208 protein-coding genes, 1 tRNA gene and 2 pseudogenes (2 of these 211 running past the window's edge) are annotated in these 227250 nt (G+C 64.8%); 98 read left to right on the forward strand and 113 right to left on the reverse strand.

From position 1 onward, the window contains the following. The 4 genes from AC1D3B_RS00215 to AC1D3B_RS00230 form a co-directional block, all read right to left on the reverse strand. Positions 1-1228, reverse strand: partial view of a hypothetical protein gene (locus tag AC1D3B_RS00215; protein ID WP_478188656.1) — the 5' portion only. Its footprint begins 1055 nt before the window's first position; 1228 of the gene's 2283 nt are visible here — the first part of the coding sequence; its start codon is at positions 1226-1228; the stop codon falls past the left edge of the window. Then, complete coding sequence (locus AC1D3B_RS00220) at positions 1135-2742, reverse strand: hypothetical protein (protein ID WP_478188657.1); 1608 nt, start codon at positions 2740-2742, stop codon at positions 1135-1137. The genes AC1D3B_RS00215 and AC1D3B_RS00220 overlap by 94 nt, the downstream gene beginning before the upstream one ends. A 135-nt stretch (positions 2743-2877) precedes the next feature. Next, positions 2878-3660: a PIN domain-containing protein gene (locus tag AC1D3B_RS00225; RefSeq protein WP_478188658.1), complete on the reverse strand. Its 783-nt coding sequence runs from the start codon at positions 3658-3660 to the stop codon at positions 2878-2880. Next, the gene (locus tag AC1D3B_RS00230) at positions 3657-4523 is read right to left on the reverse strand and encodes a restriction endonuclease (protein WP_478188659.1); all 867 of its coding nucleotides are present in this window, start codon (positions 4521-4523) and stop codon (positions 3657-3659) included. The genes AC1D3B_RS00225 and AC1D3B_RS00230 overlap by 4 nt, the downstream gene beginning before the upstream one ends. A gap of 108 nt (positions 4524-4631) precedes the next feature. Here AC1D3B_RS00230 and AC1D3B_RS00235 point away from each other — a divergent pair, with 108 nt between their 5' ends. The 6 genes from AC1D3B_RS00235 to AC1D3B_RS00260 all read left to right on the forward strand — a co-directional run bounded on the left by AC1D3B_RS00235 (position 4632) and on the right by AC1D3B_RS00260 (position 12976). Next, the gene (locus AC1D3B_RS00235) at positions 4632-5768 is read left to right on the forward strand and encodes a UvrD-helicase domain-containing protein (protein WP_478188660.1); all 1137 of its coding nucleotides are present in this window, start codon (positions 4632-4634) and stop codon (positions 5766-5768) included. Between the two features lie 257 nt (positions 5769-6025). Further along, the gene (locus tag AC1D3B_RS00240; RefSeq protein WP_478188661.1) at positions 6026-6676 is read left to right on the forward strand and encodes a hypothetical protein; all 651 of its coding nucleotides are present in this window, start codon (positions 6026-6028) and stop codon (positions 6674-6676) included. Between the two features lie 322 nt (positions 6677-6998). Beyond that, positions 6999-8249 (forward strand): RES family NAD+ phosphorylase, encoded by a 1251-nt coding sequence (locus AC1D3B_RS00245; protein WP_478188662.1) that lies wholly within the window; start codon positions 6999-7001, stop codon positions 8247-8249. A 369-nt stretch (positions 8250-8618) separates the two neighbouring features. Beyond that, positions 8619-10340 (forward strand): ATP-dependent nuclease, encoded by a 1722-nt coding sequence (locus tag AC1D3B_RS00250; protein WP_478188663.1) that lies wholly within the window; start codon positions 8619-8621, stop codon positions 10338-10340. Then, complete coding sequence (locus AC1D3B_RS00255; RefSeq protein WP_478188664.1) at positions 10337-12058, forward strand: UvrD-helicase domain-containing protein; 1722 nt, start codon at positions 10337-10339, stop codon at positions 12056-12058. The genes AC1D3B_RS00250 and AC1D3B_RS00255 overlap by 4 nt, the downstream gene beginning before the upstream one ends. Positions 12059-12787: 729 nt before the next feature. Further along, the gene (locus AC1D3B_RS00260; RefSeq protein WP_478188665.1) at positions 12788-12976 is read left to right on the forward strand and encodes a hypothetical protein; all 189 of its coding nucleotides are present in this window, start codon (positions 12788-12790) and stop codon (positions 12974-12976) included. Positions 12977-13029: 53 nt separating this feature from the next. Here the strand turns inward: AC1D3B_RS00260 and AC1D3B_RS00265 are convergent, their stop codons facing one another. From AC1D3B_RS00265 to glpD, 7 genes are all read right to left on the reverse strand, one after another. Then, on the reverse strand, positions 13030-14760 hold the full coding sequence (locus tag AC1D3B_RS00265) for an ABC transporter substrate-binding protein (protein WP_478188666.1): 1731 nt from the start codon (positions 14758-14760) through the stop codon (positions 13030-13032). A gap of 96 nt (positions 14761-14856) precedes the next feature. Next, positions 14857-15165 (reverse strand): DUF2160 domain-containing protein, encoded by a 309-nt coding sequence (locus AC1D3B_RS00270; protein WP_478188987.1) that lies wholly within the window; start codon positions 15163-15165, stop codon positions 14857-14859. Between the two features lie 132 nt (positions 15166-15297). Beyond that, positions 15298-16110, reverse strand: coding sequence for a carbohydrate ABC transporter permease (locus tag AC1D3B_RS00275; protein ID WP_435516931.1), 813 nt, complete (start codon positions 16108-16110; stop codon positions 15298-15300). Further along, a complete protein-coding gene (locus AC1D3B_RS00280; protein ID WP_478188667.1) occupies positions 16107-17000 on the reverse strand; it encodes a carbohydrate ABC transporter permease in 894 nt (297 codons plus the stop codon). The genes AC1D3B_RS00275 and AC1D3B_RS00280 overlap by 4 nt, the downstream gene beginning before the upstream one ends. A 55-nt stretch (positions 17001-17055) precedes the next feature. Beyond that, complete coding sequence (locus AC1D3B_RS00285; RefSeq protein WP_478188668.1) at positions 17056-18126, reverse strand: ABC transporter ATP-binding protein; 1071 nt, start codon at positions 18124-18126, stop codon at positions 17056-17058. A gap of 1 nt (position 18127) precedes the next feature. Continuing rightward, positions 18128-19204, reverse strand: coding sequence for an ABC transporter ATP-binding protein (locus AC1D3B_RS00290; RefSeq protein ID WP_478188669.1), 1077 nt, complete (start codon positions 19202-19204; stop codon positions 18128-18130). Further along, positions 19195-20871 carry a glycerol-3-phosphate dehydrogenase gene (gene glpD, locus AC1D3B_RS00295; protein ID WP_478188670.1) on the reverse strand — a complete coding sequence of 559 codons (1677 nt, stop codon included), beginning with the start codon at positions 20869-20871 and terminating at the stop codon, positions 19195-19197. Before glpD ends, AC1D3B_RS00290 begins: the two co-directional genes overlap by 10 nt. 99 nt (positions 20872-20970) lie before the next feature. Between glpD and AC1D3B_RS00300 the strand changes: the two genes are divergently transcribed. Together AC1D3B_RS00300 and glpK are read left to right on the forward strand one after the other, a co-directional pair. After that, complete coding sequence (locus AC1D3B_RS00300; RefSeq protein WP_478188671.1) at positions 20971-21741, forward strand: DeoR/GlpR family DNA-binding transcription regulator; 771 nt, start codon at positions 20971-20973, stop codon at positions 21739-21741. A gap of 9 nt (positions 21742-21750) precedes the next feature. After that, complete coding sequence (gene glpK, locus AC1D3B_RS00305; RefSeq protein WP_478188672.1) at positions 21751-23244, forward strand: glycerol kinase GlpK; 1494 nt, start codon at positions 21751-21753, stop codon at positions 23242-23244. Between the two features lie 21 nt (positions 23245-23265). Here glpK and AC1D3B_RS00310 read toward each other — a convergent pair whose 3' ends face one another. The 3 genes from AC1D3B_RS00310 to AC1D3B_RS00320 are packed head-to-tail and all read right to left on the reverse strand — an operon-like array spanning position 23266 to position 28146. Next, positions 23266-24222 (reverse strand): alpha-E domain-containing protein, encoded by a 957-nt coding sequence (locus tag AC1D3B_RS00310; RefSeq protein ID WP_435516938.1) that lies wholly within the window; start codon positions 24220-24222, stop codon positions 23266-23268. Between the two features lie 18 nt (positions 24223-24240). Continuing rightward, on the reverse strand, positions 24241-25737 hold the full coding sequence (locus AC1D3B_RS00315) for a circularly permuted type 2 ATP-grasp protein (protein ID WP_478188673.1): 1497 nt from the start codon (positions 25735-25737) through the stop codon (positions 24241-24243). A gap of 36 nt (positions 25738-25773) precedes the next feature. After that, the gene (locus AC1D3B_RS00320; RefSeq protein ID WP_478188988.1) at positions 25774-28146 is read right to left on the reverse strand and encodes a DNA internalization-related competence protein ComEC/Rec2; all 2373 of its coding nucleotides are present in this window, start codon (positions 28144-28146) and stop codon (positions 25774-25776) included. Positions 28147-28312: 166 nt separating this feature from the next. On the opposite strand from AC1D3B_RS00320, the gene AC1D3B_RS00325 reads away from it, so the two are divergent. From AC1D3B_RS00325 to AC1D3B_RS00370, 10 genes are all read left to right on the forward strand, one after another. Then, the gene (locus AC1D3B_RS00325; RefSeq protein ID WP_478188674.1) at positions 28313-31810 is read left to right on the forward strand and encodes a transglutaminase family protein; all 3498 of its coding nucleotides are present in this window, start codon (positions 28313-28315) and stop codon (positions 31808-31810) included. A gap of 150 nt (positions 31811-31960) precedes the next feature. Then, positions 31961-34657, forward strand: coding sequence for a circularly permuted type 2 ATP-grasp protein (locus AC1D3B_RS00330; protein WP_478188675.1), 2697 nt, complete (start codon positions 31961-31963; stop codon positions 34655-34657). Positions 34658-34659: 2 nt separating this feature from the next. After that, complete coding sequence (locus tag AC1D3B_RS00335; protein ID WP_478188676.1) at positions 34660-35634, forward strand: transglutaminase family protein; 975 nt, start codon at positions 34660-34662, stop codon at positions 35632-35634. After that, a complete protein-coding gene (locus AC1D3B_RS00340; RefSeq protein WP_478188677.1) occupies positions 35631-36089 on the forward strand; it encodes a RidA family protein in 459 nt (152 codons plus the stop codon). The genes AC1D3B_RS00335 and AC1D3B_RS00340 overlap by 4 nt, the downstream gene beginning before the upstream one ends. A 12-nt stretch (positions 36090-36101) precedes the next feature. Then, positions 36102-36551 (forward strand): Lrp/AsnC family transcriptional regulator, encoded by a 450-nt coding sequence (locus AC1D3B_RS00345; protein ID WP_478188678.1) that lies wholly within the window; start codon positions 36102-36104, stop codon positions 36549-36551. Between the two features lie 329 nt (positions 36552-36880). After that, positions 36881-37525 carry a CDP-alcohol phosphatidyltransferase family protein gene (locus tag AC1D3B_RS00350; protein WP_478188679.1) on the forward strand — a complete coding sequence of 215 codons (645 nt, stop codon included), beginning with the start codon at positions 36881-36883 and terminating at the stop codon, positions 37523-37525. Positions 37526-37584: 59 nt separating this feature from the next. Beyond that, entirely contained in the window at positions 37585-39153 is a 1569-nt protein-coding gene (locus AC1D3B_RS00355) for a phospholipase D family protein (protein ID WP_478188680.1), read from the forward strand. A 5-nt stretch (positions 39154-39158) separates the two neighbouring features. Next, positions 39159-39773, forward strand: a complete 615-nt coding sequence (locus AC1D3B_RS00360) for a histidine phosphatase family protein (RefSeq protein WP_478188681.1) — start codon at positions 39159-39161, stop codon at positions 39771-39773. 27 nt (positions 39774-39800) lie between these two features. Beyond that, positions 39801-40760, forward strand: coding sequence for a DnaJ C-terminal domain-containing protein (locus AC1D3B_RS00365; protein WP_478188682.1), 960 nt, complete (start codon positions 39801-39803; stop codon positions 40758-40760). A gap of 5 nt (positions 40761-40765) precedes the next feature. Beyond that, positions 40766-41089, forward strand: a complete 324-nt coding sequence (locus AC1D3B_RS00370; RefSeq protein WP_478188683.1) for a chaperone modulator CbpM — start codon at positions 40766-40768, stop codon at positions 41087-41089. Positions 41090-41106: 17 nt separating this feature from the next. On the opposite strand, the gene AC1D3B_RS00375 is transcribed toward AC1D3B_RS00370, so the two are convergent. Further along, complete coding sequence (locus tag AC1D3B_RS00375) at positions 41107-41505, reverse strand: hypothetical protein (protein ID WP_478188684.1); 399 nt, start codon at positions 41503-41505, stop codon at positions 41107-41109. 257 nt (positions 41506-41762) lie between these two features. Between AC1D3B_RS00375 and AC1D3B_RS00380 the strand changes: the two genes are divergently transcribed. The 6 genes from AC1D3B_RS00380 to AC1D3B_RS00405 all read left to right on the forward strand — a co-directional run bounded on the left by AC1D3B_RS00380 (position 41763) and on the right by AC1D3B_RS00405 (position 47878). After that, positions 41763-42599: a hypothetical protein gene (locus AC1D3B_RS00380; protein WP_478188685.1), complete on the forward strand. Its 837-nt coding sequence runs from the start codon at positions 41763-41765 to the stop codon at positions 42597-42599. A 91-nt stretch (positions 42600-42690) separates the two neighbouring features. Then, positions 42691-43782, forward strand: a complete 1092-nt coding sequence (locus tag AC1D3B_RS00385; protein WP_478188686.1) for a TAXI family TRAP transporter solute-binding subunit — start codon at positions 42691-42693, stop codon at positions 43780-43782. A 52-nt stretch (positions 43783-43834) separates the two neighbouring features. Then, positions 43835-44509 (forward strand): DUF3348 domain-containing protein, encoded by a 675-nt coding sequence (locus tag AC1D3B_RS00390; protein WP_478188687.1) that lies wholly within the window; start codon positions 43835-43837, stop codon positions 44507-44509. Between the two features lie 15 nt (positions 44510-44524). Further along, positions 44525-46615, forward strand: coding sequence for a DUF802 domain-containing protein (locus AC1D3B_RS00395; protein ID WP_478188688.1), 2091 nt, complete (start codon positions 44525-44527; stop codon positions 46613-46615). Next, positions 46615-47262, forward strand: a complete 648-nt coding sequence (locus tag AC1D3B_RS00400) for an OmpA family protein (protein WP_478188689.1) — start codon at positions 46615-46617, stop codon at positions 47260-47262. The genes AC1D3B_RS00395 and AC1D3B_RS00400 overlap by 1 nt, the downstream gene beginning before the upstream one ends. A gap of 4 nt (positions 47263-47266) precedes the next feature. Further along, positions 47267-47878 (forward strand): DUF2894 domain-containing protein, encoded by a 612-nt coding sequence (locus tag AC1D3B_RS00405; RefSeq protein WP_478188690.1) that lies wholly within the window; start codon positions 47267-47269, stop codon positions 47876-47878. A gap of 10 nt (positions 47879-47888) precedes the next feature. On the opposite strand, the gene AC1D3B_RS00410 is transcribed toward AC1D3B_RS00405, so the two are convergent. From AC1D3B_RS00410 to AC1D3B_RS00430, 5 genes are all read right to left on the reverse strand, one after another. Further along, the gene (locus tag AC1D3B_RS00410) at positions 47889-49622 is read right to left on the reverse strand and encodes a dipeptidase (RefSeq protein ID WP_478188691.1); all 1734 of its coding nucleotides are present in this window, start codon (positions 49620-49622) and stop codon (positions 47889-47891) included. Between the two features lie 82 nt (positions 49623-49704). Beyond that, positions 49705-50640: an acetoacetate decarboxylase family protein gene (locus AC1D3B_RS00415; RefSeq protein ID WP_478188692.1), complete on the reverse strand. Its 936-nt coding sequence runs from the start codon at positions 50638-50640 to the stop codon at positions 49705-49707. 162 nt (positions 50641-50802) lie between these two features. Next, positions 50803-52467, reverse strand: a complete 1665-nt coding sequence (locus AC1D3B_RS00420; protein WP_478188693.1) for a TolC family protein — start codon at positions 52465-52467, stop codon at positions 50803-50805. A 2-nt stretch (positions 52468-52469) separates the two neighbouring features. Beyond that, entirely contained in the window at positions 52470-53759 is a 1290-nt protein-coding gene (locus tag AC1D3B_RS00425; protein ID WP_478188694.1) for an HlyD family type I secretion periplasmic adaptor subunit, read from the reverse strand. Continuing rightward, positions 53756-56017 carry a type I secretion system permease/ATPase gene (locus AC1D3B_RS00430; protein ID WP_478188695.1) on the reverse strand — a complete coding sequence of 754 codons (2262 nt, stop codon included), beginning with the start codon at positions 56015-56017 and terminating at the stop codon, positions 53756-53758. The genes AC1D3B_RS00425 and AC1D3B_RS00430 overlap by 4 nt, the downstream gene beginning before the upstream one ends. A gap of 488 nt (positions 56018-56505) precedes the next feature. On the opposite strand from AC1D3B_RS00430, the gene AC1D3B_RS00435 reads away from it, so the two are divergent. Next, complete coding sequence (locus tag AC1D3B_RS00435; RefSeq protein WP_478188696.1) at positions 56506-57048, forward strand: hypothetical protein; 543 nt, start codon at positions 56506-56508, stop codon at positions 57046-57048. 97 nt (positions 57049-57145) lie between these two features. Here AC1D3B_RS00435 and mmsB read toward each other — a convergent pair whose 3' ends face one another. The 4 genes from mmsB to AC1D3B_RS00455 all read right to left on the reverse strand — a co-directional run bounded on the left by mmsB (position 57146) and on the right by AC1D3B_RS00455 (position 62016). Then, positions 57146-58045: a 3-hydroxyisobutyrate dehydrogenase gene (gene mmsB, locus AC1D3B_RS00440; protein WP_478188697.1), complete on the reverse strand. Its 900-nt coding sequence runs from the start codon at positions 58043-58045 to the stop codon at positions 57146-57148. 34 nt (positions 58046-58079) lie between these two features. Then, positions 58080-59195 carry an enoyl-CoA hydratase/isomerase family protein gene (locus AC1D3B_RS00445; RefSeq protein ID WP_478188698.1) on the reverse strand — a complete coding sequence of 372 codons (1116 nt, stop codon included), beginning with the start codon at positions 59193-59195 and terminating at the stop codon, positions 58080-58082. Positions 59196-59327: 132 nt separating this feature from the next. Beyond that, positions 59328-60482, reverse strand: coding sequence for an acyl-CoA dehydrogenase family protein (locus AC1D3B_RS00450; RefSeq protein ID WP_478188699.1), 1155 nt, complete (start codon positions 60480-60482; stop codon positions 59328-59330). Positions 60483-60492: 10 nt separating this feature from the next. Continuing rightward, entirely contained in the window at positions 60493-62016 is a 1524-nt protein-coding gene (locus AC1D3B_RS00455; RefSeq protein ID WP_478188700.1) for a CoA-acylating methylmalonate-semialdehyde dehydrogenase, read from the reverse strand. Between the two features lie 104 nt (positions 62017-62120). Between AC1D3B_RS00455 and AC1D3B_RS00460 the strand changes: the two genes are divergently transcribed. Beyond that, positions 62121-63014 carry a LysR family transcriptional regulator gene (locus tag AC1D3B_RS00460; RefSeq protein WP_478188701.1) on the forward strand — a complete coding sequence of 298 codons (894 nt, stop codon included), beginning with the start codon at positions 62121-62123 and terminating at the stop codon, positions 63012-63014. Positions 63015-63024: 10 nt separating this feature from the next. On the opposite strand, the gene amaB is transcribed toward AC1D3B_RS00460, so the two are convergent. The 3 genes from amaB to AC1D3B_RS00475 form a co-directional block, all read right to left on the reverse strand. Then, positions 63025-64530, reverse strand: coding sequence for an L-piperidine-6-carboxylate dehydrogenase (gene amaB, locus AC1D3B_RS00465; protein WP_478188702.1), 1506 nt, complete (start codon positions 64528-64530; stop codon positions 63025-63027). Beyond that, on the reverse strand, positions 64527-65723 hold the full coding sequence (locus AC1D3B_RS00470; protein WP_478188703.1) for a saccharopine dehydrogenase family protein: 1197 nt from the start codon (positions 65721-65723) through the stop codon (positions 64527-64529). Before AC1D3B_RS00470 ends, amaB begins: the two co-directional genes overlap by 4 nt. Positions 65724-65959: 236 nt before the next feature. Then, complete coding sequence (locus AC1D3B_RS00475) at positions 65960-66652, reverse strand: Crp/Fnr family transcriptional regulator (protein WP_478188704.1); 693 nt, start codon at positions 66650-66652, stop codon at positions 65960-65962. A 35-nt stretch (positions 66653-66687) separates the two neighbouring features. Between AC1D3B_RS00475 and AC1D3B_RS00480 the strand changes: the two genes are divergently transcribed. From AC1D3B_RS00480 to AC1D3B_RS00500, 5 genes are read left to right on the forward strand one after another with little or no spacing between them, the layout of a single operon-like run. Then, positions 66688-67824 carry an aminotransferase class V-fold PLP-dependent enzyme gene (locus AC1D3B_RS00480; RefSeq protein ID WP_478188705.1) on the forward strand — a complete coding sequence of 379 codons (1137 nt, stop codon included), beginning with the start codon at positions 66688-66690 and terminating at the stop codon, positions 67822-67824. 5 nt (positions 67825-67829) lie between these two features. Then, positions 67830-68300 carry a hypothetical protein gene (locus tag AC1D3B_RS00485; RefSeq protein WP_478188706.1) on the forward strand — a complete coding sequence of 157 codons (471 nt, stop codon included), beginning with the start codon at positions 67830-67832 and terminating at the stop codon, positions 68298-68300. Between the two features lie 10 nt (positions 68301-68310). Beyond that, positions 68311-69303, forward strand: coding sequence for a Bug family tripartite tricarboxylate transporter substrate binding protein (locus AC1D3B_RS00490; RefSeq protein WP_478188707.1), 993 nt, complete (start codon positions 68311-68313; stop codon positions 69301-69303). After that, positions 69300-69701, forward strand: coding sequence for a RidA family protein (locus tag AC1D3B_RS00495; RefSeq protein WP_478188708.1), 402 nt, complete (start codon positions 69300-69302; stop codon positions 69699-69701). The genes AC1D3B_RS00490 and AC1D3B_RS00495 overlap by 4 nt, the downstream gene beginning before the upstream one ends. 46 nt (positions 69702-69747) lie before the next feature. Continuing rightward, positions 69748-70527 (forward strand): cyclase family protein, encoded by a 780-nt coding sequence (locus AC1D3B_RS00500; RefSeq protein ID WP_478188709.1) that lies wholly within the window; start codon positions 69748-69750, stop codon positions 70525-70527. 75 nt (positions 70528-70602) lie between these two features. Here AC1D3B_RS00500 and AC1D3B_RS00505 read toward each other — a convergent pair whose 3' ends face one another. The 8 genes from AC1D3B_RS00505 to AC1D3B_RS00540 are packed head-to-tail and all read right to left on the reverse strand — an operon-like array spanning position 70603 to position 77328. Beyond that, entirely contained in the window at positions 70603-71628 is a 1026-nt protein-coding gene (locus tag AC1D3B_RS00505; RefSeq protein WP_478188710.1) for a LacI family DNA-binding transcriptional regulator, read from the reverse strand. Between the two features lie 14 nt (positions 71629-71642). Further along, complete coding sequence (locus AC1D3B_RS00510; protein WP_478188711.1) at positions 71643-72629, reverse strand: 2-hydroxyacid dehydrogenase; 987 nt, start codon at positions 72627-72629, stop codon at positions 71643-71645. After that, a complete protein-coding gene (locus tag AC1D3B_RS00515) occupies positions 72626-73576 on the reverse strand; it encodes a sugar kinase (RefSeq protein ID WP_478188712.1) in 951 nt (316 codons plus the stop codon). Before AC1D3B_RS00515 ends, AC1D3B_RS00510 begins: the two co-directional genes overlap by 4 nt. Continuing rightward, on the reverse strand, positions 73573-74319 hold the full coding sequence (locus AC1D3B_RS00520; protein ID WP_478188713.1) for a sugar phosphate isomerase/epimerase family protein: 747 nt from the start codon (positions 74317-74319) through the stop codon (positions 73573-73575). The genes AC1D3B_RS00515 and AC1D3B_RS00520 overlap by 4 nt, the downstream gene beginning before the upstream one ends. 19 nt (positions 74320-74338) lie before the next feature. After that, the gene (locus AC1D3B_RS00525; protein WP_478188714.1) at positions 74339-75118 is read right to left on the reverse strand and encodes an amino acid ABC transporter ATP-binding protein; all 780 of its coding nucleotides are present in this window, start codon (positions 75116-75118) and stop codon (positions 74339-74341) included. Between the two features lie 25 nt (positions 75119-75143). Continuing rightward, a complete protein-coding gene (locus AC1D3B_RS00530; RefSeq protein ID WP_478188715.1) occupies positions 75144-75941 on the reverse strand; it encodes a transporter substrate-binding domain-containing protein in 798 nt (265 codons plus the stop codon). Between the two features lie 56 nt (positions 75942-75997). Beyond that, complete coding sequence (locus tag AC1D3B_RS00535; protein WP_478188716.1) at positions 75998-76651, reverse strand: amino acid ABC transporter permease; 654 nt, start codon at positions 76649-76651, stop codon at positions 75998-76000. Positions 76652-76656: 5 nt separating this feature from the next. Beyond that, positions 76657-77328, reverse strand: coding sequence for an amino acid ABC transporter permease (locus tag AC1D3B_RS00540; RefSeq protein ID WP_478188717.1), 672 nt, complete (start codon positions 77326-77328; stop codon positions 76657-76659). A 144-nt stretch (positions 77329-77472) separates the two neighbouring features. Between AC1D3B_RS00540 and AC1D3B_RS00545 the strand changes: the two genes are divergently transcribed. From AC1D3B_RS00545 to AC1D3B_RS00565, 5 genes are all read left to right on the forward strand, one after another. Continuing rightward, complete coding sequence (locus AC1D3B_RS00545; protein ID WP_478188718.1) at positions 77473-79176, forward strand: hypothetical protein; 1704 nt, start codon at positions 77473-77475, stop codon at positions 79174-79176. A 2-nt stretch (positions 79177-79178) separates the two neighbouring features. Next, positions 79179-80273, forward strand: coding sequence for an MBL fold metallo-hydrolase (locus AC1D3B_RS00550; protein WP_478188719.1), 1095 nt, complete (start codon positions 79179-79181; stop codon positions 80271-80273). Between the two features lie 88 nt (positions 80274-80361). Next, positions 80362-80958 carry a cupin domain-containing protein gene (locus tag AC1D3B_RS00555; RefSeq protein ID WP_478189012.1) on the forward strand — a complete coding sequence of 199 codons (597 nt, stop codon included), beginning with the start codon at positions 80362-80364 and terminating at the stop codon, positions 80956-80958. 113 nt (positions 80959-81071) lie between these two features. Continuing rightward, positions 81072-82082: an adenosine deaminase gene (add, locus tag AC1D3B_RS00560; protein ID WP_478188720.1), complete on the forward strand. Its 1011-nt coding sequence runs from the start codon at positions 81072-81074 to the stop codon at positions 82080-82082. Between the two features lie 117 nt (positions 82083-82199). Beyond that, positions 82200-82994 carry a DUF899 domain-containing protein gene (locus AC1D3B_RS00565; RefSeq protein ID WP_478188721.1) on the forward strand — a complete coding sequence of 265 codons (795 nt, stop codon included), beginning with the start codon at positions 82200-82202 and terminating at the stop codon, positions 82992-82994. A gap of 28 nt (positions 82995-83022) precedes the next feature. Here AC1D3B_RS00565 and AC1D3B_RS00570 read toward each other — a convergent pair whose 3' ends face one another. The 4 genes from AC1D3B_RS00570 to AC1D3B_RS00585 all read right to left on the reverse strand — a co-directional run bounded on the left by AC1D3B_RS00570 (position 83023) and on the right by AC1D3B_RS00585 (position 88579). Next, positions 83023-83202, reverse strand: coding sequence for a hypothetical protein (locus tag AC1D3B_RS00570; protein ID WP_478188722.1), 180 nt, complete (start codon positions 83200-83202; stop codon positions 83023-83025). A gap of 20 nt (positions 83203-83222) precedes the next feature. Continuing rightward, entirely contained in the window at positions 83223-85607 is a 2385-nt protein-coding gene (gene parC / locus AC1D3B_RS00575; protein WP_478188723.1) for a DNA topoisomerase IV subunit A, read from the reverse strand. 44 nt (positions 85608-85651) lie between these two features. Beyond that, a complete protein-coding gene (locus tag AC1D3B_RS00580) occupies positions 85652-86494 on the reverse strand; it encodes a lytic transglycosylase domain-containing protein (protein ID WP_478188989.1) in 843 nt (280 codons plus the stop codon). Between the two features lie 87 nt (positions 86495-86581). Next, positions 86582-88579 (reverse strand): DNA topoisomerase IV subunit B, encoded by a 1998-nt coding sequence (locus AC1D3B_RS00585; RefSeq protein WP_478188724.1) that lies wholly within the window; start codon positions 88577-88579, stop codon positions 86582-86584. A 136-nt stretch (positions 88580-88715) separates the two neighbouring features. Between AC1D3B_RS00585 and AC1D3B_RS00590 the strand changes: the two genes are divergently transcribed. From AC1D3B_RS00590 to AC1D3B_RS00615, 6 genes are all read left to right on the forward strand, one after another. Continuing rightward, positions 88716-89933 (forward strand): MFS transporter, encoded by a 1218-nt coding sequence (locus tag AC1D3B_RS00590; protein ID WP_478188725.1) that lies wholly within the window; start codon positions 88716-88718, stop codon positions 89931-89933. Positions 89934-89940: 7 nt separating this feature from the next. Beyond that, positions 89941-90081, forward strand: coding sequence for a hypothetical protein (locus AC1D3B_RS00595; RefSeq protein ID WP_478188726.1), 141 nt, complete (start codon positions 89941-89943; stop codon positions 90079-90081). After that, the gene (locus tag AC1D3B_RS00600; RefSeq protein ID WP_478188727.1) at positions 90078-90632 is read left to right on the forward strand and encodes a class I SAM-dependent methyltransferase; all 555 of its coding nucleotides are present in this window, start codon (positions 90078-90080) and stop codon (positions 90630-90632) included. The genes AC1D3B_RS00595 and AC1D3B_RS00600 overlap by 4 nt, the downstream gene beginning before the upstream one ends. Before the next feature lie 93 nt (positions 90633-90725). Next, entirely contained in the window at positions 90726-91622 is an 897-nt protein-coding gene (gene dapA / locus AC1D3B_RS00605; protein WP_478188990.1) for a 4-hydroxy-tetrahydrodipicolinate synthase, read from the forward strand. Positions 91623-91738: 116 nt separating this feature from the next. Then, positions 91739-92821: an outer membrane protein assembly factor BamC gene (gene bamC, locus AC1D3B_RS00610; RefSeq protein WP_478188728.1), complete on the forward strand. Its 1083-nt coding sequence runs from the start codon at positions 91739-91741 to the stop codon at positions 92819-92821. An 11-nt stretch (positions 92822-92832) separates the two neighbouring features. Next, positions 92833-93609 (forward strand): MBL fold metallo-hydrolase, encoded by a 777-nt coding sequence (locus AC1D3B_RS00615; RefSeq protein WP_478188729.1) that lies wholly within the window; start codon positions 92833-92835, stop codon positions 93607-93609. Positions 93610-93661: 52 nt separating this feature from the next. Here AC1D3B_RS00615 and AC1D3B_RS00620 read toward each other — a convergent pair whose 3' ends face one another. The 3 genes from AC1D3B_RS00620 to AC1D3B_RS00630 form a co-directional block, all read right to left on the reverse strand. Then, entirely contained in the window at positions 93662-93892 is a 231-nt protein-coding gene (locus AC1D3B_RS00620; RefSeq protein WP_478188730.1) for a hypothetical protein, read from the reverse strand. Between the two features lie 93 nt (positions 93893-93985). Continuing rightward, the gene (locus tag AC1D3B_RS00625) at positions 93986-94489 is read right to left on the reverse strand and encodes a hypothetical protein (protein WP_478188731.1); all 504 of its coding nucleotides are present in this window, start codon (positions 94487-94489) and stop codon (positions 93986-93988) included. Beyond that, on the reverse strand, positions 94479-95618 hold the full coding sequence (locus AC1D3B_RS00630) for a JmjC domain-containing protein (protein ID WP_478188732.1): 1140 nt from the start codon (positions 95616-95618) through the stop codon (positions 94479-94481). Before AC1D3B_RS00630 ends, AC1D3B_RS00625 begins: the two co-directional genes overlap by 11 nt. A 16-nt stretch (positions 95619-95634) precedes the next feature. Here AC1D3B_RS00630 and AC1D3B_RS00635 point away from each other — a divergent pair, with 16 nt between their 5' ends. Then, positions 95635-96159, forward strand: a complete 525-nt coding sequence (locus AC1D3B_RS00635) for an FKBP-type peptidyl-prolyl cis-trans isomerase (protein ID WP_478188733.1) — start codon at positions 95635-95637, stop codon at positions 96157-96159. A gap of 64 nt (positions 96160-96223) precedes the next feature. Here the strand turns inward: AC1D3B_RS00635 and AC1D3B_RS00640 are convergent, their stop codons facing one another. The 3 genes from AC1D3B_RS00640 to coaBC form a co-directional block, all read right to left on the reverse strand. Beyond that, positions 96224-96715 carry an outer membrane lipoprotein gene (locus AC1D3B_RS00640; RefSeq protein ID WP_478188734.1) on the reverse strand — a complete coding sequence of 164 codons (492 nt, stop codon included), beginning with the start codon at positions 96713-96715 and terminating at the stop codon, positions 96224-96226. Between the two features lie 199 nt (positions 96716-96914). Further along, positions 96915-97361, reverse strand: coding sequence for a dUTP diphosphatase (gene dut / locus AC1D3B_RS00645; RefSeq protein ID WP_478188735.1), 447 nt, complete (start codon positions 97359-97361; stop codon positions 96915-96917). 48 nt (positions 97362-97409) lie between these two features. After that, positions 97410-98633 carry a bifunctional phosphopantothenoylcysteine decarboxylase/phosphopantothenate--cysteine ligase CoaBC gene (gene coaBC, locus AC1D3B_RS00650; RefSeq protein ID WP_478188991.1) on the reverse strand — a complete coding sequence of 408 codons (1224 nt, stop codon included), beginning with the start codon at positions 98631-98633 and terminating at the stop codon, positions 97410-97412. Between the two features lie 192 nt (positions 98634-98825). Between coaBC and AC1D3B_RS00655 the strand changes: the two genes are divergently transcribed. The 8 genes from AC1D3B_RS00655 to AC1D3B_RS00690 all read left to right on the forward strand — a co-directional run bounded on the left by AC1D3B_RS00655 (position 98826) and on the right by AC1D3B_RS00690 (position 107098). Continuing rightward, on the forward strand, positions 98826-100496 hold the full coding sequence (locus AC1D3B_RS00655) for a CTP synthase (protein WP_478188736.1): 1671 nt from the start codon (positions 98826-98828) through the stop codon (positions 100494-100496). Beyond that, complete coding sequence (kdsA, locus tag AC1D3B_RS00660; RefSeq protein WP_478188737.1) at positions 100493-101350, forward strand: 3-deoxy-8-phosphooctulonate synthase; 858 nt, start codon at positions 100493-100495, stop codon at positions 101348-101350. The genes AC1D3B_RS00655 and kdsA overlap by 4 nt, the downstream gene beginning before the upstream one ends. After that, positions 101347-101637, forward strand: a complete 291-nt coding sequence (locus AC1D3B_RS00665; RefSeq protein ID WP_478188738.1) for a DUF1330 domain-containing protein — start codon at positions 101347-101349, stop codon at positions 101635-101637. Before kdsA ends, AC1D3B_RS00665 begins: the two co-directional genes overlap by 4 nt. A gap of 171 nt (positions 101638-101808) precedes the next feature. Continuing rightward, positions 101809-103092, forward strand: coding sequence for a phosphopyruvate hydratase (eno, locus tag AC1D3B_RS00670; RefSeq protein WP_478188739.1), 1284 nt, complete (start codon positions 101809-101811; stop codon positions 103090-103092). 20 nt (positions 103093-103112) lie between these two features. Beyond that, positions 103113-103388 (forward strand): cell division protein FtsB, encoded by a 276-nt coding sequence (ftsB, locus tag AC1D3B_RS00675; protein ID WP_478188740.1) that lies wholly within the window; start codon positions 103113-103115, stop codon positions 103386-103388. 23 nt (positions 103389-103411) lie between these two features. Further along, positions 103412-104071: an AAA family ATPase gene (locus AC1D3B_RS00680; RefSeq protein ID WP_478188741.1), complete on the forward strand. Its 660-nt coding sequence runs from the start codon at positions 103412-103414 to the stop codon at positions 104069-104071. Between the two features lie 14 nt (positions 104072-104085). After that, on the forward strand, positions 104086-105069 hold the full coding sequence (locus tag AC1D3B_RS00685; protein WP_478188742.1) for a hypothetical protein: 984 nt from the start codon (positions 104086-104088) through the stop codon (positions 105067-105069). 58 nt (positions 105070-105127) lie between these two features. After that, the gene (locus tag AC1D3B_RS00690; RefSeq protein WP_478188743.1) at positions 105128-107098 is read left to right on the forward strand and encodes a Kelch repeat-containing protein; all 1971 of its coding nucleotides are present in this window, start codon (positions 105128-105130) and stop codon (positions 107096-107098) included. 15 nt (positions 107099-107113) lie between these two features. Here AC1D3B_RS00690 and hslO read toward each other — a convergent pair whose 3' ends face one another. Then, complete coding sequence (gene hslO, locus AC1D3B_RS00695; protein ID WP_478188744.1) at positions 107114-108112, reverse strand: Hsp33 family molecular chaperone HslO; 999 nt, start codon at positions 108110-108112, stop codon at positions 107114-107116. Positions 108113-108135: 23 nt separating this feature from the next. Further along, the gene (locus tag AC1D3B_RS00700) at positions 108136-108660 is read right to left on the reverse strand and encodes a gamma carbonic anhydrase family protein (RefSeq protein ID WP_478188745.1); all 525 of its coding nucleotides are present in this window, start codon (positions 108658-108660) and stop codon (positions 108136-108138) included. A 38-nt stretch (positions 108661-108698) separates the two neighbouring features. Between AC1D3B_RS00700 and AC1D3B_RS00705 the strand changes: the two genes are divergently transcribed. Next, complete coding sequence (locus tag AC1D3B_RS00705) at positions 108699-109502, forward strand: ferritin-like domain-containing protein (RefSeq protein ID WP_478188746.1); 804 nt, start codon at positions 108699-108701, stop codon at positions 109500-109502. Positions 109503-109514: 12 nt separating this feature from the next. Here AC1D3B_RS00705 and AC1D3B_RS00710 read toward each other — a convergent pair whose 3' ends face one another. From AC1D3B_RS00710 to AC1D3B_RS00720, 3 genes are all read right to left on the reverse strand, one after another. After that, positions 109515-110489 carry a Bug family tripartite tricarboxylate transporter substrate binding protein gene (locus AC1D3B_RS00710; RefSeq protein WP_478188747.1) on the reverse strand — a complete coding sequence of 325 codons (975 nt, stop codon included), beginning with the start codon at positions 110487-110489 and terminating at the stop codon, positions 109515-109517. A 56-nt stretch (positions 110490-110545) separates the two neighbouring features. Beyond that, on the reverse strand, positions 110546-111460 hold the full coding sequence (gene xerD / locus AC1D3B_RS00715; protein ID WP_478188748.1) for a site-specific tyrosine recombinase XerD: 915 nt from the start codon (positions 111458-111460) through the stop codon (positions 110546-110548). 66 nt (positions 111461-111526) lie between these two features. Next, a complete protein-coding gene (locus AC1D3B_RS00720; RefSeq protein WP_478188749.1) occupies positions 111527-112501 on the reverse strand; it encodes a tripartite tricarboxylate transporter substrate binding protein BugE in 975 nt (324 codons plus the stop codon). A gap of 92 nt (positions 112502-112593) precedes the next feature. Between AC1D3B_RS00720 and AC1D3B_RS00725 the strand changes: the two genes are divergently transcribed. Together AC1D3B_RS00725 and AC1D3B_RS00730 are read left to right on the forward strand one after the other, a co-directional pair. Then, positions 112594-113511 (forward strand): AEC family transporter, encoded by a 918-nt coding sequence (locus AC1D3B_RS00725; RefSeq protein WP_478188992.1) that lies wholly within the window; start codon positions 112594-112596, stop codon positions 113509-113511. A 29-nt stretch (positions 113512-113540) separates the two neighbouring features. Next, on the forward strand, positions 113541-113966 hold the full coding sequence (locus AC1D3B_RS00730; protein WP_478188750.1) for a hypothetical protein: 426 nt from the start codon (positions 113541-113543) through the stop codon (positions 113964-113966). On the opposite strand, the gene queG is transcribed toward AC1D3B_RS00730, so the two are convergent. Beyond that, positions 113953-115023, reverse strand: a complete 1071-nt coding sequence (gene queG, locus AC1D3B_RS00735; protein ID WP_478188993.1) for a tRNA epoxyqueuosine(34) reductase QueG — start codon at positions 115021-115023, stop codon at positions 113953-113955. The two genes, AC1D3B_RS00730 and queG, sit on opposite strands and share 14 nt — an antisense overlap. On the opposite strand from queG, the gene tsaE reads away from it, so the two are divergent. The 6 genes and pseudogenes from tsaE to AC1D3B_RS00765 all read left to right on the forward strand — a co-directional run bounded on the left by tsaE (position 115009) and on the right by AC1D3B_RS00765 (position 120506). After that, positions 115009-115506 carry a tRNA (adenosine(37)-N6)-threonylcarbamoyltransferase complex ATPase subunit type 1 TsaE gene (gene tsaE, locus AC1D3B_RS00740; RefSeq protein WP_478188751.1) on the forward strand — a complete coding sequence of 166 codons (498 nt, stop codon included), beginning with the start codon at positions 115009-115011 and terminating at the stop codon, positions 115504-115506. The genes queG and tsaE overlap by 15 nt on opposite strands. Further along, positions 115503-116960 (forward strand): N-acetylmuramoyl-L-alanine amidase, encoded by a 1458-nt coding sequence (locus tag AC1D3B_RS00745; RefSeq protein WP_478188752.1) that lies wholly within the window; start codon positions 115503-115505, stop codon positions 116958-116960. The genes tsaE and AC1D3B_RS00745 overlap by 4 nt, the downstream gene beginning before the upstream one ends. Positions 116961-117815: 855 nt before the next feature. Next, positions 117816-117935: pseudogene (locus tag AC1D3B_RS00750) on the forward strand (SMP-30/gluconolactonase/LRE family protein); the annotation flags it as partial. Between the two features lie 205 nt (positions 117936-118140). After that, complete coding sequence (gene rraA / locus AC1D3B_RS00755; RefSeq protein ID WP_478188753.1) at positions 118141-118686, forward strand: ribonuclease E activity regulator RraA; 546 nt, start codon at positions 118141-118143, stop codon at positions 118684-118686. 41 nt (positions 118687-118727) lie between these two features. Further along, complete coding sequence (locus AC1D3B_RS00760) at positions 118728-119405, forward strand: glutathione S-transferase family protein (RefSeq protein WP_478188754.1); 678 nt, start codon at positions 118728-118730, stop codon at positions 119403-119405. A 138-nt stretch (positions 119406-119543) separates the two neighbouring features. Next, positions 119544-120506 carry a LysR family transcriptional regulator gene (locus tag AC1D3B_RS00765; protein WP_478188755.1) on the forward strand — a complete coding sequence of 321 codons (963 nt, stop codon included), beginning with the start codon at positions 119544-119546 and terminating at the stop codon, positions 120504-120506. Positions 120507-120526: 20 nt separating this feature from the next. On the opposite strand, the gene AC1D3B_RS00770 is transcribed toward AC1D3B_RS00765, so the two are convergent. Beyond that, positions 120527-121495 carry an SMP-30/gluconolactonase/LRE family protein gene (locus AC1D3B_RS00770; protein WP_478188756.1) on the reverse strand — a complete coding sequence of 323 codons (969 nt, stop codon included), beginning with the start codon at positions 121493-121495 and terminating at the stop codon, positions 120527-120529. Positions 121496-121645: 150 nt separating this feature from the next. On the opposite strand from AC1D3B_RS00770, the gene AC1D3B_RS00775 reads away from it, so the two are divergent. After that, a complete protein-coding gene (locus tag AC1D3B_RS00775) occupies positions 121646-122707 on the forward strand; it encodes a Bug family tripartite tricarboxylate transporter substrate binding protein (protein WP_478188757.1) in 1062 nt (353 codons plus the stop codon). Positions 122708-122857: 150 nt separating this feature from the next. On the opposite strand, the gene AC1D3B_RS00780 is transcribed toward AC1D3B_RS00775, so the two are convergent. From AC1D3B_RS00780 to AC1D3B_RS00790, 3 genes are all read right to left on the reverse strand, one after another. Further along, positions 122858-124072 (reverse strand): MFS transporter, encoded by a 1215-nt coding sequence (locus tag AC1D3B_RS00780; protein WP_478188758.1) that lies wholly within the window; start codon positions 124070-124072, stop codon positions 122858-122860. Positions 124073-124212: 140 nt separating this feature from the next. Further along, positions 124213-125655, reverse strand: a complete 1443-nt coding sequence (locus AC1D3B_RS00785) for an aldehyde dehydrogenase family protein (RefSeq protein WP_478188759.1) — start codon at positions 125653-125655, stop codon at positions 124213-124215. 55 nt (positions 125656-125710) lie between these two features. Beyond that, the gene (locus AC1D3B_RS00790; protein ID WP_478188760.1) at positions 125711-126706 is read right to left on the reverse strand and encodes a Bug family tripartite tricarboxylate transporter substrate binding protein; all 996 of its coding nucleotides are present in this window, start codon (positions 126704-126706) and stop codon (positions 125711-125713) included. A 552-nt stretch (positions 126707-127258) separates the two neighbouring features. Here AC1D3B_RS00790 and AC1D3B_RS00795 point away from each other — a divergent pair. From AC1D3B_RS00795 to AC1D3B_RS00805, 3 genes are all read left to right on the forward strand, one after another. After that, positions 127259-129244, forward strand: a complete 1986-nt coding sequence (locus AC1D3B_RS00795; RefSeq protein WP_478188761.1) for an aconitase family protein — start codon at positions 127259-127261, stop codon at positions 129242-129244. An 86-nt stretch (positions 129245-129330) separates the two neighbouring features. Then, positions 129331-130131, forward strand: coding sequence for an HpcH/HpaI aldolase family protein (locus AC1D3B_RS00800; protein WP_478188762.1), 801 nt, complete (start codon positions 129331-129333; stop codon positions 130129-130131). Positions 130132-130375: 244 nt separating this feature from the next. Beyond that, the gene (locus AC1D3B_RS00805; protein ID WP_478188763.1) at positions 130376-132025 is read left to right on the forward strand and encodes a 3-(methylthio)propionyl-CoA ligase; all 1650 of its coding nucleotides are present in this window, start codon (positions 130376-130378) and stop codon (positions 132023-132025) included. Positions 132026-132221: 196 nt separating this feature from the next. Here AC1D3B_RS00805 and AC1D3B_RS00810 read toward each other — a convergent pair whose 3' ends face one another. Both AC1D3B_RS00810 and AC1D3B_RS00815 read right to left on the reverse strand, forming a co-directional pair. Then, a complete protein-coding gene (locus tag AC1D3B_RS00810) occupies positions 132222-133241 on the reverse strand; it encodes a phosphotransferase family protein (protein WP_478188764.1) in 1020 nt (339 codons plus the stop codon). A 160-nt stretch (positions 133242-133401) separates the two neighbouring features. Further along, positions 133402-133758: an AAA family ATPase gene (locus AC1D3B_RS00815; RefSeq protein WP_478188765.1), complete on the reverse strand. Its 357-nt coding sequence runs from the start codon at positions 133756-133758 to the stop codon at positions 133402-133404. A 140-nt stretch (positions 133759-133898) separates the two neighbouring features. On the opposite strand from AC1D3B_RS00815, the gene AC1D3B_RS00820 reads away from it, so the two are divergent. After that, a complete protein-coding gene (locus AC1D3B_RS00820; protein ID WP_478188766.1) occupies positions 133899-134174 on the forward strand; it encodes a DUF2164 domain-containing protein in 276 nt (91 codons plus the stop codon). A 73-nt stretch (positions 134175-134247) separates the two neighbouring features. Then, positions 134248-134646, forward strand: a complete 399-nt coding sequence (locus AC1D3B_RS00825; protein ID WP_478188767.1) for a hypothetical protein — start codon at positions 134248-134250, stop codon at positions 134644-134646. 7 nt (positions 134647-134653) lie between these two features. Here AC1D3B_RS00825 and AC1D3B_RS00830 read toward each other — a convergent pair whose 3' ends face one another. The 3 genes from AC1D3B_RS00830 to AC1D3B_RS00840 are packed head-to-tail and all read right to left on the reverse strand — an operon-like array spanning position 134654 to position 137407. Then, on the reverse strand, positions 134654-135619 hold the full coding sequence (locus AC1D3B_RS00830) for a Bug family tripartite tricarboxylate transporter substrate binding protein (RefSeq protein ID WP_478188768.1): 966 nt from the start codon (positions 135617-135619) through the stop codon (positions 134654-134656). A gap of 40 nt (positions 135620-135659) precedes the next feature. Further along, a complete protein-coding gene (locus tag AC1D3B_RS00835; protein ID WP_478188769.1) occupies positions 135660-136025 on the reverse strand; it encodes an AtuA-related protein in 366 nt (121 codons plus the stop codon). Then, a complete protein-coding gene (locus AC1D3B_RS00840; RefSeq protein ID WP_478188770.1) occupies positions 136022-137407 on the reverse strand; it encodes an acyclic terpene utilization AtuA family protein in 1386 nt (461 codons plus the stop codon). The genes AC1D3B_RS00835 and AC1D3B_RS00840 overlap by 4 nt, the downstream gene beginning before the upstream one ends. 80 nt (positions 137408-137487) lie before the next feature. Between AC1D3B_RS00840 and AC1D3B_RS00845 the strand changes: the two genes are divergently transcribed. Then, entirely contained in the window at positions 137488-138402 is a 915-nt protein-coding gene (locus tag AC1D3B_RS00845; RefSeq protein WP_478188771.1) for a LysR substrate-binding domain-containing protein, read from the forward strand. Between the two features lie 153 nt (positions 138403-138555). On the opposite strand, the gene AC1D3B_RS00850 is transcribed toward AC1D3B_RS00845, so the two are convergent. Genes AC1D3B_RS00850 through AC1D3B_RS00865 form a run of 4 tightly spaced genes read right to left on the reverse strand, consistent with a single transcriptional unit; the run spans position 138556 to position 143767 of the window. After that, the gene (locus AC1D3B_RS00850) at positions 138556-140571 is read right to left on the reverse strand and encodes an aconitase family protein (RefSeq protein ID WP_478188772.1); all 2016 of its coding nucleotides are present in this window, start codon (positions 140569-140571) and stop codon (positions 138556-138558) included. A 29-nt stretch (positions 140572-140600) separates the two neighbouring features. Beyond that, positions 140601-141584: a Bug family tripartite tricarboxylate transporter substrate binding protein gene (locus AC1D3B_RS00855; RefSeq protein WP_478188773.1), complete on the reverse strand. Its 984-nt coding sequence runs from the start codon at positions 141582-141584 to the stop codon at positions 140601-140603. Between the two features lie 39 nt (positions 141585-141623). Continuing rightward, positions 141624-142826 carry a CaiB/BaiF CoA transferase family protein gene (locus tag AC1D3B_RS00860; protein ID WP_478188774.1) on the reverse strand — a complete coding sequence of 401 codons (1203 nt, stop codon included), beginning with the start codon at positions 142824-142826 and terminating at the stop codon, positions 141624-141626. Continuing rightward, positions 142823-143767 carry a hydroxymethylglutaryl-CoA lyase gene (locus AC1D3B_RS00865; RefSeq protein ID WP_478188775.1) on the reverse strand — a complete coding sequence of 315 codons (945 nt, stop codon included), beginning with the start codon at positions 143765-143767 and terminating at the stop codon, positions 142823-142825. The genes AC1D3B_RS00860 and AC1D3B_RS00865 overlap by 4 nt, the downstream gene beginning before the upstream one ends. A gap of 119 nt (positions 143768-143886) precedes the next feature. Between AC1D3B_RS00865 and AC1D3B_RS00870 the strand changes: the two genes are divergently transcribed. Next, on the forward strand, positions 143887-144786 hold the full coding sequence (locus tag AC1D3B_RS00870) for a LysR family transcriptional regulator (RefSeq protein ID WP_478188776.1): 900 nt from the start codon (positions 143887-143889) through the stop codon (positions 144784-144786). Positions 144787-144894: 108 nt separating this feature from the next. On the opposite strand, the gene AC1D3B_RS00875 is transcribed toward AC1D3B_RS00870, so the two are convergent. From AC1D3B_RS00875 to AC1D3B_RS00885, 3 genes are all read right to left on the reverse strand, one after another. Beyond that, complete coding sequence (locus tag AC1D3B_RS00875) at positions 144895-145371, reverse strand: VOC family protein (protein WP_478188777.1); 477 nt, start codon at positions 145369-145371, stop codon at positions 144895-144897. A gap of 62 nt (positions 145372-145433) precedes the next feature. Then, positions 145434-145880: a TfoX/Sxy family protein gene (locus tag AC1D3B_RS00880; RefSeq protein ID WP_478188778.1), complete on the reverse strand. Its 447-nt coding sequence runs from the start codon at positions 145878-145880 to the stop codon at positions 145434-145436. A 105-nt stretch (positions 145881-145985) separates the two neighbouring features. Continuing rightward, on the reverse strand, positions 145986-146585 hold the full coding sequence (locus AC1D3B_RS00885) for a DUF4337 domain-containing protein (RefSeq protein ID WP_478188779.1): 600 nt from the start codon (positions 146583-146585) through the stop codon (positions 145986-145988). Positions 146586-146865: 280 nt separating this feature from the next. On the opposite strand from AC1D3B_RS00885, the gene AC1D3B_RS00890 reads away from it, so the two are divergent. Together AC1D3B_RS00890 and AC1D3B_RS00895 are read left to right on the forward strand one after the other, a co-directional pair. Then, positions 146866-147147, forward strand: a complete 282-nt coding sequence (locus tag AC1D3B_RS00890; protein WP_478188780.1) for a glycine zipper domain-containing protein — start codon at positions 146866-146868, stop codon at positions 147145-147147. 78 nt (positions 147148-147225) lie between these two features. Next, positions 147226-148599, forward strand: coding sequence for a hypothetical protein (locus tag AC1D3B_RS00895; RefSeq protein WP_478188781.1), 1374 nt, complete (start codon positions 147226-147228; stop codon positions 148597-148599). A gap of 23 nt (positions 148600-148622) precedes the next feature. On the opposite strand, the gene AC1D3B_RS00900 is transcribed toward AC1D3B_RS00895, so the two are convergent. Continuing rightward, complete coding sequence (locus AC1D3B_RS00900) at positions 148623-149270, reverse strand: DedA family protein (protein ID WP_478188782.1); 648 nt, start codon at positions 149268-149270, stop codon at positions 148623-148625. Positions 149271-149317: 47 nt separating this feature from the next. Here AC1D3B_RS00900 and mutL point away from each other — a divergent pair, with 47 nt between their 5' ends. The 4 genes from mutL to AC1D3B_RS00920 all read left to right on the forward strand — a co-directional run bounded on the left by mutL (position 149318) and on the right by AC1D3B_RS00920 (position 154020). Beyond that, positions 149318-151180 carry a DNA mismatch repair endonuclease MutL gene (gene mutL / locus AC1D3B_RS00905; protein WP_478188783.1) on the forward strand — a complete coding sequence of 621 codons (1863 nt, stop codon included), beginning with the start codon at positions 149318-149320 and terminating at the stop codon, positions 151178-151180. A 193-nt stretch (positions 151181-151373) separates the two neighbouring features. Next, entirely contained in the window at positions 151374-152327 is a 954-nt protein-coding gene (locus AC1D3B_RS00910; RefSeq protein WP_478188784.1) for an alpha/beta hydrolase, read from the forward strand. Positions 152328-152371: 44 nt separating this feature from the next. Further along, complete coding sequence (miaA, locus tag AC1D3B_RS00915) at positions 152372-153367, forward strand: tRNA (adenosine(37)-N6)-dimethylallyltransferase MiaA (protein WP_478188785.1); 996 nt, start codon at positions 152372-152374, stop codon at positions 153365-153367. Next, positions 153364-154020 carry an ABC transporter ATP-binding protein gene (locus AC1D3B_RS00920; RefSeq protein ID WP_478188786.1) on the forward strand — a complete coding sequence of 219 codons (657 nt, stop codon included), beginning with the start codon at positions 153364-153366 and terminating at the stop codon, positions 154018-154020. The genes miaA and AC1D3B_RS00920 overlap by 4 nt, the downstream gene beginning before the upstream one ends. Here AC1D3B_RS00920 and AC1D3B_RS00925 read toward each other — a convergent pair. Beyond that, positions 154017-154988 carry a threo-3-hydroxy-L-aspartate ammonia-lyase gene (locus tag AC1D3B_RS00925; protein WP_478188787.1) on the reverse strand — a complete coding sequence of 324 codons (972 nt, stop codon included), beginning with the start codon at positions 154986-154988 and terminating at the stop codon, positions 154017-154019. The two genes, AC1D3B_RS00920 and AC1D3B_RS00925, sit on opposite strands and share 4 nt — an antisense overlap. A gap of 118 nt (positions 154989-155106) precedes the next feature. Here AC1D3B_RS00925 and AC1D3B_RS00930 point away from each other — a divergent pair, with 118 nt between their 5' ends. Together AC1D3B_RS00930 and AC1D3B_RS00935 are read left to right on the forward strand one after the other, a co-directional pair. After that, entirely contained in the window at positions 155107-155463 is a 357-nt protein-coding gene (locus AC1D3B_RS00930) for a YciI family protein (RefSeq protein ID WP_478188788.1), read from the forward strand. Then, positions 155460-156707 carry an RNA polymerase sigma factor gene (locus tag AC1D3B_RS00935; protein WP_478188789.1) on the forward strand — a complete coding sequence of 416 codons (1248 nt, stop codon included), beginning with the start codon at positions 155460-155462 and terminating at the stop codon, positions 156705-156707. Before AC1D3B_RS00930 ends, AC1D3B_RS00935 begins: the two co-directional genes overlap by 4 nt. 7 nt (positions 156708-156714) lie before the next feature. Here AC1D3B_RS00935 and AC1D3B_RS00940 read toward each other — a convergent pair whose 3' ends face one another. Next, positions 156715-158031, reverse strand: coding sequence for a serine hydrolase domain-containing protein (locus AC1D3B_RS00940; protein WP_478188994.1), 1317 nt, complete (start codon positions 158029-158031; stop codon positions 156715-156717). 67 nt (positions 158032-158098) lie between these two features. Between AC1D3B_RS00940 and AC1D3B_RS00945 the strand changes: the two genes are divergently transcribed. The 4 genes from AC1D3B_RS00945 to AC1D3B_RS00960 all read left to right on the forward strand — a co-directional run bounded on the left by AC1D3B_RS00945 (position 158099) and on the right by AC1D3B_RS00960 (position 165347). Next, positions 158099-160663 (forward strand): FtsX-like permease family protein, encoded by a 2565-nt coding sequence (locus AC1D3B_RS00945; protein ID WP_478188790.1) that lies wholly within the window; start codon positions 158099-158101, stop codon positions 160661-160663. 76 nt (positions 160664-160739) lie between these two features. Then, positions 160740-161810 carry a PLP-dependent cysteine synthase family protein gene (locus AC1D3B_RS00950; RefSeq protein WP_478188791.1) on the forward strand — a complete coding sequence of 357 codons (1071 nt, stop codon included), beginning with the start codon at positions 160740-160742 and terminating at the stop codon, positions 161808-161810. Between the two features lie 7 nt (positions 161811-161817). Then, entirely contained in the window at positions 161818-162873 is a 1056-nt protein-coding gene (locus tag AC1D3B_RS00955; protein WP_478188995.1) for a lipocalin-like domain-containing protein, read from the forward strand. 395 nt (positions 162874-163268) lie between these two features. Further along, positions 163269-165347, forward strand: coding sequence for an O-linked N-acetylglucosamine transferase, SPINDLY family protein (locus AC1D3B_RS00960; protein WP_478188792.1), 2079 nt, complete (start codon positions 163269-163271; stop codon positions 165345-165347). 9 nt (positions 165348-165356) lie between these two features. On the opposite strand, the gene AC1D3B_RS00965 is transcribed toward AC1D3B_RS00960, so the two are convergent. From AC1D3B_RS00965 to AC1D3B_RS01010, 10 genes are all read right to left on the reverse strand, one after another. Next, complete coding sequence (locus AC1D3B_RS00965; RefSeq protein WP_478188793.1) at positions 165357-166346, reverse strand: branched-chain amino acid ABC transporter permease; 990 nt, start codon at positions 166344-166346, stop codon at positions 165357-165359. A gap of 12 nt (positions 166347-166358) precedes the next feature. Then, on the reverse strand, positions 166359-167234 hold the full coding sequence (locus tag AC1D3B_RS00970; protein WP_478188794.1) for a branched-chain amino acid ABC transporter permease: 876 nt from the start codon (positions 167232-167234) through the stop codon (positions 166359-166361). A gap of 131 nt (positions 167235-167365) precedes the next feature. Next, positions 167366-168559 (reverse strand): ABC transporter substrate-binding protein, encoded by a 1194-nt coding sequence (locus AC1D3B_RS00975; RefSeq protein ID WP_478188795.1) that lies wholly within the window; start codon positions 168557-168559, stop codon positions 167366-167368. A 135-nt stretch (positions 168560-168694) separates the two neighbouring features. After that, positions 168695-169891, reverse strand: coding sequence for an ABC transporter substrate-binding protein (locus AC1D3B_RS00980; protein ID WP_478188796.1), 1197 nt, complete (start codon positions 169889-169891; stop codon positions 168695-168697). Positions 169892-169925: 34 nt separating this feature from the next. After that, positions 169926-170636 carry an ABC transporter ATP-binding protein gene (locus tag AC1D3B_RS00985; RefSeq protein WP_478188797.1) on the reverse strand — a complete coding sequence of 237 codons (711 nt, stop codon included), beginning with the start codon at positions 170634-170636 and terminating at the stop codon, positions 169926-169928. Next, positions 170636-171406: an ABC transporter ATP-binding protein gene (locus AC1D3B_RS00990; RefSeq protein WP_478188798.1), complete on the reverse strand. Its 771-nt coding sequence runs from the start codon at positions 171404-171406 to the stop codon at positions 170636-170638. Before AC1D3B_RS00990 ends, AC1D3B_RS00985 begins: the two co-directional genes overlap by 1 nt. 382 nt (positions 171407-171788) lie before the next feature. After that, on the reverse strand, positions 171789-173348 hold the full coding sequence (locus AC1D3B_RS00995; RefSeq protein ID WP_478188799.1) for a DHA2 family efflux MFS transporter permease subunit: 1560 nt from the start codon (positions 173346-173348) through the stop codon (positions 171789-171791). 17 nt (positions 173349-173365) lie between these two features. Further along, positions 173366-174661 carry an EmrA/EmrK family multidrug efflux transporter periplasmic adaptor subunit gene (locus AC1D3B_RS01000; protein ID WP_478188800.1) on the reverse strand — a complete coding sequence of 432 codons (1296 nt, stop codon included), beginning with the start codon at positions 174659-174661 and terminating at the stop codon, positions 173366-173368. A gap of 29 nt (positions 174662-174690) precedes the next feature. Next, positions 174691-176190: an efflux transporter outer membrane subunit gene (locus AC1D3B_RS01005; protein WP_478188801.1), complete on the reverse strand. Its 1500-nt coding sequence runs from the start codon at positions 176188-176190 to the stop codon at positions 174691-174693. Continuing rightward, a complete protein-coding gene (locus AC1D3B_RS01010) occupies positions 176171-176716 on the reverse strand; it encodes a MarR family winged helix-turn-helix transcriptional regulator (RefSeq protein WP_478188802.1) in 546 nt (181 codons plus the stop codon). Before AC1D3B_RS01010 ends, AC1D3B_RS01005 begins: the two co-directional genes overlap by 20 nt. 75 nt (positions 176717-176791) lie before the next feature. On the opposite strand from AC1D3B_RS01010, the gene AC1D3B_RS01015 reads away from it, so the two are divergent. Further along, a complete protein-coding gene (locus AC1D3B_RS01015; protein WP_478188803.1) occupies positions 176792-178576 on the forward strand; it encodes an ABC transporter transmembrane domain-containing protein in 1785 nt (594 codons plus the stop codon). Positions 178577-178599: 23 nt separating this feature from the next. Here AC1D3B_RS01015 and AC1D3B_RS01020 read toward each other — a convergent pair whose 3' ends face one another. From AC1D3B_RS01020 to AC1D3B_RS01140, 25 genes are all read right to left on the reverse strand, one after another. Next, positions 178600-179037, reverse strand: a complete 438-nt coding sequence (locus AC1D3B_RS01020; protein ID WP_478188804.1) for a DUF1178 family protein — start codon at positions 179035-179037, stop codon at positions 178600-178602. Positions 179038-179064: 27 nt separating this feature from the next. Next, positions 179065-179637 carry an NUDIX domain-containing protein gene (locus AC1D3B_RS01025; protein WP_478188805.1) on the reverse strand — a complete coding sequence of 191 codons (573 nt, stop codon included), beginning with the start codon at positions 179635-179637 and terminating at the stop codon, positions 179065-179067. 6 nt (positions 179638-179643) lie between these two features. Further along, positions 179644-179949: a DUF2818 family protein gene (locus tag AC1D3B_RS01030; protein ID WP_478188806.1), complete on the reverse strand. Its 306-nt coding sequence runs from the start codon at positions 179947-179949 to the stop codon at positions 179644-179646. Between the two features lie 8 nt (positions 179950-179957). Further along, positions 179958-181445, reverse strand: coding sequence for an NADH-quinone oxidoreductase subunit NuoN (gene nuoN / locus AC1D3B_RS01035; RefSeq protein ID WP_478188807.1), 1488 nt, complete (start codon positions 181443-181445; stop codon positions 179958-179960). A 24-nt stretch (positions 181446-181469) separates the two neighbouring features. Further along, the gene (locus AC1D3B_RS01040) at positions 181470-182945 is read right to left on the reverse strand and encodes an NADH-quinone oxidoreductase subunit M (protein ID WP_478188808.1); all 1476 of its coding nucleotides are present in this window, start codon (positions 182943-182945) and stop codon (positions 181470-181472) included. Positions 182946-182971: 26 nt separating this feature from the next. Beyond that, a complete protein-coding gene (gene nuoL, locus AC1D3B_RS01045) occupies positions 182972-184996 on the reverse strand; it encodes an NADH-quinone oxidoreductase subunit L (protein ID WP_478188809.1) in 2025 nt (674 codons plus the stop codon). Between the two features lie 10 nt (positions 184997-185006). Further along, the gene (gene nuoK / locus AC1D3B_RS01050; protein WP_028248920.1) at positions 185007-185315 is read right to left on the reverse strand and encodes an NADH-quinone oxidoreductase subunit NuoK; all 309 of its coding nucleotides are present in this window, start codon (positions 185313-185315) and stop codon (positions 185007-185009) included. Further along, complete coding sequence (locus tag AC1D3B_RS01055) at positions 185312-185959, reverse strand: NADH-quinone oxidoreductase subunit J (RefSeq protein WP_478188810.1); 648 nt, start codon at positions 185957-185959, stop codon at positions 185312-185314. Before AC1D3B_RS01055 ends, nuoK begins: the two co-directional genes overlap by 4 nt. Positions 185960-186005: 46 nt before the next feature. Beyond that, entirely contained in the window at positions 186006-186548 is a 543-nt protein-coding gene (gene nuoI / locus AC1D3B_RS01060) for an NADH-quinone oxidoreductase subunit NuoI (protein WP_478188811.1), read from the reverse strand. A gap of 11 nt (positions 186549-186559) precedes the next feature. Continuing rightward, positions 186560-187636 (reverse strand): NADH-quinone oxidoreductase subunit NuoH, encoded by a 1077-nt coding sequence (gene nuoH / locus AC1D3B_RS01065; protein ID WP_478188812.1) that lies wholly within the window; start codon positions 187634-187636, stop codon positions 186560-186562. Next, positions 187633-189783, reverse strand: a complete 2151-nt coding sequence (nuoG, locus tag AC1D3B_RS01070) for an NADH-quinone oxidoreductase subunit NuoG (protein WP_478188813.1) — start codon at positions 189781-189783, stop codon at positions 187633-187635. Before nuoG ends, nuoH begins: the two co-directional genes overlap by 4 nt. A gap of 17 nt (positions 189784-189800) precedes the next feature. After that, a complete protein-coding gene (nuoF, locus tag AC1D3B_RS01075; RefSeq protein WP_478188814.1) occupies positions 189801-191141 on the reverse strand; it encodes an NADH-quinone oxidoreductase subunit NuoF in 1341 nt (446 codons plus the stop codon). Further along, positions 191141-191656 carry an NADH-quinone oxidoreductase subunit NuoE family protein gene (locus AC1D3B_RS01080; protein ID WP_478188815.1) on the reverse strand — a complete coding sequence of 172 codons (516 nt, stop codon included), beginning with the start codon at positions 191654-191656 and terminating at the stop codon, positions 191141-191143. Before AC1D3B_RS01080 ends, nuoF begins: the two co-directional genes overlap by 1 nt. Positions 191657-191664: 8 nt before the next feature. Beyond that, on the reverse strand, positions 191665-192918 hold the full coding sequence (locus AC1D3B_RS01085) for an NADH-quinone oxidoreductase subunit D (RefSeq protein WP_478188816.1): 1254 nt from the start codon (positions 192916-192918) through the stop codon (positions 191665-191667). Next, the gene (locus tag AC1D3B_RS01090; RefSeq protein WP_478188817.1) at positions 192918-193526 is read right to left on the reverse strand and encodes an NADH-quinone oxidoreductase subunit C; all 609 of its coding nucleotides are present in this window, start codon (positions 193524-193526) and stop codon (positions 192918-192920) included. Before AC1D3B_RS01090 ends, AC1D3B_RS01085 begins: the two co-directional genes overlap by 1 nt. Before the next feature lie 13 nt (positions 193527-193539). Continuing rightward, positions 193540-194019 carry a NuoB/complex I 20 kDa subunit family protein gene (locus AC1D3B_RS01095; RefSeq protein ID WP_012748606.1) on the reverse strand — a complete coding sequence of 160 codons (480 nt, stop codon included), beginning with the start codon at positions 194017-194019 and terminating at the stop codon, positions 193540-193542. Positions 194020-194034: 15 nt separating this feature from the next. Then, positions 194035-194394 carry an NADH-quinone oxidoreductase subunit A gene (locus AC1D3B_RS01100; RefSeq protein ID WP_478188818.1) on the reverse strand — a complete coding sequence of 120 codons (360 nt, stop codon included), beginning with the start codon at positions 194392-194394 and terminating at the stop codon, positions 194035-194037. A 59-nt stretch (positions 194395-194453) separates the two neighbouring features. After that, positions 194454-194538, reverse strand: a tRNA-Leu gene (locus AC1D3B_RS01105). Between the two features lie 119 nt (positions 194539-194657). Further along, the gene (gene secG, locus AC1D3B_RS01110) at positions 194658-195083 is read right to left on the reverse strand and encodes a preprotein translocase subunit SecG (RefSeq protein ID WP_478188819.1); all 426 of its coding nucleotides are present in this window, start codon (positions 195081-195083) and stop codon (positions 194658-194660) included. Between the two features lie 36 nt (positions 195084-195119). Then, a complete protein-coding gene (gene tpiA, locus AC1D3B_RS01115; protein ID WP_478188820.1) occupies positions 195120-195869 on the reverse strand; it encodes a triose-phosphate isomerase in 750 nt (249 codons plus the stop codon). 11 nt (positions 195870-195880) lie between these two features. Next, positions 195881-196879, reverse strand: coding sequence for an NAD(P)H-quinone oxidoreductase (locus tag AC1D3B_RS01120; RefSeq protein ID WP_478188821.1), 999 nt, complete (start codon positions 196877-196879; stop codon positions 195881-195883). An 89-nt stretch (positions 196880-196968) separates the two neighbouring features. After that, positions 196969-199257: a polyribonucleotide nucleotidyltransferase gene (gene pnp / locus AC1D3B_RS01125; RefSeq protein WP_478188822.1), complete on the reverse strand. Its 2289-nt coding sequence runs from the start codon at positions 199255-199257 to the stop codon at positions 196969-196971. Between the two features lie 206 nt (positions 199258-199463). Then, a complete protein-coding gene (rpsO, locus tag AC1D3B_RS01130; RefSeq protein WP_007837783.1) occupies positions 199464-199730 on the reverse strand; it encodes a 30S ribosomal protein S15 in 267 nt (88 codons plus the stop codon). Between the two features lie 186 nt (positions 199731-199916). Next, positions 199917-201155, reverse strand: coding sequence for a pyridoxal phosphate-dependent aminotransferase (locus tag AC1D3B_RS01135; RefSeq protein ID WP_478188996.1), 1239 nt, complete (start codon positions 201153-201155; stop codon positions 199917-199919). Next, entirely contained in the window at positions 201106-202386 is a 1281-nt protein-coding gene (locus tag AC1D3B_RS01140; protein WP_478188997.1) for a branched-chain amino acid ABC transporter substrate-binding protein, read from the reverse strand. Before AC1D3B_RS01140 ends, AC1D3B_RS01135 begins: the two co-directional genes overlap by 50 nt. Before the next feature lie 123 nt (positions 202387-202509). Between AC1D3B_RS01140 and AC1D3B_RS01145 the strand changes: the two genes are divergently transcribed. Both AC1D3B_RS01145 and AC1D3B_RS01150 read left to right on the forward strand, forming a co-directional pair. Further along, positions 202510-202881: an Hsp20/alpha crystallin family protein gene (locus AC1D3B_RS01145; protein ID WP_478188823.1), complete on the forward strand. Its 372-nt coding sequence runs from the start codon at positions 202510-202512 to the stop codon at positions 202879-202881. Positions 202882-203075: 194 nt separating this feature from the next. After that, positions 203076-203816 (forward strand): alpha/beta hydrolase, encoded by a 741-nt coding sequence (locus AC1D3B_RS01150; protein WP_478188824.1) that lies wholly within the window; start codon positions 203076-203078, stop codon positions 203814-203816. Here the strand turns inward: AC1D3B_RS01150 and tsaD are convergent. Beyond that, a complete protein-coding gene (tsaD, locus tag AC1D3B_RS01155; protein ID WP_478188825.1) occupies positions 203761-204813 on the reverse strand; it encodes a tRNA (adenosine(37)-N6)-threonylcarbamoyltransferase complex transferase subunit TsaD in 1053 nt (350 codons plus the stop codon). The genes AC1D3B_RS01150 and tsaD overlap by 56 nt on opposite strands. Before the next feature lie 59 nt (positions 204814-204872). Here tsaD and AC1D3B_RS01160 point away from each other — a divergent pair, with 59 nt between their 5' ends. The 13 genes and pseudogenes from AC1D3B_RS01160 to AC1D3B_RS01220 all read left to right on the forward strand — a co-directional run bounded on the left by AC1D3B_RS01160 (position 204873) and on the right by AC1D3B_RS01220 (position 218426). Then, positions 204873-206159 (forward strand): nitrate- and nitrite sensing domain-containing protein, encoded by a 1287-nt coding sequence (locus AC1D3B_RS01160; RefSeq protein ID WP_478188826.1) that lies wholly within the window; start codon positions 204873-204875, stop codon positions 206157-206159. Positions 206160-206495: 336 nt separating this feature from the next. Then, positions 206496-207740 carry a CmpA/NrtA family ABC transporter substrate-binding protein gene (locus AC1D3B_RS01165; RefSeq protein ID WP_478188827.1) on the forward strand — a complete coding sequence of 415 codons (1245 nt, stop codon included), beginning with the start codon at positions 206496-206498 and terminating at the stop codon, positions 207738-207740. 10 nt (positions 207741-207750) lie between these two features. Further along, the gene (ntrB, locus tag AC1D3B_RS01170; RefSeq protein ID WP_478188828.1) at positions 207751-208662 is read left to right on the forward strand and encodes a nitrate ABC transporter permease; all 912 of its coding nucleotides are present in this window, start codon (positions 207751-207753) and stop codon (positions 208660-208662) included. Beyond that, the gene (locus tag AC1D3B_RS01175; RefSeq protein WP_478188829.1) at positions 208659-209468 is read left to right on the forward strand and encodes an ABC transporter ATP-binding protein; all 810 of its coding nucleotides are present in this window, start codon (positions 208659-208661) and stop codon (positions 209466-209468) included. Before ntrB ends, AC1D3B_RS01175 begins: the two co-directional genes overlap by 4 nt. A 22-nt stretch (positions 209469-209490) precedes the next feature. Then, positions 209491-210702, forward strand: a pseudogene (locus AC1D3B_RS01180) (NAD(P)/FAD-dependent oxidoreductase); the annotation flags it as partial. Between the two features lie 27 nt (positions 210703-210729). Next, the gene (locus AC1D3B_RS01185; RefSeq protein WP_478188830.1) at positions 210730-213531 is read left to right on the forward strand and encodes a nitrate reductase; all 2802 of its coding nucleotides are present in this window, start codon (positions 210730-210732) and stop codon (positions 213529-213531) included. 80 nt (positions 213532-213611) lie between these two features. After that, entirely contained in the window at positions 213612-214553 is a 942-nt protein-coding gene (gene ybiB, locus AC1D3B_RS01190; RefSeq protein WP_478188831.1) for a DNA-binding protein YbiB, read from the forward strand. Continuing rightward, positions 214550-215338: a uroporphyrinogen-III C-methyltransferase gene (gene cobA / locus AC1D3B_RS01195; RefSeq protein ID WP_478188832.1), complete on the forward strand. Its 789-nt coding sequence runs from the start codon at positions 214550-214552 to the stop codon at positions 215336-215338. The genes ybiB and cobA overlap by 4 nt, the downstream gene beginning before the upstream one ends. Before the next feature lie 22 nt (positions 215339-215360). Beyond that, on the forward strand, positions 215361-216599 hold the full coding sequence (locus AC1D3B_RS01200) for a BaiN/RdsA family NAD(P)/FAD-dependent oxidoreductase (protein WP_478188833.1): 1239 nt from the start codon (positions 215361-215363) through the stop codon (positions 216597-216599). 99 nt (positions 216600-216698) lie between these two features. Further along, complete coding sequence (gene rpsU / locus AC1D3B_RS01205; protein WP_007833691.1) at positions 216699-216911, forward strand: 30S ribosomal protein S21; 213 nt, start codon at positions 216699-216701, stop codon at positions 216909-216911. A 107-nt stretch (positions 216912-217018) separates the two neighbouring features. Continuing rightward, the gene (locus AC1D3B_RS01210) at positions 217019-217468 is read left to right on the forward strand and encodes a GatB/YqeY domain-containing protein (protein ID WP_478188834.1); all 450 of its coding nucleotides are present in this window, start codon (positions 217019-217021) and stop codon (positions 217466-217468) included. A 2-nt stretch (positions 217469-217470) separates the two neighbouring features. Then, the gene (locus tag AC1D3B_RS01215) at positions 217471-217923 is read left to right on the forward strand and encodes an NUDIX domain-containing protein (protein ID WP_478188835.1); all 453 of its coding nucleotides are present in this window, start codon (positions 217471-217473) and stop codon (positions 217921-217923) included. Next, positions 217923-218426 carry a DUF6314 family protein gene (locus AC1D3B_RS01220; RefSeq protein ID WP_478188836.1) on the forward strand — a complete coding sequence of 168 codons (504 nt, stop codon included), beginning with the start codon at positions 217923-217925 and terminating at the stop codon, positions 218424-218426. The genes AC1D3B_RS01215 and AC1D3B_RS01220 overlap by 1 nt, the downstream gene beginning before the upstream one ends. Positions 218427-218745: 319 nt before the next feature. Here AC1D3B_RS01220 and AC1D3B_RS01225 read toward each other — a convergent pair whose 3' ends face one another. From AC1D3B_RS01225 to pmbA, 5 genes are all read right to left on the reverse strand, one after another. Continuing rightward, entirely contained in the window at positions 218746-219741 is a 996-nt protein-coding gene (locus AC1D3B_RS01225) for a PAAR domain-containing protein (protein ID WP_478188837.1), read from the reverse strand. A 732-nt stretch (positions 219742-220473) separates the two neighbouring features. Further along, entirely contained in the window at positions 220474-221064 is a 591-nt protein-coding gene (locus tag AC1D3B_RS01230; protein WP_478188838.1) for a biotin transporter BioY, read from the reverse strand. A gap of 65 nt (positions 221065-221129) precedes the next feature. Next, the gene (locus AC1D3B_RS01235) at positions 221130-221723 is read right to left on the reverse strand and encodes an energy-coupling factor transporter transmembrane component T family protein (RefSeq protein WP_478188839.1); all 594 of its coding nucleotides are present in this window, start codon (positions 221721-221723) and stop codon (positions 221130-221132) included. Continuing rightward, a complete protein-coding gene (locus AC1D3B_RS01240) occupies positions 221716-222489 on the reverse strand; it encodes an energy-coupling factor ABC transporter ATP-binding protein (RefSeq protein ID WP_478188840.1) in 774 nt (257 codons plus the stop codon). The genes AC1D3B_RS01235 and AC1D3B_RS01240 overlap by 8 nt, the downstream gene beginning before the upstream one ends. Then, on the reverse strand, positions 222486-223856 hold the full coding sequence (gene pmbA / locus AC1D3B_RS01245; RefSeq protein ID WP_478188841.1) for a metalloprotease PmbA: 1371 nt from the start codon (positions 223854-223856) through the stop codon (positions 222486-222488). Before pmbA ends, AC1D3B_RS01240 begins: the two co-directional genes overlap by 4 nt. A gap of 58 nt (positions 223857-223914) precedes the next feature. Between pmbA and yjgA the strand changes: the two genes are divergently transcribed. Both yjgA and mog read left to right on the forward strand, forming a co-directional pair. Continuing rightward, the gene (yjgA, locus tag AC1D3B_RS01250; RefSeq protein WP_478188842.1) at positions 223915-224571 is read left to right on the forward strand and encodes a ribosome biogenesis factor YjgA; all 657 of its coding nucleotides are present in this window, start codon (positions 223915-223917) and stop codon (positions 224569-224571) included. 111 nt (positions 224572-224682) lie between these two features. Beyond that, positions 224683-225264, forward strand: coding sequence for a molybdopterin adenylyltransferase (gene mog, locus AC1D3B_RS01255; protein ID WP_478188998.1), 582 nt, complete (start codon positions 224683-224685; stop codon positions 225262-225264). Between the two features lie 127 nt (positions 225265-225391). Here mog and AC1D3B_RS01260 read toward each other — a convergent pair whose 3' ends face one another. Both AC1D3B_RS01260 and kdgD read right to left on the reverse strand, forming a co-directional pair. After that, on the reverse strand, positions 225392-226828 hold the full coding sequence (locus tag AC1D3B_RS01260; protein WP_478188843.1) for an aldehyde dehydrogenase family protein: 1437 nt from the start codon (positions 226826-226828) through the stop codon (positions 225392-225394). Between the two features lie 17 nt (positions 226829-226845). Next, a protein-coding gene (gene kdgD, locus AC1D3B_RS01265; protein WP_478188844.1) for a 5-dehydro-4-deoxyglucarate dehydratase crosses the window boundary here: on the reverse strand, positions 226846-227250 show its final stretch. 507 nt of this gene lie beyond the right edge of the window; 405 of the gene's 912 nt are visible here — the last part of the coding sequence; its start codon lies off the right edge, out of view; the stop codon is at positions 226846-226848.

Below are 227250 nucleotides of genomic sequence, written 5' to 3' on the forward strand. Positions count from 1 at the left end.
CAAAGCTGGTCATCAGGCCGTCTATGATGCTGTGGTCGACGTGCACATCACCGATCGCCTGGATGACGACGCGTGGAGCCATCAACCCCCAATGGAGCAACCCGGACCAGCCACCGAGCTGGTAAATCTGGGACGCAAGCGTCATCAGTAGCGTATGGTCAACTTCACTGAGCCGGCGCCCTCCCTGCAGCGGGGACTCGCAAAGTGCCATTTCGACAAGTACCCGAGAGGTGAGAAAGACGGTGTTCAGCTTGAATTCATGATCTCGCATCGCCCCGAGCGCTAGCGCCTCATCAGTCCTGAGCCCTAGATTCGCCGCAGAAGTTCGGTGCCAACGCTCTCGCGAGACTGCCGCGACCTCGTAGTTCACCAGGAGCCCGTACAAGACATCCAGGCGATCCAGGGATCGCAGCTGCTCGCATAGTTCGTCCTCCAACTTCCGGACCAACTTGTTGAGGAAATTCCGGCCTTCCTCCTTGCCGAGGATTACATTGCCTTCGCTCTGGTGCCGCACCTTCCAACCGAGCCCAACCTTCGTGTTCCCATCGTCGTACTTGCTGACGTTCACCAACTTTTGCTGGTCAAGCACGGGTAGAAAGTCGCGGAAATTGCGAGCGGCCATCACATGAGACTGACGCGCCTTCTCGTTCGGAACAATCCGAGTGAACAGCGCATCTAGGTTGACCTGGGGTTTGCTCGCCAAGATTGCCACGCCACGGATTAACGCCTTGACTAGCGCCGCCTCAGCAATGTTCGCAGGGTTGAATAGAGCACGGTCAAATTGAGGATCAATCGTCAGCTGAACAGTTCTGTTGACATGATCGACCTCCAGTGCGATGGAGCCCTCGGCATCCTCCGCTGTGCCCCACGGCTCGGACGGATCAAGCAACTGCTGTGGCGCGGTAAAGATGCATCTCCAAAGAACTGGCCCGGCGCCAAGGCTCTGACCGATTGCTTCATCCAGGACCTGCGCTGCGCGGCGGCACCACGTGCCCAGCATCCGCCAGCGCTCATAGCTTCCCGTCGACACGCCGTCAGGCGAGCCCTGCTCAAACCACCAAGCGCGCGATCCGCCCCTGCAGCACCCTAGTGGTTTGCGGCCATCTTGAGGCTCTACCTCGCCGTAAACCGGATTCATGTTCTCGTCGTCGAAGTAGCTGCGTCCTTCGGCTTGAACTCTCCGCCACGTTCCGTCAACGAACTGCTCGGCATGCAGATCCCGTGACATGGCAACCGAATGTCGAGCATCGAGAAGCGCGTTTTGTCGGATGCTGAAGACGATGTTTGGCCAGTCGCACTTGGGGGTATGACCGTGTGGGGAATGAGGTGTCCGTCCAGCGACGCCCCCCAGGCTGCAAGGTTCAGGAAGCCATTGATGTTTTGGAGGTGAACTCCTTGCGCCTTGAGTCGCCGTTCGCCGTCGAGGATGCGCCACACCTCCAAGATCGACATGTCCGGCATCGACTCCAAAGCGAACATGTCAGCAGCAGCAAGGTGAACCACCTGCCACTGAGCCTGTCCATAGATTTCGAGGGCATACTGGACTCCTCTTCCAACGCCGCACGTGACCATCAGAACCAACCCGTGCTCAAGCGCCATGTTCTTGGCGCAAGCCTCTTGAGCTTCCGCGATGGATTTCTCCATACGGCTTTTCAGCGCCTCCGAAGGCACATATAGTCCCCTGAGACCACCTTCCTCGTACTCATCGAGGGTGTCGAGAAGACACAACAGGACCACGGGACGGCCGTGATCCACCTGCCAGGCCACACAGCTGATATATCCGCCCGCAGCGCGGCCAAATCCTAAGCTCCGGCCTAGCCCTCGTAGAAACCGCGACCGCTGGATCTCGTGCATGTACTCTCGGGCGAGCATTTGCACGAAGATTTCTCGGTTGTTTCCGGATCCCAAGACTTCAATGAAGAACCTTCGGATTGCACCGCTGACGGCCGTTGGGAGAACTAGGAAAAAGCTCCGACCAGCTATGGCCACCGGGAATCGCTCGAGGTCCGTGTTGCCGATAGCCTGGTCGAGCAAACCTCGGCGCTCTTCGACCTCGAAGGTGAAGGGCGCCAGGTGGCGTGGGATAACCCCAGCTTGCTTCAGGTCATCCAAACTGAACTCGACCAAGTCCTGCAATGCATTGAACTGCCTTGCGAGCTCCGTTGGAAGAACCTTTTCCTGCGCTTGTGAGCCTTTCTGATTGCGCGTCAGCCCAGCGCGCCGGCAAGCCAGGTCTGATAGCGTCAACAGCGCGTACACGCATTCGGTGATGACCTGAAAATTCGGGTCATCCGGCAGTTCATCGACCATGTCGATAAAACGCTGTAGATAGAACGTTCCGCTTTCCCAGGTGCCCTCAAGGACAAGAAAGTTGCCACGGGAGGACACCACGTTGCCGACGAACACATCTTCCGGAGGGTCCTCGGTGCTTCCATGGGTACGTCCGACGGAAGAAAAGCCCTTCAGCAGAATCCCTGACGACGCTGGCTGGTCGCCGTCTGCCAAGGCCATACTCAGCTGAACAAGTGCTTCCAGCCGAACACAGTTGCTTTGCAACGATGGCTTGAGCAGCAGGCCTCCAAACGCTGCGGCCAGCCTGATCGGATGAAACCTCCGCAGGTCGCGCGTGAACGGCTTGCAGCCATCTGCGACCTGTCGAAGACATACTGGCGATATTGAAGTCGCGATCAGCGCTGATAGCGCTTCGAAGTTGGGCAGTTCGCCCCCGTGCTCTTCCCTCATCTGCTCTTTCTGATCGTCAACGACCCCTGTGTGAATCCATCGAGTCTTCCTTCGCAGCGATAGCGGACCTGGACGTGTATGACCGCTATCTGCGGCTTCGCCGTCATTGCCAGAATCCCCCGTGCCCGGTCGGTCTTAGGCTTTTGGCGGACCGTATCCCAACTTGTTGTTGGCCAAGTGAATTACATCGCTGGTGAGCAAACGGTCGATCATCCCTTGCACCTTCTGCGGGGCCGGAGCGGGGCCGAATTTCGTCTGGATGTGGTGCTTGAGCGCCGACAGGCTCTTGGGGCGATTGGCCGCACCCAGATCCTTCAGCAGGTCCCGGTACATCGCGATCGGCGGCTTTTCGCTGGACCTCTTCCTGACAGCCGGTACCTGTGGCGGAGACGCTTGGCCGCTTGTAGCCGGCGCCTGCTGCCTTGCCGGCTTTGCGCCACTTGCCACCTTCTTTTTGGGAACTGCCACTGGCTTGCCCCGCTTGATCGGTGCGGGTGTGGGAGGCTTGGAAGGCACAGTGGTCGTGGCCACCCCACTTGTCGTCGCCTGCTTGGTCACTGTGGCTGGCAGTGCCTTCATGCGCTGGATATAAAACGCCAGCGTTCGGGCGTGTGCGATCGGCGGGTCGTAGCCAGTGTCCTTGGCCAGCACCACAAAGCGGCCCTTGGGGTGCTTGGCGGCGAGATAGCCAAGATAGAACACCAGGTGAAAGTCCAGAGAGTTCGATCCCGATCGCGAGATGGGGATGAGCGTCGAGCTTGGGCTCTTGAGCTCGAAATCGGCTTTGCGCTTGAGTTGATGCGGACCATAGAAGACCCATGCCTGGCCTGCACCTCCGAGCCACGCCTCCACATCGTCGGGGGACGGCTGAACATTTTCTAGATCCACCAGCAAGTGGACCTTGGCCGACGTGGTCACGCGGTGCCGCGGCAGCGCGGGTAGTCCGAGCAGCCCCAGAATTGCTGGCCAGCGTTGGCACCCTTCTTCGCGGTGCGACGCAGCATCGTCTGAGCACACCTCGGGCAGCATGGCGCAGATGCATTCGCCGATCCGGTGTTCGAGCCTGGGGCGCGCTCTGCACTTCGCTCGGGTTTCGGTTGTCCCGTGCTCTTGGCCGCGTTTGCTTGCTTGAGCAGTTGGTGCAGCTTGGCCCCATCAATCAAACGGAGGTTGCGTCCGTTCGCGAACTCCTGCGCCTCGGAGGTGAACTGCCCCGAGGTGACAACGAACCCGCCCGCGGCTCCGATGGCCGCCATTGCGCCGTACAGTTCCCGCACCACGGGCACGCCAACCTTTAAGGCCCGCCATTGCTTGCACTGCACAAGGTAGCGCTCTCCGCTCTTTCTAAGCACCAGATCGACACCATCGTCTGAGCCCGGTGTGTGGTTCTCCTCAACGGCATAGCCCTGGAGCCGGAAACTTTCGCCCACAAGCATCTCGAATTCGCGCCAACTCATGCCGTCCAGCACGCTGGGGGCATCCGAGCGCGTCGCGCTGTCTGCCAAGGAGCTTCGCGTGCGGCGTCGCCAGGCCGAGATTGCAGCGCCGGCGAGGCACAGGAGCGGCAGGATGTACTGACCGACCGAGGCGAGGCCTCGCCCGACGCCGCCGACCATGGCGCCGCTGACGTCACCTGGCTTGAACGCCACCAGCGGTGCCATTGCAATGTGATGAAGCACGACGTAGGCGACAACCGCCAAGACGACACCCACATACCAAGGGAGCAGTGCAACCAGATCGATGAGGTCTTCTGCAGGACTGGACTTCTTGCGGCGGGCCATCGGCAATTCCGTTGTTTGGGTCCATTTTGCTAGTGGGCGGTGCGCGAGAGCGCCCTGCTGGAGGTCAAGTGGGAACTAATTCACACTCGACTGTGGGTCGCATGCGACGTGGAAGCCCAGGGCTTGTCTAAACTGGCGACTCCACGCTGGCAGGCGGGGCCGGCTTTCAATGCGCGCTTCTTGAGTCTCAGGACAGGCGCCTGCCATCTAAGAGCTTCCGGGGGGCTGTCGCAGCTACTGAGATCGGCGTCTACACTGAGGAACGCAGCCCGTCGCGCTGTGTGCGAGCGTTCACAGGTGACGACGACTACCTGGAAACCGTCCACGTTGGGCAAGTTGCTCACCCGTGCACCCGACTGGGCGCTCGAGTTGGACGGCGGGCGCGTCCGCCTCACAATGAACGGTGAGACGACCCAATTTGACGTCGACCAGTTGGAGGGCCTGCCGATCAAGGCCGGCGTGTTCTGGGCGAGGCTCATCATCCCCTTGTGCGGTGCCAATGCATTGGAACTGGGTGGAATCTCCAACAGCAACGCAAACCAATGTGGACAGGCCGTCGCCGCAGCCATTGCGGCGAAGCGCCACTGCGACCAGATCGTGGACCGGGTGCACGCCACCACGGAGGCCTGTCAGCGACAGATCGCTCGCCGCGGGTGGCTCGGCCGCGAGTTTGCGCAGCGCATTGAGAGTTCAAAGCCCTGGTTCGCATCTTCGATAATCGATTCCGTGGCAGGCCGGCACCACCTCGCCCGCCAGCCACCGTCTGTCCAGGACGCGGTGCGAACGTGGGAACGCCCCTTCGAGGAATTTGTCAAGGAAGCGAACGAGCGGCATGCGAACCTGGCCGCAGTGAAGGATCGAAATTTCTTTGATCAGGTGGAGAAATCGCCACTGACCGAGGAGCAACGCAAAGCGGTGGTGTGCTTCGACAACCGCGTGCTCCTCGTGGCCTCCGCCGGCTCGGGAAAGACTTCCACCATGGTCGCCAAAGCTGGCTACGCGCTTCGACACGGGTACTTTTCTCCCGAGCGCATGCTGCTTCTCGCCTTCAACACCGACGCGGCATCGGAACTGCGCGAGCGCATCCGTGCCAGGCTGGACCTTTGGGCCTACCTGCGGATCAAGTTGTCGCGAAGACCTTCCACGCCTTCGGCCTGGATGTCATCGGCAGAGCAACCGGCAGAAAGCCAGCACTCGCCCCCTGGCTGGAGAGCGGCCAGGACCTGGAGACGCTGGTCGGTCTGATTGACGCCCTAAAAGACCGCGATCCAGAGTTCCGAGTTTAGTGGGATCTATATAGCATCGTGCTTTGGCAGGACCTCCCACAGTTTGGCAAGGAAGGAGAAAATCCCAACGCTTGGAGCAGCGAGTCGCGGCGCGAAGGCTTCTGGACCCTCAATGGGGAAGTCGTTGCCGGTTTGCCGGTGTCAAACGTCACACGTGGGCCTAAGCCGGCTTTAACGCTTTCAAGCACTACTAGGTCTGCCTCGAGGGTAAATCTGATGCGTATATCGCTGATCGGAACTGTCCACGCCGAAAGTGGACGCGCCAACTTGGCGGAATTGCGGACGATCCTTGAACGCCTTCAGCCGGACGTCATCTTTGCTGAAATCCCCATTGCCAATCTTGCTGACTATCTCGACGGCTCTCACGGCAATCTCGAGTCTGCTGCAGTTGCCCTCTACCGCGAGCGCCGTCCAGTCAGCGTTGTGCCTGTGGACTTGAACAAACCAAGCGACAAGTTCTTCAGAGAATCTGAGGAGATGTTCAAAAAGGTCGAAAGTACGAGCCCTGAATATCGCCGTCTGATGGACCAGAACAGCTTCGACACGCGAGATCACGGTTTTCCATACCTCAACAGCAATCGCTGCGCCCAAGCATGGGCAGCCATATACCACGAGGTGCGTGCAACCCTCGAATGGATCGGCGACGCCAGGTTGCGACAGATCTACGCTCTATGGACCAAGACAAATGACCGTCGCGAGACAGGAATGCTAGAGAACATTGATGGCTATTGCATACGCGGCGCACTCTCTCATGGAGTGCTTCTCATTGGTGCTGGACACAGGAAAGCCATGGTGGAGAAGGTGCAACAGCAACGAGACGTCGGCGGACCGGGCGTCTCATGGAAACTTGAAAGCGCTCTGGACTGAATGGTGTGAGGGATGCGTCGTAGAGAACGTTGGACCAAGCCGCGTCGCCCGCTGCAGCGACAACTCTGGGGCCTCCCATCGAAACCCGCGCCGTCCGTGACGTACTTCCGCGGCCGCTCTGGCGACCTCCCCAAGCTTGATGAGAATCGGATTGGCCAACTGTCTGGAAAATCCCCGTCATCTCCTGCGCACTGGCTGCTTGCCCAAAGCATGCGGAATGCCAAAGGCGCGATCTGCGCAAACCTGGTGAGCGGCGCGGGCGCTGGCCTCGCTCGATCAGAATAGTGATGTGAGGCGCCTGCCTGGCGCTGAGAGGAACCCAATGGCCGAACCCAAGAATGGAGCACGCCCGCAACGTGACCTGGGAAGGCTTGTCTGCGCAGATTGCGTCGGCGACACCTATCTCGGCGCGGCAATCGACCACGATGCCGGTGACCGCGTCTGCAGCTTCTGCAAGAACGTTCGCGCTGTCGCTGACCTTTCGGCGGTCTGCAAGTTGGCGGACAAGGCGCTATCCCAGACGGTACATCGCGTCGCCCGCCGCACCGGCGAGCGTCGCGAGGCGAGAACCAGCTCGTTCAATACGGCGCACCCGTTTGCTGAACTGATCAAGGTCAATCTCCGCAAGGCAGCGCCTGGCGTTGCTCGCGGCATCAGCGATCAACTGGTTGAGATCGGCAAGGCAAGAAGGGCGAAGGGCGCGGCGCATGCTTGGTCTGGTCGCCACAAGTACGCGGTGAATACCCTCGCTCTTCCGCTCAAGACAGTGGAAGAACAGTGGCAGCGATACCGCTCTGCCGTTGAGAGGGGTGGTCGCTTCTTCAATCAGGATGCCAAGTCCTTCCTGGACGACCTGTTCGCTCCTCTGGATCGTCGGGACGTGAATTCCTCCGTTCTGCAGCCGGCGCTCGTCATGGGCGAGATCTACAGGGCGCGCCTTGCGAACACGCCGCCCGAGGTCGAAGTGATTCGGAAGAAGCCTGCGCAGCAGCTTGGGCCTCCACCACCTGCTCTGGCCAAGACAGGGCGGATGAATGCCGAACGGATCGCCGTGTTCTACGGGGCCTTCCATGTGAAGACAGCCATCGCTGAGATCAGGCCGAGCATTGGCACCACTGTCGTCACTGGGGTATTCAAGGTCGACCGCCCGGTTAGGTGTCTGAACATGTCGGCGCTCGTCTTCAAGAGCTGGGCCACCATCAGCATCTGGGATCCGAAGTTTCAGCACCGGCGTCTGATGCGAGCGCTGTTGCATCGCCTTCATGAGCGTGTGGCGCGCCCCGTGGTTCCCGGGGCCGAGTACGAGTACCTGGCAACTCAGTTTCTCGCCGAGTACCTGTCAGTCCACAAGAAGATCGAGGCCGTCGTGTTCGACTCGGTCCAGCACAAGGGCGGAAAGAATGTCGTGCTGCTCTCGAGCCTCCTCGGCGCCTTCAGCGATAAGCAGAAGGCATACGCCAAGTCGCGCATCAAATTCTTGCCAGGCACAGTGCACCTCCATGCAGTGAAGGGCGTGGACTACGAGACTGAGAACCCAGACAGGCAGCAGAACTTGCTCTTCGAAGATGAGTGACGCCGCCCGCTACGCCACGGCGACCTCGGCACCGAGCCCGTCCATACCCGACTGCACGCTGCCTCGGCGGTCCTTCTCGATGTGTAGATGCATTTCGAACAGGCGCGCTTCAATCTGGCGCAGGATGACAGGCCCGACTAGAAGTTTTTGGCCGCCACCACTCTCACATCTGTTGATAGGCCCCAGCCAGCGTCAGTTGGGATGCCGCCGGCAGGCACATTGGTACGGCCTGATCGGCCGCTGGGAACGAATCGCGCGCCCTGAACCACGCGTTCGACGGCGAGGGACCGCAGCCTGGTTCTCCACGTGCAGTAGCATACATTTGAACGAAGAACAGCGGCCCGCACGACGTCTGCATAGGGAGGATGAATGTATTTGGCGGCTTTGGATGTCAAGGGATTTCGGCGGGTTGAGGATCTCAACCTTCGCTTCAGGCAAGGCCTCAACGTCCTTGTGGGACCCAACAACGTTGGCAAGACTGCAGTGGTCGATGGGTTACGTGCCCTACTGACAACTGCAGAAGAAGGCGCCCTCCGAGTCGATGCCTACGACCTCCACGCATCGGGCGGAAACGCCGCCACCGAGATCACCTTTCACTATGTATTCAGAGATCTCACGCTCGATGAAGAGGCAGACTTTCTCCAGGCCTTGAAGCCAATGCCAGCCGCGCCGGGCGCATCCGACCAGTACGAAGCACATCTGTGGGTGCGGTACAGTGCCAACGGAACGACCGGCCGCATGCGTCCCAAACGTTGGTGCGGCGATCATGAAGAGAACAGCATCACGGCAGAGATGCTCGAAGATCTCCGGGCGGTGTATCTGCCGCCGTTGCGCGATCCGGCGTCCGGGCTCAAGCCCAGCCGCAGCAGCCAGCTGGCACGCCTTATTGATCGGCTCGCCAGCGAAAGCGAGAAGGAAGAACTCGTCAAGCTGCTGAAGGAATTCGAAGAGAAGCTTGAGGTCGAAAAACCCGTCGCTACGACCCAGTCTGCGATTGAGGCTCGCCATGTCTCGATGCTTGGTTCGAAACTCAAGCAGGCACTGAAGGTCGGCCTGACGCCACCCGAGTTCCAGCGGCTGGCCGCGCGCCTGGCGCTTGCCGTCGAAGGCCTCGACATCGAGCAGAACGGGCTGGGGTACAACAACCTTATCTACATGGCCGTTGTCCTGAGCGAGCTGGCCTTGAATCCAGATGCTGCCTATAAGGCGTTGATCGTCGAAGAGCCTGAAGCCCACCTGCATCCGCAGTTGCAAGTCGTGCTACTGGAGCATCTCCAAGCCGTCGAGAAACCCGTAACGGGACAAAAGCCAGTTCAGGTCTTCGTCACCAGCCATTCGCCACATTTCGCGAGCGCGGCAAAACTCGATTCGCTGGCCTGCCTGCATCAAGGTGAAGGAAAGATTGGCGCGTTCTTCCCGAGGGAAGCCACTTTCCCTCCGAAGAAGAAGGAGAAGCTCCAGCGCTACCTCGACGTGACACGTGCGGACTTATTCTTTGCGCGCCGGCTCATCCTCGTCGAAGGAGCGGCCGAGCGCTTTCTGGTCGACGCTATGGCAGCCAAGATGGGCATCAAGCTGCGTGAGCACTCAGTGACGATCCTGAGCACTGAGGGGCTCAACTTCGATTGCTTCGCGCCGCTCTTCGGAAGCACTGCGATCCCTATCCGGGTTGCGATCCTGACCGACGCTGATGCACCGGGCTATCCTGCCCTAGGAGCCACACCGACAATGTCGGCGGCAGCAACGGCGATTGCCAAGCTCGCCAACACCCATATCAAGGCGTACTTCGCAGCGCGCACGCTGGAATACGACCTGGCGCTTCTTCCTGCGAACCAAGCGCACATGCTGAATGCCTTGGTGGATATACATCCGGGCATTGCTGCAGATCTAAAACTCAAAGTCGATGCAGCGGCGGCCGCAGACAAGCCGCGTGAGTTATTTCGCGGTATGTTTGATCGCGGTCCGACTGTCGGCAACGTCAAGAAGGGCGAGTTCGCACAGGCTCTTGCGGCGGTCATCGCCGATGCGACGGTCTCATTCACAACGCCGGCGTACATTGCCGAGGCACTGGCGTACGTGACCGCGCCATGACGGGGCCATTTGTCCCGTCCCCGCAGCAGAAACTGATCATTGACGCAGGCCTCGTCAGCCAGCGCGTCATCGCCTGCGCCGGCAGCGGCAAGACGGCAACGGCTGTACGAAGGCTTGCGGAGATCCGCCGGCAGCTCGGCGCATCTCGGCAGTACGTGGCGCTGCTCTCGTATTCGAATGTCGCGGTTGAAACCTTCCGAGCTGAATTTGCGAAGCTGACCGCAGGGCAGCAGGGATTGTCGAGCCGAGTACTGATATGCACGGTCGACGCCTTCGTGACGTCGCACATCCTGTCACCGCATGCAGCGTCAACGATGCAGTGCGCTCGAAGACCGTATCTGGTAAATGGGCATGAGCCCTTCTTGAAGGGTTTCACCTTCTTCAACGGGAAATTCAACGAGGAGATCCGGCACCTCTCTGCCGTATTGAACGGTACCAGTTGGAACTTCTTCAACACCGCCATGCGCGGCAACGCTGTCCTGGTCAACGATTCCACTGCGCTCGCTGCGATTGGGAAGTTGGGCAAGGCAGGCGCATATACGCACGACCTTGGACGTTACTGGGCGATAAACACGTTGGTGGATCGGCCGCGATTGCTCGGAATTCTTGCGCAGCGCTACCCCTACATCCTTGTCGACGAAGCACAGGACATCGGAAGCGTCCACGGTTGCTTGCTGGAACTATTGATCGCCGAAGGGGCGACCGTATCGCTTGTGGGCGATCCCAACCAGGCAATCTACGAGTTCGCGCACGCCGATGGCCGCTTCCTGCGCAACTTTGATCCTGGGGTCACGGGTCAGAAGGAAACGCTATCGGAGAACCGTCGCTCGATCCAACCGCTGGTAGACGTGACCAACCAATTGAGTGGTACCACATACTTTTCTGCCAGATCGGTCCCGAGTCGCAAAAGCGGGGCATACCTAATGACCTACAGGGACGACGAACTCTTCAAGGTCCGATTGACATTCGCTGAAATGCTTGCCAATCACGGATATAAGCACGACTCGGCGGCAGTGCTCTGCAGAGCCCGAGACACCGTGTCGCTCATCGCGGGATCGAGGGACAGTTGGGGTCAGGGAGCCACGGAACACTTCGCGCGAGCGGCCTTCAACCGGGATCGGAACGGAGACATCGCGGACGCCTTCACCCACGCAGTCGACGGGACGTTTCGTCTGCTAGACAGCCCCCCGTCGACCCTAAGGGCTGCGGTGCTAAGATGCACCGACGACGCTCTGGCAAGAGCCGCGCGGCGCATCATCTGGGCCTTCCTCAGAACACCTGCTACGGGAGTTCCGCCAGCCTCACTGAATGCCAAGGGTGACTGGCTTCCGAAGTTGAAGGCAAATCTAACGCCGCTGCTGACGATGCTTGAAGCGAAATGCGGCTTGCCTAGCATCGCAAAGTGGGGGTACGGGGTCACGTCAAAGGAGCTGACCGAAGAACCGCTTTGGTCCCAGGACCTCGCAACGTCGACCGTGCCCCTTCCAACCGTCAGGACTGTGCACCAGGCGAAAGGACAGAGTATCGATGCCGTCTTGTATTTGCTGCGGTCAACGGACGTATCCAAGCTTCTCGCTGGCCCAGTCCACGAAGACGGGCGGATAGGCTACGTTGGCCTGACGAGAGCGAGAGATCTCTTGGTGGTAGCGCTGCCGCATACAACAAAGGCAGGGCTAATAAGGCGCTTCAAGGACGCCGGCTTCAGTGACTGGTCCTAGCTTTCCGCGCCGACCTAGCTTTGACCCGTTGCCTTGTCGCAGCGTAGCGACTTTAGTACGAACTCGCTTGGTTAAAGACTGATATGGCTCCATGGAGTCAATCGACCGTGCGGGTCTGGGTGACTGCAACCAGTCTTCAACAGACTTCGCAGCCGACCCGGCAGGACTTCACCCGCAATGCGGCGTGAAGCGGTCCTAAGTCTGCGGCGGACCTAAGGACCGCAACCAGTCTAAAGCACCACTTCGCGGCGGCCCAAACAGCTCATGGCCGATCGGGGGTCGAAAGACAGCTTCCGCGACTGAATGCCCGCAGCACTCCGAGTGCGACGTGTCGACGTCCGCTGGATATACTCCCTCCGTCACGCAAAAGGCGTGATCGGGTTTGGAAGCCCTGACGCACCTCTGCGACGAAAGCCGCAGTGACCCTCCGCATGATCTGCGGCCTTTTCGTTCGCGCTCCATTTTTGGCGGCTCGGACGGGAGGGCTCACGCCCTGCCGGTTCTTGCAAGAGGTGCCCGGTCTTCCAACCTGTTCGAGTCGCCGCCACCGTTTGGAAGCGGGTGCGGCGATTGTTCGCAAACCGCACCTCTTGGAGGCCATTGATGGTCCACCCTACTTGCGCGCACGCGCGCCCCCCAGACGCTCTCCCTGTTAAAGACAAATCGTCCGATTCAGATCAAACCGATCCCGCTGCGCTCAAGGCGCAAGCCATCCGCGAAATCAACGCAGTGAGAGAGGCGCATCAAGCCGCCGTCTACGTCCGCCGCCTCGTCGTCTGGGCCCTGTCCACGCACGGCGAAGACGCCCGCCCCAACGCAACCGAATCCCGCTCCCTGCTCGCATTCCTCGAAGGCGAGATCGAGCGTCGCATCCAACTCGCGAAGGCGACCATCACTTCGCTGATGCAATCGCCATAAGGAAGCCGGCACACGCGCGAGACACCCGTTCTCGCGCGTGCCCCACTCCCCAGTTACCGCACCTTCCCGTCTTTCCAAGCCGCCAGCAGCTTCGAATAGTCGATCGTCTCCCCCTTCGGCTTCTCATTCGCCAGCTTCTTCCAAGGCGCATGCTCATCGCTCAGCATCTTGGCGGGGTCCCCCTTCGGCGCCAGCTTGGGCGCGCACTTCGCCATACCAGCGCGCTCCAGCCGACCCATCACGTTGTCCATCTCCTCAGCCAGGTTGTCCATCGCCTTCTGCGGCGTCTTCTCACCAGTAACGGCTTCAGCAACGTTCTTCCACCAGAGTTGCGCGAGCTTCGGATAGTCCGGCACGTTCGTCCCGGTCGGCGTCCACGCCACACGCGCCGGGCTGCGATAGAACTCGATCAGCCCACCGTACTTGTTGGCGTTCTGCGTGAAGTACTCGTGTTGGATATCGCTCTCGCGGATGAAGGTCAAACCGACGACGCTCTTCTTGGCCGACACAGTCTTCGACGTCACGAATTGCGCGTAGAGCCAGGCAGCAGCGGTCTTGTTCGGGTCATGCGCCTTGAAGAAGGTCCACGAGCCGACGTCCTGGTAACCGTTCTGCATGCCCTGCTTCCAGTACGGACCGTTGGGGCCAGGGGCCATGCGCCACTTGGGTGATCCGTCGGCGTTGACCACCGGCAGGCCGGCCTTGGTCATGTCGGCAGTGAAGGCGGTGTACCAGAAGATCTGTTGCGCGATCTGCCCTTGCGCGGGCACGGGGCCGGCTTCGCCGAAGGTCATGCCCGTGGCTTCCTTGGGCGCGTACTTCTTCATCCAGTCGATGTACTTGGTGAGCGCATAAACGGCTGCCGGCGAGTTGGTCGCACCGCCGCGTGACACACTGGCGCCGACGGGCGTGCACTTGTCGGCCGCGACCTTGATGCCCCATTCGTCCACCGGCATGCCGTTGGGGATGCCCTTGTCCGCAGTGCCGGCCATGGAGAGCCATGCATCGGTAAAGCGCCAGCCGAGCGACGGGTCTTTCTTGCCGTAGTCCATGTGGCCGTAGATGGGCTTGCCGTCGATGGTCTTCACGTCGTTGGTGAAGAACTCGGCGATGTCTTCATACGCGCTCCAGTTGAGCGGCACGCCGAGGTCATAGCCGTACTTGGCCTTGAACTTGTCCTTGAGATCCTGCTTCGCGAACAGGTCGGCCCGGAACCAGTAGAGGTTGGCAAACTGCTGGTCGGGCAACTGGTAGAGCTGGCCGTCGGGTGCCGTCGTGAAGCTGGTGCCGATGAAGTCCTTCACGTCGAGGCCGGGGTTGGTCCACTCCTTGCCGGAGCCGGCCATGTACTCGGTGAGCGACATGATCTTGCCGTAGCGGTAGTGGGTGCCGATGAGGTCGGAGTCGGAGATCCAGCCGTCATAGATCGACTTGCCCGACTGCATGGAGGTCTGCAGTTTCTCGACGACGTCGCCTTCCTGGATGATGTCGTGCTTCACCTTGATGCCGGTGATTTCCTCGAAGGCCTTGGCCAGTGTCTTCGATTCGTACTCGTGCGTGGTGATGGTCTCCGACACCACGGATATCTCCTTCACGCCCTTGTCCTGCAGCTTCTTGGCGGTATCGATGAACCATTTCATCTCTGCGGCCTGCTGCTCCTTGTTCAGGCTCGACGGCTGGAATTCGCTGTCGATCCATTTCTTGGCTTCTGCCTCCCCGGCCCATGCGCTCTGCAAGGCGAAAGTCGCCGCGGCCAGTGCCAATGCTGTGTAGCGAATCTTCATGATGTCTCCTCGATGGCGCTTCCCGGTTCTTGCGGAGGCGGCTCCGGGAAAGCGGAGAGCCGGTCCGTTGGTAAACAAAAACTCGAATCCCGAAGCTCAGCCCTTCTTCATGATCAGCGCGAGCACGAGCATCGAGATGACGAAGCTGATCCAGATCGACGGCTCGGCCTCCAGGCTCATCCACTCCTGCAGCTTGCCCGCGATGCCGATGAAGATCAGGTTGATGTAGGCGGCGATGAGCAGCCCGATGAAGAGCCGGTCGCCGCGTGTGGTGTCCATTGGCAGCCAGCCGCGGCGCAAGGTGGTGGGCGACTTCAGTTCCCACACGGTCATGCCCACGAGCATCAGGCCGATGCAGGTGAAGAACACTGCTACAGGTGTGGTCCAAACCATCCAGTCAAACATAAGCACACCCCCAGTCTTCGCGCACTTCGTGTCGCTTCGCCAACCCCCTTGCAGGGGGCAACACCAGCGGCCCGGCCAAGCCGGCTCCGCGGTGTTTCCGAAAAGGAGCGTTCCGCAATCGCTGTGGTTTCATCAGACCCTCCCCATCGCAAAGCCTTTTGCGATGTAGTGACGAACGAACCAGATGACGATGGCGCCGGGCACGATCGTCAGCACGCCGGCCGCTGCCAGCGTGGCCCAATCCATCCCCGATGCACTCACGGTGCGCGTCATCGTCGCGACGATGGGCTTGGCGTTCACGCTGGTCAGCGTGCGCGCCAGCAGCAGCTCGACCCAGCTGAACATGAAGCAGAAGAAGGCCGCGACACCGACGCCCGCCTTGATGAGCGGCAGGAAGATGGTGAGGAAGAAGCGCGGGAACGAATACCCGTCGATGTAGGCCGTTTCGTCGATCTCGCGCGGTATGCCGCTCATGAAGCCTTCGAGGATCCACACCGCCAGCGGCACGTTGAAGAGCAGGTGCGCCAGCGCGACGCCGAGGTGCGTATCCATCAGCCCGACGGTCGAATAGAGCTGGAAGAACGGCAGCAGGAACACCGCCGGTGGCGTCATGCGGTTGGTCAGCAGCCAGAAGAAGACGTGCTTGTCGCCGAGGAAGGAATAGCGCGAGAAGGCGTAGGCCGCAGGCAGCGCCACCGTGAGCGAGATGACCGTGTTGATGCCGACGTAGATCAGGCTGTTGATGTAGCCCGAGTACCAGGACTCATCCGTGAAGATGCGCCGGTAGTTCTCCCACGTGAAGGTCTGCGGGAAGAACGAGAAGCTCGACAGGATCTCCTCGTTCGTCTTGAAGCTCATGTTGATCATCCAGTAGATGGGCAACAGGGCGAACACGATGTAGAGCACCAGGAACAGGCTGCGCTTGCGGAAGCGGTCTTCGTTCATTTGGTTTCCTCCGCGACGTCTTGCGTGCCGACCCGCAGCATCCAGTTGTAGAGCACGAAGCAGAGCAGCAGGATGATGAGGAAGTAGATGAGCGAGAAGGCCGCTGCCGGCCCGAGGTCGAACTGGCCGACCGCTTTCTGCGTGAGGTACTGGCTCAGGAAGGTGGTCGCATTGCCCGGCCCTCCTCCCGTCAGCACGAAGGGCTCGGTGTAGATCATGAAGCTGTCCATGAAGCGCAGCAGCACGGCGATGACCAGCACGCCGCGCATCTTGGGGAGCTGGATGTAGCGGAACACCGCGAACTTGCTGGCGCCGTCGATGCGTGCGGCCTGGTAGTAGGCGTCGGGGATGGAGCGCAGGCCCGCAAAGCACAGCAGCGCGACCAGCGGCGTCCAGTGCCACACGTCCATCAGCAGCACGGTGAGCCACGCATCCCTGGCGTTGCCGGTGTAGCTGTAGTCGATGCCCATCTTCTGCAGCGCGAAGCCGAAGAGCCCGATGTCGGCGCGGCCGAAGATCTGCCAGATGGTGCCGACCACGTTCCACGGGATCAGCAGCGAGAGCGCGACGACCACCAGCACGGCGGAGGCTTTCCAACCGGTGGCGGGCATCGAGAGCGCGAGGACGATGCCGAGCGGAATCTCGACCACGAGCACGGCGATCGAGAAGCCGAGTTGCCGGAACAGCGCGGCGTGCAGCTCGTCGTCGCGCATCACCGCGGCGAACCATTCGGTGCCGACGAACACGCGGCGCTCGGGCGAGATGATGTCCTGCACCGAGTAGTTGACGACCGTCATCAGCGGCACGATGGCCGAGAAGGCGACGCACAGCAGCACGGGCAGCACGAGCCACCAGGCGCGCTGGTTGATGGGCTTGTTGGTACCGTTCATAGAGCAACCTCCGTGCTTCGCACTGCGGTATTCGCCTTCGGAGCGGCCGGGCGGCTCATGCGACAAGCTCCTCATCGCGATAGAAGCAGCTCTTGCGTCCCAGCACCTGCAGCCAGACGGTGTTGCCGACGGCGGGGACAAGGGCATCCGATGCGAGGCGCGCCTTCAATGCGCTGCCGTTGAGCTGGGCGGTGAGCATCCAGTGGGTGCCGACGTCCTGCACTTGGGTCAGCATCGCAGGCACCGCGCCCGGCGCGTTCGGCTCGGCGAGCGTGACGTATTCGGGGCGGATGCCGACCTTGAGCGGGCCTTCGGGCAGTTCACGCATGGCAGGCAATCGAGTTCCTGCGATGTCGAGCATGCCGCCCGCGCTCTGCGCCGGCAGGAAATTCATGCCCGGCGAGCCGATGAAGTGGCCGACGAAGGTGTGGGCCGGCCGCTCGAACAGGGCCTCGGCGCTGCCGATCTGCACGGCCTTGCCGCGCGTCATCACGACGACCTCTTCCGCAAAGGTCAGCGCCTCGACCTGGTCGTGTGTGACGTAGATCAGCGTGAGCTTGAGTTCGCGGTGGATCTGCTTGAGCTTGCGACGGAGCTGCCACTTGAGGTGCGGGTCGATGACGGTCAGCGGCTCGTCGAAGAGCACGGCGGAGACATCGCTGCGCACCAGGCCGCGACCAAGGGAAATCTTCTGCTTGGCATCGGCCGCGAGCCCGGCCGCGCGCTGGTTGAGCTGGCCGCTCATGTCGAGCATCTCGGCGATCTCGCCGACGCGCTTGCGGATCTGCTCGGCGGGCATGTTGCGGTTGCGCAGCGGAAACGCGAGGTTCTGCGCCACAGTCATGGTGTCGTAGATCACCGGGAACTGGAACACCTGCGCGATGTTGCGCTGCTGCGGCGTTTCGAGCGTCACGTCACGGCCGTTGAACTTGACGGTGCCCTTCGACGGCGCCAGCAGCCCCGAGATGATGTTGAGCATCGTGGTCTTGCCGCATCCCGAGGGGCCGAGCAAGGCATAGGCGCCGCCGTCGCGGAAGCTCATCTTCAGCGGCAGCAAGGCATAGTCGCTGTCCTCCGTCGGATTCGGTCGGTAGGCGTGGGCGAGGTCGAGGTCGATGCGGGCCATGTCAGCCTCCCTTGTGGCGCCAGGCCGGTGCGACGGCCAGGCGTTCGCTGCTGTCGAACACGTAGGCCTGTGATGGGCTGAAGTACAGCGTGATCGCCGCGCCGAGATCAAAGCGATGCACGCCGGTGAGCTGCGCCACCAACTCGCCCACCAGCGTCTCTACGTGGACGAAGGTGTCGGAGCCAGAGATTTCCGCCAGCTCGACCTTGCCGGGCAGGGCCATGTCGCCGTTGCTCGCGCCGACGTTGAGCGCGCTCGAGCGCAGGCCGATCGTGACGGCACCTTCGATGCCAGCGGGCAGCGCAAGCGGCAGCATGGGGCCGCCCTCTATCTGCACGCCACCCTCGACCACGCGCCCGGTCATCAGGTTCATCGGCGGATCGCTGAAGGCGCGCGCCACGCGCAGCGATTGCGGCGAATGGAAGACTTCGGCGGTCGGCCCGTACTGGAGCAATTCACCGGCATCCATCACCGCCGTATAGCCGCCGAGCAGCAGGGCCTCGCCGGGTTCGGTGGTGGCGTAGATCACGGTCGAGTCACCCATCGCGAAGAGTTGCGTGAGTTCATCGCGCAGGCCCTCGCGCAGCTTGTAGTCGAGGTTCACCAGTGGCTCGTCGAGCAGCATCAGCGGCGCGCCCTTGGCCAGCGCGCGCGCCAATGCCACGCGCTGCTGCTGGCCGCCCGACAGTTCCGCCGGGTAGCGGTCGAGGAACATGCCGATATGCAGCTTGTCGGCCAGTTCGCGCACGCGCGCATCGACGTTCTTCTCTCCGCGCAGCTTGAGCGGCGAGCCGATGTTCTCGGCGACCTTGAGCGAGGGGTAGTTGATGAACTGCTGGTACACCATCGCCACGTTGCGCTCGCGCACCGGCACGCCCGTCACGTCCTTGCTGTCGACCAGGACCTTGCCTTCGGTCGGCGCATCGAGCCCGGCCATGAGCCGCATCAGGCTGGTCTTGCCGGCCTGCGTGGCGCCCAGCAGCACGGTCACCGCGCCGCTCTTCGGCGCGATGCTCTGCGGGTAGAGCCAGGTTTGCGCGCCCACCTTCTTGGTGACGCGTTCGAGTGTCAGCTGCATGGACCTCCCTCTGTCGCATAGGCTTCGGAACGTGCGTGAGCCTGCATCCAGGTGTTGACCTGCTCGCGTTCGATGCGCGTGTAGTGCAGGCCGAGCTTGGACCGGCGCCACAGCACGTCGTCGCCGCTGCAGGCCCATTCCTCGTCGCTCAGGTAGTGCAGTTCGCGCTCGTGGAGTCCGGGCGCGACGGCCTCGCCCATGTCGTCCATCGATCGCGCGTCGCCGATGACTTCCGCCACGCGGGCACCGTAGGCGCGCGCGAGACGGCGCGCGAGATTGAATTCGAGCCACGGGTATTTCGTGCGGACGGCTTCGACGAAGCGCTCGAAGTCGTCGTCGGGGCGTGAGGTGCGGCTGGTGCCGTCGATCCAGGCCGAGAGGTCGCCGCCGGCCATGAACGCGCCTTCGGTCCATGGCGTGCGGGTCTCGCCGAGCATGCGGCCCACCTCGTCGGCCGCGTCCTCGGCCAGCTTGCGGAAGGTGGTGATCTTGCCGCCCCACACCGACAGCAGCGGCGCGGCGGTGGTGTTGGATTCGAGCATGTAGTCGCGGGTCACGGCCGAGGGGTCGCCCGATTCGTCGTCGAGCAAGGGCCGGACTCCTGAATAAGTCCACACCACGTCCGCCGGGATGACGGGCTTCCTGAAGTAGCGGCTGGCCTGCGTGCAGAGGTATTCGACCTCGTCGTCGCCGATGTGCGCGGCGCCGGGATCGTCGCCTTGCAGTTCGATGTCGGTGGTGCCGATGAGCGTGAAGTCGTCCTGGTAAGGGATCGCGAAGATGATCCGCTTGTCGGGGTTCTGGAAGATGTAGGCATGGTCGTGGCCGAAGACGCGCGGCACGACGATGTGGCTGCCTTTGACCAGGCGCAGGTGCCGTGTCGCGAGCGCCTCACCCTGCGCCGAGTGCGCCACGCCGCGCAGGAAGGTTTCGGCCCAGGGGCCGGCCGCGTTGACCACGGCACGGGCGCGCACGGTGCGCCGGCCTTCGGGGCCTTCGAGCACGGCGGTCCAGCCTTCGGCGTTGCGCTGGGCGCTGACGCAGCATGTGCGCGTCAGGATTTCCGCGCCGCGTGCGCGTGCGTCGAGCGCGTTGAGGACGACGAGCCGCGCGTCGTCCACCCAGCCGTCCGAATAGACGAAGCCGCGCTTGAATTCGGGCTTGAGAGCGGCACCGGCCTCGTGCCGCTTGAGATCGACCGTGCGCGAACCCGGCAGCACTTCGCGGCGCGCCAGGTGGTCGTACATGAAGAGGCCCATGCGGATCATCCAGGCCGGGCGCATCGACGGGTCATGCGGCATCACGAAACGCAGCGGCCACATGATGTGCGGCGCGCTCTTGAGCAGCACCTCGCGCTCCTGCAGCGCCTTGCGCACGAGCGAGAACTCGTAGTACTCGAGGTAGCGAAGCCCGCCGTGGATCAGCTTGGTGGACGAGGACGAGGTGTGCGCCGCGAGATCGTCCTTCTCGCACAGCAGCACGCGCCAGCCGCGGCCCGCCAGGTCGCGGGCGATGCCGCAACCATTGATGCCGCCGCCGACGATCAGCACGTCGCATTCGATGGCAGTGGTGGTCGATGACGGGGCGTTTTCGCTCACAGGGGCCGGGTCCTTGGGAATGTGACTTAATGCACGGTTTAGGGGCATTTCGTTTTCGTATTTTTTCATTCTGGTTCCTTATGGCGCGATTTTCTTCGGCGTTAACCCTTAATACTCTTCGTTTCCTTTCGTTCTAAAGTCGTGCGCCCCCTATCGATGCATGTTTCCGTGAACTCCAATCCGCGCCAGATCAAGCTGCTCAATACCGTGCGTTCGCGTGGCTCGGTCACCGTCGAGCAACTGGCGGACATGCTCGACGTGACCCTGCAGACGGTGCGTCGCGATGTGCAGCGGCTGGCCGATGAAGGGTTGTTGACGCGCTTTCACGGCGGCGTGCGCGTGCCGAGTTCGACCACCGAAAACATCGGCTACCAGCAGCGCGAGACGCTGCATGCCGAGGGCAAGGCCCGCATCGCGCGCGCGGTGGCGGCGCGGGTGCCGAACGACTGTTCGCTGATCCTCAACATCGGCACCACGACCGAGGCCATCGCGAAGGCGCTGCTTCACCACACCGGATTGCGCGTGATCACCAACAACCTGAACGTCGCGACCATCCTGAGCGACAACCCCAACTGCGAGGTAATCGTCGCCGGTGGCTCGGTGCGGCTGCGCGATCGCGCGATCGTGGGCGAGGCGACGGTCGACTTCATCCGCCAGTTCAAGGTCGACATCGCGCTGATCGGGGTGTCCAGCATCGAGGCCGACGGCACGCTGCGCGACTTCGACCTGCGTGAGGTGAAGGTGGCGCAAACCATCATCGCGCAGGCGCGCGAGGTGTGGCTTGCGGCCGACGCGAGCAAGTTCAACCGCCCTGCGATGATCGAGCTCGCGAAGCTCTCGCAGATCGATTGCCTCTTTACCGACGCGGAACCGCCACCGCCCTTCCCCGAGCTGCTCGAACGAGCACAAGTCCGCTGCGAAATCGCGCGAGAACACTGAAGGACCGTCATGACTTACCTGCTCGCCCTCGACCAGGGCACGTCGAGCTCCCGCAGCATCGTCTTCGACCGCGAGGGCCGCATCGTCGCCATCGCCCAACGGGAACTCACGCAGATCTACCCGCAGCCCGGCTGGGTCGAGCACGATCCGATGGAGATCTGGACCAGCCAGCTCGCGACCGCGCGCGAGGTGCTCGTCAAGGCGAAGCTGAAGGCGAGCGATATCCATGCGGTCGGCATCACCAACCAGCGCGAGACCACGGTGGTGTGGAACCGCAAGACCGGGCAGCCGGTGCATCACGCCATCGTCTGGCAGGACCGCCGGGCCGAACCGCTGTGTGCGAAGCTCCGCGAAGACGGGATGACGGACGCGATCCGCGAGAAGACCGGGCTCGTGATCGATGCCTACTTCTCTGGCACCAAATTGCGCTGGCTGCTCGACAACGTGCCCGGCGTGCGCACGCAGGCCGAGCGCGGCGAATTGGCCTTCGGCACCATCGACAGCTGGTTGATCTGGCAGCTCACGGGCGGCAGGGTGCATGTCACCGATGTAAGCAATGCATCGCGCACGATGCTCTTCAACGTCCACGACAACGAGTGGGATGCCGATCTGCTGAAGGCGCTTGACATCCCCGCCTCGCTGATGCCCGACGTCAAGCCGTCGAGCGCGCACTTCGCCGACACCGATGCGGAATTGCTGGAGCGCAGCCTGCCGATCGGCGGCGTCGCGGGCGACCAGCAGAGCGCCCTCTTCGGCCAGGCCTGCTTCGAGGCCGGCATGGCGAAGAACACCTATGGCACCGGCTGCTTCCTGCTGATGCATACGGGCGGCGCCTTCCAGCCTTCGCACAACGGGCTGCTGGTGACGAGTGCCGCACAGACGAGTGCGCAACCTCAGTACGCGATGGAAGGCAGCGTGTTCGTCGGCGGCGCGGTCGTGCAATGGCTGCGCGACGGACTCAAGGCCATACCAGGCAGCGCGCAAGTGCAGGCGCTGGCCGAGAGCGTGCCGGATGCGGGCGGCGTGATGATGGTGCCGGCCTTCACCGGCCTCGGCGCGCCGTACTGGGACGCTGACGCGCGCGGGATCATCACCGGCCTGACGCGCGGCACGACCGTCGCGCACATCGCGCGCGCTGCGCTGGAAAGCATCGCCTACCAGAGCGCCGCGCTGCTGCAGGCGATGAGCCGGGATGCGGTCGCTGCAGGCGGGACGCCCGTTGCCGAACTGCGGGTGGACGGCGGCGCCTGCGTGAACAACCTGCTGATGCAGTTCCAGGCGGACCTGCTGGGCATCCCGGTCGTGCGTCCGGAAGTGACGGAGACCACTGCGCTGGGCGCGGCCTACCTTGCAGGGCTGTCGACGGGCGTGTACAGCGACGTGAGCCAGCTATCGAAACTCTGGCGCATTGAAAGGCGCTTCATGCCGACGATGGGCCGCACACAGGCCGAGGAATCGATGGCCCGCTGGGAACGCGCAGTCCGGCAGGCCACAGCCACCTGACAGCGCGAACCCTGCGCGCGCTCAGTGGCCGGGGACCAGGAAGTCCTGGCTGATTCGCCACCCGAGTTCGTTCACCCGATCGAGGAACTGCGTCAAATACGCATGCAGCCCCGTCGCGAGGATCTCGTCGACCCGCGCGTACTGCAGATCCGCCAACAGCTTCCCCGCCCGCCGCTGCGTCTCCGCACTCTGCTCGTTCTTCACCTTCTCGAGGTTGTTGACGACCTCGTGCAGGCTCGCATGCAACGAGCGCGGCATGTCCGCGCGCAGGATCAGCAGTTCCGCCACGCGCTCGGGCTTGATCACGTCGCGGTACACCTTGCGGTAGACCTCGAAGGCCGAGACGCTGCGCAGGATCGCGCTCCAGTGATAGAAGTCGTACTCCTGGTCTTCCTCGGTGGCGGTGCCGAAGAACTCGCTGTTGAGCGCGTGGAACTTGACGTCGACCAGCCGCGCCGTGTTGTCCGCGCGTTCGAGGAAGGTGCCGAGGCGCGAGAAGTAGAAGGCCTCGTCCTGCAGCATGGTGCCCAGCGTCACGCCGCGCGACAGGTGCGAGCGGAACTTCACCCATTCGAAGAACTGCGCCGGGTCGCGTTCGAACTCGCCGGTGCGCAGCATGCGGTTGACTTCGAGCCAGGTGGTGTTCTGCGTTTCCCACGCCTCGGTGGTGAGGGCGCCGCGCACGGCGCGCGCGTTCTCGCGCGCGGCGCGCAGGCACGAGAGGATGGACGACGGATTCGACTCGTCCTTGACCATGAACTCCATCACCTCGTTCGGCTTGAAGTGGTCGTGCTTCTCGTTGTAGAGCGGCAGCAGTTCGCTGATGGAGAGCAGGCCCTGCCAGCCGTACTTGGCGACTTCGGCGGATTGCGGCAGCAGCGAGGTCTGGTAGTTGACGTCGAGCATGCGGGCGGTGTTTTCCGCGCGCTCGGTGTAACGCGACATCCAGTAGAGGTGATCGGCGGTGCGTGACAACATATCTTGAAGCTCCCCTGATCAGGACGACGACTGGCTTTGCGTTTGCGTTTGCGAGGCTCTGGCGCCGCGGTCCGCTTCGAGGATCCAGGTGTCCTTGGTGCCGCCGCCCTGCGACGAGTTGACGACCAGCGAACCTTCCTTGAGCGCGACACGTGTGAGGCCGCCCGGCACCATCTGCACTTCCTTGCCCGACAGCACGAAGGGCCGCAGGTCGATGTGGCGCGGCGCGATGCCGGCATCCACGAAGGTCGGCGAGGTGGAAAGGCTCAGCGTCGGCTGCGCGATGTAGCCGTCGGGCTTGGCGATCACGGCCTTCTTGAAGTCCTCGATCTCGGCCTGCGTCGCGGCCGGGCCGATGAGCATGCCGTAGCCGCCTGCGCCGTGCACTTCCTTGACGACCAGGTCCTTCATGTTGGCGAGCGTGTAGTCGAGCTCGTCCTTGTTGCGGCACATGTAGGTGGGCACGTTCTTGAGGATGGGCTTCTCGCCGAGGTAGAACTCGACCATCTTCGGCACGTAGGGGTAGATCGACTTGTCGTCCGCGACGCCGGTGCCGACGGCATTGCAGATGACGACGTTGCCCTCGCGGTAGGCGCGCATCAGGCCTGCGGTGCCCAGCGTGGAGGTCGGGCGGAAGACTTCGGGGTCGAGGAAGTCGTCGTCGACGCGGCGGTAGATGACGTCCACGCGCTTGGGTCCGCGGGTGGTGCGCATGTAGAGGAAGTCGTCCTTGACGAAGAGGTCCTGCCCTTCGACCAGTTCCACGCCCATCTGCTGCGCGAGGAAGGCGTGCTCGAAGTAGGCGCTGTTGTACATGCCGGGGGTGAGCACGACCACGGTGGGCTCGGCGGTGGCCGGCGGCGCGGACGCGCGCAGGGTTTCGAGCAGCAGGTCGGGGTAGTGCGCAACGGGCGCGATGCGGTTCTGGCTGAACAGTTCGGGAAAGAGCCGCATCATCATCTTGCGGTTTTCCAGCATGTAGCTCACGCCACTGGGCACCCGCAAGTTGTCTTCGAGCACGTAGTACTCGCCGTTGCCGTCGGCATCGGGGGCGCGGACGATGTCGATGCCGGAGATGTGCGAGTAGATGTCGTTGGGCACCTTCACGCCGACCATTTCGGGCCGGTATTGGGCGTTGTTCAGGATCTGCTCGGCCGGGATGACGCCGGCCTTGATGATTTCCTGGTCGTGGTAGACGTCATGGATGAAGCGGTTGAGCGCCGTCACGCGCTGGACCAGGCCTTTTTCCATGGAGGCCCATTCGTGGGCCGGGATGATGCGCGGCAGCAGGTCGAAGGGAATCAGGCGCTCGGTGCCCGACCCGTCCTCGTCCTTCGCGCCGTAGACGGCAAAGGTGATCCCGACCCGGCGGAAGATCATCTCCGCCTCCTCGCGCCGCGATCGCATCACCTCGCCGGGTTGCTTCGCAAGCCATTGGTCGTAGCGTTTGTAGTGGCTCCGGACCGCTGCGCCGTTGTAGGGCAGCTGCTCATACATCTCATCGAATTTGTGCATGGGACGACCAATCTCCTTGGGCATAGCTTAGCAAGTTCAAGGCCAAACACCGTCGTGATCTTGCCTCATGTCGTGGCGCCAGTAGCGGCGCGACTGCTCACGCAGGCATCCGACCGAGCCCGGGGACGTGCTGGACCACGATGCCGCGCCGCAGTGCGGGCTGTCGACCAGCACGATGCCGCGGTCGAGGTAGCGCTCGACCACTTCCTGCGCGGGATGCCCGAATCGGTTGCGATAGCCGGCCTGGACCAGCGCGACTTTGGGCCGGACGGCGTCGAGCAGTCGTTCAGTCGATGAAGTCTTGCTTCCGTGGTGAGGCACGAGGAGCAGGTCGGCGCGCAGATCGGGCGTGCGCGAGACGAGCGCGGCCTCCTGCAGGCGCTCGATGTCGCCGGCCAGGATGGCTGTCGCGCGGCCGCTGGCGATGCGAAGCACGCAGGAGATGGCATTGGGTTTGGTGAAAGCCCGATAGTCGGACGCCCCGGGATAGAGGACTTCGAACTCCACGCCATCCCAGGCCCAGCGCTGGCCCGACTCGCAGCGCCTGGCCGGGCGCAGCGCCTGCAGCGGATGCTCGGGCTCGATCGAACTCAGCAGCTCCGCCTGCGGTTGCGCGCGGAGCACCGCGGTCGCCCCGCCAGTGTGGTCGCTGTCCCGATGGCTCAGCACCACCGTGTCGAGCCGGTCGCCGAAGGCGCGCATCAGGGGCACGAGGACGCGGTCGCCGGCATCGCTTTCCAGGCTGTAGCGAGGCCCTGCGTCATAGAGCAGGCTGTGGCCGGCCGTGCGCACCAAGACGGCGTTGCCCTGCCCGATATCGGCCGCCAGAAGCTCGAATTCGCCCACAGCCGGACGCGGCGCTTGCCAGAGCAGCACCGGCAGGAGCAGCGGCAGCCCCAGCAAGCGCATCGACCATGGCAGGCGCATGGCGAGCAACATGCCCCCCGCTACGCCGGCCGCCGCCATCCAAAGCGGCGGCGCGGGCATCGACACCGTGGCGAAAGGCAGGCTGGCGAGCCATTGCAGCCCCCATGACAGCACCTGCACAGCCCAGCCCGCCGCGTCCCACAGCGGTGGCAGCAGGACGCCCAGCATGGCGAGCGGCGTGACGACCAGCGTGACCCAGGGAATCGCCACCGCGTTCGCCAGCAGGCCGACGACCGAAACCTGCTGGAACAGCAGGAGCGTGAGCGGCGTCAGCGCCAGCGTGACCACCCATTGCTCGCGCCAGATGCGGGCCAGGCGGCGTCCGATGCCGGGACGATCGCCCTGGGGCGATTCGGCATTGGCCGCGAACAGCACGCCGACCGCCACGAAGCTCAACCAGAAGCCGGGCTGCATCAGGGCCCACGGATCGAGCGCCACCACGACCGCGCAGGCGCAAAGCCAGACGAAGGGCCAGGGCCAGCGTCGCCCCGTCAGGCGCAGCAGGCCGACGACGGCCAGCATCCAGACCGTGCGCTGCGAAGGCACACCCCAGCCGCTGAAGACGGCGTACAGCGTCGCGAGCAGCACGCCGCCGACCAGACCCGCATGCTGCGCCGGCCAGCGCAGCATCAGGCGACCGCTGCGACGCCACAGCGCGTCGACCACCAGCGCGGCGAGCCACGCGAACATCGTGATGTGGAGGCCCGAGATCGCCATCAGGTGGGCAACGCCGGTCGCACGGAAGACGTCCCAGTCGTTGCGATCGATCGCGTTCTGGTCGCCGGTGACCAGCGCGGCGATGACGCCCGACAGGCGAGGGTCGGCCACTCTTTCGACAACTGCGTCGCGCACGGACTCCCGCATTCGCTCGACCGGGTGGCGCCAGGTCACGGCAAGGCGCTCGGGGCGGGGATCGCTGGCGCCGTTGCGCACGTAGCCGGTCGCATGCACGCCCTGCTCCCACAGGCGCAGTTCGTGGTCGAAGCCATGCGGATTGAGGTTGCCGTGCGGCACCTTGAGCTGCACCGTGAAACGCCAGCGTTCGCCCGCGTGCACCGGGCCGGGCGTGTCGACCGTGTCGCCTCGACCCCACAGTCCGGAACCCTCGGCATACCAGGCCAGCGACAAGCGCCGGGGTACATCCGGGAGCTCGGCAGACTCGACATCGAACGCGAAGCGGATCGAGCCCTCGCCGCGCTGGGGCATTTGCGCGACCACGCCGACCACCTGCACGTCCCGCCCTTCGAGCGCGGGCGGCAACGCGCCGTCGGCGTAGACCGCGGCTCGCCAGCCTGCCAGCCCGGCACCGCCCATGGCACCAAGGAGCAGCGCCATCAGCAAGACGCCTCGAACCGTGCCTCGAACCGCGTGCAGGGCCAGCCAACCGGCCAGCGCACCGGCCATGAGGCCCGCGTAACCCGCCCAGCGCCAGAGCGCCGGCTGCTGCAACTGCAGCACGGCACCGAGCACCGAGCCAGCCATGGCGGCGAAAACGACCAGGCCGAGCGATTCCCTGCCCGGCTTCACGAGACAACTCCCAACCTCATGCTGCAACCTCTCCTTTAGCACTGCTCTGTGGCGCGCTAATTGCTTTGTATGTCGGCTAGTATGCGTCTCACCCGAGGCACGCTCGACGCACTGAAAAACAATGTCCATTCACGCCGCGCTCCACCACGTCACTCACTACAAGTACGACCGTCCGGTGCAACTTGGGCCTCAGGTGATCCGCCTGCGTCCTGCGCCGCATTGCCGAAGTAACGTGATCTCGTATTCGCTGCGCGTCGAGCCCGAGCAGCACTTCATCAACTGGCAGCAGGACCCGTTCGCGAACTACCTCGCGCGGCTGGTGTTCCCCGAGAAAACGCGGGAATTCAAGGTCACGGTCGACCTCGTGGTCGAGATGGCGGTCTACAACCCCTTCGACTTCTTCCTGGAGCCGCAGGCCGAGAACTTCCCTTTCAAGTACACCGAAGCGCAGGCGACGGAACTCGCGCCCTACCTCGTGGCGGATGAAGCCACGCCGCTGGTGAAGGCCTACCTGGAAAAGGTCGACCGCAAGGTGCAGCGAACCATCGACTTCCTGGTCGGCATCAACCAGCAGGTGCAGAAGGACGTCAACTACCTGATCCGCATGGAGCCCGGCGTGCAGACGCCGGAAGAGACGCTCACCAACGGCTCCGGTTCGTGCCGCGACTCCGGCTGGCTGCTGGTGCAACTGCTGCGCCACTGCGGCCTGGCCGCGCGCTTCGTCTCGGGCTACCTGATCCAGCTCACGCCCGACGTGAAGGCGCTCGACGGCCCTAGCGGGACCACCGTGGATTTCACCGACCTGCACGCCTGGTGCGAGGTCTACCTGCCCGGCGCGGGCTGGATCGGGCTCGACGCCACCTCCGGCCTGCTGGCCGGCGAAGGCCACATCCCGCTGGCCTGCACGCCGACGCCGTCGAGCGCCGCACCGATCGAAGGCGTGGTCGACGATGCCGAAGTCGAGTTCGGCCACGAGATGAAGGTCACGCGCATCCATGAATCGCCGCGCGTCACCAAGCCCTACACCGAGGAACAATGGGCCGAGGTGCTGGCACTGGGCGAGGCGGTCGACAAGCGCCTGAAGGCCGGCGATGTGCGCCTCACCATGGGCGGCGAGCCGACCTACGTCGCCACCAGCGACCGCGATGCGCCCGAATGGAACACCGACGCGCTCGGCCCCACCAAGCGTGGCTACGCGACCGAACTCGTCCACAAACTGCGCGCCGAATACGGCAAGGGCGGCTTCCTGCACTTCGGGCAGGGCAAGTGGTATCCGGGCGAGCAATTGCCGCGCTGGGCCTTGTCGATCTTCTGGCGCGCCGATGGCGAAACGCTCTGGCACAACCCCGAGCTCTTCGCGGACGAACGCCATCCGACCCACTACACGAGCGAGGATGCCCGGCGCTTCACCACCGTGCTGGCACACCGGCTCGGCCTGACCGAGCGCTACATCCAGCCCGGCTACGAGGACGTCTACTACTACCTGTGGCGCGAGCGCCGGCTGCCGGTCAACGTCGACCCTTTCGAGTCGAAGCTCGACGACGAGATGGAGCGCGTGCGCCTGCGTCGCGTGTTCACGCAGAAGCTCGACGCCGTGATCGGCTACATGCTGCCGATCGAGGCCTCGAATGCCGATGCCGACGCGCCCGCGCTGGCAGGTCCCGGCTGGAAGACCGGCCCCTGGTTCCTGCGCGACGACCGCATGTACCTGATTCCGGGTGATTCGCCGATGGGCTATCGCCTGCCGCTCGATTCGCAGCCGTGGGCCAGCAAGGGCGACTATCCCTATCTCGTCGAGCGCGACCCGACCGCGCCGCGCGGTGCCCTGCCGACCGGCGCGGACTTCCGTGCGCGCTACGCCGGCGCGCCGGTGGGGCCACAGCCCGATCGAAGTGCCGTGCCCTATGCCTTCGGCACGCCGCCGGTGACGCTCGCATCGGTGCGCCTGCAGACGCCGGGCAGCGGCGACGGCGGTGAGGCGGCGGACTCCCGGGTCGATCCCACCACGCCCCGGATGCCGCGTCGCGGCGAGTCGGCCTACTGGGTCACGCGCACCGCACTGTGCGTCGAAGTGCGCGATCCGCGCCGCGCCAATGGCCCGGCAGCCGAGAAGCTCGGCAGTTCCTCGGGCGTGCTCTACGTCTTCATGCCGCCGCTCGCCCGGCTGGAGGACTACCTCGACCTCGTCGCCGCGGTCGAGGCCACGGCCGACCAACTCGGCGTGAAGATCGTCATGGAAGGCTACCCGCCGCCGCGCGATCCGCGACTGAAGATGCTGCAGGTCACGCCGGACCCGGGCGTGATCGAGGTCAACATCCACCCGGCGCACAGCTGGCGCGAACTGGTCGACCACACCGAGTTCCTCTACAACGCCGCGTTCGAGACGCGCCTGTCGGCCGAGAAGTTCATGACCGACGGCCGCCACACCGGCACCGGCGGCGGCAACCACTTCGTGATGGGCGGCGCGGTGCCGACCGACAGCCCCTTCCTGCGCCGACCGGAGTTGCTCGCGAGCCTGCTGCTCTACTGGCACAACCATCCGTCGCTGAGCTACCTGTTCTCGGGCATGTTCATCGGCCCGACCAGCCAGGCACCCCGGGTCGACGAGGCACGCAACGACCAGGTCTACGAGCTGGAGATCGCGCTCAAGGAGATCGCACGCAACCGCGAGATCTATGGCCAGAACATGCCGGCCTGGCTGGTGGACCGCACGTTGCGCAACATCCTGGTCGACGTCACCGGCAACACGCACCGCAGCGAGTTCTGTATCGACAAGCTCTACTCGCCCGACTCCAGCACCGGGCGACTGGGCCTGCTGGAGCTGCGCGCCTTCGAGATGCCGCCGCACGCGCGCATGAGCATCGCGCAGCAACTGCTGCTGCGCGCCTTCATCGCCCGCTTCTGGGACGAGCCCTACAAGGCGCCCGCGACGCGGTGGGGCACGGAGCTGCACGACCGCTTCCTGCTGCCGACCTTCGTCCATATGGACTTCGACGACGTCATCAGCGAGATGCGGCAGGCCGGCTTCGCCTTCGACCCGAACTGGTTCGCGCCGCACTTCGAGTTCCGCTTCCCGCTGGTCGGGCAGGTGCAGGCGATGGGCATCGAGCTGTCGCTGCGCAACGCACTCGAACCCTGGCACGTGATGGGCGAGGAAGGCTCGGCGGGCGGCACGGTGCGGTATGTCGATTCGTCGCTGGAACGCATCGAGGTGCGGGTCACCGGCCTGAACGAAAGCCGGCACGTCATCACCGTGAACGGCAAGGTGCTTCCGCTGCAGCCTACCGGCACGGTCGGCGAGTTTGTGGCGGGTGTGCGCTACAAGGCCTGGAATCCGCCCTCGGCGTTGCATCCGAGCATTGGCGCGCACGCGCCGCTGACCTTCGACATCGTCGACACCTGGATGAAGCGCTCGCTGGGCGGCTGCCAGTACTTCGTCGCCCATCCGGGCGGACGCAACTACGACACCTTCCCCGTGAACGCCTACGAGGCGGAGAGCCGGCGCCACTCGCGCTTCACGCGCATGGGGCATACGCCGGGCCTGATGAGCACGCCGCCGGCGACCATCGAACTGGCGGGAAGCCGCGAGTTCCCGTTCACCCTGGATCTGCGACGCTGACGAGCCCCGCCAAGTTGGGGAATACCGCGGAACCGGCTTTGCCGGGCCGCCGGTATTGCCCCCGGCCGGGGGTTGGCGCAGCGACACGAAGTGCGCGAAGCCTGGGGGCGAGTCTTACTGTGGTGTGACAATGAACGCACCGTGGACCCAATGAACGAATCCCTCTTCGACGCACAAGCACTGGAAGCGCCCGCAGCGCTCGCCTCCGCCCTCGCTCCCCCGGCGGCGCCGGGGCACTTCGACGAACTGCGTGGCGCGGCCACTCCCCAGAGCGCCTCGCGCCACGGAGCGCCGTCGCAGCCCGCGCCGCTTTATGACGCTTCCTCCGTGCCACCGTCGGCACCCGTGGCCGAGCAGGGCGACGAAGCCCTGCGTGAGCACGCGCCTCTCTCTTCTTCCTGGGCTGGCTTCTTCGAACACCTCGGCCCTGGCGGCTTCGATGACCTGCCGCGCCGCGCGATCAGCCTGGAGCGGCAGATCCGCGACAACGGCGTCACCTACAACGTCTACGCCGATGCCGACGGTCCGCAGCGGCCCTGGTCGCTCGACCTGTTCCCGCTGATCGTCTCGCCCGAGAGCTGGGCGCAGGTCGAGGCCGGCGTGCAGCAGCGCGTGCGCGTGCTCGACCGCGTGATGGCCGACGTCTACGGCCCGCAGCAGCTCCTGGCCGCAGGGCTGCTGCCGCCGGCCCTGGTGCAGGGCCATCCGGGTTACCTGCGCGCGATGCATGGCGTGCGACCGCCGGGGGACACCTGGCTGCATATCGCGGCCTTCGACCTCGCGCGTGGACCTGATGGCAACTGGTGGGTGGTGTCGCAGCGCACGCAGGCGCCGTCGGGGCTGGGCTATCTGCTCGAAAACCGGCTCGCCATTGCGCGCCAGTTTCCGCAGGCCTTCGAGAACCTGCATGTGCAGCGCCTCGCGGCCACCTACAACGCGATGATGGAAGGGCTGCAGAACCTCTGCCCGGCCGGGCAGCCGCCGCACATCGCGCTGCTCACGCCCGGCCCTTACAACGAGACTTACTTCGAGCACGCGTATCTCTCGCGCTACCTCGGCATCACGCTGGTCGAGGGCAACGACCTCACGGTGCGCGACCAGCGGCTCTACCTCAAGACGCTGCAGGGCCTGCGGCCGGTGCACGGCCTCATCAAGCGACTGGACGACCAGTACCTCGACCCGCTGGAGCTTCGCCCCGATTCGACGCTCGGCGTGCCGGGCCTGCTGCAGGCAATTCGCGCCGGCAATGTGCTGGTGGCGAACATGCCCGGCTCGGCCTTTCTCGAATCGCCGGCCCTGCTCGGCTTCCTGCCTGCGCTGGCGCGGCATCTCATCGGCGAGAAGCTGCAATTGCCTGCGCTGCCCACCTGGTGGTGCGGCGAGCGCGCCGCCATGGAAGCGGTGCTGCCGCAACTGGCCGAGTGCGCGATCAAGTCCACCTACCCCGGCGACGACTCGCACACCAGTTTCGACGCCGTGCTGGGTCATCACATGGGTCGGCGTGAACTCGACGAATGGGCCGGCCGCATCGTGCGCCAGGGCGACGAGCACACGGTGCAGAGTTATCTGCCGCTGTCGCAAATGCCGACCTGGACGCAGGACGTCGGGCGCGGCCACATCGCGCCGCGTTCGGTGCTGATGCGTGTGTTCGCGGTCATCGACGGACCGCGTTCGTGGCGCGTGCTGCCGGGCGGCCTCGCGCGCCTGGCCGGGCCCGATGCGCAGATCGCCTCGATGCAGCGCGGCGGCAGCAGCGCGGATGTCTGGGTGCAGACGCTCGGCGAGGTCGACCGCACCACACTGCTGCAACCGCATGCGACGCCGGCCTCCCTGGCGCGGCATCGCGCACCGGTCACCAGCCGCGCGGCCGAGAACATGTTCTGGCTGGGCCGCTATACCGAGCGCGCGGAGAACGCCGTGCGTCTGGCGCGCCTCACCATCGACCTGCTGGGCGGCGAGGATCCCTCCTCCCGCGCATTGCTGGTCTGGCTGCATCGGCTGGCGCTTCGCAACGCGCTGGTGTCGCCCGAAGTGCCGAGCCTGCCGAAGTCGCGCCGTGTGTTCGAGCGCGCGCTGATCGCGGAGCTGGGTGACGTCGACAAGGGTGGCAGCGTGGGCTACACCCTGCGGTGCGTGCGGCAGACGGCCGCCGCGGTGCGCGAGCGGCTGTCGCAGGATCACTGGAACCAGATCGTGCGGGCCGAGACCGACTTCCTGCGCCGCAGCGCCGAACAGGCGAGCGAAAAAGGCGAAGGCGGCTACGTCACCAGTGCGGCGCTGCGCCTGCTCGAGTCCGCCAGCACTGCGCTGGCCGCGATGACCGGCGCCCAGACCGACCGCATGACGCGCGACGATGCGTGGCGGCTGTTGTCGATCGGCCGCCACATCGAGCGACTGGGCTTCCTCTCCAGCGCCCTGGCTGCCGGCTTCGAGCATGGCTCGGTGCACGAGGTGAGCGGCTTCGAGGCGATGGTGGCGCTGTTCGACAGCACCATCACCTTCCATGCGCGCTACCAGCAGCGCCGTGACGTCGCAACGCTGGTCGACCTGCTGGTGCTCGACGGCGACAACCCGCGCTCGCTGGCCTGGGTGACGCAGACGCTGCGCAAGCGCATCGCGCGACTCGCCGGCAGCGCACCGGACAAGCTGACCGCGCTCTCCTACGAGTTGCCCGATCCGGACACATGGACGCTGGAACACCTGTGCGTGGCCGGGCCAGACGCGCAGTATCCTGCGCTGGTGCACTTGTTCGACGCCTGCGAAACGGCCGCGTACCATGTGTCGGATGCGATCGGAACACGCTACTTCACGCTGACGTCCGAATCCGTACGCTCGGTTGGAATCTGACCATGCTCCTCCACGTCACGCATTCCACGCGCTATGACTACACGCCGCCCGTCGAGACGGCGCAGCACCTTGCGCACCTGAAGCCGATGGACACGCTGTCGCAGCGCCTGGTGAGCCACGCGCTGACGATCAACCCGCCGCCCGCGCAACGCAACGAGTCGCCGGACGTCTACGGCAACACGCGTGCCTTCTTCGCGCTCGAATCGACGCACGAGGAACTCGTCGTCACGGCGGAAAGCGTGGTCGACACTTCCTTGCCCGCACTGTCGCCCGCCGTGGCGCGCGATCTGCCTTGGGAAGAGGTGCGGGAGCGCTTCCGCTACATCAAGGATTCGGGCTACGACGCGGCTTCGGACTTTGTGTTTCCGTCGCGCTATGTGCCGCGCCATGACGACTTCGCCGCTTACGCGCGGCCCAGCTTTGCGGCCGGCCGGCCAACGTTCGACGTGGCGATGGATCTGACGATGCGGATGTACCGCGACTTCGAGTACGACTCCGAGAGCACGGAGATCAGCACGCCGGCCATCGAGGCCCTGGCCCAGCGCCGTGGCGTGTGCCAGGACTTCGCGCACATCATGATCGCGTGCCTTCGAACGATGGGCCTGCCGGCGCGCTACGTGAGCGGCTATCTGCTGACGCAGCCGCCACCGGGACGACCGCGACTGATCGGCGCGGACGCTTCGCACGCGTGGGTGTCGGTCTACCTGCCGGGTGTCGAAGGGCCCGGTGCGTGGGCCGACTTCGACCCGACCAATGGACGCCAGCCCGGCGAGGACTATGTGACGCTTGCGATCGGGCGTGACTACTCCGATGTTTCGCCGATGCGCGGCGTGTTGCACGGCGGGGCGCGCCACACGTTGGCTGTCAGCGTGACGGTGCGGCCGCTGGAGGAACTTCGCGAGGAAGCGGCGCGCATCGCAGAATCACACGCGCAATCGCAATCGCAATCCCAAACACAGAACAAGGAGTCTTCATGAGCGTCTACGACAAGCTTTCCAGCCTCGGCATCACCCTGCCGCCCGTTTCCGCCCCTGCGGCCGCGTATGTGCCTTTCGTGCAGACGGGCAAGCTGGTGTTCCTGTCCGGCCACATCGCGAGGAAGGATGGCAAGCCCTGGGTCGGCCAGCTCGGCGCGACGCTGACGACGGACGAAGGCAGGCAGGCGGCTCGCGCGATCGCGATCGACCTGCTCGGCACGCTGCATGCGGCCATCGGTGACCTGAACAAGGTGAAGCGCATCGTCAAGCTGATGAGCCTGGTCAATTCGGTCGGCACTTTCACCGAACAGCATCTGGTGACCAACGGTGCGAGCGAATTGATGGCGGAGGTTTTCGGCAGCGAAAAGGGTGCGCACGCGCGCAGCGCCTTCGGCGTGGCACAGGTCCCGATGGGCGCCTGCGTCGAGATCGAACTCATCGCGGAAATCGAATAGGGTCCACGCCCTTTGGACGACACCGATCGTCACCTGCTGAGCCTGCTCCAGGCGAACGCGCGGGAGTCCGCAGCGTTGCTGGCGCGCAAGCTCGGTGTTGCACGCACGACGATCGTTGCACGTATCGCGCGTCTTGAACGAGACGGTGTGATTTCCGGCTACGGCGTGCGACTCGGCAAGCGTCTCGAACAAGCTGCAGTGCGTGCCTATTGCGGGCTGAGCGTCGCGCCGAAGATGGGCGCGGCCGTGGTCCGTGCGCTGGAACGGGTGCCCGAGGTCGAGGAGTTGTCTGCGGTCAGCGGGCAATTCGACTACATGGTGTTCCTGCGCTGCGAGACCAATGAACAGCTGGATGCCTTGCTCGACAGGATCGGGCTGATCGAAGGGATTCAGCAGACGCATACCTCTGTTGTGCTCAGTCGCAAGGTGGATCGTCGCAGTGCTGTTCATGCGCCTGAGTGAGGCGCTGAAGGGTTCGTTCTCGCTGGTGGCAGCGCCCGGTAGGCGGTGCGGGCCGGTCGACCCCGCTACGCCGGCCCTTCGGGCTCCCTTCCGGTGCTCGCTTCAGGCGGGGTCCGCGCGTGTTTGAGCGAAGCGAGTTTGCGCGGACCCCGCGTACCGCGAGCAGCGCAGGGAAGCCGCGAAGCGGCCGGTGACGTCGGCCGGCACAGGGCACACCGCCCGACGACGCCCGCCCACACCCGACATGCCGTTGACATCAGAATGCGACTACACGATCCCGCGCGCCCATGCGTTAAGGTGTCCCGCAACTTTCCAACACGAAAGCACCCATGGCCACTACATCCCCCGCAGCGGCGCCCGTCCGGAAGCATTTCTCGATGATCCGAGGTTTCCACCTGGCCGATGTGTTCACCCTGGGCAATGCGGCCTGCGGCGTTGGCGCCGTCTTTCTCGCGATGGCATACGTTGGCAGCAAGTCACTCACGCACTTCTTCTGGGCCGCCGCACTGGCACCCGCAGCCTTTATCTTCGACGTGTTCGACGGCCGCATCGCCCGCTGGCGCCAGACCCATTCGGCGCTCGGGCGCGAGCTCGACTCGCTGGCCGACGTCATCTCCTTCGGCGTGATGCCGGCTTCGCTCGCCTTCGCGGCAGGACTCAACGGCGGCTGGGATTGCGTGGTGCTCATCTACTTCGTCTGCTGCGGCGTGAGCCGGCTTGCGCGCTACAACGTGACGGCCGAAGCGCTCTCCGAAGGTGCCGACAAGGTCAAGTATTTCGAGGGCACGCCCATCCCGACCAGCGTAGTGCTGGTGGGCATCCTCGCCCTCGCCGCATGGCAAGGCCGCATCGGTGATGCCATCTGGGGCGGCGCATGGTCGCTCGGGCCGTGGGTGCTTCATCCGCTGTCCCTGCTCTTCGCGCTGTCGGGCACGCTGATGATCAGCAAGACCCTGCGCATTCCCAAGCTGTAGGCTTGCCGTGCCAAGCTCTGCCTAGAATGGCCGCTGGTCATCGTCGACTCGGGCCGTTCATGATCTCATCGCGCGTACTCGTTGCCTTCCTCCTCGGTCTGGTGATCTCCGGCTGTGCCAGCTTGCCCGGGCATGTCGAGCGCACGGAATCCACCGCCGTCACGAACACCGCCGACACCCGCCTGGGCCAGGCGCTCCGGCCACTCACCGCGGCCCATCCCGGCAAGTCGGGCATTCACGCGCTCTCGGTCGCCGAAGATGCCTTCGCAGCCCGGATCGTGCTCACGCAGTACGCCGATCGAAGCCTCGACCTGCAGTACTACATCTGGCACGGCGACACGACCGGACAACTGCTGTGGGAAGCCATCTGGAAAGCCGCGGAGCGCGGCGTGCGCGTGCGCCTGCTGCTCGACGATGCGAACACCGGAGGGCTCGACCCCACATTGGCGGCGCTGGACGCTCACCCCAACATCGAGATCCGGCTCTTCAATCCTTTCCCTAGTCGCGGCTTCCGGGCCGGTGACTTCATCACGGATTTCTCTCGCGTCAACCGGCGCATGCACAACAAGTCCTTCACTGCGGACAACCAGATATCGATCGTGGGCGGACGCAACATCGGCGACGAGTACTTCGGCGCCAACATGGAAGTCGGCTTCCAGGATCTCGACGTGATGGCGGTCGGACCGGTCGTGCAGGAAGTCTCGACCGAATTCGATCTGTTCTGGAACAGCGCATCCGCCTATCCTGCCGCCAGCTTGCTGTCCCCCGCGGAGGCCGATGGCGCAGCACAACTGCGCGCGAAGTGGGACCAGGTCCGCCAGGATCCGGAAGCGAAGCGCTACGTCGATGCGGTGCGCCAGACTCCCCTGCTACGGCAGTTGGCCGACAAGCAAATCGACTACGAATGGACCACTGCGCGCGTGATCCACGACGACCCGGCCAAGGTGCTCGACCGGTCCGATCGCAAGGACCTGCAGATGATGCCCCTTCTTGTGGAAGCTTTCGGCAAGCCGCAGAACGAGCTCGACCTGGTGTCACCCTACTTCGTGCCCGGCCAGGGCGGCACGAAGTCCCTGACCACGATGGCGCAGAACGGCATCAAGGTCCGCGTGCTCACCAATTCGATGTCGGCGACCGATGTCAGCCCGGTCCATGCGGGCTACTCCAAGTACCGCAAGGAACTGCTGCAGTCCGGCGTCACGCTCTACGAGTTGAAGCCGGGCATCGGCGTGCCGCCACCCGACAAGGACGACGGCAGACCCAAGGGGCTTCCCGGAAGCGGAAGCCGGTCGAGTTCCGCCGCGAGCCTGCATGCGAAGACCTTCGCGGTGGATCGCAACCGGATCTTCGTCGGCTCGTACAACCTGGACCCACGCTCGGCGCACCTCAATACGGAAATGGGCGTGATCGTCGACAGCCCTGCGCTGGCGGGCCGTCTCGCGGAGCAGCTCGACACGGCGATCCCCAAGGCGGCCTACGAGGTCCGGCTCAAGCCGGATGGACGCATGGAGTGGATCGACCGCACGCCGCAAGGCGAGACCGTCTACACCACCGAACCCGGCGCGGGCGCGCTCAAGCGTGGCTGGATCAACTTCCTGGAGATCCTGCCCATCGAATGGATGCTGTAGAACCAATGAACGAAGGCCTCAGACAACTCGCCAGGCTGGCGGCCGCGGAGCCGCTGGCACCTGCTTGCGACCACTTCTATTTCCTGCGCCACGGACAGACCGAGTGCAATGCGCGCCGCATCTTCCAGGCGACGGACGAGCCGTTGAGCGCACTGGGACTGCAGCAGGCCGCCCGCGCCGCCGAGCTGCTGGCCGGCGAACCGATCCGCAGCATCGTGAGCAGCAACGTGCATCGCGCGCTGACCACGGCGCACGCCGTGTCGGCGCCGCATGGCATTTCGCCGGTGGTGTTCGACGGCCTGCGCGAGCGCAATTTTGGCGCGCTGATCGGCACTTCGTCGGCGAACATCGACTGGGCCTGCGAGCCCGAAGGCGGCGAGACGCTGCCCGAATTCGTCTCACGCAAGCGCGCGGCGCTCGAAAAGGCGCTTTCGCATCCCGCGCCTGTGCTGATCGTGGCGCACGGCGGATCGCTCTACGTGCTTGCCGCGTTGCTCGGCGTGCCGATCGACATGAGCGTGCTCGGCAATGCGCAACCCCTGCGCTTCGAACGCAGCGACCCTGCATGGCGCGTGAAGGCGCTCCTGCAAGCCGTGGACGGCGGAGCGGCCTTGGCCTGAACATATCGACCTCTGGATTTCATCGACATGGATTTCAAGGACTACTACAAGATTCTCGGCCTCGAACGCAGCGCCTCCGAAGACGAGGTGCGCAAGGCCTATCGCAAGCTGGCGCGCAAGTACCACCCGGACGTCAGCAAGGAGCCGGACGCCGAGACGCGCATGCGCGATGTCAACGAGGCGAACGACGTGCTGCGCGACAAGGAAAAGCGCGCTGCCTACGACCAGCTCGCCGATCACGTGGCACGCGGCGGGAGTCCGGACGGCGGATTCCAGCCGCCGCCTGGATGGGATGAGGGTTTCGAGTTCCATCGCGGCCCGAATCAGGGGCCGGCCGACCATGCGGACTTCAGCGAGTTCTTCTCGTCGCTGTTCGGCGCGGCGGAGCGGCGTGGCGCGGAGCGAAAGAACTACCGCGCGCGCGGCGAGGACCACCATGCCGCCATCGAGATCGCGCTGGAGGATGCCCTCAACGGCGCCGAACGCGAGATCACGTTGCGATCACAGGAGATCGACGCGCAGGGCCGGCCCGAGTGGAAGACGCGCACATTGAGCGTGAAGATCCCGCCCGGCGTGCATCCGGGGCAGTACATCCGGCTCGCAGGGCAAGGCATGCCGGGCCACGGCGGGGAGCCGGCCGGCGACCTCTACCTCGAAGTGCGGATCGCGCCGCACAAGCTCTATCGCATCGAGGATCGCGATCTCTACATGACGCTGCCGATCACGCCGACCGAAGGCGCGCTGGGCGCCAAGGTGCAGGTGCCGACGCCCACTGGCGGCGTGGTGGAAGTCACCGTGCCGCCCAACGCGCGCAACGGCCTCAAGCTGCGGCTCAAGGGGCGCGGCTTGCCGGGCAAGCCGCCGGGCAATCTCTATCTGCTGATCGAGATCGCACTGCCGCCGGCCGACACGGAGGCCGCGCGCAAGGCTTACGAACAACTGGCACAGGCGGTGCCCTTCGATCCGCGCCGCCATCTCGGAGTGTGATGACCATGGCCACTGTTACCGTCACGAGCACCACCTTGAGTGCCTCGCACCCGCTCGCCGCCCACGAACTCGCCCATGCCTGCGGGGCGGAGATCGAATGGGTGATTCAACTGGTCGAGGTGGGCATCATCGAGTCGCGCGCGCCCGCCGAGCGGCCGGACGACTGGCGCTTTCACAGCAGCGATCTGCAATGCGCGCTCGATGCGCGACGGCTGGAGCGCGACTTCGGCGTGGGGCTCGATGCCGCCGCGCTGATCCTGGATCTGGAACACGAGGTGCGACGCCTGAAGGCCGTCCTTCGCGCGCAGGGATTGGGCCGGGAGATCTGAGCGGCCCGGCGAGGTTGCTAGCGGGTCAGGTAGTAGGCCGAGAATTCGCCACTGCCGTAACTGCACCGCTGGAACCCCATGCGACGGAGCCGTTCCTCGAACCGGGGGCTCGCGATGTTCTCGAGGTAGAGCACCCGCGCCTGCAGGTCATCACTGCCGTGGACGAAGCGCTCGACGAACCTGGCGAAGTAGCCCTGTCCCCGGGCACTGTCGGCCACCATGACATTGGCCAGGCACAAGGCGGGCTCACCAGGGGTGGAGGGCTTGAACCACGAGTAGCGCGTGTAGGCCTGAAGCACCGTGCTGTGGTACCAGCTCGAGACGACGTCGTGAGCGCGGGGAACACTGGCTTCGAACTGGGCGAGCCAAGCGAAGTAGAGGTCCAGTTCGGCCTCCAGGTGGGTCGTGCAGTCCATGGGCCATGGTAGCCCGCGAGCAATGCATACTTTTGCGCTCGCGCAACACTTGAGCTGCAAGAACGACACTATTTCACAGGGAATTTCCCGAAGAAGAAATAGCCGAGCGAGTACGTTTGGCGCGCTCACTCGCCGCGCATCCTCTCGCTGGAGGATGACCGCCGCGCAGCCGCCCGGCACCTTCGGATTGACGCCACGCAGATCCAGATTGAGACTGGCATCCTCCGCCGTGAGCATGAACAAACTTGTTCCGAGTTATGGAGAACCTGGCCGATCCGCACTCGACGTCCCCGGTGACCTGCAGGCATTGTGCTGCGCTGCTGCAGGAGGGGGATCGGTTTTGCCGGTTCTGTGGGACGGATCAGGCCATCACGGCGGGTACGGGCAAGGCAAAGTATTCCGGGGCCAAGGCCCTGGTGCCGATCGAGGTGGACTTCTCGGACACCATCCAGCCTGATCAGGAGAGCATCGGCAATCTCGTTCTCACGCGCGCCACCAATGACGAAGTGAGCTCCGAGATCGGGCTCGTCCGTCCGGGTGCCCTCTGGCAGAAGGAGGTGCTTGGAGGGCGTGGCCCGCGCCATTGGGCGGGCAGTTCGCTGGTGCCGTTTCGCCTGGTGATCGCGATTGCCGCGACCCTGGCGGTCCTGGTGGCCGCCTTGATGTTCGACCACTTCTATCTCGACAAGGAAAGCGATGCCGGCAGGCAGCGTGAGCTCAAGACGAACATCGCGCACGTGCAGAGTGCCTTGAGCCGCGGCGACCTGGGCGTAGCGGAACGAGTGCTCGACGAGTTGGACATCGACCACGCGGATGACCCTGCCGTGCTGCTGTTGAGGGAAACGTTCGACCAGCGGGTGCAGGCGCAAGCCGACCGTCGTGAACAGCTTCAGAACGCCGCAGGGAAGGCATCGAGTGCATTGGGAATGGCGGAGTCCGCCGCTCCGGTGCCCCCGGTTCAACCGGCCACCCCTGCCCGCTTGCCGCTGGAGCCTCCCAAGGCAGAGGCACCTGCGCGGGCAAATGGCGTAGCGGATCCGAAGGAAAAAGAGTGCAATGAAGCGCTCGCAGCGCTTGCCTTGTGCCAGAGATGAGAAAGCAAGAAGAGAGAGAGAGGGAGAGCGAGGAGCGAAAAGGGAGCCGGGCATCGCCTGGCGAGGTTCACCAATCTTCGATGGAGCCAGCATGCCTACAAGAATCCTGTTCACCGGCCTGATGTGGATGGCCCTCCTGTCCTGCGCACTCGCGGCGCCCAAGGCGGAATACAAGATCGTCACCGCCTCCAAGACCGGCACCTACATTCAGATCGGCCAGGACTTGGCGAAGTGGGTTGCCGAGCCCGCGGGCATCGACCTCGAGGTGCTGGAGTCGAAGGGGTCGGCGGAGAATGTCCAGCGCATGCGCTTCGAACCCGGCGTCAAGCTGGCGCTGGTGCAGTCGGACGTCTACCAGGCCTTTCTCGACGAGGCGAAAGCGGGCAACGCGGATGCCGGCAACATCATCCGTCCGCTGCGCCTGATCATGCCGCTCTATGACGAGGAGATCTATTTCGTCGCGCGCGCAGACTCGCCGCTGAACGCCATCCACGAGATCAAGGACAAGAAGATCAGCGTCGGGCCGCTGGGCAGCGGCACGGCACTCACCGCACGGACGCTCTACCAGCTGATGTTCGACGAGCCGATATCGCCCGCGAATGCGCAGTACCTCACCAACGAGGACGCCCTGGTCAAGCTCACCGTCGACAAGACGATCGATGTCGCCATCATCGTGGCCGGCCAGCCGGCCAAGCTGTTCTCGGACATGAAGCCCGAGGCGCGCAAGTTCATCAAGATCCTGAAGCTGGACGAAGCGGCGCCTGAAACGGCGCGCGCGAAGAAGACCTACTTCCCCGCGGCCATTCGCGTCAGCAGCTACCCCTCATGGCTCACGGCCGATACTCCTACCCTCACGGTGAAGGCTTATCTTGTCACCTATGACTACGGGCTGCAGTCGACGGTCGGCAATCTCGTCCGGTTCGGAGAGTCGCTCTGCGCCAATTTCGACAAGCTCCAGGCCAACGGGCATCCCAAGTGGAAGCAGGTGCGCCTGGAACTGCCCCCGCTGAGCCAGGGGTGGCGCTACTACGGCCCCATGGAGAAGCGCATGCGCGCCTGCATCGCAGGCAAGGCAGGCTTCGGCGCACCCATGTCCGCCAAGACGCAGGCATCCGCGCCGGCGCAGGCGCCAGCTCGCCCATGCACGGAGCAGGAACTGGTGCTCGGCATCTGCCGGAAGTGAGTCCTGCCTCCCGGCGGCAGTGTAGACTGCCGGGTTTATCCAAATTGGCAGCATGGTGCAAGTGTCACGGCGCACAGGTTTCACCGGCTCGGCGCTCGTTCGCTTGCTCGCTCGGCTAACCGAAACCGGCGTTCCCGAATCCAAACAGGCCTTCGCGGACCGATTGAGTCAATGGGTCAGCTGGACCGACGCGATCTCGCTCGCGGGGGCGCTCGACGGCAGTCCCGCCGCCTCATCTGCGTCATCCGGCGCACGAACGGCCTTGAGCGCTGAAGAAAGCGAATGCGGTCGCGCGCGGGCCGCGCTGGCGCATGCCATCGCCGCCCCCATGGACCCGGCAACCGACTTCTCGCCGTACCGCCAGCGCTACCTCTCCCGGCAGCAGGCGATGGAAGCGGGCATCGGCCCGTTGCGCGAGCGCCTGAGGGCCCGGCTGGCCGCCGGAACGCCTGCCATGGCGCGTCTTGCGTCCGTCGATGCCGTCATGGAGCAGGTGCTGGGCGCACACGAGCACCGCTTGTTGGCGACCGTGCCCGGTCTGCTCGAAAAGCACTTCGGTCGCTTGCGGAAAGCCGATCAGGCCCAACAGGCCGACCAGGCGGCCCAGCCTGACACGCAGTGGCTGGACGTGTTCCGCAAGGACATGCAAGGCGTGCTGCTCGCCGAACTGGATATTCGATTTCAACCGGTCGACGGGCTGCTCGAAGCCCTTCGCATGAGTCAGTGAGTTAACCAGGCCCCCATGACCAGATTTCTTCATTTCACCGCCTTCCTTGTCGGCCTCGTCGCCGTCTGCTGGGTCGGCATCGGATACGTCGGCACGAACCCGCTGGCGCTGGCAATCACGGTACTGATCGGCGCGTTCTACCTGATGGGCGCGCTGGAACTGCATCGCTTCGATCAGGCCACTGCCACCCTGGCGCATGCCGTAACGGACATGCCCGCGCCGCCGACGAGCCTGGGCCAGTGGCTCGAGCAGTTGCACCCTTCCCTTCGCAACGCCGTGCGACTGCGCGTCGAGGGTGAACGCGTCGCGCTGCCGGGCCCCGCGCTGACGCCCTACCTTGCAGGGCTGCTGGTGCTGCTGGGGATGCTCGGCACCTTCCTCGGCATGGTCGTCACGTTGAACGGCACCGGCACGGCGCTCGAGAGCGCATCGGACCTGCAAGGCATGCGCGCTTCGCTGGCGGCTCCAGTGAAGGGCCTGGGCGTGGCATTCGGCACCTCGCTCGCGGGCGTCGCCGCATCGGCGATGCTGGGACTCGTCTCCGCCCTGTGCCGCCGCGACAGGCTGCAGAGCGCACAGATGCTCGACACGCGCATTGCGACCACCTTGCGCGTCTTCTCCCTGGCCCATCAGCGCGAGGAGTCCTTCAGGCTGCTGCAGCAACAGGGCCAAATGATGCCGGCATTGGTCGATCGGTTGCAGGCCATGATGGCGGCCATCGAGCAACAGAGCCAGGCCCTGAACGAACGCCTGGTCGCCAGTCAGGACACCTTCCACGGCAAGGCTGAAGCCGTGTATGCGAACCTGGCCTCCTCCGTCGGCCGATCATTGAACGAGAGCCTGACCGAGAGCGCCCGCGCGGCCAGTGCGACGATCCAGCCTGTCGTCGAAGCCACGATGGCCAGCATTGCGCGCGAAACCGCGTCGCTGCACAGCACGGTCGAGCACGGCGTGCAACAGCAACTCGATGGACTCTCGAGTCGCTTCGAGGCCAGCACGTCGACAGTCGCGGATCTCTGGAAGACAGCGCTCGTCGGGCAGCAGAACACGAATGAAGCGTTGTCGAGGGACTTGCGCGCGTCGCTCGACCAGTTCGCCGAGACCTTCGAGCGGCGATCCGTATCGCTGGTGGACAACGTGTCCGGCCGCCTCGAAACCGCGGTCGGGAACGTGTCGGGAACATGGAGCAACGCCCTGGCGCAGCAAGCGCGCGTCAGCGAGCAGCTGTCGACGGACACGCAAGGGGCGCTGGCCGCGGCTGCGGCCACCTTCGAGTCGCATTCGGCTTCGCTCCTGCGCACGGTGGACCAGGCGCATGCGAGCCTGCAGACCGAGATGGCGTCGCGGGACACGCAACGACTTGCAGCCTGGACCCAGGCGCTCGAAGCCATCGCCACCTCGCTCCAGCAGGAGTGGCAGGAGGCCGGCACGCGCACGGAGACCCAGCAGCAGGAGATCTGCAAGACGCTGGCCGAAACCGCGCGCGAGATCTCCGCCCAGAACGAGGCACATGCGAAGAACACGATCGCCGAGATCGCCCAGCTCATGCAGGCCGCTTCGGATGCGCCTCGTGCCGCGGCCGAAGTGATCGCCGAACTGCGCCAGAAGCTGTCCGACAGCATGGCGCGCGACAACGCGATGCTGGAGGAGCGCAGCCGAATCCTCGAGACGCTGGAGACCCTGCTGAGTGCCGTGAACCATGCCTCCACCGAACAGCGCTCGGCGATCGACGCGCTGGTCGGCGCGTCGGCGGATCTGCTGGGCCGTGTCGGCACGCAGTTCAACGAAAAGGTGGATGCGGAAACCGTCAAGATGACTGACGCCGCCGCGCAGATCACCGGCAGCGCGGTCGAGGTCGCCAGCCTGGGCGAGGCATTCGGCTTCGGCGTCCAGTTGTTCAGCGAATCGAACGAGAAGCTCGTGGCGCAGTTGCAGCGCATCGAAGGTGCGCTCGGCAAGGCCATCGCGCGCAGCGATGAGCAACTGGACTACTACGTGGCGCAGGCCCGCGAAGTCATCGACTTGAGCATCATGTCGCAGAAGCAGATCGTCGAGGATCTGCAGCAACTCGCGAGCAACCGCTCCGCCATAGGCAGCGAAGCGTGATGACGGAGGAACTCGACGCCGGCGTGGAGCCGACGGTGCCCGTCTGGGCCGTTTTCGGCGACCTGATGTCGGGGCTCCTGGGGGCCTTCGTGTTGATCCTCGTGTGCGTGGTCGGCATGCAGCTCGATCTCACGACGAAGCTGGAGGCCGAGATCAGGCAGCGGCAGGAGGCGGCGCAGCGCCTGCACGCGTTGGAGAAGGCGCTGGCGGGCCCGCTGGCAGCAGGCCGGGTGACACTGAACAACGGGCGCATCGGCATCAGCGGCAGCGTGCTGTTTGCAGTCAATTCCGCCGAGCTGCAACCCGAAGGCCGGCAACTGCTGAAGACCCTGACCGCACCCCTGACCGCCTACCTGCAGGCACGCGAGGAGATCCTGATGGTGAGCGGCTTCACCGACGACCGGCAGGTGCGCGGAGGCAATCGCCAGTTCGCCGACAACTGGGAGCTCTCGGCACAGCGTGCCCTCACGGTGACGCGTGCGCTGATCGAGGAAGGCATCCCGTCGTCCTCGGTCTTCGCTGCAGCGTTCGGCTCCGAGCAGGCAGTGGCGTCGAATGCCGATGCCGATGGCCGGTCGAAGAACCGGCGGGTGGAAATGGCGCCCACGCCGAGGCCGTCCAACGCCGTCGTGAAGTCCCGTGAGTAGTGACATGGCCATCGACGCCGCGGCGACGATCGATGCATGGCGCGCCCGTGGCGACCATCGCTTCGACCCTGTCCGCTTTCGCTTCGTCGAGGCGCTGGCCGGGCGGGCAGCCAACCATCGCGGCGAAGCCCGGCGCATCCTGGACGACAAGGTGTCCGCGCTGCTCGCGGTGTATGGCGAGGATCTCGAGAAGGCACGCGACGCCGGTGAAAACGCCACGAAGCAGGACGAGAAGTCCCGACCTCAGCGTGGTGCGCTCGGTGCGCTCGTCGATCACATCGCCAGGCATGCGTCATCCATCGATGACGCGCCAGCGGCCAAGGACGAGCTGAAGACACTCACGCATTTCAGGAGCACCTGGTCACGGCTCAGCGCCGAACGACGGCTGACGCAATCGCTGGCGACGGTGCCGCTGAATGCCGGCCCGCTCAACTCCCATCATCTCGTGCATCGATCGCTCCGGTTGATGCGCGACCTGTCGCCGGAATATCTCAACCGCTTCGTCTCGTACGTCGACGCTCTGCTGGGGCTCGAGCAGCTCCATGGCGCCATTGCACTCGGCGGGACCGACGCACCGCGTGCCGAGAAGAAGACGAGCCGCGGCAAATCGGGCTGACGACGGCCGGCTATTGCATCTTGCCGAGATTGCCGATGCGCACCAGCATCTCGGTGAACATCTGCATGTCCGCGTCGAGGTCGACGACTTCCTTGAATTCCTTCGCGTTGTGCGCCGTGTATTTCTTGCCCGGCATGGCCGGACCGAAATTGATGGCGTTGGGCATCAGCTTGGCGGTCGTGCTGCCCGCGGTCGGCACGGGCTTGGCTTCGAGACCGGTGGTGTCGCCGAAGATGTTGAGCAGCGTCGAGAGCCAGGCGCCTTTGGGATCACGCGCCATCCAGTCGCCTTGCTGGTAGTCGATCTCGATCGTCGCCTGGTTGCTTGCCGCCCATGCATTGATCTTCTCGTTGACGGCTTGCGTGAGCTTCTCGGGCGTGTTCCCGCGCGGCATGCGCACATTGGCGGTGACTTCGAGCTTGCCGTCCTTCTCGCGAACGAGGGTGGGCGACATCGTCAGCGGGCCCATGAACTCGTCGCCGTAGCCCATACCCATTTTTTCGCCGAGGTAGCCGGTGCCGTAGAGATCGTTGAGGTACTTGATGGCCTTGCTGTACTGGTTGCCGCCCGTGACCGTGGCGGACTCCTGCAGGAACAGCGCAAGACGCGGCAAAGGGTTGACGCCCTCCTCCGGCCGCGAACCGTGCGCGGACACGCCGGTGACCTTCACCTCCACGCTGTCGGCTTGCTTGACGATGTCGATGCTGAACTTGCCTCCCTGGGTTTCGTACTTCTGGATGAAGGGCATCTTCGCGAATTCCAGCCGCGCGGCGACCTGGTTCAGGTCACCACCCTTCAGCGTGGCGGTGGCCGTCTGCGGGATCGCATTGGCCGAGGCCGAGCCGGTCATCGCGGTGATCGAAGTGCGAGCGGCGTTGCTACCATCCACTGAGTCGACCGGGAAGAAGACCTTCAGCGCACCGGAACCCTTTTCGGCAACGACGGCCGGGTACTTGCTGTCGAGCACGATGTTGTAGTCGGGCAGTGGCGTCTTCGCCCGGTAGTACTTCATGCCGTCACCGCCCGTTTCCTCGGTGGTCTCGATCATGAGACGGATGGTGCGGTCGAGCGGCAAGCCGCTCTCCTTCACGGTCTTCATCGCGTAGAGGACCGCCGCGATGGAACCCTTGTCGTCGATGGTGCCGCGGCCGTAGAGGTAGTCGCCTACGCGGGTCATCTTGAAGGGGTCGAGCTTCGTGCCATCGTCGAGCACCCATTCGTCCGCGACGACAGGCACGACGTCGGCATGGGTCAGGATGCCGAACTCCTCCTTGCCGTGGCCCGGCAGCTTGACTTCGAAGATGCGGTTGTCGACGTTGCGGTACTGGAGGCCGAAGTCCCTGGCCATCTTCTCGACGAGTTGGCCGAACTCGATGATCGGTTTGCTCTCGTGCGGCGGAATCTTGTCGTCGCGCACGGTCGGTATCGCGACCATCGCCTCCAGGGAAGCAATCACCGCCTTCTGGTTGTGCAGTCGGTTGTAGAGGCCGAGCAGCCGGCTGATGTTGGTGAGGTCGTCGCCGGTGAGCGGCGTCTTCCTTTCGTACGCGGCGATACTGGCCTTGAGGCCGGGGTTCACCCTCGCGGCCTGCGCGAGGAAGGCACGAAAGCTGGTCGAAGGGGCAGCCTGCTGGGCTGCGACGAGCTTGTCGAGTTCGGGCCTCTTGAGCGTCTCGCAGAGCGCGGGTTGGGCGAGTGCCAGTGCGAGTGCCGCCGAGAGGGCGGACAGAGTCGATCGATTCATGACGGGATCCGGATTCAGGGAATGTGCGTAGTCGTGCGAGTCTACGCAGGCTGCAGCGCTCGGCGCTCCCTATCCCATAACATCAGAAGAAGTTGCAGGCCGGCGGCTGGTGGGGAAGCCACGGGGGCAGTTCGGCGGAGAGTCGCCAGCGCAACCCGCCAAGCCTGAACGCGCCATGCGGCGTGTTCGAGAGTTGTCCCAGCGCGACCCAGCCCTGCATGCCCGGCTTGAATTCCTGCACGAAGGTAAACAGACTGCTCGCTGGCGTCACTTGGGCATTGGTGTAGTCCCACTCGAAGTACGAGCAGCTGAACGGAAAGTTGGGCGGCGGGAAAGGCAGGGGTGGACCGCTGTCGAAAAAGCCGACGAGCGGCATCCGGAATATTTCCTGGATCTCCGCGAACCCCGCAGGCAGTGGTGCGCCAGGGGCACCGCTGACCGAGGGCCCGGTGGGCTGGACGTCGCATTCGAAGACCGATGCGCCAAACTGCAGCACCTTCGTCTTCGTGGACTGGATCGCAAAAGAGGCCAACTGCTTGGCATAGGCGTAGACGGCGTCACCGACCACGACGGCGTTCAGGTTGTCGAGGTACATGCGCACGGCATAGTTGTGCCACTTCGTTCCCGTGCTGCGGACGGTGTACGGGATCAGCAGGATCAGCTCGGTGTAAGGCGGAATACCGGCCTTGATCGGCGCGCCGTTGCGCACCCAGCAAAGGTCACCCTGCTTGCCGATCATGAGGATCACCGGATGTCGCGTCGCGCCGGGGTCGGCGTGCTCCGCCAGGCTCAATCCCGGAGGCAATGCGGCGGTGACGAGGGTGGCATTCAATGTCGTGACGAACATCGCGCCTTCATAGGTCGCCTGCCCGCCGTTGACGACGGATGTCGAACTCGGCGTGTAGCTTCCCACGAAGTTGGCAGGGTCCAGGGGATTCAGGGGAGGAGGCGCCAGGGGCGGCGCCACGGCCACCACGCTGTTCCGCCATCCGGGCCAAAGCCTGCGGAGCCAGGTCACGAGCGTGTCGATCCACGAGAACCAGGCCGGGTGTCGTGGCGATCGATCGTGGGGAGGCGCTTGATCCACAAATCCTCCGGCGCGTGAGCGAAAGGCATACCTTGCGCCGTTTCGCGCGCGATGTCGATCCTCCGGCGGAGGGATGAAACGGCCTGTGACGGGCTACTGGTTCAGGGCGTCGCGGCCCCCGAACACCCAAGGCAGCAACAATGCCGCGTCGGCGCGCATGCGCAGGTCGGCGGCCTCGCCGTCATAGCGGCTGTTGACCTGGGCGATCTGGTTGTTGTAGAGCTCGCCCTCGGCGATGAGCACATCCAGCAGCGTGCGACGCCCGAGGTGGTACCACTGCTCGAAGAAGATCTTGCGCACCCGATCGGAGTCCTTGATCAGGGGCGTGTACTCCTTGGCCCTGCCCAGGGCCGCATCGCGCTGCTGCGCCGAGGTGCGAAGCCGGTACTCCAGGTCGCGCGTGGCCACCGCCGCCTTGTCCTGGCTGGCCTGCGCACGGCCGAAGGCCGCACGCTCCGCCGCCTGCCCCGAGCCGCCCTGGAAGGCGGTCCACTGCACCGACAGCCCGGTCGCCCAGGGCTGCACGTTGCCGTAGGCATCCTGCTGCGTGGTCTTGGACACCACCCAGTTGAGCTGCGGCAGGCGCGAGGCGTGCACCGATTGCGCGTACAGGTCCGCCGCCTTCGCCTCCGCCCTCGCCTGGCGCAGCGAGGGATGATCGGGCGCTGCGAGCAACGCCTCCTGCACGTCCAGCACGGGCGCGTTCCATGACGGCTGCGCCGGCAGCCTGACCTCCTCGCCGACCAGCTTGGCCAGGCTGATCTGGACCTCGCGCTGCCGGGCCACGACCAGGTCGCGGCTGGCCAGCGCCTGCAGGCGACGCCCGCGCGCCTGCACCAGCTCGCTGTCGCGGCCGCGATCGACCTTGACGATCTCCGCGAGCATGTCCACCAGTTCGCCCATGCGCGCCACGTAGGCGTCGCTGATCGCCAGCGCCTGCTGGTTGCGCCGCAGCTCGATCAGCCCGTTGACCGTGTCGTAGGCCACCTGCTGGCGCACCTGCAGCATCTGCTCCTGCGCCGCCTTGGCGGTCTCGGTGCGGCTCTCCACGGTGGCACTGATGCGCCCCCAGTCGTACACAGGGGTGCTCACCTGCACGTTGCCGATGGCATTGCGCGCCGAGTCGTTGGTGCCGGGGCCGAAGGTCGCCGAGGGCGTGGCCGCACCGACCTGCACCTGCGGCCAGCGCTGGCCCTTGGCCTCGTCGATGTCGAACTGCGAGGCCTGCCACTTGGAGGTGGCCTCGCGCACGTCCGGGCTGATCGCCAGCGCCTTGGCCACCGTGCGCTCCAGGAAGTCGCGCCAGCCGCCGTCCGGGCCGGCGGTGCTGGCGGACGCGGCAGGCATGTCCTTCGGCCTGGGAGCAGGCAGGCTGGCCACCACCGGTGGCTCGATGTCCTTCCACTGCTTCTCGCGCGGCGGCGGCGCGGGGGACGACGCTTCGGCCCTTGCGACGGGCGGCTGCGGTGGAGGGGCAGGCACCGGCGCAGCGACAGGCTTCGGTGCTGGTGCCGCTGCCTGCGTGGATGAAGCCACCGGTGCCGGCTTCGCAGCCGCGGGCCTGGTCACCGACGGCTTGGCCGCCGCAGGCCCCTCGTCGGCGAAGCTGCCCCACTCCAGCACCCGCGGTGCCTGAGCTTGCGCCTGCGCCATCGCCTCCGCGCCCAGCGACAACGGCAGCAGCACGAGCGCCCGCGCCAGCCGACTTCGCGCGGCAGGCGATGCCAAGGTGTTCGAGGTGTTCTTCTTCCCGCCCACGCTCATCGCTCCCGGAAGGCTTCACGCGCCTTCAGCACCGGCTTGAGCAGGTAGCTCAGGATCGTCTTCTCGCCCGTGCGCACCTCCGCCGTGGCGATCATCCCCGGGATGATCGGGTACTCCTTGCCCCCCGCGGCCAGCGCCGCCTTGTCGGTGCGCACCACCAGCCGGTAGTAGGTCGCGTCGGGCCGCCCCGCACGCGACTTCTCGTCGTCCTTCAGCGTGTCCGGGCTCACGTATTCCACCGTGCCCTTCAGCCCGCCGTAGATCGCGTAGTCGTACGCCGAGATCTTCACCGTCGCCGGCAACCCCGGCCGCAGGAACGCCACGTCCGAGGGCTTGATCTTCGCCTCCACCAGCAACTGGTCCTCCAGCGGCACGATCTCCATGATGTCCGCCCCCTGCTGGATCACCCCTCCAATGGTGGTGATGCGGATGTTCTTCACCGTGCCGCGCACCGGCGCCCGCACGGTGGTGCGCCTCATGACGTCCTCGCGCCCGCCCACGTTCTCCTTGGCCTGCGCGAGCTCGCCCTCCAGCCGCGTCAGCTCCGAGTTGGCCTCGGCCTTGAACTTGTTCTGCCGCTCCGCGATCTGCAGGCGGAACTCGTTGGCCTGGCGCTTCATGCGCAGGATCTCCACCTCCGACATCAGCCCGCGCCTGGACAGCGGCTCGGACATCTCGATCTCCTTCTGCGCCAACTCCAGGCTGCGCTGCAGCGCCTGCACGCTCTCGTTGAGCGACTGGCGCCTCGCATTGAAGGCATCGGTCTCATCCCGCACGATCGAGGGCACCGCCTTCACGTCCGGCGGGAAGTCCAGCGGCTTCTGGTAGGCCTCCGCGCGCAGCCGCGTGATCGCCCCCTTCAGCGCCAGCACCTTGGACAGCCCCTCCCGGTAGGCCGCGCCCGCGCGCTTCTCGTCGATCTCCAGCAGGATCTGGCCCTTCTCCACCACGTCGCCCTCCCTCACGAGCAGCGCCTCCAGGATGCCGCCTTCCAGGCTCTGGATGACCTGCTCGCGACTCGCGGGGATGACCCGGCCTTCGCCCTGCGTGATCTCCTCCACCTTCGCGAAGTGCGCCCACACCACTGCCACCACCAGCAGGGTCGCGATCAGGTACAGCACCAGCATGCTGCCGGGGGTCTTCTGCACCAGCATGGCCGCGCGCAGGTCCTGCACGAAGGCGATGTCTTCCGCGCGGGCGCGCCCGCTCGGGCCTGGCGCTGCGCCCTGCCCGGTCACGGCCGGCGGGGTGGGGGTCGCCAGTGCGACCGCGTTGGCTTCGCTCATGCCGGGCTCCCTTCGAGGTTGGTGTTGTTGTTCGTGTTGTTGGCGTTTGTGTTGGTGGCGCTGGTGGTGGTGGCAGCGCCACCACCGCGCAGGCGCTCCATCACCGCCTCCTTCGGCCCATCCAGGAAGACCTTGCCCTCCCCGTCCATGACCACGATGCGCTCCACCAGGTCGAGCACCGACAGCCGGTGGGTGGCCACCACGACGGTCTGCCCCTCGGTGGCCGCTGCCATGCGGCGCAGGAAGTGGTGCTCGGTCTGCAGGTCCATCGAGCTGGTGGGCTCGTCCATCAGCAGGATGCTCGGGCGCAGCAGCAGGCAGCGCGCGAGCGCAACCAGCTGGCGCTGGCCGCCCGACAGCCCGTGGCCGCCTTCCCCGATGGGCATGCCGTAGCCACGCGGATGGCGCGCAGCGATGGCGTCGATGCCCGTCAGCCGCGCCACGCGCAGGAACTCCTCGGTGCTCGCCGCAGGGTTGCCGATGGTGACGTTGTCGCGCAGCGTGCCGTGGAACAGCCGCGCGTCCTGGCTCAGCAGCCCGATGGCCGCGCGCACGTCCGCAGGGTCGATCTGCCCGACGTCCACCCCGTCCATGAGCACCTGCCCGCCGGTGGGCTGGTACAGCGCCGCCATGATGCGCAGCAGCGTGGACTTGCCGCTGCCGATGTTGCCCAGGATGCCCACGCGCTCGCCGGGGCGGATGTCCAGGCTCACCCCTTGCAGCACGGGCGGTGCCGGCTGCATGGGTGGCGCCGGGTAGGCGAAGTTGATGCGCTTGAGGGTGATGTGGCCGGCGAACTCCGGCTTGGCGAGGTAGCGCCGGTCGGCCAGCCGGTCCGACGGCTTGGCCATCACCTGGTTGAGCGAGCGCAGCGCGCTCTTGGCCTGCTGGAAGCGCACCGCCAGCCCGACCACGGCCGCCAGCGGCGCGGTGGAGCGCCCGGCGAGCATCACGGTGCCGAACAGCGCCCCCATGGTGAGCGTGCCGTCGTGGATCAGGTACACACCCCACACGACGATGATGACGGTCTGGATCTGCTGCACGAAGGTGACGACGTTGACCGCCAGGCTCGACAGCGCCCGCGACTTCATCGAGCTGGTGGCCGCCAGCGCGCTGAAGTTCTCCCACTTCTGCTGCATGACGCCTTCGCCGCGCGCCGCCTTCAGCGACTCCATGCCTTCGATGGATTCGATCAGCAGGCCCTGCTTGAGCGAGCCCTCGCGCAGGTTCTCCTGCATGACGCGCGCCAGCGGCCACTGGATGGCCACGCTGATCACGATGATGACCGGGATGGCCAGCAGCGGCACCAGCGCCAGCGGACCGCCGATGAGCGCGATGATGCCCACGAACAGCAGGCAGAACGGCAGGTCCGACAGCGTCGAGATGGTGGCCGAGGTGACGAAGTCGCGCACCGACTCGAACTCGCGCAGCTGGTTGGCCGAGGAGCCCGAGGAGGCGGGCTTGTGCTCCATGCGGGTGGCCAGCAGCTTGCGAAACAGCATCGCCCCGAGGATCAGGTCGGCCTTCTTGCCTGCAACGTCCACCAGGTGGGAGCGCACATGGCGCGCGCAGGTCTCGAACACGATCGCCACGCACACGCCGATGGCCAGCGACCACAAGGTGACGTAGGCCTGGTTGGGCACCACCCGGTCGTACACGTTCATGGTGAAGAAGGTGCTCGCCAGCGTCAGCACGTTGATCAGCAGCGCCGCCAGCGCCGCGCTCGCGTAGTAGCGCCGGTAGCGCCACAGCGTGGCGAACAGCCAGTGGCCTTCGCTGGCTTCGGCCTCGGGGCCGGCGCGGTCGTCCAGTTGCGGCTGCGGCTTGGCCAGCAGCGCCTGACCCCCGTACAACTCCGACACCTCGGCCGCGCTCAGCTTCACGCTCACGCCGTGCGCCTCGGGCAGCAGCACGTCGTAGCTCGCGCTCCCGCCGCTGCCGTGGCGCGCCGTCAGCACGCACGCCCGCCCGTCCTTGCGCAGCACCACCACAGGGAACAGGTACGACAGCAGCCCGCCCACGTCCCGGCTCACCCACCCCGCATCGATCCCCGCCTGCTCCAGCATCCGCACAGCCAGCGACGGCGTCACTCGTGCCTCGCGCGGCAACCCAGCCTGCAGCGCCGCCTCGCTCAGCACCACACCGTAGTGCGCGCACAGCCAATGCACCGCAGCCAGCAGGACGTCCTGATCTTCTTCCGCGTCCATTGTGGGCTGCGCCTTCACGAGCACGTCCTCCTGGGCCATCACTGCCGCCATTGAAATTCCTTGTTGAATCGGGATGCGAGGGCAGTCCTGCCCGTGCCCGGCGTGTTGCCGGCGATCGCTGTCGCGATGATCGAAAGCCAAAATCAGCCTATGCGATCGACTTTATGGAACGGGGCAGCAATAAGAAATAAGAAAACAGGACAGCCTGACCGAGAAACTTCTGAAAGATTGTTGGCCCCGTCTCTTGCCTGGCGAAACCGGCATTGGGGGAAAAAGTAGGAGGCGGCTGGCAGACATCGCGCTACCGCAATGCGCATATTCGAGCATCGCGTACCCACGCCTCTGGAGAGCCATGAATGCCGGTGATCTGCGCTGTCTGCAATACCGAGAATCGCGACGCGGCGAAGTTTTGTCACGGTTGCGCGCGCAAGTTGCCCGGCTTTGCCGCGACCGGTCCGTCCCTGCTGGATTCGATCAGGCCGAGGAGGCCCGTCAACACCTCGTCCCGGGCTGGTGCAACGGAAGGGCCGGCCCGCATCATGGTGTCTGCCGAAATGCGCAGGTTCTGGATCTACATCGGCCTGCTGATACTCGCCATAGCGCTCGGCTTCTTCGGATGGTTTGTCTATGTGACGCGCAAGGTCCCCTCGCGTCCACCAGAGACAGCGAAAGTCCTGTCGCCGCGGCCTGCCCCGTCCGCCCCGCCGGCAGTGGCAGCTGCGACGCCGCCCAGGGTGCAGGAAGTGCCGACGCCCGTGGAGCCCGTGCCCGTCGGCAACTCATTGGCCGCAGGAGAGGTGGAAGTCCCACCGGGTCCGGCGCCCACACCGAGGCAAACTGCGATCGTGTCGGCGCCGCAGCTGCCCGAGCATCGGCAGTCGCCGCGCGTCGCCGCACCGACGACGCGTCCGATAGCGCTCGATCCGCGCACTGGCTGCGAAACGCTCAATTTCATCTTTGCGGCCCGGTGCGAAGCCGCTCACTGCGACAAGCCGGAATACACCCGCCACCCGCGCTGCAATCTCGTGCGCGAGGAGCGCCGACGCGACGAGGCACGACGCAATCCGACGCTGGGCTACTGATCCCCGCGTCGACGGCGAATCTGACCTCGACGATGCTCCATGCGCCACCGGTCGCGAGCACGAACACGCCAAGTCGCCCGTCGTGCAAGCGGGCCCGTCAGGTGGGCTTGCTCTGAACCAGCTTGATCACACTCGAGAAGTCCAGCGCGCCGTGCCCCGCGAGGCTGTGCGCTGCATAGAGGTTGCGCGCGAGTCCGCCGAGCGGCGTTGCCGCGCGCACCGCGGCCGCGTTCTCCTGCGCGAGACCCAGATCCTTGAGCATCAGGTCCGTGCCGAAGCCCCCCGCGTAGCCCTTGGAGGCCGGTGCCGTCTCCATGACACCGGGCAGCGGGTTGTATTTTTCGAGCGCCCAGTTGCCACCTGAACTGCGCCGCATGATCTCGGACAGCACCTTGGGATCGAGTCCGTTGGCAACGCCCAGCGCAATGGCCTCTGACGTACCGATCATCAGGATCCCGAGCAGCATGTTGTTGCAGATCTTCGCGGTCTGGCCCGCACCCGCGCTGCCGGCATGAAAGATGTTGGCGCCCATCTTTTCGAGCACGGGTCGCGCCCGTTCCAGGTCGGCCTCCGAACCGCCGACCATGAAGGTCAGCGTGCCCGCGATGGCGCCGCCGGTGCCGCCCGACACGGGCGCGTCGATCACCGCCACGCCGCGCTTCGCACCTGCTTCCGCCACCTTGCGCGAGGTCGCGGCGGCGATGGTGCTACTGTCGATCACGAGCGTGCCAGCGGGAATGCTTTCGAGCAATCCCGGCTTGCCATCGCTGCCGAGGTAGAGCGCCTCGACGTGCTGGCTGGCCGGCAGCATGCTGATCACCAGTTCGGCCCCAGCCAGCGTGTCGAGCGCCGACTTCGCGATGCCCAAGCCCTCTGCGCCCAGCCTCTTGCACGCATCGGCCGACAGGTCGAAGGCACTGACCGCATGGCCGGCCTTTTGCAGGTTCAGTGCCATCGGGCCGCCCATGTTGCCAAGGCCGATAAAAGCGATCTTCATGTGGTGTGTCTCCGTTGCTTTGATGGGGGTCGGTTCAGGCGAGCGCGGCGAGTGGATGCGGGCCGTCGGCGCGCACGCGCAGGTGGTCTTCGACGAATTCGGGCGTGACCTCTTCAAGCGTCGCCGGGTTCCAGCGCGGATTGCGGTCCTTGTCGATCAGCACTGCGCGGATGCCCTCGGCGAAGTCCTTGTGGGCGCAGAAACCGAGCGATGCCCAGTATTCGAGCCGGAACACCTCAGCCAGCGACATGCGCGGCACGCGCTGCCAGAGCTCGAAGGACACGGCTGCCGAACTGGGCGCGCCCTTGGCGAAAGTCCTGGCGGCCGTCTGCAACCACGCATCGTCGGACTTCAGGTCACGCAGGCGCTTCGCGATGTCGAGGAGATCGTCGCCAGCCATCAGTTCGTTGATGGTGTCGAAATGCTCGCGCACCTTGGACGGTTGCTTCTCCGCGCCCTCGCCGGCCTCCGCGAGAAAGCGCGACAACGCGGCACGATCGGCCTTGGCCTCTCCCTTCCATGCATGGTTGGCGATAGCCTCCAGCACCTGTGACTTTCGCTCCTGCGGCACCACGATGTCGGCCAGGCCGCAGAAGATCGTATCGGCCGCATTCAGCGGCGCCGCGGTGAACGCGAGGAACAACCCTACCCGCCCAGGCGCACGCCGCAGGAACCAGCTGCCGCCAACATCCGGATAGAGCCCGATGTTGATCTCCGGCATCGCGACACGGCTCTGCAGGGTCACAACGCGGTGCGAGGCACCCGCCATGAGTCCGACACCGCCGCCCATCACGATGCCGTGGGCCCAGCACAGGAAGGGTTTCGGAAAGGTGTGGATCAGATGGTCGAGCTCGTACTCCTCGCTGAAGAAGCTCTCCGCATAGGTGTTGCGCTCTGGTCCGCAGTCGAGCAGCGTCTGGTAGAGCTGACGCAGATCGCCACCGGCGCAGAAGGCCTTCTCGCCGCTCGCATCCATCAGCACGCCGACGACGCCCTCGTCCTGCGCCCATTCACGCAATTGCGGAATGAGCAGCCGCACCATCGCCACCGACAGCGAATTGAGCGACGCAGGTGCATTGAGGGTAGCGACGCCGAAGCGCATTCCGCCGGCAGTCTTGATTTCGTTGAAGAGAACTACAGGATCAGTCATTTCAGGCAAAGAAGAACAAAACAGAGCCGCGCGCAAAGCCAGGAACACCGCGGAACCGGCTGCGCCGGGCCGCCGGTGTTGCCCCCTTGAAAAGGGGGTGGGCGGCCACACGAAGTGGGCAAGCCTGGGGGTTCATCGAATATCGCTATCGCCTTCGAGCAGTTTGCGGGCGACGATGACACGCATGATTTCGTTCGTGCCTTCGAGAATCTGGTGCACGCGCGCATCGCGCACCAGCCGCTCCAGCGGGAACTCGCTCAGGTAGCCGTAGCCGCCGTGCAGTTGCAGCGCGTCGTTGCACACGCTGAAGCCGGCATCGGTGGCGAATCGCTTGGCCATCGCGCAATAGGTGCTGGCGTCGGCATGACCAGCGTCCAGCTTGCTGGCGGCGAGACGCACCATCTGGCGCGCCGCGACCAGTTCGGTCGCCATATCGGCCAGCTTGAATTGCAGCGCCTGGAAGCTCGCCAGCGGCTTGCCAAACTGCTGGCGCTCGTGCAGATACCGCCGCGCCGCGTCGAGCGCCCCTTGCGCCGCGCCGACGGAACAGGTCGCGATGTTGATGCGCCCGCCGTCGAGCCCCTTCATCGCGATGCGGAAGCCCTCGCCTTCACTGCCCAGCAAATTCTCGGCCGGCACGCGGACGTTGTCGAAATTGATGGTGCGCGTGGGCTGGCTGTTCCAGCCCATCTTGTGCTCCTTCTTGCCGTAGCTGACGCCCGGCGTGTCGGCCGGCACCGCAAAGGCCGAGATGCCGTTCGCTCCGCCACCACCCGTGCGCGCCATCAGCACCAGCACGTCGGTCGACCCGGCACCGGAGATGAAGGCCTTGCCGCCGTTGATGACGTACTCGCCGCCTTGCAGTTCGGCGCGTGTCTTGAGAGAGCCCGCGTCCGATCCGGCGCCCGGTTCGGTCAGGCAGTACGACGCAAGCTTCCGACCACTCGTCAGGTCTGCGCCCCAGCGCTCGCGCACGGCCGGGCCGCCCCAGGTTCCGAGCATCCACGTCGCCATGTTGTGGATCGTGATGAAGGCCGTGGTCGACGGATCGACCGCCGCCATCTCCTCGAACACCAGCGTCGCATCGAGGCGCGGCAGCGCCAAACCGTCGACGCTTTCGGGCGCATAGAGCCCGCAGAAACCGAGCTCGCCGGCCTTGGCGATCGCCTCCTTGGGGAAGATCGCTTCCGCGTCCCACCGGCCGGCATGCGGCGCGAATTCGGCCTGTGCGAACTCTCGCGCCGTTTGAGCGAAGGCCCGCTGCTCTCCAGTTAGCTCGAAGTCCATGCGGACGAGCTTACTTGAGGCTGATTGTCGTGTTGACGCCGTGCGAAACGGTGCTGTCGTCGAACCACCGCTCGGTCACCGTCTTCGTCTGCGTGTAGAACATGATGACCTGCTTGCCGTACGGCCCCAGGTCGCCCAGCTTCGATGCACGCGAGCCGGTGAAGGAGAACATCGGCACCGGCACCGGGATCGGCACATTGATCCCGACCTGCCCCACGTCGATGTCTTCCTGGAAGCGACGCGCGGCCGCACCCGACTGCGTGAAGATCGCCGTGCCGTTCCCGTTCGGATTGGCATTGATGAGCTCGATCGCCTCGTCGATGTCCGCGGCGTTCGCCAGGCACAGCACCGGGCCGAAGATTTCCTGGTCGTAGATGCTCATGCCGGGCTTGACGTCGGCGAACACCGTCGGGCCGACGAAGTTGCCCTTCTCGTAGCCGGGCACCGTGGGCTTGCGTCCGTCGAGTGCCAGTGTCGCGCCATCGGCCACGCCGCGTTCGATCAGGCCGTTGACGCGGTCGTAGGCTGCGCAGGACACCAGTGGCCCGACATCCACGCCCTTCTCGGTGCCAGCGCCGATCTTCAATGTCTTCGCCTTCGCGACCAGGTCGGGCACCCACTTTTGTGCATCGCCCACCAGCACCGCGACCGACACCGCCATGCAGCGTTGGCCCGCGGCACCGAAGCTTGCGCCGGCCAGCGCATTAAGCGTCTGTTCCTTGTTGGCGTCAGGCATCACGATGGCATGATTCTTCGCACCCATCATGCATTGCGCGCGCTTGCCGGCCAGCGTGGCGCGGTTGTAGACGTGCGTTCCGACCTTGGTCGAACCGACGAAGGAGATCGCCTTGATGTCCTTGTGGTCGCAGATCGCATTGACCACCGCCTCGCCGCCATGCACGACGTTGAGCACGCCGGCCGGGATGCCGGCTTCGAGCGCGAGTTCGCACAGGCGCATCGTCACCATCGGGTCCTGCTCGGAGGGCTTGAGCACGAAGGTGTTGCCGGTGACGATCGCCATCGGGAACATCCACAGCGGGATCATCGCCGGGAAGTTGAAGGGCGTGATGCCGGCGCAGACGCCGAGCGGCTGCAGCAGCGTGTAGGTGTCGACGCCATTGGCGACGTTGTTGGCCAGTTCGCCGAGTTGCAGATTGCCGATGGCCGCTGCGTGCTCGACCACTTCAAGGCCGCGGAACACGTCGCCTTCGGCATCGGGCAAGGTCTTGCCCTGCTCGGCGGTGAGGATCGCGGCCAGCTCGGCCATGTTCTCGCGGATGAGTTGCTGGTACTTCAGGAAGATGCGGGCACGGGCGCCGATGGGCGTCTTGCGCCAGGTCTTGAAGGCTTCCTTGGCGGAATCGACCGCCGCATCGACTTCGGCCGGCGTGGCGAACGGCACTTTGGCCAGTACTTCCTGGGTCGCCGGATTGACGATGTCACGCCACTCGGTGGTCTTCGATTCGACGAACTTGCCGCCGATGAGCAGCTTGACGGTGGCGGTCTTCGTGGCGGGCGTGGTGGTGGCGTCCATGTACTTTGTCTCCAGATTGGGGGGTGCAGGAGTCGGATGCTAGCTTTGCACTTTTGCCATGGCAATAGACAAATTCGCACTCGCGATCTGCATAATTGCACATCATGGATTGGGACAACCTGCGCTTCTTCCTGGAACTCGCGCGTTCGGGCACGCTGGTCGGCGCGGCGCGGCGGCTCGCGGTCGACCATACGACGGTGGCGCGCCGCATCCAGGCGCTGGAGAAGCAGGTGGGCACGGCCCTGTTCTCGCGGGAGGCCGACGGACACCGGCTGACCGAAGCGGGCCGCCGGTTGCAGCCGCAGGTCGAGGCGATGGAGCATGCCTTTCTCACGGTCGAAAGCGCGACACCGGCCTCGGACGAAGGGCTCTCGGGTCTGGTGCGTATCGGTGCGACGGAAGGATTCGGCACCATCGTGCTGGCACCGCAGCTTGCGCTTTTCGCGCAGCAACATCCGAAGCTGGTGATCGACCTGCTGGCGATGCCGCGCCTGGTGCATCTGTCGCGGCGCGAGGCCGACATCGTGATTTCGCTGGAGCGGCCGGCGCGTGGGCCGGTGGTGGTGGCAAAGCTCACGGACTATGCGCTTCGCCTCTATGCATCGAAGCCCTATCTCGCGAAGCACGGTGCGATCCGATCGCGAGAGGATCTGCGCGGCCACACGTTCATCAGCTACGTGGACGACCTGCTCTTCAGCAAGGAGTTGCAGTACCTCGACGAGTTGTACAGGCCGGATTCATTTGCGCTGCGTAGCACCAGCATCCTGGCGCAATACCAGGCGACCTTGGCGGGTGCAGGCATCTCGGTGCTTCCCGCCTTCATTGCCGAACGCGACAAGTCATTGCGGCGGGTGCTGCCGGACGAGGCCAACTTCACGCGGACGTTCTGGATGTCGGTGCCGGCCGAGACTCGTCATCTTGCCCGCATGAAGGCCACGTGGGATTTCCTGAGGCAGACCGTGGAGGCTCAGCGCCCACTGTTATTGCCGGAGGGGTGAGGCGAAGATCTCACCCGAAGCGAATCCCCTGCGCCAACGGCAATTCACGGGAGAAGTTGATCGTGTTGGTCGTGCGGCGCATGTACTGCTTCCACGCGTCCGAACCGCTTTCGCGGTCGCCCCCGGTCTCTTTTTCTCCACCAAAGGCACCACCGATCTCCGCGCCGCTCGGGCCGATGTTGACGTTGGCCATGCCGCAATCCGAGCCGGCCGCCGAGATGAATCGCTCGACCTCGCGCAGGTCGTTGGAGAAGATGCACGACGACAGGCCTTGCGGAACGTCGTTGTGCATGGCGATGGCCTCGTCGAGGTCGTCGTAGCCCAGCACGTGGAGCAGCGGGCCAAAGGTTTCGCGCCGGACGAGTTCAGTCTGTGCCGGCATGTCGGCGACGGCCGGGCGCACGTAGAAGGCCTTCGGGAAGCGCTCGACGAGCACACGATCGCCGCCGGCGAGGATGCGACCGCCTTGCGCCTCGACTTCGGCGATGGCGCGACGCAGCGCGTCGTAGGCGGCCTCGTCGATCAGCGGACCGACCAGCGTGCCCTCTTCCAGCGGATGACCGATGCGGAGGCTTTCATAGGCGGACAGCAACCTTGCCATCAAGGCTTCCTTGACCGTGCGATGAACGATGAGCCGGCGCAGCGAAGTGCAACGCTGGCCGGCGGTACCTACCGCACTGAACAGGATCGCCCGCAGCGCCATGTCCAGGTCCGCCGCCGGCGTGACGACCATTGCGTTGTTCCCTCCGAGTTCGAGGATGCGCCGCCCGAACCGCGCCGCCACGCGAGGACCGACCTCGCGGCCCATGCGCGTGGAACCGGTCGCGGAGACCAGCGGAATGTCGGGACTGTCGACCAGCGCCTGTGATTGCGCCGCGCCGCCGATCACGATCTGCGCGAGTCCTTCCGGCGCACGGTCGCCGAAGCGATCGATTGCGCGCTCCAGCGCCCTGAACGTCGCCAGGCCGGACAGCGGCGCTTTCTCCGACGGCTTGAAGATGACGGGATCGCCGCACACGAGGGCTATGGCGGCATTCCACGCAAACACCGCGCTCGGAAAGTTGAATGCCGTGATGACCGCGACAGGTCCCAGCGGGTGGTACTGCTCCATGATCCGGTGGCCGGGCCGTTCGGACACGATGGTCTTGCCGTAGAGCTGCCGCGACAAGCCGAGCGCGAACTCGCAGATGTCCACGCCCTCCTGCACCTCGCCCAGGCCTTCCTGCGCGATCTTGCCGACCTCGAGCGAGATGACCCGGCCGATGTCGGCCTTGGACGTGCGCAGTTCCTCGCCCCAGAGACGCACCAGCTCGCCACGTGCCGGCGCCGGCACTTCGCGCCAGCGGCGGAAGGCGGCCTGCGACCGCGCGATCACTTCGGGCATCGACGCGACCGGCGTCTCGTGCAGATGCGCGAGTTCGGCCCCGTCGATCGCCGAGCGCACGCGCAGCGCGCCGCCCGACAGATCCGGCGCATTGATCCCGCAGCGTCCAAGAACGGCTTGTACTTCGCTCATGCTTGTGGCTCCTTCCGAGTCCGGCGTCGTGCCTGAGGCGGCCAAGTATGTGCGAAGGTCTGGGCGCGATGCGGGTTTGCATGCCCCGCACCTGTGCCCGCTTCACCCAGGGCCGCGTAGCAACTGCCGACCCGCGTGGCGAGAAAGGCTTCGAGAGCGACCTGCTCCTGCCCGACGAAACCGTGCACGGGCAACTGCCCGTTGCGCAGCAGCTCGAACACGCCCACCACACCGGCAGCCGTCGCAAGCTCGATGGCGGTGCGGTCCACGCCGCGCAGCCGCCCGCCTTGAATGCGCGCCATGCGCGTCTCCTGCTCGAAGCGGCCCTTGCGCAATCCCGATGCCGAAGCGAACACGATCACCACGTCCTCCCGGCTGTGCGGCACCGCGTGGTCGAGCACCTGCCGCAGCAGGTCGCGGCGTTCGATGAGCCGCAGGTCGTGCAGCAACAGCGCCATGGCATCGCGATGGCCGGGGTAGCGCAGCGTCTTGTAGTCAAGGTTGCGGACGCGCCCCGCGAGCGTCTCGCAGAGCGTGCCGAGCCCGCCGGAAGTGTTGAAGGCTTCATAGATTTCGCCATCCAGCACCAGCGTCTCGAGGCCCTCGAGCGGTTGCACCGACACCGGATGGCCGTGCACGATGGCCGCGCACGGATGGCAGTACTCGTTGATGACGCCGTCGATGCTCCAGGTGAAGTTGTAGCGCAGGCCGTTGGTGGCGTGGCGCGACAGGGCGCCGACGCGCAGGTGCAGGTCGTAGAGCTCGTCGAAGCGATTCGCCAGATGACCGCCCAGCATGCCGATCACGCCAGGCGCAAGACCGCTCTGCGGCATGAGCACCGTGTGCGCACCCTCGGCCATGGAACGGATGGCAGTGGTGGCGGCGACGTCCTCCGTCAGGTCGAAGTAGTGCACGCCGAGGGATCGCGCTGCCGCCGCGACGCCCGACGCGAGATAGAAAGGCAACGCGTTGATGACGACGTCATGGCCGACCAGCGCGGCGGCCAGCGCAGTGTCGTCCTCGACGTTGACGATGGTGCGCTGCACAAGGCGATCGCCGGGCTCGTGCCGACGGTGCTCGCGGTCGGCGAGTGTCACGGGCAGCCGGTGGTACTCGGCCACCATGTCGGCCACCGTGCCGCCGACCTTGCCTGCGCCCAGGACGATGACCTTGCGGATGTCGATCGGGTTCACGGCGCGCCTCCTTGCGTTCAGCCATTGGGCCGAGACAACTTTAGGAGGCCCCGCTGGCAGGGGGAAGCCGGCAATCCGTCGAAGTCATGCGTCGTTCGGGCGAAACGACGGGGTCGACGCTCGAAAGGTCAGTGCGACGGTCTCGCGAGATATTTCTTCAGCGTTGTAAAGCTGTTGACATACGGTGTCGGTAGGCGTTCCTAAACTGGTCTGCAGTTCATAACGTCGACTCCCCATCACAGGCCCAGCGCACGCCGCCTCAATCCTTGCAGATCCCGAATCACGCAATGCGACTTGATCATCTCGATCATCCCCTGCTCCTGAAGCTGGATCAGCACGTTCGAGGTCATCACGCGGCTCAGGCCGGCGATGTTCGCCATCTCCTGGTGCGTGAAGGAAATGCGGATGGCGACGGCCCCAGCCTGCGCCTCGCCGTACGTGTCGGCCAGTTGCACCAGGTGGTGGATCACCCGTTGCGCGGCGCTCGCCTGGCTCAGGAGCAGGTTCTGGTGGGCCAGCACGCGCACCTTGACGTTCATCAGCCAGAGCACCTGGCGCAGGCATTCGCCGTCTCGCTCCATGCAGCGCAGCAACTGCTGCCGGTCGACCTGCCGCGCAACCACGTCCGACGAAGCCACGGCGGTCACGGAATGCCGGCCGTCCAGGAAGGCGCTGCACTCCCCAACCAGGCCGTTGGTGCCGACGATGGCCATGTGCTTCTCGTGGCCGGTTTCCGACAGCAGCACCAGGCGTACGCGGCCCTGCTCGACGACGAACACATGGTTCACCGGGTCGCCCTGAGAAAACAGGGTCTGTCCCTTGCCGAAGCGCACTGTCGGCGCCCCATCGGCCGTCAACGACATCCACGCGAAGTGCGGCACCTCGATCCATGCCGAAGGGGAAGTCGCCGCGTCGCCGTTCTTGTTCATCGCCTCAAGGCCTTGTCGTCGTGCAGGGCAAGTTCATGAATCATCCATTCTCTTCGTACCGCAAGCTCTTTCCCATCCTGGACAACGCCGTCCAGCTTTCCAGTTGCTCGCAAAGCGCGCTCAGCCTGCCCGTGCGGCAGGCGATCGACGACTACCTCGATGTCTGGGTGACGCGCGGCGCCGACTGGGGCTACTGGATGGACCAGGTGGCCCTGGCGCGCGCGGAATTTGCTCGCATGATCCATGCCGATGTGGACGACATCGCGGTGCTGGGGAGCGTGTCGGACGCGGCTTCGAGCATTGCCTCGACGCAGCGGTTCGATGCGGATCGACGGGACATCGTCACCACGACACTGGATTTCCCGTCGATCTGCCACGTGTGGCTTGCGCAGCAGCCCCGCGGCGCCCGGGTTCGCTTCGTGCAGGGCGAGGCCGGCAGCACCACCGCCACGGAGCGCATCGCCGGCGCCATCGACGCGCAGACCGCGCTGGTTTCGGTGTCGCACGCTTGCTTTTATGACGGGCAGATCGTCGACATCGCCGCTACGGGACGCGCCGCGCGCGAACACGGCGCCATCCAGTTCGTGGACGCCTATCAGTCCGCCGGCTCCATCGCGATCGACGTTCGCGAACAGCAGGTCGACATCCTGGCGGCGGGCGCGCAGAAGTACCTGCTCGGCATCCCGGGGATCGCCTTCCTGTATGTGCGGCCCGAGCTTGCGCGCCGGCTCACGCCGACGGTCACCGGCTGGTTCGGCCGCGTGAACCCGTTCGAATTCAACCCGGCCAACCTGGATTTCGCGGCCGGCGCGACCCGGTTCAACACGGGCACGCCACCCATGATGTGCGCCAGCGTGGCCCGCGCCAGCATGAGCCTGCTGAACGAGATCGGCATACCGGCGATCGAGGCTTATCTCGCCGAACTGTCCTCGGTCGCGATCGAGGAAGCGGCGCGGCTCGGACTGACAGTCGCCAGCCCGACCACGCCATCCGCCAAGGGCGCGAACACGGCCGTGCGCATTCCCAATGCGGCGCAAGTCGAGGCACAGATGTTGCAGTCGGGCTATGTGGTCTCCGCGCGCAACGACGTGATCCGGATTGCGCCGCACTTCTACAACACTGCCGATGATGTCGTCGGCGCCCTGCGAGAGCTCGCGCGCCTGACGCGCTGACGCCCATGCCCAACGTAACCCCTCCCGAATCCGCCAGCTCGCACAGCATTTCGGTCGTCTGCCGCGTGCCTGCGAAGGAGGCCCTGGCCTTTCTCGCCGACGGTGTGCAACTCGGGAACTGGGCCCTGGGCTGCTGGCAGACGGAGCCGATCGGCGACGGCGTCGTGCGCGGCCACTCCCTCTTCGACGATCAGCCAGGCTGCGTCCTCCCCGTCCTCGACGCTGCGCGCATGACGGTGGTCTATCACATAGGCACCACGGCCGATGCACTCAGCCCGCGCATCAGCGCCGTCGTCGAGCCCGTCGCGGGAACAGGCGACGCAGGCGAGTCGTCCCGCATCAGCCTGCTTGCGACACGCACCGCTGGGATGGACGATGCCCGATGGCTGCGTCTCATGCGCTGCCACGAGGTCGAGGTGCTGCTGATCCAGGCGCGCCTCGAACTCCGGGCCACGAGTTCTTTGAAACCACGATGAGGAAGAGATCATGAATCGACGCCATTTCAGCCAGGCACTCACGGCGGCCCTGCTGGCACCCGCGCTTTCGTCCGCCTGGAGTGCCAGCCCTGCCGGCGGCAAGGCCTACACCGGCCCAATCCGCGTGCTGGTGGGATTCCCGCCGGGCGGCGCCACGGACGTGGTCGCGCGTGCCGTCGTCGACAAGCTCGGCAAGGCGATGAACGGCCAGGTCTTCATCGTGGACAACAAGCCGGGCGCGGGCGGCCAGATCGCGGCGCAACTGCTCAAGGCGGCGCCGGCCGACGGCTCGACCATCATGCTGTCGATCGATCACACACAGGTGATCATTCCGCTGACCATCGCCGCTGCGGGCTACGACCCCGTGGCCGACTTCACCGCACTGGCCGGCGTGGCCGGCTACTACAACGTGCTCGCCGTCAGCGCTACCACAGGTGTCAAGACGATGGCCGAACTCGGCGCGTGGGTGAAAGCCCATCCGAACGAGGCCAACTACGGCATTCCCGCCGCAGGCAGCGTTCCGCAGTTCATCGGCCACGTCATCGGCAAGTCCTTCGGCGTGACGATGAACTCGGTGCCCTACAAAGGCGGCGCACCGATGGTGCAGGACCTGCTCGCAGGGCAGATCCCGATCGGCATCGCCTCGATGACGGAACTGATCGAATACCACCGCGCCGGCAAGGTCCGCATCCTGGCCAGTTCCGGCCAGGAGCGCAGCAAGACCGCGCCGGAGATCCCCACCTTCCTGGAACTCGGCTTCAGCGGCATCGACAAGAACCCGTGGCTCGCCTTCTTCGGACCGAAGGGAATGCCCCAGGACTTCGTCGACCAGTTCGACAGCGCCATGAAGACTGTGCTGGCGCAGCCGGACCTCCAGGAGCGCCTGGCGAAGATGGGCAACGAAGTCAACGCGGCTCCCTCGAAGGAGGTCGAGCAGTGGGTCATCGAGGCCAACCGCAACTGGAGCAAGGTGATCCGCGATTCGGGCTTCAAGGCGCAATGAACACGACAGCTCGCAGCGGACGCAAATTCATCCAGAGCGGATCGCGCTGGGAAGAGCTGGCCGGCTACTCCCGCGCGGTGGTCGATGGGGAGTGGGTCTTCGTGTCCGGCACCCTCGGCCAGGACTTCGCCACCGGGGAGTTTCCGCCCACTGCGCAGGCGCAGTGCGAGCGGGCGCTCGACACGATCGAGGCCGCGCTCTCGCAGGCGCGATCCGGACTCGCCGATGTGGTCCGCGTGCGCGTCTACGTACCCGATCGCGCGGACGTGATACCGGTCAGCGAAGTTCTCCGCCGCCGCTTCGGCAACAACCGCCCGGCCAACACCACGCTGTGCAGCGCGCTCGCGGTGGAAGGCGCCAAGGTCGAGCTCGAAGTGACCGCGCGGCGTAGCATCTGAGCCGCTCCGGTCTGTTGACTTGTCTTTTATTCGATTGGACCCTTCGATGACCCTCCTCACGCAACTCGCCCAGGCCCTGCGCAACCAGTCGGTTCGCACCATCGACCTCACGCACACCTTGAGCGAAGACTTCCCACCCCTGCAACTGCCGCCCCAGTTCGGCCAGGTCGCCGCATTCAAGAAGGAACGCATCTCGCACTACGACGAAGCGGGCCCCGGCTGGTACTGGAACAACTTCTCGTGCGGCGAGCACACCGGCACGCACTTCGATGCGCCAGCACACTGGGTGACGGGCAAGGACCACGAACGCAACACCGTCGACACCATCGCCCCCGAGAACTTCATTGCGCCGGCCGTTGTCGTCGATGCCAGCGCGGAAGTGGCGAAGGATGCCGACTGGCTGCTCACCGTCGAGTTCCTGCAGGCGTGGGAAGCCAAGCACGGCCGCATCCCCGAAGGTGCCTGGGTGCTTTTCCGCACCGACTGGTCCAAGCGCCTCGTCGATCCGGCCGCCTTCGTCAACATGCGCGAAGACGGCGCCCACACGCCAGGCCCGACGCAGGCGGCGGTGGAATGGCTCATCCAGGAGCGCAAGGTCCACGGCTTCGGCGTCGAGACGATCAACACAGACGCCGGCCAGTCCTACGGCTGGCCGCTGCCCTACCCCTGCCACACCCTCATGCATGGTGCCAACCGCTACGGCCTGCAGTGCCTGAAGAACCTCGACCAGCTTCCGCCCACGGGCGCGCTGATCGTGTCCGCGCCGTTGAAGATCGAGGAAGGCTCCGGCAGTCCGCTGCGCGTCCTCGCGCTGGTCGAGGGCTAGGGCCTCAGGCCGGCTTTTCCAGCAGGCCTCTGAGCGTCTGCGCACTGCCCTCGGCGTTTCAGCCGTCGCGGACGATCAGGCCTCGGCCGACGATCCCCGAACCACCAGTTCTCCCGGCAGCAACAACTGCCGCGGCGGCCCCTCGAGGCCGCGCAGGCGTTCGATGAGGCAGGTGGCCGCGGCACGCCCGATTGCATCCGTCGGCTGAGCGATGGCGCTCAGGCCGGGCCCGATCAGCGGCGCCCACTCGGCATCGTCGAAGCCGACGAAGCCGACGTCCGTGCCGAAGCTGAGGCCCAGTCGCGCCATCGCAGCGGCCACGCGCAGCGTGACCACGGCATTGCCGGCCAGCACCGCGACGCGGCGGCCGCGCCTGGCGCGCTTGTGCAAGGCGCGCAATGCCATGTCGAGGGCATCGCTGTCCTCGCTCGCGCATTCGAAGACCTCGCCGGCCACACGCGGTTCATGCGCGGCCAGGCACGCGCCGAAGGCCGCCGTGCGCTCGCGCCGCGAACTCACGCCTTTCAGCGGCTCTGTGATGTAGAGCAACTCGCGGTAGCCCCCTTCGACGAGGTGCCCGCAGGCCGTCTTCATCGCGGCGACGTTGTCGAGCGAGACGAAGTCGGTGTGCATGCCCGCATGCCGGCGGTCCACAAGCACGGCGGGCTTGCCGTGCAAGGCGTCCGCATCGACAAGCCCGGCACCGCGGCCCAGCGTATTGAGGATGAAGCCGTCGACCTGGTAGCCGGCCAGCGCATCGATCGCCTCGCGCTCGCGGTCGATGTCGTTGCCCAGGTTGAACAGCATCACCAGGTAGCCCGCGTCCTGGCAGGCCTTCTCCGCGCCGCGAAGCACGGCGACCGAGTAGGGATTGGTGATGTCCGCAACGATCAGGCCGATCAGGCGGGAACGGCCATGACTCAGCGCCTGCGCCATCGGGCTCGGCGTGTAGGCAAGTTCGGCCACCGCGGCCTCGACCCGGGCCGCAATGTCGGGGCTCAGCAGTCGCTCGCGGTGGTTGAGGAATCGCGAGACCGTGGCCTTCGAGACGCCTGCCGCCTTGGCCACATCCGCGATCGTTGCGCGGCCCGGTCGCTGCATGGGAGCCCTGGCGTTCAAGCGGAAGCCGTGTCGTAGACGGCCAGGGGCTTCTCGCCCGCCAGTGCGCGCAGCAGGTTGGTAGTCGCAAGCTCGGCCATTGCATGCCGCGTCTCGTGCGTGGCCGAGCCGATGTGCGGCAGCGGCGTGACACGCGGATGCGTGCGCAGGGGCGACGCCATCGGAAGCGGCTCGGTCGCGAACACATCGAGGCCTGCGGCGCGCAGCGTGCCCTGGTCGAGGGCGGCAAGCAGCGCGTCTTCCTGCACCGTGGCGCCACGGCCGCCGTTGATGAAGATCGCGCCGGGTTTCATGGCGTCGAACACCTTGGCGTCGATCATGTCGCGCGTGCTGTCCGACAGCGGCAGCATCGCGACCACGAAGTCGGCCTGGCCGAGCATCGCAGCGAGCGATGTGTGCGTGGCACGGCCCTGCAATTCGGGCGCCTGCGCAGCGAGGTCGACCGGACGACGCGTGTGATAGAGCACCGGCATGCCGAAGCCGAGCGCCGCGCGGCGTGCGATGGCCTGCCCGATGCGGCCGAAACCAAGCAGGCCCAGCGTCTTGCCGTGCACGTCGAAGCCGAACAGGTCCTCGCCGATGTTCTGGGTCCAGCGGCCCTCGCGCACAAGGTTCGAAAGCTCGACCACGCGGCGGCTGGTCGCCAGGAGCAGTGCGAAGACGGTGTCCGCGACCGTCTCGTCGAGCACGCCGGGGGTGTGGCACAGCGTGATGCCGCGCGCATGCAGCGCCGACAGCGCGTAGTTGTCGACACCGACCGACACGCTGGAGACCACTTCGAGTTGCGGCGCGCGCGAGATCAGCGCGTCGTCGATGGGATAGCTCGAGCCGATCAGGCCTTGCGCGGTCGGCAGCGCCGCTTCGAAAGCCTGCTGCTGCGCCGCCAAACGCGGATCGGCGACGACGACTTCGTGCGCCGCCTGCAGGCGGGCCAGTTGGTCGTCCGGCAGCTCACGGAAGACGAGGATGTTCTTGCGCGTCATAGTTGGGCCTCTTCGAGTTGCGCCCGCGTCGGCAGGCCTTCGGTATCGCCAAGCACTTGCACGGCACGTGCGCCGATCCATGCGCCGCGGCGCACGGCTTCAGGGACGGTCTTGCCTTCGAGCAATGCGCTCACCACGCCGGCCGCGAAGCCGTCGCCTGCGCCCACGGTATCAACGATCTCCTTGACCGGGAATCCGTCCACGCGACCCGTCCCGGCCACATCGCTGTCGTAGTAGGCGCCCTCGGCCCCGAGCTTGACGACCACCAGCTTCGCGCCGCGTTGCCGATAGAAATGGGCGATGCCTTCCGGCGTGCCTTCTCCGGTGAGGATCAGGCCCTCTTCCATGCCCGGCAAGACCCAGTCGGCGCGCGCCGCGAGATCGTTGATCGCGCTGCGCATCGCCTCGGGCGAGGACCACAGCGTCGGGCGCAGGTTGGGGTCGAAGGAAATCGTGCGGCCGGCCTGGCGCATCACGTCCATCGACTTGATCGCCGCCTGCAGACTTGTACCGGAGATGGCTGCGAACACGCCCGTCGCATGAAGGTGCCGGGCCGAACGCAGCCACGCTTCGTCGACGTCGGCCGGCCCCATCTGGCTCGCTGCCGATCCCTTGCGGTGGTACTCGACCGGCGGGTCGCTGCCATCGGTCACGCGGCCCTTGAACTGGAAGCCCGTTCGCTGCGCCGGGTCGGTGATCACGTGCGAGCAGTCGATGCCTTCGCCCTGCATGGTGGCGAGCAGCGCGCGGCCCATCGAGTCGGTGCCGAGCCGGCTGGCCCAGCCGACCTTGAGCCCAAGGCGCGACAGGCCGATCGCCACGTTGGTCTCGGCGCCGGCCGTGCGCTTGTGGAACGCGGTCGCGTTCTCGATCGGCCCGGGCTGGTCGGCCACCAGCAGCAGCATGGCTTCGCCGAACAGCGCGACATCGAAAGAAGGGTTTGTCATGACGTGGCTCGCAGGGAGCGGATGTGTGCGATCTGGTCGCGCGTGACGGCGAGCAGGTCATCTCCGATCAGGGGATATTCGATGGCGTGCGGCACGTCGGCCGGCAGCGCCCGCAACACCGCGCGCCAGGGCGCCACGGAATCCGCGAGCGGCACGGCCACCCACTTGGCCGGCAGCCGCTGCGCGCCCTTGCAATGAACGTAGCGCACGCGGCGGCCGAGCGCCTGCGCCGCCTGGAGCGGGCATTCGCCGACCCAGTGCCAGTTCCCCATGTCGAAGGTCATGCCCAGATCGAGGCCCGCGCGCTCGGCGACGTCGAAGAAAGTCTGCAACGCGGGCAGCGTCCCGGCGGAAACGGTCTGGTCGTTCTCGATCACGAGTTCGACGCGGGTTTCGGCGAGTTGCACCTTGAGGCCCCACAGCGAGCCATGCGACGACGGACGGAAGTCGCCGATCGACATCTTCAGCCGCTTCGCGCCGAGCGTCGTCGCGGCCGCGATGCCTCGGCCCAGCGCCGCACTGTCAAGCCAGCCGCCTTCGGCCCAGAGGCCTTCGGGGCTGGAATAGACAGAAGCGAGACCGGCCAGCGCAGGAAGCTCGTTCACCGGATCGCGCAGCAACTCGCCGCGCACTTCGACACTGTCGGCGCCAGCCGCCCTGGCAAGTTGCGAGCACCACAACTGACCGTGGCGTCCGGTTTCGGCGGCGCCAAACGATGAGAGAGAAATCAATACTGGCGTCATGGCGTTGGCGATCGAGGCATCAGTGCGCTTGGTGCGAGCTCAGGATTTGTCCGAGGAACTGACGCGTCTTCTCATGCTTTGGATTGCCGAAAAATTCGGCTGGTGGCCCCTGCTCGACGATCTTGCCGTCGGCCATGAAGATGACGCGATCGGCCACGCTGCGCGCGAATCCCATCTCGTGCGTCACGCACAACATGGTCATGCCGTCTTCGGCGAGCCCGATCATCGTGTCGAGCACTTCCTTGACCATCTCCGGATCGAGCGCCGAGGTGGGCTCGTCGAACAGCATGATCTTCGGCGCCATGCACAGCGCACGCGCGATCGCCACGCGCTGCTGCTGGCCGCCGGAGAGCTGGCTCGGGTACTTGTGCGCCTGCTCGGGAATGCGCACGCGCGTGAGGTACTTCATCGCGACCTCCTCGGCCTGCGCCTTCGACATGCCACGCGAGCGCATCGGCGCCAGCGTGCAGTTCTGCAGGATGGTGAGGTGCGGGAACAGATTGAACTGCTGGAACACCATGCCGACTTCGGCGCGCACCGCGTCGACGTTCTTGCCGCCGGCGGTGAGTTCGATGCCGTCGACCACGATGCGGCCCTTCTGCACCGTCTCGAGCCGGTTGATGCAGCGGATCAGCGTGGACTTGCCCGAGCCCGACGGCCCGCAGATCACGATGCGCTCGCCCGTGCGAACCGAAAGGTCGATGTCGGTCAGCACCTGGAAAGTGCCGTACCACTTGTTCACCGCCTCCATCTGGATGATCGATTCGGTGCCGGCGTGGGTCGTGACTGCGTCGGTCATGGGTGTTCCCTGAGAGCCTGTGCGCTTACTGCAGCTTGGGCAGGTCGGTTTGCAGCCACTTCTGGTAGAGCTTGTTCAGTTCGCCGTTGGCCGTGTTCTTCGTGATGAACTCGTTCACGCTCTTCGCCAGATCGTCCTGGCCAGGTCGCATCGCGATGCCCATGTTCTGCTGCACCAGCGTGAACTTGTTTTCGAAGGTGTTGGCCGGCACGCGCTTGGCGATCTGCGCGGCGACGGTCGTGGAGGCGCCAATCGCATCCACCTGGCCCGACATCAGCGCCTGCATGGCCGAAGCGTCGTCGTCGAAGCGGCGGATCTCGGTGCCTTCCGGCGCGGCCTTGGTCACGGCCACGTCCTGCGTGCTGGCACGGGCGACACCCACGCGCACGCCCTTCAGGTCGGCGGCGCTCTTGATCGGCGTGCCGGTCTTGCCGTACAGCACGATGGTCGCGGCCGCATAGGGCTGCGAGAACTGGACCTGCTTGGCGCGCTCGGGCGTCACCGCCAGCGAGGCGACCAGCAGGTCGACCTTGTTGGTCAGCAGGAAGGGAATGCGGTTCGGGCCCGTGACCGGGACGATGTTGGCCTTCACGCCCCAGTCCTTGGCCAGCAGCTTGGCGACGTCGGCGTCATAGCCGTCGGGCTGGTTCTTCGCGTCGGTCGTGCCGTAGGGCGGGAAGTCGACCAGCATGCCGATGGTGATCTCGCCCTTCTTCTTGATGTCGGCCATGCTCTGGGCGGATGCGAACGGGGCGAACGCGGTCAGCGCAGCGCCCAGGCCCAGGGCTGCGATGGCAGCGCAACGGGTGGTAAAGCGGATCATGTCGAGTCTCCTAGATTAAGAACAGAAAACAGAGAGGATGGAATTCGGCGGGGCGCTCATCTCGCCAGCGCTCTTGCACGCTTGCGTTCCATTCGCGCGGCCAGCAGCGACAGCGGCCAGCAGATGACGAAATAGAGCGCGGCCACGGTCGTGAAAACGTGCAGCGGCTGGAAGGTCGCGTTGTTGATGATCTGCCCGGCGCGGGTGATCTCGGTGAAGCCGATGATGGCCGCCAGCGAAGTGCCCTTGATGATCTGCACCACGTAGCCGACCGTCGGCGGCAGCGCGATCTTGAAGGCCTGCGGCAGCACCACGTCACGCATGCGCGAGGCATAGCTGAGGTTGAGTGCCTGCGCCGCTTCCCACTGGCCGCGCGGGATGGCCTCGATGCAGCCGCGCCAGATCTCGCCGAGGAACGCGGCGCTGTTGAGCACCAGCGCCACGCCCGCCGCGATCCATGGGTTGATGTCGAGGCCGAACACCGGCGCGCCGAAGAAGATCAGGAACAGTTGCAGCAGCAGCGGTGTGCCCTGGAAGATCTGGATGAACACGGTCGACAACACGCGCGCCGTCTTGCTCTCGGAGGTGCGCGCCAGCGCGACGACCAGCCCGAGGATCGCACCGCCCACAAAGGCGATGAGCGACAGCGCCAGCGTCCACTGCGCCGCTTCGAGAATGAACAGGAATTCGGGAAAGCCGAAGGTACGCATGGTGTTCAGCGCCGATCCGGATAGTTGAGAGTGCGCCTGTAGATCAGCTTGAACAGCGCCGAGAACGACAGCGCCAGCGCGAGGTAGATGCACGCAACCACGATGTAGATCTCGAAGCTGCGAAAGGTCTGCGACTGCAGGTTGGCCGCGACCGAGGTGAGGTCGTCGGCGGAGATCACCGACACCACCGCCGAGCTCAACATCAGCAGGATGAATTGGCTCGTGAGTGCCGGGTAGATGGCCTTGAGCGCGGGCTTGATGATGACGAAGCGGAAGATTTCCCAGGGCTTGAGGTTCAACGCCCTGCCCGCCTCGATCTGTCCCTTGGGGATCGACTCGATGCCGGCGCGCACGATCTCGGCCGCATAGGCGCCGAGGTTCACCACCATCGCGGTGAGAGCCGCCGTGTAGGGCGACCAGCGCAGCCCGATGGCCGGTAGCGCGAAGAAAAAGAAGAACAACTGCACCAGGAAGGGCGTGTTGCGGATGACCTCGATGTACGCGTTCACGATGAAGCGCAACCAGGCCGGCCCGGAGGTCTTGCCCCAGGCGCAGAAGATCGCGACCACCAGGCCCAGCAGCGTGGCAACGAGCGAAAGCTGGATCGTGATCCACGTGCCCTTCAACAGCAGCGGCCAGGCGGCAAAGACGGCATCGAACTGGAATTGGTAGTTCACGGGTGACGTGGATTCCGGAGAGGTTCGGGGTGGTGCGCCGCGCTGCGAATACGCTTCATCGCGGTGCAGCTCAGTATATGTGAAACCGGTTTCAGCACCGCACTAGGGATTCCCCTAATCGCCCTGCATGCCTACACTGGAGCGATGCTGACCACCGTAACGCCGGACACTCAGACGCAACTCGAAGCCGCGGGATCCGCACCTGCGGTACGCCACTTGCGACAGACCTTGCTATGGCCGCTGCGGCTGATGCCGACGGCACAACCGCGGCACGCCCATCGCGGCCCGTGGCAAGTGCTGCGCGACCTCGGCGATGCATCGCCATGGCGCGAGGAGATCGACGAGTACACCGGCGGCAGCGACCGCTTCCACGAACGCCACTACAACGAGTTCGTGAGCTTCCTGCCCTACGTGCAGCGCTTCCTCTACGGCGATGGTCGCAAGGGTCGCCAGGCCGGCGCGGACTCCGGCAGCGATTCACCGATGCGCGTGTTTCGCCGCAGCGATATCGCGGCGGTGCGCGTGGTTGCGAAACCTGGCGACGCGCCGATCACGCTGCAGGTGGTGCACGTCGACCTGTACTTCTTCTTCGACGTCGACGTGGTACTGCTCAATATCGAGGTCGGCGCCGATGACCTGAGCCTGCCGCAGGCGCAGGAAATCCTCTATCGCTTCGGTCGTGCCTATCCGGGCGGATGGGATGCGCGAGGCCAGGCGCTGCATTGCATGAGCAGCGTCGAGTGGCTGGCCGCCGATGGCAGCGTGCTGTCGAGCTCCGATGCGCAGCAGCGCGAGGCCTTCCTGTCGCACGTCGCGGAGCACCGTGCACCACGACTCGCCGCGCATTGGGCGTGGCTCATGCGTCCGCTCGTGAGCGACCATTCCGACGAAGCCGGCGCGCTGCGCTTCCGCCAGATCGAGTACTACCGCATGCCGGTCATGGCCTATCTCGCACTCGACGATCCACGCAAGCTCTCGCGCAGCGACTTCATCCGGCTTGCGCTGGTGACCGGCGCGGCCGAGCCGGCCACCAGCGGCACCGGCCCCCTGCCCTACGCGGAGGAGCACGTGGCGGACTTCGAGCAGCGCTACTGTTACGACCGCTTCTGGGTCGACGCCGGTTCCGCGCCGAACACTCGCTACCTGTGCAACGGTCGCGCACTCATCGTGATTGGCGATGCGCATGCCGATTTCTTCTGCTGTCGCGACCGCGGCGTGCTGGCGCAATTCCGTCACCAGCACTTCCTGCTCTTCCTCATCGCGCACTTCCAGAAGGCGGCGCTGCTGATGTATTCGGACCGGCTCGTCGAGGCCTTGCGAAACCTCGACATCCACGACGTCGCGAGCGTCAAGCGCTTCAAGCGTGCGATCCGCGCAAGCTTCGAGGGCTTCCTGCGCTTCACGCACCGCTACTGGTTCCATGAGATCTCCGAGCAGGCGCAGGTGCGCGCGCTGTCGCACCTGTGCACCACGCACCTCGGCCTCGATCCGCTCTACGAGGAGGTCAAGGAGCGGATCGCCGACATGAACACCTACCTCGACGCGGACAGCCTTCGCCGGCAGGCGAACACCGTCGTGCGACTCACGGTGGTCACGCTGTTCGGCCTGATCGGCACCATCACGACCGGCTTCCTCGGCATGAACCTCCTGGCCGAGGCGGACTCGCCGATGTGGCGCAAGCTGCTGTGGTTCGGCGTGACCTTTGCGTTCACGACCTGGCTCACGGTCTACACCATGGTCAAGTCGAAGCGGCTTTCCGACTTCATCGATGCACTGTCCGACGAGCGACACACGCTGCGCACCAAGCTGGGTGTGCTGGCGAGAGTGTGGCGGCCCGGTTCGGACTAGCCATGCGCGCGGCCCCGATAGTTCGCTGGTGCGGAACCCTCGCTGCCGCCCTCTGCTTCCTCCTCGCCAGTTGCGCAAGCCACGGCGCCTGCGAGTCACCCTATGCCGCATCCCCGCAGTTCAAGGGCTGCGTCTTCCAGAATCCACCCAACCCCGATGCCCTCCCGTCGGAGAAGCCGTGGAAGATCTGGACCCGGTTTCTCGTCGGCACCAAGACCGACACCGTGCCGACCGACCCGATTCCCGTGCGCCCCCTCACCACAGCGCAACTGGAGGCGCTGGACCCGCAGGCCAATCACGTGATCCGCCTGGGGCACTCTTCACACCTGCTCAAGCTGCACGGGAAGTTCTGGTTGATCGACCCGGTCTTCAGCGAGCGCGCGTCCCCGTTCCAATGGGTCGGCCCCAAGCGCTTCCACCAGCCGCCGCTCAAGCTCGAGCAGTTGCCGCTGATCGAGGGACTGATCCTCTCGCACGACCACTACGACCATCTGGACACCGCGACGATCGAATACCTCGCACAGCGGGTCCACCACTACTTCGTGCCGCTCGCCGTGGGCGCGCGGCTGGTGGAGCTGGGCGTGCCGTCCGATCGCGTCACCGAATTCGACTGGTGGCAATCCGGACAGCACGACGGCGTGCAACTCACCGCTACGCCTGCCCAGCATTTCTCGGGACGGACCCTGAACGACCGCGACAGCACGCTGTGGGCGTCGTGGGTTATCCAGAGCGGCGACCAGCGCATCTTCTACAGCGGCGACTCCGGCTACTTCAAGGGATTCGCCGAGATCGGCGAACGCTTCGGCGGCTTCGACGTGGCGATGATGGAGAACGGCGCCTACGACGCCTATTGGCCTTCGGTGCACATGACGCCCGAACAGAGCGTGAAGGCCTTCCAGGACCTGCGCGGCAAGGTGCTCTTCTCCGTGCACAACAGCACCTTCGATCTTGCCTTCCACACCTGGCACGATCCGCTGGACCGCATCGCCGACCTGTCGGAGGGCCAGAAGATCGAACTCGCCACACCGGTCATCGGCGAGGTGCTGACCGTCGGCAAGCCGCGCACGAATGTGCGGTGGTGGCAAGGGCTGAAGTAACGCGCCGGGAGAAGTCAGGTCGCTGTCAGGGGCCGGTGCGCATCCTGCCGCGTGATGCGCCCATGCTGGCGATAGCGAGGTTTTCCGGATGAAGCGGTTTCTCATCGTTGTGGTCCTAGTCCTCGCATGGGGCGCGAGTGCGCGGCCAACTGCGGCGCTTGCACAACAACCGCTCGTCATCGCGGCGTTGGCCGAAAGGAAAGTGGCGGAACTGCCGGCGGGACAAATCTTCTGGCGAGTCGAGAACTTCGCTTCGGTCACACAGGCCCAGGCCGCAGCCAACGCCTGGGCCCTGGTCGCCGAGGCAGAGGGCAAGGTCTGGCTTTTCACGCTCGGCCCGGCGGGTGGGTCGTCTGCCGGTGGCGTCAAGGTCGCGGAGGTCGGGCCGATACCCAGGGTCACCGCGCCGCAGTATCTCCTTCGGATCAACGAAGCCAGCGGTCCTCCGGGCAGCATGACGCCCGTGCACACCCACCCCGGCAACGAGGCCTTCCTGGTCCTCGCGGGAGAGCAGAGCATCCGGGGCCCCGATGGCGTAATGCGCATCGGGGCCGGCCAGCCAGAGGCGGGCCACCACGGCGGAATGCCGATGCAGGTATCGAGCAGCGGCTCGACAGACCTGCGCGCCCTGGTCATGTTCGTGGTGGACGCGACTCAGCCGTTTTCATCCCCGGCAAAGTTCTGAGTCGATGGGCATCGGCCCATACCGGATATGCGCGCCGACGTATGACGCAGCGCCTTCATTGCACGAGACTGGCGACCCGGCGCAACGGGCGCCGACGCAACCACGAGCGTTCAATGTCCGACTTCCCCACCTCCCCCCTCGACCGACTGCGTGCCTTGCCGAAGGCAGAAGTGCACGCCCACCTTGAAGGCTGCTTCGAGCCCGCCGTCCTGGAGCAATGGGCGATTCAGGCAGGCGTGTCCATGCCGAGACCTCGCGATCGCTTGCTGGAGTTCGAAGGCTTGGCGGACTTCCTTCACTTTCTCGACTGGGCTTGCGGTCTTGCATCGACACGTGAGCGCCTTGCCGAACTGAGCTACGGCTTCAGCAAGCGGCTCGCCGACGCCGGCGCGGGCTACGCGGACGTGATCTTCAATCCGACCCATTGGAAGGGGTGGCACGGTCGCCTGCCCGCCATGATCGACGCGATCGATGCCGGCTTCGCCGCCGCGGAGCAGGACGGCCTGCCGCCGGTGGGCTTGTGCGTCAGCCTGCTGCGCACGCAATCGTCCGCTGCTGCGGCCGAGCTGGTCGACTTGCTGGTGGATCTTCGACATCCGCGCGTCGTGGCGCTCTCGATCGATGGCAACGAAGCCGCCGCCGGACGCACCGGCCCACGTTTCGCGGAGGCGTTCCGACGCGCCGGCGCCAATGGGCTGGGCCGTACGGTGCATGCCGGCGAGTCCAGCGGACCGGAAGGCGTGCGCGACGCCATCGAGTTGCTCGGTGCCGATCGCATCGATCACGGCGTGCGCGCGATCGAGGATCCTGCGGTGCTCGACCTGCTGGTCGACCGCCAGATACCCATCGGAATCTGTCCGACTTCCAATCTCAGATTGGGCGTGTATGCATCGATCGAGGAGCACCCGATCGATCGCCTGCGCCGCGCCGGCGCCATCGTATCCATCAACACCGATGATCCCGTGCTGCTGGGTGCCAGCCTCGTGGGCGAATACGCCTTGTGCAGGCGGGCCTTCGGTTGGTCGGACGACGACTTGCGCTCCCTGGCGCGCAACTCGATCGAAGCGAGCTTCGCGGCGCCTGAGGTCAAGACCGGTCTGCTCCGGGCGCTCTCGGCCTGGTGAGCCAGCGGTCGCTCCGTTCCAGCGGAATGGCGCCACACTTGTTACTCCCTGCGTTTGAATTCCGGTGCCAGACTTTGCTCCAGACCCTGTAACTTCACCCAGATCAGGAGAAAAGCCATGTCGACTTCAGCCGAGACCGAACGCACGGAGGGACAGCCCGCCATGCACACTCCACCGGTCGTGTCACCGCAAGCGTGGGAAGCTGCTCGCCAGGAGTTGCTCGTCAAGGAAAAGGCCCACACCCGCGCCCGCGACGCCTTGGCCGCCGAGCGCCGGCGAATGCCGTGGATGGCCGTGGAAAAGACCTATGCATTCGAAGGGCCCGCGGGCAAAGCCAGTCTCCTCGACCTGTTCGACGGCCGGCGCCAATTGATCGTCTACCGCGCCTTCTACGAGCCGGGCGTGTTCGGCTGGCCCGAGCAGGCCTGCCGGGGCTGCTCCATGGTGGCCGACCAGGTCGCCCACGTCGCGCACCTGAACGCCCGTGACACCACCCTCGTGTTCCTCTCCCGTGCGCCTCAGGCCGATATCGCGCGGCTGAAGGCGCGGATGGGCTGGGAGATGCCGTGGTTCACCGTGACCGACAGCTTCGACGCCGACTTCGGCGTCGGCGAGTGGCACGGCACGAATGTGTTCTACCGCGACGGGGACCGCGTGTTCCGCACCTACTTCATCAGCAGCCGCGGCGACGAGCAGATGGGGGGCACCTGGAACTACCTCGACATCACGCCGCTCGGTCGCCAGGAAGTGTGGGAAGACTCGCCCGAGGGCTATCCCCAGACGCCGCCCTACAAATGGTGGAACTGGCACGACAGCTACGTCGCGGATGCAGCGCCCGACAAGAAGTGGGTCGAGGTGTCCGACGCCGGAGAGAAGGCGTTCAGGGACGAATCCGCGGCCACGAAGCCGTGAACCTCATGGTCCAGGCGCGTCGCGCGAATCAGCGCCGGCGCTGACGTTCTCGCGCGCGCCGGACCTGCCGGCTCTGCCCGGCTTCCGCGATCGCTCGGGCTTGCTCGATCTTCTTCTGTCGCCGCCTCTTCGACAACCAGCGGCCCACCGCGAAGCTCGCGAGGCCGCTGACCACGGCGATGACGAGACCCAGGATTCCGATTTCCATCTGTGCTCCCGCGCGCCGGATTACAGGACGCGCACGACGCTCGCCGGCTTGAAGCCGAGATCCGCCGCCTTGCCCTTGCGCGCGCGACTGCCGCGCGCGTTGTTGAGCGTGCGGATCTCCAGCGTCTCCTCGCGCTCCTTGCCGCCGCGGCCGATCCCTTCGATCTTCACACTGCGCGTGTAGGCGGCTGCGCCGGCAAGCGTGTCCTTGGCCTCGAGGTCGATGAGCGTGAGCCCCCGCCCGCCCTTCGGCAATGCCTTGAGTTCGCCGATCTCGAAGGTGAGGATGCGACCGCCCGTCGATGCGCAGGCCACATGCGTGGCCGCCGGTTGCGGCTCGGCGCCGCCCGCGCCGCCGACCAGCGAAGGCCGGCACATCTGCTCGCCCTCGCCGACGTCGATGAAGGCCTTGCCGCCGCGCTGGCGCGAGATCATGTTCTCGACCGCCGCGATGAAGCCGTAGCCGCCGCTGCTCGACAAGAGCAGGTTCGCGCCGAGCGGTCCCGCGAAGTAATGCGCCACGTGCGTGCCGCTGTCCAGGTCGATCAGCGTCGTGACGGGCTGGCCGTCGCCGCGCCCCCCGGGCAGCGAGGCCACGGGCACGCTGTAGACGCGCACGGCCTTGTCCTTGGCCGTGCCGAACACGAGCAGCGTGTCGACCGAGCGGCACTCGAAGGCGCCGTAGAGCGCATCGCCGGACTTGAAGCTGTATTCGGGCGCTGCCGCTCCGGCTGCGCGCTCGCTGGCCCAGCCCTTCTGCGTGCGGACCCACCCCTTCTGCGAAACGATGACCGTGACCGGTTCATCGACCACGCGCACTTCGGCGACGGCGCGCTTCTCGGCCTGGATCAGCGTGCGGCGCGCGTCCTCGAAGTTCTTCGCATCGGTCTCGATTTCCTTCACCAGCAGGCGGCGCAGCGCAGCGGGGCTGCCGAGGATGTCCTCCAGCTTCTTCTGCTCTTCGCGCAGGCTCTTGAGTTCCTGCTCGATCTTGATGGCTTCCAGCCGCGCCAGTTGGCGCAGGCGGATTTCAAGGATGTCCTCGGCCTGTCGCTCACTCAGGTTGAAGCGCGCGATCAGCGCGGCCTTCGGGTCCTCTGCAGCGCGGATGATGGCGATCACTTCGTCGATGTTCAGCAACACCAGTTGCCGGCCTTCGAGGATGTGGATGCGGTCTTCCACCTTGCCGAGCCGATGGCGCGAGCGTTTCTCGACGGTGATCTCGCGGAAGGCGATCCACTCGTTGAGCATCTGCCGCAGCGACTTCTGCGTGGGCTTGCCGTCGATGCCGACCATCGTCAGGTTGATGGAAGACGAGGTTTCCAGCGACGTCTGCGACAGCAGCGTGGTGATGAGTTCGTCCTGGCTGATGCGCGATGTCTTGGGCTCGAACACCAGCCGCACTGCAGCGTCCTTGCTCGACTCGTCGCGGACCACGTCGAGCACAGAGAGCACCGCGGCCTTCAACTGCGTCTGCTCGGCCGAGAGTGCCTTCTTGCCGGCGCGGATCTTGGGGTTGGTGAGTTCCTCGATTTCTTCCAGCACCTTCTGCGTGCTGACGCCTGGGGGAAGTTCGTTGACGACCAGTTGCCACTGGCCGCGTGCGAGTTCCTCGATCTTCCAGCGCGCGCGCACCTTGAGCGAACCGCGACCGGTGCGGTAGGCGTCGGCGATATCGGCAGCGCTGCTGATGATCTGCGCGCCACCCGGATAGTCAGGGCCGGGCACGAGCGTCAACAGTTCCTCGTCCGACAGCTTGCCGTTGCTCTTGATCAGCGCCACGCAGGCATCGGCGATCTCGCGCAGGTTGTGGCTCGGGATCTCGGTTGCCAGGCCGACCGCGATCCCGCTCGCGCCATTGAGCAGCGCGAAGGGCAGACGTGCGGGAAGCAGTCGCGGTTCCTCGGTGGAGCCGTCGTAGTTGGGAATGAAATCGACCGTGCCTTCGTCGATCTCGTCGAGCAGCAGGCTGGTGATGCGAGCGAGGCGCGCTTCGGTGTAGCGCATGGCCGCGGCACCATCGCCGTCGCGGCTGCCGAAGTTGCCCTGTCCGTCGACCAGCGGATAGCGCTGCGAAAAGTCCTGCGCCATGCGCACCAGCGCGTCGTAGGCGGCCTGGTCGCTGTGCGGGTGGAAGCGGCCCAGCACGTCGCCGACGACGCGCGCGCTCTTGACGGGCTTGGCGCCCACCGTGTTGTTGGTGCCGCCATAGCCGAGGCCCATGCGCGACATCGAATAGAGGATGCGCCGCTGCACCGGCTTCTGGCCGTCGCTGACGTCGGGCAAGGCGCGGCCCTTGACGACGCTCAGTGCGTACTCGAGGTAGGCGGTCTGCGCGTAGTCGGCCAGCGTGAGCGCGCCGTCTTCTTCGGGGCTCTGGAGATCGAGCGTAGGTTGGGAGTCCATGGAAAAAAGTTAGGAAAAAAATGAATCGCTGGCCAACAGATGCCTCAGGGCACCGCGGGTGGCGTCTCGGGCATGGGCGGCATCGCCGGCAACAACCCGGAGGCGGGCGGCATATTGCCACGACCGAGGGCCCCGCCCTTGGGAACCGTCATTTCCATGTGAATGCGCGATGGGCCCTTGCCACGGCCCAGTGCCGCCGAGGGCTTGAGATAGGCGTAGAGCTGCAGCACCGTCTGCACGTAGTCCTGCGTCTCGCGGTAGTTCGGAATCTTGTTGCCGGCGCGCTGGACGGCGCCCTCGCCCGCGTTGTAGGCCGCGAGCGCCAGTTCGATCTGGCCCGGGAACATCGCGATCAGGTCGCGCAGGTAGCGCGAACCGGTTGCGATGTTGATGCGCGGATCGAAGAGCTTGACTTCGATGCTCGCTCGCTTGTCCGCCGCGACCCCGTAGCGCTGCGCCGTCGCAGGCATCACCTGCATGAGGCCGAGCGCGCCCTTGGGCGACACTGCCTGCGCATCGAAACCCGACTCCGTCGCGATCAACGCCTGCAGCAGTTCGTAGTCGATGTCGTGCTTGCGCGATGCGTCGCGCAGCGCGGACTTCGCGACCTTGTGGCTGGGCGAGGCCTCGAACAACGCCAGCAGCGTCTGCGAAGCCTGCGGGACCTTGCCGTCGATCGCACCCTTGCGCCCTCGTCCCATCGGCCCGATGCCGTTCGCGGTATCGAAACTCTGGCCGCCCCGAAAGAAGAGCTGGTAGCGCTCGTCGAGCTTCTCGGAAGCAAAGTGCGCCACACCCTTGGAGTCGATGTAGCCGAAGATGTCGGCGGCGCGGGCCATCTGCGGCGAGATCAGCAGCAGTGCCAGTACGCACCCGAGCACTTTCATCACGAAGGCCATCCGGCACTATGACGCGAAGGAACTCTGCGCAGGAAACGGCAGCGTCACAATTTGTTCAGGCTGCCATGCAGGCGCTCAGACGTCCACTTCGACGTCGTCCGCGCGCAATTCCATCAGCTCGCGGCGCGCAGCGGCCTCGCCCTTGCCCATGAGCTTGGTGATCTCGCCCTGCGTGCCCTGCACGTCGAAGCGGCCCAGGCGCACTTGCAGCAGGCGACGGGTGTCGGGATTGAGCGTGGTCTCCCACAACTGCTCCGCGCTCATTTCACCCAGCCCCTTGAAGCGGCTGATGCTCCAGGCACCTTCGCGCACGCCGTCCTTGCGCAGCTTGTCGAGGATGGCAGTGAGTTCGCCCTCGTCCAGCGCGTAGACCTTCGACGCGGGCTTCTTGCCGCGTGCCGGTGCGTCGACGCGGAACAGCGGCGGCTTGGCCACGTACACATGGCCGGTCTCGATCAGCTTCGGGAAGTGCCGGAAGAACAGCGTCAGCAGCAGCACCTGGATGTGCGATCCGTCCACGTCGGCATCGCTCAGGATGCAGACCTTGCCGTAGCGCAGGCCCGTCATGTCGGGCGTGTCTTCCGGTCCGTGCGGATCGACGCCGATCGCGACGGAGATGTCGTGGATTTCGGTGTTGGCGAAGAGGCGGTCGCGCTCGACTTCCCACGTATTGAGCACCTTGCCGCGCAGGGGCAGGATGGCCTGGCTCTCCTTGTCGCGGCCCATCTTGGCGCTGCCGCCGGCAGAGTCGCCTTCGACCAGGAAGACTTCGTTGTGGGCGATGTCCTTGCTCTCGCAATCGGTCAGCTTGCCCGGCAGCACGGCCACGCCGGAACCTTTGCGCTTCTCGACCTTCTGGCCGGCCTTCTGGCGTGTCTGCGCAGCCTTGATCGCCAGTTCGGCGAGCTTCCGGCCATAGTCGACGTGCTGGTTGAGCCACAGTTCCAGCGCGGGCCGCACGAAGCTCGACACGAGGCGCACTGCATCGCGCGAGTTGAGCCGTTCCTTGATCTGCCCCTGGAACTGCGGATCGAGCACCTTGGCCGAAAGCACGTACGAAGCCCGCGCGAAAACGTCTTCGGGCAGCAGCTTCACGCCCTTGGGCAGGAGCGAATGGAGTTCGATGAAGCTCTTGACCGCATTGAAGAGACCATCGCGCAGCCCGCTCTCGTGCGTGCCGCCGGCGCTGGTCGGGATCAGGTTGACGTAGCTCTCGCGCACCGGCTGGCCGTCTTCGGTGAAGGCCACGCACCATTCAGCGCCCTCGCCCTCTGCGAAGTTGTCGGCATTCTTGTCGGCATGGCCCGCGCCTTCGAAGAGCGGGATCACCGGATCGCCGTTGAGCGTCTGCATCAGGTAGTCGCGCAGGCCGCCCTTGTAGAGCCAGGTCTGGGTTTCCTTGGTCTTCTCGACCACCAACGTGACCGTGACGCCGGGCATCAGCACTGCCTTGCTGCGCAGCAGGTGCGTGAGTTCGTGGATCGGCAGCGCCGGGGATTCGAAATACTTGGCGTCGGGCCAGGCACGCACAGTGGTGCCCTGCCGGCGGTCGCGCGGGCCGTCGCCGTTCGACGCGGCTGTGCTTTCCTGTGGGCGCACTTTCAGCTGCTCGACCACATCGCCGGCCGAAAAGGCGAGCTGCGCTACCGATCCTTCACGGTAGGACGTCACTTCCAGGCGCTTCGAAAGCGCATTGGTCACCGACACGCCCACGCCGTGCAGGCCGCCCGAGAAGCTGTAGGCGCCACCTGAACCCTTGTCGAACTTGCCGCCCGCGTGGAGCCGGGTGAACACCAGTTCGACCACGGGGGCCTTTTCCTCCGGGTGCAATCCGAAAGGAATGCCGCGGCCGTCGTCCTCGACGCTGACGGAACCGTCGGCGTGGAGAACGACCTTGATCTTCTTGCCGTACCCCGCCAGCGCCTCGTCGGCGGCGTTGTCCAGCACTTCCTGGATGATGTGCAGCGGGTTGTCGGTGCGGGTGTACATGCCCGGCCGCTGCTTGACGGGCTCGAGGCCCTTGAGGACGCGAATCGACGCCTCGCCGTAACTGCCTGGTTCCTTGCTTGCCATGGCGCGGGATTCTAGGCGTGGTCTTCGGACCCGATTCGCGAGATTCGCCGGCCGCATCAAAGCCACTCGAAAATTTCAACAATCGCCGCCGGCCCGCCGCCGACGCCGGGCACGGCTTTTGGGTACATTGCCCGGGATGACCTCCTCCCCCAGCCAACCTCTCAGCCTCAAGCAGGTTCTCATTTGCGGCGCCATGATCGTCACGCTGTCGATGGGCATCCGCCACGGCTTCGGTCTGTGGCTCCAGCCGATCACGCAGGAACAGGGCTGGTCGCGGCAGGCGTTTTCGCTGGCGATCGCTATCCAGAACCTCTCGTGGGGCGTGATCGGCGTGTTCGCAGGGATGCTGGCGGACAAGCTCGGGGCTTTTCGCGTGCTGCTGGCGGGGGCCGTGCTGTATGCCCTCGGCCTGGCCGGCATGGCCTGGTCCGCCACGCCGCTGATGTTCGCGCTCACGGCGGGCGTGCTGATCGGCGCCGCGCAGGCCGGCACGACCTACGCCGTCATCTATGGCGTCATCGGTCGGCAGATCCCGGCTGAGAAGCGCTCCTGGGCCATGGGGGTGGCGGCGGCGGCCGGCTCTTTCGGGCAGTTCCTCATGGTGCCGGTAGAGGGTCAGCTGATCGCCCGCCTCGGGTGGCAGACGGCACTGCTGGTCCTGGCCGCGATGGTCCTCGTCATCGTGCCGCTGGCTTTCGGCCTGCGCGAGCCCCGCCACCAGACGACCAGCGTGCGCCGCAGCCAGACGATCATGCAGGCGGTGCGCGAGGCCTTCGGCTACCCCAGCTTCGTGCTGCTGACGGCCGGCTATTTCGTCTGCGGTTTCCAGGTGGTGTTCATCGGCGTGCACATGCCGAGCTATCTGCGCGACAAGGGGCTGTCGCCCGAAGTCGCCAGCTATGCGCTGGCGCTGATCGGGCTGTTCAACGTCTTCGGCACCTACGTTGCCGGCTCCCTCGGTGCGCGGCTCGCCAAGCGCAAGCTGCTGGCGACGATCTACTTCAGCCGGGCTGTGGCGATCGGGCTCTTCCTGATCGTGCCGATCTCGCCGCTGACGGTGTACGTGTTCGCGAGCGTGATGGGCTTCCTTTGGCTCTCGACCGTGCCGCTGACCAGCGGCCTCGTGGCCCAGATCTTCGGCGTCGCCCACCTGTCCATGCTGGGCGGCGTCGTGTTCCTGAGCCACCAGGTCGGGTCGTTCCTGGGCGTCTGGCTCGGCGGCTATCTCTACGACCGCACCGGCAGTTACGACGTGGTCTGGTACATCGCGATCGCGCTGGGCGTCGCGGCGGCGCTGATCAACCTGCCGGTGAAGGAAAACGCCATCGCGCGTCCGACGCCGCAACCGGCCTGATCCGCGCATGACCGATCCGACGCGTCATCGACTCGTGCAGGCCGGCTGGCTCGGCGCGGCGGCGCTGGCGCTTGCGGCGGTGTTTGCGCTCTACACGCGCCCGGCATTCCTCGTGACGTTGGTCGACCAGATCTGGGCCTGCTTTTGAACCATTCGACGCTGGCCCCCTCGCCCTGGATCGTGCGCTGGTCCCACCTGTTGGAGCCCGCCGCCACCGTATTGGACGTGGCGTGCGGCTCCGGCCGGCACATGCGATGGCTGGCCGAGCGCGGCCATCCCGCGACCGGCGTGGACAGTTCGCCGGAAGCGATCGAAGCCGCAGCGCCCTACGGCCGCACGGTGCTGGCCGACATCGAATCCGGGCCCTGGCCCTTCGCGGGGCAGGTTTTCGGTGCGGTCGTCGTCACCAGATACCTCTGGCGGCCCCGGCTGGCCGACATCGTGGCGGCCGTCGCACCCGGCGGCGTGCTTCTCTACGAAACCTTCGCCGCGGGCAACGAGACGGTCGGCAAGCCGTCCCGGCCGGACTTCCTGCTGCAGCCGGGCGAGTTGCTCGCCGTCTGCGCGGATCTGCGCGTTGTCGCGTACGAGGACGGGTTTCTCCCTGCGCCGGACCGCTTCGTCCAGCGAATCGCGGCCGTCCGGCCAGAGTCCCCCTCGGGTTCGACCCCGGCTCGCCATCTGCTCGGGGCAGCCTAGGGCCTCCTCGCGCCCCCGCCCGCCCGGCCCGATCCGGGCGGCGCAACCGGGCCGAGTTAGTAGAATGTCTGCTTTTCGTCCACCGACAAAGAGATTCCCTTGGAGCAACTGACAGGCAGCATCGTCGCGCTCGTCACGCCGATGCTTGACGACGGCAGTGTCGACTATCCCGCCCTGCGCCGGCTGATCGACTGGCACATCGACGAAGGCACCGATTGTCTCGGCGTGGTCGGCACCACCGGCGAGTCGCCGACCGTCGACGTCGAGGAGCATTGCGAGATCATCCGCGTCTCGGTCGAACAGGCGCGCGGTCGCGTTCCCGTGATGGCAGGCTGCGGCGCCAATTCCACCAAGGAAGCCATCGAACTCGCCAAGTTCGCCAAGGGCGTGGGCGCCGATTGCCAGCTCCAGGTCGTGCCCTACTACAACAAGCCCACCCAGGAAGGGCAGTACCAGCACTTCAAGGCGATCGCCGAAGCCGTCGGTGACCTGCCCACCGTGCTGTACAACGTACCCGGCCGCACCGTCGCCGATATGGCGCACGACACCGTGCTTCGCCTCGCCCAGGTGCCCGGCATCATCGGCATCAAGGAAGCGACCGGCAACATCGAGCGCGCGCAGTGGCTCATCCGCGACCTGCCGAAGTCCTTCGCCGTGTACTCCGGCGATGACCCGACCGCGGTCGCCCTGATGCTGTGCGGCGGCCAGGGCAACATCAGCGTGACGGCCAACGTCGCGCCCCGCAAGATGCACGAGCTTTGCATGGTTGCCATCGCCGGGGACGTCCGTCGCGCGATGCAGATCCAGTTCGAGCTGATGCCCCTGCATCGCCATCTCTTCGTCGAACCCAATCCAATTCCGGTCAAGTGGGCCATGGCGCGGATGGGCCTGTGTGGCGGCGCGCTGCGCCTGCCGCTGACCCCTCTCGCCGAATCAGGCCGTCCTGTGGTCGAGTCCGCGCTGCGCGCCAGCGGCTTGCTCAAGGACTGATCCATCTTTACCGCGCCGTTCGCGAACGCCGGCAACCTTTTGCCCGGACGGCGCTCTGAAACTGCGGGCGCTGCGGCCCATCGATTGAGTTAGATATTCCAAGAAGGAAGACGACGTTGAACACCATTTCGCGATTCGCACTGCTGGCGCTTCTGGCCAGCCTCGCCGCGTGCTCCGCCCTCGAGAGCGACAAGATCGACTACAAGAGCGCGGGCAAGGCCCCCTCCCTCGAAGTGCCGCCGGACCTGACGCAGCTGTCGCGCGACAACCGCTATGCGGTGCCGGGCGGTGCCGTCACGGCCAACAGCTACCAGGCGGGTCTTTCGAACGCACCCGGCGTTCCGACCGCGGTCAGCAACATCGGCGACGTGCGCATGGAGCGCTCGGGTACGCAGCGCTGGCTGGTCATCAACCGGCCGCCAGACCAGCTCTGGGATCCCGTCAAGGACTTCTGGCAAGAAAGCGGCTTCCTGATCACCACGGAGCAGCGCAACCTCGGCATCATGGAAACCGACTGGGCCGAGAATCGCGCCAAGCTGCCGCAGGACATCATCCGCGGCACGCTCGGCAAGCTGGTCGAATCGATGTACTCGACCGGTGAACTCGATCGCTTCCGCACGCGCATGGAGCGCACGCCCAACGGCACCGAGATCTTCGTCAGCCACCGGGGCATGCAAGAGGTCTACAGCAGCTCGCGCCAGGACCAGACGATCTGGCAGCCCCGCCCCAGCGACCCCGAACTCGAAGCCGAATTCCTGCGTCGCCTGATGGTGAAGCTCGGCGTTTCGCAAGAACAATCGAAGGTGATCGCTGCCGCCGGCGCTCCTGCGCAGACCGCACGCGTCGCCAACGTCGAAGGCCAGCCGGTGGTGCAGATCAGCGAAGGCTTCGAGCGCGCTTGGCGCCGCGTGGGCCTGGCACTGGATCGCACCGGCTTCACCGTCGAAGACCGCGACCGCGCCGCGGGCACCTACTTCGTCCGCTACGTGCCGCCGAATCCGAACAAGAGCGACCCGGGCTTCTTCGGCAAGCTGTTCACCTTCGGTTCGAGCAAGAACGACGCGCCGCTCAAGTTCCGCATCCTGGTCAAGGGCGGGGAGACGAGCAGCACGGTGTCGGTGCTGGATGGCAACGGTGCGCCGGACAAGACGGCGAATGCGCAGCGCATCGTCCAGGTGATCGCTGACGACCTCAAGTAAGGTCGTTGCCAATGCTGCGCTTCCGCAGTCTGGGCAGCGGCAGCACCGGCAACGCCACGCTGGTCGAAGCGACCAGCGGCGGCCGGACTTCGAGGCTCCTGATCGACTGCGGCTTCACGCTGCGCCACCTCGATGTCCGGCTCGCCCGCGCCGGTCTCGTGGCGTCGGACATCGACGCGATCTTCATCACGCACGAGCACGGCGACCACATCGGATGCGCGCATGCGCTCTCGCGACGGGAGCGCATTCCCGTGTGGATGAGCGAAGGCACATGGCTGGCAACCGGCGGGCGCGATTTCAAGGGACGTCTGCATCTCGCGCGAGACGGCGTCGACATACAAGTCGGCGACCTCATCGTTCAGCCCTTCACGGTCCCTCACGATGCGCGCGAGCCGCTGCAATTGCGCTGCACGGACGGCGCTCGCAGCCTCGGCGTGCTGACCGACCTCGGGCACGCCACGCCGCATGTGCTGGGCCGCCTCATGCGCCTCGATGCATTGCTGCTCGAGTTCAACCACGACGGCGACATGCTGGCCGGATCAGCGTATCCCCCTTTCCTCAAGCAGCGCGTGGGCGGCAACTACGGCCATCTCTCGAACACGGCCGCGGCAGCGATCGCGAAAGCGGTGCTGCATTCCGGCCTGCGCCACGTGCTGGGCGCGCATCTGAGCGAGCAGAACAACAGGCCCGAGATCGTGCGACGCGTGATGGCCGAGGCGCTGGGTTCGAACGAGAACGAGATGCTCACCGCCACGGCTGCGGATGGCTCACAGTGGCTCGATCTCTGAGCGCATGAAAAAGGCCGCCCGAAGGCGGCCTGTCTCGTTGGTGAAGCAAGGCTCAGGGCTTGGCCGGCGGGGTCTCTGCCTGCTTCTTGGCGGCCTCGGTAGCGGCGTTGGCCGCATCGATTGCGGAAGATGCATTGGGAGACGGTGTGGCAGCCGCGTCGGGCGCTGGTGCCGGGGCGGCAGCGGGCGGCGGCGCGACCACGGCCGGCGGCTCGTCCTTCTTGCCGCATGCAGTCAGTGCGGCAGCGGCAATCAGCGAAGCAATCAATACAGACTTCTTCATTACGTGGCTCCTTTGGATGAAGGTCTCAAAGAAAAAATTCTAGACCTCCACCCTGGGCAGAATGTGTCTTGCGGTGCGATTCGCGGCATTGGCTTACAAGCCCAGCGTCGATGCCGCAAAGCCCGGCCGTGCATGCCGAAGGCATTCGTCGATGCGCTCGCGCACGGCACGCCGTCCCTCCGGCGCGCTACCGCAGACGCCGCGGCCATGGTCGATGTCGATGCGATGAAGAAACCACGACGGCGTCCAGATGGCGCTCGGCACCTCCGGCAAGCCCGGTCCGTTGCACGCGCGGCACTCGATGATGTGGCTCCACATGCGCCGCCACGTCACGAAGCGCGCATGTTCGCGCTCGAAGAGATCGAATCGCTGCGCCAGCAGGACGAAGCTGCGCCCGGCAGCCGCCCAGGCCTGGAGCGCATCGACGATCGCGCGCTCGCCCAGCGGCCAGTCGTCGAAGTCCGGGTCGCTCAGGATGATTTCGCGCCAGTTGTGCCGTGCCGCTGCGGCGAGGACTGTCTGCAGGTGCTCGCGAAATGCAAGGCGCCCGTCGAACGCGCCCTGGGGCAGATCGGGGCCGGCATCTTCATTCGGCATGGACCCACCCCGCTTCACACCAGTCGCTCAAGAGAGCGAGTGCGCCTTCGCTGGCACCGACGAGATCGCGAGGCCCCAGCTGCCGTTGGTCCGCGAGACGCCGCATCAGCCTGGCATCGCGGCCCGAGGCGCGAAAGCTCTCGCCATTGATGTAGAGATGCCGCTCGTCGTAGAGCATGCGCGTGCGGCGATCGAGCGAGACGAGGTTCAGTTCGGCCGGCGCTTCTCCCTGGTCGAACCAGACCGTGGGCTTGGGTTCGGTCATCGACTCGCCGAGCGCCCGGTCGATGATGTCGCCATCGCGCATGACGGTCAGCACCGCCTCGCGGGCAAAGGCCTGCAATGCGGACGGCATCGCCGCAGGCGTGTCGAGCGCAGGCTGCAAAGGATCGCGGTAGTGCACCGCGGCCTGTGCCGCCGCATCCTGCACGGCATCGGCCTGCGCCTCCGCGATGCGCGCGAGCAGGTCCGCGCCGAGCGGCGCAGCGGCCGGGGAGCGAAGGCCGATCGAATAGGTCATGCAGTCATCGCCGACCGCGACGCCATCGTGCGCATAGCGCGGCGGCAGATAGAGCATGTCGCCCGCCTCCAGCACGAAGCTTTGCTCCGGCTCGAAGTTGGACAGGATCTTGAGCGGGACGTTCGGCTGCAGGCGCAGATCGCGTTGCTTGCCGATCGACCAGCGGCGCTGTCCTTGCGCCTGCAAAAGGAACACGTCGTAGCTGTCGAAATGCGGGCCGACGCCGCCGGCATCGCTCGCGTAGCTGATCATCACGTCATCGAGCCGCGCATCGGGAACAAATCGGAACTGCTGCAACAATTCATGAACACCTTGGTGATGCAGGTCGGCGCCCTGGACCAGCAGCGTCCAGGCGGGCTGCTTGAGCGACGGTAGCGCCCGGCGCGCAAAGGGACCCTGCTTCAGCGTCCAGCCCGCCTTTCCATGCCGGATGAGCCGCGACTCGACGTCCTCCCGCGCCGCCAGATCGAACAGCTCCGCACGCGGAATCGGTGGCACCATGTCGGGCACGGCCTGGCGAACCAGCAACGGCTTTTTCTGCCAGTGGCGTCGCATGAACTGCTGGGCGCTCAGTCCACCGAGCAGGGGCAAGGGTTGATCAATCTCCATGGGAGAATTCTCGCTTATGGAAATCACTGAACAATGCGTGGTCGGCCTGACCTGGACGTTGAAAGATACGCTGGGCGAAGTGCTGGACGTGCTCGACGACCCTGTGGAATTCGTGGTCGGCGGCGACGACCTTTTCGAGGCCATCGAGGCCGCGCTCATGGGCCATGGCCCCGGCGCCCGGGTGCAGCTCCAGCTCGAACCCGAACAGGCTTTCGGCGACTTCAACGACCAGTTGCTCTTTCTCGAACCTCGCAACCTCTTCCCCGAAGGCACCGAGGAAGGCATGACCTTCGACGGGGCTGCACTGCCGCAAGGGGTGAATCCCGACATGCCCAAGGACGTGCTCTACACCGTGAGCGAGATCTACCCTGACCACCTCGTGCTGGATGGCAACCATCCCCTGGCGGGCATTGCGATCCGGCTCGACATGACGGTGAAGTCGGTGCGCGAAGCAACAGAGGAAGAGATCGGACGCGGCACGGCGGGCACGGGTTTTTTCAAGGTGCCGCCCACGGCACCCGGCAACGACCTGTTGCACTGAGGCCGCCCTTCGGGCATGAAAAAGCCGGGCGTGCCCGGCTTTTTCGATAGTGGATCATCGCGAATCAGAAGCGCGAAATCTGCCCGTTGTCGATGCGAACGCGATCGCCGACGCGCAGGTCGCCGGGCGAAGGCACATCGAAGGCGCGATAGCCGCCGTTGTCGGTCTGGATCGAGACGCGATAGCTCTCATAGGCGCGCGGGCCGTTGCGATTGGCCTCGACGTTGTTGCCCAGCAATGCACCGCCCACCACGCCCAGCGCAGTGGCCGCCGCACGGCCGTTGCCGCTGCCGACCTGGTTGCCCAGCACGCCACCGATCAGGCCGCCGGCAATCGCACCACCGCCCGTCGTGGGCGTACCTGCGGTCTGGCTGCGGATCACCTCGATATTGGCCACGCGGCCGTATTCGACGTATGGGCCCTGCGCGACCGGTTGCACCGGCTGGTACGGATAGCGCGAGGTCTGGTAGACGGGTGCCGGCGCCACGCAGGCGGTCAGCGTAGCCAGCGCCAGAAGAGAAGCAGTGATCGAAAGCGAGCGGATGGAGATTTTCATGGTGTGGTTCCTCGTAGGCGGCGCGTCCGATGCGCACCCTGCATGTGGAATAACGCAGCGCAGGCGCGCGCGATGACATCGGCCACATGTTCAAACCTGAGACGCTCGCGAGCGTCCGAGGTTCCATTCTTTACGCGTGAGTACGCCCTGCGTGAAGCTGAAGGAGCGGGCCTACAACAGCGGCGGAGCCCAGGAAACTTCAGTGCTTGCCGGTGGAACCGTAGCCGCCTTCGCCTCGCTCGCTGCGCGGAAACTCGGCCACGACGTGAAATTGCGCCTGCACCACCGGCACGATCACCAGTTGCGCCAGACGCTCCATCGGCTGGAGCACGAAGGGCGTGTCGCTGCGATTCCATGCACTGACCTTGAGTTCGCCCTGGTAGTCGCTGTCGATCAGGCCAACCAGATTGCCCAGCACGATGCCATGCTTGTGGCCCAGCCCCGAGCGCGGGAGGATCAGCGCCGCGTACCCCGGATCTGCCAGGTGGATCGCGATGCCGGTCCCCACCAGTTGCCAGGCATTCGGCTCCAGGGTGATGGGCGCATCGAGGCATGCCCTCAGGTCCAGGCCGGCGCTGCCGGGGGTTGCGTAGGCCGGCAGTTGGTCCTGCATGCGGGGATCGAGGATTCGGACGTCGACTTTCACTGATTGCGCCTTTGGCTTTGCGGTTGCTGTTGATTCATGGATGTGGGTTCAGGGACGGCGCCCCGGCGGCAGGCGCGCCGCAATCTCGGTGACCAGTTCGCGCGCGAGCGTGAGCTTGGGTGCGCGCGGCAATTCCCGCACGCCCTTGGCATCGACCAGCAGCAGGCTGTTGTGATCCTGCCCGAAGGTGAGCGGTCCGATGTTGCCGACCAGCAGCGGTATGCCCTTGCGCTCACGCTTGGCCTTGGCATGTTCCGCGAGATTCTCGCTTTCGGCCGCGAAGCCGACGCAGAACAGTTGGCCGCCCTTGGCTCGCGGGCTCTGCGCCACGGCCAGGAGGATGTCTTCGTTCTCGACGAATTGCAGCGCCGGCGGTTGGCCGCTGCCGTCCTTCTTGATCTTGTGCTCGCTGTGGGCGGCGGGTCGCCAGTCGGCAACGGCAGCCGTCGCGACAAAGATCGATGCGGTCTGGACCGATTGCAGCGTCGCTTCGAGCATCTGCTGCGCCGAGAGCACGTCGACGCGGCGGACACCCCGCGGCGTCGGCAGGTGCACCGGACCGGCCACCAGCGTGACCTCGGCGCCGGCATCACGGGCCGCGCGGGCGATGGCGAAGCCCATCTTTCCGGATGAATGGTTCGTGATGCCGCGGATCGGATCGAGCGCCTCGAAGGTCGGCCCGGCCGTGACGACCACGTGCTGGCCCGCGAGCACCTTCGGCTGGAACTGGGCAATGACTTCGTCGAGCAATTGATCGGGTTCGAGCATGCGACCGTCGCCCGTCTCTCCGCAGGCCTGCCAGCCGTTGCCCACGCCCAGCACCCGGGCGCCATCGGCGTCGACCTGCCGCAGGTTGCGCTGCGTCGCCGGATGGATCCACATCTCGCGGTTCATGGCGGGCGCGATGAGCAGGGGCACCCGGTCCATCGGGCGCGCAAGGCACATGAGGCTCAGCAGCTCGTCGGAGCGGCCTTGCACCAGCCGTGCGATGAAATCGGCACTGGCGGGCGCAAGGACGATCGCATCGGCCTCGCGACTGAGGTTGATGTGAGGCATGTTGTTGGCCTCGCGCACATCCCACTGCGAGGTGTAGACGGGACGCCCGGAAAGCGCCTGCATCGTCACCGGCGTGATGAATTGCGTGGCCGCCTCGGTCATCACGACCTGCACGGTGGCGCCGGCCTTGACCAGCAGTCGGCAGAACTCCGCCGACTTGTAGCAGGCGATGCCGCCGGTGAGCCCGAGAAGGATGTGTTTGCCCGCGAGTTCCATGGGCGTATTGTTGCTCACCCCCAGGCTTCCGCACTTCGTGTCGTACGCCTCCCCCCGACCGGGGGCGGGCCGGCCGCTTCGGGCTGCCGGGCGCGGCGGCCCTCGCGAATCAAGCCTTTGCGCCGGAAGGGCTGGGGGGCGCACCTATAATCTGCATTTCCCACTTCCCGGACCTGCACGTTCGGAACTGGCATGACCAAATTCGTCTTCGTCACCGGTGGTGTGGTGTCTTCCCTGGGCAAGGGAATCGCCTCCGCCTCGCTCGCCGCGATCCTCGAATCGCGCGGCCTCAAAGTCACCCTCATCAAGCTGGATCCCTACATCAACGTCGACCCCGGCACGATGTCTCCCTTCCAGCACGGCGAAGTCTTCGTCACCGACGACGGCGCCGAAACCGACCTCGATCTAGGCCACTACGAGCGCTTCATCACGACGCGCATGCGGCGCGCCAACAACTTCACCACCGGCCAGATCTACAAGTCTGTGCTCGAGAAGGAGCGCCGCGGCGACTACCTCGGCAAGACGGTGCAGGTGATCCCGCACATCACCAACGAGATCCAGGAATACGTCAAGCGCGGCGCCGGCATCGGCACGCCGCACGAGGTCGACGTGGCGATCGTCGAGATCGGCGGCACGGTAGGCGACATCGAGTCGCTGCCTTTCCTCGAGGCCGTGCGCCAGATGAGCCTGCGCATGGGCCCGAACAACTCCGCCTTCGTGCATCTGAGCTACGTGCCCTGGATCGCCGCGGCCGGCGAACTCAAGACCAAGCCCACGCAGCACACGGCGCAGAAACTGCGCGAGATCGGCATCCAGGCCGACGCCCTGCTGTGCCGCGCCGACCGCCCGATCCCCGACGACGAGCGCGCCAAGATCTCGCTCTTCTCGAACGTCCCCGAGTGGGGCGTGATCTCGATGTGGGACGTGGACACCATCTACAAGGTGCCGCGCATGCTGCACGAGCAGGGCCTGGACGGCCTGATCTGCGACAAGCTGCGCATCAACACGCCGCCGGCCAAGCTCTCGCGCTGGGACGACCTGGTCTACGAGGTCGAGCACCCGCAGAAGGAAGTGGCCATCGCGATGGTCGGCAAGTACGTCGACCTTTCCGACAGCTACAAGTCGCTGAACGAGGCGCTGCGCCACGCCGGCATGAAGAACCACGCCCGCGTGAAGATCGACTACGTCGATTCGGAAACCATCACCCGCGAAGACGTCGCACGCCTTTCCAAGTACGACGCGATCCTCGTTCCCGGCGGCTTCGGCCAGCGCGGTGTCGAGGGCAAGATCGCGGCGGCCCGCTTCGCCCGCGAAACCAAGGTGCCATACCTGGGCATCTGCCTCGGCATGCAGGTCGCGACCATCGAGTACGCCCGCAACGTGGCCGGCCTCAAGAACGCCAACAGCACCGAGTTCGACCCCGAGACACCCTGCCCCGTGATCGCGCTGATCACCGAGTGGAAGGACAACGACGGCACCGTCAAGACCCGCGACGAGAAGTCCGACCTGGGCGGCACGATGCGCCTCGGCGCGCAAAGCTCCGACGTGGCGCCAGGCACCCTCGCGCACAGCATTTACGGCGACGTCGTGACCGAGCGCCATCGCCATCGCTACGAGGCCAACGTCAACTACCTGGACGAACTGCGCAGGGCCGGCCTGGTGATTTCGGCGCTGACCCAGCGCGAGCACCTGACGGAAATCGTCGAACTTCCCCAGAACGTGCACCCCTGGTTCATGGGCGTGCAGTTCCACCCCGAGTTCAAGTCGACGCCATGGAGCGGTCATCCGTTGTTCAACGCATTCATCAAGGCTGCGCTCGAGCATCAAGGCGCGGACAAGAAGGCACTGAAGGTGGTTGCATGAAGCTGTGCGGATTCGACATCGGGCTGGACAAGCCCTTTTTCCTGATCGCGGGTCCTTGCGTGGTCGAGTCCGAACAGTTGCAGATGGACACCGCCGGCACGCTCAAGGAAATCACCTCCTCGCTCGGTATCCCCTTCATCTTCAAGAGCAGCTTCGACAAGGCCAACCGCTCGTCAGGCACCAGCTTTCGGGGCCCCGGCCGTGACAAGGGCCTGGACATCCTGGCCAAGGTGAAACGCGAGCTAGGTCTGCCGGTGCTGACCGACGTCCACACCGAAGACGACATCACGGCCGCCGCGAAGGTGGTGGACGTGCTGCAGACGCCGGCCTTCCTCTGCCGGCAGACCGACTTCATCCGCGCGGTGGCGCAGTCGGGCAAGCCCGTCAACATCAAGAAGGGCCAGTTCCTCGCGCCTCACGACATGAAGAACGTGATCGACAAGGCGCGTGCGGCAGCCAAGGAGAAGGGCCTGCCCGAAGACAGCTTCATGGCCTGCGAACGCGGCGCGAGCTTCGGGTACAACAACCTCGTCTCCGATATGCGCTCGCTCGCGATCATGCGCGAGACGGGCGCGCCGGTGGTGTTCGACGCCACGCATTCGGTGCAGCTGCCCGGCGGCCAGGGCACGAGTTCCGGCGGCCAGCGCGAGATGGTGCCGGTGCTGTCGCGCGCCGCCGTCGCGGTGGGCGTGGCGGGCCTCTTCATGGAAACCCATCCCGATCCCGCCAAGGCATTGAGCGACGGCCCGAATGCGGTGCCGCTCAAGCACATGAAGGCCTTGCTCGAAACGTTGTTGGCACTCGACAGCGTCACCAAGAAAAACGCATTCCTAGAGGACATATTCCAGCAATGACGAGTGCCTACATCATCGCGAACGTCGAAGTCACGAATCCGACGCAGTACGAGGAGTACAAGAAGTGGTCCACCGAGGCCATGAAGGCGCACGGCGCCGAGGTCTGCGTGCGTGGCGGCAAGGTCGAGGTGCTCGAAGGTGACTGGCATCCCCAGCGCCTGGTGCTCCTCAAGTTTCCGACGGTCGAGGCAGCGAAGAAATTCAATGATTCGCCCGAGTACGGCAAGGCACGCGCAGCGCGTCAAGGCGCGGCGGTGATGCGAATGATCGTGGTCGAAGGTGTTTGATTGGCTAACCCCCAGGCTTGCTCACTTCGTGTAGCCGCCCACCCCCTTGCAGGGGGCGATACCGGCAGCCCGGCGGAGCCGGTTCTGCGGTATCCCTGGACGGGCAGTGGCATGATTTGGGGCTGTGTGTGTGGTGTGTGATTACCAGGTTTTTTTCGGAGTAAGAGAACAATGAGTGCAATCGTTGACATCGTCGGGCGCGAAATCCTCGACAGCCGCGGCAACCCCACCGTCGAGTGCGACGTGCTGCTCGAATCGGGCACCATGGGGCGCGCAGCCGTCCCCTCGGGCGCATCGACCGGATCGCGCGAAGCGATCGAGCTGCGCGACGGCGACAAGAGCCGCTATCTCGGCAAGGGCGTGCTCAAGGCCGTCGAGAACATCAATACCGAAATCTCCGAAGCCGTGCTGGGCCTCGATGCCAGCGAGCAGGCCTTTCTCGACCGCACGCTGAACGACCTCGACGGCACCGACAACAAGGCGCGCCTGGGCGCCAACGCGACGCTGGCCGTGTCGATGGCCGTGGCCCGCGCGGCCGCCGAGGAATCCGGCCTGCCGCTGTACCGCTACTTCGGCGGCATGGGCGGCATGCAACTGCCGGTGCCGATGATGAACGTCATCAACGGCGGCGCGCACGCCAACAACAGCCTGGACCTGCAGGAGTTCATGATCATCCCCGTGGGCGCCAAGAGCTTCCGCGAGGCCGTGCGCTATGGCGCCGAAGTGTTCCACGCACTCAAGAAGATCCTGGGCGACCGCGGCATCAGCACCGCGGTGGGCGACGAAGGGGGTTTCGCGCCGAGCGTCGAGAGCCATGAAGCGGCGATCCAGCTGATCCTCGAAGCGATCGACAAGGCCGGCTACACCGCAGGCGAACAGATCGCGCTGGGCCTGGACTGCGCCGCCAGCGAGTTCTACAAGGACGGCCAGTACGTGCTCTCCGGCGAGAACCTCAGCCTCACCGCCGAAAGCTGGACCGACATGCTCGCGACCTGGGTCGACAAGTACCCGATCATCAGCATCGAGGACGGCATGCACGAAGGCGACTGGGACGGCTGGAAGCACCTGACCGAACGCCTTGGCAAGCGCGTGCAACTGGTCGGCGACGACCTGTTCGTGACCAACACGAAGATCCTCCAGGAAGGCATCGACAAGGGCATCGCCAACTCGATCCTCATCAAGATCAACCAGATCGGCACCCTGACGGAGACCTTCGCCGCCATCGAGATGGCCAAGCGCGCGGGCTACACGGCCGTGATCAGCCACCGCTCGGGCGAGACCGAAGACAGCACCATCGCCGACATCGCGGTGGGCACCAACGCCGGCCAGATCAAGACCGGCTCGCTGTCGCGCTCCGACCGCATCGCCAAGTACAACCAACTCTTGCGCATCGAAGAAGACCTCGGCGACGTCGCCAGCTACCCAGGTCGCGCTGCTTTCTATAACCTGCGCTGATCTCCCCAGGATCAGGCGCCATGCGTTCACGCATCGTCCCGATCATCCTGGTCCTCCTGCTGCTGATCCTCCAGTGGCAGCTGTGGACCGGGCGCGGCAGCGTGCGCGATGTGGCGCAACTGCAGGAGAAACTGGCCGACCAGAAAGAGGCCAACGCCCGCGCCGCCTTGAACAACGAAAGGCTCGCCAACGAGGTCAACGACCTCAAGGAAGGCCTGGAGATGGTCGAGGAGCGTGCCCGGCAGGAGCTTGGCATGGTCAAGCCCAACGAAGTGTTCGTGCAAATCACGCACTGAATGGCTTCGATCCCGGCGGCCGCATGACGCCTGATCTCCCTGCCGGCTGCGTCATCGCGTTGCTCGGCGCCAAGGGCACGGGAAAGACCGATCTCGCGAACGCGCTCGCTGCACGGCTTTCGCTGCGCGGCATGACTGCGACGCTGGTGGCGGACCTCTCGCATGAATGGCGAGTCCGCGAGCGCCGCACTCCCGGCACATCCGACCTGGCCGCCATCGCGCGCGAGCAGACGCTTTGCATCGCAGCGGCTGCCGAGCGCAGCGTTGTCGTGGCCGACACGACGGCCCTGATGAGCGCGGTCGACAGCGACATCCTCTTCGACGACAACACCTTGTACGCGAAGGCGCTGGCCGCGCATCGCGGCTACGCGATCACGCTGCTCATGGCGCTCGACTTGCCGCCCGCCGACGACGAAGGCCAGCGCGACCGCGCCGACGCCGCATTGCGCACGGCCCTCGCGGGCGCCGGAGCACCCTACGCCGTGATCCACGGCCGTGGCCCGGAGCGACTGGCCAATGCCTGGAATGCGATCAACTTCAGCGCGGAAGCCGCCGCCAATGCGTCGGGCCGCGGTCGCTCCGACGCCGACCAGCGCCCCTGGTTCTGGCCGTGCGACAAGTGCTCCGATCCCACGTGCGAGCACAGGCTGTTCACCGACCTCGTGGCCCGCCGCCCTTCGTGATCCCTCCAATACCCATGGCAAGTTCATCGCACCTTCTTCGCCTGGCCGCTTCGATGGCCGCGGCGTCCTTCGTCTGCGCGTCCGCCTGGGCCACACCGGCCAGTGTGACCGTCGAGAACCAGACAAAACCCACCGCCTGCGCCGAGGAGGACAACGTCTCCCTGACCCTCCGCGGCCAAGGCATCGCACGCTTCCGTGTCGAAGCGCTGCAGCCACCGTATCTGGCCGACATCCAGGCCGACGTCACCGCACCCGACTTCTCCAACTGCAACTTCGACGGCGGCGCGCATCCCACCGATCCGAGCTACACCTTCAAGCCGCGCCGCGTGGTGCTTCACGACAGCAAGGAATGGATGATCGTCGGTATCACGCTGCCCAGTTTCTGGCGGCCGCACAGAGTGCCGGTGCGCGTCGGCAAGCGCTCCGAAGACGACATCCACCTGCTGCAGGTCTACGCCAAGAAGGCCGGTTCCAAGCCGCTTGAGGCGCTGGTGATGTATCCGGCCGATGGCTACTGGCGCCTCAAGCCGCTGCCGCTGGCGCGCTTCGGAGACGGTGTCTACGGCTCGTCCTTCCTGATGGGCCCTGTGGAAACGGATGGCCGGCCGGTGGTGAATATCGCCTCGATCGAGGTCAGGACACAGCCACTCGCCTTCCACGTGCGCTTCGCCGATGGCGGGCACGCGGATGTGAAAGTCGCGGAGATCAGCCGGACCCGGACGGCCCTCGATGTATCGCTACGGCCGCCGACGCGCCAGAACCAGCCGTTCGCGATGCTGCGCTCGATGTACGTGGCCGCGGACAACGCGGACATGAGCGCACTGGGTTGGCGAACCACGCCCACCTCGGCCCCGCAGACCCGGGATCTGCTCTCTGTCTCCACGCTCGAAGCGGCCGAGGTCCGGTTCGGCCGGACAGTGCCATCGCGCCACAACACGAGCGCGCCGGACATCCGGTTCAGCAGATTCGAGACCGGGCCCACGCGATCCGCGCCCTGAGCGCAAAAGCAGAAGCGCCGGGCGCATACTGGCGACCGTCCTGAGGGATGGAGTCCGTATGAAGACAACGTCGTGGCAAGACACGCTCCGCCTGCTGGCATGGGGCCTGATCGGTTTGCTGACGCTGGTGTGCCTGAATGCATGCGGCGGTGGAGGCGGCAGCGGCTTCGATCCATGGGGCAATGGCCTGAACTCGCCCCTGCTGCCCCCGGCAGGACTGCACTTCGAGCGCGATGCGGTCGTCTACCCGGTGGGCCATCCGATCGAACCCAACGTCCCCGGCAACAGCGGCGGCCGCATCGTTCGCTACAGTGTCGCCCCCGCGCTGCCCGACGGCCTCCGGATCGATCCAGTCACCGGCATCATCAGCGGCACGCCGCAGGTGCTGGCCACCCTGGCCGTCTACACGGTCACCGGCACCAACCTCGCCGGTTCCGTCACCACCGGCGTCCAGATCTCGGTCACGGCCAGCACGCTGCCGCCCACGAACCTGAGCTTCGAGAACTACGATGCCGTCTACACCGTCGGCCAGCCCATCCCGCCGAACGTCCCCACGCTGGAGGGCGGCGACGCGAGCGGCTTTGCCGTGCAGCCCGCGCTGCCAGACGGACTGGTGCTGGACCCGGCCACCGGCGTCATTTCCGGGACGCCCCTCGGAGCCGCCGCACCTGCCAACTTCACGGTGACCGCGCGCAACAGCGCTGGCTCGACCCGCGCCGTGGTGCGAATCGAGATTCGCAATCCCCCCGTGGCACCGCCTGCGTCACTGAGCTATCAGGAACCCAGCGCGCTCTATGCCGAAGGCCGGCCGACCTCGCCCAACCATCCACACAGCACCGGCGGCGCAATCAGCGCCTTCTCCGTCGCACCGTCATTGCCCCAGGGGCTGAGCATCGACACCATCGCCGGTGTCATCTCGGGCACGCCGTTGGGCCCCCAGCCAGCCACCGTCTATACCGTGACGGGCAGCAACGAGTCGGGTCAAGTCACCGCAAAACTCAGCATCACGGTGCTGCCTGGGGGTTCGTGGACGGGCGCGGGCTCGATGAACGCCGCTCGCACAAACCACACCGCGTCCCTGCTGCCGAATGGCAACGTGCTGGTGGCCGGCGGATACAACGAGAGCGGTACGCTCGCCACGGCACAGGTGTATTCGCCGGCCCTGAATCAGTGGACGTCACTCAGCACCATGGCCAACTCGCGCTTCTTCCACACCGCGACCGTGCTGCCGGATGGCCGGATCCTTGTCGCGGGCGGCGAGTACACCGGCGGCTATCGCGCCTCGGCGGAACTCTACGATCCCGCCACCGGCTTGTGGACGTCGGCCGGCACCATGAGCACCGCTCGAAGCGGCCACACCGCGACGCTGCTGCCAAATGGCAAGGTGCTGGTGACCGGCGGATTCAACGGCGTCTACCTCGCCACGGCGGAGTTGTACGACCCCACCAACGGCACATGGGTTGCCACATGGGCAGCCACCTCGTCAATGACCGCCGCCCGTAGCCTCCACACCGCAACCTTGCTGCAGAGCGGCAAGGTATTGGTCGCAGGCGGCTTTGGCGGCAGCACGCTGGCATCGGCGGAGTTGTACGACCCCGCAACGGGCCAGTGGACGTCCACCGGCCCCCTGAACACCGCGCGCTTGACCCACACCGCGACGCCGCTGCCCGGCGGCAAGGTGCTCGTCGCAGGCGGATTCGGCGGTGGGTCTTCGTTGTCGTCAGCGGAGCTCTACGATCCCGCGACCGGCCAATGGACGCTCACGGGCTCCATGAGCACGCCACGCACGGCTCAAACCGCGACGCTTCTGCTGGCCGGCAAGGTCATGGTCGCGGGCGGCTACGACAACGTCACTGTCTGGGAGACGGCCGAGCTCTACGACCCCGCCTCCGGCCAATGGACGGCGACAGGCTCCATGGCGACCGCTCGCTACTTCCACACGGCAACACTGCTGTCGGGTGGCAACGTCCTGGTCGCGGGAGGCCACGACGCCGATTCCCTGGCCTTGGCCGAGGTGCAGGTTCCGTAGCGCAGTGGACCGGTCCTACTGGACCACCGGCGTGCCGGGCATCTGGTCGCCCGGCGCGGTGAAGATCTGCGCGGCATCGACCGCATCGAAACGGTACTGCTTGCCGCAGAAATCGCATCCGACCTCGATGTCACCGCGCTCGGCGAGGATGCCGTCCGCCTCCTCGGCGCCGAGTCCGCGAATCATGTTCGCCACCCGCGCGCGTCCGCAGGTGCACGCGAAGTGCGGCCCCAGCAAGCCGGCTTGCGGTTCGAAGCGCAGCAGCTTCTCTTCCCAGAACAGGCGACGCAGGATCGTGTCCACATCCAGCGTGAGCAGTTCGTCGCGCGTCAGGCTCGACGCCAGGATCGAGATGCGGTTGTAGTCCTCGTTTCGGCCGATCTCGTCCTCGTTGGCCTGGTCGTTGTCGCTGCGGGATGTGCCTTCGAGATTGGCTTCGCCCTTGACGGGCAGGCGCTGGATCAGCAGGCCCGCCGCCACCTTGTCGTCCGCCGCGAGCACGAGCGTCGTGTCGAGCTGTTCGCTTTGCAGCATGTAGTGCTGCAGCACGTCGCTGAGCCGTTCGAGCTTTTCGCCGTGGTCGCCGAACAGCGGTACCACGCCCTGGTAGGGCTGCTGGCCCGGGAGCTTGTCCTTGGGGTCGAGCGTGATCGCGCAACGGCCCTTGTTGTGGACGTTCACCATGTCGGGCAGGCGCGCATCAGCCGAGAGCTCGCCCACCACCTTGGCGGTGGCGCGCAGGCTCAGGTCGGGCTTCACTTCGGCGACCGCGATCTTGACCGGGCCATCACCGAAGATCTGGAGGATGAGCGCGCCGTTGAACTTGATGTTGGCCTGCATCAGCGTGGCCGCGGCCGTCATTTCACCCAGCAGTTCCGCCACGGGGGGCGGATACGCGCCGGTGCCGGTGTTCGAAGCGCGGCGCGCCAGGACCTCCTGCCAGGCATCGGTCAGGTGGACGATCATGCCGCGCACCGGCAGGCCGTCGAACAGGAACTTGTGCAATTCGCTCAATGGGGACTCGCTCTCCCGCCGATTCAGGCGATTTTCTTGAGGCCCTTCGCGAAGCGACGGCCGTTTTCCACATAGTGCCCGGCAGTCTGCCGGAGCTTCGCGGCGGTGGCATCGTCCAGCGTGCGCACCACCTTGGCTGGCGAGCCGATGATGAGCGAGTTGTCAGGAAACTCCTTGCCCTCGGTCACCACGCTGCCGGCACCAACGATCGAATTGCGGCCGATCTTCGCGTTATTCAAGATCACCGCCTGGATGCCGACCAGCGAGTTGTCACCGATCGTGCAGCCATGCAGCATGACCTGGTGGCCGACCGTGACGTTCTCGCCGATGGTCAGCGGGAAGCCATGATCGGCGTGCAGCACCGACAGGTCCTGCACATTGCTGTTGCGCCCGATCCGCAGCTTCTCGGTGTCGCCGCGCGCCACGGCGCCGAACCAGATGCTCGCGTTCTCGGCCAGCACCACATCGCCGATGACCTGCGCGCTGTCGGCGACCCACGCGCCTTCGCCGAGTTGAGGTGCCACGCCATCGAGTTCGTAAAGTGCCATCGCGGTCTCTCCAGAGGTCGAAAACTAGAATTGTAGGGATGCACCCCCGCCACGGCGCCCTGGCCGCACTGCGCCTCACCGATCCCGAGCTCAAGGTGGCCGCCACGCGCGCCACGGTGGCGGCTTCGACTCTGCATCCGATCCCGTTGGGGTCAATCCGGACGACGGGCGACGAAGCCGGCGTGCCGGGCCGCCCCGAGCGACCGCTTCGCGTCTCGGCCACCGAGGTCGAAAAGCGCTCGCCCTTCACGCCCGAAGGCCGGGCCGCGCTGATCCATTCGATCTGTCACATCGAATTCAACGCGATCAACCTCGCACTCGACGCCGCCTGGCGTTTCGACGGCATGCCAGAAGCCTACTACCGCGACTGGCTGCGCGTGGCCGACGAGGAAGCCCAGCACTTCACGCTGCTTCACGAGCACCTGCGCGGCATGGGCTACAGCTACGGCGACTTCACCGGCCACGACGGCCTGTGGAACATGTGCGAGAAGACGAAGGACGATGTGGTCGCCCGCATGGCCCTGGTGCCTCGCACGCTCGAAGCGCGCGGACTCGACGCGACGCCCCTGATCCAGGCCAAGCTGCGCCGCGTGAACACGCCGGACGCGCTGGCGGCCTGCGCGATCCTCGACATCATCCTGCGCGACGAAGTCGGGCACGTGGCGATCGGCAATCGCTGGTACCGCTGGCTCTGCGAGCGTGAGGGCCTCGACCCGATCGCGCACTACCGCGTGCTCTACCGCCGCCACGAAGCGCCGCGACTCAGGGCACCGTTCAACCTGGAGGCGCGCGCACAGGCTGGCTTTACCGACGAAGAGTTGCAGGCGCTGTCGCAAACGTGAGCCTGGGCTCTCCTACTCCGCCCGTATTCCCGCCGCTCGCACGATGCGGCCGTTGCTCTCGAACTCATCGGCGATCTCGTTGGTGAACTCCTCGACGCGGCCGCCGGTCGGCACGTTGTCGGTCTGCTCCAGCTTGGCGCGCAGATCGGGGCTGGCCAGCGCCCGGTTGATCTCGGCGTTGTATTTCTCGATCAGGATCGACGGCGTCCCCGCCGGCGCGAACACGCCGAAAAGCGAAGACACGTTCGCCGCGGGATAGCCCAGCTCCGCCAGCGTCGCCACCTTCGGCAGGGTGTCGAGACGCGTCGGCGCCCCGACCGCCAGCGGGCGCAGCCTCCCCGACTTGATCTGCGCAGCCACCGCCGGTCCGGCGTTGGTCGACAGGATCTCGAACTGTCCTCCCACGGCGTCGTTCAGCTGCTGCCCGCCGCCCTTGTAAGGGATGTGCGTGATGTCGACCTTTTCCGCCGCACGCAGCTGTTCGAGCACGACGTGGCCCAGCGACGCCTGGCCCGAGGTCGCCCAACGCACCGCACCGGGCCGCGCCCTGGCGTCATCGAGCAAGGACTTGAGATCGCGCATGCCCGTCGCGGGCGTCGCCAGCAGCAGCACCGGCGAGTACATGACGCTGACCACCGGCGCGATGTCCTTGAGCGGATCGAAGGGCGACTTGCCGAGGTGCGGATTCAGGACCAGTGGGCTGACAGCGGAAAAGCCCAGCGTGGCGCCATCCGGTGCAGCCTTGGCGACGGCGTCCATGCCGATGGTTCCGCTGGCGCCCGCCTTGTTCTCGACCACCAGCGTGCTGCCGAGCTGTGCCGAGAGCTTGTCGGCCAGCGCGCGCGCAACGACATCGCTGACGCCGCCGGCCGGATAGGCGACGACGAGGCGGATCGTCCTGGGAATGACCTGCGCCTGCGAAGCGCCTGCGGACATTGCAAGACCCAGGGCAAGGACCAGGGTTCGGCGGGAAAAACTCAAAGGCATCGATACGACTCCACGAACGGATATCCGATTCTCCAGCGAATGACGAAAGCGCGAAGTCAGCCTCGCGGATGGTGCTGCGCATGCAGCTGTTTCAGTCGCTCGCGTGCGACGTGCGTGTAGATCGTGGTCGTCGAAATATCCGCATGGCCGAGCAGCAATTGCACCGCGCGCAAGTCGGCGCCGTGGTTCAGCAAGTGCGTCGCAAAGGCATGGCGGAGCGTGTGCGGCGAAAGCGGCACATGGATGCCGGCCGCCAGCGCGTTCTTCTTCACGATGACCCAGAACATCATCCGCGTCATGCCCGAACCGCGATTCGTGACGAACAGATCCGGCGTCTGCTGGCCGTCCAGGATGAGGGGGCGTGAGCCGTGCAGGTAGCGCTCGATCCAGCGGCGCGCCTCGCCACCGAAAGGCACGAGCCGCTCCTTGCTCCCCTTGCCGAGCACTCGCAGAACGCCATCGTTGAGGCTCAGCTCGAACACCTTGAGCTCCACCAGTTCGCTCACGCGAAGCCCGCTCGCATACATCAGTTCGAGCATCGCGCGATCTCGCAAGCCCAGCGGCGTATCGACGTCCGGCGCCGCCAGCAGATCGTCGACCTGCTTTTCCGACAAGGTCTTGATCGCACGCGGCATCTGCCGGGCCGGCGCGAGCCGCAGGGTGGGATCGGCGCTGATGCGCTGTTCGCGCAGCGCCCAGCGGTAGTAGCGCTTGAACACGGTAAGCCGCCGATTTGCCGAAGTCGCCTTGCCCTTGTCGGAGAGACGCACGCCCATGTAGGCCTGAAGGTCGTTCTCCAGGGCGGCATCCAGCCCCTTGTCGCGCTCGGCCCTCATCCAGTGCGCGAACAGCTCCAGATCGCGTCGATAGGCGGCCAGCGTGTTCTTCGAGAGACCGTCCTCGAGCCACAGGGCGTCGATGAAGTCGTCGATTTCAGGCGTCTCGGTAGGCGTTTCGGTGGCCGCGGTCATGCGATGCAAGATAACAAAAGAAAAAGCCGCCCGGGCGGGGGCGGCTTCGAGCGATGGCGCCCCGGATCAGTCGAGCTGCAGCTTCTGCTTGACCACGACCTGCTTGTACACCTCGTACTCGGCCTTGATCTGCGCCGCGAACTGTTCCGGCGTGTTGGCAACGATCAGCGAGCCCGTGTCCTCGATGCGCTTGCGCACGGCCGGATCCTCGACCGATTTCTTCACGCCCGCGTTGACCTTGTCGACCACATCCTTCGGCAGGCCCTTCGGACCCAGGATGCCGTAGTAGGCCATGCGGTTCACCGGCTCCAGGCCGACTTCCTTGAAGGTCGGCACATTGGGCAGCGCGGCGAGGCGCTGCGGCGCCGACACCACGATCGGCACCAGCTTGCCGGTCTGGATGAAGGGCAGCGCCGAAGGGATGTTGTCGAACATGATCGCCACCTGTCCGGCCACCACGTCGTTCAGCGCCGGTCCGGCGCCGCGGTACGGGATGTGCGTGACGTAGGTGTTCGTGAGGCTCTTGTAGAGCTCCATCAGCAGGTGCCCGATGCCGCCCGTGCCCGACGAGGCGTACGAGTACTTGCCGGGGTTCTTCTTCAGCTCGGCGACGAACTCGGCGTAATTCTTGGCCGGGAAGCTCGGGTGCACCGCGATGATGTTGGGTGTGGCCGCGATGTTGACGATCGGCGTGAAGTCGTTGATCGGGTCGTACGGCGTCTTCGGGTTGATCGCCGGATTGGCCGCCGTGCTCGACACCGTCGCGACGCCGAGCTTGTAGCCGTCAGGGGTGGCCCGTGCCGTTTCGGCTGCGCCGACGATGCCGCCGCCGCCCGCCCTGTTGATGACCACCACCGGCTGGCCCAGTGCCTTGCCCAGCGGTTCCGAGATCACGCGCGCCACGATGTCCGTGGTGCCGCCCGGTGCGAAGGGCACCGAAAGTTCGACGGGCTTGTTCGGATAACCCTGCGCCCAGCTGGACCCCGCGAATGCGAACAGCGCGGCGGCGCCGGCGAACGCATTCCATTGACGACGTTGCATTGAATAGCCTCCTTGGGCCGATGATCAAAGCCCGGATGCTAACGGGTCGTTCGCCGCGGCACCTCGTGGATAACCCACGCCATGCGCCGGATATCCTCGAACGGGTGAACTATGCGCAGCTGCTCTTCCCCGACTTCTCCCTCATCGCCTGCGGCTGGCTGTTGTGCCGCTACACGGCGCTCAACCGCCAGGTATGGATACAGGTCGAAAGCCTGGTGTATTACTTCCTCTTCCCGGTGCTGCTGTTTCATTCGATCGTGCGCAGCCCGCTCGATTTCGCGGCGACATCGAACCTGCTGACCGCGGGCGTGGGTGTCGGGCTCAGCGGCATCACGCTGGCCTACGCCCTGCCCTTCAGTCCGGGCATCGGCCGGTACATCGACCGTCGCGACCACGCGGCCAGCGCGCAGGTCGCCTTTCGCTTCAACTCGTTCATCTGCCTGGCCCTGGCCGAGCGTGTGGCAGGGGCAGAGGGCCTGCTGATGATCGCGGTGCTGATCGGCGTCTGCGTGCCGATGTTCAACATCGCCGCCGTGTGGCCGATGGCGCGACACGCGCAGACCGGCTTCGCGCGCCAGCTAGCGCGCAACCCGCTGATCATCGCCACCGTGACCGGCCTCATCGCCAACCTGCTCGGCCTCGGCGTGCCGACCTGGCTCGAACCGACGCTGTCGCGTATCGGCGCGGCATCGCTTGCCCTCGGGCTGATGGCGGCCGGCGCAGGCATGCAGTTCGCGACGCTCGCGCAGGGCAAGGTGCTGGCCGTGTCGGTGCTCACGATCCGGCACCTGGTGCTGCCGCTGATCGGCTGGGGGCTCGCGGTCGTGCTCAGGCTGCATCCCGCGCAGGCGGCGGTGCTGATGACGTTCTCGGCGGTGCCCACCGCGTCGAGCGCCTACGTGCTGGCCGCGCGCATGGGCTACAACGGCGCCTTCGTGGCGGGGCTGGTGACGCTCTCGACGGTGCTCGGCGTGTTGAGCCTGCCCTTCGCGCTGGCGCTCGCGCGCTAGCCCGGCATTTCAACGGCTACGATGCTCCCATGCGCCGCTACCTCCTGGCCGTTCTAGCAGCATCGCTTGCCGGCGCAGTGCAGGCACAGGAGTACACCCGATACCAGGGTGCCTGGAACGGCCCCTTCCTGTTCTACGTCGTGCAGCAGGACACGGGCGCGCAAGGCCCGCCGGAGGTCTACCCCGGCGTGCTTCAGATCGACGCCGACGGCCGCGTGCATGGCAACGTCCCCGAAGCCACCTGCACCCTGACGGGATCGAGCATGGACTACGTGTCGCCCGCGAATGCCACGGTCGAACTGACGGTCGCAGGCTGCCGGGACACGCGCTTCAACGGCCATTTCAGCGGCAAGCTGATCAACAACCCAGCGCTCAAGTACGGCTCGATTCGCCTGAGTTCGATGCGCTCCCTGGATTCGGGAACCGCGCAGATCTCCGCGATCATCCGGCACTGAACCCGAGCGCCCATTCGACGTGTTCCCGCACGAGTGCGCTCGGGTGCTCGCGGCGCGTGGCCAGTGCCGTGCGCGCGCCCTCATCCCCCGCGCGCAGCGCATTGCCCAGCGCCACCGCCACGTTGCGCAGCCACCGCTCGTGGCCGATGCGCCGGATCGGGCTGCCTTCGGTGTAGCGCAGGAAGTCCTGCTCGCTCCATGCGAAGAGTTCGCCCAGATGCCGCCCGGTCAGCCCGTCGCGCGGGTCGAAATCGGGCAGCGCGCTCTTCTTCGCGAACTTGTTCCAGGGACAGATCAGCTGGCAATCGTCGCATCCGTAGATGCGGTTGGCCATCAGCGGCCGCAATTCGAGCGGAATCGACCCGGCATGTTCGATCGTCAGGTACGAGATGCATCGCCGCGCGTCGAGCCGGTGCGGCGAGATGATCGCCTGCGTCGGGCACACGTCGATGCAGGCGCTGCAACTGCCGCAGTGCGGCGTGACCGGGTCGCTCGGCGGCAGTGCCATGTCGACGTAGATCTCGCCGAGGAAGAACATCGAGCCGGCATCCCGATCCAGCACCAGGGTGTGCTTGCCGCGCCAGCCCTGGCCGCTGCGCGAAGCAAGCTCGGCTTCGAGCACCGGCGCGGAATCGGTGAAGGCGCGGTGGCCGAAGGGGCCGACCTCGTCGGCAATGCGATCGGCCAGCTTCGACAGCCGCGAACGCAGCACCTTGTGATAGTCGCGACCGCGCGCATAGACCGACACGATGCCTTCGCCCGGCCGTCGAAGCCGCGCGAACTCCACCGCCTGCCAATCGTCGGGCGTGGCGCGCGGGAGGTAATCCATGCGCGCGGTGATCACCGACACGGTGCCGGGCACCAGTTCCGCCGGCCGCGCGCGCCGCGTGCCGTGCGCGGCCATGTAGTGCATGTCGCCGTGAAACCCTTCCGCCAGCCAATGCATCAGGCCCGGCTCTGCGCTCGAGAGATCGACACCCGCGATCCCGATTTGGGAGAATCCGAGCTCCCGGGCCAAAGCCTGAATCCGAATCACGAGTTGATGGCTGCCGATCACATGCCGATTGTAGAAACGCATACCGCCACGCGGATCTGGCGCACCGAAGACGACACGGACGCGTTGGCGCTCGCGCTTGCCGGGTCACCGGCGCTCCGCGACGCCTTCATCTCGCTGCAGGGCGACCTGGGCGCGGGCAAGACGACTTTCGTGCGCCATCTGCTGCGGGCGCTGGGCATCACGGGCCGCATCAAGAGTCCGACCTATGCAGTCGTGGAGCCGCACGAGGCGCCCGACGGACTCGCCATCTTCCATTTCGACTTCTACCGCTTCAGCGATCCGCGCGAGTGGGAGGATGCCGGCTTCCGCGACATCTTCGCCGGCCCGGGTGTAAAGCTGGCGGAATGGCCTGAAAACGCTGCGGGGCGCATTCCGCTTGCGGACCTCGCTATTAAAATAGAAGCAATGATCGACGACACCCGCACCGTGACCCTCCGCGCCCACACGCAGCGCGGCAGCCGGTTGCTTGCCGACGCTGCATGAGAGCGGACGGACTGAAGCGACGCGCGCTGCTGCAAGGCGGCAGCATTGCATTGCTGCTGGGCATCCACGAGATTGCCCGCGGCGCGACCATCGTCGCGGTGCGCGTATGGCCCGCTTCCGACTACACCCGCGTGACCATCGAATCCGACGGCCGCCTGAATTCGCAGCAGCTCGTGGTCGGCAGCCCGCCGCGACTGGCGGTGGACATCAACGGCATCGACCTCAATCCCGCGTTGCGCGAACTGGTCGGAAAGATCAAGCCCGACGATCCGTTCATCAACGGCCTGCGCGTCGGGCAGTTCGCGCCGGGTGTCGTGCGCATCGTCTTCGACCTCAAGCAGTCGGTGGCGCCGCAGGTGTTCTCGCTGGCGCCCGTCGCGGCGTACAGGGACAGGCTGGTGCTCGACCTCTATCCACAGCAGGCCGCCGATCCGCTTGAAGCGCTGATCACCGAGCGACTGCGCGATGCGCCCAAGACGGCGATGGCCAGCGCAGCCCCCGCCGACGCATCCGCGCCCTCGCGCTCCGGCACCCAGGCCGCCGATCCGCTGGGTGACCTCATGGCGCAGCAATCCGCCCGCCCGACCCCGTCGGTGACGGTCACTCAGGCCAATCGTCCGACGGCGCCGGTCGGCCCGTTGCCCATTCCCCTGCCGTCGACGGGGAGCGCTCCGGCGGCGCCTCCTCCGCCCACCACCGGACGCAGCGTCGCCACGGCGAGCCAGACCGACCGCATCATCATCGTCGCGCTCGATCCGGGCCACGGCGGCGAAGACCCCGGCGCCATGGGTCCGAACGGCACGCGCGAGAAGGACATTGTGCTGCAGATCGCACATCGGTTGCGCGAGCGCATCAACGCGAGCAGCGTCAACGGCAACCCGATGCGCGCCTTTCTGACGCGCGACGCGGATTTCTTCGTCCCCCTCGGCGTGCGCGTGCAGAAGGCGCGCCGCGTGCAGGCCGACCTGTTCGTCAGCATCCACGCCGATGCCTTCACGACACCCGAGGCGAAGGGCGCGAGCGTGTTCGCGCTGAGCCAGGGTGGCGCATCGAGCAGCGCGGCCCGCTGGCTCGCGAACAAGGAAAACCAGGCCGACACGGTCGGCGGCGTGAACGTCGGCAATCACGAGGCGCAAGTGCAGCGCGCGTTGCTCGACATGAGCACCACCGCGCAGATCAACGACAGCCTGAAGCTCGGCGGCGCGATGCTGGGCGAGATCCGCAGCATCGGCGCACGCCTGCACAAGCCGCAGGTCGAGCAGGCGGGTTTCGCGGTCCTCAAGGCGCCGGACATTCCCAGCGTGCTGGTCGAGACGGCCTTCATCAGCAACCCCGAGGAAGAGACCAAGCTGCGCAGCACGGCCTACCAGGAAGACCTGGCGGATGCGCTGATGCGCGGCATCCAGCGCTACTTTGCGCAGAACCCGCCGCTGGCGCGCAGCCGGCAGTTGTGAGTCGGTGCCTTTGAGCGGTCAGTCCGTTCGAAGGTCGACCATCGCATCCAGGGTTGTCTGGAGCGCCGCGGCGCGACGCTCGAATTCCGCGTGGACAAGTGCGGCGAGGGCCTCCACCTCACTTCGTTGGATTCGGCCCATGCGCCTGCGCGACGCTTGCGCCCTGGCGAAAATTTCACGGGCGCAAACGAGGGCGCGGTATGCCTCGTGCACTGCGGTGCGCTCGACTGCGGCTTGCCTGGCCAGTGCGGCGCGTTGATCTGCGGGTTTGGAAAAAGCGTTCTCGCCCGTGAGGGGAACGTCGGGGTGGCGCGCGGGCGCGCAAGTAGGGTGGACCAAGTTTGGCCTCCAGAAGCTGCAGTTTGCAAAAACCGCCGCACCCGACGCCAATCAGGGGCGGCGACTCGAACGGGTTGGCGTACCGGGCAGCTCCTGCGAGAACCGGCGAGCCTCGCGGCTCCCCGCTCGAGCCGCCAAAAAAGGGGCACGAACAACGAAGCCGCAGGACTACTGCGGTAGTGGCTGCGGCTTTCGTCGCAGTGCTGCATCGGGACGCCAATCCCAGTCACGCCTTTTTTGACGTGACGAACAAAGTATAGCCAGCGTGAAATCCTGCGAGCTTGTCAGGCTTGCGAATCAAGTGAATCAACAGCTTGCGCACCAAGGATTCATCGCTGCGCGAGCTCAGTTCACGGATCCGTATTGAACAACGGCTATCGCCAGGTCCGTGAATCCGCAGCCCGTTGCGGTCATAGAGCTCGCCAAATTGGTGGCCAGACAGCCGACATTCGCCGTTGATCCCGAGGGAAGTCAATACCTCTGAGCGGCGTCAGTTCCGACCGGCTTTTTGCATTCATGCCTGAGCGGTGCGCAAACGTGTGTTTTGGCGGGCGGCAACGAAATTGGCTTTTCATGGCGGCAGGGCAAGGGCTCTATTCGCTGTATGTAAACACTCAAGGTGCGAGAGTCGGCTAAGCGAACCAGATCGGGCTTACGTACTCGACCACCGGCTCGGCGGCTTTAGGGCGAGCTCAGTATGGGCGAGCAAGCGGAACTCCAGGGGTGTGGCTCTGTTTCTTCATGGCGTTCCCAAGTGCATCTACCTGAACCAACCTTCTGGGGCCGCCGCTGACATCGCGGGCACTCGGCGAAAAAAGTCTCGTGGACCTACGATATGTACATGAGCATCAAAACAACCGACCTTTGTGACGCATGTGAGCAGGCGCAGGCCTGCGCTTTACCGTTTGTGGGATATGGCCAAATTAGGGCGTTTGCCGGCGCTATCCGCACAGCGCGATACACAGATGGGCTCAGCGCCCTTCGCGTCCTGGTCAATCAAGCGGGCGATGGACAGGTACTCGTCATCGACGCAGGTGCATTGGAATGGCGTGCACTCTTTGGAGACGTCATGGCCGGCCTCGTCACTCGCAACGGGTGGGCAGGTGTGGTTGTCAACGGCATGATCAGAGATCGAGCGGAGATCGACGACATGAACATCGGGGTGAAAGCTCTCGGAACGATCCCTCGCCGGGCCAACATGGGCGGAATGGGCGAAATAGACCTCCCGGTTCATTTTGGCGGGATCACATTTCCCCCGGGTGCACGGTTGGTTGCGGATGAAGACGGGGTGATCGTGCTGCCGCAGGGCATGACGGAATCGGACATCAACGTTGCTGACGCAATTGCTGCCACAGTTGGGTACGCCACTGGGTCAACCCCACGGTAAACTGAAGCGGCGGACTCGGCGCCGTATCAGACCTCTCCCCGATGATCACCCTGCATCACTGCGTCAGCGCACGCTCGTTCCGCCCTCTTTGGATGCTCGAAGAAATCGGGCTGGCCTACGAGCTTAAGATGCTGCCCTTTCCGCCGCGAGTTCTGTCGCGGCAGTACCTTGAGGTCAACCCCCTCGGGACAGTGCCGATGCTTTCCGAGGGCGCCATACGAATGACCGAATCGGCCGCGATCTGCCAGTACCTGGCTGCTCGCTTCTCGGCAGGCCAACTGGATGTAGGCCATGAAGAGCCAGATTTCGGTTCGTACCTCAACTATCTCCATTTCGGTGAGGCGACCTTGACGTTTCCTCAAACGCTCGTGTTGCGGTATGCGCACTTCGAACCTGCGGAACGAAAGCAGCCGCAGGTCGCTGAAGACTATGCCAAATGGTTCCTGGCGCGCTTACGAACGCTGGAGCCGCTGCTCGCGGAGCGCGACCACCTCTGCGCGGGGCGCTTTACTGCGGCGGATGTGTCGGTCGGCTATGCGCTGCTGCTGGCCCAACACCTTGACCTGGCAGGGCGCTTCACCTCGTCGGTGGCGGCATATTGGGAACGTCTACAGGCGCGACCGGGCTTCAAGGGCGCAATAGATGCGCAACAAAGGGCCGCCGAGGCGCAAGGTGTTTCCCTAACCCCCGCCCCCGAGATCAGGCCGGATGGTCGCTAAATGCCAGTGCGGGTTAAACGCCTGATAGGAAGGTCCTGAATTTGCTCCAACCGGCCCGCGACCTCTACCTCCGCCCCCCTAGGCGCGTGAAGTGGACGGCTTTGCAATGTTTCACTGCGCTTGTTGACGGGAGCAGAAATGTCGAATGAACCCAAGGAAGATGGAGCGCGAATGGTCCCAATGAACGTGGGCACGTGGATCCGCAAATTGGATCTCATGACGTTGCGCTTGTTTGCTTCGATTACCGAAGAGCGAAACATCGGGCGCGCTGCTGTCCGCGAGTCAATTGCTCCCTCAGCCGTCACGAAGCGAATTCAGCAGCTGGAGGACACGCTCGGCTTTAGGCTGATGTACCGCGATCCGAAAGGCACGCGCTTGACAGCGGCAGGCGCGATAGTTGATTCACATGTCAAGCGCATCCTGACTGCCATCGACGACCTCCACCATGAACTTGGTGACTTCGTCGTGGGTGTTCAGGGACATGTGAGACTTTGGGCCAACGCCTCCGCGCTTGCAGAATACTTAGCCGAGGATCTGGGCACATTCACCCGCAACTTTCCAGCAGTGACGCTGGACATTGACGAGGGCGATTCAGTTGAGGTCGAGCACGCTGTGGCGTCCGGCGTGGCCGACGTCGGAATCTGCTCGCCTCCACTCGACCCGTCGCCCAAACTATCGATCCAGCCTTATCGCACCGACCGCCTCGTGGCAGTAGTCAGTGTCCTGCATCCTCTCGCCAATACGGAAAAGTTTACGTTTCGAGACCTGCTGGGGACCGATCTCATCGGCAGTGGCAAAAAGAGCGGAATGACCCGGCTGCTGGAACACGCAGCAGCACAACTGAAGATGAAATATCAGCCCAGGTATCGAGTTGCCTCTGGCGAAGCTGCTCGCAGCCTCGTCCGGGCCGGCCTCGGCGTGGCGATACAACCGTCGGGGATGGTGTGGCCTTATGAAGACGCAGAGCGGGTCCGCTCAATCCCGATCACGGACAAGTGGGCGGAGCGAGACTTGTGCATCCTCACACTTGCATCACGTCCTCACTCCGTCGCAGTGACAACGCTGACTACATTTCTCACCGACACCAGAAATTCGAGGTAACGCGATACTCGCGCGCAAATTCAACTTCCAAACTGCCAATGCGCAAGCCGGTGACCGGCAACTTCGGAACGGAAGCTTGCCAAGCGGTCACCGCCGAGAGAGCCAAGGTAAACGGTGCGCAGGTCGGCTCCTCCAAAGGCAACGCTGGACACATTTCGCAAACCGCGTCGCATCCCCATCTCGAATACAGATTTTTCGACACCGGACCTGGCGTAAACGGTCTCGGCAAGTGCATTGAGTTCAGGGTCCGAGTCGTCCAGCACAACCTGCTTTTCCCCAGAGGGTGAAATGCGGATTACGCGGTTCGAGATCACACATGCCACCCAGACGCCACCAAGGCAGTCGAACGCCAGGCCGTCCGGAAAGTCTCCGTCGTTGAATTCATGGACGCATTCTTTGGCACCTAAGGTCACGCGGCCCGACTCCTCGTAGATCCTAAAGCGGACAAGTCGACGCCCAACCGACTCGTTCACATAGAGCCAATCGCCACTAGGGTGCACACGGCACTCATTAGCAAAAGCCAGCCCATCAGCAACAACGCGCGCCCCTTGTGGATCAACGACTGCGATGTAGCCGTCAGCAATATGACGGTCGAACCCCAGCTCTCTCGGCGTTTGGCGTGTGCATACCGTTATCCAGAGCCTGCCCTTGTGATCGAGCATGACGAAGTTGGTGTTGCTCATGCTTTGCCGCTCCACGTTCATGAGGAACGGCAACGGGCGGCGCGACGCGTCCAGTTTCCAGACGCCCCCTTCACCCCCCAAGTTGGCGATCAAGAAATCGCCGCTTTCAAGGAGCGCGAAGCCGTTGGAGACGAAGTCTTTCGGTGGGTCAATCAAAGGCTGGCGTGAGCACCCCAGCTCAAGAACACCAGCCTCGTGATCAGAAACGAACACCCGGCCGCTCTCCGTCACAAGCACGCTTTCAGGTCGTGAAAGCTTTTCGCCGTGAAACTCCAACTTTGGTTCTTGAATGTGAAGGTCTTCCATATCCCAACACTCTATGGTGCTTCGGACGCTCAACAGTTCTTCTTCGCCAGCGTGCACCTGCTAATCCGCGAATCAGCTACGTAGGACCTTCTCCGTTTGCGAACGCGCACCTGGCAAATGATCAACGTGGCAGGGCGCCGGGAAAATAGGATGGCCAAACAGTACCGCCTGGTGCGGAAAAAACCCAGGAGACAAAGCTTGAACCATTCAAGAACCCAGCTTGGCCGTCGTGTCGTGGCGAAAACCATTTTGACCGTCCTGTCCTCCGCCATCCTCGCGGCGCTTGGAGCGGACGCATTGGCGCAGACAGCCACTTACCCTGACAGGCCGATTAAGTGGGTGGTCCCCGTCCCGGCAGGCGGCGGCATGGACGCGGTCACACGGATCGTATCGGCAGGTATGGCTAAAACTCTGAACCAGGCTGTTGTGGTCGACAACCGCACAGGGGCCGCAGGAACGATTGGAACTGGTTATGTTGCCCAGTCCGCCCCGGATGGCTACACCGTCTTGACGATTGATAACTCTCTGTTTACAACCGCGCATCTGATCTTTAGCAAGCTGCCCTACTCGGCACCCAAGGATCTGAAAATCGTTGCCACGCTCGTACGAATACCGCTTGTTTTGGCAGTCCCAGGCGACAGCCCAAGCAAGAATTTCCAGGAATTCATCCAGTCTTCAAAGGACAACCCAGGAAAGATTAGCTACGGTTCCCCAGGGGTTGGCTCGCCTTTGCACGTCGGAATGGAACTGCTCCAAACGCGGACCGGCACGAAAATGCTGCACGTGCCCTATCGCGGAATGGGCAGCATTCTGACGGACCTGTCCACTGGAACTATCGGAGCCGCATTAGTTGACTTCGGCTCGGCAAGAGCCTTCGCTGAGTCCGGACGGATCAAGATTCTTGCAGTCGCCACCGAGAAGCGGATGTCCCAACTGCCGGCCGTCCCCACCCTTGATGAACTCGAAATCAAGAACGTTCCGATCTCTCTGTGGTTTGCTCTTGCCGTCCCAGCAGGTACACCTGAAGGCGCGATGACTCGCCTGGCGCAGGCTGCGCAAGTATCGCTTGAGTCACCAGAAGCTAAAGCGAAGCTCGAAACAATTGGCGCCCAGGTTTTTCTGAAGACTGGCCAAGCGGCCACTACGTTCAGCCGCGAACAAGTCGCCTTCTGGGAAACCATTGTAAAACCGATGGCGATCAAGCTGGATTAAGGCTGCGCGGGCCGGATGCTGGCTTCGCGAGCCAGCACGCACAGGAGCCAGGAATGAGGTCTGATTGCGTGGCCGAGGTGACCGGCCAGCGCCTCCTATGCAAGCGCTTGATCCTCGCAGCTACGTAATGCGTGTAGTTGCGGTTGAAAACTACTTGTCCACCACCCGAGCCGGCAGCCTATACGCAGCGATAGAACCAATAGCGACAAATGCCGACACAAGGTACATCCCAAGCTCAGGTCTACCAGTTCGCACATTGAGCCACCCAACTGCGAACGGCGATACAAACCCTGCGAGGTTGCCAAGCGAATTCACAATGGCAATGCCAACCGCAGCCGTTGCGCCGTGCATCATGGCCGTCGGAAAGGCCCAGATCAAGACCGTCGCAGACAACAGGCCTGCTGCTGCAATAGAGAGCAGAAGCACCGTCGCACCAGGTCCTCCGCCAACAGCCATGGCGCCAGATAGTCCAAGCGCACCCGCAATCATCGCTCCCGAAAAGTGAGCTCTGCGCATACGCGTCTTGTCTGCAGTTCGGCCGGTCACGAGAATGGCAGCTAGCGCAACCGTATAGGGGATTGCAGTCAATAGACCAACGGTGAATTCGTCGCTTACGCCTGAACGCATGATGAGCGATGGCATCCAAAAGTTCAGACCATAGAGGCCCATAATGAGGCAAAAGCAAATGAACGACAGCTTCCAAACCGCAGGCATTCGAAACATACTCGCCAGCGGAACGCCCGCGATTTTTTCCTGATTGTCGGCTCTAAGGTCATCTTCAACCGTCTCTCTGTCTGCTTTGGAAAGCCACTTCGCTGCGCCAACACTGTCATCCAGAAAGCCAAGTAGCAGCACCCCAGCAACCAAGGCTGGAATCGCTTCCAGAACGAAGAGCCACTGCCAAGGCTGCATGCTCGTCGAGCCAGCGAAGGAGTGGAGTATCCAGCCCGATACCGGCGCACCAATGATGAAAGCGAGAGGTATCGCGGTGCCGAAATATGATGTCGCGCGACCTCGGCGTGCGTTTGGAAACCAGGTGCTGAGGTAGTAAATCACACCCGGGGCGAACCCAGCTTCAGCTGCGCCAATTAGAAACCGCACGGCATAGAACTGTCCTGCTGTCTGAACGAACGCCGTCAGCGCGGAGAGAATGGCCCAGCTAATCACGATTCGCGCAAGCCAGCGCCTTGCCCCAACACGCGCCAAGATTGCGGAGCTCGGAACCTCAAATATGAAGTAGCCGATAAAAAAGATGCCAGCCCCCAACCCGTATACAGCGTCGCTAAACTCAAGCGCCGACTGCATCTGCGCCTTAGCAAAGCCCACGTTGACCCGATCCAACTGGGCGGCAATGTAGGCGAACATCAGAACTGGCAGCAACCTGAGACATATCCGCGCATACGCACGGTCTTTGGCTGAGCTGGCTGAGGTCGGCACAACAGCCGACGGAAGTGATGACATCATTTATCCGTACTCTTAATGAACTTCAGTGACGCGCCGGTGCTTCACGCGCCGCTCGATTGCGCGCCCATAACAGCCTTCGTCTCCACAAATTCATCAAGGCCCGCCCTGCCCCATTCGCGGCCGACGCCGGACTGTTTGTATCCGCCGAAAGGCGCCGCGAGATCTGGAGGGGCACCGTTCAGATGAACCATGCCAGTGCGCAGCCGCAAGGCAACTTTGCTCGCTCGATCCAGCGTGCCGCCATACACGTATCCAGAGAGACCATACGGACTGTCGTTGGCAATGGAGATCGCACTCTCTTCATCCTCGTAGGGAATCATGGTCAACACCGGTCCGAAAATCTCCTCGCACGCGATCGTCATGCTGTTGCTCGCCCGGCTAAACACAGTTGGTTTTGCATAAAAGCCAAGTCCCAACCCATCGGGTCGTCCCAGCCCACCGGCGACAAGAAGTGCGCCCTCGTCGATACCTTTCTGAATCAAAGCTTGAACGCGTTCGTACTGCCGCTCATTGGCGATTGGCCCAACGTCCGTCTCGCTGCTCATCGGATCACCAACTACAAGCTTGTTTGCAGCGGCAGCCGCGATGCGTTCAGCGTCTTGAATGAGGTTTGCAGGCACAAGCATTCGCGACGGCGCGTTGCAGCTCTGACCGCTGTTATGCATCATCGCCATAACGCCGTGCGTCACAGCTTCTTCAAGATTGGCGTCCTCCAGGATGATGTTGGCAGACTTGCCGCCCAGCTCCAGCGAGACCTTCTTTACCGAAGCTGCGGCGAAGGAAGACACGGCGCTCCCGGCACGCTGAGATCCTGTGAGCGACACCATGTCGACCAGCGGATGGGCGGAGAGAATTGGTCCGATGTCCTCGCCTTTCCCATGAACCATGTTGAAGACACCGGCGGGCAGCTTTGCTTCATGCAGTATTTCGGCAAAGACGTTTGCGGAGGCTGGCGCCAGCTCACTGGGCTTCAAAACGATCGTGCATCCGCTAACCAGCGCAGGAGCGACCTTGCAAGCGATCTGGTTCATCGGCCAGTTCCAAGGCGTAATCAAAGCGCAGACACCTACGGGCTCTCTCACCACGAGCGTGGAACCGTGAAGCTCCTGCCAGGGGTACGTCGGAGCAATCTGGAGAGCTGTCGCGAAATGTCCGAGCCCGATTGCAGCCTGCATCTTGACGGACAAGCTTGCATATGGAGCGCCCATATCCTGCGTGATAGCGCGGGCCATATCCTCCATTCGCTTCTCATACGCAGCGACGATGGCTTGTAGGTAGCCCAGGCGCTCCTTGAGCGAAGTTTGTGAGTATGCGTTGAACGCTGCTGCAGCAGCCTCGACTGCTTGGTTTACTTCGGTGGCGGAAGCCTGGCTAACTGTTCCTATAACCTCGCCGGTAGCGGGATTGACAACAGGAATGGTAGGTGCGTCCGTGGCACTCTGCCGCCAGGCACCTGAAATGTACGAGCTGTTCCGATGGAGCATTTTCTGAGCTGGAAGTGAAAGTTAGATTCAGGTAAACACCTCGCGTAAGCGATCTTTAGTCCACCGTTGCGCCAGTACGCTTGACCAGCTTGCCGTGCTTGTCCAGTTCGCTAGTGAGGAAATCACGCGACTGCTCCAGCGTTAGAGTTGGGGGTAGGCTGCCTTGTGCTTGCTGATAGGTGCGCACCTCTGGCGTCGACAGTGCTTTCTGAACTCTTCGATACGTGTCTGCGACGACCGGAGCTGCCATTCCGGCGGGCCCAATCACTGCAATCCATGAATCGAGGTTGACGCCTGGCAATCCGCTCTCTGCGAAAGTCGGGATGTCGGGCATGAATGAACTTCGCTGCGGCGACGTAAGCGCTATGGCACGAAGTCTTCCGGCCTTTACCTGCGGCTCGACCATAACGAGCGGCAGCATTCCGAAGTCGACCTGCCCACTCATGATGTCCGTCATCTCCGCAGACGCCCCCTTGTAGGGAATGTGTTGGATCTGCACGCCCGCTTCGTTAAGGACGTGTTCAGCCGCCAAGTGCAGTGCCGTTCCATTGCCTGCGGAGCCATAAGAGAATTTCTTAGGGTCTGCCTTCAACTCGGCGATCAGCTCTTTTGTGGTTCGGGCGTTGATTTTCTTCGGGTTGGTGACTAAAGCAAGTGGACCTGAAGCTACGACCGAGATGATTGTGATATCTCGGGAAACGTCGAACGGCGCAGACTTGTAAATAAACGGGTTGATGACCAAGTTTGAGGAAACCAGACCCAGTACCGAGCCGTCTTTTGGAGCGCGAGCAACCTGCTGCGTGCCGATCATTCCGCCTGAACCAGGAATGTTGTCGATAACAACAGGGCGCTCGAACGCAGATGTCAAAGCGCCCGATATCGCCCTCGCAAAGGCATCGTTGCCTGACCCTGCTTGATTTGGAACGATAAGGCGAAGTTGCCCGCTCCTAGTGGCCTGTGCGAACGCCGTGGCTGACATGGCCAAGGGCAAGCACGCCAGCAAGGCCACAACCGCGGACCGACGGCCAGAACTGAAAAACTTTTGGATCATCTTGTCTCTTTCGTTATGTTCGCGTGCTCAGCTGAACTGTTCGTGTATGCGATACGCCGGACACCTGCGCGCTCATCGTGGGCTACGCTCATCCACTAGTACTAGCGCGTTTGTTTACTGCCGACCTCAAGTGCGCCATGAAAATGTAGGGTCCTTTGTGCGGTCCTAAGCTTCCGTTTTCGCAACCGCCCGTTCGCCATTCGCGAGGGTGGCGCACGCCTCAGAGGAAGGTGCAGCGCTGAGCGTAGGGACCACGCTTGCGGAAGGTGATCTGAGGGAAGACCCCAAGAAGGTAGGTCAAGCCATGGAGGTGGCGCCTATCCCCCATCCGCTGGCACCGCCGTGCTCAGCCTCAGTCGAAGTTCTACGCGCCCGTCGGCCTACTCACGCGCGTTGCGGATGTGGTTATGGCAAGCCACCGCTTGTGTGGAAGCTGCTTGTTCTTGCCAAGTGCCGCCAGGTTGCTTCGCGTTTGACGAACGGTAGCCTGCGCAATGGGAAGTTCTTGAAACAGCCACGCTACATAGACTTCGAAGTGATGGAGAGACATAAATGACCCACCTCGAACTTCCTGGCCGCATTCTTTTTCTGTGCAATGACGAAGGCAAAGTGCGAGCCCAGTTGGGCGGCACCAACCTGAGCCTGAGCGATGCAGGACAGTTGCGCAATGATATTTCGACCGACGAGATCACGCCTGGCCCTTCGTTGATCCACGTCGATAAGGAATTAGGTCGCTACGTCTACACAGGTTTCAGCGCTGGGGACACTCAGCCTATTAGCAGGGATGCCGCGCTGGCGGGCAATTTTTCAGTCACCGTAGGTGGTCGTCGTTTTGGTAAGGGGTCGTCGCGTGAGCACAGCCCGATGGCACAGCGGTATGCCGGCATTCGCTTGGTAATTGCAGAAAGTTTCGAGCGAATTTATCGGCAGAACGCTGACAACGTTGGCCTCTACACCTCCACCGACCTGGGTCTTGTCGATCGTATTCAGCGTGGGGAGCAGATCGAGATCGAAGAACTCCTTGCCCCGCGCGACAAGCTGGCGGCGTCAATCCTTCGTATGGGTGGGCTGCTGCTCTACGGTCGTGAGCACCTGCAATCGGTTCAAAGCCAATCCGTGTCTGAAGACGATAGCAAGCCTTTAACACTCACGCAAAAGATTTTGCGGAGGCACGTAGTCCAGACAAGTCATACGAGCACCGACCTCATCCCAGGGCAAGGCGCTTTCATTCGTGCGGACTGGCGCTACATCATCGAGGTCTACACCGGAATGGCAGCTCACATGATGCACGCTACTTTTGGTCGGCCGTTGAAGCTGGTAGACGTGCCTTCAATCATAGGATTTGCCGAGCACGCGTCGTATATCAGCCAGCATCCCAGGTACCTTTTTCCAGCAAAACCCCCGGTCGGCATGAGAGTCATGCACGATACCCACGGCGAGTTCATGAAGGAGTATGGGATCCGCTCACACGGGTACCTGCCAGGCGCTGGCGGCTCCGAGGGTATCTGCCATCCCTTGATGGCCGAGAAATACGCACTCCCTGGCCAGGTTTTGGTGGGAACTGACTCCCACACGCCTCACTCGGGCGCTCTTGGATGTTTGGCATTTGGCGTTGGTACAACTGACATGGCCAGTGCCATGCTGACCGGCGCAGTGCGGTTGACTGTGCCGGAAACGATTCGCATCGAGTTCAATGGCGACGTCCCCGCAGGCATTACTGGCAAAGACCTCGCGTTGAGCCTACTTGCCAATCCAAAAATTCGTAGCGGCCTTGGACTTGGAAAGGTGTTCGAATTCGCTGGCACGAGCATGCGCCACTTGTCGATCGATGAACGAGCGACGTTGACGAACATGGTGGCAGAACTCGGCGGCTTTGCAGGGATCGTCGAACCTGACGAGAAGACCTGTGAGTTCCTGCGCGAACGGCGCGGCGTTGATTTCACGCTTGAGCCTTGGATGAAGAGTGACGAGGGCGCGAGCTATTCAGACACTATTGTTGTCGAGACATCTGAGCTATCGCCGATGGTTGCTGCTCCGGGCGATCCTGGAAACGGGGTACCCTTATCGAGCCTTCCGGAGCGGCCGAAAATCAACATCGCTTTTGCCGGGTCATGTACTGGTGGGAAGCGTGAAGACTTCGATGGTTATCACGCCGTCCTATCATGGGCGGCAGACCGTGGCTTGAAGGTAGCTGAAGGCGTCGAGTTCTATCTTCAGTTCGGCACGATGGCCGTCCGCGACTACTGCGAAGCCAACGGCTATTCGGAGACCTTCAGGCGGGTCGGCGCGACCGTTCTCCTACCCGACTGCGGTGCTTGTGCCAATACTGGTCCAGGAGCGTCACTGAGGCCCGAACAGGTCACGGTCAGTGCGCAGAATCGTAATTTTCCCGGTCGCTCTGGTCCGGGCCAGATATGGCTTGCCAGTCCACCTACAGTCGCGGCAAGCGCCATTGGTGGCGAGTTGTTGTCCTTCGCCGAACTCATGTCGCGGTTCGATGAGCAAGCCGTAGGTGCTGCCCTTCCACTAGGCGGATGAAGAGGAGCGTCGCTTCACCGGTTAGCTCGCTGAGCTCAAGGCTCGGGCCTTCACACGTTGATACTGTAGAAATTGACAAGAGAAAAATGCGCCTCCCTCTCATCTCACTTAAGCAACGTGCTGCCGCAGCCGGCGGTGCGTTGAGCAACGGTTATTGCATGATGCCGGGCACATTTAGTGCTGAGATTTTTGCATCTCAAGGTTTCGACTGTGTCACGGTCGATTTGCAACACGGCTTGATTGGTTCCTCTGAGGCAATCCCGATGCTTCAGTTGCTAAGCCGCTTGAACGTGACCCCTCTGGTCAGGGTGCCAGCGCTGAACGAAGGAGTAATCCAGCAGATGTTGGACGCGGGCGCTTTGGGTATTACCTGTCCAATGATTGAGACGAGTGAGCAAACCGCACGGTTGGTCGAGTACGCCTACTACCCTCCTCTTGGCCGGAGAAGTTTCGGCCCAACACTGCCTTTCAGCCAGTATGGAAGTGAGTACTTGGAGCAAGCAAACTCCACTATCGCTACGTTCGCGATGATTGAGACTGCCCGAGGCGTGGAAAACATCGAGGCCATTACCGATGTCGACGGCCTGACGGGGATCTATCTGGGCACCATGGATTTGGCGATGTCCCTCGGGCGCCCGAAGGCGAAGCTCTTTGAAGATGAAGTCTTAGATGCTGCAGTATCGACCATCGTGAGCCACGCGAAACGACAAGGCTTGGTTGTTGGTTTGCTCGCATCAGGCACTAGCAGCATTCGTAGAAGTATCGATTTTGGATTCAACTTTTTCACTGCTGCGACCGACATTGGCGCCATGAGGTCAGAAGCAGAACAAGCAGTGAAGAACTACAAAAGCGCGTTGGTACTGCCCGCTCGCACGAACGCGGAGTAAGCCTCGCTGAGTGGTCTCAGCACGCGCTTATCGCTCGACCATTTCGTTTGCAGCGGTGCGTCCGATTGCCTGAGATGCAGGGGCGCGATTAAGCCCGCCGTAGACCTGATGGCCCGAACAAAAGCATCCGACATCGAATAGACCTGCACAAGCTATCGTTTTGTAGCTCTCTCTGAGGCACAGCATGGACGATTGCCCGAGGTGGTCTGTAGCGCTACGCCAACTTTATAAAAAGGAGATATCCATGCTGGGTTTGATGCAAGACCAACCACTTTTGATCTCGTCGCTGATCGAGTTCGCCGAGCGCCACCATAGCGACACCGAGATTGTCTCGTGCCGCGTCGAGGGCGATATCCACCGAAGCACCTGGAGCAAGATCGCGTCGCGTGCACGGCAGGTCGCAAATGCGCTGGACGGCGAGAAACTTCTATTCAGCGACCGAGTGGCCACGCTTGCTTGGAACGGCTACCGCCATCTGGAGCTCTACTACGGCGTGAGCGGCACAGGCCGCGTGCTGCACACCATCAATCCGCGCCTCCACCCTGACCAGATCGCATGGATCGCCAACCACGCCGAAGACCAGATCGTTTGCTTTGATTTGAGCTTCCTGCCGCTGGTGCAGGCGGTGCATGGGAAGTGCAGCACCGTCAGGAAATGGATTGCGCTATGTGACGCCGACAAGGTTCCGGTCGACAGCGGCATTCCAGACCTCGTGAGCTACGAGGCCTGGATGAGCGGTCGATCCAACAACTATGACTGGCCGACTTTCGACGAGACCTCGGCGTCGAGCATGTGCTACACGAGCGGCACAACCGGTAATCCAAAAGCCGCCGTCTACAGCCACCGCTCAACGCTTCTGCACGCCTATGCCGCTGCCCTACCCGACGTGATGCGCATCTCCGCGCGTGACTCGGTGCTGCCCGTGGTTCCCATGTTCCACGTTAACGCCTGGGGCATCCCATACTCGGCCGCACTGGTAGGCGCAAAGATCGTGTTCCCCGGCCCGGCGCTCGACGGCAAATCAGTTTACGAACTCATCGAAGCCGAAAGCGTGACGTTCGCTGCCGGCGTGCCCACCGTATGGCAGATGATGCTGGGCCACATGCAAGCCAACGAGCTGAAGTTCTCCACGCTCAACCGCACCGTGATCGGCGGCTCGGCCTGCCCGCCAGCCATGATTCGTGCCTTCCAGGATGCCTACAAAGTAGAGGTGCTACATGCTTGGGGCATGACCGAAATGAGCCCGCTCGGCACGCTATGCACGCTGAAAAACAAACACCTGTCCCTGTCGCCCGATGCGCAGCTGAAAATCCGCATGAAGCAGGGCCGCGCCATCTTTGGCGTCGACATGAAGATCGTCGACGGCAATGGCGAGGAACTGCCATGGGACGCCAAGGCCTTCGGCGACCTACTGGTCAAGGGGCCATGGATCTCCAAGGAATACTTCAAGGGCGAGGGCGGCCATCCGCTCATCCGCGACGAGCAGAACCGCGGCTGGTTCCCCACTGGGGACGTCGCCACCATCGATCCCGACGGCTACCTGCAGATCACCGACCGCAGCAAGGATGTGATCAAGTCCGGCGGCGAATGGATCAGTTCGATCGAAATTGAGAACATTGCCGTTGCGCATCCGGCCGTCGCCATGGCGGCTTGCATCGGCGTGTTCCATCCGAAGTGGGACGAGCGGCCGATCATCGCGGTAGTGAAAAAGCCAAATATGGAGGTCACGCGCGAAGAGCTGCTGAAGTTCTACGAAGGCAAGACCGCCAAGTGGCAAGTGCCTGACGACGTGGTGTTTGTCGATGCCATTCCAATTGGCGCGACCGGCAAGATCCTCAAGACACGGTTGCGCGAAATGCTGAAGGACTACAAGCTGCCTGAGGTTCAGGCATAAGCTACTCCGCCGTCATCAAGGGACAGGCGTGCGCTACGTCCGCTCATGGTTCAGTTTCTGCCCCAGCTCGTTCGAATTTTGCCGTGGGTGCGAGTGACCGGTTCTGGGCCGATTGTTGCCTGCTACGTGGTCAGTGCGCACGCGCTTCGTCCGACCGTTCCGCTTCTCGCCGACTTGTGCCGCAATGTACTCGCGCTCAGTTCAACATTTCAATGCAGCCGAGGTCTTCCACCGCATGCTGAATCCGGACAAGCTGTGGCCACCAGACGTAGGCCGACATCTTCCTGGCAAATCGGGCGATAGGCGTACGCAGGTGAAGAAGCACCGCGAGCCGATAGTCTTCCTGAAGCGCCTCGCGCGAGTAGCCGCTCACGCCTGAAGCCGCCAGCGCCGCGTAGTAGCGGTCGAGCAGGTGATTCTCGAAGCGCTGACGAACCTCTCGGTCCCATTGCAGAGCCATCATGTAGGCAAGGTCCCAGACGCCGACACCGACATGCCAGCCGTCCCAGTCAATGAGCTTCGGTATGTCAATCGTGGCATCGCGCGGCAGCATCCAGTTCCAGACATGTGCGTCGCCGTGGACCAAGGTTTTCCCTTGCAGTTGTTCGGAGCGCTCCACCAGCGTAGGGAAGTCACTCAGGAATCGTGCGTACACGCCCCTTGCTCGGCTATCCAGTGCATCGCCTGCCTGGTTGAACAAGCGCTCTGAAGCCGGTTCCAGCCACTCTGACGACCGAAGTCTTTGCCAAAGCGTGGGGCCGGTGTCTTGCCAGGCGGCGTTGTTCCATCCAGCGGCGTGAAACTGCGCCAACGCTTCGACCAGTTTTTTGCTTCGCGCAAGAGTCGGCGGCAAGGGGGCTTCGCTGGGGCGTTCGTGCGAGCCGGACAAATCCTCCATCAGCAGCCACGTTCGCCCTGTCAGTTCATCGGTCCCGCCAGCGAAGTACTGGGGAACGACGGGGCAGTTCAGCCGTCCCGCGATGGTCTGGTAGAACGGCAATTCCTCTCGCCCAAATCCGACATGCGAGGCCTTCAGCACAGCGTGCGTCGGAAGGCTGGTCGTTGCATTCCACGCCAGCGTGACACCGACCAAGTCGGAAAGGTAGCCGGGGGCGTCGATGGGTCTCGGGGTCGCGGAAAGCAGCTGAGCGCCGGCGAGGTCGACGTTCGTCGAGATTGCTTCCATCAAGGATTCGGCCGCGAGCAGCCGGGTCAACAACGAACTGTCCAAACGATTCCTTTGAGTGCACGAAAGTGTTTTTGTTCGATGGCGCTGACGTCTGATTGTGCCAAGTGACTTCAGCGAGCCGCATCAGGGCCGCGAACCTACGAACGAGCGGCGGCATCGAAGGTCCGCATCTGGGCCGACTACAGCCTCACATCATGTTCGCCATTTGTTCGAGGACGAACGCCAGTCGCGCCTGCACAGAAACCTTTGGAATGACGCAGGTTGAATACCCAGCCTCGACATACGCCGCCACGGTTGACGCATAGGAACGGGTAGCCCGCTCGAAGCTTGCTTGGCGCTCAGCATTGCGCACATAGACTTCCGGCCAGGGCTCTGCAACAAGTATGGTCGAGGCACAGCGGTACTGAGCGGGCGCGGTCAAATGACGAGGTTCCAGGGCCAACCCCGACAACTTCAACCAGGCCTGGCATTCCGGAATGCCAGGGCTCCAACCCGCACCGCCCATGCGTAGTGCATTCGGCGTTGCACTTTGGGCGTCGGTCATGACGAGCTCCTTCATCCATGGTCGATTGTGGCCAGACCAATGGTCAGTGCGCACGCGCTTCGAAAGGGCGGATCGACCGCAAGAGCCCTGACTTGCCATCTGAATCGGCCCTACCATACAAGGACGGAGGGTAGGTTTACATGACCATCGAACTGAGCAAGGAAGCCCGGAAGGAGGCCATCTCCTCCATCGAGAGGTATTTCCGGGAAAACATGGAAGAACCCATCGGCAACATCGCCGCGGGTGCGCTCCTCGGCTTCTTCCTGGAAGAAGTCGGCCCGGTCATCTACAACCGCGCCGTGTCCGAGGTGCAGGAGCGCCTGCAGGCCAGGATCTCCGAACTGGACATCGAAGTTCATGAGGAAGAATTCCAGTACTGGCGCAAGTACGACCGCAAGGACCGGGCGCGGAAATGATGGAAGCAGCGACTTCGGGTAGCCATCCGAAAAGCTCGCGTGAGAGTCGACCTCGGGCGCAGAATCCGAAGCCATGAACAAGGTGATCTCGTCAATCCTCCTGGCGATCGCAGGGCTTGTGACCTCGGTGCCCGCCATGGCCCAATGGCACAACACCCCTCAGTTCGATCGCGACCTGCGAGCCTGCGATCGCAGGGGCGTCAATTTCGAGCGATGCATGTGGGACAGAGGCTGGCAGCGTGGCAACGGCCACCGCTGGGTTCGCAGGGGACATCAGCAGCACTGGCAGTCGCCACCTCACCATTGGCAGGCGCCGCCGCCGCATCACTGGCAACAGCCGCCTCCTCCCCCGCGGCGCAACCAGCCCCGGCTGAGCGACATGCAGCAGCGCGCGCTGGACAACTGCCGGCTGCTGCCGCCCGCGGAGCAGCCGAGGTGCCGGGCGACGGTCATGTCGACCGTTGGGCGGTAGGCCGGAGTTACTCGGCCTCGATGCCCGCCGCCTTCACGATGCTTCCCCACTTCCGCGATTCCGCGGCCTGGAACTTCGCAAGCTCTTCCGGCGAAGTTGTGAACACTTCGGTGCCGGTGGGCTCGTAGAAGGCCGTCCTGGCCGCCTCGCTTTTCGCGGCCTTGACCAGCAACTCGTTCAGCCGCTTGATCACCGCGGGCGGTGTCTTCGCCGGCGCGTAGGCGGCGAACCAATAGCCCATCTCGTAGCCCTTCACGCCGGCTTCGGCGATGGTCGGTACGTCGGGCGCCAACGGCGAGCGCTTCGAGCTTGAAACACCCAGCGCACGCAGCTTGCCGGACTTGACCTGTGGCAGGCCGGTCGCGGTGTCGGTGATCATCATGTTGATCTGGCCGCCGAGAAGGTCGGTCACCGCGAGCGTGTTGCTCTTGTAGGGCACATGCAGCAGCTTGATGTCTGCCATCTGTTGCAGCAGTTCGCCCGCCATCCGGCTCGACGAACTGCCGCTGCCGAAGCTGTACTTGCCCGGCTCCTTCTTCGCCAGCGCGACGAATTCGGCGACAGTCTTCGCCGGGAACGATGGGTTGACCACCATGATCTGGCCGCCCTTGCCGAGCGCGGCGATGGGCGCGTAGTCCTTCACGGGGTCGTACGGCAGTTTCTTGAAGAGGTGCTCATTGGCCGCGTGCGTGGTGTTCGTGGTGATCAGCACCGTGTAGCCGTCGGCGGGCGCCTTCGCCACCTGCTGCGAGGCAATGAAGCCGCTCGCTCCCGCCTTGTTGTCGATCACCACGGGCTGCTTCGTCTCCGCCGTCACGCCGTTGCCGATCGCGCGGGCGATCTGGTCGGTGGCTGTGCCCGCGGCGAAGGGAACCACGAAGGTGATCGCCTTGTCGGGGAAGGCCTGCGCCTGTGCCAGCAGCGGGACGATGGCCAGTGCGGCGGCGAGCGCAGTGACGGGGAAGCGTTTCATTGTTGTGTCTCCAGAGGGGTTGGTAAGTGAAATCGAGAAATCAGTGCGCATCGCTGCCGACGAGCAGCGATGCCAGTTCCTGCGGAACGCGAATGCGCAGATCGAGCAACAGGAAGGACAGCGCCTTTCCGTGCGTATCAAGGTTCAGCGCGTCGTTCACGCCGCCATCGAGCACGCCATCGAGCACGAAGTTCATCGCGTGGAGCCTGGGCAGCAGGAAGCGCTGCACGCGCTCGGGCGCGCGATGTTGGAACTGCGCGGCCACCGCTTCGGGCGTGACCTGCTCCACCAGCAACGGATAGAGGGCCGGATGCCATGCGATGACGCTGATGTTGGAGCGGTCGCCCTTGTCGCCTGTGCGGCCGTGCGCGGCGCGGTAGAGGGCGACCTCGATATCGTTGTTCATGCGGACACCTCCTCGACCTTTGCGAAGCGCACCGGCACCGCCTCGCGCGGCAAGAGGCATGAGATCGTGTTGAGCCGTGGCGTGAGCGCGGTCCGCACCCCGCCACCACCGGCCGGGCCGCAGGTGTAGAGCGCCATGACTTCACGCGCGAGGCGCTCGGCTTGCGCGCGATCCTCGTGCGTTGCGGCGACCCTCAGGCGGATGTCGCGCAAGCCGGCGTCGGGCGTGGCCGCGAGCGTCCGGCCGGCGTCGTCGCCCAATACGCTGACGGCGCCGATGAGGTCGACGCGCAGCACGAGGCCGTCCAGGCGCTTCTTCAGCACATCGGCGGCAAGCCGGGCGCGCGACTCGGCACGCGGCCCGGCATACGAGATCTCGCCTTCGGCCAGCCAGCCGCCCTCATGGCACACGTTGACCTTGTAGTGCGTCGGGCGCGCATGGCCACGCACACCGGTGACCGCCACGCGGTCCGCACCCACCGCGCGGACTTCCGCCTCGGAGATGTCGGCGACGACATCGGGCGTCAGGTACGCGGCTGGATCGTGGACCTCATACAGCAGTTGTTCCTTGACGGTGGCCTCTGTCACCAGGCCTCCGGTGCCCTCCGACTTGCCGATCGTGCAGCGGCCATCGGCATCGATCTCGGCGATCGGAAAGCCGACCGCCTCCAGGCCCGCTACATCCTTGTAGCCAGGATCGGCGAAGTAGCCGCCGCAGACCTGCGCGCCGCATTCGAGAAGATGGCCCGCCATGGTGGCGCGGCCGAGGCGCTCCCAATCGTCACTTCGCCAGCCGAAGTGCGACATCGCCGGCCCGACGGTGAGTGACGGATCGGCCACGCGCCCGCACACCACGATCTGCGCGCCGGCATCGAGCGCTGCAGCGATCGGCTCGGCGCCGATGTAGGCATTGGCGCTGACGAGACGAATGCCATCCATCCTCGCGCCGAGTTGTTCCCGCAGCAGCGCGAGTTGCGCCGGCGCCGAAAGGTCATCGCCCTCGACCACCGCAATGTGGGGCGGCTCGGCGCCGAGCTCACGCGCCATGCGCGCGATGTGCCGGGCTGCGGCACGCGGATTGGCTGCACCGAAGTTGCTGACGATCCGGATGCCGTGCGCAAGGCAACGTGCGAGCACCGGGCGCAGCATCGCATCGAGCAGCGGCTCGTACCCGGCTTCGGGGTCGGCCCGGCGACGCAGTTGCGCCAGGGCCAGCGTGCGCTCGGCCAGGGTTTCGAAAATCAGGAAGGCGCGCTGGTCGGCGGGGCCTCGTTCGAGACGGGCGATGAGCGTATCGACCACCGGCCCGGCGGCGTCGGTGCGGTCACCGGAGAAACCGGCGGCACAGCCGATCAGTAGCGGGGGGCGGTCGATGGCATTCATGAGGATGGACTCTAGGCCGGTGCGTTCCATTCGTAAAATCGAAAGTTCGGATCGATTCATCCGTATTGCGGATCACTGCATTGAAGACACCCGACCTCTCGACGCGACAGTTGCGCGCGTTCCTTGCGCTGGCCGACCAGTGCAACTTCACGCGCGCGGCGCAGAGTTGCCATCTCTCGCAGCCTGCGTTCAGCGCATTGATCCGCGGCCTCGAGGATGCGCTGGGCACGCGCCTGTTCGACCGCGACACGCGTAGCGTTCAGTTGACGCCCGAAGGGCGGTTGTTCGAGGGCTCGGCACGTCGCCTGATGGACGACGTGGTCGGCGCGATCAGGGACCTCGCCGACCACGTCGAGCGGCGCAAGGGCCGCGTGCGCGTCGCCGCGTTGCCCTCGCTCGCCGCCGGCTGGCTGCCGGCGATCCTTGCGGAGTTCCAGCAGGCGTGGCCGGGCATTGCCATCGAATTGCACGATGCGCTTTCCGACGCCTGTATCGCGCAGTTGCGTGGCGGGCAGGCGGACTTCGCTCTGGCTTCGTCAGAAGCCGGTACGGCATCAGCGAGCGATCTGTTGGCGCGCAAGCTGTGCAGCGACCGGTTTCACCTCGTGTGCCGCGCGGACCATCCACTCGCGACGGAGCCGCGCCTGACGATGAAGAAGCTCGCGCCCTGGCCCTTCATCCAGATGGCGCGCAACAGCAGCGTGCGCCAGTCGCTGGACGCGGCACTGCATCCGTTGAGACTCAACGCCACTTTCGAGGTGGAGCATCTCGCAACGGTGATGGGGCTGGTCGAGGCTGGGTTGGGCATCAGCGCGGTGCCGGCACTCACGCTGTTTCACTTTCAGCGCGAGACGCTCGTGACAAGACCGCTGCCGCTGCCGGCGTTGAGGCGCACCGTATATATCGTCCGGCGCCGCGAAGGCAGTCTGTCGGTCGCTGCGCAGACGCTGCACGACCTGATCATTGCGCGACTGGGCGCGCTCAGGCTGGAATGATCGAGTTCCTCCGTGGTTGTGACGCCTCGGAACTCCGGCGATTCGCCAGGTTGAACTTTCGAAATTGAGGACCGAGCGTCCGGAGTGCGCCGCGAAGCGGACTTCGACAGCTACGCGCTTAGGCTGCCAGCTTGACCGTATGAGGCCGGCAGATCAAAAACTCATTGGCCTCGCGGCCGGCCAGGCGTGGCGCTCCTTCAGGTTTTCAAAGGAAACGAGTTCGCCGGCGATCGCGCTCGCTGCCACGGTCGGCGGACTCGCAAGCCAGACTTGGCCGGGGCCGCCGCGGCCGGGGAAGTTGCGGTTGATCGCGCTCACCGTGATCTGTTCGATCCGGGTCGAGCCTCCCGGGCCACAGTTTCCGCAGGCTCCACACGAAGGCTGAAGCATGCGCGCGCCGACTTTCTCGAACGCGTCCATGTAGCCCTGGGCGACACAGTGGTCGCGCACGGCCGTGGTGCCGAACTGCAGGAACAGCTGCACGTGCGGCGCAACCCTCAATCCGCGGTCGGCGGCCCACCGCAAGACTGCGTGGTAGTGGTCGAAATCCTCGCGTTTGCCCGCGGTGCACGAGCCGCCGTAAGCGATGTCGATGCGTACCGGCGGCACCTCGGCCAGCGGAACTCCGTTGCCGGGGTCTCCGGGGCGGGCGACCATCGGCGGGACGACAGCGCAGTCGACGTGGAGGGTCTCCGCGTAGGTGGCACCCTTGTCGCTGTGCATCCAAGGCTCGAGCACGAACTCGACGCCGCGGCGCTCGCGCAGGAAGCGCAGGGTTTCGGCGTCAGGCGCGACGATGCCGGTGAAGCCGCCGAGTTCGGCCGTCATGTTGGTGAGCGTGGCGCGCTCGTCGGTGGACAAGCCGGCGATCGCATCGCCGCAGAACTCGAACACCTTACCGACGCCGCCTCCGCGGCGGATGAACGGCAGCGCCAGCAGGTGCAGCACGATGTCCTTGGCCGTCACGCCCGCCGGCACGCGGCCGTCGAGCACGATGCGTAGTGACTGCGGCACCGTCAGTCGCACCGCGCCGGTCACGAAGGCATTCGCCATGTCGGTCGTGCCGACGCCGAAGGCTACGCAACCCAGCGCACCGCTGTGCGGCGTGTGCGAATCGGTGCCGACAACCAACTGGCCCGGCAGCGCGTAGTGCTCGGCCATCATCGCGTGCGAGATGCCCGCCACGTTGCTGCCGTCGTCGGAGGCCGCCTCGTCCTCGCTCAGCGTGCGATGCGTGCGCAGCGCGTAGCCGGCCGCGAACGCGCGCTGCGCCTCGACCATGCGCTGCACGTTGGGCACCAGGCCGCCACTCACATGCGCAGGGCTTTCCTTTACATAGGAGGTGTGGTCTTCGAACACGATGATCGAAGCCGGGTCGCGCAGCGCCAGGGGTCGGCCGAAGCTCGCGTGCAGCATGTGCGCGGCCATGCCGGTGTAGTACTCATGGATGAATCGCCAGTCGGCCCGCACGAAGGCGCCGTCGCCCGGCGTGGGATGCGCTTCAGTGAGTTCGGTGGCCAGCGCGTGGCGCGCCACGATCTTCTCGAACAGCGTGCGCGGGCGCCCGCTCGCCGCGTCCGCCACGGTCGTGATGGCCCGCATGTGCTGCTGGCCAAAGCGCAGCAGTCCACCGCTGCGAAGGATTGCCGCCGCCAGCGCATCGCGGCCCGCCACGAGGTCGTCGAGCGGAATCGCTTCGGCCGCCTGGATGCGCACGATCAGGCCGAAGTCGGTCGAAGTGAACAGGCCGATGTTGTCGGCGTTCTGGCGATAGATGCGCTCGAAGCTTTCGGCGATCACGAGTCGCACGCCGGCGAGCTTCTCTGCGGCCGGGCTGTGCTCGCGCGAGGAGCCCTTGCCGTAGCGCTTGCCGGCGACCACCACCTCGATGCGATGGCTGCGGATGGCGTCGGTGCCGATCGGCGATGCGTCACCTGCCCGGAAGCCGGTGTAGGGGTAACGGCCGAGCTGGTCGTCGTAGTGCGTGAGGATTGGCAGCGGCGTGATCTCGTCAGTCGATACGTCGTCGCGCAGCGGGAGCGCCGCATCGAGCGGGATCGCTTCGCCCTGGAGGCCGCGGCGCACCACTTCAGGCGATTGGCTCAGGAAGAGCACGCCCGGCGCGAACTGAAGTGACCCGCTGCTGGCTGCTGAGGAACTGGCTGGCATGGCCGGATTCTCCCGTGGCAGGCGCGAGCCTACTGGGGCTCGATCCCTGCCTTCTTTACCAGGCTCGCATACTTTGCCAGTTCGCTCTTGAATTCAGACTGGGCCTGGGCGGAGGTGCCGATACGGATGGTATTTCCCTGCTTGGCCATCGCGTCCATGACAGCTGGGTCCGAGAACGCTGCCGCCACGGCGTCGTGAGCCTTCTTGACGTTGTCCGCCGACATGCCCTTGGGCCCGATCACGGCGAACCAGGCGTCCACCACGAGATTGGGCAACCCCTGCTCGACGAAAGTCGGTATTTCGGGCGCGGCTGGCGTGCGCTGGGCGCCAAGCGTGCCGATCGCGCGAAGCGCGCCGCTCTTGATGTGCGACTGGACACTCGGCAATGCAGCGGTGCCGAACTCGACCTGTCCGCCGATCAGGTCCGTGACCATCGGGCCGACGCCCTTGTAGGGTATGTGCTTGGCCGTGACGCCGGCCTGCTCGAGGAAGAGTTCGGTCGCCAGATGCAGGATGGTGCCGTTGCCGCCGGACGCGAAATTCAGAGCACCCGGCTTGCTCTTGAGCAGCGCGATGAACTCCTTGCTGTTCGTCGCCGACACCTTGGCCGGATTGACCACCAACACCATCGGCGTCGCGCCGATCACTGCGATGGGCGTGAAATCGCCGGGCATGTCGAAGGGCACCGACTTCAGCACACTCGGAAGGATGACCACGTTGTTGGACACGATCGACAGCGTGTTGCCGTCGGGAGCCGATCGCGCCAGTGTCTGCAGTCCAACCACCCCGCCTGCTCCGGGCTGGTTCTCGACCACCACGGCCGCGTTGAGCGCCTTCGACAATGCCGGCTGGGCAGCGCGCGTGATGGCGTCGACGCCCGAACCGGTTGCGTTCGGAAGGATGAAGCGGACCGTGCCGGACTGTGCGCTCGCGGTGACGTGCCATGCGCCGGCCGCGATCGCGGCCGATGCGGCCAGAATCGAGCGGCGCGAGAAGCTTCGCGTTGAGATCATTGGTTGTCTCCATGAATCTTGGGAATGACGTGTGTGGCTCTATGCGACCACGTTTCTAGACCGCATGCCCTCCATTTCGTCCGGGCCAAAGCCCAGTTGTCCGAGCAGTTCCGTAGTGTGCTCCCCTAGCCTCGGCGGACTCAAGCGTACGCCGAGGCGTTGACCTTCCAGCGTGATCGGGAACAGCGCGGTCTTGACAGTCTCACCGGCTCGCGGGCCGTCGGACAGGCGCATGTTCGCGAGCCCGCCGGTGGCAAGCAGGTGCTCATCGTCGTACAGGTCTTCTGGCTTGCGAATTGGGGCGAAGGGCAATCCGGCCTTTTCCATCACCTGCGCAAGCTCACCCGCGCTTCGATGCGCGATGCGTTCGCCGATCGCCTTCAACAAGCGCGGCCGGTGCGCGACCCTCTCGTTGTTGGTCGCCAGTGCGGGCTCGGCCTTGAGATCCTGGAAGCCCAAGGCTTCGCAGAAGGTCGACCATTGCGCATCGCTCACCGCGGCCAGGAAGATCTGTTCGCCGTCCTTGACCGTGAAGACGTCATATACCGACCAGGGGTTGTCTCGTGCGGGCATGGGTGCCGGATGCTTGCCGGTGACCGCGAACTGCAGCATGTGCTGCCCCATCAGGAACACGTTGTTCTCGTACAGGGCGGATTGCACTTCCATGCCGCGGCCTGTGATGCCGCGCTGGATCAATGCGCCGAGGACGGCGATGGCGCCGAACAACCCTCCCATGATGTCGTTCACGCTGGTGCCCGCGCGCAGCGGATCGCCGGGTCGACCGGTCATGTAGGCCAAGCCGCCCATCATCTGCACCACTTCGTCCAGCGCCGTTCGATGATCGTAGGGCCCCGGCAGGAAGCCCTTGTGGCTTGCATAAATGATGCGCGGATTGACTTTGGAAAGCGATGCGTAGTCCAGACCGTACTTCGCCATCGTGCCTGGCTTGAAGTTCTCGGCCACCACGTCGGCCGTTGCGGCAAGGCGGCGCGCGGTCTCGGCGCCTTCCTCGGTATGCAGGTCGATGCCGATGCTTTTCTTGTTCCGGTTGAACATCGGGAAGAAGCCCGCGCCGGCGCCCACGAGGCGACGGCTGTGGTCTCCGGCGACTGGCTCGATCTTGATCACTTCCGCGCCGAGGTCGGCCAGCACCATGCCGCATGTGGGCCCCATCACCATGTGCGTGAACTCGATGACTCGCAAGCCCTTCAACGGCTGCGCGACCTGGGTTGCTTCGCTCATGCGTGCTGCTCCCGTTTCATAGTCTTCGGAAGCCCGGCGCGCCAGAGCGTGCCGTGAAAGGTCTCACCCTCCAGCCAGTGTTCGACCTTGCGGCGAAGGGCCAGCAGGGCGTCGAAGTCCTGACCGGTCTCGATGCCCATGCTGGCGAGCATGTACGCGACATCTTCGGTCGCCACGTTGCCGCTGGCGCCAGGCGCGTGCGGGCAGCCGCCGATGCCCGCAATGCAGGCATCGAAACGCGTGATGCCCAACTCCAGCGCCGCATAGACATTGGCCAAGCCGAGGCCGCGCGTGTCGTGGAAGTGAGCGCAGTTGAGCTTGTCGCCAGCGACCGTTAGCACGGCCTCGAACAACGAGCGCACCATGCCGGGATCGGCATAGCCCACCGTGTCGGCGAGGCCCACGGCATCGGCGCCAACATCGATGGCCGCCTTGACCAGTCGCACCACCTCGTCAGACTCCACCCGTCCCTGAATCGTGCAGCCGAAGGCCGTGCTGATGCCGACCTCGATCTGCGTGCGGGATCCTTTGGCGTCCCGCGCGTCCACGATGCGCGCGATGTCTACGACAACTTCGTCGGGTGTCTTGCGCAGATTGGCGAGGCTGTGCGCGTGGCTGGCCGACAGAGGCAACAGCATGAACTCCGCCTCGCATTCCATCGCTCGCTCGGCCCCTTTGAGGTTGGGCACCAGCACCGACGCCCTGAGGCCGGGCAAGGTCCTGGCAAAGGCCAGCACCTCGGCCGTATCGGCCAGTTGCGGCAACAGTCGCGGCGGGACGAAGGAGCCAACCTCGATCTCGCGCTGGCCCGCCGCGTAGGCGTCGCGGATCCATTCGAGCTTGGCGGCCGTTGGCACCACGCGAGCGATGCTTTGCAGGCCGTCACGCAGCCCGACCTCGCGAATCACGGCGCGCCGTGGCAACCGGGAAGAGGGAATCATCACTGTCTCCTTGTTCGTTCGCCTAGCGCGGCTTGCGTCTGGCGGTCGTCGAAGTCTAGAATTTCCCGATCGATAAATCTTCGCCATTTAGGAACTCTACAGTTCCGAACCGGAATATCTTGCGCGACTTCGACCTCACCACTTTGCGCCTGTTCGTCGCAGTCTGCGAAACGGGCAACATGGCCCGCGCCGGCGAACGGGCCCACATCGTCGGCTCCGCCATCAGCAAGCGATTGGCACAACTGGAAGACCAAGTGGGCACGCCGCTCCTGCTGCGCAAGCGCCATGGCGTGATCCCCACACCAGCTGGGAACACTGTGCTGGAGCACGCCCGCAGCATGCTCGACAGCGCGGCGCGCATTGCGCGCGACATGGAAAGTTATGTGGCCGGAACACGCGGCAAAGTCCGCGTCCTGGCGAGCGTATCGGCCATGACGGAATCGCTGGCCGAAGATGTCGCGGCGTTCCTCAACATGCCGGCGCATCGGACAACGCAAGTCGACCTCGAGGAGAGGATCAGCCCGGAGATCGTGCGCGGTGTGCGCGAAGGTTTGGCGTCGCTGGGCGTGTGCTGGGATGCCGTCGACCTCGGCACGCTCCAGTCTCGCAGCTATCGCAGCGACCATCTCTGTGTCGTCGTACCGCAAGGCCACATGCTTGCGCAACGCAAGCGCCTGCGATTCGAGGACACGCTTGACTTCGAACAGGTCGGCTTGCCGGTCACCAGCGCCGTCCAACAGTCGCTTCAACGCGCTGCCGCGGAACTCGGCCACACGTTGGTCAACCGCATCGTCGTCAGCAATTTCGAAGCCGCGCTGCGTGTCGTGTCGGCGGGCCTCGCCATCAGCCTTGTGCCCAGAGAGGTCGTCGGGCGGAAAGACGCGGCTCACGCGGTGCGCATCATTCCGCTGGCGGAGTCATGGGCCGAGCGCCGATTCGTCGTTTGCTTTCGCAATGCCTCCGAACTCTCGCCCTCCGCTCAGTCGCTGGTCGAGCACCTGGTTGCCAAAGCAAGCTGAATGGGCGCAATCCACAGCGCGGGGCAGCGCCGGTCGCGATGAGCCTGCAGGAGGGTCCGACGCACGAATTGCTTTACTGCAACGGGCAACACGTCAATTCCTCAGTTCTCAACGTTCATGTCCTATGGGATTCTCTCGGGAGGCCTGCTGCCCGAGTTGTTGGGCGAGCCCAATGAGAATGCCTTCGGGCCCCCGGATATAGCAGAGCCGATACATGCCTTGATACTGAACCACTTCGCCCACGAGCTTCGCGCCGCGGTCAACGAGGCGGGCGAGCGTATCGTCGATATCCTCCACGGTGAACATGACGCGGAGATAACCGAGAGCGTTCACTGGGGCGCTGCGATGGTCTGCGACCACAGGCGGCGCGAGGAAGCGGGACAACTCGAGCCGGCTATGACCGTCCGGCGTACGCAGCATGGCAATCTCGACGCGCATGCCGCGCAATCCAGTGACGCCACCCGCCCAGTCTCCTTCAACCGGGGCGCGTCCCTCGAGTTCGAGACCGAGTTCAATGAAGAACTCGATGGCCGCATCGATGTCTTCCACCACGATGCCGACGTTGTCCATACGCTTGACCGTCATTGATGTCTCCTTGGGGTCCAATTAGTTGCATGCGCCGCTGCGGCGCCAGCAGGCACAGCGGGTCAGCGCTTCGCGCCGGAGCGCTTCTTCGAAGCAGACTTCGCCACTGACGCCTTCTTCGCGGCCGGCTTCTTCTGAGGCGCCTTCTTCGCAGCCATCTTCCCGGCAGCCGGCTTCTGTCGCGCCGCCGCGCCGCCCTTGCGCAGGACGGCCTCCCAGGCCAGGCGGGCCCAGCGTGCCGCTTCATCGCGGTCTTCGTAGATTTCGGGCGGCGCTTCTACGTACGACGTTGGCGTCAGCTTGCCCGAGCGCATGTACTCGAAGGGCGCGAGCCCTTTCGCCTCGAACGTGGCTCGGCTCTCCTCGTCGGTCTTGAGGTACAGGCGCTCGCCGCTCACAAGGCCGAACATGCGCCCCTCGTGGAAGATGCCGTGGCCGCCGAACATGCGACGGGCCGACACGCGGCCGAAGCGCTCGAACACTTCGGGGAGTTCTTCGGCCAGCCTCATCGTGCCCACAGAAGATGGGTGACGACCACGACAAGCGCGACATAGGTCGTCATCGCGCCAGCCAACAAGCTTGCCAACAGCTTCATAGCCCTTCGAGCGCTGCGTTCAAACGTGCATCGCTGCCAGAGCGCCAACGACGAGGCCGACGCCTGCGACTGCAAGCATTCCCCACTCCAACCACTTTCTCCGTGTCAGCAAGGCCATGGCAGCCAAGGCGATGGAGACCTGCAAGGCCGTGGTGGCTTGCGCCCAACGGTGATGCTCGTGCATTTGCGCCTCCGATTTCTGGTCCCAATCGGTCGCCTCGGCCTCCAGCCTCTGTGCGACGAGCAGGATTTCAGCCTTCTCTTGCTCATACCGCGAAATCTTCGCCTGCCAGTTCTCCTTGCGGTCATCGGGCGACGTATCCCTGGCGAACTCAGCCAGCGATTGCTTCGTGCTCTTCGACTGGAAGTAGTTCCATTGGTTGGAAGCCTCGGTTTTCTTCATGCCGGCGTTGTTTTTGTAGAGGCCCGCGTTGGCTTGAGTGAGCCCTCCCATATACGAGAAAATCGCCCCTACTGTGGCGATGACAGCAGTGCATACGGCAATTTGGCTGGTCATGCTCTTGCGGCCAGTAGAAGCCGAATCAGAGTCGCCATGCGCACCAGCGTGCTCGAGCTCGTGGTCGTGCGGGCCATGCACGTGATAACCGCCTGCTGACATGGATTTCCTTGTTGTCGTGAGGAGCCAAGTATGACGAAGCCTGCGGGCCTCAGTGCTCCTCGAAGACACGCAGGCGATTTTGTTGTCGCTTTATAGCAATCACCATGATGCGATCCCCGGGATCGATCGGATGGCGGTAAGCACACGGTCGAAGGCTTCGAGCGCTGCATTCGCGCAAGATGCGACCGCCCTTTCGGGCACCGCACTGGGGCGCTCTCCTACATCCCGGCAGAGCGATCTCCAGAGAATGAATTCACCAAATCACTGAAAGGTGGACATCATGAAGACAAGACTCTGGATTTCGGCAGCAGCCGCCACTTGCGTTCTCACGTTGGCCGGCTGCGCGGGTGGCCCCAACCAGCAACTCGGCACTGCAGGTGGTGCCGTAGGCGGTGCGGTGATCGGCCATGCAATCGGCGGCAATACCGCAAGTACCGTTGGTGGTGCAGCCGTCGGCGGCCTGATCGGCAACCAGGTGGGCCGCAGCGTCGACGAGCGTAACGCTGAGCGCACCTACTACCCGAACAACACCTACTACCCCAACAACGGTCCGCGCTACTGAGCAAGGAACTTGGGCCGTGACCTTAGAGCGCGCCTTCGGGCGCGCTTTTTCATGGTGCCGTGAACGTATAAACGCGGCATGAGACAAAGCAAAAGCATCCTTCGAACCTTCATCGCTGCATCGGCCATCGTTCTGGGCGCGTGCAGTACCACCCGCAATGCCGGGCCGGGCCCGCAAGCCGCGAACGCCTCGCCGCCACCCGCCACCTCGCCGTGTCCCAAGGGCATCCCTGACGGCACGCGCTGCTACAGCGGCCAGGACAGCGCGGGTGCCTTCTACTGGGTCGCCATTCCCGCCGACTGGAACCAGGTGCTGGTGATGCATGCGCATGGCGGACCGGAACTCGGCGCACCTTCAATGGCGCGCGCCACGGAAGATCTTCAACGGTGGGCCATCACCGTGAAAGCCGGCTACGCATGGGCCGGCTCGACCTACCGGCGCGGCGGCTATGGCGTCACGATGGCCGCCGAAGACACCGAGCGCTTGCGGGCACGGTTCGTCCAGGCCTTCGGCACCCCGCGTCGCACCCTGTTGCACGGACAAAGCTACGGTGCCGGCGTCGCGGCCAAGGCCGCCGAACTCTATGCGACGGTCGATGGCCGCAAGGGTCCATATGACGGCGTGCTGCTCACCAGCGGCGTGCTCGGCGGGGGCACGCAGGCCTACGACTACCGGCTCGACCTGCGCGTCGTGTACCAGTACGTGTGCAACAACCATCCCCTGCCGAGCGAGCCTGCGTATCCGCTGTGGCAAGGCCTCCCGCGGGATTCGAAGCTCACTTCAGCCGAGCTGGCACGCCGCATCGACGAGTGCACCGGTGTGCGCAAGGCGCCCGCGGACCGGACCGCGCAACAGCGCGCGAATCTCGAGCAACTCCTCGAGACCATTCGCATTCCCGAACGTTCGCTCGTCGGCAACATGAACTGGGCGACCTTTCTCTTTCGCGATCTCGTGCAGGAGCGGCTCGATGGAGGCAACCCGTTCGGCAACATCGGCGTGAAGTACAGCGGGTCCAACGACGACATTGCGCTCAACGCCGCGGTGCTGCGCTATCGCGCGGACCCCGCCGGCGTACGCAAGCTGGCGGCCGACAGCGATCCGACCGGCCGCGTGAATGTGCCCACGCTGGGCTTGCATGCCATCGACGATCCGACGGCTTTCGTCGAGCTCGAATCGGTCTATCGCGGTACCCGCGAACGCGCAGGCACGGCGGACCTCCTGGTGCAGACCTTCAGCCGCGAATCCGAGCACAGCTACCTGAGCGATGCCGAATACCCCACGCTGTTCGCCGCGTTGCTCGACTGGATCGACAACGGCCGCAAGCCGACGCCGGCCAGCATCGCAGCGAGCTGCAGGGAATTCGAGGCCCGCTTCGGCAACGGCTGCCATTTCGATCCGGCATACGTTCCGCAGCCGTTGTCGGCGCGTGTACCGCCGCGCACGCGGCCGTAGGTCCGACGGCGCGAATCAGTGCTTCAGTGCGCTGCCGATGCGCCGCGGGCGCGCCAGGCGCCATAGATCGCGATCAGGCCCGGGATGAGGATCAACCCCCAGATGATCTTCTCCAGGTGCTCCTTCACCAGTGGCAGGTTGCCGAAGAAGTAGCCCGCAGTGCAGATGCCCACCACCCACAACAGCGCGCCCACGATGTTGTAGAGGGTGAACTTGCCACGGTTCATTTCCGCGACGCCCGCCACGAACGGCGCAAAGGTGCGGATGAAAGGCATGAAGCGCGCAAGGATGATGGTGACGCCGCCGAATCGCTCATAGAACGCATGCGCCTGGTCGAAGGCCTTGCGATTGAAGAAGCGCGAGCTTTCCCACTGAAACACCTTGGGGCCGAAAAAGCGCCCGATGCTGAAGTTGCACTGGTCACCCAGGATGGCGGCCGCAAGCAGGATGGGCACCGCCAGCCCGACGCTCATCAACCCCGCGCCGCAGAGCGCACCGACGATGAACAGAAGAGAGTCGCCCGGCAGGAAAGGCATCACGACCAGCCCCGTCTCGACGAACACGATCAGGAACAGCAAGCCATACACCCACGGCCCGTAGGCAATCACGAATGCCTCGAGGTGCTTGTCGATGTGCAGGATGAAGTCAATGAGGAAGGAGATGATTTCCATGGCGGGCATTATCACGACAGTGTCCGGGGCGCTCCTAGAATGTCCGTGTGAGCGCCCTCCCTTCTTCCATCGACCCGGCTGCGCGCCGTCCGATCCGCGAACTTCCCGACGAGCTGATCAGCCAGATCGCGGCCGGCGAAGTCGTGGAGCGCCCCGCGTCCGTGGTACGCGAACTGCTCGACAACGCGCTCGATGCGGGCGCGCGGCAAGTCACGGTCAGGTTGTCCGCAGGCGGTGTGCGCCTCATTTCGGTGGAAGACGACGGCCAGGGTCTGCCGCGCGATGAACTGCCGCTGGCCCTGCGCCGCCATGCCACCAGCAAGATCGCGAGCCTCGACGATCTCGAGACCGTGGGCACGATGGGTTTCCGGGGCGAGGCGCTCGCAGCCATCAACGCCATCGCGGAGTTGAGCATCCTCTCGCGCTTCGCCGGTGCCGACGCCGCCTTCCTGCTCGACGGGCGTACCGGCGAGTTGCGGCCTGTCGCGCGCGCGAACGGCACCACCATCGAAGTGCGCGAGCTTTTCTTCGCGACGCCGGCGCGACGCAAGTTCCTGAAGACCGACGCGACGGAGCTTGCGCACTGCATCGAGGCCGTGCGCCGCCACGCCCTCGCGCGGCCCGAGGTTGGTTTCTCGATGTGGCACGAAGGCAAGCTGGTCGAGCAGTGGCGCTCCGCCGCATCACGCGATCAACGGCTCGCCGATACGCTCGGCGACGACTTCGTCACGCAGAGCGTCGCGGTGGACCACGTCGCCGGATCGGTGCGCGTGACAGGCCGTGCCGGCATTCCCGATGCCGCGCGCTCGCGGGCCGACCAGCAGTTCTTCTATGTCAACGGCCGCTTCGTGCGCGACAAGGTGCTCGCCCACGCGGTTCGCAGCGCCTACGAGGACGTGCTGCACGGGCAGCGCCAGCCGGTGTATGCGCTGTACCTCGAGATCGATCCCGCGCGGGTCGACGTCAACGTGCATCCGACGAAGATCGAGGTGCGTTTCCGGGACGGGCGGGAAGTGCACCAGGCGGTGCGCCACGCCATCGAGGATGCGCTCGCCGCGCCACGCGCCGGCGACGCGGCCGACGCGCCGGCAGAGCCTTTCTTCAAGCCGCGCATGCTGCCGGCTTCGGCGTCATGGACCCAACCCGCGATGCCGTTCGCAGCGGAGCGCGGCCTCGGCGATGCCGCAGCCATGTGGCCGGCCTATCGGAAGGAAGCGCCGGCCGAAGCGCCCATGGTCGCGGACACCCGCTGGGTCGCACCGTTGGCGCCGCAACCCTTCTCGCCCAGCGCGCCACCGCAATCCGCCACGCCCGCCGAGTCCGAAGCCTGGCCGCTGGGCCGCGCACTGGCGCAACTGCAGGGCATCTACATCCTGGCCGAGAACACCCAGGGCCTGGTGATCGTCGACATGCACGCCGCGCACGAACGCATCGTGTACGAGCGACTCAAGACCCAGCTGGACGGTGCCGCGATCACCAGCCAGCCGCTGCTGATCCCGGCCACCTTCGCAGCCACGCCACAGGAAGTGGCGACGGCCGAGGCATGCGCCGCCGTGCTCCCATCGCTCGGACTCGAAATCACGCCCTTCTCGCCCCGCACCCTGGCCGTGCGCGCCGTACCCGGCACGCTGGCCGACGGCGACCCTGTCGAACTCGCGCGGAGCGTGCTTGCGGAACTGGCCAACCACGACGCCAGCACCGTCGTGCAGCGCGCCCAGAACGAACTGCTCTCCACCATGGCCTGCCACGGCGCAGTGCGCGCCAACCGCAAGCTGACCCTCGACGAAATGAACGCCCTGCTGCGCCAGATGGAAGCCACCGAGCGCTCGGACCAGTGCAACCACGGCCGCCCGACCTGGCGCCAGCTCTCGGTGCGCGAGCTCGACGCGCTGTTCATGCGCGGCCGATAGGCGCCCTCTTTCCTTCGCTTACAACCTGCCGACTGAAGGCGCTCGAAGCGCGTCCGGCAATGGAATTCGACCCATTTGGCCGGGATTGAGGTTGAAACCAAGGGTTTTCGAGCGTCATCGGCGGACCGGGCACGCACGTTGCATGAAGTCTTTCGTTGAACTTTCCGGCCCTCTCGCCTGTCTTTCAGCCTTCATGAAATCCTGGACTCTGTTCGCATCCGCTACCGCCGTGGTCGCCCTGTTGGCGGGCGGGTGTTCCACCCTCGACGAGCGTCAGCGCGAGTGGATCTTCCAGCCCAGCGACCGAAGCTGGGGCAATTCGGAAGCGATGAGCCAGGGCATGGACGACGTCTGGATCGACTTCAAGTCCTCGCTCACCGGCGAGCCCGCGCGGCTGCACGGGCTGTGGCTCGGCGGTGCACCGGAGTCGCCCGACACCCCCGTGCTGCTCTACCTGCACGGCGCGCGCTACAACGTGGCCGGCTCGGCGCCGCGGATGCGGCGCATGCATGAACTGGGGTTCTCGGTGCTGGCGATCGACTATCGCGGCTTCGGAAAGAGCTCCAAGGGTCTGCCTTCGGAAGACTCGGCCCGCGAGGATGCCTACGCGGCGTGGACCTGGCTGGCCGCCCACCATCCCAAGCAGCCTCGCTACATCTTCGGCCATTCGCTCGGCGGCGCGATCGGGATCGACCTGGCCTCCCGCGTCAACGACGAAAGCGGCGTTATCGTCGAAAGCACCTTCACGTCCATCGCCGATGTGGTGAGCAGCTTCAAGTGGGGCTGGCTGCCGTTCGGCCCCCTCATCACGCAGCGCTTCGAGGCGATCAGCAAGGTCAAGGACATTGGCGCGCCCCTGCTCGTGGTGCATGGCGCGGCGGACAGCCTGATCAATCCGACCCTGGGTCGCAAGCTGTATGACGCCGCAACGGTGCCCAAGCTCTTCGTGCTCGTCGAGGGCGGATCGCATCACAACGCCAATTCGATCGGGCAGGTGCAGTACCGCGCGGCGCTCACGCAGCTGTTTCGCATGAAGGAGCCGCCCGACGAGATGGCAGCGCACGACGACACCACCGCCGCCGCGCCGCCGCCGGCCGCCCTGCCCGCGGTGCACCGCCAGATCCGCCAGCCCGGACCGGCCATCTGACGCGCCGCTGCGCTCTTCGCGCGGGCTTTGTTAACCTTGGGCGCATGCCGCCCCCTGCCGCACCGGCCCCTTCGCAAAGCGCGCCGCGTGCCCGCGCCCCGTCACCCACCCCCGCCTCGCAGCGCCATGTCGCGCTGGCTGGCCCCACCGCGTCGGGCAAGACAGCGGCCGCGCTGGCCATCGCGCGCGTGCGGCCGATCGAGATCGTCAGCGTCGATTCGGCACTGGTCTATCGCGGCATGGACATCGGCACCGCCAAGCCCACACCCCAGGAACGCGCCGAAGTCCCGCACCACCTGATCGACATCCGCGATCCGAGCGAAACCTACAGCGCCGCCGCCTTCGTGCAGGATGCAAAGCGGCTGATCGGCGAGATCAATGCACGCGGCAGGCTGCCGCTGCTCGTCGGCGGGACGATGCTCTACCTCAAGGCGCTCGCCGACGGCATCGATGCCATGCCCGCGGCCGACCCCGATGTACGCAAACGGCTCGAAGCCGACGCCGCCGAACTCGGCTGGCCGGCGATGCACGCCCGACTCGCTGGTGTCGATGCCATCACCGCCGCGCGGCTGGCGCCCAACGACAGCCAGCGCATCCAACGCGCGCTGGAGGTCTGGCACAGCAGCGGTCGACCACTGTCGAGCTTTCATGCCGCGGGCGCCAGCGACAGTGGCTGGCAAGCCGCCGCGTTCATCTCCCTGGAACCCACCGATCGCGCATGGCTGCACGAACGCATCGCCGCGCGATTCGACGCGATGCTGTCGGCCGGCTTCATCGCCGAGGTTCAGGCGCTGCGCGCGCGGGGCGATCTTGTCGCGGACCTTCCCTCGATGCGCTGCGTCGGCTATCGCCAGACCTGGGAAGCGCTCGACGGCGCATGGCCCATCACCGAACTGCGCGATCGCGGCATTGCGGCCACGCGCCAGCTTGCCAAGCGCCAGATCACCTGGCTGCGCAGCATGCCGCAGCGCCATGTGATCGCCGCGGAAGCGCCGGACGCCATCGCGCAGGTCGTGCGGCAGGTGATCGACATCGCATGACGCTGCGCATCACCGACCTGGGCAAGCACTATGGCGACGTGCCGGTGTTCGAGCATGTTTCGCTCCACGTCGCGACCGGCGAGTTCGTCGCGATCGTCGGCGAATCGGGAGTCGGCAAGTCGACCCTGCTCAACTGCATGGCCGGGCTCGACAGCTGGGACTCGGGCACCGTCGCGCACGACGAAACGGACATCGGCGCGCTCGATGCCGAGGCGCGGGCGATCTGGCGCCGCCGGCACGTGGGCTTCGTCTTCCAGGCCTTCCACGTGCTGCCGCACCTCGATGTCGCGCAGAACGTCGGGCTGCCCTTGATGCTGCTCGGCCAACGAGGCCCCGCCGGCGACGCGCGAGTGGCGCAGATGCTCGATGCGGTCGGGCTGTCGGGACTGGGCGAGCGACTGCCGCAGGAACTCAGCGGCGGCCAGTTGCAGCGCGTCGCCATCGCGCGCGCATTGGTGCATCGCCCTTCGCTGCTGCTGGCCGACGAGCCGACCGGCAATCTCGACCCGACCACCGCCGCCCGCGTGATGGACGTGCTGATCGCGCAGACGCGCGAGCACGGCGCATCGCTGGTGCTGGTGACGCACTCGGAAGCCGCGGCGGCGCGCGCCGACCGCATCCTGCACCTGAGTGCCGAAGGAATTCGACGCTAGGCGTCCGAGCCGGCAAGGAGCGCAGCGTAGCGCTCCAGGTCGACATTGCCGCCACTGATGATCACGCCGACGCGGGCGCCGCGAATCGCGTCGCCTGCCGCGCAGGCAGCTGCGAACGCAAGGCAGCCCGTGGGCTCGACCACCATCTTCATGCGCTCGGCGAAGAAGCGCATCGCATCGACAAGCTGCGCATCGCTCACCGTCACGATGTCGTTCACGTCGCGGCGGATGATGCCGAAGGTGTATTCGCCCAGGTGCTGGGTCTGCGCGCCGTCGGCGATGGTCTTCGGCGTCTCGATGTGCACGATGTGGCCCGCACGCAGCGACTGCTGGCCGTCGTTGCCGGCCTCGGGCTCGACGCCGAAGATCCTGCAGTCCGGAGACAGGGCGCGGGCCGACAGCGCCGAGCCTCCCGTCAGGCCGCCGCCGCCCAGGCAGATGTAGAGCACGTCGAGCGGGCCGGCATCCTCGATCAGTTCCTTTACCGCCGTGCCCTGCCCCGCGATCACGTCGGGATGGTCGTAGGGCGGGATCAGCGTCATGCCGCGCTCGGTGGCCAGGCGCCGCGTGAGGGCCTCGCGGTCTTCGGCGAAGCGGTCGTACTGCACCACCTCGGCGCCGTACCCGCGCGTGGCGGCGAGCTTGGCCGCCGGGGCGTCGTTGGGCATCACGATGACGGCCGGCATTCCGAGGATGCTCGCGGCGAGCGCGATGGCCTGTGCGTGGTTGCCGGACGAAAAGGCGATCACGCCAGCCTTGCGCTGGGCGGCATCGAACTTCGACAGGGCGTTGAACGCGCCGCGAAACTTGAAGGCGCCCATGCGCTGGAAGTTCTCGCACTTGAAGAAGAACTCGGCGCCCCAGCGGGCGTCCGCGGTCCGCGAGCGCAGCACCGGCGTGCGGTGGGCATGGCCTTCGAGCCGCGCGGCGGCAGCGATCACGTCGTCGTAGCTGGGGAGTGTCTGCATGGCGCGGAGCTTACCTCCGCATCGCAAAAAACTTGCGAGGGCCCTGTCGAAATGCCCTCTTGCGTTACGTCATTGGTGTGAGCGATCCTGCTCGTGTTCTTCAAGTTTCGGAGTTGCCATGCAATACATGTTGATGTTCTACCAGCCCCAGTCGGAATTCGACCAACGGGAGGATGCTGCTGCGCAGGCCTATCGAGCCAGCTGGATGGCCTACGTGGGCGCGATCCGCCAATCGGGCGTCGTGCTGAACGGCCACGGCCTCACCCCGCCGATGACCGGCACCACACTGCGCGTGCGCGGCGACAAGCGCCAGGTGCAGGACGGGCCCTTTGCCGACACGAAGGAGCAACTCGGCGGCTACTTCGTCATCGAGGTGCCGGACCTCGACGCGGCCCTCGAATGGGCGGCGCGCGCGCCCTGCGCAAGCACCGGCGGCGTGGAAGTGCGCCCGGTCTTCACCACGCCGGACATGTGACCGGCCCGGCGCTTCAGCTTCAGGAAGCACGCGCGGCCGCCGAGAAGGCCGCGCGACAGTCGTACGGGCGGCTGGTGGCCATTCTCTCGGCGCGCACGCGCGACATCGCTGCATCGGAAGACGCGCTCGCCGATGCCTTCGCGCGTGCACTCGAGCGCTGGCCGGTGGACGGCGTGCCCGAGCGGCCCGAAGCCTGGCTGTTGAGCGTCGCGCGAAACCGCACCCTCGACGCCTGGCGGCACAGTCGGGTGCAGGACGAAGCGACGCAGACCCTGCTGCTCCTGACCGATGAACTCGGCGACGAGGCATCGGGCGGCGATGCCGTGCCGGACGAACGGCTGCGCCTGCTCTTCGTCTGCGCGCACCCGGCCATCGACGCGGCGGCCCGCGCACCGCTGATGCTGCAGACCGTGCTGGGATTGGACGCCGTTCGGATGGCCGGCGCCTTCCTCATCGCGCCGGCCACGCTCGGACAGCGGATGGTGCGCGCCAAGGCCCGCATCCGGGCCGCCGGCATCCCCTTCGAGTTTCCGCGCGCGGGCGATCTGCCGCAGCGGCTGCAGGATGTGCTGGACGGCATCTATGCCGCCTACGGCACCGGCTGGGACGATGTCGATGGCGCCGACGCCACGCAGCGCGGCCTGACGGCCGAGGCGATCGACCTGTGCCGCATCCTCTGCGGCCTGATGCCTCGCGAACCCGAGCCGCTGGGCCTGCTCGCGCTGATGCTGTTCTGCGAAAGTCGCGTGGCGGCACGGCGCAGTGACATGGGCGACTACGTGCCGCTCGATGTGCAGGACACCGCACGCTGGGATCGCCCGATGCGCGATCAGGCCGAGCAGGCGCTGCGCGCCGCGGCATCGATGAACGCGGTCGGCGCCTACCAGATGGAGGCCGCGATCCAATCCGCACACTGTGCGCGGCGCCTGGGCGCGCATGTGCCGCCCGATGCATTGGTGGCGCTGTACGACGGCCTCCTTGCCTTGCGCCCGAGCATCGGCGCGCAGGTCAGTCGCGCCTGTGCGGTGGCCGTGGCTGCGGGGCCGGCCGAAGGCCTGCGTGCACTCGACACGCTCGCCGCGGGCGAGGTCGCCAACTACCAACCCTACTGGGCGGCCCGGGCTCACCTGCTGGGCCAGGCCGGCGACGCTGAAGAAGCAGGCCGGGCCTACGCGCGTGCGGCAGGGCTCAGTGCCAGCCCGGCGGTCCGCGCCTACCTCGCCGCAGTGTCCAGCCGCCTTTGAAGGCAGGTCATTGCGCCATCAGGTAGTTCGCCACCGCATCGAATGCCGGCAGCGTGAGCGGATCGTTCGCGCCATTGGCGGCAATGGGATGCGCCGCGTAGCGCACGATCACCATCTCCGCCTTGGGATCGACGTAGATGCTCTGCCCGTGGATGCCCCGCGCCATGAAGGCGCCGTGCGCGTTGTGCGTGACCCACCACATGTCGCGATACGACCAGCCCTGCAGCAGCGGGTAGCCGGCCTTGACGAACTTGGCGCGATCGCCGCCACGGCGGATGTCCTCGACCACCGCCTTGGGAATGGCTTGCTGCCCGTTGGCACGACCGTCGTTGCGCATGGTTTCGCCGAAACGGGCGAGATCGCGCAGCGTGGTGTTCAGCCCGCCGCCGCCGGATTCGGTGCCTATGCGATCGACCATGAAGTAGGCGTCCTCTTCGGCGCCGATGCGGCGCCAGATCTTCTCGCTCATGAGGTCGGCGAGTGATTTCTGGCTCGCCCGGCGCAGGATCCAGGCGAGCACCTCGGCATTGACCGTCTTGTAGGCGAATGCTTCGTCGTGCGCGCCCTCCTTCTTGAGCGTGCCCAGGAACTCGTAGAAGGACTTGGGCCCTGTGTAGTTGGGGCCCTGCGTCAACATGCCGCCGGCGCGGGCGTAGTCCCAGATCTCCGCCTTGGGATCGGCATAGTTCTCGGAGTAGTGCACGCCGATGGTCATGTCCATCACCTGGCGCACGGTGGCATCGCCGTACGCGCCATCCTTGAGTTCGGGGATGTACCTGGTGACGGGTGCGGCCGGGTCGAGGGCGCCTTCGGCCACCATGATGGCCGCCAGCGTGCCGACGAAGGACTTGGTGACCGACATTGCCAGATGCGGACGCTCGGGCGTGAGCGCGCCGAAGTACTTCTCGTAGACCACGCGGCCGCGATGCAGCACCAGGATCCCATCGGTGTAGGTGCCGGTGATCATCTGGCCGAAAGTCATGTCGACGCCGCCCAGCGTCTTGAAGGGCAAGCCGTCGAGATCGCGCGGCGCGGCGGCCAAGGGACTCGGCTGGCCGCCGCCGCGCCACACGTTCCGCGTCGGAACGGTTTCGCGAACGTGCGAGAAAGACCACCGCGTGCGCGGATAGACGCCGCCGGCCGGATTGTCGAAGGTGATCAGCTTGTCCGGCGGAGGCGGAAAGCCCTGCATCCAGCCCATCGCATCGACCGTGGTCGTGGCGGGATCGGGCAATGCGGGAGGCGGGTTCTGGGCGTTGGACATCGAGCTCCAAAGACAGGCACTGAAGGCCGCGAGCGCAAGCGTGCGCCGGATACGGAACATGGGGGTTGTCTCCTCGTTGTTGTAGCCGACGGATGCTAGCAGTCGCGGCAGGCGAGAATCGCTTCGCATGAAGGCGCTGCTTTCCACTTTCTCCTGGCAGGAACTGCGCCACCACCCATGGCGCAATGCGGCGGCGGTCGTCGCGGTGATGCTCGGGGTCGCACTGGCTTTCTCGGTGCAGTTGATCAACGCCTCGGCACTGGACGAATTCTCCAGCGCGGTGCGCTCGGTCAACGGTCAGCCGGACCTCGAACTGCGTGCTGCGCAGGGCAGCTTCTCCGAGGCGGTCTTCGCGCAGGTGGCGCAGCATCCGCAAGTGGTGCTCGCCAGCCCGGTGCTGGAGGTGCAGGGCGTGGCACTGGCCGGCGAGCGGCGGGTGCCGGTGCGCGTGGTCGGCATCGATGCGCTGGTGTTGCCGACCATCGCGCCCGCGTTGATGCCGCGCCCCGTCGAGGGCGGCGATCGGCTGGCGCTGCTGGCGCCGGGCCATGTGTTTCTCAACGCTGCCGCCAGAAAGTCGCTGGGAGAGAACGCGACGACTGTTCAGGTACGCGTCGGTGCCCAATGGCAGACACTCGATGTCGCCGGGCAGGTCGCCGCCGGCGGTGCCTCGCTCGCGGTGATGGACATCGGCGCGGCGCAGGACCTGTTCGGCCGGGGCGGACAACTCACCCGCGTCGACCTGCGGCTCGCACCGGGCGCCGACCGCGCGGTCTTCATACGCTCGCTGCGCGAGTCACCGGGCTGGCCGGTGGGTATCCAGATCGCGGAACCAGGCGATGCGGCGCAGCGGGTGAGCAACCTCTCGCGCGCCTACCGCGTGAATCTCACCGTGCTCGCGTTGGTGGCCCTGTTCACCGGGGCCTTTCTGGTGTTCTCGGTGCTGGCCCTGAGCGTCGCCAAGCGGGCGCAGCAGTTCGCGCTGCTGGGGGTACTCGGCGTCACGCCACGCGAGCGTCTGAGACTGGTGCTGGCCGAGTCCCTCGTGCTCGGCCTGATCGGCAGCATCGCCGGGATCGCGATGGGCGCCGCGCTCGCCCAGTTTGCGCTGCAGGTGCTGGGCGGTGATCTCGGGGGCGGCTACTTTGAAGGCGTGGCGCCAACCTTGCGCTGGAGCACGGGCGCAGCGGTGCTTTACGGTGCACTCGGTGTGCTGGCGGCCGGCGTCGGCGGTTGGTGGCCCGCACGCGCCGCGCAGGCGCTGCCCGAAGCCCAGACGCTGAAAGGCCTGGGCGCTGCACCGGCACGCGGCGCAGGTCATCGCGTGGCTCTGCTGCTGATTGCCGCCGGCGCGGCGCTGGCCACGGCGCCCGCCGTGTTCGGCATTCCCATCGCGGCCTATCTCTCGGTCGGCTTTCTGCTGGTGGGTGGCATCGCGGCGCTGCCGTGGCTCATCGCCCTGCTCTACGACCGGCTCGCACCCCTGTTCGCGCGACGCGTATTGCCGCTGCTGGCGATCGAGCGCGCGCGACGCATGCGCGGGACGGCGGCGGTGGCGGTCAGCGGCGTGGTCGCGAGCCTCAGTCTCGCGGTCGCGTTGACGGTCATGGTCGCGAGCTTCCGCGATTCGGTCACGCGCTGGCTCGACGTGGTGCTGCCGGCCGACCTCTATGTGCGCAGTGCGGCCGGTGGAAGCTCGACGAGCGAGCAGGCGACGTTCGCTCCGGCCTTCGTGCAGTCGCTCGGTCGTTTGCCGGGCGTCGTGCGCACGGGCACGTTGCGCACGCGGCCGCTGCTGCTGGATCCGTCACGGCCTGCCGTCATGCTCATTGCGCGCAGTCTCGACGAAGATGCCGGCCGCTCGCTGCCCTTGCTGGGGGCGGCATTTCCGGTGCCGGCGGGTCAGATCGGCATCTACGTCAGCGAGGCGATGGTCGAGTTGTATGGCGCGAAGCCGGGCCGGATCTTCGAGCCGCTGGCGCGCGTCTGGACGCCCGGCAAAGCAGGCGAGCAGACGTCACCACCCGTCTTCTTCGTCGCCGGTGTCTGGCGCGACTATGTCCGACAGTTCGGCGCTATCACGATGGACGCGCGCGACTTCGAGCGACTTACCGGCGAGCGCAACGTGAGCGATGTCGGGCTCTGGCTCGCGCCGGGAACGAATGTCGGCCAGGCCGCGCAGGCCGTGCGCACACTTGCAGCGCGCGAACTCGGTGCGAGCGAGCCGGTCGAGATGGCCTCGGTCGGCCAGATCAGGGCGACTTCGCTGCGCATCTTCGATCGCAGCTTCGCCGTCACCTACTGGCTGCAGGCCGTGGCGATCGGCATCGGGCTGTTCGGCATCGCCGCCAGCTTCAGTGCGCAAGTGCTGGCGCGGCGAAAGGAGTTCGGGTTGCTCGCACACCTGGGCTTCACGCGCGCGCAGGTCCTCGCGATCGTGGCCGGTGAAGGCGCGGCGTGGACCGCGATCGGCGCCTTCGCCGGACTGGTGCTGGGCCTGGCGGTGTCGGTGGTGCTGGTGCACGTGGTCAACCCGCAGAGCTTCCACTGGACCATGGATCTTCTCGTGCCCTGGGCCCGGCTCGCCGCGCTGTGCGCGGCCGTGCTGGCGGCAGGCACGATCACGGCATGGCTGGCCGGCCGCGCGGCGGCGGGGCACGATGCGGTGATGGCGGTCAAGGAAGACTGGTGAGCCAGGGGCAAAGCACGTTGAAGGCTGCAATGGCGCGCAGGCGCTGCTTCTGAATCGATTGGCCGAGAATGTGCCAATGAATGCCTCCTCCTCTTGCAGCGCCGGCTGGCTCGGCACCGCGATCCTCCGCATCGAGGCCGACTACAGGCGCAGCGCCGACACGCACCTGATACCGCTGCGGCTGCCCGGCTTCGCGTCGGCCGGCATCGACCTCTACCTGAAGGATGAATCGACCCATCCGACCGGCAGTCTCAAGCACCGGCTTGCGCGCTCGCTATTTCTCTACGCGCTCTGCAATGGCTGGGTCCGCGAAGGCACCACCATCGTCGAAGCATCGAGCGGTTCCACCGCAGTGAGCGAAGCGTATTTCGCACGGCTGCTCGGCTTGCCCTTCGTCGCCGTGATGCCACGCAGCACATCGCCGGAGAAGGTGGCGCAGATCGCCTTCCATGGCGGGGAGTGCCACTTCGTCGATCGTGCAGGGGAGGTGTATGAAGAAGCGCGCGCCCTGGCCGAGCGCCGCGGCGGCCACTACATGGACCAGTTCACCTACGCGGAGCGTGCCACCGACTGGCGCGGCAACAACAACATCGCCGAGAGCATGTTCCAGCAGATGACGCGCGAGCGGCATCCGGTGCCGGCGTGGATCGTGGTGGGCGCGGGCACCGGCGGCACCAGCGCGACCATCGGCCGCTACGTGCGCTATTGCTGCCATGACACGCAGGTGTGCGTCGTCGACCCCGAAGGCTCGGTGTTCGCTGCCTATCACGCGAGCGGCGATGCTTCGTCGACAGCACCCGGGTCGCGCATCGAAGGCATCGGACGGCCGCGCGTCGAGCCCAGTTTCGTGCGCACGCTGGTGGATCGGATGATGGAAGTGCCGAACGTCGATTCGATTGCCGCCATGCGTGCGCTTTCGACGCTGCTCGGTCGCAGGGTCGGACCGTCTACCGGTACCAACTTCGTCGGCATGCTGGCGCTCGCCCGCGAGATGCGCGAGGCCGGGAAGCAAGGCTCGATCCTGTCGCTCCTCTGCGATTCGGGGGAACGCTATCTGCCGAGCTACCACGATGCCGCGTGGGTGCAGCAGGCCTTCGGTGATGTCGGCGAAGCTCAGCGGCGGATCGACGCCGCGCTCGGGGAATGACATGAGCATGCGGGCCCATGGCTTGTCGCGACGCGCCGTGCTGTTGTCCGCGCTCGGGGCGCCGGCAGCGTGGGCATTGCCGCCGCGCACCATGCAGTTCCCGCGTGACTTCGGCAGCCATCCCGACTTGCGTACCGAGTGGTGGTACATCACAGGGCATGCGAACGCTGGCGCGCGCGAATTCGGATTCCAGCTCACCTTCTTTCGATCGCGTGTCGAAGCGACGCAGTCGATGCGCTCTGCCTTTGCGGCGAAGCAACTGATCTTCGCGCACGCGGCCATCACCGATCTCGAAGGACGCAAGCTGTGGCACGACCAGCGCATCGCGCGCGCGGGCTTCGGCGTGGCGTCCGCGTCCGAAACCGATACGGATGTTCGCCTTCGTGACTGGACCCTGCGGCGCGATGGTCAAGGCTACGCGGCCCGCCTGCCGGCCGACGGATTCTCGCTAGACCTGCGCTTCAACCCCACGCAGCCGGTGATGCTCCAAGGCAGCGCGGGCCTCTCGCGAAAGGGCCCTGACCCCGATCAGGCCAGCTACTACTACAGCGAGCCCCATCTCGCGGCGAAGGGCAGCCTGAGCCTGCAGGGGCGACGGTTCGACATACAGGGCAGCGCCTGGCTCGATCACGAGTGGAGCGACGCCTACCTGCACCCGGATGCGGCGGGCTGGGACTGGATCGGGATGAATCTGTTCGACGGCAGTGCGTTGATGGCCTTTCGCATACGGCGCCGCGACGGATCGACGTTGTGGACCGGCGGTTCGCTGCGCACCGCCGACGGACATCAGCAGGTGTTCGGGCCGGATGCGTCGCGCTTCGACGCCGAAGGCACATGGACGAGCCCGCGAACCCGGGCGGTGTATCCGACTCGATGGCGCATCCGGACGCCCGCCGGCACGTTTTCCGTGCGCGCCCTGCTCGATGACCAGGAACTCGACAGCCAGGGCTCGACCGGCACCGTGTACTGGGAGGGCTTGAGTGAATTGCTCGATGAGAGCGGCAAGGCGGTGGGGCGCGGGTATCTCGAACTCACCGGCTACGCGCAGCCGTTGCGGCTCTGAATGTCGGTGAGAGCCTTCGCAGCGTCGCCCCCGGGGCGACGCTGCGGGCAGGCTTGCGAGGTGCAAGCCGCCGGGCGCTCAGGGCCCGGACTTGTGTGACAGCAAGATATCGATGGTAGGACGGCCGCCCGCCACAAGCCATCAGACTGATCCCAAACCGTCGCTTCTTCTCCTCTCGAAGAGGGAGCTTTGCACGCATCCGAAGGCTCCGTAGCGAGGCCAACGGCAAGGCGATCCCGCCAATTCGTCGGAATTGCGAGGAAACCGCCTCGCGTGCCAGAGTGCGTTCTCGATAGGTCCCGGGAAGCTACCCGTTTCCGCTGACGAGCCCTGAATCGGATCAGAACAAGACGTCGGGTCACTAGACTGCGCAAGGCCTTCGCCTCTGGAAGCCCATGAAAAGAGTCCGCTCCGCCAAGCCCCATCCGCTGCTCTCCCGATTCGCGGCGGCTTCGAATCAGGCAACGCCTGCCGTCCTGTATGCGCAGGCCTTGGCGCTGTACCGACAGAACAAGCTGGATGCGGCATCTGCACTTTGTCGAGACAAGCTCCTGCCGCAAGCGCCCGCTCATCGGGATGGCCTGTCGCTGCTGGGTACGATCTGCTTCCTGCGGGGGGACATGGAGGGCTCCGAACGCCACCTCCAGGCGGCCGTTGCGGCCGGCGCGGGCGCCGAATCTCATACCAATCTCGGAATGACGCTGAACGCGCTGCACCGGTCCGACGAAGCCGAAGCGGCCTACCGACGTGCCGTGGCCCTGGACATTCGACAGGCCAAGGCCTGGAACAACCTGGGCAACCTCCTGGCGCGCAGCTTCCGGGCCGAGCGACGGGACGAGGCCATCAACTGCTACCGGCAGGCCCTGGCCGCGCAGCCCGACTACGCCAATGCCCACACCAACCTGGGCTTCGAACTGGAGAACCGCAAGGATTTCGAAGCGGCCGAGCAAAGCTATCGAGAGGCCTTGCGACTCGACCCTCGATTCCTGCCGGCGATCGGCAACCTGGCCGACTTGCTCAAGCGCCAGCACCGGCCCGAGGAAGCGCTGCGGTACTACCGGGAGGCCATCGCCTTGCAGCCGCAAAGTCCTCAATTCACAGGGAATGCACTGGGCTTGCGTCGAACTTTGGCGGACTGGGATGCCGAGGACCGGCCGAGGGTCCAGGACCTGATCGCAGCGCTGGAAACGGATCAGTCCAGCAAGCTCGCCCCCTTGTACCTGCTCGCCTTGCCGGAATGCAGTGCCGGATTGCAGCGCGACGCAGCGCTGCGCTTCGCACGGCAGCAATGGGCCTGGGCCCTGGCACAGCCGCCACTGGTTGGCGCCGCCTCGCCGCGCGAAGGCGCACTGCGCATCGGCTACCTGTCTGCCGATTTCCGCAACCATCCGGTGGCGCATCTCGTGACCGAGGTGATCGCGTCCCATGACCGGACGCAATCCGAGGTGTTTCTCTACGCCTACGGCCCGCAGATCGACGACGCGCCGCGCCGTGCGTTGCAGGAGGCCGCGGACCACTTCACGGACATTGGCGCCATCGATGACGTCGACGCCGCGCGGCGCATCCGTGATGACGGCATCGACGTGCTGGTCGACCTCACCGGCTACACCACCCATGCGCGACTCGGCATCACCGCCCTTCGGCCTGCCCCCGTGATCGCCTCATGGATCGGCTACATCGGCAGCCTGGGCGAGCCGCGCCTGGCCGACTACGTGATCGGCGATGCCATCGCCACGCCGCCCGCCCTGGCGCACCACTTCAGCGAAGCATTGGCCCTGATGCCCGAGTGCTATCAGCCCAACGGCGCGCTGACGCCCCTGGCGGCCCCGCCGACGCGCTCCGACGAAGGCCTGCCCGACGATGCATTGGTGTTCTGCAGCTTCAACCAGGTGTTCAAGCTCACCCCACAGCTATGGGACGATTGGTGCCACATACTGCAGGCGGTACCGCGCAGCGTGCTGTGGCTGGCGCCTCCCGGCTCCGAGACGGCGATCCGGAACCTGCGCGATGAGACCATCCGGCGCGGCGTTGCGCCGGATCGCCTGGTCTTCGCCCAACGCCGGCCGCTGCCCGCGCATCAGGCCCGGATCGCGCTGGCAGATATCGCGCTCGATACCTATCCGTACAACTCCGGCACCACGGCCAGCGACGTTCTGCGCGCGGGCGTGCCGCTGGTCACGCGCACGGGCGGCACCTTCGTGAGCCGCATGGCGGCCAGCCTGCTACATACGGTGGGATTGCCCGAACTGGTGACCACGGACAGCGCCAGCTACACGCAACTGGCGATTGCCCTGGCGCAGGACGCGCCGCGTCGCCACGCCCTGCGTGCCACGCTGGCCGAACGCGTGCCGGCTTCATCCTTGTTCCAGCCCCGGCGCTTTGCGCGGCACCTTGACGCCATCTTGCGCGCCATGCATCAGCAGGCCCTGCAAGGGCGGCGTGAAACCATCGTCCTGCCCATCGACGCCCGCTGAAAGCTCCGCTCAGCCCTTCGCCACCCCGCGCCTGCGGTCGATGAAGGCGATGATCTCGCCCATGATCCCGCGCCGGAACGCCAGCACGCAGATCACGAAGATCAGACCGGTGACCATCGTGACGGATTCGCCCAGCGTGTTGAACCAGTCGATGGTGGTGATGCGTGCCAGCAGGTGGCCAAGCTCGCCGATCTTGTTCTCGAGCAACACCACCACGGCCGAGCCCACGAGCGGACCGGACAGCGTGCCGAGACCGCCCACCAGCGTCATCAGGATGACTTGGCCCGAGGCGCTCCAGTGCACGTCGGACAGCGTGGCAAAGCCCAGCACCAGCGTCTTGAGCGAACCGGCGAGGCCCGACAGTGCCGCCGAGATCACGAAGGCCAGCAGCTTGAATCGGCTCACGTCGTAACCCAGCGAGAGCGCGCGCGGCTCGTTTTCCTTGATGCCCTTCAACACCTGCCCGAAGGGCGAGTGGATGGTGCGCACGATCAGCAGGAAGGCAGCCACCACGATCACGAGCGTCACGTAGTACATCGTGAGGTCGCTCTGCAGATCGATCACACCGAACAGCTTGCCGCGCGGTACGCCCTGGAGGCCGTCCTCCCCGCCGGTGAACTTGGCCTGCAGCGCGACGAAGAACACCATCTGCGCGAGCGCCAGCGTGATCATCGCGAAGTAGATGCCCTGCCGACGGATCGCCAGCACACCGAAGAGCCAGCCGAGCAGCGCGCCGGTGACCGTGCCTGCAATGAGCCCGAGTTCGGGCGTCAGGCCCCACACCTTCATCGCATGGCCAGCGACGTAGGCCGACCCGCCGAGAAAGGCCGCATGGCCGAAGGACAGAAGTCCGGTGTAGCCCAGCAGCAGGTTGAAAGCCGATGCGAAGAGCGCGAAGCACATGAGCTTCATCACGAACACGGGATAGGCCCCGGCGAACGGCGCCACGATCAGCGCGACGAGCAGCAGCAGGTAGATGACAAGAGAAAGTTTCTTCATGCGGCTGCCGTCTTATTTTTCTTTGCCGAACAGGCCGGCGGGACGAATCAACAGCACGATGACCATGATCACGAACACCACGGTGGAGGAAGCCTCCGGATAGAACACCTTGGTCAGCCCCTCGATCACGCCGAGCCCGAGCCCTGTGAGGATGGCGCCCATGATCGAGCCCATGCCGCCGATCACGACCACCGCGAACACCACGATGATGAGGTTCTGCCCCATCAGCGGCGAGATCTGGATCACCGGCGCGGCGAGCACGCCGGCGAACGCCGCGAGCGCGACGCCGAAGCCGTAGGTCAGCGTGATCATCAGGGGCACGTTGACGCCGAAGGCCTCCACCAGCCGCGGGTTCTCGGTGCCGGCACGCAGGTAGGCGCCGAGCCGCGTCTTCTCGATGACGAACCAGGTCGCGAAGCAGACGACGAGCGAAGCAACGACCACCCAGGCACGGTAGTTGGGCAGGATCATGAAGCCGAGATCGGTCGCACTCTCCAGCGCGTCCGGCGTGTCGTAGGCCAGGCCGGAGACACCGTAGATGGAACGGAACACGCCTTCGATGAGCAACGTCAGGCCGAGCGTGAGCAGAAGGCCGTAGAGGTGGTCCAGCTTGTAGATCCAGCGCAGCAGCAGGCGCTCGATGATCACGCCGAAGAGCCCCACGATGATCGGCGCCACCACCAGCATCACCCAGTAGTTGACGTTGAAATAGTTCATCGCCATCCAGGTGGACACGGCGCCCAGCATGAACAGCGCGCCGTGCGCGAAGTTGATGACGTTGAGCAGCCCGAAGATCACCGCGAGCCCAAGGCTCAGGATGGCATAGAACGACCCGTTGACCAGCCCCAACAGAAGCTGGCTCAACAAGGCAGGAAGAGAAATGTTCATGGACGTCTTAACAACCGGGAGCGACCTTCTTCACCAGAGGGCCGCCGCGCCCGGCCGCTCGAAGCGGCCGGCCCGCCCCCGGCAGGGGGTTGGCGTAGCGACACGCAGTGCGCGCAGCCTGGGGGCGAGCGTTACTTCCATACGGCGCATTTGCTTTCGGCCTTGGTCGTGAAGACTTCCTCGCCGGGCAGCTTGGCAACGACTTTGTAGTAGTCCCACGGCTGCGTCGACTCGGACGGCGACTTGACCTGCATCAGGTACATGTCGTGTACGAAGCGGCCGTCCGGGCGGATGTTGCCCTTGGCGTAGAAGTCGTTGATCGGCATCTTCTTGAGTTCGGCCATCACCTTATCGGCATCGGTGGTCTTCGCAGCCTGCACGGCCTTCAGGTAGGTCATGGTGGCCGAGTAGTCGGCGGCCTGGATGTCGGTCGGCATGCGCTTGGTCTTGTCGAAGAACTTCTTGCCGAAGGCGCGTGTCTGCTCGTTGAGGTTCCAGTCCCAGCTGGTGGTGAGCAGCAGGCCTTCGGTGTTCTTCAGACCCAGGCTGTGGATGTCGGTGATGAACACCAGCAGGCCCGCCATCTTCATGGTCTTGGTGATGCCGAATTCCTTCGCGGCCTTGATCGCATTGATGGTGTCGCCGCCCGCGTTGGCCAGGCCGAGAATCTGCGCCTTGGAGTTCTGCGCCTGCAGCAGGAAGGATGAGAAGTCCGATGCGTTGAGCGGATGCTTGACGCCGCCGACCACTGTGCCGCCCTTTTCCTTGACGACCTTGGCGGTGTCAGCTTCGAGCGCGGCGCCGAAGGCATAGTCCGCAGTCAGGAAGTACCAGCTCTTGCCGCCGCTGGCCACCACCGCGCCGCCGGTGCCCTTGGCGAGCGCCACGGTGTCGTAAGCGTAGTGAACCGTGTACGGGCTGCATTGCTCGTTGGTGAGCGCCGAGCTGCCGGCACCGTTGACGACGAAGACACGCTTCTTCTCCTGCGCCACCTTTGCCATGGCCAGGCCGGTGCCGGAGTTCGTGCCACCGAACAGCATCGTGAGGTTGTCGGTGTCGATCCACTCGCGCGCCTTGGACGCCGCGATGTCCGCCTTGTTCTGGTGGTCGGCCGTGAGCAGCTCGATCGGCAGGCCGTTCACCTTGCCGCCGAAGTCATCGATCGCCATCTGGATCGCGGTCGCGCCGAACTTGCCTTCGACGTCGGCATAGAGGCTCGACATGTCGGTGATGAAGCCGATCTTGACCTTTTCCTGGGCCTGCACGGCGCCGGTCGCGAACGCGACGGCAAGGGAAACGGCGGTAAGTGCGATTGTCTTTTTCATGGTTATCTCAGATTGGTAGGGGAACGTTTCTATCTAGTCGGGGGGCCGCCGCGCCCGGCCGCCCGAAGCGGCCGGCCCGCCCCCGGCAGGGGGTAGGCGAAGCGACACGCAGTGCGCGCAGCCTGGGGGCGAGCCCTATTTCCAAAGAGCGCACTTGGAATCGGCCTTCGTGGTGAAGACCTGGTCGCCCGGCAGCTTGGCGTTCACCTTGAGGTAGTCCCAAGGTTGCTTGGATTCCGCGGGCGACTTCACTTCGACCAGGTACATGTCGTGCACGTAGCGGCCATCGGCGCGGATCTGGCCCTTGCCGTAGAAGTCGTCGAGCTTCATGCTCTTGAGTTGGGCCATCACCTTGTCGGCGTCGGTGGTCTTGGCGGCCTGCACGGCCTTCAGGTAGGTCATGGTGGCCGAGTAGTCGGCGGCCTGAACGTCGGTCGGCATGCGCTTGGTCTTGTCGAAGAAGCGCTTGGCGAACTTGCGCGTGTCGTCGTTCAGGTCCCAGTACCAGCTCGTGGTGTGCAGCAGGCCTTCGGTATTCTTGAGGCCGAGGCTGTGCACGTCGCTCAGGAAGATCAGCAGGCCTGCCGTCTTCATGGTCTTGCCGATGCCGAATTCCTTCGCGGCCTTGATCGAGTTGATGGTGTCGCCGCCCGCGTTCGCGAGGCCGAGGATCTGCGCCTTCGAGTTCTGCGCCTGCAGCAGGAAGGACGAGAAATCCGATGCATTGAGCGGATGGCGCACCGCCCCGACCACCGTGCCGCCCTTGGCCTTCACGACCGCCGCGGTGTCGGCTTCGAGCGCGTGGCCGAAGGCGTAGTCGGCCGTCAGGAAGAACCAGCTCTTGCCGCCCCGTTCGACTACCGCGCCGCCGGTGCCCTTCGCCAGTGCCACCGTGTCATAGGCGTAGTGCACGGTGTAGGGGCTGCACTGCTCGTTGGTCAGGGCGGAAGTCGCCGCGCCGTTGTTGAAATAGACGCGCTTCTTCTCCTGCGCCACCTTGGCCGTCGCGAGCGCGGTTCCGGAATTCGTGCCGCCGAAGACCATCGTCACACCCTCGGTGTCGATCCATTCGCGCGCCTTCGATGCCGCGATGTCCGCTTTGTTCTGGTGGTCGGCGGTCAGGAGTTCGATGGGCTGACCCAGCACCTTGCCACCGAAGTCGTCGATCGCCATCTGGATGGCGAGCGCGCCATTCTTGCCTTCGACGTCGGCGTAGAGGCTGGACATGTCGGTGACGAAGCCGATCTTCACTTTCTCCTGCGCGTGCGCCGCACCCGAAGCGAGTGCCAGGGCGGCGACGGCCAGTGTCAAGGCGGTGAGTTGGTTCTTCATGGGGAACTCCATTCCAACGAAGGGGTTGAGAAAATCAAACGCCGAGCAGTTCGTTGAGCACCGGCATCTTGGCGTCGAGTTCGGCGGCAGCGAACTTCTCGACGATGCGACCGTGCTCCATCACGTAGAAGCGGTCGGCCAGCGGTGCGGCGAAGCGAAAGTTCTGCTCGACCATGACCACCGTGTAGCCCTTGCCGCGCAGCGTGTGGATCATGCGGGCGAGCGCCTGCACGATCACCGGCGCAAGCCCTTCGGAAATCTCGTCGAGCAACAGGAGCTTCGCGCCAGTGCGCAGGATGCGCGCGACCGCCAGCATCTGCTGCTCGCCGCCCGACAGTCGGGTGCCCTGGCTGTGGCGGCGCTCGGCCAGGTTGGGAAACATCGCGTAGATCTCGTCCACCGACATGCCCTGCCCCGCGCCTTTCAGGGCTGGCGGCAGCAGCAGGTTCTCTTCGCACGAGAGGCTGGCGAAGATGCCGCGCTCTTCCGGGCAATAGCCGATGCCCTGGTGGGCGATGCGGTGCGTGGCCATGCCGATGGTTTCGGTGCCATTGACCTTGATGCTGCCCTTGCGGGCGCCCGTGAGGCCCAGGACGGCGCGCATCGTCGTGGTGCGTCCGGCGCCGTTGCGGCCCAGCAGCGTGACGACTTCGCCGGGCTGCACGACCATGTCGACGCCGTGCAGGACGTGCGACTCGCCGTACCAAGCCTGCAGTCCCTTGATTTCAAGTGCGGGGGTCGCCATCAGTGGGCCCCCTGCAATTGGCCGTCGGTGGTGCCCATGTAGGCTTCCATGACCTGCGGATTCTTGGAGACTTCGGCGTAGGGCCCCTCCGCCAGGACGGCGCCGCGCTGCAGCACCGTGATGGTGTCGGCGATGGTCGAGACCACGCTCATGTTGTGCTCCACCATCAGGATGGTACGACCGGCGGACACGCGCTTGATGAGATCGGCCACGCGATGCACGTCTTCGTGGCCCATGCCTTGCGTGGGCTCGTCGAGCAGCATCAGTTCGGGCTCCATGGCCAGCGTGGTCGCGATTTCCAGCGCGCGCTTGCGGCCGTAGGGCAGGTTCACCGTCAGTTCGTCCGCCAGGTCTTCGAGCCCCACTTCGGCCAGCAATGCGCGGGCCCGATCATTCAGCGGCGTGAGCGACTTTTCGCTCTTCCAGAAGTGGTAGGAAGTGCCGAGCGCTCGCTGCAGGCCCAGGCGCACGTTTTCCAGCAACGTGAGGTGCGGAAACACCGCGGAGATCTGGAACGATCGGATGATCCCGCGCCGCGCGATCTGCGCCGGACGTTCGTTGGTGATGTCCTGTCCGTTGAACAGGATGGTCCCGGAGGTTGGCTCGAGGAATTTCGTCAGCAGGTTGAAGCAGGTCGTCTTGCCGGCGCCGTTCGGGCCGATCAGCGCGTGAATCGAACCCCGGACGACCGAAAGATTGACGTTGCTGACCGCGGTGAAGCCCTTGAATTCCTTGGTGAGCTGGCGTGTTTCGAGAATGATGTCGCTCATCTCGCGCGGTCGCCCGTGTGCTGGCAGGAAAAATCAGTCATGCAGTCCATCTGTGCGCACCACCATGGTTGCGCCGACCGCATTGTTTGCAGCGCCGCAAAAACTTGCCTACTGGGGCAAATGCTTACCTGGCTCGCCCCCAGGCTTGCGCACTTCGTGTCGCAGCGCCTCCCCCCGACCGGGGGCAACACCAGCGGCCCGGCAAAGCCGGTTCCGCGGTGTTTCACGAACGAGCTTCGCTGCGCTTGCCCTGAGTGTGTTTCGGCACGCTTTGCCCCCGCGTTGCGTGGGTTGCCGTGGAACCGGCTCTGCCGGGCCGCAGGCAGCGCCCCCTGCAAGGGGGTGGAGAGCGACACGAAGTGCGCGAGCCTGGGGGTGGGCTCTAATGCGCCCCGGCGGCGGCGTCGGCGGAGGCGGGGCCGCGGGTGGGTTTGGCGAGCCAGACCAAGGGGATGAGGACCAGGAACAGGATGGCGGAGCCGTAGAACACGTCGCCGGACGCGAGCATGAACGCCTGCTGGTCGACCATGCGATTGAGCTGGCCGAGCACCTGTTCGGGACTGAATCCGCTGCTTCCGAGGCCAGCCATGGCGCTGCTGGCGGCTCCGCTGCTCTGGGTGACCGACTCGACCAGCTGCGCGTGGTGCAGCGCCGCCCTGTTCTCCCACACGGTGGTGGCGGTCGAGGTTCCGATCGCGCCTGCGGTGATCCGCAGGAAGTTCGACAGGCCCGACGCCGCCGGGATCCGATCAGGCGTAAGGCCCGACAAGGTGATCGTCACCAGTGGGATGAAGAAAAACGCCATGGCCACGCCCTGGATGATCGTCGGGATCATGATGGTCCAGAAATCGGCCTGCGTGTTGAAGTTCGACCGCATCCACAGCACCAGCGCGAACACGAGGAACGAGAAGGTCGCATAGCGGCGCGGATCGACCTTGGCCACGGTCAGGCCGACGATCGGCGAGAAGAAGATCGCCAGCAGGCCGACGGGCGCCATGATCATGCCGGCCTGCGTTGCCGTGTAGCCCATGAATTGCTGCAGCCACAGCGGCAGGATGACCACGTTGCCGAAGAAAAGGCCATAGGCCACCGCCGTCGCAAAGGCGCCCGACCAGAAGTTGCGCCGCTTGAAGAGCGACAGGTCCACCACCGGATGCTTGTCGGTCAGCTCCCAGACCAGGAAAAAGGCGAAGCCGACGCTGGCCAGGATCGCAAGCGTGAGAATCACTGGCGAATGGAACCAGTCGAGCTCCTTGCCCTTGTCGAGCATGAGCTGAAGCGAGCCGACCCACAGGACGAGCAGCGCGAGTCCGATGCCGTCGATCGGCACCTTGCGCGTACCGCTTTCGCGCTTGCGGTAGAGACCCCAGGTGATGGCCGCAGCAAGCAGGCCGACGGGGATGTTGATATAGAAGATCCAGGGCCAGGAGATGTTGTCGGTGATCCAGCCGCCCAACAGCGGCCCCATGACGGGCGCCACCAGCGTGGTCATCGACCACATGGCCATGGCGAGGCCAGCCTTCGCGCGCGGATAGCTCGACAGCAGCAGTGTCTGCGACAGCGGAATCATCGGACCGGCGACGAAGCCCTGCAGCGCTCGGAACGCGATGAGCGTCGTCATGTTTGGCGCCAGGCCGCACAGCCACGAGGTGATGATGAACAGCAGAACGCTGGCCATGAACAGGCGCACCTGGCCGAAACGCTGCGTCAGCCAGCCCGTGAGCGGCACGGCAATCGCATTCGACACCGCGAAACTGGTGATGACCCAGGTGCCCTGGGTCGAACTGACGCCCAGGTCGCCGGCAATGGCCGGCAGCGAGACGTTGGCGATCGACGTGTCGAGCACGTTCATGAAAGTCGCGGCCGAGAGCGCGATCGTGCCCCACAGCCGGGCGGAGCCTTCGAGCGGCGGGAGCGGTTGGGAAACCGGGGCGTTCGACATCGCGCGGGTCCGCTCGATCAGCCGGGTTGAGCCTGCGAGGCGGCCGGGGTGCCGTGATTGTTCGAGTTCGAGGCCGGAGCCTTGCGCGGAACATCGCGACCCATGTTCGCAGCGATGATGCGTTCGACTTCGGCGTCTGCGCCATGGTCGAGCTTGCTGTAGACCTGCGTCTGGACCAGCGCGCTGTCACGGGGTGCGTCGGCGAGCATCTTGCCGCCCTTCTGGCTCACGTCGATCTCGGCATCCATCGAGAGGCCGACGCGCAGCGGATTTGCCTTGAGCTGTTCCGGATCGAGCGCGATGCGCACGGGCACGCGCTGCACCACCTTGATCCAGTTGCCGGTAGCGTTCTGCGCGGGCAACAGCGCGAAGGCCGCGCCGGTGCCGACGCCGAGGCCGGCAACGCGGCCGTCGTACTCGACTTTCTTGCCGTACAGGTCGGCCGTGAGCTTCACGGGCTGGTCGATGCGGATGTTGCGAAGTTGCACTTCCTTGAAGTTGGCATCGACCCACAACTGGTTGAGCGGAACGATCGACATCATCGGCGTGCCGGCGGCCACGCGCTGGCCGAGTTGCACCGTGCGCTTGGCAACGTAGCCTTCGACCGGCGCTGGCATCGCGACGCGCTGCGTGGCGAGATAGGCCTCGCGCACCTTGGCCGCGGCGGCCTGAACGCTCGGGTGCTGTTCCACGCTGGTGCCTTCGGTCAGGGATTGGTTGCTCGCGAGCTGTTCGCGTGCTGCAAGCACACTGGCCTGCGCGGCCGCGAGCGCGCTCTTGGCATTGGCCAGGGCGGTCTCGGAGTGGTTGAGTTCTTCCTTCGACACCGCACCGTTGCCCGACAGCGCCTGCCGGCGCTTGAGGTCATCCTGCGCACGGGCGATATCGCTCTGCGCGCGGACGATGTCAGCCTGGCGCAGCGACACCTGTGCCGCCAGCGACGCATTGTTGACGTAGAGGGTGCGAACCTGGCGCACGGCTTGCGCGAGCGCTGCCTCGGCCTGGTCGAACGACACCTTGGCGTCGGACGGATCGAGCTGAACCAGCGGCTGGCCGGCTTTCACCAGATCGGTGTCGTCCGCCATGATCGCCATCACCGTGCCGCCGATCTGCGGCGTGATCTGGATCACGTTGCCCTGCACGTAAGCGTTGTCTGTCGATTCATAGTGGCTGGCGACCAGCCACTCGTACACGCCCCACCCCGCACCGGCGAGAACGACGATCGATGCGAGTGCGGTCAGTGCACGGCGGCGCTTGTTGTTGGGGGCCGGCGCTTCAGGTGCGACGGGCTCGGCGACGTTATTGTTTTCCATGGCAATGTCTTTCGGCTTCAGGGCGATATTCAGGGGTGTTTGGGCGTGGATTCAGCGGCGGCAGTCGTGTCGGCGGTGGGCTGCCAGCCTCCGCCCAGCGCGCGCGCGAGGGCGACCTGGCTGTCGAGCGCACGTGCCGCAAGATCCACGCCTTCGCGGCGCTGGATCAGCACGGTCGTTTCGGCAGTCAGCACGTCGAGGAAATTGCCGAGACCCGCACTGTAGCGCTGCACAGCGATGTCATACGCCGCTTCTGCAGCATCCTGCGACTCGCGCTGCTGGGCCTGCTGCCGCACGACCGATTGCACGCTCGTGACCTGGTCGGCCACGTCGCGCACTGCGTCGAGCACGGTCGAGTTGTAACTCTCGATTGCGCCGTCCAGATCGGCTTCCTTGCCGCGCAGGTTGGCGCGCAGCCTGCCGCCTTCAAAGATCGGCAAGCGGATGGCAGGACCCACGCCCCACTGCTGGCTGTCCGACTTGAGAAGGTTCCCGTAGCCGATGCTGGAAAAACCGGCGAACGCAACGAGATTGACGTTGGGATAGAACTGGGTCTTCGCGTTGGCGACGTCGCTGGTCGCCGCTTCGACGCGCCAGCGTGCGGCGGCGATATCCGCGCGACGCCCCAGCAGGTCGGCCGGGATGGTCGGCTGAAGCGCGATTGTCTTGAGGCTGTCGAGCGCCGGCGGAACCAGGGCCGCGGTCGCGCCGGGCTGCGCCACCAGCGCGTCGAGTGCATGCTGGGCGATCTCGATCTGCTCGCGGAACGACTCGATCTGCTGGCGTGCCTGGGGAATGGCGCCTTCGCTCTGTTTCGACTGCAGGCGGGTATCAAGGCCGGCGGCTACGCGGTCGCGCACCAGCTTGAAGACTTCTTCCCGCTGGGCGAGCGTGCGCTCGGCGACTGCCAGTTGATCATGCAGGCGCGCCCACTGGACATAGCTCCGTGCGACGTTGCTGGCGAGCAGGATGCGCGCGGCGTCAGCGTCGGCGCTGGCGGCATTGGCAGAACCGATGGCGGCTTCGATCGCGGTGCGGTTCTTGCCGAAGAAGTCGAGTTCCCAACTGCCATTGAGCTGAAGTCCGCCCGTTTCCTGGACCGAACCGCCCAGCGGCGCCGGATAGATGTAGTTGCCGCTGAATTTCTGGCGCGTCAGGTCGAGTTCGCCATTGATCTGGGGCTTGTCGGCGGCTTGTGTAGCGGAGACAGTGGCTTGCGCACGGGCCAGTCGGGCGCGCGCGACTTGCAGGCTGGGATTGCCCTTGATCGCCTGGGCGATCAGCGAATCGAGTTGCGCATTGCCGAACGCAAGCCACCACTGGCTGTCGAGCGTCGGGGCGGCAGCGCTGACGGCCGGAGCGGCCGGCGTGGCCGGCGTGGGTGTAAGGCCCAGCGACGCGGCATCGCGAAGCTTGGCCTGCGAAGGGATGTTGCCCATGTCCGCGCAGCCGGCCAATCCGAGCGCGAGCACCGCGGCCGCCACAGCGGTCGTATGGCGCAATGCGCCTTCAGGAAGAAGTTGAATCATCTTTTTCTCCACGGGCCGACAGGGCCTGTGCGTTATCAAGGATGCGGCGCAAATAGCTCTTGAGTTGCTGCCACTCTTCGTCCGTGAATCCGGCGAGATGCTCGTTCTGCACCCGGCTGAGCACATGGGGCACCTCTTCTGCGGCAGCGCGACCTTCATCGGTGAGTTCGATGTTGACCACGCGCCGATCGGCTACGGAACGCACTCGCCGGCACAAGCCCTTGGCCTCGAGGCGGTCGAGTAGCCGGGTCATGGCACCGGTATCGAGCTGGCATTCGCGGGCCAGTTCAGCGACCGTCGTGGCCTGCCCGATGTGCAGCTTGTGCAATGGAACCCATTGTGGATAGGTCGGGCTGCCCGGCTCGCACATGTGGATTTCAACGGACTGGCCCACCGCGGTCAGGATCCGCCGCATCATGTAGCCAATGCTTTCCTCCGCGCGATAGTTCTCCGCCTTGTAGAAGGCCCTGACTTCCGGCAGCTTGCCTGGCGAAGAAACCGGGGCGGAATGCTTTGGATCAGACATTTCTCAATATTAGTTGCCGCGACAATTACTGTCAAGGCGACTTTTGAGCTGGCAACCGATAGCTAGAATCGGGCCATGGTTTCCCCTGCTTCTCCTTTGCCCGGCAAAGGCGCTCCCAAGTCCCTGTCGGGGCTGGCCCCTTTCCTGCAGCCCTACCGCGTCCAGATTGGCCTGGCGGCCGTTTTCCTCGTCCTGGCGGCGGCGACAACGCTGGTGTTTCCTGTAGCGCTTCGCAGCCTGATCGACGGCGGCCTGGTGCCCGGCGACAAGGGCGAACAGACGATGGCGCTGCGCGATCACTTTGTCGCGCTTTTCGCCGTTGCAGTGGCCCTGGGTGTCTTTTCGGCGGCCCGCTTCTATACGGTGAGTTGGCTGGGCGAGCGCGTGACGGCCGACCTGCGCAATGCCGTCTATGCGCACGTCCTGCGCCAGAGCCCGGTGTTCTTCGAGACGACGCAAACCGGGGAAGTGCTGTCGCGCCTCACGGCCGACACCACGCTGGTTCAGACGGTGGTCGGTTCCTCGCTCAGCATGGGATTGCGCAACGCGGTGATGGGCATCGGCGCCTTGGCTATGCTGATCTGGACCAACCCATATGTGATGGTGCAGGTGCTCGGCATCCTGGTGCTGGTGGTCTTGCCGAGCATGTGGTTCGGGCGTCGTGTCCGCAAGCTCTCCCGCGCCAGCCAGGACCGCGTGGCCGATTCGAGCGCCATTGCAGCCGAGGTACTGAACGCCATACCGGTGGTGCAAAGCTATACCGCTGAAAGCCGCGAAGCGGCCCGTTTCGATGCGTCGACCGACAGTGCGTTCCGCACCGCCGTCCGCCGCACGAAGGCACGCTCCGTCCTGGTGGCCTTCATCATCATCGCGACATCGGCGGCGTTGCTCTGGGGGCTGTACCAAGGGACCCAGGCCGTGCTGCACGGCGACATCACCGCCGGCCACCTCGGCCAGACCGTTGTCTACGTGATCATCCTGGCAAGCGCGGCGGCTGTCCTCGGCGAGGTCTACGGCGACCTGCTGCGCGCCGCCGGCGCCACCGAGAGGCTGATGGAACTGCTGCACGCCAAGCCCGTCATCCTGTCGCCCGACCAGCCAATACGGGCGCCGATTCCCGAAGCCGGGAGTGCAGTCAGCTTCGATTCCGTGAGCTTTCATTACCCGTCGCGTCCAGGCACGCACGCCCTGCGGGACTTCAACCTGTCCGTGGAGCCCGGCGAAACGGTGGCACTGGTCGGATCCAGCGGCGCCGGCAAAAGTACGGTTTTCCAACTGCTGCTGCGCTACTACGACCCACAATCAGGGCGAATTGCGCTCGACGGAACGCCACTCGCCTCGTTGTCGCTGGACGAGCTTCGCACGCGCATCGGCCTGGTGCCGCAGGACGCTGTGATCTTCTCGGCCAGCGCCTTCGAGAACATTCGCTATGGCCGTCCGGAGGCGAGCGCAGAAGAAGTGCACGCCGCAGCCAAGGCGGCCTTCGCGGACGGCTTCCTGCGGGCGCTGCCCGAAGGCTACGACACATTCCTTGGGGAACGAGGTGTCCGTCTATCGGGCGGCCAGCGCCAACGGATCGCAATTGCGCGCGCCATGCTGAAGAATCCGCCGCTGCTGCTGCTCGATGAAGCGACGAGTGCGCTCGACGCCGAGAGCGAGCGCATGGTGCAAGCCGCGCTCGAATCCGCGATGTCAGGCCGCACGACGATCGTCATTGCGCACCGTCTCGCCACCGTCCAGAAAGCCGATCGAATCCTGGTGCTGGACCACGGCGGGATCGTCGAACAGGGAACGCATGCGGCCCTGGTCGCCCAGAACGGCGTGTACGCCCGGCTGGCCGCCTTGCAATTCGCTGCTTGAAGTCGCCTGCGACGTGGCGCCTGTTACTGCAGCGTTTCCTTGAGCGCCGCCGGCAAAGACAACGAGAACACCGAAATGCCTTCGTCGACCAAGGTCTGAGCTTGCTCGCGCGTGGCCTGACCACGAATGCCGCGTTCTTCGGCTTCGCCATAGTGCATCTTGCGCGCCTCATCGGCGAAGCGCTCGCCAACATCCTCGGTCTGGGCAATCACTTCGCGCACCGCCCGCAACCAACGGGCCTCGGGCGAGTTGTCTACGGATGGGACCGCGGGCGTTTCAGGGGATGGCTTGGCACCGCCCAGATTCAGCCGCGGTGCGGCCAGCAGCTTGGTGATCGCGGTGTCGCCGCAAATAGGGCACTCCACGAGCCCTGACGCAAGCTGGGTATCGAAAGCATCGTGCGACGCGAACCACCCTTCGAAGCCGTGGCCGTGTGCGCATTGCAGGTTGAGGACCTTCATGCGCCGATTATCCGGCGCGATTGGACATCACGCCGATTTCCAGTCGAGCACCCACCCGCCAGAAAGGACGTTCTGCAGCCACAGCGTGCAAGTCAGCGTCTTGGCATCGGAGACCGTGCCGTCCTTGCACCAATCCATCAGTTCTTCGGGCGTCGCAGTGATCACGTCGAGGAATTCGCCATGATCGAGTTGCCGGGCGCCGAGGGAGAGGCCTCGCGCAAAGTAGATGTGGATGATCTCGGTCGAATAGGCCACCGCGAGGTGCATGGCACCTGCGTGCGCCCACTCGCTGGCCGTGTAGCCGGTTTCCTCGATCAGTTCGCGCTGTCCGCACAGCAACGGGTCTTCGCCAGCATCCAGTTTGCCGGCGGGGAATTCAGTCATCACATGGCCGACGGGGTACCGAAACTGACGCTCGAGCACGACACGGCCATCGTCGAGGAGCGGCACCACGACCACGGCCCCGGGGTGAACGATGTATTCGCGGGTCGCGGTATGCCCATCGGGTAGCCGGACGGTGTCACGCTTGGCCTGGAGGAAGTTGCCTTTGAAGAGCAACTCGCTCGATGCCACTTCTTCCTTCAGATGTGAATCATCCATCTCGGCCTAGCTTCGGTGTTTGAGCAGGTAGCGCCAGGTGAACCCTGGAAAAGCCAGCACGATGAACAAGGCGCCCGTGACCGCATAGAACTCCCAACCCTGGGAGGAAATTTGGCCAACACGGCTTTCGAACAGCAATCCGATACCGCCCGCGACGAAATAGAGGAATACGAGTTCGCCCAGTCTCAAGCCCAAGGACTTGGTGCGCGCGGAGATCGGCACCAGGCCCAGCAGACGATCGGTGATGAAAGGCAGGTTGGCCGCCACCAAGGCGACCAGCAGCACCATCCAGACCGATGCGTTCTGCGACACGGACGTGATCAGGTAGCCAGCGTGGCCACGATCGCCTGTGCGCAGAGCGTCATGAGCCCGCCGGGCAGGATCCCGAGGATCAGGATCAGCGCGCCGTTGAGAGTCAGCACCGTACGCACATCACGCGGCGCCGAAACGGTCGTGGCCGTCACAGGCGCATCGAAATACATGACCTTGACCACGCGCAGGTAGTAGAACGCGCCAATCAGCGACATCACGACCGCGAACACCGCCAATGTGATGTACATCGCCTGGCCCGACGCGATCAGCGCCTGAAGCACGGCCAGTTTCGCGTAGAACCCGACGAGCGGCGGAACGCCGGCCAACGAGAACATCGCGATCGCCATGACGCCGGCATAGAGCGGGCTGCGTTGGTTGAGCCCTGCAAGGTCGGTGATCTCTTCGCTTTCGAATCCCTCGCGCGCAAGAAGCAGGATGATGCCGAAACTTGCGAGAGTGGTCAGAACGTAGGTCACGATGTAGAACATCGAGGCGCTGTACGCAAACTGTGCGTTGTAGGTGTTGCCGTTGACGACGCCAGCGACGAGACCGAGCAGCATGAAGCCCATCTGCGCAATCGTCGAATAGGCCAGCATGCGCTTGAGATTGGTCTGCGCAATGGCGGCCAGATTGCCCACCAGCAGCGACGCTATCGCAAGCAACGCAAGCATCTGCTGCCAGTCGATCGCGAGCGGCAGCAGCCCCTCGACAAGCAGGCGGATGATGATTGCGAAGGCTGCCAGTTCCGGCGCCGCACCGATCATCAGCGTGACGGCGGTCGGTGCACCCTGGTAGACGTCGGGCACCCACATATGGAACGGAGCCGCACCGACCTTGAACGCCAGGCCGGCCACGATGAAGACCAGGCCGAACACCAGCACCTGGTGGTTCACCTTGCGGCTCGCGATTGCCTTGAACACTTCATTGATGTCGAGCGATCCGGTCGCGCCGTACATCATCGAGAGTCCGTACAGCAGGAAGCCGCTCGCCATTGCGCCGAGCACGAAGTATTTCATCGCTGCTTCGCTCGCCACTGCGTTGTCGCGGCGCAGCGCAACCAGCGCGTAGCTCGAGAGCGTCAGCAGTTCCAGACCCAGGTAGATCAGCAGGAAATTGCTGCCGGACATCATCACGAACATGCCGAGCAGGGCCAGCATGCTGATCGTGAACATCTCGCCGCCGCGGAGCATGCCGCGATCAGCCGAGTATGGTCGTCCGTAGACCAGCGTGACCATGAGAGCAACGGTCGCGAAGCACTTGAGCCAGTTGCCCATCGGATCGCTCACCACCATGCCGCCAAAGCCATAGATGGTCTTGCCGGCGGACGCATTGAACCCGCAAAGCACCGCCACGATGGCGAGCGTCATCAGGGTCAGGATGTAGGTGGCCGTACGACGGGGGCTGGTGGTGGACAGATCCAGCAGCGCGATGACGCAGGTCGCGACCAGCAGCACCACCTCGGGGTAGATCGTCATCCAGCTGAGTTTGTCAATCATCTCGTTCTCTTGTTCAGCTTGGACTTAGGGCAGCTTGGAAATCGCCATGTGCTTGAGCAGTTCGGCCACGGAAGTATTCATCACGTCCGTGAAGGCCTTCGGATAGAGGCCCATCCACAACACCGCTATCGCCAGCAACGCCAGCATGAGGAATTCGCGCGCGCCGATATCGCTCAGTTCCTTGACGTGCTCGCTGCCGACGGGGCCAAGGTAGACGCGCTTGTACATCCACAACGTATAGGCCGCGCCGAAGATCAGCGCTGTGGCGGCACCGAGGCCAAGCCAGAAGTTGGCCTTGACCGCGCCCAGGATCACCATCCATTCGCCGACGAAGCCGGCGGTGGCCGGAAGGCCGCAGTTGGCCATTGCGAACAGCAGCGCAAAGGCCGCGAACTTGGGCATGGTGTTGACCACGCCGCCGTAGTCGGCGATCTGTCGCGAATGCACGCGGTCGTACAGCACGCCGATGCAAAGGAACATCGCGCCGGAAACAAAGCCGTGCGCGATCATCTGCACGATACCGCCAGCAATGCCGAGGTCGTTGAAGATGAAGAACCCGAGCGTCACGAAGCCCATGTGAGCCACCGACGAATAGGCCACCAGCTTCTTCATGTCCTGCTGAACCAGCGCGACCAGGCCGACGTAGATCACCGCAATCAGTGACAGCGTGATCATGAGCCAGGCCCACTCATGCGAGGCGTCCGGTGCGATGGGCATCGAGAACCGCAGGAAGCCGTACGCGCCGAGCTTCAGCATGATCGCCGCCAGCACGGCAGAGCCGCCGGTGGGCGCTTCGACGTGCACATCCGGCAACCATGTGTGGACCGGCCACATCGGCACCTTCACCGCGAATGCGGCAAAGAATGCGAAAAACAGGAAGGTCTGTTCGCTGGCCGTCAAGGGAAGCTTGTGCCAGGTCAGGATGTCGAAGCTGCCGCCCGCCCTGTTGTACAGGTAGATCAGCGCGACCAGCATGAGCAGCGAGCCGAGCAGCGTATAGATGAAGAACTTGAACGCCGCGTAGATCTTGTTCGGTCCGCCCCAGATACCGATGATCAGGTACATCGGGATCAGCGTGGCTTCGAAGAAGACGTAGAACAGAACGCCGTCGAGCGCCGAGAATGAACCGATCATGAGACCGGACAGAATCAGGAACGCGCCCATGTACTGGTTCACGCGTTCGGTGATCACTTCCCATGCAGAGATCACCACGATGACCGTGATGAACGCCGTCAGCAGCACCAGCCAGAACGAGATGCCGTCGAGACCGATGTGATAGCTGATGTTGAAGCGTTCGATCCAGCTTTCTTTTTCGACGAACTGCATCGCTGCAGTTCCGGTCTGGAAGCGCGAATAGAGCGGCAGGGTGACCAGGAAGCTCGCGATCGAGCCGACAAGCGCCACCCAGCGCACACCCCTTGCGTGCTCGTCACGACCGAACGCCAGCAATACGACGCCGAAGGCGATCGGCATCCAGATGGCAAGGCTCAACAAACCCATTTTTGTTTTTCTCCAGCGAGAGCCGCTTACCGTTTAAACCAGACGAAGCACGTCATGAGGATGAAGATGCCCAGGAGCATCGCGAAAGCGTAGTGATAGATGTAGCCCGACTGGATCCAGCGCACGGCGCCGGCAATGCGGCCGACAAGTTTCCAGGAACCGTTGACGATTGCGCCGTCGATGATCCCCTGGTCTCCGCCCTTCCAAAGGCCGGTGCCCAGTGCGCGGGTGCCGCGTGCGATCACGTTCTCGTTGAACCAGTCCATGTAGTACTTGTTCTCGAGCAGGCGATAAATCGGGCCGAACGCGCGCTTGATCGCGGCGGGCACGGCCGGATTGATGAGATACAAGTACCAGGCCACGACGACCCCGGACAGCGCCAGCCAGAACGGCGCGGCAGTGAGGCCGTGGAGGGCCATGGCCATCGGACCGTGGAAGGCCTCGGCCAACTCCTTCATCGCTTCGTGCTTCCCTTCGTCGACAAAGATCGCGCCCTTGAAGAACTCACCGAACAGCAGAGGATCGATGGTCATGTAGCCGATCACGACCGACGGAATGGCCAACATCACCAGTGGCACCCACACCACCCACGGTGACTCGTGCGGCTCGTGGTGTTCGTCATGATGACCATGACCGTCGTCTGCCCCATGATGTGCATCGGGATTCTGGTCGTAGCGCTCCTTGCCATGGAAGACCATGAAGTACATGCGGAACGAATACAAGGCAGTGACGAACACACTGGCCAGTACCGCGAAGTAGGCGAAACCGGAACCCCAGAGGTGGCTCTCGTGGACCGCTTCGATGATGCTGTCCTTGGAGTAGAAGCCCGAGAACCATGGCGTACCGATCAACGCCAGCGAGCCGACCAGCGATGTGATCCAGGTGATCGGCATGTACTTGCGCAAGGCACCCATCCAGCGCATGTCCTGGTTGTGGTGCATGCCAATGATGACCGAGCCGGCACCGAGGAACAGCAGCGCCTTGAAGAACGCGTGCGTCATCAGGTGGAATATCGCGACCGAGTACGCCGATGCGCCGAGCGCCACTGTCATGTAGCCCAGCTGCGACAACGTGGAATAGGCAACCACGCGCTTGATATCGTTCTGTATGACGCCGAGGAATCCCATGAAGAGCGCGGTGATCCCGCCGATCACGAGCACGAAACTCAGGGCCGTATCGCTCAGCTCGAACAGCGGCGACATGCGCGCCACCATGAAGATGCCTGCCGTGACCATGGTCGCGGCGTGGATCAGCGCGGAGATCGGGGTCGGGCCTTCCATCGAGTCGGGCAGCCACACATGCAGGGGGAACTGCGCACTCTTGCCCATCGCGCCGATGAACAGGCAGATGCAGATGACCGTGATCAGCATCCATTCGGTGCCGGGGAAGCTCAGCTTCGCCAGCTCATCCGCCTTGGCAAAGGTCTCGCCGTAGTTCAGCGTACCGGCGTAGGCGGCGACCAGGCCGATGCCCAGGATGAATCCGAAGTCGCCAACCCGGTTGACCAGGAAGGCCTTCAGGTTGGCGAAGATCGCAGTCGGCCGGTTGTACCAGAAGCCGATCAGCAGATAGGACACGACACCGACTGCTTCCCAGCCGAAGAACAGCTGCAGCATGTTGTTGCTCATGACGAGCATCAGCATCGAGAAAGTGAACAGAGAGATGTACGCGAAGAAGCGGTTGTAGCCCTCGTCTTCCTCCATGTACCCGATCGTGTAGATGTGCACCATCAGCGACACGAAGGTCACCACGCACATCATCAACGCCGTGAGGCCATCGACCAGGAAGCCGACCTCCATCTTCAGGCCGCCGACCGTCATCCATTCATAGATCGTGGCATTGAAACGGGCACCGTCGGACACTACGCTCCTGAGCGTCATCACCGAGATGACGAAGGCAATCGCCACGCCGAGGATGGTCAGCGAATGCGTGGCGCGCCGGCCGATGAGGCTGCCGCCGAATTTGGTGCCGAAGATGCCGGCGACGACGGCGCCGACCAAGGGGGCCAGCGGTACGGCCAGCAGTGTGGATCCGGAAAGTGTTGCGCTCATGAGAAATCTTTCAGCCCTTGAGCGCGTTGAGTTCGTCGACGTTGATGTTCGACTTGTTGCGGAACAAGAGGACCAGCAGCGCCAGCCCGATCGCCGATTCGGCCGCGGCGACCGTCAGGATGAAGAACACGAAGATCTGTCCGTGCATGTCGCCCAGGAAATACGAGAAGGCGACGAAGTTCATGTTGACGGCCAGCAGCATCAGCTCGATGCACATCAGCAGCACGATGAGGTTCTTGCGATTCAGGAAGATGCCGATGACCGAGAGCGCGAAGAGCATCGCGCCGAGCGAGAGAAAGTGTCCGAGCGTGAGCGTCATGCCTTGGTCTCCGCTGCTGCCGAGGGTTGTTCGACAACAGGTTCCGCGGCGCGCGTCACGGGCATCTGCACGATGCGCACGCGGTCACGGGCCTTCACGCGAACCTGGTCGGCCGGGTTCACGTACTTGCTGTCCTTGCGGGCGCGCAGCGTCAGCGCAATCGCCGCGAACATGGCGACCAGCAAGATCACGGCCGCGATTTCGAGCGGATAGAGGTAATCGGTGTAGAGAAGCTTGCCAAGCTCCAGCGTGTTGGATGTGTCAGGGCCGCTCGCAAGCGCGCTCTTCGGCACGCTCAGGCGGAAGCCGCCCATCAGCACTGCGGCCATTTCGAGCGCGATCAACGCACCGACGCCGGCGGCAAGCGGAAAGTGCCGCCAGAAGCCTTCGCGAAGTCCTTCGACGTCGATGTCCAGCATCATGACGACGAAGAGGAACAGCACCATCACGGCCCCCACGTAGACGAGGACCAGTGCGATCGCCAGGAATTCGGCGCGCAGGATCAACCAGATCGCCGACGCCTGGAAAAACGCCAGCACGAGGTAGAGCGCTGCATACACGGGGTTGCGGGCGGTAATGACGCGGAATGCTGCGAACAGCAGCACCGCGGAAAACAGATAGAACAGACCGGTCTTGACGTCCATGGAGCGAATTCGTTGCGAGTTTCGGGCTAGGCTGGAACTCAGCGCTTCAGCGGTACTTGGCGTCAGCCGCCTTGTTGGCGGCGATTTCTTTTTCGTAGCGGTCGCCCACGGCGAGCAGCATGTCCTTGGTGAAGTACAGGTCGCCACGCTTTTCACCGTGGTATTCGAAGATGTGCGTCTCGACGATCGAGTCGACCGGGCAGCTCTCCTCGCAGAATCCGCAGAAGATGCACTTGGTCAAGTCGATGTCGTAGCGCGTGGTGCGGCGGGAGCCGTCGTCGCGCACATCGGATTCGATGGTGATCGCGAGCGCCGGACACACGGCCTCGCAAAGCTTGCAGGCGATGCAGCGCTCTTCGCCGTTTTCATAGCGGCGCAACGCGTGGAGTCCACGGAAGCGCGGCGACAGCGGCGTCTTCTCTTCGGGAAACTGAACGGTGATCTTCCGGCTGAAAGCGTACTTGCCAGTGATGGCCAGCCCCTTGAACAACTCGAACAGCATGAAGCTGCGCAGGAAGTCCTTGAGCGAGAACGGCGCGGAGAGGGACGAGGAGGAGCGCGCAAGCGCGCTGGCAGAAGGCGCAGTCATGGCAGTTCCAGTTACTTCCAGATGTTGAACGGGGTCTGCATCCAGGCGCCGACCACCACAAGCCACACAAGCGTGACAGGAATGAAGATCTTCCAGCCGAGCCGCATGATCTGGTCATAGCGGAAGCGCGGGAAGGTCGAACGAACCCACAGGAACATCGTAACCACGACGAAGGTCTTGATGCCCAGCCAGATCCACCCGGGAATGAATGCGAGGAAGTCGAACGGAGGCAACCAGCCGCCGAGGAAGAGCACCGCGCACAGGATCGAGACGAGCCACATGTTGGCGTACTCGGCCAGGAAGAACATGGCGAAGCTCATGCCCGAGTACTCGATCATGTGACCGGCGACGATTTCCGATTCGCCTTCCACCACGTCGAATGGGTGGCGATTGGTTTCAGCCAGCCCCGAGATGAAGTAGACGACGAAGATCGGCAGCAGCGACAGCCAGTTCCACGAAAGGAATCCGATGCCCATCGAGGCGAAGTGCCCCTTGCCCTGCCCCATGACGATGTCGGTCATGTTGAGGCTGGCCGACACCATCAGCACGACGACGAAGCAGAAGCCCATCGCGATTTCGTAGCTGACCATCTGGGCCGAAGCGCGCAGCGCGCCTAGGAATGCGTATTTGGAGTTCGACGCCCAGCCGGCGATGATCACGCCATAGACCTCGAGCGAGGTGATGGCCATCACGAACAGCAGGCCGGCATTGATGTTGGCCAGCGCGATTTCAGGTCCGAAAGGAATGACTGCCCAGGCGGCCAGCGCCGGCATGATCGTCATGATGGGCCCCAACAGGAACAAGCCCTTGTTGGCAACCGTCGGCAGGATGATTTCCTTGGTCAGCAGCTTGAGCGCGTCAGCGATCGGCTGCAGCAGACCCAGCGGCCCGACGCGGTTGGGGCCGATGCGAATCTGCGTGAAGCCGATGGCCTTGCGTTCCCACAGCGTGAGATAGGCCACGGCACCCATCAAAGGCAGCACCACGACGACGATCTTGATCAGCGTCCAGATCACAGGCCACGCCAGGCCGGTCCACCAGCCGGCAGAGACCAGGCCCAGGCCGAAGCCATGCAGCGCGTCGATCATGCGAGCACCTCCCGCGCCGCGGCGGCCTGCGCCATCCGCGCATCGGCCGTGAGCTGCAGGGACGGCGCACGACGAACGGTGCCGTCGAGTTGGTAGATGCTTGCGACGACCGGCGATGCAACCGAGCGATTGCTCGGCTGGATCGACGCCGCGGTTGTGTTGTTCAGCCTGTCGGCCAGCACCTCTCCGGGCGAGCCGACATCGGCCAGCACGTCTGACGTGGATTCGAATGCAAAGCCCGAGAGGCCGAGCAGATTGGCCAGCACGCGCAGGACCTTCCAGGCCGGACGCGTTTCGCCCAGGGGCTTCACGACCGCGTGGAAGCTTTGCGCGCGACCTTCGGCGTTGATGAAAGTCCCGGGGGTCTCGGTGAATGGCGCGACGGGAAGCAGCACATCGCTGAATTCGAGATTGGACTTGAACGGGCTCAACGTCACGACCATCTGCGCGTGGGCAAGGCCTTCGATTGCGGCTGCACCGGCGGCCGAATCGAACGCGGGCTCGGTGTTGAGCAGCAGCGCAGCCTTGAGTCCGCCAGCGAGCATCTGGCCCGCATTCAGGCCGTCCGCTTTCGGCAAGGCGCCGACAACCTGCGCGCCGACCGTGTTGGCCGCTTCGGTCAGGTAGCCGACGCTGGCGCCCGTCTGTGTGCCGATCCAGTTGGCCAGGGCCAGCAAGGTACTGGCTTCGCCATGGTGTGCCGCCGCATTCCCGAGCAGGATGGCCTTGCGTTCGCCGCCAAGCAGCGATGCTGCCAGTGCCTTCGCTGCGTCGCTTGCAGCATCGCTCTTGGCCACGGGTGCCGTGGCTCCGGTGCTTTCGGCAACGGCGGCCGCGATGTCGACCAGTGCCGCAACCCATTTCTGAGCTGGTACCAGGACCGAATTCGCCACTGGCATGGCCCAGGCGTCGGCATCGGCGAGCAGTTCCGGGGAAGTCAGCGCATTGAGCACACCACCCTTGCGGATCGATTGACGAATGCGCTGCGCGAACAGCGGATGGTCCTTGCGCAGGTTGGAACCGATCACGAATGCGCGTTGCAGTTGCGACAGCGATGCGATCGAGGTGCCCAACCAGCGGACGCCTTCGAATGCACCGAATTCGGCGCTGCGCAGGCGGTAGTCGATGTTGTTGCTGCCAAGGCCGTGCGTGAGCAGGTTGGCCAGGTGCAACTCTTCGAGCGTGCTGTGCGGACTGACCAGCGTGCCGATGCTTTGCGCGCCGTGGTCGGCCTTGATCTGCTTCAGGCCGTTGGCCACGTATTCCAGCGCGGTCTGCCAGTCGACTGGCTGCCATTGACCGCCCTGCTTCAGCATCGGCTGGGTCAGGCGCTCAGGGCCATTCAACGCCTCGTAGGAAAAGCGGTCGCGGTCGGCAATCCAGCACTCGTTCACATCCTCGTTCTCGAGCGGCACCACGCGCATCACACGGTTGTTCTTCACCTGGACGATGAGATTGGCACCGGTCGAGTCGTGCGGACTCACCGACTTGCGGCGCGACAGCTCCCACGTACGCGCGCTGTAGCGAAAAGGCTTGCTCGTGAGGGCGCCAACCGGGCAGATGTCGATCATGTTGCCCGAAAGCTCGGAATCGACCGAGTCGCCGAGGAAGGTCTCGATCTCGGAGTGCTCGCCGCGGTTCGACATGCCGAGTTCCATCACGCCAGCCACTTCCTGGCCAAAGCGGACGCAGCGCGTGCAATGGATGCAGCGGCTCATCTCTTCCATACTGATGAGCGGGCCAACGTCCTTGTGGAACACCACGCGCTTTTCTTCTTCGTAGCGTGAAGAAGATCCACCGTAGCCCACGGCCAGATCCTGCAATTGGCACTCGCCACCCTGGTCGCAGATCGGGCAATCGAGAGGATGGTTGATCAGCAGGAACTCCATCACCGACTGCTGGGCCTTGATGGCCTTGTCGCTCTTGGTGCGGACGATCATGCCTTGCGTCACGGGCGTGGCGCAGGCCGGCATCGGCTTCGGCGCCTTCTCCACGTCAACAAGGCACATGCGGCAGTTGGCCGCGATGCTGAGCTTCTTGTGATAGCAAAAGTGCGGGATGTAGGTGCCCGCCTTGTCGGCCGCATGCATGATCATGCTGCCTTCGACGATGTCGACCTTCTTGCCGTCGAGTTCGATTTCAACCATATGTGTTCTTCTTGCGCTCAGGCCTTGACCGGCGCCTTCGGGACGTAGCCCGGAATCAGCGCCTCGAACTCGTGGCGGAAGTGCTTGATCATGGCCCGCACCGGCATCGCGGCGGCATCGCCCAGTGCGCAGATCGTGCGGCCCTGAATGTTGTCGGCGACGGAGTTCAGGAGGTCCATGTCGGTGGCCTTGCCATGGCCGTTGTGGATGCGATCCACCACGCGCCACAGCCATCCCGTGCCTTCGCGGCATGGCGTGCACTGGCCGCACGATTCGTGCATGTAGAAGTACGAGAGGCGTTTGAGCGATTCGACCATCGATCGGCTATCGTCCATGACGATCACGGCACCAGACCCGAGCATCGACCCCGCCTTGGCGATGGAGTCGTAATCCATGGTGCACTCCATCATGATGGAGGCGGGAAGCACCGGAGCGGACGAACCGCCAGGAATCACGGCCTTGAGCTGACGCCCTTTGCGCACGCCGCCCGCGAGTTCGAGCAGCTTCGAGAAAGGCGTGCCCATCGGGACTTCGTAATTGCCGGGCAGCTCGACGTCGCCGCTGACGGAGAAGATCTTGGTACCGCCGTTGTTCGGCTTGCCGCACTCGAGGTAGGCTGGGCCGCCGTTGATGATGATCCACGGCACTGCCGCGAAAGTCTCGGTGTTGTTGATCGTCGTCGGCTTGCCGTAGAGGCCGAAGCTCGCCGGAAATGGCGGCTTGAAGCGCGGCTGACCCTTCTTGCCTTCGAGCGATTCGAGCAGCGCCGTTTCTTCGCCGCAGATATAGGCGCCGAAACCGTGGGCCGCGTGAAGCTGGAAGTTGTAGCTGCTGCCCAGGATGCCGTCACCCAGGTAACCGGCTGCCCGCGCCTCTTCCAGTGCTTCCTCAAAACGATCGTAGGTCTGGAAGATTTCGCCGTGGATGTAGTTGTAGCCCACGCTGATGCCCATCGCGTATGCCGCGATGGCCATGCCCTCGATCACGATGTGCGGGTTGTAGTGCAGGATGTCGCGGTCCTTGCACGTGCCCGGCTCGCCTTCGTCGGAATTGCAGACGAGGTACTTTTGGCCCGGGAACTGGCGGGGCATGAAGCTCCACTTCAGGCCAGTCGGAAAACCCGCGCCGCCACGACCCCGCAGGCCCGACGACTTGACTTCGGCGATCACCTGGTCGGGCGTCAGCCCTTCGCCCAGGATCTTGCGCAGCGCCTGGTAACCGCCGCGCGCCTCGTAGTCGGCGAGCCGCCAGTTGGTGCCGTCGAGGCCGGCATAGATCTGCGGTGTGATGTGACGATCGTGAAAGCAGGTCTGGACGCCAGTAGCCTGGAACTGCGAAAGCACTTGCTCGGGCGACATCATTGCGCTCCCCTCAAGCCGTCGATCAGTTGATCGAGCTTTTCATTGCTCATGAAGCTGCACATCGTGCGGTCGTTGACCAGCATCACCGGGGAATCGGCGCAGGCACCAAGGCATTCGCTTTGCTGCAGCGTGAACATGCCGTCCGGCGTGGTCCCGCCCATTTCGATGCCCAGCTTCTTCTCGAGGTGCTTGAGCGCGACAGCTCCGTCGCGCAGCTGGCACGGCAGATTGGTACAGACGTTGAGCTTGAACTTGCCCACCGGCCGCTGGTTGTACATGTTGTAGAAAGTCGTGACCTCGTGCACTGCGATCGGCGCGATGCCCAGGTAGGCGGCAATTTCGCGTTCGCGCTGTTCGCTCACGAAGCCCTCATCCTGCTGCACGATCGCCAGGCAAGCCATGACCGCGGACTGCTTTCCTGCCGGCGGGTACTTGGCGACCTCTCGCGCAAAACGCTCGAGCGTCGCAGTGGACAGAGCCGCCTGGGGGCTGTGGGTGGTGTCGGAATTCATGGGTTCGCTCACCTGTCTATCTCGCCGAACACGATGTCCATCGTGCCGATCACGGCCACTGCATCGGCAATCATGTGCCCGCGCGCCATTTCGTCAAGCGCCGCCAGATGCGGAAAGCCCGGTGCACGGATTTTGAGACGGTAGGGCTTGTTGGCGCCGTCGCTCACCAGATAGATGCCGAACTCGCCCTTGGGGTGTTCGACGGCGGCATAAGCCTCGCCTTCTGGCACGTGGAAACCTTCGGTAAAGAGCTTGAAATGGTGGATCAACTCCTCCATGTTCGCCTTCATCGATTCGCGCGCAGGTGCAGCCACCTTGTGGTTGTCGGTAATGACAGGACCCGGATTGGCACGCAGCCATGCGGAGCATTGCTGGATGATGCGGTTGGCCTGGCGCATCTCTTCCACGCGGACGAGGTAGCGGTCATAGCAGTCGCCGGTCTTGCCGACGGGCACGTCGAAGTCCATGCGGTCATAGACGTCGTACGGCTGCTTCTTGCGCAGATCCCACTCGACGCCGGAGCCCCGCAGCATCGGGCCGGTGAAGCCAAGGTTCAGGGCACGTTCTGGAGAAACGACGCCGATGCCGACCGTGCGCTGCTTCCAGATCCGGTTGTCGGTGAGGAGCGTCTCGTACTCGTCGACCATCTTCGGGAAACGCCGGCAGAAATCGTCGACAAAATCCAGCAGCGAGCCCTGACGGTTTTCGTTGAGCCGCTCGATCGCCTTTGCGTTCTTGATCTTGCTGGCCTTGTACTGCGGCATCACGTCCGGCAGATCGCGGTAGACGCCGCCCGGACGGAAATACGCTGCGTGCATGCGCGCGCCGGAGACTGCTTCGTACATGTCGAACAGGTCTTCGCGTTCGCGGAAGCAGTAGATGAGCATGTTCATCGCACCGCAGTCGAGGCCGTGCGCGCCGAGCCACAGAAGGTGGTTCAGCAGGCGCGTGATCTCGGCGAACATCACCCGGATGTATTGCGCGCGAATGGGCACCTCGAGGCCCATCAGCCGCTCGATCGCGAGGCAGTATGCGTGCTCGTTGCTCATCATCGACACGTAGTCGAGCCGGTCCATGTAGGGCAAGGACTGGATAAAGGTGCGCGATTCGGCGAGCTTCTCGGTCGCCCGGTGCAGCAAGCCGATGTGCGGATCGGCGCGCTGGATCACTTCCCCGTCCAACTCCAGCACAAGGCGCAGCACGCCGTGCGCCGCCGGGTGCTGGGGTCCGAAGTTCAGCGTGTAGTTCTTGATTTCGGCCATCAGTGGAGTCCGCCGTAGTTGTCTTCGCGGATCACGCGCGGCGTGATTTCGCGCGGCTCGATCGAGACGGGCTGGTAGACCACGCGCTTCTGCTCCGCGTCATAGCGCATCTCGACATGGCCGGAGACGGGGAAGTCCTTGCGGAACGGATGCCCGATGAAGCCGTAGTCGGTCAGGATGCGACGAAGGTCGTCATGACCCTCGAACACGATGCCGTAGAGATCGAAGGCCTCGCGCTCGAACCAGCCCGCGGCATTCCAGACGCTGGTGAGCGAATCGATGACCGGCAGATCCTCGTTCGGAACAAAGACCTTGAGGCGAACGCGCTGGTTGAGGCTCACGGAAAGCAGATGGGACACAACGCAGAAGCGCTCGCCCTCCCACTCGCCGTCGCGGTATCCGGAATAGTCCACGCCGCAGAGGTCGATCAACTGCTCGAACCGACACCCCGGCGCGTCGCGCAGCAAAGTGGCCGCCGCCAGGTATTCGGCCGCACCGACCACCACCGTCACCTCGCCCAGCGCGAGCGTGACGCTCTTAGCCCTCGTGCCAAGCGTTTCGGTGATCTGGGTCTGCAGCGCCTCGGGAGAAATGGCAAAGTCAGTCATCGTCTCTCGCTCTTCAGGCGCGCGCGATCGTATTGGTACGGCGAATCTTCTGCTGGAGTTGGATCACTCCATATAGAAGAGCCTCCGCGGTCGGCGGGCAGCCCGGCACGTAGACATCGACCGGCACGATGCGATCGCACCCTCGCACGACCGAGTAGCTGTAGTGGTAGTAGCCACCGCCGTTGGCGCACGAGCCCATCGAGAGCACCCAGCGAGGCTCAGGCATCTGGTCGTAGACCTTGCGCAGCGCGGGTGCCATCTTGTTGCAGAGCGTGCCAGCGACGATCATCAGATCGGACTGGCGCGGGCTGGGCCGGAACAGCATGCCGAAGCGGTCGATGTCATAGCGCGCAGCGCCCGCATGCATCATCTCCACGGCACAGCAGGCCAGACCGAAGGTCATGGGCCACAGTGATCCGGTCTTGGCCCAGTTCACCACCGAGTCGTAGGTCGTGGTGACGAAACCTTCCTTCATGACGCCTTCAATGGCCATTTTTCGGATTCCTTGTCATTCCCAGTCGAGGGCGCCCTTTTTCCACTCGTACGCGAAGCCCACGACGAGGATGGCGAGAAAAATCATCATTGCCCAGAAGCCGGCAGGCCCGATTTCCTTGAGCGCTATGGCCCACGGAAAAAGAAAAGCGATTTCGAGGTCGAAAAGGATGAAGAGGATCGCGACGAGGTAGTAGCGGACGTCGAACTTCATGCGCGCGTCTTCGAAGGCCTCGAAGCCGCATTCGTAAGGGGAATTTTTTTGAGCGTCGGGCCGGTTGGGACCGAGGATGTAACCCAGAACCTGAGGTGCGACGCCGACTCCGACACCGACCAGGATGAACAACAGGACGGGGAGGTAGGAATCGAGGTTCATCAGGGGGTTCTATCACCGCTTGCCACCGACAGGAAGCATAGATTCCTGTCGGTGAGATTTGGTGCGGTCGGCGAGACTCGAACTCGCACAGCTTTCGCCACTACCCCCTCAAGATAGCGTGTCTACCAATTTCACCACGACCGCGGTTTTCTGTCCGGATGGCATGAGGAACCTCCGAGAGGCTTTGGCTTTCCGGAACAGCTTTAGAGTTTACCCTGAAAAACAGCCGTTTTTACTGGGCAATTGTAGAGATCACGACAAGGCTACTTGGCCGGAATCTGTGCGGCGCCCGAAGCTGGTGCGGACGGGGCCGAAGCCGGTGCATTCGTCGCTGGCGCAGCGGGTGCGCTTCCCGCCGGAATCTCTGCCGCCGACCCGGTGGCGGGCGCGGAAGCAGGCGCGGGACCGCCTGCAGCAGCACGCTCCAGCAGGCTGCCGCCGCCCACGGGGCGCGAGTGACCGAAATAGGCCAGCAGAAGCGTGCACGCGAAGAACACAGCTGCGAGAACCGCGGTCGTGCGCGAGAGGAAGTTCGCGCTGCCGCTCGCACCAAAAAGGCTGCCTGCGCTGCCGCTGCCGAAGGCCGCGCCCATGTCGGCGCCCTTGCCGTGCTGGACCAGGATGAGACCGATCATCGCAAGTGCAGTGAGCATCTGCACGCCCACGAGAATATTGAGGACCACGTTCATTCGTTCTAACTCCTAATTTGGTGGCGGTGCGCTGTCTCAGCGAGCCGCGGCAATGATCTGCAGAAAGTCGGGGGCTTTGAGCGACGCGCCGCCGATCAACCCGCCGTCGATGTCGGCTTGCGCGAGCAACTCAGCCGCGTTCGCGGCGTTCATGCTCCCACCGTAAAGGATCCGGATACCCGCCGCATGCTCGCTCGCTGCGTGATGCAACTGTGCGCGCAACACCGAATGCACCGCCTGCGCCTGTTCGGGCGTTGCGGTCTTGCCGGTGCCGATGGCCCAGACGGGCTCGTAAGCCACGACGATCTCGCTGATGCAGTGGCCATTGATGTGGATCACGGCGGCGAGCTGGCGCTTGACGACTTTCTCGGTCTGCCCTGCTTCGCGCTGCGCCAACGTTTCGCCGACACAGACGATGGGAGTGATCCCGTTGGCCAGGGCGGCAGTTGTCTTCGCGGCCACAACCTCATCGGTCTCGCCGTGATACTGGCGCCGCTCCGAGTGGCCCACGATGGCATAGCGCACGCCGAATTCCTTCAGCATCGCGGCCGATAACTCGCCTGTGAAAGCGCCCTGGGACTGCGCCGATACGTCTTGCGCACCCAATGCGATCGGAGTCCCGGCGACCAGCGATTGAACCTGCGCCAGGTACGGCGCTGGCACGCACACCGCGACTTCGCAGGCCGGCGAGGCGATGCCCGCCAGCAAGACCTTCACGAGCGCCTCGTTGGCAGCGAGGCTCCCATTCATCTTCCAGTTGCCCGCGATCAGCTTCTTCTTGGTCATGTCTGTCTTGTTCACCAGGTCAGCACGATCTTGCCGATGTGCTGATTCGATTCCATCAGGACGTGGGCTTGCGCGGCACCGCTTGGAGCACCCTTTGCAGCAAAGCTGCTGTGGATGACCGGCTTGACTGCTCCGCTCTCGAGCAGCGGCCACACCTTCTCGCGCAATGCCTTGGCGATCGCACCCTTGAACGCAATCGGCCGCGGACGCAGCGTCGAGCCGGTGATCGTGAGCCGCCTGCGCAGCACCAGTCCCGCATTGAGTTCGCTCTTGATGCCACCCTGCACTGCGATGATCACGAGCCGGCCGTCTTCGGCCAGGCATTCGATCTCGCGCGCGACATACGCGCCAGCCACCATGTCGAGCACCACGTCGACGCCCTTCCCGCCGGTAAGGCGCTTGGCCTCTTCGACGAAATCGGCAGTCTTATAGTTGATCGCGTGATCCGCGCCCAGTTTCCTGCACGCTTCGCACTTGTCGTCGCTGCCTGCGGTCACGATCACGGTCGCGCCAAGCGCCTTGCCCAACTGGATGGCCGTGACGCCGATGCCGCTGGAGCCTCCCTGGATCAGCAGGGTTTCACCCTTCTGCAGGCGACCACGCTCGAACACGTTGCTCCATACGGTGAAGAACGTTTCGGGCAGCGTGGCCGCCTCGACGTCGCTCCAGCCCGCGGGGACCGGCAGGCATTGCGCGACAGGCGCCACGCACAGTTCCGCATATCCACCGCCCGCGACCAGCGCGCAGACATGGTCTCCGATCTTGAAACCGGCGTCTGCCAAGGCCTTCGCGTCGCCCGCCACGATCTCGCCCGCCACCTCGAGGCCAGGCAAGTCCGACGCGCCAGGCGGAACTGGGTAGTGACCCATCCGCTGAAGCACGTCGGGGCGATTTACGCCGCTCGCGGCCACGCGAATCAGCAGCTCGCCCTCACCCGCGACGGGGTCAGGACGCTCCACCATTCGCAGCACCTCGGGGGCACCGAACGATGTGATCTCAATGGCTTTCATGGTCTTCTCTGGCTGCAATGCCCGCGCTCAGGCGGGCATTGGTCGAACTACTACAAGTACTAGTGCGATGGCGTCGCCGCCGGCCCTCTTCAGGGTTGATGGTCGCGATTCGAGTCTTGCAGTGGCAATTGCTCGGCCAGTTGTTCGGCCTGCTCGCCATTGCGCTCGTTGCTTTCGAAACGCGGCGCACGTTCGGCGCGCGGCGGACGGTCGCCACGATCAGAGCGCTCGCGGCGATCGCCACGATCTTCACGCGGCGGACGGTCGTTGAACTCCATGCCGGCCGGACGCTCCGCCAGTGCCTTCATGGACAGCTTGACGCGACCCTTTTCATCGGTCTCGAGCACCTTGACCTTCACGATCTGGCCTTCACTGAGGTAGTCGGTCACCTTCTCGACACGCTCGTGTGCGATCTGGCTGATGTGCAGCAGGCCATCCTTGCCGGGCAGGAGGTTGATCAGCGCGCCGAAATCGAGGATCTTGGTGACAGGGCCTTCATAGACCTTGCCAATCTCCACTTCGGCCGTGATCTGTTCAATGCGCTTCTTGGCCTCTTCGGCCTTGGCCGGATCGGTCGAGGCGATCGTGATGGTGCCGTCTTCGTCGATGTTGATCTGGGTGCCGGTCTCTTCGGTCAGCGCGCGGATCACCGAACCACCCTTGCCGATCACGTCACGGATCTTCTCGGGGTTGATCTTCATCGTGAACAGGCGCGGCGCGAAGCTGGAGACTTCGGCCTTGGCCTCACCCATGGCTTCCTGCATCTTGCCGAGGATGTGCATGCGCGCTTCCTTGGCTTGTGCCAGGGCGACCTGCATGATTTCCTTGGTGATGCCCTGGATCTTGATGTCCATCTGCAGCGCGGTAATCCCATTGGTCGTGCCGGCGACCTTGAAGTCCATGTCGCCCAGGTGATCTTCATCACCCAGGATGTCGGTCAGCACCGCGAAGCGGTTGTCTTCCTTGATGAGGCCCATGGCGATGCCCGCGACGTGCGCCTTCATCGGCACGCCGGCGTCCATCATCGAGAGGCAGCCCCCGCAGACTGAAGCCATCGACGAGGAACCGTTCGACTCGGTGATTTCCGACACGACGCGGACCGTGTACGGGAACTCTTCCTTGCTCGGCAAGCAGGCGACGAGCGCGCGCTTGGCGAGACGGCCATGGCCGACTTCGCGGCGCTTGGTCGAACCCATGCGGCCGACTTCGCCGGTGGCGAAGGGAGGCATGTTGTAGTGGAACAGGAAGCGGTCTTCGTACTCGCCGGCCAATGCATCGATACGCTGCGCATCGCGCTCGGTACCGAGCGTGGTCACGACCAGCGCCTGGGTTTCGCCGCGCGTGAACAGGGCCGAGCCGTGGGTGCGCGGCAGCACGCTGTTGCGGATTTCGATCGGGCGCACGGTACGCGTGTCGCGACCGTCGATGCGGGGCTCGCCCGACAGGATCTGGCTGCGAACGATCTTCGATTCGATCGAGAACAGCAGGTCGTTCACCTTGCCTGCGTCGAAGGGTTCGCCGCTCTCTTTCAGCGCTGCCATCACGCTGGCATTGGCTTCGCGCAGCGCTTGCGTGCGCGCTTGCTTGCTGCGAATCTGGTAGACGGCGCGGAGCTTTTCCTCGGCCAGGCCCTTGACCTTGGCGACGAAGGATTCGTCTTCGGCGGGCGGTTGCCAGTCCCACACCGGCTTGCCGGCGTCACGGACGAGTTCGTGGATTGCGTTGATCGCGATGTTGGCTTGCTCGTGACCGAACACCACGCCGCCGAGCATGATTTCTTCGCTCAGTTGCAGCGCTTCGGATTCGACCATCAGCACGGCGGCTTCAGTGCCCGCCACGACGAGGTCCATCTGCGAATCCTTGCGAGCCGTCTGGCCCGGATTCAGCACGTACTGGCCGTTGATATAGCCCACGCGGGCTGCACCGATCGGACCGCTGAACGGAATGCCGGAGATCGACAGCGCGGCGCTGGTACCGATCATGGCGGCGATGTCGGCATCGACTTCGGGATTGAGCGATAGCGTGTGGATGACCACATGCACTTCGTTCAGGAAGCCTTCGGGGAACAGCGGACGGATCGGGCGGTCGATCAGGCGGCTGGTCAGCGTTTCATGTTCGCTAGGCTTGGCTTCTCGCTTGAAGAAGCTGCCGGGGATCTTGCCTGCTGCGTAGGTCTTTTCGATGTAGTCGACGGTCAGGGGAAAGAAGTCCTGGCCGGGCTTCGCGGACTTGGAAGCAACCACTGTCGCCAGGACGACGGTGCCCTCGATGTCCACGATCACGGCGCCGCTGGCCTGGCGTGCGATTTCGCCGGTTTCCAGGACGACGGTCTTGTCGCCCCACTGGAAGGTCTTGGTGACTTTGTTGAAGAGACTCATGTTCAGCTCCTGATTTTGATAGCGGCTCGACCTGTGGTGATCACAGGCCCCGCGGGGCCGGAGTGCTTTTCAGAACACGATGCCATTCCAGGGAAGCTCGACGTGAACCTCGTTGGAATGACACAGCTTCGCTCTGTTTGGCGGCTCCGAAGTAAAAAACGCCTGAGCTAGCGGACTAACCCAGGCGTTCTTGCATGCGATTCGGCTTACTTGCGCAGACCCAGCTTGGCGATCAGCGCGGTGTAACGGTCTGCGTCCTTGGACTTGAGGTAGTCCAACAGCTTGCGGCGGCGGCTCACCATGCGGAGCAGCCCGCGACGACCGTGGTGGTCCTTGGCGTGCGTCTTGAAGTGCGGGGTGAGTTCGTTGATACGGGCGGTCAGCAGTGCAACTTGCACTTCCGGGCTACCGGTGTCGTTGGCGGCGCGGGCGTTGTCCTTGACAACTTCGGCCTTGATGGAGGCTGCGATCATTTGATTTTCCTTGTTCCGGGATGTTTGACTTGCGGTGTGCGCTGGAACTGCACGCACCGTGCGCCTTGCGGCATGCAAAGCCTTGGAATTATAGCTCGCCCCCAGGCTGCGCGCACTTCGTGTCGCTTCGCCTACCCCCTACCGGGGGCAACACCTTCGGACCGGCGGAGCCGGATCCGTGGTGTTTCACGACTTCTTTTGCGCGGCCAGCCAGCGTTTGAGGCGATCCACGCCCTCTACGAGGCGCTGCTTGTCCTTGGATGCGAAGCACCAGCGGAGCCAGCCTTGTGCTTCGGGAGCGAAGGCGTTGCCTGGGGCGAGGCCCAAGCCGGCCTCGACGACCAGGCGTTTGGCGACTTCCAGCGAATCGCCGAAACCGTCGAGCTTGAAGAAGGCGTACATGCCACCGGGCGCGGGCGCCACACTGACACCGGGGATGTCGACCAACAGGGGCAGCAAGGTGTCGCGGCAGGATTTCAGGTGCGCGACGATCTTCGGGGTGATCTCCTCCGTGTGCGCCAATGCGGCGAGGCCGGCGCGCTGCGTGAAAACGCTGGCGCACGAGGTGTTGAATTCAATCAACTTGCCCATGCCCTCCATCAGCGCGGGCGGGAGCACCAGCCAGCCGAGTCGCCAGCCGGTCATCAGGAAGCTCTTGGAGAAACTGTGCGCGACGACCAGCCGGTCATCGGGCGTGGCGACGTCCAGGAAGCTGGGAGCGCATCGGTTGGGAGTCGGCTCGTAGTACAGGCGCTCGTAGACCTCGTCGGCGAGGATCCACGTTCCCGTTGTCCGGCAATGATCGAGGATGGCCTGTTGCTCCTCTTTCGAAAGCGTCCAGCCGGTCGGGTTGTTAGGCGCGTTGACGATGAGCAACTTGGTCGACGGCGTCACTGCGGCGCACAGCGAAGCGAGGTCAAGGGTCCATTGGCCACCCGAGGGCACCAGGGAGACGCAGCGCACGCGCGCACCGAGGATGGCCGGCTGCGCGGTCAGGTTCGGCCACACCGGCGTGATGGCCACGACTTCGTCGCCCGCATCGACGAGCGCCTGCACCGCGAGCATCAGCGCGCTGACGCCACCGGATGTGATCGCGATGCGCGACGACTCGATCTTCGGGTGCAGTCCACTCATGTATTCGGCGACGGCCTCGCGCAATTCAGGCAGGCCCAGGTTGTGCGCATAGAAGGTCTCGCCGCGCCGCAGCGACTCGACGGCGGCCTCTCGGATCGCCTCCGGCGTGACTTCATCGCTCTCGCCGAACCAGAAGGCCAGCACGTCGCTGCGCCCGATCCCGGCGTTGGCGACCTCGCGGATCTTGGAGGCTTCGAGGTTGTGGATGGCTTCGCGCATCGATCTTTTTTTCCTATGAGTTTCAGGGGCGCTGCATTTGGCAGCTGGTTGGCATTTCGGCACGGCTCGCAGGGATTGTCTTGACGACGCGGAAGCCGTAGCCGGATCCTTCGACGTCGAACTTCACGCCGGGGGCGCCCTGCCTGTCCATGATGCCGACCACGAGTGTCTGCTGGAACTGGTGATCCGCGGCGCGCATGTGGCCGCTCTGTCCCGCGAGCGTGACGTTGGCCTTTTCGAGCGCGCGGGCGACTTCCACCATGTCGACGCTGCCCGCGCGTTCGATCGCCTGCGCCAACGCCTCGATCATCAGTTGCATGCGCATGTGGACATAGTCGTCGGACGGTTTGGGGAAGCGCTCGCGGAAGGCCTTGTAGAAGGCCTCGGACTGCGGCGTCTGCACGTTCGGCAACCAGTCGGCCACCGCGACCACCCGCCCGATGCCGGCATCGCCGATCGCCGCGGGCGCACCCAGCGCATTGCCGTAGAAGGTGTAGAAGGTGCCGTTGAAGCCGGCTTCGCGCGCGGCCTTCACGAGCAAGGTCAGGTCATTGCCCCAGTTGCCGGTGATCACTGCCTGCGCGCCGCTCGCGACGATCTTGCTCGCATAGGGGGCGAAGTCCTTGACCCGCCCCATGGGATGCAGTTCGTCGCCGACGATCTTTACGTCCGGGCGAAGCGCGGCGAGTTGCCGCCGGGATTCGCGCAGCACCGCCTGGCCGAAGCTGTAGTCCTGCCCGATCAGGTAGACGCGCTTGAGCGCGTTGTTGTCCTTCAGGACATCCATCAACGCCGTCACGCGCATGTCGGCATGCGCGTCGAAGCGGAAGTGCCAGAAGCTGCAGCGCTCATTGGTGAGCACCGGATCGACCGCCGAATAGTTGAGAAACAGCACCCGGTTCGACGGGTCTCGCTCATTGTTCTTGTCGATGGCGTCGATGAGTGCGCCGGCCGTCGCGGACGAATTGCCCTGCAGCACGATCCGCGCTCCGCCGTCCATCGCGGCACGCAGCGCCGACAAGGCTTCTTCGTTCTGGCTCTTGCTGTCGTAGCGCTCCAGTTCGAGCTGCCGTGCGCCGCCCGGGAGCTTGACGCCGCCGCGCGCGTTTACGCGTTCCACTGCCCAGAGGATGTTGCGGAACACCGCCTCCCCGGTATTGCCGAAGGGGCCGCTCATGCCCTCGACCATCGCGATCCTGATCGGAGGCGCGGGCTGCGCCTGGACCCGCCCAAGCACCGATGCGCCTAGTGCCAAGGCGCCGAATTTCAAGGCGGCGCGACGGCAAATAAAGCTTGAGTTCATTGCTTGAAAGTCCCTGGGGCCGCTCCTAGTTGAGGTGGCATGCGGCACTTGTCTTGTTGAAACGCCGCGCAGTGTAAGGGACACACATTCCTTGTCCCCATCGTTCGCTCAGGAGTTTTCACCATGTTTTTCGCACCCGCCATTCGCACCGCCCGCTTCGTTCCGCGCTCGTACGACCGCAGCCTGGAGCGCTTCGTCAACCAGGCGCTTTCCGGCGCTCAACGCTCGCTCAACGTCGAACAGGACGAAAAGACCTGGACCTTGTCGCTCGACGTCCCGGGCCTGTCGCGTGAAGACCTGACGATCGGCATCGAAGGCGCCGTGGTCCGCATCGAGAGCAAGGCCGAAGCCAAGCGCCAGGTCAAGGCCGCCTACGAGCTGCCCCAGGACATCGACGTCGCCGCCAGCGAAGCCAAGCTCGAAAACGGCGTGCTGACGCTGAAGCTGGGCAAGCTGGTCCCGGTCGGCAACGTGGCCCAGCTCGCGATCAACTGAAGCCTCCCGTCCGGGTTTTCCCGATGGCAGTGAACGGGCCGGTAACTTTCTGTTGCCGGCCCGACTTGTTTCTACTCCACAATAGGTGCGTACTACGTCACGTTCTGTGACGTTTTTTTCAATGCTTTCCTCCCAATTGGCGAAGACGCGCAAGGACTGCGGGGCAGCAGACGCGCAGCGCCCGACGAAGCAACATGAAAACGCACGTGAAGTTTGCAGACGACGACGCCCGTTCAGACACCCTCCTGGTGTTCCTGCCGGGGGCCTTCCTGAAGCCTGAAGAGTTCGAGCGCGAGGGTTTCATCCATGCCGTCAGGGAACGTGAACTCGCCGCCGACGCCCTGCTTGTCGATGCCGACGTCTCCTACTACTACGACCAGACCTTCGTCGAACGACTCCACAACGACGTGATCCAGCCTCAGCGCGCGCTGGGCTACAAGACGATCTGGCTGGTGGGCATCTCGATCGGCGGGTTCGGCGCCCTGATCCACGAGTTGGCGAATCCCGGCGCAGTGGACGGCATCGTGGCGCTGGCGCCTTATCTCGGGCGCCGCCCGATCGGCGCCGAAATCCACAAGGCCGGCGGCTTGCGTTCCTGGAAAGCTCCCGAAGGACCGCCGCCCGACGAGGAGGTGGACCGAAAGCTCTGGCCCTGGCTCCAGCAATACGCATCGCCGAAGCGCGCGAAGAACCTGCCGCCGCTGTACTTGGGATTCGGCCTCGGCGATCGCTTCGCGTCCAACCATCAACTGCTGGCGGACGCACTGCCCGCAGGACGCGTCTTCACCACGGAGGGCGGACACGATTGGCCCCAGTGGTCGCGGCTGTGGCGGAAGATGCTTGATGTGCTTCCCCTGCCGACGTGCGCCAGAAGCGACGCTAGGCGGGCGCCGCCGCCTCTGCGGTCAGTGACGCCAGCGGCCATCGCGGCTTGACGTCGAAGGCGTAGCGCTCGGTCGGCGACTGCATGCCGGCCTGCAGCCGCATCGCGGCGGCCATGGCAATCATGGCGCCGTTGTCGGTGCACAGATGCAGTTCGGGGTAGTGCACGCGCACGCCGCGTTTCGAACACGCCGCGTTCAACTGCTCCCGCAGCGCCCGGTTGGCCCCGACGCCTCCAGCGACCACCAACCGTTTCAGGCCCGTCTGTTCGACGGCGCCCAGCGACTTCTTCAGCAGGACTTCCACAATGGCCGCCTGGGTTGAAGCTGCGAGATCGGCCTTGCGCGCTTCGAGCTCGCCGCCGAGTTTCCTGGCCTGCGTGAGCACAGCCGTTTTCAGGCCGGCGAACGAGAAGTCGAGATCGCCGCTGTGCAGCAAGGGCCGAGGCAATTTGAAGGCCGAGGCGTCGCCCTCTTCCGCCAGCTTCGCGAGCCACGGCCCGCCCGGATAGGGAAGGCCCATCAGCTTCGCGCTCTTGTCGAAGGCCTCTCCGGCCGCGTCGTCGATGGTTTCGCCGAGCAGTTCGTAGCGGCCCACCCCGTCGACCCGCATCAGTTGGGTATGACCGCCGGATACCAGCAGCGCGACAAACGGAAATTCCGGCGGGTCCGCGCTCAGGAAAGGTGAAAGCAGATGGCCCTCCAGGTGGTGGACACCGAGCACCGGCTTGCCCAGCGCCGCGCCCAGCGCGCAAGCCACACCGGCGCCGACCAGCAAGGCGCCCGCGAGGCCCGGTCCGCGCGTGTACGCGACGACATCCACATCCGACAGCCGTTGCCCCGCCTGGTCGAACACGGCCTCGGCGAGCGGAAGAACGCGCCGGATGTGATCGCGGCTCGCCAGTTCGGGCACGACCCCGCCATAGGCCTGGTGCATGGCGATCTGGCTGTGCAGCGCGTGCGCGGCCAGGCGAGGAAGGCCGCTCGCGCCGGATTCGACGAGCGCCACGCCGGTCTCGTCGCAGGACGATTCAATTCCCAATACAAACATGCTCCGAGTGTAGGCGGCGCACACTTTCAGGGCACGGATGTTGCTGCATATCCTCACCCATGAAATCCGGCCTGAGCTTCCTGATTGCCGCCTTGCGATGCGAGATCGACGGGCTGGAGCAACTCGACCGCACGAGCCAGCTGGTCGGGACGATCAGCCGGCTGGTCCACACATTGCAGCGCGAGCGCGGGATTTCGAACGTGCTGCTCGCCTCGCACGGCCAGCGCTTCGTCGCGCAGCGCGACGAACAGATCGCCGAGTGCGTGCGGATGGAAGAGGCGGCACGCCTCGGTTTCGAGCAGTTGGAGCTGGAAACCGTCCGCATCGGCAACGGCGCGCGACTTTTCAGCCGCATCGCCTGGGTGTTGCCCGGCCTGGATGCGCTGCCGGAACTGCGTCGTCGCATCGGCGCACTGGAGATCGATGCGGCCGAATCGACCGCAGCTTTCGTCAAGCTGATCGCCGGGTTGCTCGCGGTCGTGTTCGAAGCGGCGGACGGCGCGACCGATCCGGAAGTCTCGCGCGTGCTCGTGGCGCTCTTCAATTTCATGCAAGGCAAGGAGTTCGCGGGGCAGGAACGCGCCTGCGGTGCCGCCGCATTCGCCTCGGGCCTCAACGACAGGACCCGCCAGCAACAGTGGCTGCACCTCATCGATTCCCAGGAACGGTGCTTCCAGGTGTTCACCGAGTTCTCGGGTGAAGCGCTTGACGACGCCTGGCGCGCGAGCCAGTCGACGGCGCAGATTGCCGAACTGGAGCGCCTTCGGCGCATCGCCTGCGCGGCACCCGCGGGCGTGCTGCTCGATACGGAACTGAGCCAGACGTGGTTCGACTGCTGCACGCGCCGGATCGACGACATGCGGGTCATCGAGGAACAACTGGCCGACAACCTCCGCGCGATCTGCCATCAGAAGACGGCCCAGGCCCACGCGGAGTTGAACGCCCGCCAGGGGTTGCTCGCGAAGGTCAGCGGCCAGCCGGATTCAGCGTCTGCCGCATTCTTCGATGGCGCCGCGACTCCGGACGCGGCCGTTCCGCCGCAAGCGCTGGCAGGCGCCGCGCCTTACGGGCGACAACTCGAGCGATCGATCCTCGACATGGTCCAGGAGCAATCGCATCGACTGCAGGCAATGAGCGACGAGCTCGACACCGTGCGCGCCGCCCTGAACGAGCGCAAGCTGGTCGAACGCGCGAAAGGACTGCTGATGGCGCATCGCCGGATCAGCGAACAGGAGGCACACAAGATGCTGCGCCAGACCGCGATGAACCAGAACCGCCGCCTGATCGACGTCGCCGAATCGGTACTCGCCATGGCCGAATACCTGCCCAGGGACGCATCGTCCTGAGCATGGCGACTTCCCGAAATGGTGCGCCGCACAACAATTGCGCCTGAGCTTTCAAGCGGCACCGTCGGCCTTCAAGCCAATATCGGCGCCCACTTTGCGCTATTTTTTTCGTAGCAAGCGCGAGTTCGAATTCCCTGGCACACAGCTTGCATTGACTCCGCCATAGACCAACGAAGGTCTCCAGGCAGGTGGCATCCAACGACGGGTGTTGCCCACCGAACCGGACAAAGGCGTCCCCACCCGCAAGAGCTCGTTCTCGAGCAGCCCCTGCGCGGTGAGGACGCCTTTTTTTGTTTTTCGCTTTCGACCTTGTTTTTCCATTCCGGAGTTCGCCCCATGACCGATTCGCTGACATCCAAACTGAGTCGCCGACGTGTGCTGCAGGCCGCTGCCGCGGGCGTCGTCGGACTCGACCCCGCCTTGCGCGCCGCCGTCTGGGCCCAGGGCTCCGACAAGCCCGAGAAGGAGGAAGTCAAGATCGGCTTCATCCCCCTGACCGACTGCGCCAGCGTCGTGATGGCCTCGGTGCTCGGCATCGACAAGAAGTACGGCGTGAAGATTGTCCCGAGCAAGGAAGCCAGTTGGGCCGGCGTGCGCGACAAGCTCGTCAATGGCGAGCTCGACTTCGCGCACGTGCTCTACGGGCTGGTCTACGGTGTCCACGTCGGCATCGGCGGCCCGAAGAAGGACATGGCCGTGCTCATGACCCTCAACAACAACGGCCAGGCCATCACGCTGTCGAAGAAGCTCGCCGACAAGGGCGCGGTGGATGGCGCCTCGCTGGCCAAGGTGATGGCGGCCAACAAGGCCGAATACACCTTCGCGCAGACCTTCCCCACCGGCACGCACGCAATGTGGCTCTATTACTGGATGGCTGCCAACGGCATCGATCCGCTGAAGGACGCCAAGGTCATCACCGTGCCGCCGCCGCAGATGGTCGCGAACATGCGCGTCGGCAACATGGACGGCTACTGCGTCGGCGAACCCTGGGGCCAGCGCGCCATCATGGATGGCATCGGCATCACCGCCGTCACCACGCAGGACATCTGGAAGGACCACCCCGAAAAGGTGCTCGGCACCACCGGCGACTTCGTCAAGAAGTACCCGAACACCGCGCGCGCGGTCACCGCGGCCATCCTCGAAGCCGGCCGGTGGATCGACACCGGCCTGCAGAACAAGAACAAGATGGCCGAGACCATCGCCGACAAGAGCTACGTCAACACCAGCGTCGATGCGATCAACCAGCGCATTCTCGGCCGCTACACCAACGGCCTCGGCAAGAACTGGGACGACCCCAACTACATGAAGTTCTACAACGACGGCGCGGTCAGCTTCCCGTACCTGTCGGACGGCATGTGGTTCCTCACGCAGCACAAGCGCTGGGGCCTGCTGAAGGAGCACCCGGACTATCTCCAGGTGGCGACGCAGATCAACCGTATCGACATCTACAAGCAGGCCGCTGCGGCCACGAAGACTTCGGTGCCCAAGGAGGCGATGCGCACCAGCAAGCTCATCGACGGCGTGGTGTGGGACGGCAAGAACCCGAAGCAGTACGCCGATTCGTTCAAGGTCCATGCCTGAGGAGCCCGTCATGGTCAGTGCCGTCTTTCACTCCCCCCTCGACGCCAGCCCGGTCATGCCGGCCCCAACGAAGACCGTCGTCGTCGCCAAGCCCGCGGCGCCATCGCAGCCGGCCGAACCCGCGCCGCGCCTGCCGCGCGACTTCAACGCGCTCTGGCTGCGCGTATTGCCGCCCGTGCTGGGCTTCGCCCTCCTGATCCTGATCTGGGAACTGGTGGCGATGAAGAGCACCACCGGGTTTCCCTCGCCGCTTGCAACCTGGCAACAGGCCCTGACGGTGTTCAGCGATCCGTTCTACAGCAAAGGGCCGAACGACCAGGGCGTGGGCTGGAACGTGCTTTCGTCGTTGCAACGCGTGGCCCTCGGCTTCGGTCTTGCCGCCGCAGTGGGTATTCCAGCCGGCTTCGCGATCGGACGCTTCGAGTTCCTCTCGCGCATGTTCAACCCGCTGATCAGCCTGCTGCGCCCTGTCTCGCCGCTGGCCTGGCTGCCGATCGGCCTGCTGGTGTTCAAGGGTGCCAATCCGGCGGCCATATGGACCATCTTCATCTGCTCGATCTGGCCGATGATCATCAACACCGCCGTGGGCGTGCAGCGCGTGCCGAGCGACTACATGAACGTTGCCCGGGTGCTGAACCTCAGCGAGTGGAAGATCTTCACCCGGATCCTCTTTCCCGCCGTGCTGCCCTATATGCTGACCGGCGTTCGCCTTGCCGTCGGCACCGCATGGCTTGTGATCGTCGCGGCCGAGATGCTGACCGGCGGCGTGGGCATCGGCTTCTGGGTGTGGGACGAGTGGAACAACCTCAACGTCGCCAACATCATCATCGCGATCTTCGTCATCGGCATCGTCGGGCTCGTGCTCGAGTTCGCACTCATCAGGATCGCCACCGCATTCACGTTCGAAGAGGTGAAGTCATGAATGATGACAACAAGTACATCGAGATCCAGGGTGTCGAGCAGCGCTTCAAGACGGCCAAGGGCAGCTTCCTCGCACTGCGCGACGTGAACCTCTGCGTGGCCAAGGGCGAGTTCATCACGCTCATCGGCCACTCCGGCTGCGGCAAGTCCACGCTGCTGAACCTGATCGCCGGCCTCACCACGCCGACGCAAGGTGCGCTGCTCTGCGCCAACCGCGAGATCAAGGGTCCCGGCCCCGAGCGCGCGGTGGTGTTCCAGAACCATTCGCTGCTGCCCTGGCTCACCTGCCACGAGAACGTCTACCTCGCCGTCGAACGCGTGTTCGCCTCGACCGAGGGCAAGGCGCAGCTCAAGGCGCGCACCGAAGCCGCGCTCGCACTGGTCGGACTCACCGCCGCCGCGCAGAAGCGCCCCGGCGAGATCTCCGGCGGCATGAAGCAGCGCGTCGGCATTGCCCGCGCACTGTCGATGGAACCCAAGGTCCTGCTGATGGACGAGCCCTTCGGCGCTCTCGACGCGCTGACGCGCGCCAAGCTGCAGGACGAATTGCTCGCCATCGTGCAGAAGACGCACAGCACCGTGGTCATGGTCACGCACGACGTCGATGAGGCCGTGCTGCTGTCGGACCGCATCGTGATGCTGACGAACGGCCCGGCGGCCACGATCGGCGAAGTACTGAGCGTCGACATCCCGCGACCGCGCAGCCGTGTGGAGCTGGCCGAAGACCCGGCCTACGTGCATGCCCGCAAGGCGGTGATCGACTTCCTCTACACGCGCCAGGCGCACGTGGAAAAAGTTGCTGCCTGAAGCGAAGGACATCGCGATGGACATGTGCGTCAGGAAGCTGAAACTCGTGATGGTCGGCAATGGCATGGCCGGCGTGCGCACGCTCGAAGAGCTGCTCAGGATCGCGCCCGATCTCTACGACATCACCGTGTTCGGCGCCGAGCCGCACCCGAACTACAACCGCATCCTCCTGTCGCCAGTGCTCGCGGGCGAACAGACCGTGGACGAGATCGTGCTCAACAGCTGGGAGTGGTACACCGAGAACCGAATCACCCTGCACGCCGGGAAGAAGGTCGTCGAGGTCGATCGCGCCAGGCGCATCGTCCGCGCCGGGGACGGCACCGAGGCGGCCTATGACCGGCTGCTGATATGCACCGGCTCCAACCCTTTCGAACTGCCTGTCCCCGGGAAGGACCTGAAGGGCGTGATTGCCTACCGCGACATCGCGGACACCAACTACATGATCGAAACCGCCAGGACACACCGGAACGCGGTGGTCATCGGCGGCGGCCTGCTGGGGCTCGAGGCGGCCAACGGACTGATGTTGCGCGGCATGAAAGTGACCGTCGTGCACGTCAATCCGTGGCTGATGGACCGACAGCTCGACGATGTCGCAGGCAAGCTCCTGCAGAGATCGCTGGAGGAACGCGGGCTGCAATTCCGCATCGGCGCCCAGACGCAGGCGTTGATCGGCGGATCCGGGGACCGTGTGACCGCCGTCCGATTCAAGGACGGCACCGAAGTCGCGGCCGACCTGGTCGTGATGGCGGTCGGCATCCGCCCCAACACCGAATTGGCCGAGAAGATGCGCCTGCACGTGAACCGCGGCATCGTGGTGAACGACACCATGCAGACCGTCACCGACGCTCGCATCTATTCGGTCGGCGAATGCGCCGCCCATCGTGGCATCGCCTACGGGCTGGTCGCACCGCTTTTCGAGCAGGCCAAGGTGGCGGCCAATCATCTGGCGCATTTCGGCATCGGCCGCTACAAGGGCTCGATGACCTCGACGAAGCTCAAGGTCACGGGCATCGATCTGTTCTCCGCCGGCGAGTTCATGGGCGGCAAAGGAACGGAGGAGATCGTGATGAGCGACCCTGCCGGTGGCGTCTACAAGAAGCTGGTCATCAAGGACGACAAGCTCGTCGGTGCCTGCCTCTACGGCGATACGGCGGACGGAAGCTGGTACTACGAGCTGCTGCGCGACGGGCGCAGCGTGCAGGACATCCGCGACCAGTTGATGTTCGGCGAGTCGACCCCTGTGACTGCCTGAGGCTCGCCAATGATGCAGACACGTTCCACCTGCCCCTATTGCGGAGTGGGTTGCGGCGTGATCATCGAATCCGATGGCGCGCAGATCACCGGGGTGCGTGGCGACCCCGAGCATCCCGCGAACTTCGGCCGCCTGTGCACCAAGGGCTCGACACTGCACCTGACAGCCAGCGCGGCGGTCACGATGCAGACACGCCTGTTGCGGCCCATGCAGCGGGCGACCCGGGGGTCCGAACCCGAAGCGATCAGTTGGGACGCCGCACTGGATGTGGCCGTCGAGAAGTTCGCCCAGGTGATCCGCGAGCATGGGCCCGACGCGGTGGGCTTCTATGTCTCCGGTCAACTGCTCACCGAGGACTACTACGTCTTCAACAAGCTGGCCAAGGGACTGGTCGGCACGAACAACATCGACACCAACTCGCGCCTGTGCATGAGCAGCGCGGTCGCGGGCTACAAGAAGACGCTCGGTGCCGACGCACCACCGGCGTGCTATGACGACCTGAAGCATGCCGAGTGCCTCTTCATCGTCGGCAGCAACACGGCCTGGGCGCATCCGATCCTGTTCAGGCGCATCGAAGACGCGAAGGCGGCCAACCCTTCGATGAAGATCATCGTGGTGGATCCGCGCCGCACGGACACGGCGGAGATCGCCGACCTCTTCCTGCCGATCCAGCCGGGCACCGACGTCATGCTTTTCAACGGCATGCTGCATCTGATGCTGCGAGAGGGCTGGACGAATGCGCGCTACATCGCAGATCACACGAGCGGCTTCGATGCGCTGATGGCGACGGTGCAAGATTGCGCGCCCGATCGTGTGGCGCAGATCTGCGGCATCCCGGAGCAAGACCTGCTGCAGGCGGCCCGCTTCTTTGCCACTTCGGCCGCCACGTTGAGCCTCTACTGCCAGGGCCTGAACCAGTCCTCCTCCGGCACGGCCAAGAACGCGGCATTGATCAACCTGCATCTCGCGACCGCGCAGATCGGCAAGCCCGGCGCGGGACCGTTCTCGCTGACCGGCCAGCCCAACGCGATGGGCGGCCGGGAAGTGGGCGGCCTGGCCAACCTGCTCTCCGCACACCGCGATCTCGCGAACCCGCGACATCGCGCCGAGGTCGCCGCTCTGTGGGGCGTGCCGGATGTGCCGCAGCAGCCTGGCAAGACGGCTGTCGAAATGTTCCAGGCTGCCGCCGATGGCGAAATCCGCGCGCTCTGGATCGCCTGCACGAACCCGGCGCAGTCGATGCCCGACCAGGCGACCGTGCGCCGTGCGCTCCAGCGCTGCGAGTTCGTCGTGGTGCAGGAGGCCTTTTCGACCACCGCCACCTGCGACTTTGCCGACCTGTTGTTGCCGGCCACCACCTGGGGCGAAAAGCAGGGCACGGTCACCAACAGCGAGCGGCGCATCTCGCGCGTGCGGCCGGCCGTGCCGGCACCGGGCGAAGCACGCGACGACTGGTCCATCGGCGTGGCCTTTGCACGTCGGCTCGAAGAAAGGCTGGGGCGGACGGGCACGCTCTTCCCCTACGCCAACGCTGAATCGGTCTGGAACGAGCACCGCGAATCCACCCGTGGCCGCGACCTTGACATCACCGGCATGAGCTACGCGATGCTGGAAGCCGCGCCGCAACAATGGCCTTTGCGTGAAGGCGAGTCCACCGGCCGCGCCAGACTCTACGAGGACGGCATTTTTCCGACGCAGGACGGCCGCGCACGCTTCGTCGACACGCCGTACAAGGCGGTCACGGAATCGCGCGAGGCCCGCTACCCCTTTTCGCTGAACACCGGCCGCTTGCGTGACCAGTGGCACGGCATGAGCCGCACCGGAACCTTGGGCCGACTGTTCGGCCACGCAGCGGAGCCTTCCGTGCAGATGCATCCGCAGGACATGGCGCGCGGCCAGATCGCGGAGGGCGACCTCGTGCACGTCACGTCGCGGCGAGGCTCGATCGTGTTGCCGGTCGCGTCCAGTTCCGAAGTCGGCCTGAACCAGGCGTTCATCGCGATGCACTGGGGTGGCGAGTACCTGGGTGGATCATCCAGCACAGGCGCGCGGTTGGCCGGCGTGAACACATTGACGACGCCGAGCTTCTGCCCGGACTCCAGGCAGCCCGAGCTCAAGCACGCCGCAGTGAAGATCCTCAAGGCCGAACTGCCCTGGTCGCTGATCGCCGGGGCATGGCTGCCGCAGGAAACGGCCCTGCGTACCGTCGGTGCGCTGCGGCGTCTGATGCAGGCCTTTCCCTTTGCGAGTTGCGTGCCCTTCGGCGCCTCCGTCGCAATGGAGGGCAACGCCGCCGTCTGCACGGGTGTCCTGTTTCGCGCAGCCGCACACCAGGCACCGCAAGATGCCGTGCTCGCGAAGATCGAGGGACTGCTCGGCCTCGAAGGCGCGGACACCATGCGCTACGCGGACGCCAGGCGCGGCCAGCGGCGCGCAGTGCGCCTGCGGCGCGACGGCGCAGACGCGCGCCTGGAAGGCTTCCTGTTGGGTGGCGACACCCGCGCCGAAGTCTGGATCAAGCCTCTGCTCCAGGACCGGCTGCCGGCCCAGGACTTCGGCCGACAACTCTTGCGCGCGGGTGCCGAGGCACCCGCTGGAGTTCGCGCAAAAGGCAAGATCGTGTGCAGTTGCTTCGGCATCACTCAGACGGCGATCAGCGAACAACTGGCCAGCGCGGGCGGCGCCGACGACCAACGCCTGGCCCAAATCCAGCGGTCGCTGAAATGCGGCACCAACTGCGGCTCCTGCCTGCCCGAACTCCGACGGATGGTGCGCACCTGCGTCGCCGCGGCATTGGCGGAGGCACCATGAGGACCGCAGACCCTCCTGCGCTTCAGGGCATAAGCCCGCTCGATTTGCGGCATAAGGCATGCGGGACAATCCGGACACCCATGGGAATCAGCCAGTACATCAAGGAAATCGGCCGCGGCGCGCGCGGCGCGAAGCCGCTCGACCGCGCGCAGGCCTTCGACCTGTTCGGCCAAGTGCTGGACGGCACCGTCACCGATCTGGAAACGGGCGCTTTCTGCCTGGCCATGCGCATCAAGGGCGAAACACCCGAAGAGATGGCCGGCTTTCTCGACGCGACGCATGCGCGGCTGGCGCGCTTCCCCGCCACGGATCGGCCATTGATTGTGCTGCCGAGCTACAACGGAGCGCGCCGGCTGCCGGTCCTCACGCCGCTGCTGGCACTCTTGCTGGCGCGCGAGGGCCTGCCCGTGCTGGTGCACGGCGCCGCCACTGAATCGACGCGGGTGCTGGCTTCGAACGTGCTCGCCGCGCTGGGCGTGCCTGCGCTCACCGCCATCCGGCCCATCGAGAACGGCGAAGTCGTCTTCGCGCCGACCGAACTGCTGAGCCCCGGCCTCAAGCGCCTGCTGGACGTGCGCCGCGTGGTGGGCCTGCGCAATCCCGGCCACAGCGTTGTCAAGCTGATGCAGCCGGGCGAGGGGACTTGCGTGGTGATCGGCAGCTACACGCATCCGGCCTACGCCGAATCGATGGCGGCCACCTTCGAGCTGATGGGCACGACCGCCCTCCTCTCGCGCGGCCTCGAAGGCGAGAGCGCGGCCGACCCGCGCCGCACCGCGCAGGTCGATGGATTCGTGAATGGCCGGCGCGTGGAATTGCAGGTCCAGCTGCCTGGCACCCAGACCGAAGTGCCCGGCTTGCCAAGAGAAATCGACATCGAGACGACGGCCAACTACACGCGGCGCGTGCTCGCAGGCGAAACGCCGGTGCCCGACTCGATCGCCCAGCAGGTGGCGCAGATCCTGCAATTGGCGCAACTCGCGCAATCGGCGCATGAACGGCAACAGGTGGAGATCGAATGAGCACCCTTTCCCATCACGGCAGTTGCACCCTGGTCGGCGCCGGTCCCGGCGATCCGGAACTGCTCACCATCAAGGCCGTCAAGGCCATCCAGGCCGCGACGGTGCTGCTGGTCGACGACCTGGTCAGCGAAGAGATCCTTGCCTACGCCCGCCCCGGCGCTCGCATCGTGCATGTCGGGAAGCGCGGCGGCTGCCGGAGCACGCCGCAAGCCTTCATCGAACGCCTCATGATCACCGCGGTGCAAGAGGGCGAGACCGTGGTGCGCCTGAAGGGAGGCGATCCCTTCATCTTCGGCCGCGGCGGCGAAGAGGTCGAACACCTGCGCGAAGCGGGCATCGAAGCGCGTGTCGTCAACGGCATCACCGCGGGGCTGGCGGCCGTCACCGCGCTGGGCGTGCCGCTCACGCATCGCGACCATGCGCAAGGCGTTGTTTTCGTCACGGGCCACGCCAAGACCGGCCATTCGGCCGCTGAACATCCGACGGACTGGCAGCAGCTCGCCGCCACCGCGCGCGATGCGCGGCTCACACTCGTGATCTACATGGGCGTGACGGGTGTCGCGCACATCCAGGACGAACTGATGCATGGGTTGCCGGGCGATACGCCCGTGGCCGTGATCCAGGACGCGACGCTGCCACAGCAGCGCCACATCGCGACCACGCTCTCCTCCCTGCGCGCCGACATCGTGGCTGCAGGGCTGGCGAGTCCGTCGGTGATCGTCGTGGGCGACGTGTTGCGCGGCCTGGCAGCGGCCAGCGTGCCGGCAACACACTTCGGCACCTGACGCGGCTGATGGACGTGGCACGTTGAGCAGTTTCGACGTCGTCGTCATCGGTGCGGGTGCGGCGGGGCTCTTCTGTGCTGCGCTCGCGGGCCAGCGCGGCCTGAAGGTACTGCTGCTCGATCACAACGAACGCATCGCCGAGAAGATCCGCATCTCCGGCGGTGGCCGCGCCAACTTCACCAACCGCGACCTGGACACGCGCGCCCCGCAGAAGCACTTCATCGGCGACAACCCGAACTTCTGCCGGTCGGCTCTGTCGCGCTACACGCCGCAGCAGTTCATCGAGATGGTGCAGCGTCACGGCATCGCATTCCACGAAAAGCACAAGGGCCAGTTGTTCTGCGACGGGCCCTCGCAGCAGATCATCGACATGCTGCTGGCCGAATGCGCGACAGGCGGTGTCGCCCACCGGCAGCCCTGCAGCGTGGGCAACGTCGCCTATTCGGAGAAAGGCGGTTACGAGATCGAGACGCGACGAGGCAGCGTGCGGACGCCCCGGCTGGTGGTCGCGACCGGCGGCCTTTCCATTCCACAGATCGGCGCCAGCGATTTCGGCTACCGCATTGCCGAACAGTTCGGCCTGCGCATCGTCCCGCCACGCCCTGCACTGGTGCCGCTGACTTTCGGCGGCGAGGCTTGGGAACCGTACGCCGGACTGGCCGGGTTGGCCCTGCCGGTGCACATCGAGACGGGGACCAGGAAGGAACGGATGAGTTTCCTGGAAGACCTGCTTTTCACCCACCGCGGGCTTTCGGGTCCGGGCGTGCTGCAGATTTCGAGCTATTGGCGGCCGGGCGCGCCGCTGACGATCGATTTCGCGGCCGGGACCGATGTCGCCGCTGCGCTCGGCGACGCCAAGCAGCGTTCGCGCAAGCGCATCGCCAACGAACTCGCGGCGCTGGTGCCTTCCCGACTCGCCGACGCCTGGGTCGGGCAGGACGCCGCCCTGCAGCGTCCGATCAACGAAGCGGCGGACCGGGCGTTGTCGGCGCTGGCCGAGCGCATCACACGCTGGCAGATCACGCCCAGCGGTACCGAAGGCTACAAGAAGGCCGAAGTCACGGCTGGCGGCGTCGACACCCGCGACCTGTCGTCGCAAACCATGGAGTCGAAGCAGCCCGGGCTGTATTTCATCGGCGAAGTGGTGGACGTCACCGGCTGGCTGGGCGGTTACAACTTCCAGTGGGCCTGGGCCAGCGCCCATGCGTGCGCCCAGGCGCTGGCTTTCGACGCCAAAGCTGACGCTATAATGTCTGGCTAACTTTGGCCTCCCCTCAACGGCCTACCCCATTTTTCAGTTGAGGAACCCCGGCCCGGGGCCCGATCTTCCCCAGGCCAAATTCAACCAACCGATTTTTAAATGACCACCATCCGCGTTAAAGAAAACGAGCCGTTCGACGTCGCGCTGCGCCGCTTCAAGCGCACCATCGAAAAGCTCGGCCTGCTGACCGACCTGCGCGCCCGCGAGTTCTACGAAAAGCCGACCGCCGAGCGCAAGCGCAAGAAGGCAGCTGCCGTCAAGCGCCACTACAAGCGCGTGCGCAGCATGCAGCTCCCCAAGAAGCTGTACTAAGCACTCGCAGCGTTGGCTTCAGGCCATCGCCCGGTTCAACCGGATCCGAGCCGCGCCAGGAATACCTGCCGCGGCTTTTGTTTTTTGACTGTCAAGGAAAACCCGCCATGAGCCTCAAGGACCAGATCACCGAAGACATGAAGACTGCGATGCGCGCCAAGGACTCCGAGCGCCTCGGCACCATCCGCCTGCTGCTCGCCGCCCTGAAGCAGAAAGAGGTCGACGAGCGCATCGTGCTCGACGACGCCGCGGTGGTGGCCATCGTCGACAAGCTGGTCAAGCAGCGCAAGGACTCGGTCGCCGCATTCACCCAGGGCGGCCGCACCGATCTGGCCGACAAGGAAGCCGCCGAGATCAAGTTCCTGGAGGTCTATCTGCCGCAGCGCATGAGCGCCGACGAAGTGGCGGTGGAAGTCAAGGCGATCGTCGCCGAGCTCGGCGCCACGGGCCCGGGCGACATGGGCAAGGTCATGGGCGTCGTCAAGACGCGCCTCGCCGGCAAGGCCGACATGGGCCAGGTCAGCGCCGCCGTCAAGGCCGCGCTCTCGGGCGGCTGAGCGTGACGGCGAGCCCTGTCCTCAAGGCCTGTGCCTGCCTGGTGGATGCCGGCGGCCGCCTGCTGGTGTTCCACCACCCCGAGGACAAGGGCATGCAGTTGCCCAAAGGCACCATCGAGCACGGAGAGGCCCCCGAGGATGCGGTGCGCCGCGAGTTGCAGGAGGAGTCGGGCATCGACTTCACCGGAGAGCTGGTGTCGCTCGGAACCATCAACCGTTTCTGCGAGGCGGGCGTCGAAGGCAACAAGTACCGCCATCCGCAGCTGTGGCACCTGTTCCTGATGCGCCACGAAGAGCCCCTGCCGGAGGCGTTCGACCATGTGGCCATGGGCAGTCCCCAAGAGGACGGCCTGATATTCAGCTTCAGCTGGCTGGCGTCGGATGCCCCGCTCGACGCCTTCGCGGATCCCTACGTCCGAGCCATCGCCAGGGTCCGCGAAGCACTCGCCAACTGATGCCCGGCCTTTCCCCCTGGGGTACTGCCAATGCGGTCTTCGACGGACTCGAGGGCACCTGGGATCTGGTCCGGACCATCGAAGACCAAGCCACGATGACCGGCGTCGCCGTGTTCACGCCGCAGCTCGGCACGATGCTGAAGTACCGCGAAGAGGGCCGGATCAGGCTGGCCGACGGCAAGGAGTTCGACGCTCATCGCGAATACCGCTTCGAGCGTTCTGCCCACGGCTTCGAGGTCTACTTCGAGGAGGAACCGCTGCGCCTGTTTCACCGCATCGGCCTCGCGTTCAACGCAGGTGCCCTCGTCGGCTCGGCCGCCCATCTGTGCGCGCCCGACATCTACACCAGCAGCTACCGGTTCCTCGTCGACGGGAGCTTCACGATCCGGCACACGGTACGCGGCCCCCGCAAGAGCTACGTTTCGGCGACGGTTTTCAAACGCGCCGGGCACGGTAGCAATGCGAACGCGGCAAGTCCACAGGACGCGAGGACGCATCAATGAACGCCGCCTCGCGTATGCTAGGAAGCGGCCCGGTCGCTACGAGCGGTCGGCACGATCACGCATGCGCCGGCGCACCGAGCCCCGCTCAAGTCTCGCACAGGCTCGCCCTGACCACCTCGATTCGACGGGCATAGGTCGGTCGAGCGTTCTTTTGGTTGTTCATTTGGCTGAGCTCCTTGAAAGTCTTGGGTTTTGCCATTCCCAGTCTCTCAGACTCGGTCCGGATGGAAACATACAACCTATCGGGCCTTCACACCTAGTCCAGGTGTCGCGAACCAGGCGAATCTTCTGGAGAAATGACAGAATTCTGCAAATCCCATCACCCCAACCCAGCGATCAGGTCGAAATAAGCATATCGGGCAGGATAACGTCGACGACCTTCAGCCTCACAGGGGGTTCCTTTGCTTGTCCAATACATGTCGGAGCTCTCGGCAAAATCTTCGTACTCATTCTCCATCGCATACCGTGATGGCCACGCATTATCGCTCGCTATGGCATCAATGTAATTATTCTTCTTCATATCATCTTGCCATAATAGCTCCTGCCAAAAATGGCCGGTCTCATGGGTCAATAGATGATTGAACTGCTCCTGCGCTATTTTATAGGCTAAGGGGAAAAAACTGAGATGCCCATTGCCTCCGGTCGCAGCAGAGGAGGTCATCGTTCCGTCTCGAAGGACCAAGGCATCGGGAGATGGTCCAGGATTAATGTCAATGGAGACAATCTGCCTGATATGCTGCAGCGGAATAACTGCAAGCGCCTGGAGGATCTGATTCATATCCACCGGCAAATTACCTCTTAATTCGTTAGGAGCGGAATCGGCAGTATAGAGAAAGAAAGTGTGCCCCCCGACCGCGGTGACATATTCAGTGGCCCTGCGCGGTCTGTCCAAATCGCTACGAAATGCATGTATAACCTCCCTGCCCGGACCCACCTCGACATCAAGGTTTTTGGTCCTGTAAAACTCGGGAGGAGCCTGGAAAATCGTCGCCTCCCCGTTGAGGTGAGAGCAGGAGGTGTTGGAAATGTTTGTCTTTAGACCACGTATGACCGAAAATTCGGTCTCGCCACATGCGCACCGGTTTAGGTCACCGCTCAACGCCCAGGGCATGCCGTTGAAAGCCATGCCACGCGGGCGCTCACCCTGCGAGGGGATTATTTCTCCCTCCTGCTGGCATCTACTACACCAAGTCTTCATGCCGAGAGTGGCGATTTGCGCGCGTGGCGGTGGGATAGAACAAGTGAAATTTTCAAGCCCCTCGATAATTCGAGCGGTGCCCGCCCAGTCGCCTTTCGCGAGAAAGTATCGGATCATCTTGGACCGCCGCGCTCACGAATAGTGGGCAACCGGCCAATTAGGACGTGCGAAGATGGACGCTGTCGCGACTGCGGCCGCTGACCACCTGAAAACTCCGTTTTATTGAACAATCGCGTTTCAAAGAAAATATACTTGATAAATGTGTTGTCAGGGCCAAAAAGCGATCCCAACATGAAATTGGCGTCCCTTGGTAGCAGGATTTCCGTGCTTATCCGTTGAAGATATGTGAATCCACAAAAGCGATGCACCACGCGCGGACGGCCCTCGATCTCGCAACTCGTTTTGTCTAACCAAACAATTCGAATCGCCCATAGATTATCGCCCGCATGCTTCAAGAGGAGCCACTCCGTCGTTCTTTATGGTGGCTGGATGGCTCTTCTTCATCGATGGATTTTTCCATCCGTCACACCCAATTCGCGGGACGCAGCATCTCAGTGCAGCATGCTCATCCCAGCGGAAGGCGAGCAGATCATGAGGCCGACTGCGCCGGCCGGCAAACTCAAGGCTTCGTAGTAGGGTACCTGGACCCGAATGCATCAATTTGCTGGACCCGCATATCAGCACTTTGATCGTCCAGCCTACAAGACCGCGCCAACGGAGTATCACCCTGGCCGTGCAAGCTGGGAATGGGCACATGGTCGAGGTGATGGCACGATCATTCTGGCCAGCCCAGTATCAGACTTCTTTGGGGCAACCTGCGACACTGCTAGCCCGTTGTCAACGCCGGCGTCAATCGCGATCCAGCCGCCAGCCCGGCATGCCGCGCATCACGGTCTGCACGACCACCGCGCAGATGCCGCACTTGATCAGGTCCCCGGGAATGAAGACCAACATTGCCAGTGCCGCCTTCGACAACGACATGCTGGCAACCCAGGAAAGTCCGGCGATACCGAAGGCATAGACCACCATGATCCCGCCGATCGCGCAGGCAACGAAGGTCGCCGCCAGCAGGCGTGCACCGGTCGCGCCATCGAGTCGACGCGCCATCAGGCGCATCGTCACGCCACAGGCGAAGGCGCCGAACATCCAGCCGAACAGAAAGCCCGCCGTCGGCCCGACGAACACGCTCAACCCGCCGCGTCCGCCGGGCAGCAGTGGCAGGCCCAACGCCACCGCGAGCAGGAACAACGCGATCGCGAGAAACCCGCGCCGTGGCCCGAGCAGGCAGCCCGCCAGCATCACCCCCAGCGACTGCAGCGTGATGGGCACGCCAAAAGGCAGGTCGATCTTCGGAATCAGGCCGAACACGGCCATCAAGGCCGCGAACAGCGCGATGTAGGAAAGGGATCGGGATGAGGCGAGGGATGGGTTCGAGGTCATGGAAAAGAAAAAGTTGAAGAGACAGAAGAGTCAGAAAGAGTCAGAAGAAGAGCGCGCCGGAGTCTTCATCGACCCAGCCGCGCGGCCAACGCATCGGCCACGCGCTCGGCGGTCTGGAGCGTGCGGATGGTCAACGGCGCCAACAGCCGCAGGCCGCCGCCGCGGCCCGTGCGGACGCGGTACGCTTCGTCGAGGCGCTGCCACTGGACGTAGAAGTTCTCGGCAAAGCGCAGCATCAGGCCCAGGCCGAGCGCGATCCGCTCGATCGGAACGCCGAAGCGCTGCAACGGACGCAGCACGGTCTCGAGCACGGCCAGGAGATCCTCGAAGCGCGTGGTCAACGTGAGCATCAGCGCCAGCGTGGCCGCGCTGGCGAGGCGCAAGGCACTGGCCACGCCAAGCCACGGGGTTCCCAGGGCCCAGTGAAAGCCGACGATCAGCCCGCCCGCGATCGCCACCCCGCCCAGCATTCGCAGGCGGCGCCATGCGGGCTGCCCGAGCGAGACGAAGAGCAGCAGCACCGCCACGCAGGCAACGGCCAGGTACAACGGCTGATGGACGAACACCAGGAGGGTGCCGCACACCGATAGAAGTACGAGTTTGATCCACGCCGGGATCGCGTGCAGCCAAGTGCCCTGCGCCGAATAGAGGCTACGCAAGCCCGTCCCTTTCCGCCCGCACACGCTGGCGCACGTGGTCGGCATAGGCCTCGCAGACCTCGCGTCCCGGACCGTCGGCACGCACGCTGCCGCGTTCCAGCCACAGCACGCGCTCGAATCCGTGCACGTGGTCGAGCAGGTGGGTCGACAGGATGACCTGCTGCTGCGTCGCTTCGAGTTGCGCGGCGAGCCGCGCCTGGCTCGGCAGATCGAGGCTCGCGAACGGCTCGTCGAGCAGCAGCGTCGCGGGCTCGCTGATCTGCAAGGCCAGCAGGCACACCTGCTGCCGCTGGCCCTGGCTCAACTCGCTGATGGCGCGTCCTGCCCAGGCAGCCAGGCCACGCTGCGCGAGAAACTCGCGCACTTGCTGCCGTGCGACATCCCGCGTCTGCCCGCGCGCGGTCAGGCTGAAGGCCAATTCCTCGGCGACGGTCGGAAAGATGATCTGGTCGTCCGGATTCTGGAACATCAGCCCCACGTGCGCAGGCTGCCGGCGCTCTCCCCCTGACGTGCTGGCGGGCAGGACGACGCGTCCCTGCTGAGGGGCGTCGAGCCCGATGATGAGGCGGAACAGGCTGCTCTTGCCGGCGCCGTTGTCGCCGATCAGTCCGATCCGGGCCTCCCGGAGGTCCAGCGTCAGGCCGTCGAAGACGCGCTCGTTGCCGCGCGCCAGCGTCACCGCCTCGATGCGAATGCCCGGTGTCTCGGCAGGTACGAACGGCGACGGCTGCCGCGCAGGTCGGCCGTCCAATTCGACCAGACTCAACTCCCCGCGACCTTCATCCGGTTGATCAGCAACGATCCGGTGGTCTTCGCGCCGTAGTTGTAGGCATCGGCACCGACCGCTTCGATGCCCATCAGCATGTCCTTGAGGTTGCCGGCAATGGTGATCTCCTGCACCGGGAAGGCGATCCTACCCTTCTCGACCCAGAAGCCGCTTGCGCCGCGCGAGTAGTCGCCCGTCACGTAGTTGACGCCCTGGCCCATCAATTCGATCACCAGCAACCCGGTGCCGAGCTTGGCGAGCATCTCGTCGAGGTCGTCGCCCTTCTTCGTGAGCCGCGACGTCAGCGTGAGGTTGTGCGAGCCGCCCGCATTGCCGGTTGTCTTCATGCCCAGCTTTCGGGCCGAATAGGTACTCAGGAAGTAGCCCTCGAGCCGCCCGCCATCGACCACCTTGCGCTTGCGCGTCACCACGCCTTCGTCATCGAAGGGAGAACTGCCCTTGCCACGAGGCAAGTGCGGATCTTCGAGCACGTCGATGTGCTTCGGCAGCACCGGCTTGCCCAGCGAATCGAGCAGGAAGGTGCTCTTGCGATAGAGCGCTCCGCCGCTCGTCGCCTGCACGAGGCCACCGAGCAATCCGGCCGCCAGCGGCGACTCGAACAGCACAGGGCATTCGGTCGTCTTGATCTTGCGCGACTTGAGGCGGCTCAAGGCGCGCTCCGCTGCATAGCGGCCGATGGCCTGCGGGCTCGCCAGTTCGTCGGCCGAGCGCATGGAGCTGTACCACGCGTCGCGCTGCATGTCGTCGCCCTTGCCCGCGATCGGCGCCACCGAGATCGAGTGCCGCGAACTGGCATAGCCGCCACGGAAGCCGCGCGTGTGGGCGCTGAAGAAATGGCTCTGCTGCGCCGAGACACCCGCGCCCTCGCTGTTGGTGATGCGCTTGTCGGTCGTGAGCGCAGCCGCCTCGCATTCGAGCGCCAACGTCGCGGCCTGCTCGCTGGTGACGTCCCATGGATGGAACAGGTCCAGGTCGGGCTGGTCCTTGGCGATGTCGGCTTCGTCGGGAAGGCCGCTGACCGGGTCTTCGGCGGTAAAGCGTGCAATGTCGTAGGCGGCCTGCACGGTCTGCGCGATGGCAGCCTCGGAAAAATCGGAGGTGCTGGCGTTGCCGCGGCGGTGGCCGACGTATACCGTGACGCCGAGCGACTTGTCTCGGTTGCGCTCGACGTTCTCGAGCTCGCCCTTGCGCACGGAGACGCTCAGGCCGCAGCCCTCGGACGCCTCGGCGCCGGCATCGGTCGCGCCGAGTCTCTTGGCGTGCGCCAAGGCCGAATCGACCAGGTTCTCGAAAAAGGGACGGCTGTAGGCGAAGCCGGAATCGGCGCGCGAGGAGGATGTGGTCATGTGTTGGCTATGATACTTGCGCCCCCTGTTCCCGATGGTGCGGCCAACGATTGCCTCTATGTCCCGCAAACCCAAAAAAGGCTACTTCGTCCGCGGCCAGTTCGTCGCCGAAGGCAGCGAACTCGACCTGGAGCTCAAGCGCGAGCTCAAAGGCACAGACGCGGCAAGCAAGACCGACCTCAAACGCGAGAGCGCCGAACTCCAGGCGCTCGGCGAAGCCCTGCTCGCGCTGCGCGCCGGCCTCTTCGACAAGCTCGACCTCGGCGACAAGCTGAGGGATGCGATCGAGGAAGCCCGGCGCATCACCAATTTCGAAGGCAAGCGCCGCCAGATGCAGTTCATCGGCAAGCTGATGCGCGGCCTCGACGAGGCCACGATCGACACCGTCCGCGCGGCGCTCGACGAGCAGAATCGCGGTCCGGCCCAGGAGACCGCCGCGCTGCACGATGCCGAGCGCTGGCGCGACCGCCTCATCGCCGACGACGACGCATTGGGCGGCTGGATCGAAACCCATCCCGGCACCGACGCCCAGCAGTTGCGCGCCCTGATCCGCCAGGCACGCAAGGACATCAAGGCCGGCCCACCCGGCGAAGCGCCGAGGCAAGGCAAGGCCTACCGCGAAGTTTTCCAGCTGGTCCGCGCACAGCTCAGCGTGCACGGCAGCGATGACCACGCGGCCGAAGCAGCCGAGCAATCGCGCGAAGAGGATGCATGAAACTCCCCCAGGCTTGCCCACTTCGTGTGGCCGCCCACCCCCTCGCCGGGGGCAACACCAGCGGCCCGGCGAAGCCGGTTCCGCGGTGTTCCTGATCTGACGTTGGAGGCTTTGGTGGAATCCGTACGCATCGGGATCGTGTCGATCAGCGACCGCGCATCGAGCGGCATCTACGAGGACAAGGGCCTGCCTGCCCTCAGGGACTGGCTGCAGCGCGCACTGCGCAATCCGGTCACGTTCGAATCGCGCCTGATTCCTGACGACCAGGCAGGAATCAGTGCAGCGCTGATCGAACTGGTCGATGCGGGCTGTTCGCTGGTGCTGACGACCGGCGGCACCGGGCCGGCATTGCGCGACGTGACGCCGGAGGCCACGCTCGCCGTGGCGCACAAGGAAATGCCGGGCTTCGGCGAGCAGATGCGGCAGATCAGCCTGCGCTTCGTGCCCACCGCGATCCTGTCGCGGCAGGTCGCGGTGATTCGCGACCAGAGCCTGATCATCAACCTGCCGGGCCAGCCCAAGTCGATCGCCGAAACGCTCGAAGGGCTGAAGAACGCGGACGGTACCCAGGCGGTCCCGGGCATCTTCGCAGCGGTGCCCTATTGCATCGACCTGATCGGCGGCCCGTACCTGGAAACCGACGACGCGGTCTGCAAGGTCTTCCGCCCCAAGACCGCCATCCGCCCTCGGTGATTGGTCCCCTCCTCCTCTGGGGGAGGGTCAGGGTGGGGGCTCCGGGCGTTCGCTCGCCTGCAGCGCCCCTCGAAGGCCCAGTGCCCTCACCCCCGCCCTCTCCCAGAGGGAGAGGGAGCAAGAAAACTCAAGCCAGGGTGTAGGCTGTCTTCACGACGGTGAAGAACTCCTGCGCGTACTTGCCCTGCTCACGCGGCCCGTAGCTCGACCCCTTGCGCCCGCCGAAGGGCACGTGATAGTCCACCCCCGCCGTCGGCAGGTTCACCATCACCATCCCGGCCTGACTGTGGCGCTTGAAGTGCGTCGCGTACTTCAGGCTGGTCGTCGCGATACCCGCAGAAAGACCGAACTCCGTGTCGTTCGCCGTAGCCAGCGCCTCTTCGTAGTTCTTCACCCGGATCACGCTCGCCACCGGGCCGAAGATTTCTTCCTTGTTGATGCGCATGCTCGCCACGGATTCGCTGAACAGCGCCGGCGACATGTAGAAGCCCTCGGTGTCGAGCTTGAGCCGTTCGCCGCCGGCGGCCAGCGTGGCGCCTTCGCCCTGGCCGATCTCGATGTAGTTCAAGTCCTGCTGCAGTTGGCTCTCGCTGGAGACCGGGCCGATGTCGGTGCCCTGCGCGAGCGCATCGCCGACCTTGATCTTCGCCATGCGGGCCTTCATCGCCTCGATGAACTTGGGGTAGATCCCTTCGGTCACGATCAGGCGGCTCGACGCGGTGCAGCGCTGGCCGGTCGAATAGAACGCGCTCTGCACGCTGAGTTCGACGGCCTGGTTCAAGTCCGCATCGTCCAGCACGACTTGCGGGTTCTTGCCGCCCATTTCGAGCTGCACTTTCTTGTGATTCGTCGCGCACTGGATGGCAATGTTGCGACCCACGCCCACTGAGCCCGTGAAGCTGATGGCATGGATGCCCGGGTGATTGACCAGTGCATCGCCGATCACGCTGCCCCGCCCCATCACGAGGTTGAAGACGCCGGGCGGAATGCCCGAGCGGCTGATGATTTCCGCCAGCGCCCAGGCGCAGCCGGGCACGAGGTCGGCGGGCTTCAGCACCACGCAATTGCCGAAGGCCAGCGCCGGGGCGATCTTCCACGCGGGAATCGCGATCGGGAAGTTCCACGGCGTGATGAGACCGACGACGCCCACCGGCTCGCGCGTGATCTCCACGCCGATGCCGGGGCGAACAGACGGAATGACCTCGCCCGAGAGGCGCAGGCATTCGCCGGAGAAGAATTTGAAGATCTGGCCCGCGCGCGTGGCCTCGCCGATGCCTTCGGCCCTGGTCTTGCCTTCTTCGCGAGCGAGCAGCGTGCCGAGTTCTTCCTTGCGCGCGAGGATTTCGTTGCCGATCCTGTCGAGCGCTTCGGAGCGCGCCTGGATGCCGCCGGTCGACCAGGCGGGGAAGGCGGCGGTGGCGGCAGCGACCGCGGCGTTCACCTGGTTCGCGTCGCCCTGGGCGTACTGGCCCAGCACGTCACCCAGGTTGCTTGGGTTGGTGTTGGCGCTGTAGCCGACACCGGCGAGCCATTCGCCATTGATGAGGTTGTCGAATTTCTGCATGGACTTGCCTCGGTTTCTTACTGTGGGCCGAGCTTGGCGATCAGTGCCGCCAGGGCTTCGTATTCATTCGCCTTGAGTTCTGTCAGCGGCGTACGCACCGGGCCTGCGTCGTGCCCGACGATCTTCGCGCCGGCCTTCACGATGCTCACTGCGTAGCCTTGGCCCTGGTTGCGGATGTCCAGGTAAGGCATGAAGAAGTCCTTCAGCAGGCGATGCTGCGTCGCCATGTCGTCCTTCGCGACCGCGTGATAGAAATCCATCGCGGTCTTCGGGATGAAGTTGAAGACGGCCGACGAATACACCGGCGTGCCGAGCGCCTTGTACGCCGCTGCGTAGACCTCCGCCGTCGGCAGCCCGCCCAGATAGGCGAAGCGATCGCCCATGCGCAGGTGAATGGAACTCATCAGTTCGATGTCGCCAAT

The sequence above is a fragment of the Variovorax sp. P5_A3 genome, assembly GCF_056400665.1.

Excerpts from the sequence above, each read along its gene's own strand:
- AC1D3B_RS00220 (WP_478188657.1), bottom strand. The coding sequence starts at position 2,742 with ATGAGGGAAGAGCACGGGGGCGAACTGCCCAACTTCGAAGCGCTATCA.
- AC1D3B_RS00230 (WP_478188659.1), bottom strand. The coding sequence starts at position 4,523 with ATGGCCCGCCGCAAGAAGTCCAGTCCTGCAGAAGACCTCATCGATCTG.
- AC1D3B_RS00240 (WP_478188661.1), top strand. The coding sequence starts at position 6,026 with ATGCGTATATCGCTGATCGGAACTGTCCACGCCGAAAGTGGACGCGCC.
- AC1D3B_RS00245 (WP_478188662.1), top strand. The coding sequence starts at position 6,999 with ATGGCCGAACCCAAGAATGGAGCACGCCCGCAACGTGACCTGGGAAGG.
- AC1D3B_RS00250 (WP_478188663.1), top strand. The coding sequence starts at position 8,619 with ATGTATTTGGCGGCTTTGGATGTCAAGGGATTTCGGCGGGTTGAGGAT.
- AC1D3B_RS00255 (WP_478188664.1), top strand. The coding sequence starts at position 10,337 with ATGACGGGGCCATTTGTCCCGTCCCCGCAGCAGAAACTGATCATTGAC.
- AC1D3B_RS00265 (WP_478188666.1), bottom strand. The coding sequence starts at position 14,760 with ATGAAGATTCGCTACACAGCATTGGCACTGGCCGCGGCGACTTTCGCC.
- AC1D3B_RS00270 (WP_478188987.1), bottom strand. The coding sequence starts at position 15,165 with ATGTTTGACTGGATGGTTTGGACCACACCTGTAGCAGTGTTCTTCACC.
- AC1D3B_RS00275 (WP_435516931.1), bottom strand. The coding sequence starts at position 16,110 with ATGAACGAAGACCGCTTCCGCAAGCGCAGCCTGTTCCTGGTGCTCTAC.
- AC1D3B_RS00280 (WP_478188667.1), bottom strand. The coding sequence starts at position 17,000 with ATGAACGGTACCAACAAGCCCATCAACCAGCGCGCCTGGTGGCTCGTG.
- AC1D3B_RS00285 (WP_478188668.1), bottom strand. The coding sequence starts at position 18,126 with ATGGCCCGCATCGACCTCGACCTCGCCCACGCCTACCGACCGAATCCG.
- AC1D3B_RS00290 (WP_478188669.1), bottom strand. The coding sequence starts at position 19,204 with ATGCAGCTGACACTCGAACGCGTCACCAAGAAGGTGGGCGCGCAAACC.
- glpD (WP_478188670.1), bottom strand. The coding sequence starts at position 20,871 with ATGAAAAAATACGAAAACGAAATGCCCCTAAACCGTGCATTAAGTCAC.
- glpK (WP_478188672.1), top strand. The coding sequence starts at position 21,751 with ATGACTTACCTGCTCGCCCTCGACCAGGGCACGTCGAGCTCCCGCAGC.
- AC1D3B_RS00310 (WP_435516938.1), bottom strand. The coding sequence starts at position 24,222 with ATGTTGTCACGCACCGCCGATCACCTCTACTGGATGTCGCGTTACACC.
- AC1D3B_RS00315 (WP_478188673.1), bottom strand. The coding sequence starts at position 25,737 with ATGCACAAATTCGATGAGATGTATGAGCAGCTGCCCTACAACGGCGCA.
- AC1D3B_RS00320 (WP_478188988.1), bottom strand. The coding sequence starts at position 28,146 with ATGGCTGGCTCGGTGCTCGGTGCCGTGCTGCAGTTGCAGCAGCCGGCG.
- AC1D3B_RS00325 (WP_478188674.1), top strand. The coding sequence starts at position 28,313 with ATGTCCATTCACGCCGCGCTCCACCACGTCACTCACTACAAGTACGAC.
- AC1D3B_RS00330 (WP_478188675.1), top strand. The coding sequence starts at position 31,961 with ATGAACGAATCCCTCTTCGACGCACAAGCACTGGAAGCGCCCGCAGCG.
- AC1D3B_RS00335 (WP_478188676.1), top strand. The coding sequence starts at position 34,660 with ATGCTCCTCCACGTCACGCATTCCACGCGCTATGACTACACGCCGCCC.
- AC1D3B_RS00340 (WP_478188677.1), top strand. The coding sequence starts at position 35,631 with ATGAGCGTCTACGACAAGCTTTCCAGCCTCGGCATCACCCTGCCGCCC.
- AC1D3B_RS00350 (WP_478188679.1), top strand. The coding sequence starts at position 36,881 with ATGGCCACTACATCCCCCGCAGCGGCGCCCGTCCGGAAGCATTTCTCG.
- AC1D3B_RS00355 (WP_478188680.1), top strand. The coding sequence starts at position 37,585 with ATGATCTCATCGCGCGTACTCGTTGCCTTCCTCCTCGGTCTGGTGATC.
- AC1D3B_RS00360 (WP_478188681.1), top strand. The coding sequence starts at position 39,159 with ATGAACGAAGGCCTCAGACAACTCGCCAGGCTGGCGGCCGCGGAGCCG.
- AC1D3B_RS00365 (WP_478188682.1), top strand. The coding sequence starts at position 39,801 with ATGGATTTCAAGGACTACTACAAGATTCTCGGCCTCGAACGCAGCGCC.
- AC1D3B_RS00370 (WP_478188683.1), top strand. The coding sequence starts at position 40,766 with ATGGCCACTGTTACCGTCACGAGCACCACCTTGAGTGCCTCGCACCCG.
- AC1D3B_RS00375 (WP_478188684.1), bottom strand. The coding sequence starts at position 41,505 with ATGGACTGCACGACCCACCTGGAGGCCGAACTGGACCTCTACTTCGCT.
- AC1D3B_RS00380 (WP_478188685.1), top strand. The coding sequence starts at position 41,763 with ATGGAGAACCTGGCCGATCCGCACTCGACGTCCCCGGTGACCTGCAGG.
- AC1D3B_RS00385 (WP_478188686.1), top strand. The coding sequence starts at position 42,691 with ATGCCTACAAGAATCCTGTTCACCGGCCTGATGTGGATGGCCCTCCTG.
- AC1D3B_RS00390 (WP_478188687.1), top strand. The coding sequence starts at position 43,835 with ATGGTGCAAGTGTCACGGCGCACAGGTTTCACCGGCTCGGCGCTCGTT.
- AC1D3B_RS00395 (WP_478188688.1), top strand. The coding sequence starts at position 44,525 with ATGACCAGATTTCTTCATTTCACCGCCTTCCTTGTCGGCCTCGTCGCC.
- AC1D3B_RS00400 (WP_478188689.1), top strand. The coding sequence starts at position 46,615 with ATGACGGAGGAACTCGACGCCGGCGTGGAGCCGACGGTGCCCGTCTGG.
- AC1D3B_RS00405 (WP_478188690.1), top strand. The coding sequence starts at position 47,267 with ATGGCCATCGACGCCGCGGCGACGATCGATGCATGGCGCGCCCGTGGC.
- AC1D3B_RS00410 (WP_478188691.1), bottom strand. The coding sequence starts at position 49,622 with ATGAATCGATCGACTCTGTCCGCCCTCTCGGCGGCACTCGCACTGGCA.
- AC1D3B_RS00425 (WP_478188694.1), bottom strand. The coding sequence starts at position 53,759 with ATGAGCGAAGCCAACGCGGTCGCACTGGCGACCCCCACCCCGCCGGCC.
- AC1D3B_RS00430 (WP_478188695.1), bottom strand. The coding sequence starts at position 56,017 with ATGGCGGCAGTGATGGCCCAGGAGGACGTGCTCGTGAAGGCGCAGCCC.
- AC1D3B_RS00435 (WP_478188696.1), top strand. The coding sequence starts at position 56,506 with ATGGTGTCTGCCGAAATGCGCAGGTTCTGGATCTACATCGGCCTGCTG.
- mmsB (WP_478188697.1), bottom strand. The coding sequence starts at position 58,045 with ATGAAGATCGCTTTTATCGGCCTTGGCAACATGGGCGGCCCGATGGCA.
- AC1D3B_RS00445 (WP_478188698.1), bottom strand. The coding sequence starts at position 59,195 with ATGACTGATCCTGTAGTTCTCTTCAACGAAATCAAGACTGCCGGCGGA.
- AC1D3B_RS00450 (WP_478188699.1), bottom strand. The coding sequence starts at position 60,482 with ATGGACTTCGAGCTAACTGGAGAGCAGCGGGCCTTCGCTCAAACGGCG.
- AC1D3B_RS00455 (WP_478188700.1), bottom strand. The coding sequence starts at position 62,016 with ATGGACGCCACCACCACGCCCGCCACGAAGACCGCCACCGTCAAGCTG.
- AC1D3B_RS00460 (WP_478188701.1), top strand. The coding sequence starts at position 62,121 with ATGGATTGGGACAACCTGCGCTTCTTCCTGGAACTCGCGCGTTCGGGC.
- amaB (WP_478188702.1), bottom strand. The coding sequence starts at position 64,530 with ATGAGCGAAGTACAAGCCGTTCTTGGACGCTGCGGGATCAATGCGCCG.
- AC1D3B_RS00475 (WP_478188704.1), bottom strand. The coding sequence starts at position 66,652 with ATGAACAAGAACGGCGACGCGGCGACTTCCCCTTCGGCATGGATCGAG.
- AC1D3B_RS00480 (WP_478188705.1), top strand. The coding sequence starts at position 66,688 with ATGAATCATCCATTCTCTTCGTACCGCAAGCTCTTTCCCATCCTGGAC.
- AC1D3B_RS00485 (WP_478188706.1), top strand. The coding sequence starts at position 67,830 with ATGCCCAACGTAACCCCTCCCGAATCCGCCAGCTCGCACAGCATTTCG.
- AC1D3B_RS00490 (WP_478188707.1), top strand. The coding sequence starts at position 68,311 with ATGAATCGACGCCATTTCAGCCAGGCACTCACGGCGGCCCTGCTGGCA.
- AC1D3B_RS00495 (WP_478188708.1), top strand. The coding sequence starts at position 69,300 with ATGAACACGACAGCTCGCAGCGGACGCAAATTCATCCAGAGCGGATCG.
- AC1D3B_RS00500 (WP_478188709.1), top strand. The coding sequence starts at position 69,748 with ATGACCCTCCTCACGCAACTCGCCCAGGCCCTGCGCAACCAGTCGGTT.
- AC1D3B_RS00505 (WP_478188710.1), bottom strand. The coding sequence starts at position 71,628 with ATGCAGCGACCGGGCCGCGCAACGATCGCGGATGTGGCCAAGGCGGCA.
- AC1D3B_RS00510 (WP_478188711.1), bottom strand. The coding sequence starts at position 72,629 with ATGACGCGCAAGAACATCCTCGTCTTCCGTGAGCTGCCGGACGACCAA.
- AC1D3B_RS00515 (WP_478188712.1), bottom strand. The coding sequence starts at position 73,576 with ATGACAAACCCTTCTTTCGATGTCGCGCTGTTCGGCGAAGCCATGCTG.
- AC1D3B_RS00520 (WP_478188713.1), bottom strand. The coding sequence starts at position 74,319 with ATGACGCCAGTATTGATTTCTCTCTCATCGTTTGGCGCCGCCGAAACC.
- AC1D3B_RS00525 (WP_478188714.1), bottom strand. The coding sequence starts at position 75,118 with ATGACCGACGCAGTCACGACCCACGCCGGCACCGAATCGATCATCCAG.
- AC1D3B_RS00530 (WP_478188715.1), bottom strand. The coding sequence starts at position 75,941 with ATGATCCGCTTTACCACCCGTTGCGCTGCCATCGCAGCCCTGGGCCTG.
- AC1D3B_RS00535 (WP_478188716.1), bottom strand. The coding sequence starts at position 76,651 with ATGCGTACCTTCGGCTTTCCCGAATTCCTGTTCATTCTCGAAGCGGCG.
- AC1D3B_RS00545 (WP_478188718.1), top strand. The coding sequence starts at position 77,473 with ATGCTGACCACCGTAACGCCGGACACTCAGACGCAACTCGAAGCCGCG.
- AC1D3B_RS00550 (WP_478188719.1), top strand. The coding sequence starts at position 79,179 with ATGCGCGCGGCCCCGATAGTTCGCTGGTGCGGAACCCTCGCTGCCGCC.
- AC1D3B_RS00555 (WP_478189012.1), top strand. The coding sequence starts at position 80,362 with ATGAAGCGGTTTCTCATCGTTGTGGTCCTAGTCCTCGCATGGGGCGCG.
- add (WP_478188720.1), top strand. The coding sequence starts at position 81,072 with ATGTCCGACTTCCCCACCTCCCCCCTCGACCGACTGCGTGCCTTGCCG.
- AC1D3B_RS00565 (WP_478188721.1), top strand. The coding sequence starts at position 82,200 with ATGTCGACTTCAGCCGAGACCGAACGCACGGAGGGACAGCCCGCCATG.
- AC1D3B_RS00570 (WP_478188722.1), bottom strand. The coding sequence starts at position 83,202 with ATGGAAATCGGAATCCTGGGTCTCGTCATCGCCGTGGTCAGCGGCCTC.
- parC (WP_478188723.1), bottom strand. The coding sequence starts at position 85,607 with ATGGACTCCCAACCTACGCTCGATCTCCAGAGCCCCGAAGAAGACGGC.
- AC1D3B_RS00580 (WP_478188989.1), bottom strand. The coding sequence starts at position 86,494 with ATGAAAGTGCTCGGGTGCGTACTGGCACTGCTGCTGATCTCGCCGCAG.
- AC1D3B_RS00585 (WP_478188724.1), bottom strand. The coding sequence starts at position 88,579 with ATGGCAAGCAAGGAACCAGGCAGTTACGGCGAGGCGTCGATTCGCGTC.
- AC1D3B_RS00590 (WP_478188725.1), top strand. The coding sequence starts at position 88,716 with ATGACCTCCTCCCCCAGCCAACCTCTCAGCCTCAAGCAGGTTCTCATT.
- AC1D3B_RS00595 (WP_478188726.1), top strand. The coding sequence starts at position 89,941 with ATGACCGATCCGACGCGTCATCGACTCGTGCAGGCCGGCTGGCTCGGC.
- AC1D3B_RS00615 (WP_478188729.1), top strand. The coding sequence starts at position 92,833 with ATGCTGCGCTTCCGCAGTCTGGGCAGCGGCAGCACCGGCAACGCCACG.
- AC1D3B_RS00620 (WP_478188730.1), bottom strand. The coding sequence starts at position 93,892 with ATGAAGAAGTCTGTATTGATTGCTTCGCTGATTGCCGCTGCCGCACTG.
- AC1D3B_RS00625 (WP_478188731.1), bottom strand. The coding sequence starts at position 94,489 with ATGCCGAATGAAGATGCCGGCCCCGATCTGCCCCAGGGCGCGTTCGAC.
- AC1D3B_RS00630 (WP_478188732.1), bottom strand. The coding sequence starts at position 95,618 with ATGGAGATTGATCAACCCTTGCCCCTGCTCGGTGGACTGAGCGCCCAG.
- AC1D3B_RS00635 (WP_478188733.1), top strand. The coding sequence starts at position 95,635 with ATGGAAATCACTGAACAATGCGTGGTCGGCCTGACCTGGACGTTGAAA.
- AC1D3B_RS00640 (WP_478188734.1), bottom strand. The coding sequence starts at position 96,715 with ATGAAAATCTCCATCCGCTCGCTTTCGATCACTGCTTCTCTTCTGGCG.
- coaBC (WP_478188991.1), bottom strand. The coding sequence starts at position 98,633 with ATGGAACTCGCGGGCAAACACATCCTTCTCGGGCTCACCGGCGGCATC.
- AC1D3B_RS00655 (WP_478188736.1), top strand. The coding sequence starts at position 98,826 with ATGACCAAATTCGTCTTCGTCACCGGTGGTGTGGTGTCTTCCCTGGGC.
- kdsA (WP_478188737.1), top strand. The coding sequence starts at position 100,493 with ATGAAGCTGTGCGGATTCGACATCGGGCTGGACAAGCCCTTTTTCCTG.
- AC1D3B_RS00665 (WP_478188738.1), top strand. The coding sequence starts at position 101,347 with ATGACGAGTGCCTACATCATCGCGAACGTCGAAGTCACGAATCCGACG.
- eno (WP_478188739.1), top strand. The coding sequence starts at position 101,809 with ATGAGTGCAATCGTTGACATCGTCGGGCGCGAAATCCTCGACAGCCGC.
- ftsB (WP_478188740.1), top strand. The coding sequence starts at position 103,113 with ATGCGTTCACGCATCGTCCCGATCATCCTGGTCCTCCTGCTGCTGATC.
- AC1D3B_RS00680 (WP_478188741.1), top strand. The coding sequence starts at position 103,412 with ATGACGCCTGATCTCCCTGCCGGCTGCGTCATCGCGTTGCTCGGCGCC.
- AC1D3B_RS00685 (WP_478188742.1), top strand. The coding sequence starts at position 104,086 with ATGGCAAGTTCATCGCACCTTCTTCGCCTGGCCGCTTCGATGGCCGCG.
- AC1D3B_RS00690 (WP_478188743.1), top strand. The coding sequence starts at position 105,128 with ATGAAGACAACGTCGTGGCAAGACACGCTCCGCCTGCTGGCATGGGGC.
- AC1D3B_RS00700 (WP_478188745.1), bottom strand. The coding sequence starts at position 108,660 with ATGGCACTTTACGAACTCGATGGCGTGGCACCTCAACTCGGCGAAGGC.
- AC1D3B_RS00705 (WP_478188746.1), top strand. The coding sequence starts at position 108,699 with ATGCACCCCCGCCACGGCGCCCTGGCCGCACTGCGCCTCACCGATCCC.
- AC1D3B_RS00710 (WP_478188747.1), bottom strand. The coding sequence starts at position 110,489 with ATGCCTTTGAGTTTTTCCCGCCGAACCCTGGTCCTTGCCCTGGGTCTT.
- xerD (WP_478188748.1), bottom strand. The coding sequence starts at position 111,460 with ATGACCGCGGCCACCGAAACGCCTACCGAGACGCCTGAAATCGACGAC.
- AC1D3B_RS00720 (WP_478188749.1), bottom strand. The coding sequence starts at position 112,501 with ATGCAACGTCGTCAATGGAATGCGTTCGCCGGCGCCGCCGCGCTGTTC.
- AC1D3B_RS00730 (WP_478188750.1), top strand. The coding sequence starts at position 113,541 with ATGCGCCGCTACCTCCTGGCCGTTCTAGCAGCATCGCTTGCCGGCGCA.
- tsaE (WP_478188751.1), top strand. The coding sequence starts at position 115,009 with ATGGCTGCCGATCACATGCCGATTGTAGAAACGCATACCGCCACGCGG.
- AC1D3B_RS00745 (WP_478188752.1), top strand. The coding sequence starts at position 115,503 with ATGAGAGCGGACGGACTGAAGCGACGCGCGCTGCTGCAAGGCGGCAGC.
- rraA (WP_478188753.1), top strand. The coding sequence starts at position 118,141 with ATGAGCATCAAAACAACCGACCTTTGTGACGCATGTGAGCAGGCGCAG.
- AC1D3B_RS00760 (WP_478188754.1), top strand. The coding sequence starts at position 118,728 with ATGATCACCCTGCATCACTGCGTCAGCGCACGCTCGTTCCGCCCTCTT.
- AC1D3B_RS00765 (WP_478188755.1), top strand. The coding sequence starts at position 119,544 with ATGTCGAATGAACCCAAGGAAGATGGAGCGCGAATGGTCCCAATGAAC.
- AC1D3B_RS00770 (WP_478188756.1), bottom strand. The coding sequence starts at position 121,495 with ATGGAAGACCTTCACATTCAAGAACCAAAGTTGGAGTTTCACGGCGAA.
- AC1D3B_RS00775 (WP_478188757.1), top strand. The coding sequence starts at position 121,646 with ATGGCCAAACAGTACCGCCTGGTGCGGAAAAAACCCAGGAGACAAAGC.
- AC1D3B_RS00780 (WP_478188758.1), bottom strand. The coding sequence starts at position 124,072 with ATGTTCGCCTACATTGCCGCCCAGTTGGATCGGGTCAACGTGGGCTTT.
- AC1D3B_RS00785 (WP_478188759.1), bottom strand. The coding sequence starts at position 125,655 with ATGCTCCATCGGAACAGCTCGTACATTTCAGGTGCCTGGCGGCAGAGT.
- AC1D3B_RS00790 (WP_478188760.1), bottom strand. The coding sequence starts at position 126,706 with ATGATCCAAAAGTTTTTCAGTTCTGGCCGTCGGTCCGCGGTTGTGGCC.
- AC1D3B_RS00795 (WP_478188761.1), top strand. The coding sequence starts at position 127,259 with ATGACCCACCTCGAACTTCCTGGCCGCATTCTTTTTCTGTGCAATGAC.
- AC1D3B_RS00800 (WP_478188762.1), top strand. The coding sequence starts at position 129,331 with ATGCGCCTCCCTCTCATCTCACTTAAGCAACGTGCTGCCGCAGCCGGC.
- AC1D3B_RS00805 (WP_478188763.1), top strand. The coding sequence starts at position 130,376 with ATGCTGGGTTTGATGCAAGACCAACCACTTTTGATCTCGTCGCTGATC.
- AC1D3B_RS00815 (WP_478188765.1), bottom strand. The coding sequence starts at position 133,758 with ATGACCGACGCCCAAAGTGCAACGCCGAATGCACTACGCATGGGCGGT.
- AC1D3B_RS00820 (WP_478188766.1), top strand. The coding sequence starts at position 133,899 with ATGACCATCGAACTGAGCAAGGAAGCCCGGAAGGAGGCCATCTCCTCC.
- AC1D3B_RS00825 (WP_478188767.1), top strand. The coding sequence starts at position 134,248 with ATGAACAAGGTGATCTCGTCAATCCTCCTGGCGATCGCAGGGCTTGTG.
- AC1D3B_RS00830 (WP_478188768.1), bottom strand. The coding sequence starts at position 135,619 with ATGAAACGCTTCCCCGTCACTGCGCTCGCCGCCGCACTGGCCATCGTC.
- AC1D3B_RS00835 (WP_478188769.1), bottom strand. The coding sequence starts at position 136,025 with ATGAACAACGATATCGAGGTCGCCCTCTACCGCGCCGCGCACGGCCGC.
- AC1D3B_RS00840 (WP_478188770.1), bottom strand. The coding sequence starts at position 137,407 with ATGAATGCCATCGACCGCCCCCCGCTACTGATCGGCTGTGCCGCCGGT.
- AC1D3B_RS00850 (WP_478188772.1), bottom strand. The coding sequence starts at position 140,571 with ATGCCAGCCAGTTCCTCAGCAGCCAGCAGCGGGTCACTTCAGTTCGCG.
- AC1D3B_RS00855 (WP_478188773.1), bottom strand. The coding sequence starts at position 141,584 with ATGATCTCAACGCGAAGCTTCTCGCGCCGCTCGATTCTGGCCGCATCG.
- AC1D3B_RS00860 (WP_478188774.1), bottom strand. The coding sequence starts at position 142,826 with ATGAGCGAAGCAACCCAGGTCGCGCAGCCGTTGAAGGGCTTGCGAGTC.
- AC1D3B_RS00865 (WP_478188775.1), bottom strand. The coding sequence starts at position 143,767 with ATGATTCCCTCTTCCCGGTTGCCACGGCGCGCCGTGATTCGCGAGGTC.
- AC1D3B_RS00875 (WP_478188777.1), bottom strand. The coding sequence starts at position 145,371 with ATGACGGTCAAGCGTATGGACAACGTCGGCATCGTGGTGGAAGACATC.
- AC1D3B_RS00880 (WP_478188778.1), bottom strand. The coding sequence starts at position 145,880 with ATGAGGCTGGCCGAAGAACTCCCCGAAGTGTTCGAGCGCTTCGGCCGC.
- AC1D3B_RS00885 (WP_478188779.1), bottom strand. The coding sequence starts at position 146,585 with ATGTCAGCAGGCGGTTATCACGTGCATGGCCCGCACGACCACGAGCTC.
- AC1D3B_RS00890 (WP_478188780.1), top strand. The coding sequence starts at position 146,866 with ATGAAGACAAGACTCTGGATTTCGGCAGCAGCCGCCACTTGCGTTCTC.
- AC1D3B_RS00895 (WP_478188781.1), top strand. The coding sequence starts at position 147,226 with ATGAGACAAAGCAAAAGCATCCTTCGAACCTTCATCGCTGCATCGGCC.
- AC1D3B_RS00900 (WP_478188782.1), bottom strand. The coding sequence starts at position 149,270 with ATGGAAATCATCTCCTTCCTCATTGACTTCATCCTGCACATCGACAAG.
- AC1D3B_RS00910 (WP_478188784.1), top strand. The coding sequence starts at position 151,374 with ATGAAATCCTGGACTCTGTTCGCATCCGCTACCGCCGTGGTCGCCCTG.
- miaA (WP_478188785.1), top strand. The coding sequence starts at position 152,372 with ATGCCGCCCCCTGCCGCACCGGCCCCTTCGCAAAGCGCGCCGCGTGCC.
- AC1D3B_RS00920 (WP_478188786.1), top strand. The coding sequence starts at position 153,364 with ATGACGCTGCGCATCACCGACCTGGGCAAGCACTATGGCGACGTGCCG.
- AC1D3B_RS00925 (WP_478188787.1), bottom strand. The coding sequence starts at position 154,988 with ATGCAGACACTCCCCAGCTACGACGACGTGATCGCTGCCGCCGCGCGG.
- AC1D3B_RS00930 (WP_478188788.1), top strand. The coding sequence starts at position 155,107 with ATGCAATACATGTTGATGTTCTACCAGCCCCAGTCGGAATTCGACCAA.
- AC1D3B_RS00940 (WP_478188994.1), bottom strand. The coding sequence starts at position 158,031 with ATGTTCCGTATCCGGCGCACGCTTGCGCTCGCGGCCTTCAGTGCCTGT.
- AC1D3B_RS00945 (WP_478188790.1), top strand. The coding sequence starts at position 158,099 with ATGAAGGCGCTGCTTTCCACTTTCTCCTGGCAGGAACTGCGCCACCAC.
- AC1D3B_RS00950 (WP_478188791.1), top strand. The coding sequence starts at position 160,740 with ATGAATGCCTCCTCCTCTTGCAGCGCCGGCTGGCTCGGCACCGCGATC.
- AC1D3B_RS00955 (WP_478188995.1), top strand. The coding sequence starts at position 161,818 with ATGCGGGCCCATGGCTTGTCGCGACGCGCCGTGCTGTTGTCCGCGCTC.
- AC1D3B_RS00960 (WP_478188792.1), top strand. The coding sequence starts at position 163,269 with ATGAAAAGAGTCCGCTCCGCCAAGCCCCATCCGCTGCTCTCCCGATTC.
- AC1D3B_RS00965 (WP_478188793.1), bottom strand. The coding sequence starts at position 166,346 with ATGAAGAAACTTTCTCTTGTCATCTACCTGCTGCTGCTCGTCGCGCTG.
- AC1D3B_RS00970 (WP_478188794.1), bottom strand. The coding sequence starts at position 167,234 with ATGAACATTTCTCTTCCTGCCTTGTTGAGCCAGCTTCTGTTGGGGCTG.
- AC1D3B_RS00975 (WP_478188795.1), bottom strand. The coding sequence starts at position 168,559 with ATGAAAAAGACAATCGCACTTACCGCCGTTTCCCTTGCCGTCGCGTTC.
- AC1D3B_RS00980 (WP_478188796.1), bottom strand. The coding sequence starts at position 169,891 with ATGAAGAACCAACTCACCGCCTTGACACTGGCCGTCGCCGCCCTGGCA.
- AC1D3B_RS00985 (WP_478188797.1), bottom strand. The coding sequence starts at position 170,636 with ATGGCGACCCCCGCACTTGAAATCAAGGGACTGCAGGCTTGGTACGGC.
- AC1D3B_RS00990 (WP_478188798.1), bottom strand. The coding sequence starts at position 171,406 with ATGAGCGACATCATTCTCGAAACACGCCAGCTCACCAAGGAATTCAAG.
- AC1D3B_RS00995 (WP_478188799.1), bottom strand. The coding sequence starts at position 173,348 with ATGTCGAACGCCCCGGTTTCCCAACCGCTCCCGCCGCTCGAAGGCTCC.
- AC1D3B_RS01000 (WP_478188800.1), bottom strand. The coding sequence starts at position 174,661 with ATGGAAAACAATAACGTCGCCGAGCCCGTCGCACCTGAAGCGCCGGCC.
- AC1D3B_RS01005 (WP_478188801.1), bottom strand. The coding sequence starts at position 176,190 with ATGATTCAACTTCTTCCTGAAGGCGCATTGCGCCATACGACCGCTGTG.
- AC1D3B_RS01010 (WP_478188802.1), bottom strand. The coding sequence starts at position 176,716 with ATGTCTGATCCAAAGCATTCCGCCCCGGTTTCTTCGCCAGGCAAGCTG.
- AC1D3B_RS01015 (WP_478188803.1), top strand. The coding sequence starts at position 176,792 with ATGGTTTCCCCTGCTTCTCCTTTGCCCGGCAAAGGCGCTCCCAAGTCC.
- AC1D3B_RS01020 (WP_478188804.1), bottom strand. The coding sequence starts at position 179,037 with ATGAAGGTCCTCAACCTGCAATGCGCACACGGCCACGGCTTCGAAGGG.
- AC1D3B_RS01025 (WP_478188805.1), bottom strand. The coding sequence starts at position 179,637 with ATGGATGATTCACATCTGAAGGAAGAAGTGGCATCGAGCGAGTTGCTC.
- nuoN (WP_478188807.1), bottom strand. The coding sequence starts at position 181,445 with ATGATTGACAAACTCAGCTGGATGACGATCTACCCCGAGGTGGTGCTG.
- AC1D3B_RS01040 (WP_478188808.1), bottom strand. The coding sequence starts at position 182,945 with ATGGGTTTGTTGAGCCTTGCCATCTGGATGCCGATCGCCTTCGGCGTC.
- nuoL (WP_478188809.1), bottom strand. The coding sequence starts at position 184,996 with ATGAGCGCAACACTTTCCGGATCCACACTGCTGGCCGTACCGCTGGCC.
- nuoK (WP_028248920.1), bottom strand. The coding sequence starts at position 185,315 with ATGACGCTCACGCTCGGACACTTTCTCTCGCTCGGCGCGATGCTCTTC.
- AC1D3B_RS01055 (WP_478188810.1), bottom strand. The coding sequence starts at position 185,959 with ATGGACGTCAAGACCGGTCTGTTCTATCTGTTTTCCGCGGTGCTGCTG.
- nuoI (WP_478188811.1), bottom strand. The coding sequence starts at position 186,548 with ATGACTGCGCCTTCTGCCAGCGCGCTTGCGCGCTCCTCCTCGTCCCTC.
- nuoH (WP_478188812.1), bottom strand. The coding sequence starts at position 187,636 with ATGATCGACGCGCTGCATGGCTTCGGCCTGGGCCTGGTCTCTGCCGGC.
- nuoG (WP_478188813.1), bottom strand. The coding sequence starts at position 189,783 with ATGGTTGAAATCGAACTCGACGGCAAGAAGGTCGACATCGTCGAAGGC.
- nuoF (WP_478188814.1), bottom strand. The coding sequence starts at position 191,141 with ATGTCGCCCGAGCAAGTGCTTTCGCAGTTCCAGGCTACTGGCGTCCAG.
- AC1D3B_RS01080 (WP_478188815.1), bottom strand. The coding sequence starts at position 191,656 with ATGAATTCCGACACCACCCACAGCCCCCAGGCGGCTCTGTCCACTGCG.
- AC1D3B_RS01085 (WP_478188816.1), bottom strand. The coding sequence starts at position 192,918 with ATGGCCGAAATCAAGAACTACACGCTGAACTTCGGACCCCAGCACCCG.
- AC1D3B_RS01090 (WP_478188817.1), bottom strand. The coding sequence starts at position 193,526 with ATGACTGACTTTGCCATTTCTCCCGAGGCGCTGCAGACCCAGATCACC.
- AC1D3B_RS01095 (WP_012748606.1), bottom strand. The coding sequence starts at position 194,019 with ATGGCCATTGAAGGCGTCATGAAGGAAGGTTTCGTCACCACGACCTAC.
- AC1D3B_RS01100 (WP_478188818.1), bottom strand. The coding sequence starts at position 194,394 with ATGAACCTCGATTCCTACCTCCCCGTCCTGTTGTTCATCCTGGTCGGT.
- secG (WP_478188819.1), bottom strand. The coding sequence starts at position 195,083 with ATGAACGTGGTCCTCAATATTCTCGTGGGCGTGCAGATGCTCACTGCA.
- tpiA (WP_478188820.1), bottom strand. The coding sequence starts at position 195,869 with ATGACCAAGAAGAAGCTGATCGCGGGCAACTGGAAGATGAATGGGAGC.
- AC1D3B_RS01120 (WP_478188821.1), bottom strand. The coding sequence starts at position 196,879 with ATGAAAGCCATTGAGATCACATCGTTCGGTGCCCCCGAGGTGCTGCGA.
- pnp (WP_478188822.1), bottom strand. The coding sequence starts at position 199,257 with ATGAGTCTCTTCAACAAAGTCACCAAGACCTTCCAGTGGGGCGACAAG.
- rpsO (WP_007837783.1), bottom strand. The coding sequence starts at position 199,730 with ATGATCGCAGCCTCCATCAAGGCCGAAGTTGTCAAGGACAACGCCCGC.
- AC1D3B_RS01140 (WP_478188997.1), bottom strand. The coding sequence starts at position 202,386 with ATGAACTCAAGCTTTATTTGCCGTCGCGCCGCCTTGAAATTCGGCGCC.
- AC1D3B_RS01145 (WP_478188823.1), top strand. The coding sequence starts at position 202,510 with ATGTTTTTCGCACCCGCCATTCGCACCGCCCGCTTCGTTCCGCGCTCG.
- AC1D3B_RS01150 (WP_478188824.1), top strand. The coding sequence starts at position 203,076 with ATGAAAACGCACGTGAAGTTTGCAGACGACGACGCCCGTTCAGACACC.
- tsaD (WP_478188825.1), bottom strand. The coding sequence starts at position 204,813 with ATGTTTGTATTGGGAATTGAATCGTCCTGCGACGAGACCGGCGTGGCG.
- AC1D3B_RS01160 (WP_478188826.1), top strand. The coding sequence starts at position 204,873 with ATGAAATCCGGCCTGAGCTTCCTGATTGCCGCCTTGCGATGCGAGATC.
- AC1D3B_RS01165 (WP_478188827.1), top strand. The coding sequence starts at position 206,496 with ATGACCGATTCGCTGACATCCAAACTGAGTCGCCGACGTGTGCTGCAG.
- ntrB (WP_478188828.1), top strand. The coding sequence starts at position 207,751 with ATGGTCAGTGCCGTCTTTCACTCCCCCCTCGACGCCAGCCCGGTCATG.
- AC1D3B_RS01175 (WP_478188829.1), top strand. The coding sequence starts at position 208,659 with ATGAATGATGACAACAAGTACATCGAGATCCAGGGTGTCGAGCAGCGC.
- AC1D3B_RS01185 (WP_478188830.1), top strand. The coding sequence starts at position 210,730 with ATGATGCAGACACGTTCCACCTGCCCCTATTGCGGAGTGGGTTGCGGC.
- ybiB (WP_478188831.1), top strand. The coding sequence starts at position 213,612 with ATGGGAATCAGCCAGTACATCAAGGAAATCGGCCGCGGCGCGCGCGGC.
- cobA (WP_478188832.1), top strand. The coding sequence starts at position 214,550 with ATGAGCACCCTTTCCCATCACGGCAGTTGCACCCTGGTCGGCGCCGGT.
- rpsU (WP_007833691.1), top strand. The coding sequence starts at position 216,699 with ATGACCACCATCCGCGTTAAAGAAAACGAGCCGTTCGACGTCGCGCTG.
- AC1D3B_RS01210 (WP_478188834.1), top strand. The coding sequence starts at position 217,019 with ATGAGCCTCAAGGACCAGATCACCGAAGACATGAAGACTGCGATGCGC.
- AC1D3B_RS01220 (WP_478188836.1), top strand. The coding sequence starts at position 217,923 with ATGCCCGGCCTTTCCCCCTGGGGTACTGCCAATGCGGTCTTCGACGGA.
- AC1D3B_RS01225 (WP_478188837.1), bottom strand. The coding sequence starts at position 219,741 with ATGATCCGATACTTTCTCGCGAAAGGCGACTGGGCGGGCACCGCTCGA.
- AC1D3B_RS01230 (WP_478188838.1), bottom strand. The coding sequence starts at position 221,064 with ATGACCTCGAACCCATCCCTCGCCTCATCCCGATCCCTTTCCTACATC.
- pmbA (WP_478188841.1), bottom strand. The coding sequence starts at position 223,856 with ATGACCACATCCTCCTCGCGCGCCGATTCCGGCTTCGCCTACAGCCGT.
- yjgA (WP_478188842.1), top strand. The coding sequence starts at position 223,915 with ATGTCCCGCAAACCCAAAAAAGGCTACTTCGTCCGCGGCCAGTTCGTC.
- AC1D3B_RS01260 (WP_478188843.1), bottom strand. The coding sequence starts at position 226,828 with ATGCAGAAATTCGACAACCTCATCAATGGCGAATGGCTCGCCGGTGTC.